Consider the following 230,686-nt stretch of genomic DNA (forward strand, 5'->3'; position numbering starts at 1 on the left):
ACATTGTCCAGTGATGGGTTGGCCGTATGAATAATAATAGTACCGGTAGGGGATGCCTTGCCGTACAGCGTGCCTTGTGGTCCGCGCAGCACCTCAAAACGTTCTAAGTCATATTGCGCGAAAAACGAGTTTTGCTGTTGCATCTGATAAACACCATCAACATAGATATTGGTCCTTGGCGATTGCGGCGCACTTATTTTGGTGCCAATACCACGTAAGGTGACATTCTGGTTATTACCGCTACTTTCCAGCGATAAGCCTGGTGTTAATTTTGACAAGTCTTTTATATCGTTGCCAACCGTATCGCTATATACCTGCCCCGAAATAGCATTGACTGTTACTGGTACAGTTTGCACACCCTCAACTACACGCTGTGCGGTCACCATAATTTCTTCCAGCACTAACCCTGATCCAGATTGAGCATGAGCTAGCGGTGCGGTAGCTAACGAAATCATTAATGCTAAGCGTTTTTTATTGTTAAACATACCCAACACTCCCTAGTCTAATTTATTCATATAACCATCCTTATGAATGGTTTATAAGCAGAAAACCGATCATTAGGTACCTCAAGCCTGACCAACCTACAACATCTATATAGTCATAGCTATGTTTTAAAATTACAAGACATTACATAGCTACAGCTATGTTAATTTTTATATCATACTAGCTTCTAAGTCCTACAAAAGCGAACTTGGTAATTCACGCAGGATTGGACTATTTATACTCGCGGACTTTATTGGTGATTTGTCGATTACACAGTCACTTATCGCTTGCTGACAAACAACAATAGCGCAGCTCATCCACCACACTATGAGAGCTGTGGCTGATGAAAACTCGTCTATGTAGTCACGCTCAGGCTCTCTATATTTTTATTTCATTATTTTCTACACAGCTTAGGCAGCAAGTGCGCACTTCAACACAACTAGTCCCGTTCAATATTGGCTCAAAATGAGCGGGTCAAGGTGGTTGTCCACGGGTAATAGACTCTCTCGCAGGCTAGCAACTTTGAAAGAGCATTCTTTTTTGATACGGTCAAAGGACATGTGCTCTCGCTGCTTGTTGGGGCTTTTAAAAGTGTTATACCCAAAAAACGAGTTGAGCAAAGTGCGCAAACCCTGCAAATAAAAGGGTGTTGCTTCAGGTGTATTGATAAAGCGCGATTATGCAGGTGGTCTTATGAGCCACCTGACTTAGATATAAAAGTGCAATAACAGGAGTTCCAAATGACAATTTTTTCCTATGTTCGTATAGCATCCGTGCTGTTGGTTAGTGCCATGGCGCTGGCGACCAGCCCGCTTCAGGCACAGGACAAAAAAAGGTCTCTGCAAGCACAAGAATTAAAGGGTAGTGCAGGTAGTATCAGCCCATCGGAGCGTAGTTTTCCTAGCGATACATTTTTCCCCAGCGATACTTTTCAACCTAGCGACCCTATCACCAAAGCATTCCCTAGCGACACTTTCACTCCCCATGAAACACGTGCGCTGAATGCTCAAGGGGTGCGAACAGTTGAGCAATTTATGCAAGCCGATCCCGCAAAGTTAGTGAAGATCACCGGGGCATCACAACGTAAAATCAGAGGCCTGCAAAAGCAAGTCCGCACAAAAATGCGTCGACGCTAGACCGTTCCTGAATTACATTCTCAAAAAATGAGGGAACAGGCACACAGGGCTGACGCCGAGGTTTCCTACGCTCAGGCTACAGAGCATCAGAGCCAAGTATGGACGAAATAAAGCGCTTAGTGACTGACAACCCGATCGTAGCACTACGCATTCATGCTTGAAGCTAGCGCGCTAGCATGATTGGTTTTTGCGAAATCACATTCAAGCCGCTTCTTTCACAGATCTATACCCTCTGTATTCCCTCACAGGATGCGTAGGAATCTGCCAAGCACTTGTTCAGTGCTTTCTCTGCTGCTTGAGCTCTGTTAACTCCAATTCCTGCCAGTGTCTTGCTCCAGCATGCTTTGGTGCTAGAGGAGGTGGGCGACGCGTTGGTCTAGGCTAACTAAGTCCTCATTTGATTAAGGCTGTATCATGACTCGACAGGCCGGCTGACTAAGGGTAAGTCGGCCTTTTTTATTATGGCATGCGCGGTATCATTGCTTCCGTGTTAAAAAAGACTATCAGATAGAGACAAGCTTGCTTATGGTCGAGTTGAACAGTGGCCGCTTTCTACGCGCCCTGATGCGCCAGGCGGGACCTTATCTACCTGGGAGAAGGTCGGAGGCTTTCTCAGCTTATGTAAGAATATGCCACTGGCATGCGAAGCAACACGCCAGCTACCTGTGTGTTGTTCGCTGAATGCGGTGATTCTGTTTAGCAGAAATGCTGGTCAGTGGCTGGAGTTCATTGCAGACACAGGGGCCGACGCGGCTGGGCTGGGTTGGGCCAGACCTTTAATCTCGGGCAGGGTATCACTGCCAAAGTGAAACCTGAGAATGACAAGGCCTTCACTGAGGCCGGTGTTGAATGAGGCCCGCAATACCACGGCTAATTAGGGGCTGATCTTATGGTTGAATACCGGGTAGTAGTACGAAGCGTAAGCAATATTCTCGCTTCGGTACGATCCCTATTGGGTGGTACGGCGGCCCTGATTGCCGGCAATAGCCTGCTCGGTGTTGTTCTGCCGCTCCGAATGGAAGCGACAGGCTACCCAATAGCACTAACCGGGGTGATCATGGCGGCCTACTACTTTGGCCTCGGGCTTGGTGGCTTACGCGGAAAACGGGTGATCCTTCGTATCGGCCATATTCGCGCATTTGCAGCCTTTGCCGCATTAACTGCCGCAGTGACTTTAGCTTACACAGCCTTCACCCACCCAACGGCATGGGTTGCCCTCCGCATTATTAACGGCTTCTGTATTGCCGGCTTAACAGCCACAATCGAGAGCTGGCTGAATACCAAGAGCAGCAACGAAACCCGAGGGCGAGTTCTCGGCTTTTACATGCTCGCCTATTATCTGGCGATCGCTGCTGGCCAAACAATGGTTAACCTCGCAGACCCTGAAGCTCCCGACCTGTTCATGCTGGCTGCAGCTTTGATTGTTTTGTCGCTAATACCCGTAACAATGACCAGGCTGGGTGAGCCAAATCTTAGCGAAAGTCGCGCACTCAACCTGAAAACTCTCTATGCAGCATCACCCGTTGGCTTGATTGGTGCTGCTGTATCGGGGGTAATGATTGGTTCCTTTTATGCCTTGGGCGTAGTCTTTGCGCGTAGAATCGGCTTGAGCGTGGCTGAATCTGCCCTGTTCATGAGTGTGGTAGTCCTAGGCGGATTGTTCTTCCAGCTACCCATAGGTGCGCTGGCAGACAGGCTTGACCGGCGACTAGTTATAGCGACTGCGCTTATTTTGGTTGGTGGCTCCTGGGCAGTATTGCTGAGCCTGCTCGCTTCAGGCCTACCCTTTGCCACACTGCTAATATTGGCGCTGTTCTTTGGCGGAGTAATGAGCAGTATCTATCCGCTCTGCGTCGCAGAAACCTTCGACCGCTTAGAGCGCAGATACTACGTTGCCGCATCTGGACGGATGTTGATGATCCACTCCATAGGCGCCACACTCGGGCCACTGTCCGCAGCGGTGCTTATGGCGGTCTTCGGCCCCTTCAGCTTTTTCGTGTTTGAAGCAGCAGTGGCTTTGTTATACGCCATGTATGTGCTGGTGCGCGTCTACAAGAGACCGGCTACAGCCATGGAACAAAAAGAAAAGTTTGTTCCACTTCCGGATGCTGCTCCTATAGCAACAGACCTCGATCCACGCTGCCAAGAGGAAGATGGAAAGGGTTGCTAAACGGTCCTTTTGGCTTGCTCTGTCAGGTCCAATAAAGCTTGCCCAAGACCTGCGTGAAGGGTTTGCTGCGCTTTAAAATGACTACATGCTACGATTTAGGCCACTCATCGCAAAGATGAGTGGCGCTTTGTTAATCTTGGTATCACTTAATCTTCTGGCATTGGCTGTGCCGCGTCTGAGGCTTGCTTACCCAAGAGTGTTAGCACATTGACTACCACATTGAGGCCGCGTCGCGCATCTTCATCCTTACTGAAGCGGCGCAGTGTTTGCCACAAACTAGGCGGTTCATCTTCCTGCCCTGCTAACAAACTGGCATGCCGCAGTGTATTACCCAATGACCAAGCCGTGCCCACTGCATTTTCATACAGCGCCATAAGCTTATTAACCATCTCCTCATCGGCCATTTCCACAACATCGGAAGTTGCAGCGAGTAAATCTACAATATTGTGTAAGCGTCTGCCCTGTAATAACGGAGCTAACTTTTCAATGAGATCTGCCAATCCATCTAATGTGGCCTCATTGGCGAGTTCGGGAGAGTTTTTTACTACCTCTTGCACACTGGTATAATTTTTCATCTCTTCAGACATTGCTCCCTCCTTTACACTAAGCCACGGGCAACAGACCAATACACACCTCTATTAAAGGCTTTACGCATCAAACCTCCAATCTTCGTAGGCGGTGTTGGAATCACGTCCACATCATAGTCGTACCACAAAGGCATACCTGCCTCGAGGCCCATCTGGGCGATGGCCTGCACTCTGCCATCGTAAGCAGATACTGTATTCCCAATACGTATTAAACCTGCAATGTTGTCACAGATAACAGGAGCTTGGTTATGACAGCTTCCTCCAGCTTTACTAATCGGAAGGTCCACCGTGTCGCCCATTACAAACACATTGGAAAACCCTTCTAGCTGCATAGTTTCGCGATCTGTGGGTAGCCAACCTTCATTATTGGCTGCCTTCGATACGCCAGAATCTAAGACAGCATCCACCGCACGAATAGGAGGCGTTTGCATGAGAATATCGAAGTTTTCTTCTTCCCCCTCTTCGGAGTAGGCAATTTTCTTTTCCGGATCCACACGTTCTAGTGTAAAGCTGCGTTTGTATTTAATATCCTTGGAGTCAAAAATGGGCGGCAATACCGCGCAAGTATCTTCCTGTAAAAACAAACAGTTTCTCACCAGCTGAGATATCGTTGGATAGGTGTAAACGATTTCGATTTGGTCTCGTACACCACGACGACGCAAAAACTCATCGAGCATGAGCGTGGTTTCCATCGGGGCGATGCCGCATTGGTGTGGTACATCTGGTGTTTTCGGGAAGGTAACACCAATGAAAATTCTGCCTTTTTCAATGGTGCTGAGTTTTTCATAAAGCTGCAGCGCAGGGTCGTGCTGGTAAAAGTGGTCACCAGCTTCTTTAAGGCCCTCAATACGCTCAGGGGAAGGTATACAACCTGTGGAAACCACTAAGTAGTCGTAGTCGTATTTTTTACCTGAGGCCATTGTTAATTGGCTTTCCTTAAACTCAAAACCTGCCACCTCATCAAGCACAAAGTTAATTTCGGGGCGAAGTAATGAGCTTTGTGGACGTCGCAATTCATCCTTATAAAAAGCGCCAAATGCAACATACATAAAGGCGGGTTTGTAGTAATGCCAAGGGCTGTTTGAAATAAGCGTGACTCTAACTTTCCCACGGCTAATTTCTGGGTACAACTTGGCGACTAAGCTATTAGCTGTCATGGTGCCGCCAATGCCGCCACCCACAACAATAATGTCTTTAATCATAACGTTCCTCCAACAATGAAGTTCGGTTCTACATGTTTTTGTTATTCCTTAAACTGAATTTTCCTCCTCTTCAAATAATTGCAGTAATGCTCGAAAAACCAGACGTGCAGAATCGTGCCGTGCTGGCATAGAATCTGCATGAATAAAAATGGCCAGTTCTGGCCATATGAGTGCTTCTGCTGGCCACTGGCCCACTAATAAAACTTCAAGTTGCTCCGCGGCTCGTTGTAATTCATTTTTGGTGAGCCCTTCTGCCCTTTGCAAGACCATAGCTGTACTAGCTTGGCCTAGAGAACAGGCTTGGATAGAAAACCCTAGCGCTTTTACTGTTCCGTGCTCAATGTGCGCATCAAGTGTTAGCTGGCTGCCGCATAATTGACGACTGTGTACAGTGGTAGTGCGAACATGTTCGCCTGACAGGCGCTTCTGCCGACGAACATACGCGCGATACTCTTTCAATGCCGCGGTAAATTCGATGGGGTTAAGTTTCTCTGCGCCATCTTTTGTGATTGTTTTCGACATGATGCACTATTCGCTAAAATAAAATATTTGCTTATTTTCTATATTTTTATGCAACACATATTTACCAAGCTACAGTAGTGGGGCTCCTTGTCAACTGAGCTACCTCAACTTATGACCTATCATTCATGACAGTAGTACCTTTAAAAAATACTGCGGTTGTTAGAAGTATCGGAAGTATTAAGCGTCTATTGAGCGCTTGCCTTCGCTGATGCGATCGAATGGGCCTGAAGTTGCTGACATTTGACCCGAATACCCCGTTCGGAGCTTTGAGCATGGCATTCAAGCCCTTTTAATTTTTAACTTGCGCATGCAAGGGCTCATGGGCTGCGTTTTTACACGCTTGCTTGCTGGTGAAAGCTGTATTGCCGGAATTCTTCTTTAACGACAAGAGGCAATGTCTCAGATACTTCTCTGACCGGTGGTGGAAGGGCGGGGCTGTGTTGTTCCACCAGGCCCATGTCACTCCACTGTCTTTGAATCGGGCTTTGGATGAAGACAAAGCGCTGTTGGAAGTCGAAAGCGCCTGTAATGTGGCCGCACAGGTTGGAGCCGACCGGCTGGTACAGTAGCTTTCACCAGAACGTGCCCTCGAATCCCGGTTGGTCGATCGTGTCAAGGATTTGTGAGCGGCAATGGCATTCAGGCTGTTTAAGATTTATCAGAATATAAGCACCAGGCCACCGATAATAAGGGCTAAAAGAGCAGACAAGCCAATTAGCTTCCACCAGGGGAAGGGTGGCGGAGGCGGCTCTACAGCGAGCTGCTCTTCCAGATAGCTTCTCAGCAATCGGGTGTTCCGGGTGTTAGCCTTATAGATAGCATCAAATGCATCGCCAACTACCGGCACCAGGCCACCGACAAAATCGATGCCCATATTGCGCAGCACGCGCAGCTTCACTTCCTTGCTCGCCCCGGCTCGCTGAGCTTCGACCAGCACATAACTGGATATTAGAAGACCTGCCACGTCTCCCACCACCGGCACCAGTCCAATAATAGAGTCTGCACCAAATTTGAAGCGGGTGAATGGTATTCCGATGCTGCTATCGGTGAAGTGACTGAACTTGTCCAGTCGCTTGAGTATCGCCCTCTGCCGGGCTTCGATAGGTTTGGCCATAACATGTACCAATGCGCACAAGCTCTGGGCAACGGAGCCCTGGAACTTACACCTGAAATATGGAAGTGAAATGCGTATCGCGTGTTCACCCGTGGATCACCCGCTCTTTGCTGATTATAACTGAGTGAAGCCAGTGATGTGTAAAACTGACAATTAGACTACTTACCTCCCGGAGTCTTGTTCGCGGCGGTGGGCATGTCATTTATATCCCTTCAACCCTGGACGGGAGCAGACAATAATTCATGCCATGGGGTGTTCACTGTCGGCCCTGCCGGTGGGGTGCTGACCTGCTTGAGTCCTGCTCAGTGAAAAAACTTAGGTCTCAGTTTCTCAGCTCGGTAGCAGCAGGGCGGGGATGCTCTGTTAGCTGTGTAAGGGTTCAATACTGCTGGGCTTAGCAGCTCAATAGTAAGGATTACAATTGTTGGTTTTAGCTTCTAATATGTCGCTTATGACGTCGCAACATTCCTTATCTAAAACACCTTCCTCTAAGGTAGCTTCCAAGTATTGGCCCTTATCGCTGGATGACTATCTGGCTTGTGCTCTTTTGGTCGTCAGTGCCTTATTTCTTGATCAACTCAGTGGGTAGATAATTATGCTTACAACCTGGGGATTCATGTTAGGAAATCTTTACGCGATGCTATTTACTTGTATGGATCCCAAGGGCGGTACGCGAGAAGGGCTTATTCCACTAGCTCTGATGCTGTTTCTTAGTTTTAGTGGCATTGCAATAACTGCTACCAAAATGTCTTTTTGAATAACAAGCCCAAGCGGGGTTGTCGGGGGAGTGAAAAATGTCTTACCAGCTCAGCCAAGACCAAGTAGAACGCTATAAAATCTATGGTTGCCTGTTTCCTCTGGATATTCTGAGCAAGGAGGACGCGTCTCGCCTCAGAGGTGAACTTGAAGACTGCGAAAAAATGCAAGGTCGTCCTTTAGACCGGCTGCAATCTAACAAAAGCTATCTTCTGTACGACTGGGCCGATGAACTAGTCCATCATCCAAAGATTTTGGACGCCGTGGAATCCATTGTGGGCCCAGATATTCTTTGCTACATGACGCAGCTCTTCACTAAAGAAGCAGGTTCAGAAACCTATGTCTCAATGCACCAAGATGCTGCTTACTGGGGCATCGAAGCGGATGATGTTATCACTGCTTGGGTCGCTCTGAGTCCTGCCACCGCCAAATCAGGTGCGATGAAAGTTTTGCCTGGCAGTCACACTCAAATCCTCGAGCAGAAAAACACCTATGCTAAAAACAATTTACTAAGCCGAGGACAGGAAATCGCAGCTGAGCAGCTCGATGAAAGCAAGCTGGTATATATGGAGTTAGAGCCGGGCCAAATGTCTCTTCATCATTATTTAATGGTGCATGGTTCGGATGCAAACAGCAGTGACGACCGCAGGATTGGGCTTGCTATCCGTTATGTCGCCGCTAGCGCCAAAAAGCTAGGTAAGCCAGAATCTGCTCTTCTTGTCAGAGGAAAGAATACGAGTAACTTTATTATGGAAAGGCGCACACGCGGGCTATCGCAGAAAGTTCGTGCCCGCAAACACAGCCAGGCTATCGCTCGCCAAATGCACAATCTTTTTGAACCCAGCAAAGATGCCGCTTTGGGAGAGAGAATTCGCCTCAAACTTACCAAGACATTGGGACTAACTCTTAGCTATTGGCGCAATCTTCGTGCACGCTAAAAAAACCTAGAAACACATTTCAAAGAGGCTAAGAACATGTATAACGACACTTCAAAGAATGAAGGCTTTGCAGAGCTATGACTCGTTGACTTGCAAGGACGACTGATTCTGGCGGGAGTAGCCGCTCATTAGTACATATTGGCCACGCTATGAAACGCAGCCACAACCTTACAAGCTTTGATACTTCGGACTAGGCCAGCCTATGCTGTCTACTTCAGCGGCTGGTCCACCAATTTAAAAACTCATCGAACTCGATGCGGCCATTGCCATTGGTGTCGATGACTTCGAAACCAATTACTACTTCCTCGGCTGACATATCCGCCCCTAGCGCATCGAGTAGATTGGCAAACTCGTCTTTATCGATCGCACCGTTATTATCGCTATCGAAGTAGTCAAAATTTTCACGCAGTTCCGAATTATCTGGCATTTTGTACTCCTACTTGGAAGGCCTGCACACTGAGCTATCGTATCGCGCTCCGCTACGAGATTCTACCTTGAGGATAAGACCCCAGAGGCGCTAGGCTAACAAGCTTAGCCTCTATCCCGGTCATGGATGGACTGCGCTTGTCTCGGGTGTGGACTACCCCTAACCAAGGCCTCGAGCCATAGCATCTGTGCTTCAATCCCAGCACTAAAGTTCAGATCTTGGCCGCGTATCTCGATGACTAAGTTGAAACCACGCTTCAACCCTTGGGTCCGTCATTCCCGCATAGCACTCGGCTCCTTGGAATTCTGTCCAGCAGTGATCGTGCCAACTATGATTAGCTAGTGTTGGACAAAACTTCTCAGTACAACTGGCTTGAAGCTTGAGCTTCGTATATCTCTAAGTTGCTGTTTTTGCGCATGAAAGCTTGTTTCAGCTGGGCTATTTACCAATAATGATGTGAGAACCTAGTGCAGGGAAGCCGTTAGATGTCCATCACATATTCAGATTTAAAGGCTCGCCAACGAGCGGAAAGAGAAAGTCATTCCGAAGGCCTGGCACTGCGTACCCACCGCGCCCTCAGTTGGCTAGATAGAGCAGAGCAGTGCGAGGATGAAGACGGAAAGTTCATATTCCTCTGGATCGCCTTCAATGCCGCTTATGCCAACGAGATCGTCGAGGGCGAGCGAGCTCATGAGAAAAAGACCTTTGTGATGTTCCTCGAAAAACTCGTAGAGCTCGATACTGAAGATACCCTGTATCAGCTGATCTGGAGTGAATTCTCCGGCTCAATCAGGGTTCTCTTAAACAACCAATTTGTCTTCGAGCCCTTCTGGGAGTACCAGCGTGGCAATATTTCGCAGGAGCAATGGAAGTCTAGCTTTGATAGTGCTAGGACCGCGGCAAACCGCGCCTTGGCGGAGCACAGAACCGCTGATGCACTGTCTATTATCCTTTCGCGCATGTATACGCTTCGTAACCAGCTAGTACACGGCGGAGCAACCTGGAATTCTAGGGTCAATCGCGATCAGTTGAGTGATTGCGCCAGGTTTTTGGGTAAGCTCGTCCCGCAGATCATTAAGCTGATGCTGGATAATCCGAACACGCTTTGGGGAGATGCTGTCTACCCGGTGGTCGAATCTTGAGATGCTCGAAAACCTTAGCTATATATAGGCAATTTATACAGGTAGCCGCGGGCTACTAGGAGCTGTTCTTCGAGCAATTCCGCAAGGAGACATCTGTTCATTAGTTGTTTGTATAAATCACCGACGTAAAATAATAAGGAGAGCCAAGCCAGTGGAGCTAACACTTGATCTGACCGAAGTCTGGATGAACTTAACGCAGCTGGGCATCGCTTTTTTACTGGCTCTGCCCATTGCTTTTAATCGTGAAAATAGCGAGCAAGGCGCCGGGCTTCGCACCTTTCCTCTGGTTGCCATCGCCTGCTGTGCTTTTATGCTGGTGGGCGTGAGTGTCTACTCGGGCTCTGATGCAGAAGCGCGCATCATGTACGGCATTATCACTGGCATGGGCTTTATCGGCGGCGGCTCTATTATCAAAACTGATGCCGGCGCCTCCGGTACCGCTACCGCCGCAGGGCTATGGTTAACAGGTGCTATTGGTATCTCAGTGGCCTATAAGCGCTACGAGATTGCAGTTGTGCTCTCAGTAGTTGGCTTTTTAATCTTTCAGTTTTCAGGTTTTATTAAGCGGGGCTCTAAGCGCTAAACTCAATATGGGCCTCGGCTGATATCACGGCTTGTTTGGCGTTCTACTATAGACGCTGGAATTAAAAAGTGAGAAAACTACAGCTGCGCGCTAGTACATCAGCACGAAGAGCAGGTGACTCATGGTCACGCCACCACGTCCAGGGTTCTCCGAGACCTTGCATCTCTTTATATTCTGGCGTTATGGTGTGCCGATACGCATCCAAACATAACTCAGAAAAATGGGAGTGCGATAGTGAGTGAATCAAACTCGGTTGAAACGGTCTCTGAAGCCATTGCTGCCTTTCAGCGCGGAGAGCTTCCTCAGGAGCTTCTCCTGTGGAATATCGTGTGCTGTGAAAAGTTCATCGTGCCCGTCATAAAAGACGACGAGGGCACTCACATTCGCAGCTTCAGCGACGGTGTCGGCGCAGCCAAACAAATCATTGCCTTCTCCGAACCGGAAGCCCTGGAAGGCGCACGTGCAAGCGAAGAGGCTCACAATCTTGATGGCGACTTTGCCGTTATTTCCTCGAGCACACTACTCAGCTTTGTGGATAGCGACGAAGCGCTGGTGATCAACCCGCATACTGAACACTCACTGACTTTCCAGCCAGGGCAAGCAGAATCCATTCGTGAGGCGGGTCGAATGTCTGGAGTTGAGCGGGCGCTCTCGATGAGCAGGCGTCCCCCACTGGACCCAAACGCGTTGCGTGCCATCGCCTCCTATAAGGACTTTCACCTCGTTCTACGAAACGAAAATCGCCTAGACCTCGCGCCTGACCCACAAGGGCGCGCGCTCCTCGCTGCCTTTACCTCCGAAGAAGCGCTTCATGAGTACCTCGGCAAAGTGACTGAGCTAACCTTAAAGCACGGCGTTCCGCAGGTCTTAAAACTCAGCGGCATTGAGCTCGCAGAGAAGCTCAGTGAGCTGGATATTATCGGGGTGGTCTTTAACTGCGCCGGCCCCCTCACTCCGCTGGCACTTTCGAAGCAACTCGGCCAACATATCCTCAGTGCTGTAAACGAGGTCGCGTAAATTAAGCCAAGGAAAGCTACTTGTTTTGTTAGGCTAGTCACTAGCACGGGCTGAAAATTTTCGCTGGATTACTAAGGTGGCATGCTAGAGCAGTCAGAAGTATCTTATCTGAACTTCGTTAATCACTAGAGAATAAGAAGCATGCTACAGCGTTTTGTGATGTCCTCCGCCGGACTTGCTCTGGATCGATTTCTAGTGCGCTGGACGGGCTTTTCTTTGACCACATGGGTGTTTGCTCGCGCTAGTGGTTATGCGCCCGGTCCGGTTTTGTATCTAGAAACCATAGGGCGGCGTAGCGGACGCAAGCGAGCGGTTGCGGTTCCCTATTTTGACCGCGATGGCCAGCGCTTGTTGGTCGCTTCTAAGGGTGGAGCAGACAGCGACCCCTATTGGGCACAGAACCTGCGCGCCAATCCTGATGCCGTGGTTCGTATCCGGCGCCGACCACAGCAGGTACGAGCACGCTTTTTGGCGGGTGAGGAGCGGGCTAAAGTATGGGAGGGGCTCAAGGCAGATGTGCCCACCTATGCTTATTATGAAAGCCTGACTGAGCGGGAAATTCCGGTAATTGCTCTAGAAGCGCGTTGAGAAAGCCCGATGTGCTGCCGAGCATAGCCCGGCATAGCATTTACGGAGAACTTCTACTCTGGCATATCCGGCACCCAAGCCACGCCATTGATGTGTCCGCCACCGTCCACATACAGGGTGTTGCCGGTTAAATACCGGGCATCCTCACTAGCAAGGAATGCGGCAACACCGGCAATGTCCCGCTCTGGGTCGCCCATGCGCCCCATAGGATTTGCCGCCTCCATGGCCGCGGCAAGTTTCGGCTGGGCTTGCTGAAAGCGCTGAAAGGCCGAGGAGTGTGCAGCGGGGCAGATCACATTGCAGCAGATGCCGTAGCCCGCCCACTCTCTAGCGGCGGAGCGGGTCAGCGTGCGCAGGGCCTCCTTACTAATGTTGTAGTTGGCAGTACCCATGTGCGCGTTTACGCCGTTCAGAGAGCAGATATTTATGATCCGTCCCCAGCCGCGCTCACGCATGTGCGGAAATGCAGCGAGCATTGACCACTTGCCGGCCCAAAAATTCATTTGTAAGGCTTGCTCGAAGTCTTCATCGGATTTGTTTTCTAGCCGCTCTGGCGGCTGGCCGCGATAGGCGTTGTTGATGAGGATATCCACACTACCCCAGGTCTCCACACAGTGGGCCACCATGCCTTCGACATCTTCTCGGCTAGTGACGTCGACACGGCGATACTCGGCCTGGCCGCCGGCCTGACGGATTACCTCCGTCACTGCTTTGCCATTGTCATCATCGATGTCGGTGACTAGAACAGCAGCACCTTCTTTGGCCAAACGCTCGGCCATGGCGCGGCCGATACCTCCGCTCGCGCCAGTTACGATTGCGCTGCGCCCGCTCAGTCGTTTTTCTCCCATTATCATTGCTCTCCTTAAAGTGGCGAGACGCTATTAGTTGTGGTTAGGCTCAGTCAGTTTCTCAATCTCAGATCAGCACTGCTAGCGCATCTCTTTCGCTGAGGCCGCTGGCAGAGAGAAAGATGCAGTACCGGAACTGTATTTACTGTTCCGGTACCTATAGTGGTTGCGGGCTTATCTCACCGACAAGTCCCGCTTGGGTAGTTCAGTTGTCTCAGCGCTGTTTGAGCGCCGCCGCGATCCAGTCGATCAGTTGATTATAAAAGCCAGCGATAATAGCTTCTGCTTCTTCGGAACTAACACCGACTTCTTGGGCCCGGCAGCGCCAGTCGATAAGACAGCGGTTTTCGTCCAGCGCTAGGACTTGAGCGCTAGCGCGGTAGTCGCTTACGGGCATCGGGCTAGGGCCGGGGATGGTGTATTCCATTAACTTCTTTTCGTGGTCCAGTACCTCAAGGCGTTCATCGATGGGGGGGGTGTCGCCGGGCATGTAAATACTGCGAACCATGCCAGGGCCCTCGCCAGTGACGACCACCTTGTCCATGCCTGGCGCCCAGCTAATATCACCAAAATCCGAAATCAGTGCCCAAGCCTTATCCGCCGATACCGATAGTTCACGTTCAACCTTAACTTCAACCACTTTGTGATCTCCTTACAGTCTTATGATAAAGTTTGGGATGCTAACCTGAATCCATGTCCGCCACCACAGGTAGGTATAGACTGAACCCGGCAAGGTTATAGATAAATAAACTAGCCATAGATGTTATGGCTACATAGCGGTGTTCAGACAGAAAATTTCCACGAACAATGCTCATGCATAATTACTATGAGGGCAATAATTGGCTGGAAAAAGTCTTACAGAATTTAGCGAGCGCAGTTATGGCTTGCTCAACTTTATCTTACCCTAGGGATGGGCAATATTTATCTGAACTAGTGGGTCTGTTTCTGTGCCTAAGCTTGAGATGCTTTCGCAGTAGAGTTAGGAAGCCTGAGGTTAAGTAGGTCATTTATCATCTGGTATCCTGGTAGCAGTGTGATATATCGAGTAATGAACACGAGTAGTGGGAAAAATAAGATAGCGGTAAGTAGTGGGTAGGCGATCACTTCGATACCAAATAGGTTTAACAGGCAATTACCTACGGTGTAAGAAAATAGAGAAGAGAGTCCAATAGGTAAGAGTAGCTGGAATAAAAAGGGGGGAGTCCGTGTGCCGATCCAAAGCTTGAAAAAGATAAATGTGATGACGCTGGTAAGTGTACCAATGATAAAATAACCCGCAGCATTGTCCTTTCGATAACTCATGTCGACGAAGCTCCACCACCCTACGGAGAAGCTCTTATCGATTAAAAAATACCAAGCAAGTAGACACGTGATTACAAGTCCAAATGCGTTGAAGTAAAAGCGTGAATTGATATCATTTCTAGTCGATCTTGCTGTATTGAAGCTCGATGCCATTAGCATTCCTGCAAAGACAAAACAGAGAGAATGCCAAACACTGGGCCCCGCTTTAACTGGTCCAATACCGAATAGTGTGTTCATGGCGTTATTCATAGCCCCAAAATCACTTGCCTTGAGAGCACTTGTTACAGGAAAGCTTGCCAAGAGAATTGATAAAGCAATGATTAGAAAACGATTTGGATAATGAACTCTAAGTTGGATGATTAGGGGAGTAAAAAGCAATATAACAGCATATACCCTCAGAATATTACCAAACCTAGAGTCACTGAGAAAAACTAACGAAAGCATAAAGTCTTGAAAAGATGTGAAACCCCCAAGAAAACCGCAAAAACCGGTAAGAGAATATGCGAAATAGCACTGAAAAGCTCTAATGTGCAAGCGCTGCCTAAGCAGTTGGTGGCCATTGTTGATGACTCTGCGTACATAAACAAACTCAATCATAAATCCGAACATGAAAACAAACATCGGCGTGGCCATACGTGTAAACTGCTTTACATATATGGCATCACTGCCTAGGTCGTTAAAAAAACGGGTTGTGATAAGTAGGTGAGATAACAGCGCGAGAAATACTGCGTAGGTACGCGCGCAATCGATAAAATATAGCCTTCTATTATTCATTTTTATAGTTCGCAGTTTTTTATGTTCTTTTCCGACTATGCTTCTTAAGGCTAGCTAATAATTTTAACTTCAAGTTAAGAAACAGTCCCGATAGTAGCTATATAAAACTTAATAAGTAAAGCGTATTTCCTAACACTCCGTGAGGCTCATGTCACTATTTTTAAGCGCAACCTGTAGGCCTTCCTATAGCATAATCTGCGTTAACTACTAAAAATAAGTTATGACCGCGTCACAGACTAAGCTATCAATTGCTATAGTGCTAGCAAACATTAAGTGAACACGCGTATTTACTGCTATTTAGTGGTATTCCAAAAGTAAGCAGTCTAGAACAATTTTTTATATCACTTCCTTCATGTAGCAATAAACATGCCGATAAAAAATAACGTTACAAATCAGTGTTTTATAGTAGTTTCTGACTACCTTGTGAGCCAGGGTGTTAAAAAAGCTGACACTAGAAATGTGATCGTATTGTTGTTATTAGTTAGTGCAAATGCAGAGAGGAAATTTAGACCTTACTCGATTCTAGATGGCAAATATAACAATTTGCTAGGGGAGTACTAGTCAATAGCCTGTCATCGTTTTTTGTGATGTGGAAATATATGGCCATGCTCTAATTATTTAACTAACTGATTAAGTTGTACTCCTGGTCCACTGTATTAAGTAATGGTATTACCGCTAAGTTGTACTGATTAAGCTCGTATTAAGTCCTTTTGTTATATAGGTTGTTAGAGGAAAATACCTTCGATTTGATCGAGTAGAAAATCAAGCTGGGGCTAAGGTCAGAGGCTTTTGGGTTTTTAACAGGCTGTTGTTATGTCCTGACATAGACCAGGTCAGTTGTGTACTAGGCGGCTATTTCCTTAACAATTACCGTTCCTTTATTTTCTTTTTTAATTTCGTACATCAATTTATCTGCCATGCTGATCATCTCGCATATTTCGATGTTTTCTGGCCTGTAGGTCATGATGGCGTCTACGCTAGCACTAATGGAGATCGGACAGCCAGCAACATTCGTTAGAGAAGAGATGAGCTGTATCAGCTGCGCTAATATCTGCTGTAAATGTGTGCTTTCATTAACATCGTATAAGCAAAGAATAAATTCATCGCCACCAACTCGAGCGATAATGTCACTCTGCCTTAAGCAGCTCCTGAGCATATCAGCTACTTCACAAATAACCATATCGCCTATGTGGTGACCATATTGATCATTGATAGGCTTAAAGTTATCTATATCGATAAAGGCGGTTGAGATGTTTTTTTGGTTTCTTATAGCCAGAGTGCGTAACTTCTTGACGTATTCATCGAATAGTTTGCGATTGGGTAAGCCACTCAAGGGGTCATTTGAGTTCGATGGTTTTATAATTTCATTGGTAGATTCAATAAAAGTTACCAGTATGTATTTGTGGTTGAGCGGGGTGAGGCCAATCTGAAGGAAAACTTCTGTGCCGTCCTTTTTTATTCCAGACAATAAACGACCGCCACTCATAGCAGTACTTATTGGCTTGGCTACGTAGTTTTCGCGCAGGGCGCTATGTGCATGACGAGAGGGTTTAGGTACGAGATCTTCAACAAAGTGGCCGGCTAGTTCCTCTTTGTTAAAACCAAAAATATCTTCGGCTTTTGAGTTTGCGTAAACAATTTCTCCGCTATGGGCAGCCAAACACAGCCCGATAGGCAAAGAAGCTGTCATTGATAAGGCCAAGTCTTTTGTGATTTCTAACTTTGGCATGTGGGATTAAGCCCTCTTCGAATGCAGCAGCTTGACTCGGCGGAAGCAGAGATACGGCGATATCGATTCGTAGACTGATTTAATTATAGAAAGTATTGAGCTAGTGTCGAGAAAAAAACCTCGATCAATCACTAGCTCTAGTTGCGAACCCAGTCAGCCAAATAGCAGAGATTCAAACTGGCAATTGCGCTACCTGATGAAACCATGTTTTGCTTTGCTCTAGCTATGCTGCTAATTGCTATTCGCGTGCATTAATCTTGCCAGCTAGGAGAACGTCGCTGACTAAGCCCGGGGCTTGCCACAGTTCCATTGCATCAAGCTTGGTGCGGTATTCTGACACTTGGTGTCCGAGTGATCGACACAAGTGGGCCCCAGCATCAACCGCTTTCAGGCAGGCATGATCGATCGGCAGCGGTAGGAGAGGCTCCTACTGCAACTCCATGGAGGCTAGGCAATATTGCAGGCTTGATCGTTGCAGTTGAGCTTGCTACAAGTCTAGTGAATGGGCGATACAGCGATCTGTCAGTCGCAGGGGAGGTCTGTGGCAAAAACCTTGTTGGCTACTACCTTTGCGGAATCTAGAGCTTTTTGGTTTAAAAAGGCTAGCAGCAGGGATGACTAGAGCGGTGTAAACTATGAATGGTTTTTTATATTCAGCAGAAAATTCTAATAATTTGTTTGAGGGCGTCCATGAGTCATCTGTCGGTTTTTGTCTTAACGCTGCTTGTTATTAGTCTTGGAGCCTGCTCCAAACTAGACGATCCTTCTCTGCAGCCTGCCTTTGATCCAGAACAGCGGCGCGAGTCACTGCCTAAAGCTGCAGTCGCTGCGAACCCAGAGAAGAACCTACTGTTTGGAGATTTACATATCCACACAGGCTTATCTACGGATGCCTACGTTTTTGGTGTGCGTACCTTACCTGAGGATGTTTATACCTTTGCTCGTGGCGGCACGATTGAGCATGCTGCAGGCTATCCTATAGAAATATCCCGGCCACTAGATTTTGCAGCGGTTACCGATCACGCCGAGTATCTGGGGCAGGCGCGGCTGGCAAACTTAAAAGTGCCGACGACTCAGCGCCCTTTACGTGATCTCTTACTCAATGGCAACGCTTTAAGCATTACTATTGCATGGATCAAATCCGCAGCTTTTATACGGCAGCAGGGCTTTGGTTTTGGTGTCGATGAGGTTGATGAAGGCATTAACAGGGATGCCTGGCAAATGACTATTGATGCAGCCCAAAAGTTCAATGAGCCGGGTGTTTTTACAACCTTTATTGGCTATGAGTGGTCCGCCTTTGTTGATACTCCGACGGTGCATATTCACCGCAATGTCATCTATCGAAGTGACAATGTTTCCGATCTGCCCTTCAGTTATTTGGACAGCCACTACCCTGAAGACTTATGGCGCTTTTTAGCCAAGGAGAATGCAGCCGGACGCCATGCTTTTGCGATACCTCACAATGCCAACTTGAGTGACGGCAATATGTATCCCAGTGTGGATTCCTATGGCAAACCGATCACTGAAGAGTACGCCAAGATGCGCAGTGAGTATGAGCCCATCAGTGAAATATTACAGATTAAGGGCTCATCTGAGACCCACCCCTTGCTGTCTAATCTCGATGAATTTGCCAACTTTGAAATCGCTAACCTGGTCTCCTTAGGCGACGACAGTGACCCAGGCAGGGTCAAAGGTGCCTATGCCCGAGACGCCCTGCGTTTAGGTTTGGAGTTGTCCCACAGCGAAGGCTTTAATCCTTATACCTTTGGTGTTATTGGTTCAAGTGATAGTCACAACGCCAGCTCCCCCTCTGAGGAAAGCAACTATCATGGCAAATTGCCAATGATGGATGGCAGTGCCGGTCTGCGCACAGATAGTGCGACCTTGTTACCAGCAGGTATTAACCCTGTTACACGATGGGGTTCTGGTGGTTTAGCGGCTGTTTGGGCAGAGGAAAATACTAGAGCTTCTATTTATGATGCGCTACAGCGCAAAGAAACCTTCGCCACTAGCGGTCCACGTATCAGTGTACGCTTCTTCGCTGGCTGGGATTACGATGCTAGCCTGCTGGAACAGACGGATGTTATTTCGCGTGCTTATGCCAGCGGCGTGCCGATGGGCGGAACACTCAGTGCAGCTCCGAGCGCTGCAAGCCCTAAGTTTATGGTGTTGGCGATGAAGGATCCCGAAGGCGCTAATCTCGATCGAATTCAGATTATTAAAGCCTGGGTGGATGATTCTGGTAAAAGCCACGAAAAGATTTTTGATGTGGCGGCTTCTGGGGGGCGCAGCGTCGACGCCAGCAGCGGTAAATTACCTGCTGTAGGTAATACCGTGGATATCAAAACAGCGAGCTATGACAATAGTATCGGTGATGCTGTGTTGAGCACACTGTGGACTGATCCAGAGTTCGATCCTGAAATGGAAGCTTTCTACTACGCTAGGGTCATTGAGATCCCTACACCGCGTTGGTCCACTTTTGATGCGCTAGATTTAGGCATTGAGGCCATGGAGCCCAGCTCAATTCAAGAGCGTGCTATTACCTCAGCTATTTGGTATGCGCCAGAATAACTGCACTACTTATTCGACTCTATATAATGTCGACTAAGCAGTGAGCGAAATGATTGCTGACAACAAGGCGAATTTAGCGATGCTGACTTTAATCTAGAGGCCCTTGAGACCTCTAGATCAGAGGCTATAGTCTTAGAAGCTGATGTTGGCCTGCACGCCGTAAGTTCTGGGGTCGCCAAAGTAGCTTGCTGTCCAGGTACCAAAAGGAACAGTGTTCAAGCGATACTCTTCATCGCTCAGGTTCTTACCCCACAGCGCTAACTCGAGCGTTGCGTTTGAAAGCGGGATTTCCGCCAGCGTGAGGCGAGCGTTTAGCAACCCTCGGCTATCAATCGCTGAACTGGCATTTTGCGATGGGTTAACATAGGGTACATAATCGTCCACGTAGCTGTAATTCATATAGCCTCTAAGCTCCCCCCAGTGACCACGTGCGAAGGTGTAATCAATGCTGAGGTTGAGGGTGTTCTCGGGGGCATACTGAATGTCTTTTTCGCCGCTTTTGTCGACCACTGCGCCAATGACCGGGTCGAACTCCTTGAACTCTTTATACTCTACATCTAAATAGCCGTAGTTGGCGCTGAGCAGTAAGTCTGCGTTAACTTGATAGGCAAGCTCGAGCTCAAAACCGCGCTTAGTCGCCTCCCCGGCATTGCGCACCTCTGAAGATGCTCCAGCGCCGCTAGTGAACACAGATAGCTGCAGGTCGGTTTCATCGTTGTAGAAGGCCGCAGCGTTGAGCTGCAGGGCGCCATCTAGCCAGCGCGACTTAATACCAAGCTCAATGGCGTCGACTTCCTGCGGGTCATAGCCTTGGCTAAATGCTACAGGGTCGTTGGACTCGCCGTTAAAGCCGCCGGCCTTCCAGCCCCGAGAATACTTAGCATAGGCATTGATGTCGGTGGCGATGTCATAAGTGACAATGAAAGTGGGTGCGACGTTGGTCCATTTGTCGTTAGCGCTGACTGAAAAGTCACCGGGGTGAATAACGTAGGCGTCTTTCTTTTCACGGGTCCAACGCAGCCCCAAAGTGGTGCTTAGACGATCATCGAGTATCGGCGGACGCCACTCTAGTTGTCCATATACTGCGAGTTGCTCAGCGCTAAAACCGTATTGATTTTCGAGCAAAATAGGCGCGCCTAACAAAGGTTCTAGCACTTCATTGAAAGGGGCCAGAGGGTCTAGGACATCTGCTTCCTCATCAAAGTAGTACAGTCCAAGGACCCAATCTGTGCGTTCAGTTGCGCCTGTAAGCTGTATTTCATGGGATAGTTGTTCATAAATTTCTTTTTGATCGATGGAGTGAAACAGCGAGAAGGGTGTGCCGTCATTATCGAGTGTTTGCCGAAAGTCCAGCTCCCGCGTGTTAAAAATATAGTTCACAACGACCTCACCGAGGCTGCCGACTTCACCGAGATTATAAGTTGCAAAGAATGAATGGCTGGTGGAATCAAACTTTTCATACTCGGGCGCATCGGTGCTGCTTTTGCTGAGGTTGTCGTCCTCATCGGATAGATATTTCTCTATGCCTGCAGGCAGTGGAAAGCCAAAGGTTGTGTCAGTCGGGTCAATGGCAGTCAGCTGGGCTTTGCCGGGGGTGTTATCTGCCTCGGCGTAGTTGAGCGTATAACGCAGTGCCAGGCGCTCTGTCGCGTCCCATAACACATCGAGTCGAGCACTGGCCTTATCAAGCTCGTTGTGGCCACTGTTGCCGGGCGGGTTAGGCTGGATTTCTGTGCCAAATAAGGGGTGAATAACTGGTCCTTGGCGCGCGTTAACGTTGTCGTACAAGGGGTCGCGCCTTTCAATTCCCCCGGAAATTTTTGCCATAAGCTGACCGAGATCGCCAAGGGATAGTGTCGCCGTATCCAAGGATCCTGCGATCTCGCGGTAATCGTAATTGCCGGCGCCGGCGCGCAAGCTACCGCCAAATTCACCGCTGGGCTGGACCGTAATAAAGTTGATCGCGCCACTAATGGTGTTTTTACCATACAGGGTACCCTGCGGGCCCCGCAGTACCTCCACCCGCTCAAGTTCAGAAATGTTCATGACATTGCCAGAGAATTTGCCCACGTAAACGCCGTCTAGGTAGAGGCCAACTGTAGGCTCCCAGGTTATTGCTGGGTTTGAGGTCACCGAGCCACGAATAGCCACGACCGCTTTGCCTGTATTAGTCGGTGCTGGTGAGATCATCACGTTAGGCGCAAAGGTAGCGAGGTCACCTAGGTCATCGATGGACATGTTCTGTAAGTCGTCTGTACCAAATGCTGTGATAGCAATCGGCGTATCCTGCAAGGACTGCTCTCGTTTTTGGGCGGTGACGACTATCTCTTCTAAAGCTTGCGCCTGTGCGAGCGCAGGTGTCATCAGAATGGCACCTGCTGCGCAGAGAGCGGCAGAAGGCAGAAGGGCGGGTATAGTTCTTTTTCTAAACATGGCTGCGGTACTCTTGTAATTTTATTGGGCTTGCCTAACAGTCAGAAATAGCGCGTAAAACTCTGAAATTTGCTGCGCCCCAGTAAGTGCTAAGTGCAAACAGAGTAGGCTTCAGATCGTTTAAGTATTTCTTAATGCAACTTTTGATGCATTAGTGCTGAGGCTAGTTCTGCTGTGACTTTTTGTCAATCCCCAAGCGAATATTCGGAGAGAGGGGAGGCTCTAGCCCTGAGTTAGACTGCGCTGGAAAACAGTTTTGGGAAACTTTAGACCCCATTGACTGCGGTTAAATTAAAGCTGAAGGAGTCTTTAGATAAAGGGAGGCGCGAGTTATGGGCTATATGCGTAGGAGCGTGCTAGACGGCTTAGCTGGGTGATAAGCGTTTCCTTGCTCTTGGTCCCAAAGCCCAGAGTAGTACTGATAATAAGCGGCGAGACAATTGTCATTATCACGGTCTGAGGATCAATATCCTCAGCTAGCTCACCAGCCGCTTGAGCTTCAACGACCATACTTTTTAGTAAGTTCTGTATGGGCTGCCAGTACTCGACACTCACTAAGCTCTCGGCTGCTTGTGGATTTGCCAGCAGTGCACGGTTGATCGCGACCTCGGTGGGATCTGATAAAAAATCAGCCAGACTGCGCACTATGGCTTCCGCATTATCATGCCAGTTATTTTTGCTTTCTAAACTGAAACTCTGGTTGTGAATTTCTATAGCTACTCGTATTAGATCTATATGCGTGGGCCAGCGACGGTACAAAGTGGTTTTATGAACACCGGAAGCAGCGGCAAGCTCGCTATAGCTAAACTGAATGTTACCGCTCTTGATTAATTCGAGAACAGAAGTCGCTACGTTGTTTTTAATTTCCCGAGTTCTACCGCCGGGCCTAAGATCACCGCTCCGTGGTTTTGTATTAGTCATGTGTGGTGCTCAGATATACGCTGGCTGTAAGCCGTGAATAAACATAGGTGGATAAGTAATGCTATAGGTACAGGTCGTTATGGCGCTGTTTTTTATCGGGCGAGAATAGTAGCTTTCTCTTTAGCATTTATCAAAACCCATTTTACAGCTATCTAAATATTGCCAGTACTTAGGCCTCACGCAATGCGAAGTCTGTTGTCAGTGCTGTGCAAGTAGTGGGTTCTACTCAATTTGTTGAATGGGGTATCCTGATGGCTGGTATGACAGCGACAAGGAATACATAATGGAATTTTGGTTAGCTTGGTTTCATGAAACCAATCGTGGCAGTGAAGTAAAAGCCATTGCTAAAGGTGCTGAGCGCCTAGGTTATGCCGGTATTGCTTTGTCTGATCATGTGGCACTGCCCAAAGAGCAGCAGGCTAGGCATCCTATGCGAGGTATTCCATACGATCCTGAAATACCAAATATCGAGCCAATCACTACCGCAGCCACTATGGCAGCAGTTACGGAAAAGCTGCGTTTTATGACCTATGCTTATGTGATGGGGATGCGTGAGCCCTTCACAGTAGCCAAGCAAGCAGGTGCCTTGGCAGATTTAAGTGAGGGGCGTTTTGCGCTGGGTATAACACCAGGCTGGAACAGTGATGAAATAGCCTTACTAGGCCACGATCCTAGCACTCGAGGCCAGCGCTTCACTGAGTCTATTGATGTGATTAAGGGGCTGTGGGCTAGCAACTTATTTTCTTATGAAGGCAAACACTATCACTTTAAAGATGTAGGGCTCGCGCCGCGCCCAGCTCAGGCTCCCAAAATTTATATCGGTGGTAATTCGCCCATTGCAATTAAACGCGCCGCGAGCAATGCCGGCTGGATTGGCATGAATCATTCGATCGATGAATTAAGCCCCTTGTTAACTCAGCTTGATGAGCTTTCAGAGGGTAAAGCAGAAAAGTATGTGATTGCCTCGGAGTCGATCAGCGATGATTATGTTGCACGCTTGCAGGGCTTGGGAGTTAAAGGTGTCGTGTTAATGCCCTGGTCGGCTGAGGTACCAGCATCAGAGTCCTTGGAGGCAAAACTTCTTGCCATGGAAGCGGCAGCCAAGTACTGGCTGTAAACAAGCTAGGCTATAGCATGCCGATGCACTTGTGCTAGCACTGCAGCCCGAGGGTACTTAGCTGCGCTACTGCGACCTCGTCGAAAGCGTGCTTATTTAGGCAATAGTCACTCAGGCATGGCGTTGATAGCTTAGCAGGCGTCCGCGATAGGGAGCTACCTCACCTTCTTCAAAGGCTAGGCGTGTCTCGTTTAGCTGGAAGCCCTGTTCTTTCATAGCGCGGCTGAACTGGTTGCGGTAGCGGCGGCCAGGGCAGGTGATCAGCACTTTGGCACTGGGTGCAGCGAGGACTTGCACTAGCTCGGCTAACTGTGCTGGATGGTCGCGCTCGTAGAGAATATCGCTGCCAAGGATCAACTCAAAGCGGCCGATATCGCGCGGCGTCTCACTCCAGGGCAGGTGAAGGTAGGGGACATTTGGCAAGTCGTTGAGGGCGGCATTGTAATCTAAAAAATCTTTGCTCAGTGGATGGTGGTCACTAGCGGTGATGTTCGCACCGCGCCACTGCAGGATCAGGCTTGGCAGGCCCAAGCCGCAACCTAACTCTAATATACGTCGCTCTTTGAGCTTCAGCTTTTTGACTACGCCAGCTAACACGAGGCTGGCTGGCCAGAGCTGGCCAAAAAGACTCCAGTTTGCGGAGGAAATACCCTCGCTTTTAGTAATGGAATCTGATTTGGCGTATTGATTGCGATCGCGCAGGGCGCGTAAGCGGCCGCTGAAGGCACCGATATCGATCTGTAGTTTGCGTGTTTTGTAACCGGGCATGGCGACTCCTCCTGTGACGCTGGCCGATAGTACTGCTGCAGGATAGGCAGGTGCTGAGATAGCTTGTTATATCATATTTGTCCAATTATTGTTTCTGTTAGCGCGGTCGCTCGCCACCTTAGCCTCCGCAGCGGCAAATCTCGCGCCAGTGATAATAGTGAGCGCCACCGGCTCCGAGATAATTACTTATATCAAACTGTTATAATAAGCAGTAACACAGTCAAAAGGTCGCAAGATCCTGCTGAGTTTGCCTTGCCAATACTTTGTTAAGCGAGGCCATTAAGGCCAAACAGGAGGGCTCCAATGAGCTACAGCAGCCATGCGGAACAAAGCGCTGAAACAGAGCTATCTGCGGACCAAGAAGTTCAGCTCAAGGTCTACTATGATGCGGCATGTCCTCTCTGCCGCCGCGAACGCCGTCGCTATGAGTCATGGCAAAAAGCGGCCGAAGGTGTGGCTTGGCTTGACGTTAACAGCCACCATGAGCACTTGATTGCCCGGGGAGTCGTCCCGCGCGAGGCACTGCTGTCGCTGCATGTAGAAGACGCTGCAGGTCAGTTTTATGATGGTATTGATGCTTATGTGTTGCTGATGCGTCGTGTGGCGCATTTGCGCTTCCTGGCCTGGCTGATCGCTCTGCCGCTTATCAAGCCCGTACTGAGCTGGGTATATCAGTGGCAGGTGCGGCGCAGGCTAGCCCGTGATGGGCGGCTTTGAATGCTAAGCATCTCGCGGCAGCCGACTGAGCCGAGCTGTTTATGATCCACTTCCAGAGCTTCGCCAATGCCCCCCTGCGATTGATTGCCGCTATAGCCATCGTGCTGCTTGCTAGCTTTCTACTGGCTTGTGACGGCCAGACTAAGGCTAAACAGGTCTCCTTGTCTGTGCTGGTGGCGAGCCAGTCGGATTACGATGACAGCCAAGTTATTACCACAGGGGTGGTGCGCCGCTTTGAGGAACCATTGCATTACTGGATTGAGGATGAGGACTTAAATCGGGTCGAAGTTTTTCCTCATGACAAAATAGCCCCTTATTTGGGCGAGGTCGTAGAGCTAGAGGGCCGTTTCCTGTTTTCGGCCACGGCAGGGCGACGACTGACGCTGACAGAGATCAAGCAAAGGTAGTGCTCGAGATCTGTCGATATTGTTGACTGGCATCTGCCGCTAAAGACGCGTGCAGGTTGATATAGACATTGACATGGTATGGGTAAACATTGCTTAAGGACTTATTAGATAAACTCGAAGAGAACTCGGATATCGACGCTTACTCAGATCTTGATAGCTATCGAGATCTTGATCCATTGACTGATCTTAATTTTGCCGCCGATTTTGATAACTACTCGACTGAGCCTGAACTGTTTTTAGATGTGCCCTATGTGCCCACTAAGGAAAGCTTGGTAGGGGAAATACTGGATCTGGCGAAGGTTGGTCCAAGAGATTTGCTCTATGACCTAGGTTCCGGGGATGGCCGAATCGTGGTGGCAGCCGCCAAGGAGCGAGGCTCTAGGGCAGTCGGCATCGACCTCGATCCGATCAGGGTAGCAGACGCAATGGAGTATGCCGGCTGGTCGGGCGTTGAATACATGGTGGACTTCATTGAGGGCAGTATATTTACTGAAGACATTAGTGAAGCGACCGTGGTTACACTTTATCTGTTGGATTCGGTCAATCTAGAGCTGCGTCCGCGGCTGCTGCACACCCTTCGACCAGGTACGCGTATCGTCTCACATGCTTTTAACATGGGTGACTGGGCAGCCGATGAGCGGCGCTCCCTCAGTGGCGCAACCCTCTACAAGTGGGTGGTGCCTGCTCAGATTGCCGGCACTTGGGAGTGGAATAGGGCGGACGGGAAAACCTACCGTATTGAACTGCAGCAAAAGTTTCAAAAGGTATCTGGCAGCGTCTACTTGGATGGTGAAAAAGCCCATCTGGAAAGTGCCAAGCTGAGCGGTTGCCGCTTAGAGCTCATGTTGCGCGAGCACAAGACTGCTCCTTTTGACTGTTTTACGCTGCAGTATTCGGACAGCCGAGGGGGCAGCGAGCTGCTTTCCGTTACGGAAGATTGATACACATTGCCCCGTTGAAGCCAGCTCGCTGTAAGTGAGTAGAATCTTATTTGGAGATCATGGGGCCTTTGCGCTGTCTCGTTTGAGCAGAGATTAAAGTTTGGTCCTAGTCGAGTTCAGCGCTAAAACATCGCCAAAATAAAACACTAATAAAATGGAATATGCTACATGATCAAAGACAATTCATTAGAGGCCACAACACCAGCTCTTTCAATACAACCTTTGAATTTCGCGCCGAGTGATCAGGGGCCGGGTGGATGGCAATGGCTGTTCAATCAAGCAGAAGGCGCAGATGCTGCGGGTATCGATCGCCTGTGTGTCTCAGAGCACATCGTCATGGGAGAGAACCTTGAAGCTTATGCGGACCCAAAGTCAGGAGGAACAAAAGGGGGCCAGCAACCCACAGGCCCAGATGGTCACTGGCTAGACCCAATCGTGCTGCTTTCGATGTTTGCTGCTCGCACTCAAAATATCCGCTTGATGACCGGTATTCTTCTGGCGGGATTGCGTCGGCCGGCAACTCTGGCCAAGACTTTGTCTACTCTAGATACCCTATCACTCGGTCGGCTTGATATCGGTGTCGGAGTAGGCTGGCAGCGCGAGGAGTACCAGGCGAACGGTGTCAGCTTTGAGAAGCGTGGAAGGCACCTCAATGAAACACTCGAAATCTGCCAAATACTGTGGAAAGAGAAGTCGGCGGCCTACCATTCTGAGTCAGTACAATTTGACAAGGTGCATCTGAACCCGAAGCCTCTTCAGGCTGAGGGAGTGCCTTTGTGGATAAGTGGCCGGCTCAACAAAAATGTTCTGGAACGCATAGTGCGCTTTGGTAGCGGCTGGATTCCCTGGGGGGAAGACGCCAACAATCCGATAGCCGGTTTAGAAAAGATCCGTGACGAGCTAGCTAAGGCGGGGCGTGATAGTACGGGTTTTCAGTGTACGAGCTATCTGCCGGTCATTACAGGACACAATGGGCAGCTCGATCTAGATGCCATGATGGCCGCTGTCGGGCCTATGGTAGAAGGTGGAATTACCGACATTCGAGTGAGACTTGAGCTGCCATCGGAACGAAATGCTGTCGAAGATTACTTAAGTCCCGTGGTAGGAGCGTTCCGCGAGACGGTTGGGCGCTCGTAAAAACCGCTAGGCAATGCCAGTGTGATCAGGCTAGCAGCGGGTGGTGCCATGTGCCGCCCGCTGCAGCTAAAGGGCTTTGTTACTCAGACTGACAGTCCTATTCAGAAACTCCTACGAACAGTCAAGCCAATAGTGCGCGGCTGGTTAGTGCGGAATGCCAGGCGGGCACGGCCACCACGCTCCCGATCGAAAGATAGGTTATTATTTTCATCGGTCGCATTATGGACATACAACACCGCTTCCCAGTCATCCCAGAGCATACCGGCGCTCAGGTTGAGCTGTTCATAAGAATCCAATTCAAGATCAAGGCTGGTAATTTCATTGCCGCTAGCACCGCCCCAAGGCAAGCCTGATTGGAATTCTCCGGCTCCGTTAACCTGATCACTCGGCTGAGTAAAGCGCTCACCCACGTGCTGAACTAGGGCTGTGACATACATCTCGCTGGAGCCAAACAGATCACTTTTAAAGGTGTATGTAGCCGCCGCAGACAGCTGAAGCTTAGGGACTGAAGCAAGCCGGTTGCCATCTTTGATACCAGCTAGCACTGCACCCGTGGCCTGGTTTGTAAGGGTAGAATCAAATTCAGCCTCGATATAGCTACCATTAAAAGTCAGCAGCAGGCTATTTACCGGATAGGCCGTCATTTCCCACTCGACGCCAGCAGTATGTGCTTTAGGTACCTCGAACACTACGCGAGAAGAGCAGGAACCTGCATCTACCGTGGTTTGCAAATTCTCAATGTCTGTATAGAAAATGGCCGCATTGAACTGGACTTTGTCAAACATCGATTTGAATCCGAGCTCATAATTCCACAGTGTCTCATCGTCGTAACCGGGGAAGCCATTGAAGGTTGCCAGATCATCATCATTACATAGGCTGGCATTGAGCGGGTCATTTACACCACCAAGACGAAAGCCCTGCGAGGCCTGTGCGTTTATAATCGTATTGTCATTGATATCGTAGCTGGCCATTACGCGTGGATTGAAGCCATCGGATTGGGTCGAGTCTACCGAGAAGTCGCCGTTGGCAAACCAGCCGCCGCTAGTAAAGGTGCGCGTTTCTTCAAAATCGTACCAGCGACCACCCAGGGTCAGGTGCAGCCGTTCATTCACATCCCAAGTAGCTTCGCCAAATACTGCTTTTTGTTTAATGGAGTAGGGGATGCTGGCATTGTAGGGGGAGTCAGGGCCAGCAAAGCCATTCATTGTCTCGGAGGGGAGGGTGTCACCGAGCACGCCGCTGCGAATAGTTGCAGCATCATGGCCAGGGGTTGGCAGGCGCTGATTATATTCACGATCAACGTCGGAGTAGAACACACCAGCTACCCAGTTAATGGGGCCTTCAGAATTTGATGCCACTCTAAATTCGTGGGTCCACTGCTCGAGGTCAGTGACATCGTTAAGGCTGGAGGGCAGTAGCACACCCGCATCGTCAAAGCCTACGTCGACACCGACCGAGCCACTCAAGGCACTGGCGTCGCGAACAACCAGAATATCGCGCTCGGTATAGCTACCGGCGTAGGTCAGGTCTAGGTTGTCCAAAGCCCAGTTCACCACTAGGTCTGCAATCAGCGTTTCGTCCTCAAACTTCTCGTCCAGAAGTAAGTACTGCTCGCGCTCACCCAGCTGGATGGCGGGACGAGTTGTGGTGTAGGGATTGGCGAAAAGGTTGAACACTTCCTGGCGGTTATTGCCATCCGCCTCAATTTCTTGATAGATCACACGTGGCGTAATTAACAGATTATCAGTCGCCTGCCAGGCAAGTGCTAGACGAGCGCCTCGACGATAACCGCTGTTCACATCTTTCTTTTTGCTACCATTCTCGCCCAGCGCGTCAATGAAGCCCGCGTATTCAGTGGCATAGCCAACCGCCCGCAGGGCAAGCTTATCCCCCATAGGAATATTCACTGCACCTTTGAGGTGGCCGCCTTCTTCGCCATCGCTAACTGTATGCAAGTTGGCCTCTATAGACCCCGCGAGCTCATCGAAGCTTGGCTGGTTGGTGATCATGCGGATAGTGCCGCCCACAGAACCAGAACCAAACAGTGTGCCTTGGGGGCCGCGTAGGGTTTCTACTCGATTGAGGTCGTAAAGATCGAGATCGGGCGTAAACAATGACACGGAAATGACAGTCTCGTCGATATATACACCCACCTGCTCCTTCACACCGGGCTGATCACGCACGATCTGGCCGGCAGAGACACCTCGAATGGCTACCTGACTTTGGCCTGGGCCGAGGTTCTGAATAGTTAGTCCCGCAACATTGCGGGACAACTCTTCGATATTTGTAGAGCCACTGCGGTTAATGTCCTGCTCGGTCATGGCGTTGATCGAGAAAGGCAGGTCCTGAACAGAGGATACACGCTTGGTCGCTGTTACCAGAACTTCTTCCAACTGTGCGTACGATGCTGTCGGTACCATTGAGATAAAGGCCGCGGCCAGTACGGTTTTCTTGAAATTCAACATTGCGGTGCTCCCTCGAGTGAACTTAGCTTCAGTTTGCTACAGTTAGTTCGTTAATTTTTATATCTCGTTAAAACTCGAACCATCAGCTTTATATTCACCGCAAGATGCGCCCCAATTCCTGTGCTGGATTAGTTTCGACGTGGTCGAATATCTTCTCCGAAGCTTCGAGAGTCTCGAGTCGCGACTGCTGACAAAACTAAAGTCTTAAAGTGAAAGTTTGCAATATATATGCCAAATAATTTTTTCTTTTGCAGATCAGCGTGTTGTAATAAAACGAAGCTGTCATCGACAGACTGAGTGTAAAAAATATTGACATATTTTCGGGCAAAGCAATCAGCTGAGCCTAGTCCACGAGTGAGTCACTGAGGGCTGCGCTATTCGTGGTATAGGCTACTCTTAAGCAAGGGTAGATCGGTTGCTTTCGCGCTGTGCTCGGATATAAAGTTCGCGTCGCGGATGACTTATGGGCCTTATGTTTTATATGAGACCCCTGACCCTTATATGAGGCGCACTGGTTATAGTGCTTGAGCAAGCTCGACTGAGTTACGGAGCGTACATGACGATAAAAGTAGGAGTTAATGGTTTTGGCCGGATGGGGCGCCTGATTTTGCGAGCGGCTTGGGGAAAAGAAAATATTGAGTTTGTGCAGATTAATGATCCCGCCGCTGATGCCGCGACACTCGCGCATTTATTGACTTTTGATTCCGTCCACGGAAGGTGGCTCTACGACGCCCAGAATGAGGGAAGTGAGCTGCTGATCAATGGCCAGCGTGTTAGATGTAGCAGCAACAAAAGCATTGCCGATACAGATTGGTCGGGCTGTGATGTGGTCATTGAAGCGTCGGGGAAGTTTAAGAGTAAAGCTGCGCTGCAAGACTATCTCGCGCAGGGTGTAAAACGGGTAGTGGTCACAGCGCCGGTAAAAGAAGAGGGCGTGTTGGATGTTGTGATGGGCGTGAACCATCAACTCTACGATAGGGACAATCATCGCATTGTTAGTGCAGCCTCCTGCACCACTAATTGTCTGGCTCCTGCGGTGAAAGTAATACATGAGAGCCTTGGAATAAAACACGGATCGTTCACGACGATTCACAGTGTTACCAATACTCAGACGATTCTTGATGCAGCCCACAAGGACCTGCGCCGAGCTCGTGCCTGTGGGATGAGCCTGATACCTACCACCACGGGCTCTGCCACTGCGATCACGCATATCTTCCCAGACCTAGAAGGCAAATTGAACGGACAGGCAGTACGCGTGCCCTTGGCCAACGCCTCGCTGACCGATTGTGTGTTTGAGGTAGGACGGGAAACCAGTATTGAGGAAGTGAATAACCTACTCAAGAATGCTTCGGAGTCTGATCTCAAGGGTATACTTGGCTATGAGGAGAAAGCCCTCGTTTCCATCGATTACAAAACTGACCCGCGCTCGAGCATCGTCGATGCACTGTCAACCATGGTGGTCAACGACACTCAGGTCAAACTCTATCTGTGGTATGACAACGAATGGGGTTACGCTAATCGTAGCGCGGAACTGATGTGCATGGTTGCCAACCTGGATCGCTGATAAAGAAAGCATGTTTAAGCTGTCCAGGCTATCTCCTGATATTCGCCAGTATTTATTGCTTACTGGTAACTACTGGGCCTTCACCCTGACCGACGGTGCCTTGCGGATGCTGGTGGTGTTGCACTTTCACCACTTAGGCTATAGCCCGCTGGAAGTCGCCATGCTGTTCCTGTTCTATGAAATATTTGGCGTTATCACCAATTTGGTAGGCGGCTGGCTGGGCGCGCGTAGGGCTGAATACAACCATGAATGCGGGCTTGGCTATGCAGGTGGTGGCGCTGTCGATGCTGATGGTTCCAGACCACTACCTGGGCGTGGCGTGGGTCATGGCAGTGCAGGCCTTGTCAGGCATTGCCAAAGACCTGAACAAGATGAGCGCAAAGAGCGCCATCCGACTATTGGTCCCTCGGGATGCGGCCGGTACCTTGTATCAGTGGGTAGCTATACTGACAGGTTCAAAGAACGCGCTAAAGGGCCTAGGGTTTTTTTGGGGTGGGCTTCTGTTAGCCGCGTGGGGTTTTCGGGGCGCCATCGGGGCCATGGCTCTGGCTCTGCTTGTGGTGTACTTGTTCAGCATCATGAATCTGAAAAAGGACTTGGGAAAGTCCTCTGCAAAACCTAAATTTAGTCAGATATTTTCCAAGAGCCGGGCAGTCAATTACCTGTCCGCAGCGCGACTTTTTCTTTTCGCGGCTCGTGATGTCTGGTTTGTGGTGGCACTGCCGGTTTACCTATCAGCCAGTCTGGGCTGGGATCACTGGTTAGTGGGAGCCTTTTTGGCCACTTGGGTCATTGCTTACGGCATCGTGCAGTCTGTTGCACCGAAGATAAGCGGAGTTGGAGCTTCCGTTGTACCGGATGGCCGACATGCCTTCGCCTGGGCGTCTGCATTGACACTCATACCGGCAGCTATAGCTCTTGCGATGAACCACCAGGCATGGCTGCCCGAAAGCTTGCTGGTGGGTTTATTGGTGTTTGGGCTGCTATTTGCAGTGAACTCTGCTCTTCACAGTTACCTCATTGTCAGTTATGCCGATGAAGCGGGTGTCTCACTGGATGTGGGTTTTTACTACATGGCCAATGCCATGGGACGTTTGTTGGGAACGGTGTTGTCTGGCTGGGTGTTTCAGGCATGGGGTATGGCAGCGTGTTTATGGCTATCCAGTTTCTTCATCGGTCTTTCAGTTGCAGTAGCTTTGCTATTACCACGCCATACGGTTGTTTTCGACGATGGCTTAGAGATAAAGAATGATCACTCTGGTCAGGCTTAATCATCACCGAACCTTAACTGCTTGTGCCCAGTTTTGCGCTATATAACAGCCGATCGGCACGAGCCAGCCATTGAGACCTGTCTTCATCACTCTGTAGTGTGGCGACAACGGCAGAGAAGCTCACTGGGCCATCGGCGCTACTGACTTTGCCGCTTGGCCAGAGCCGCGTATGTCACAGTTTACGACCAAGTTGCCACTAGCATGCTGGGTAGCGGAATTACTATTGGCTATACTGGCCTTCCACATACTTGGGCAGATTGGCCTCGATAAATTTGGAAAACTCCCAGCAGAAACTGATGATTGCATCAGCTGCTTCATCTCTCTGACTATCAAGGAAGGCAATCACATACTGTGCATCCGAGCGCAGTAGAAACTTCGCTTGATTAGCTTCGGTGATAATATTGTGCACTGTGGCGCCTGCCGCACTGGTGGTCTTTATACTTGCGAAGGCTTTAACTTCCTTAAAATTAATCTGTTTATGCACTTCGGCACTGGGGCCAGAGATCATTTTAAACACAAGGTTTAGGAAAGTACCTTTTGCAAAGTCGCTATAGAAACCTTCTTTGAAAGCGTCGCCATTGGCCAAGGCCTTGGAGTAATCATCAGCGGCCCCAAACAATGTCGAAGGTATGGCATTTACCAGTCGGCCGGCAAAACGTGCAACATGCGGACTATTTACCATCGTTACCAGCACCTTGGAGCTTTTGAATGAGTTGCCAAGGGCTGCGCCAGCCGGCCCGCCGAGAGCGCCAAAGGCAGCGCCTATAATAGTATCAGTTACTAAGGCCATTCCTCGTTTACCACCAGCGTAACTTATCACCCCAGAAATTAAGCCCGAAGAGATGGAGCCTGAAACCATTGTGCTCGAGAGTGTTAATTGACCTGTCGGGTCGGTGTTGCTTATGGGGTTAGCATGAGCATAGAGGTAGCGGTGTAGCGATGGTGGATCACGCAAGATGCCTTGGAAAGGGTCTCGACTGATAAAACGCCCGGTTGTGGGGTCGTAGTATCTAGCTCGCAAGAAGCTGAGGTTCTCTTCTGCGCCGGCTTGCTCACCAGCAAATTGATAGGGGTTAGCGCTAGTACCGCTGTGGCTGATCAAGCCACCGAAGGCCTCATATGAGTACGAGTCACTCACATCACCCGCTGTATTACTAATGATGCGAATATTTTTTGAAGCATCAGAGTGATACCAGCTCGTATCACTGCCGTCGCGGATTTCACCTAGTACTTGGTTGCCATAAATATACTCGGCGGAAACGGCTAGCTCGTCTGTATAATCGACCAGCATCTGTGGAACTCCGCCAGCACCTAGGGCGTCGACCAAGAAACTACTCTTTGCTGAGCCCACACTGCGGCTGACTCTGTGTCCAACTGCATCGTATTTAAACTGCACTACTTGGCTAGGTGTTTCCACAGCACTCAGTTCATGTTCCTGATTGAAGTGGTAAAAAGTCTGGGCTCCAGCATTTTGTCTGACCAGTAAGTTACCGTTGGCATCATAGGCAAAGGTGGTGGCGCCAGCTTGTATTAGTTTATCCGCCTCATCATAGCTGTATGTGCTGCGTAAGCCTGCTAAGTTGGTGATGCTGATTCGATTGCCAACTGAATCATACTCGTGGCTCAGTGCATAGGTCTTGATGCCCGCGGCTGAAGAGTAAGTCTCGGAAGTCAGCCTTCTCTGGCTGTCGTATGTATAGTCAACATATGAGTTGTCGGCATGAACAACTTTAATGCGATCCCCGACAGCATTGAGCGTGTAGTTATAGCTAGCCAGCACCTGGCCATGGTTTTTGTGCTCTAATTCAATTAAGCGGCTCATTGAGTCGTAAGTGAATGTTGATACAACACCGTTTGGATAGCTGATAGATGCCAGATTACCAATGGCATCGTAAGTGTATGAGCTTATTCGACCATCCGGGTCCTCCACACTGGCTAGGCGATTGAGCGCATCGTATGTATAGAGTGTGGACCTTGGAGCAGAACCGGGCAGGGTAGTGCGCAACATCGTTCTATTACCCGCTAGGTCATAGGCGTAATCAATTTTTGTACCATCTGGGTTAGTAGTGTTTATCAGACGGTCATTCAAGTCGTAGCTATAGCTGACAGTCCCGATGCCATTCTGAGCTGTTGCCACTCTCCCCGAGAGCGTATGGCTATAGAGCTCCTCACTTCCATCGGCAAAGGTTTTCTTGAGCAGTTTGCCGGCCGGATCGTATTCATAGCGAGTTTCGTCCCCCTTGGCATCAGTGGAGCTCACTAGGCGACCAGCGTCATCGTAGCCTGCCAATTCTGTAGAGCCATCTGGGTAGGTCTTGCTGATTTGATTACCCATAGCATCATACTGGAAAGTAGTGGCATTGCCTCGCGCATCGCGCTGCACTAATAGTTTGTTTTCTGCATCGTATTCGAAGCGAGTGCTGGCACCTGAAGGGTCTGTAATACTAATGACATTGTTGTTGCCGTCGTAGCTGTAACGGGTCGTCCGGCCGAGTTGATCGACTTCTTCAATCAAGTTACCAGCGCTATCGTAGTGGCTAAGAATTTCTGTTAAATCAGGAAATATTTGCCGGACTATCCGATTGAGTTCATCGTATTCAAAGCGAAAAACATTGCCCTTAGCGTCAGTTTTAACTGTCAGGTTGCCCGCAGCGTCATATTTGAACTCAGTTTCAGCGCCAAGTGGGTCAATCAACTTGGTGTTTCTGCCAGCTTTATCGTATTCATAAGTTGTCGAGTTCCCGCGCGCATCTATCGTGCGAGTAATACGTCCTACAGCGTCATACAGGGTCTGTGTCACTGAGCCATCAGGCGCGATAGTTTTTGTACGGCGTCCTAGTGCGTCATACTCATATCTGGTGGTGCCGCCGTTGAATCTGGTCACTGAGCTAAGATTACCCAGCAGGTCGTATTCACGCGATTCGAGCCTTCCCGGTGCATCTGAAAACTCGATCTCCTTACCCAAAGCATCCATGCTCAGTGAAGTTGTAATACCCAGTGGGCCGACAATCCGCTCAAGAACACCGGCAGCGTTGTAGTCAAACAGGGTCTGGGTACCATTTATATTTTTCGCCGATATCGGGCTGCCATTTGCATCGAGTTCAAATGTTACAAGCGCACCGCGGCGATCAATTTCACTGATCACCCTGCCACTGGCGTCATAGCTTGTCTTTGATACGTTGCCCCTTGGGTCAACAACCTCAGTGAGATTGCCATTGGCATCGTAGTGATAGTTTGTAATATGGCCATTGGCATCGCCATGTGCCGTTAGCAAGCCTGCGCTGTTGTATTGGAATTGGTCCTCTATATCGCCTTGGGCATTAATTCTGCGTAATAAATTACCGCGTGCGTCATACTCAAAGCGGGTTTCACGACCTAATGGATCGATGGAGCGCAGCACACGGTCAGCCGAGTCATATTCATATAGGCTGGTCGCTCCGAGTGCATTACTTACACTCAGCATGTTGCCACGGTCATCAAAGCTCCGGCTGACGGTTTCACCGGCAGGGTTGGTACTGGTCAACTGGTTACCCGCAGCGTCATAGCTGTATTGGCTCACTCCTCCTAGTGCATCGACGCTTTTTAGGGTGTTGCCACGATCATCGTAAGTCACTACCGTGACATTGTCATCAGCATCCCTTATTACTTCCTGCCGCGAGCTTGGATCAAAGCTAAATTCAATTCTACGGCCTTCTGCGTTGGTCACACTGAGCAGGCGACCCTCATCATCGTACTCATTGCGCGCGACAGGTCGATTCTGCGGGTCGATAATTTCGATTAAGCCATGATTGTGGTTATAGTTTAGTTTTGTGATATTGCCGGTGGCATCTGTATAGCTTCGGAGGTCGCCATTGCCATCGTAAGTATAAGTTCTTACGCCGCCTGAGGGGTCCGTGACATGGGTGATTCTGCCTTGGGTGTCGCGCGTAAAGCTGATGCTTGTACCTGCTGAATGGCTAATCCCACTATCAGAGAAGCTCAGGACATTACCGTTTCTGTCAGTTATTTTCTGTACACCCTCAGCTATGCTTATCAGGACCTCCATACCATCGCTCGCGGTGTACAAGAATAGATCGGGGTCGAAGGTAGTGGAGCTTAGATCATCAAGTAGCGAAACTTCTCCTGGCTGTCCGTCTAGAATCGACAAGTTGTTATTATCTAAGCTTGTCAGTGTACCGAGAGTGCCCGGTCGTGCTTTAAACTGGGCCTGTAAAGCGGATGCCGGGAATGGCACGATTGGTGATACTTGGGGCTTTACGAGAAGGTCGAACTGCTCAACTCGGCCATTGGGTAAGGTTAAACTGACATAATGTTCATCGCTGGCGATTAACTGGTATGACAAGCCTGGCTTAAGCACTTGCCAGCCGCTACCCAAGATACGGTTGGCCTTTAGCTTGAGGCTGCTTACGCCGAGCCGCCAAGCAAAGCCAAAGTCACCAGATGATTTATCACGACTGTCATAGCTTCTTGTCACCTTGATTGGCATGCCGGCCATAGGAACAACAAGATCAACAAAGTTGAGACTAAAGTTTCCAACTTTGTAGTCACTATCAACCTGAACAGTTGTCTCAGCAATGCTTTGATTGCCGCCGGTGTCAAACACGGTGAGGCGGATGGTGTACAAATCATTGAGTAATAGGGTGGGGTCAAACTGTGCCAGTACGCCATCAGTAATGGCTGTTGTACTGCTGCGTATTGTAGTGAAATGAGTTTCCCCAACTGCTGCGTAAGCCAGCTCGTACTTGAGGAAGTTAGCATCGCTAGCGCTGCCCATTATCGCAATGGGTTCTGTGACTTTGCTATGTTGTAATGGTGTGCTTATGGCCGCAAGCGGTGCTTGTTGATCGCCCGTATTGCGCTCGATAACTGTGATGCTGGCCTGTGCATTGATGCCAGCCCGAGAAGCAGTAACAGTAAACTCTCCAGCAGAGGCCGATGTGAAATTTGGCCCGCCAGTCCAGTTAACGATGCCGCTCAGTTTTTGGCTGCTACCATCTTCAAATATGCCAATGGCTTCGAGGCTTACTTGTTGATTGGTCAATACTGTAGAGAGTTTTGGTTGCAGCACTATCTCAGACAGAGTTAGGTTGCCATCAATACCATCGCAATCCTGATCAATGCCATCCCCTGGTGCATCCGCAGCCCCCGGATGAATGCTGGCGTCATTATCGTTGCAGTCGCCTTCATTTGGCGTAAAGCCATCGCCATCCTTATCGATATCTCCGGGGGCAGGGCCTGTTGAAATGAGCAAGTCGACTCGGCCCCCAAATTCAGCCACTGAACCGGCAGAGGGTGTTTGTTTAGTCACAGAACCAGCGGCAATGCTGGGATGGTGCGTGAACTGTTTGTGACCTACTACTAAGTCGCTAGCGCTCAAGCTTGCTTCAGCATCGGTTTTGCTTTGACCAACAACATCCGGGATAGTTACCGGGTCACCTACTTCCAGCGTGTAAGCCTGCGCTGTGGCAAAGCCGATGCTGTCATAAGCCAGAATATTCACCGGGTAAGAACCCTTAGTGTTCGGCAACCAGCGCAGCACGCCGGTGGTCGGGTCGATGGTCATGCCATGGGGTGCCTCAGTCAGCATAAAGCTGAGGCTATCACCCAGGTCGTAATCGATGACCCGGGGTGCATACTCGTACTGGAAGCCGACGGTGGTGAGTGTATCGGGCTCGCTCAGGAAAATCGGTGCCACACCGTCCGGCTGCACATCAAAATTGACAGTAGCGAGGTTCGATTCCAAGTCGCCATCGCTGGCTTTGTAAGTAAAGCTGTCGGTGGTGCCAGCCAGATTAAACTCAGCGCGGCTGGATATTAGGTTGTAGCCGTTATGACCGGGTTGCAGCCACGCAGGCCTTGGATTGGAGATTATCGTCGCGTCATCTCTGACCATGGTCTGATTAAAGACCCACTGATTGCGCAGCGGCGGTGCTGGAGGCAGTGGATTCGCTGCTGTTCCCTGCCAAACACGCGTAACACCTGCCAAACCACTGGAATAAGAAGAGATCAATTCTGCGTGGCCATCACCATCGACATCGGCGATCGTGAGAAAGCGCTGTGAGATTGAGTAGCGGCTGATTGGCTCGAAGTGTAAAAGTGCGCCATCACGCCCGTCAAAAATGTAAACACCCTGATTGTCGGCAGTGCTAGGAGGCATCAAGTGAATAACGATGTCTATTGCACCGTCACCATTGGCATCAAAAGCCGTGATATTTTCGCCGTGGTTTGCGTGTCCGGTTACAAATTCGGGGATGTCCTGATGGCTCCAAAGAATAGAGCCATCATTGTCATAAACAACGGTGTAGCCACTGCCGCCATCGATCATCTGGGTATAGGCAAATTCTACCTCACCGTCACCGTCAAAATCGGCAACGGCTATCTGGTTTCTGGGCATAGTGCCGGGGTTGGGTTTCTTCCAGATCAGTGTACCGTCGTACTTGAATAGATAATTATGGGTCCAGTCACGTGCAACGATCTCCGGCCAGGGGTCTGAATTAAAGTTGGCCACGGCGCTATAAAGGTGTGGGTGATTACCGTACCTTGGCTCGGTTGGCAGTACAAACTTGGTGTTGCCCTCGTGATCAATCACTGAGGTGTGCAGAATGACCTCCATTTTCCCATCAAGGTTCAGGTCCGCAACCACGGGTGGTTGCTCATCGGCATTGCCACTGTAATACTCCCCGACATGCTCCCACTTGATACTGCCGTCAACACTGTTATAGACGGTGAGGACGTGCTGGATTGTGCCATTCACAACGTTGCCGATCTTGCCAGTCATCAGGATTTCAACCCTGCCGTCACCGTCCAGATCAGCGAAGGTGGGACCGGAGTGTTGATAGTCCATAAAGGCGGGATTTAGATACGCCGAAGTTTCTGAACCACCGTTTCCTGGCCAGGCAAGGGTGCCATCATGGTGGATGGCCATCAGGTGCTGACCATCGAAATTCCCTCCTTCGGCCTCTGGAAAGCGATTGCGCACTACGATGATCTCAAGGTCGCCATCACCATCGATATCTAGCAATCCAGGGTGCGAAAAAGTTTCTGCACCGCCGCCGTCCACAACGTCCTGGCTTTGATTCATTATCGGGCTGCAATCTGACGCCTTGATTATCCAGATGGTGTCTATGAATAAATAAGGAGTGACTCCGCCAATGCCCACGATTTCAAGCTCGCCATCATTATCAACATCACCCACAGCCAGGCTGCCCTGATGCAGATAATTCCCGCCATCATCCTTACCGATCTCACACTGCACTTCCAGCTCAACCTTGGCGTTGCCGGTAGGTTTATCGGGGGTATAGTCAAATGACCCATCACTGCGAAAGTCCAAACTGCCTTTGGCTACGCTCGATACCAGTGAGGTAGTCAGCGGGTCAGTATCAGGGTCAAAATCGTTGCCGAGCACACCGGGTGCAGCAACACTCAAGGTGTCGCCCATACGCACTTGGTAGAGGTCATCTGAGGCCACAGGCGCTCTGTTTACATGACTTACCGTGGTGATGAAGCTGCCAAAGTCCGCCGCCCCATGAGGGTCGCTGACTTTGACCGCCACATCGTGGGCTCCGACCTGGGCCGCTGCTGGGCTCCAGTTGATGGCACCATTGACCTTATCAATGGACATTCCTGCTGGCGCATTGATCAGTTCAAATTGCAGCGGGTCATTATCTGCATCGCTAGCTGTGGCCTGCACACTCAGCGAGTTGCCCCACACCAAGCTTTGCATACCTGGCACAGTCAGTTTCGGTGCCGAATTAGCCGCTGCAAGGGCGACTGCTACGTTAACCGTCACAGTAAAGGTTTTACTGTCCTGTAAGCCGCCGCTGTCGGTAACGCGTGCTGTCACGCTATGGCTGCCAAGATCAGCACCCGATGGGGTCCAGCTCAACAGGCCGCTGGTAGGGTCAATCGTCATTCCGACAGGCGCCGCTGTCAGAGAAAAACTCAACACATCACCCGCATCTGGGTCAGTTGCAAACAGCCGTGTATTAAATACTGTGTTGGCCTGAACCAGTCGCTTGCCCGGTGGGATTAAAGTGGGTGGATTGTTGCTGCTGGCTTCCACTACATCGATCTGGAAAGACTCAACATCAAATAGCCCCTGCAGGTCACTTGCCCGCACGATCACATCATGAATACCCAGTTGGCTTTCACTTGGCGTCCATGAAATCACCCCACTGTCTGCGTCGATACTCATTCCACTCGGAAGCTGGTCTAACGAGTAAGTCACAAGGTCGCCTTGATCGGGGTCAAGCGCATGCGCGGTCAGACTAAAATCCCGCTCTACAACGGCCTGTTGATTGCCAATCGCCGTCAGTAGTGGTGCTCGGTTTTCTACCGAAGACTGTGCCGCACAAACAGTGTCCAGCACATCAACCTTTGAATCCTGGTTACAATCAGGCTTGCCCGGTGCTTGTTGACGCTCAAGGATCTGGCTAACGATGACAGGAATGTCCGCTGCGTCGACCTTGCCGTCATTATTGGCATCACCCGGCAATGGGGCTGCCTGCAGCAGCGACGGGCTTAACAGCAAGCCGGCTAAAAGCAGCGAGAGCATAGTGCTTGCGGGCCTGCTACGTATGGCTAGCCAGCCCAAACTTGCTAGCATGGCAATGAGTGCAAATAGGAAGATGTCGGCCATAACAGGTATGGCGGTCACCGGGTTTGGCGGGGGCAGTGTCCCAAGCACGTTGACGCTGCCGTTTAGCAAAGAGCTTGGCGCTACCGCTTGGGCTTGAGCATTTGCCAATAGTAGGTTTTCAATGACTAATGGGTATTTACCTTCCGCGGCATCTTCTGCCACAGCAATACCTAAGTTGAGCAAATTGCCAGAAGCGATTGTATTCACTGCGGGGGAGCTTAATACAACTCTCAGGCGCCCGGTGCTGACTAATTGCCAATCCAGTGTATGAGCGGTAGCAGCAGCACCGGCAGATAGTGTGGAAATCGTCAAGGCATCGGCATCAAATACTAGGTCGAATTGCTGCGCTACAACGCTTCCATCACTGAGCCAGTCAAATGGAATAGTAATTGTTGAGCCAGGTTCAGCATTTTGCTTGGCAAGGCTCAGGCTGGGAGCGGCAAAAAGTATTTGTGAAAAAAATAACAAGCATATGCCTGTGACAAGGCCGAATGATTTTGCTTGCATGCCTGATCCCCTGCAGCTGTGGTTAATTCACAGTACTCTTTATGTACTGTGATCCTAGTCACAAGCCGAGTAATTGCCCATGCCGAGTACATGACATTGCGTTCCATTTGATGACATTTGTACCGTAAACTGCGTAAACTCAAGGTATTAGCAAAATACTTAGTGAATGAAGTGATGAGGGAAGTGGATGCAGGGAATGAGCATCTAGAGTACCAGTTTGAAAATTATCGCCTTTCAAACTGGGAACAAGTCTATTATGAAGACGGTGAACGCCAAGCTGTCAGTACTAAGCCATATCACCTACTACTACTGCTGGTAAAAAATGCTGGCCGCGTAGTCAGTAAAAGCGAAATCATTGAGACGGTTTGGCCAGGGCAGGTTGTGACGGATGCCGCTCTTGCCAAGCAGGTTCTGCGCCTGCGCAAGCTCTTACAAGATCACCAGCGTGAACAGCCCTTTATAGAAACCCACCGTGGTATTGGCTACCGATTTACCCCGACAGTAAGCATCCTGAAAGCTAAGCCAAGCAAAATAAAAAGTAATCCTAGCCGGAGTGTTCGCCGCTGGTATTGGCTTGCGGCTATGTTCGCCCTTGGCCTTTTATTTGCGACACTCTGGCTCAAGAGTGGCCTTGGTGTTAGCGGCCCGTCGCCTAAACAGGCAATCGCAGAGCTGGCAGCAGAGCGTCCGATCAAAGTTGCCGTGTTGCCACTAGGTGCTGAGCATAACTGGTTGAATGAAGGCGGCCGCAATTATCTGGCAGAAACACTGAGCCAAGACCCAAAGATCAGCTCCGTCAGCCCAGCAGCTAAGTGGCTTACAGAGACATCTGGCGAGTCACTTGCAGTTAATCTAAGCACCCAGGGGAACTTGGATTACAGTTTTCTCATCAGTATTTTTGAAGAGGAGGGCGAGTATCGCGCAGCGCTGAAGTTGCGCACGGATACCGCTGTTCTTTCAGCCACTGATATTCAGGCTAAAAGTCTTCCCAATTTGTTTGATAAAGCCGGTCACTGGGTGCGCAACAACATCGCTGTACACGCTAAGCTGGATGATTTGGCCCCAGCTTCGGCAAGCCGTATCGCTGATGCGGCCTTGCAGAGCTATCTACAGGGGCAGTTTGAAGTTAATGCCAACGAAAACAGAATAAAGGCAGGGGAGTATTTTCAGGCAGCCGTGGCCCAAGACCCAGACTTTCTTGAGGCTTGGACAGAATTGGCTCGCAATCATATGGCTCTTGGCGAGTTCCAAGAGGCGATTTCTATTGCCCAGACTGTATTGGCCAAGTCTGAGGAACAGCTCTCTGCGGAGTTGTTGCTGAACTTAAACTACATCATTGGAATTTCTTACGGTCGCCAACATAAGGTGGATGAAACACTCCACTATTTAAAGCGAGCGCGAGCGCTGATTAGTGAATCTAATGACCCCTATTCTAAGTTGGCCGCTCTGGAAGCACTCAGCGCTCTTGCCATCTATGAAAAGCGCTATGCTGATGCCGAAGCACTGGCAATTGAGTCTCTAGGTATAGCTGAGAGTGATTTTCACCTGCCTAATTATCTCGCCGATCTGCATTTCACAATCGCCAGAGCTATTGATGCAAGTGGCGACCCTGAGCGCTCTTTAGAGCATATTAATCAGGCGCTGGATTTTTGGCGACAAAGCGATAATGCCAACGGCATGATGAAAGCTTATTACTTACTGAGCCATTATTATTATCAGATGGGCTTTATCGATGAGGGTATACAGCTATTGGTGAAGGCTGAGCCCTACTTAAACCGCGCTTCGCTGTATTATGAAAAGGCCTTTTTTCTGCAAAATGGAGGCTTGCTGCTGAATTTAAGGGGCCAGTTTAAGCACGCTAATCGCTACGCTGATCAGCTCAAATCATTTGCCATTGATAGCAATAATCCGATTTACCTGGTGTTGAGTGAGTTGATTGGCGTGCACCAGCTATACGTTCAGAACCGTTTCTCTGAAGCCTCTGAGCACGCACTTGCTATCTTGAGGAAGTTTGAATCTGAAGACTCCGTGCAAGCATCCTTTCCAGATATCATGGCTCTGGCTATCCTGACCTCTTCGCGTGGCAAGCCCGTGGCTGAAACACGAGCTTTAATTGACAGCTTTGACGCCAGCTACAAGAGTCACCGTGAACGCTTGCGTAATGATTTGAGCAGAAGCGAGGCTCATCTGGCCATAAGAGAGGGGCGCATTGACCAGGGACTGCGCTTGTTACAAGAAAGTGAAACTAACAACCGTAACAAAGGCTTTCGGCACATCGGCGATTATATTGCCACCGAAGCTCTGGAGGTTCTGCTGCAGCACCCTGAGCGAGAGTACCAGCAAATACTGGCCCAGACTGAACAAAGCGCGGGCTATGGCTATCTCTTATGGAAGCTTAAAGCGCAATTTGTGGCCCGCGAAGGTGATTATTTTGCAGCAGCCCGTATCTTGAGCGAAAACAAGCTAAAGGCCAATCAGCTTTGGGGTGCTGAGGATCAGTTGCTGTTGGAAGAATATCAGGCTCGCTCCGCGGGCTTATAGCCTGCTGCAGCGTCAAAGACCTTGCACAAGCAGCAGGCACAGCAGCGTAGCAGGGCGCAACTCAGTTGCGGGGGTTGCTGCGCAGGTCGGGGAATCCCTTGCCCTCGTCGATAGTCCATACTGAGTCGAAGTCCCAGCCCTCGTATGTGGCTGCTCGCATCATATCTTTAATCCGCCTTGGTTTACCGGCAGGGCCGTGGGGGCGCGACACCTTGTCGCTACCATAATAGGAGCGAGTGACATATTCGGCATCGCCCCAGGCTTTCCCGATTAGGAGTTTCCCGCGGAAGTCGAAGCGGCTTTTACCAGCATAACTCACCGCATAAGACTCATCGATGACGGCGATGTCTTCAATCATCGCAATAAGCCCTGCCGAGATGCTTGATCTAGCTGTTACTCTTTCTTCTTCGGGACCCTCTGGGTAGGCCACGATACTGTAAGAACGTTTGACGCTGCCCTCACTGCGACCAACCAAACCGCCGACGGTTGATCCGCCATGGACAGACATAAGGCTGTAAGAGGAGTTGATGGAGCCGTCATTCTGACCTACTAAACCCCCTATGCGCTCTCCGTCAGCGTTTATGCTGCCGGTAGATGAGCTATTACTAATGGTCGCCCCTTTACTCAAGGTGCCGACCAGTCCACCGCTGCGGTCTGTGCTCTTTACTTCACCGTGGACGTGGACATCGCGTATAAGACCTCCAGAGCGTCCAGCGAGAATACCGGCAGGCCTTGTTGAGTTGATTGAGGCATCGCTGAATCGCAGGTTGCTGATCTCGCTTTCTTCGCTCAGGGCAGCAAACAATCCGGCCAAGCCCCATCCGCTGTGATTGATATATAAATGTGAAATAGTGTGTCCCCGGCCATCGAAGCTGCCAGAAAAATCCTCTATTGGCTTAAAGCCCTGAGTTTCGCCCTTATCGTTTGTCCATTTAAGAGTGGCTGAGGCATCGATGTCAGCGGCCAGTGCGTAATGGCCGGCCCTACTTAGCTTCGAGTCGTTGATAGCCTGTAACTGCTTGAGAGTGCTGATAATGCAGGGGGCATCAGAAGTACTTGCATCACCACTATCACAGATAGGCCCTTCGCTGCTGCTTTTACTGACAGCGCTACTTTTGTTTGATGCAGGCTTATCTTGATCGCTGCTGCAGCCACTAATGATAAATAGGGCTGTAATGGCCAATAGCAGCTGTCGGTAACTGCCATAATATGACCTAAACATGGGGTTTTTTTCCTCCTAAAGAAAATGAGAGTGTTATAGGTTTTGCGTGTACCTTCCTTTTGACCATATAGAGGCTGCTGAGCTAAGTCCAGCGGATACAGTTTAGCTAGACCATGGTCTGTTTTAGTGGGCTAGTTAATGCAGGGCGCGTTTGCTGGGCAGCAGTGTCACGGTCCGCCGCTGGTCTTGGCAAAAGGCTTTAGGCACAATAGTAGCGGCTTATTAACAGGAGATTTTTGTGTCCCGGCTGCCATTTACCTTTGCTGATATCGAGTCTGACTGCGTGATTGAAACGGGCCACTACAGGCTCGATGGTCGCTCCTTGGGCATGCGTATTCGCGTTCCCGAGCCATTAATGCAGCAGGCGCCTTACAACAGTAGTGCCTATGATTTTTTGCAGCAATTGCGGCCGCAAATTTTTGCTTACGGTTTGCTGGAATTTCCGAATTTACCGCTCAACCCACAAAACCACACCCTGGCCCAGCGTGCGCCTCAGCAACATGCCTACAGCAGCAATCCCTATATGACTGACTTTTGTCAGAGCCCGCATCAGGATACGCCGCCGTATCCCACCGCGTTTTGGCTCGATGCGCCAAGGCAATACTTTGCTACATGGGTCATGTCTGAGCGCGGTCTAGAGAAGTTTTATCGCCAAGGTCAGGGCCTTGCTGCTAGTGAGCTGGAGGCTTTACACCGAGAATTAGTGCCGGCCTCTTTGGCTGAGGGCTGGGGTTTGTTGCTCAACCAACAGCCGGGTTTGCTGTTGATTGACAACAGCCATCATCAGTCTTTGTACCACGCTCGGACCTGTAACTTTGCGGCCCAAGATGCTCAGCCTGACTTTTGCCAAGATGAAGCGATGTATGCATTTAATGAGGTGGGGCTGCTCAACTATATCGACATGCTGGACAGCCGCCGTGGCACTCAGCATCGTGATAGCGACGAGGTAGAGCGTGTGCGACAGTTTATGCAGCGGGAAAACTTAGCTGGATAGTGCTAACTGTTTAGCATTAGACAGGATATTGAGCCCTGTCCGGCGAGAGCAAAGCTTGTCTGACATAGTCGACAATAGTCAGATTCTGCTGCTGCTATCTTTTTACTTACCCAAGCAATACAGGATTTTATGATGCTATCTCTGCAAGAGATTTCGGATCAGCTGCAAATTCAACAAAATCTTTGGGACTACGCTAATGCAGTGGACATGAAAGATTTTGATCTCCTTGATCAAGTATTTTTGCCCGACGCAGAAATCTTTTATGGTGATCAGTGGTTTAACCGTGAACAAGCTAAGCAGTGGTTACGAGAGTCTCTGCATGCGGAGCAGATTGGTGGTTATTATCATTTGAGATGATGAGTCCTATCGAGTATTCGGCTGGAGCACTCCGCCATTTGTTGAAGGTGAAACAGGCCCGCCACAATGAGTACTAAAGCTTTTGCTATGTGGTGCTCGTTGCCGCTTTGCTGGCCTGGTCGATACAATACTGCTTAACACTGAGTGGAATAGTGTTAGTCTCAAGTTCATTAACTCGGGGCTTTAGCTAAACTGGTTCCAAGTTGCATTTAACAGCTACGAAGGAGGTCCACAATGAGCAAGAATTTTATTGGTTTGGATAAAGGAAAAGCTGAAAAATTAGCGGACTCGCTTAATGATTTGTTGTCCAACTATCAGATTTTTTATATGAACGTGCGCGGATACCATTGGAATATCAAAGGGGACAACTTCTTCGAACTGCATTTAAAGTTCGAGGAACTCTACGATGATCTTCTACTCAAGATAGATGAAATTGCAGAGCGCGTGCTTACTTTGGGGCACCGTCCTTCCCATGCTTACAGCAGCTATATTGAGCGCTCTGAAATCCCTGAGCAGAAAGATGTTGCCGATGGTAAAACCGCAATGGCTAACATTGTTGACAGCTTTGCCAAGCTGATTGGCAAGCAGCGCGACTTACTGAACCTTGCTGGCGAGGCCAATGATGAGGGGACTGTTGCGCTGATGAGCGATTACATATCCCAGCAAGAAAAAACGGTGTGGATGTATCGCAGTTACTTGGGCCACTAAGACCCGAGTAGGTTTAGAAGGCGATGAGTGGATCGCCTTCTTATATTTGCAGCGCTGCGTTGGATAGCTTTACTACCCCGGCAGAGCTATCCAGCGCGGAGCATCATCTACAAGCGATGCTTTGGCTGATGAAAACCAGCTACTAAAAGCCCTTCGAAACTGTGAACAAACTCGGCTGTGATAAAACCCTAAGAGCGCAGTTCTGGAAGGTTTCGAAATAAGTCCAAAGCCTCGGGGTTGGCTAAGGCATCGGTGTTTTTGACGCTTTCACCATGCACTATCTTGCGCACCGCAAGTTCGACAATCTTGCCGCTGATGGTGCGTGGAATATCAGTCACTTGAATGATTTTTTCTGGCACATGCCGCGCTGTGGTGTTTTCTCGGATTGTCTTGCGGATGCGCTGCTGTAATGCCTCGTCGAGCTTTAAACCTTCCCGCAATACCACGAACAAGATCACCCGCAGATCATCTTGCCACTGCTGACCGATGACGACGCTGTCTAGCACGGCTTCGATTTGCTCCACTTGACGGTATATTTCAGCAGTACCAATGCGGACACCACCAGGGTTTAGTACCGCATCAGAGCGACCGTGGATAATAAAACCGCCGTGATCTGTAATCTCGGCATAGTCCCCGTGGGCCCAGACATTGTCAAAGCGAGCAAAGTACGCTTCGTGAAAGCGTTTATTCTCTGGGTCGTTCCAAAAGCCCAGAGGACAGGAGGGGAAGGGCTGGGTGCAAACGAGCTCGCCTTTGTCGCCACGCAGTGAACGACCCTCCTCATCCCAGATATCTACCGCCATACCTAGGCCTGGAGCCTGTATTTCACCGGCATAGACCGGCAATGTGACACTGCCAGCGACAAAACAGGAAATGATGTCGGTGCCGCCGGAGATGCTAGAAAGGCAGACATCCTGTTTGATATCGCGATAGACGTACTCGAAGCTTTCGTGAGCTAGGGGGGAGCCGGTGGACAGGATGGTCTTGAGGCTGCTCAGGTCGTGGCTCTCGCGCGGGCGCTGGCCACTCTTTTCTAGTGCAGAAATAAACTTAGCGCTGGTGCCGAAGATGGTGATGTTTTCTTCGTCAATCGCATCGAGCAGTACTCGCCCTTGCCCAGCAAAAGGCGAGCCGTCGTAGAGCAGGAGAGTGGCACCGCTGGCTAGGCCAGAGACTAACCAGTTCCACATCATCCAACCGCAGGTGCTGAAGTAGAAAAATACATCTTGGCGGCCCAAGTCCAGCATCAATTGATGCTCCTTGAGGTGCTGCAGTAGTGTGCCTCCAGCGCTGTGTACAATACATTTAGGCACCCCAGTCGTGCCGGAGGAGTACATAATGTATAGCGGATGATCGAAGGGCAGTTGAGCAAAATCGATGTCAGTGACAGTCGCTTCGAGGACCTCTGCATAGTGTTTGCCAGCAAAGCCTTCGATTGCTGGTCGCTCGTTTACTACCGGCACGACGATGACATGCTCGAGGCTGTCAATTGCTTTGACAATCCCCGCTACACGCTCCAAGGAGTCACAGGTTTTTCCGTTGTAGAAGTATCCATCAGCAGCGAACAGTACTTTTGCTGTAATCTGTCCGAAGCGGTCGAGCACTCCACTGATACCAAAGTCTGGCGAGCATGAGGACCACAGCGCGCCGAGGCTAGTAGTGGCGAGCATTGCGATTACTGTCTCGGCAATGTTGGGCATAAAGCCCGCTACTCGATCACCCGGCCCCACGCCCATGCGGCGCAAGGCCGCCGCTAATTGGGCGACCTCGCGGTAAAGCTCTGCGTAGCTGTAAGTTCGGCGGCGGCCATTTTCCAATAAGCAGATCAGGGCCTTGCGTTGATCCCGGTAGCGCAACAAGTTTTCGGCAAAATTCAGTCGCGCGCCGGGAAACCAGCTAGCCCCTGGCAGCTGATCAGCATGCTCGAGCACAGCCTTGGGCGGGCTGCTGGCTTGTACGCCAGTGAAGTCCCATACGCCCTGCCAGAACGCCTCTGGGTGCGCCAGAGACCAGTTGTGCAGGGCAAAGTAGTCGCTACCTTCCAGTTCGCTATGACGGGCTTGCATGGCCTGGGCGAAAGCACTGAGGCGAGCGCCCGCTATGCGTTGGGTGGAGGGCTTCCAGAGTGGCTCAGTCATCGCTTTGCTGCTATCTGCTTACAAGGCAGTAAATGAGCGCAGTAAATCACCGCGGCGAACGGTGCGCTCCAAACGCTGACGCAGTTTGCTGAGCTGCTCAAGATTTTCCTGAGTGGCCGGTGCGAGTCCTTCTCCCTCGAGCCAGCGATAGGCATTGTCCAGCACTTGCCGGCCAATGGATGCATTGCTGCTAATTAAGCGCTGCAGAAAAGCTTGCTGGCCAAATTTCAATGCCATGGCCACCCACTCGGCCTTGGTTTTGCTTTCCTCACTGATATTTTTCTCAAGTACCTTGGCCATAATTAGGTAGGCTTCGATAATATCCAGCAAAGTGGCGTGCACTACGAGTGGGCCAGTATTGGCCAGAATACGCGGTACCGGCGACTCGCTATCTGCGGTGATTGCGGTCTCCCACTTAGGGTCGACTTTATCGATCTCGGTTTTGATTTCTTGTTCGAACTGATCGGTGGGTAGGAAGTAAAATTCGTGCTTGAGTAAGTTCCGAATCCACCGGGCCTCTTCGTAGAGCAGGGCCTGCTTATCTTCGCGCTGAGACACTGCCACGCGCATCAGTGCCAGCTCAACAATCGCTTTGTTGACAAAAAAGTGCACGGCCGTGTTGCGATAATAGGCGGCGGCGCTGTGATTTTGCTCGTTAAAACCCAGCATGGTTTCAAGGCCATTCTCATGGCGCTTGATGACACCGCGACGGACCATTAACTCCATCACCGATTCCAGCTGTTTGCGATCGGCCTCGCTATAGGAAGAGGTCAGCGTAATATCACGTTCTTCTGCCCAGGCAGCTAGCGCTAACACTTGATCAGATAGTTGCTGCATAGTTAAGGCCCGGGGCAGTGCGCCAATAAGTGCCATGCACACCAGGGCGGGCATGGTTATAGGGGTTACTCGGTTAGCATTGACCGCTACCTGAAAAGCCAGGCGATAGAGGTCATTGTCTTCATTGCGCAGTGCCTTTGGGGCATCGACCGCTACCGCTTCACCAAAGTTCATGTAGATACGCCCCATGGGGCTGCGCAAGCGCTTTAAATAGCTCATGAACCAGCTAAAGTTTTCTTGAGTTTTTTTGCTACCGCTTTCTTCGGCAGCGTAGTCATCGACATCGCTGATTAAATCGTAGCTCAAGGACACGGGCACCAGGCGTAAGCCTTCGGTGCCAGTAGCTGCAGCTGATTCGACCAAATACTTTAGCAGGCCAAGGCGGGGCGGCATGAGTTTACCGATTCTTGAGCGTGTGCCTTCAAAGGCCCAGCTAAAGGGGGATCGCTTTTCCATCAGGTAGCCCAAGTACTGCCGCAAGGCGAACTTGTAGCAGTTATCATCGGCAAAGCTGCGCCTGATGAAGATAATGCCTGAGCGTCTGCCACTGTAGCCCACCCCGGCAAATGCCATATTGGCGCCGCCAAAAGAGTGCAGCATGGGAAAGCCGTTCTCATGCAGAGTAGCGATAACAGCGGAGCCGTCGACGTGTGATTTGTGTGTCCACAACAGCGCCACTGGATGTTTTTTCATCAGTTCGCGCAGGGACTCTAGTTGCTTAGGGTCACAGATAACGGGGCTTTCATAGCCCAGAGAAACCATGGTCTTACTGATATAGCCAGCGAAGCTACGAAATCGTTCGCTGGGAATGGCCACTATTTCGCCGAGGCACTGCTTAACGCGTGCTCTGACCTCGGCTTCGCTGATGCCTTCTGATGTGGCGAGTGATTGGATACCGTTGTGAAAGCCTTCCTGTGCTGTGACAGCTTTAATTATTGGTTTAGCTGCTTTGGGAATCGCTTTACGCGCCACGATTTAGTCTCCTTTCGTATCGGCTCGCTTAGTAGTTGCCGCTTTTGTTTTTGGTTTAGCTTTTGTTTTTGGTTTAGCTTTTGTTTTCGGCTTAGCTTTGGACTTTGGAGTTGCTTTCGCTTTGGTTTTGGCCTTTGTTTTAGTTTTTGCTTTGGCGGCTTTTTTGGGGGCCTTTTTAGCAGGCTCTTCTTGCTGCCCCAGAGCCCTTAAAAATGCGCCGCGCACTTCAGCCACGTGTTTATCGATGGTCTTAGCGCTCCACTTGCTGGTATCAATCGGGTCGAGAATCTCAACCTTCACCGTGCCTGGGCGATAGACGAACACGCCCTTGGGAGCAATGTTGATGGCGTCGTGAAGGACGATCGGCACGATGGGCACGCCAGCTTGGATCGCCAAGTGAAATGCACCCTTTTTAAAGGGAGCGAGTCGCGGCGACACTGTGCGAGTTCCCTCAGGCGCCATAACAACAGATTTTTTATCTTCTTTAATAACATCGACCAGCGGTTGCAGTGCCGCGATAGCACCTGCAGAATCGGCGCGGTCAATCAGTACAGCGCCACCAAACTCCATGAGTTTTTCAGCAAAGGGCAGGGTGGCGATCTCCTTTTTGCCAACGCCGACAAAATCCTTGTATAACAGCTTAGAAACGATCACAGGGTCGATTTTGCTTTGGTGGTTAAACACGAATACAGCAGGCCGTGCCGCCCAAAGGTTGTGCTCACCAATGACATTGAGTGTTACACCACTCAAAGCAGAGGCAATGACCGGATAGACCGCGCTGGTAAAGTTTTGCGCATCGCGCTTTGAACCGGTGAGAGACTTGACCGAGATTGAGGCCAGAATGACCGGCAGCATACTCAGGTCCGCTGCCAGTGAGCGTACCAGGCTAGTGGTCGTAACCTTACGTACATCGCGGAAGCGCTCAATAGGCCAGTCACGCTCTTCTGCTATTTGTGCCAGCTTTTTGTTTGGGTTGAGGACCCTTGGATAACCGACTGTTTCAAGCAGGGGCACATCTTCGTCGCTGTCAGAATAAAAGAAGGCGTCGTCGAGTGAGAAGCCCTTTTCACTAGCCAGCTCATTGGCGGCGTCGACCTTGCCCTCAGCCCAGCAGACATCGCCGTTTAGCTTGCCGGTTAGAACGCCGTTCTTAGCTTCCAGCTCGGTGCAATAGACCAGATCAATGCCTAGGTCCTTGGCGGCTGGGTGCACCTGATAACTCAGTGCGGAAGAGATAATTGCCACGGTATGGCCGCAGGCCTGATGTTCGCGAATGATGGCGCGGGCTTCCGGATAGATCAGCTGGGCAATGCGCGCTTCGTACACCTCTTGCCCGAAGGCTTCGTATTCCTCTTCATCGGTGCCTTCCAGTAGCTCACAAGAGACCGCGAACATTTCAGAAAAGCTCGCCTTGCGGGCTACTAGGCGAGTGGTGTTGGCGACCATCTGTCGGGCGTCTTGCAGAGAAATTTTGCGCTGCTTGAGTTGTTCACGCAAAAACTGCACGACGGAAAAGCCGGCTATTAGGGTGCCATCAAAATCAAAAAGTGCGGCTGTTTTGGGGCCGCGTGGTGCTGAGCGAATACTGTTTAAGAGGTTGTCGTCGAGTTGCATTATGATACTCCGTTGGCTGCGAGCGATAGCTGCGACTGCGCATTTTGGCTCAGCTGTTCTTAGAGGTCTTTTGATATTCAGTATAAGAAGTATTCACGGCTTGTCGAGAGCTAGTGCTCGCAAAAGCCCTCTTTGTGCAGCATCTGCTCATGGCTGGCTAAAGACTGCTCAGTTTGACTGCTATAACGCTAGTGGGCTGTGTCGGCGCTTGCTTCGTATTGGCCTAAGGCTACTTTTTTTTAATACTGCTATTAGCTGCTGCTTAGTAGTGCCAGCGAGTCACCACTAAACGTTGAGCCAAGAGCGGGGGATTGCAGTACTGTGATGGCTGTCCCAGATCTACATTTATACCCTTTCTTTGCTTGAAAGCAGCTGCTACTCTCGGAAGGTCATGAAAAAATCACCATACTGCAGCCTTTTATCCCAGAGCCCGCTAGGGCGTGCTTTGGTGTCGGCTCGTGGGCAGAAAGTCAGCGCTAGCGGTTTTTCGCTTATAGAGCTTCTTATTGTGCTGGCTGTTGCCATTGTGCTGCTGTTAATCGCCATTCCGTCTTTCCAAGATCAGCGTGCCAAAAGTCATGTCAAGGAAGCCACAGAAGATGTGTTGGTATTGATTCGACAGGCGGTGGCTGAGGCGCCGGTGCGAGATCGCTCGATGCGAATTAATTTGGACGCAAGCACGCCCTGGTGTGTTGGTGTTTCGCTGGGCAACACTACTTGTGACTGCAGCAAGGCAGATGAGTGCACTGTGCCGGTGGCTGGAGTGGATGTGACCAGAGTGGTGTCGGGGGCTTCTTATCCGAGTGTCACTCTGAGCCATAACTTTAGCGGAGCGAGTACTGTCTTTGAGCCCGTCAGAGGCAGGGCATCCGACGAGGGAAAGGTGACGCTGAGTAACGGCGATTGGGCGCTAGAGTTGCGCATATCATCAGAGGGGCTCATTCGGGTCTGTAATCCTATGGATAATGCCATAACAGGTTATGAGGCATGTTAATTCAGAACTTAGCTAAGCCTCAGCGGGGGTTGGGCATCATTGAGTTAATGGTGTCTATACTGCTTGCCTCTATTGTGCTTGCTGGTGTGGTTGCGCTGATACTCAATATTTCAGTGACTAGCGGAACCAATATAAAAAGTGCTCAGCTACAGCAGGCTTTGCGTGGCAGCATGGATTATATGTCGCGTGATTTAGCCAGGGCCGGCTACGTAAACTGGTTTGAGGTATGGGCGCGATATGGTGACTTTGACAATTGCTCAAACCCAGCCTCAGTTACTGGCTCTCTTCGCGATTTAAATGACGATGGAGCAATCAATATGCTGGATTATCACCAGTGCATTGCGCCGGTTTTGGCCCAGTTTGGCACGGTGAGCCTAGCTCAGTTTGATACAGCCGGCGATGTCTCTAGCGGCATGAAAACTCCGCCCGAGTGCAGCACAGACTGCGACTGCATCCTTTATAGCTATGACCACAATATCGAGTGGGCGACTCACAGCGGTGATTTTGAATTATTTGGCTTTCGCTGGAACGAGGGGCGCTTGCAATCACGCTCAGGGGCCCCGGCTACAGCCGATCACAGTTGTGTGGCTGGCGACTGGGTAGACCTGACCGAGCCAGTGATTGAAATAACAGACTTAGGTTTTAGTTTGGTCTATTTTGATGATGTAGGCACGGGTAAAGACGCCACTGTCTTCCCTATTACGGGTGGAGTAGCTGGTGGTCCAAGTACGACCTGCACCCCAGGTGCTGGAGGGCTAAGTGACGATAAATGCCTTTGGCGGCGCAAAGTAGATATAACGCTCAGTGGGCACCTAGCAGCGGATAACGAGGTTCAAATGGACCTCAACGGCGAGGTGAAAATTCGCAATGATTTCTTCCAAACAGAGAGTCCTTAAGTTGAGTGATAAGTTGGCGGGTCAGCTTGGCCCTATTCGTCAAGCAGAGCGCGGTATTGCAACACTGGCGATAGCCTTGCTGTTACTGATGATTGCTACCGTGATTACGCTGGGTACCACTTCCTCAGTGGTCAGTGAGCAGCGTTTGTCAGGTGTCGATTCCCGCAGTAAAGAAGTTTATGCCGCGGCCTCGGGTGCGCTGCAGCTTAGCCTTGAGTGGCTGGAAGAGAACCTCGAAGATGTGGTGTGGGTTAATAATGGTAGCGGAGTGCGCACTGCCACTCTCAATTCACTATCCGACAGCGATCTGGCCAATGACAGCTATGCGCGCAGCGCCTTGATGACACTGTTAACTGAGCCCAACCCCGCCGACCCAGCAACCCCAGTGGTGGTGCGGATAGAGGCCAGTGCCCAAGCCAAAGGCGATAGCCATATAAGAAAAAAGTTGACCACGGAAGTCATGATAGGCAAGAGCAGTATTTTTGGGCCGGCGGGTGGGGGCACAATCACAGGCTTTGATGGGCCGCCTTTGCTGCTTGAAAATTGCTTGAGTGGGGTAACTGGGAATCCAACGATTATTAATCCTAACCACACTGGGGTCTTGATAGGAACTACGGAAGGTACAGGGGGAAATACTTGTATTAATACCGGTCACTTTGACAAGTTTGTTGGTGTGCCAGATAAAAAGAACCCTAAAGGAGTTGCTCTAGAAAATGGGGACATACAAGCATTGTCACCATCAATGAGTCTAGCCGAAGCTGTCTTTGGTGTGGATCAAGCCAGCGCTAAAGCTATGCTGATAGACCTTGCAAGACGCGAACCAGAGCGCGTTAAAGTATATTCAGATGACAACACTAAGCTACCTAAAGATTTAAATGACTCGAGCGTTGGTCCCTACATCGCCTACTTTACAGAGGATGCTGGCTGTCCTAAAACTACAGGTGGTACTGAATTTTGGGGAATTCTCTATATCGAAAAAACCGACTGCAATCTTAATGGTATGGGCAATGTGACGATTCGCGGGGTGCTCGCTCAAAGTGGTAACCTCGAAAAATTTAACGCTAATACAAAGCTTGTCAAAGAGCCGCTCGATTTTGGGGATGTTGACTCGCAAGACGACCCCACCATCAACATCGGCATCGCCAAAATGCATTTTTTTGAAGTGCCAGGAGCTTGGCGTGATTTTTGATTTGAATACATTTTGTCAATCGCCCTGCGCGATGTGGAAAGCCGCTTATGTTTAAACGTCGCTCTGAACCCAAGGGACAGCAGAAGTTCCTAAGAGGCATTTCGCTGATTGAAACTCTAGTGGCACTGCTGATTGTGGCAGTGGGCCTAGCGGCACTGCTTAGCCTCAATAACTCACAGCAAGCGCAGCAAGCTGATGCCAAGGCCCGTGCAGAAGCCACTATGTTAGCGACGGCAAAACTGCAGGAGCTTGAAAGCTATCTCTCAGTTGAAGAGCACCAGGCTAATAAGAGGCTAGGACTGGGCCGATATGGGCCAGAAGCTCTCAGTGGCCAGGTCACTGATTATCAGCGGGCCTGGGAGATTAGCGGCGCCTCTGATGCTGATTGCGCTAAGCCTTGTATTCGCAATGCCAGCGTGGCGGTCAGCTGGAATGACAGAAGCGGAGAGCCACGCACTGTGCAAGTGGATTCAGAGATCATGCTGCGGCGCCCAGAGAGTAATGTCGAAGAACTCCTAATGCTCGCTGAGGCGGCTCAAAATACTGGAGGGGGTAATCCTTGGGGAGGAGGCTCAGATTCAGATCCTGATCCTGATCCTGATCCTGATCCTGATCCTGATCCTGATCCTGATCCTGATCCTGATCCTGATCCAGATCCAGATCCAGATCCAGATCTAGATCCAGATCCAGGGACAGAAACAGTCACTGGAGAATGCGAGTGTCAATACAATAAAAACCATGGTTTTAGCGTGAAGAGTGGAGAAAATCTGACGTGGTGTAAGCCGGATAACTGCGAGCGCAGCCATGGCTTAGGTCATAATAAGGGTAAAAATAACTGGTCGTTTGAATATAGTGATTTAAATTTATAACACCCATACTCGACAGACACCTTAATGAAACAAAACATCTCCCCACACACAAGCCTTAAGCCTCTACAAAGCAGGACGCAAGGCTTCACACTGATCGAATTACTCATTGTGATCGTAATCGTCGCTATTCTGGCGACGGTTGCGCTACCGGCCTATCGTTCCTCAGTGCTTAAAGCCAATCGCATGGATGGCATCGATGCTCTGCTAGATCTGCAAACCCGGCAGGAGAAGTGGCGCGCCAATAACCCTAGCTATTCGGATAGCTTAAATAGCTTGGGCTACCCGGTGCCCTCTAAACCTGAAGAACCATGCTCTATTAGCGGCAACTCAGTGGAGGGGCGTTATAGCATAGCGATAGTCTGTAATTCAGCATCACCTACTGCTTACACCGCCACGGCCACCGCTCAAGGTGCGCAGGCGCAAGACAAGCGGGGCTCAGTGTCCTGCAAAGAGCTTGTGCTGACTGTGAGCGCCACTACGCCCCGTGGTGCTAAGACGCCTGCTGAGTGTTGGCGCTAAGTCCGAGTTCCCCAAGCTATTGAAATACCTTGTTCCTTTGCTCAGGATGGCCTGAAGGGGCTGTGTGCGAGCGAAAGCTGCTTACAGCCCATAACCGTGTTGTACTAGGAGCTTGGCGTCGATGAAGTTGTTTTTCGGTCTGGCTTTAGAGCCGGAGCTTGCTCTGGCGATCGCCGACTGGCGAGATAGGCAGTTTGGTTTTTCTGCTAGGCCAGTACCAGTGGCCAATTTTCATATCACCTTAGCCTATGCCGGTGAGTTGAGCGTGCTCGACAGCGATATTTTGTGTGAGCAGGTCGATAGCTGGCATGCCAAGGGCAAGTTTCGCTCGGGTCAATTACTGCTGGATCAGACCGGCTATTGGGCCAGCCCCGGTATCTATTGGCTGGGACCAGCTGAAGCAACACCGGCTTTGGCAAGTGCTGCCGCTAAGCTGGACAGCTTAATAGCAGCGCGGGGCACTAGACCTCAGCGCAGAAAAAAGTTTCAGCCTCATATCACTCTATTTAGGCAGTGCGAAGAGGCGCCGCCTATGCCTGCCCAGCCACCTTCCTTTGAGTTTGCTTACCGCAGCTTTAGTTTGTTTGAGTCTCGCAGGCTACGTCAGGGAGTAGCCTACGAGGAACTGCATAGCTGGCCACTGCTGGACGCTTAAAGCGAAGGCCGGCTCAGCCCAAGCCATTATTCGCCAATGCTGGCGTCCAGCAGGGCTGCTGTTTAAGTATTGGCAGCGGCCTGGCGACCCGCCATGCGGCCAAAGAAGGTGGCATCGCCTACCGACATGCCGCTGGCATAGCCTTTTGAGGTGCGCGGTAAACCAGCTGTCGTGCGCCCTGCGGCGTAGAGGCCGGGTATTGCTTGGCCGCTAGGGGTCAACACTTCGCCAGTGGGGCGGGTTTCTAGCCCGCCCAGGGTGAACATCAGCCAGCCATTGTCGTTGCCTAAGGGGTATTTCACGTCCTCTGGCTTGAAACTAATCAGCGCGAAGGGCCCATTGGTCAAAGGTTTTAACCAATCTTTGGCTTTGTGGAATAAGGGATCTTGGCCCTGGGCAGCGTATTTGTTGTAGTAATCAACCGTGGCTTGCAGGGCTCCTTCGGGGAGGCCGGCTTCGCGCTCAACTTCTTCGATGCTATCGCCAGTGGCGGCTAGGGGTGGCGGCGGGCTGAGGTAGTAGGGCAGGTCAAAGTCTTCATTTTGCACTAGCATATAAATCTCAGCTTTATCCTGCTGACCACTGTAGTGACCTAGGCGCGCTAGATAGGCATCTTCATTAATATAGCGCTGCCCCTTATTGTTGATCAGTATGCCGTAAGTGAGGCTGGCCGGTGGGTAGAAAGCCATGCTGATAAAACACTGATCCATATTGATTATGTTGCCACCAGCGGCCATGCCCATCTGGATGCCGTCGCCCATGTCCCACTGGTTGCCGTAGGGCTCGCCAAAGGGCAGGGTGTGAGCACAGTGCTTCTCCAGCATTTTGCGGTTCATCACAAAACCGCCGGTGCTTAAGACTACCCCGCGCGTGGCTTCGATAAAGCGCTCTTTACCGTCAATTTTTGCCATCACGCCGCGTACGCGGCCGCTGTCATCCTGCACTACTGCCTGAACCTGAGAGTCCACTTGCACCCTGACGCCGGCAGCTACACAGGCTTCCATCAGTGCCTTCATGAAAATGCGGCCGCCCTGGTCCCCCTCGTGGGAGGGCACGTGTCCGCGGGGTATCGGTTCGGCCACTTCAGTAAAGGGCCAGGCTCTTTCGTTGCCGGTAAACAATAGGGATTCGTCGGTGTGCGGAACAACCACACGATCAAATATGGCTTTGCGTTTGTAGGGCACGCCGAGTGATTCGACCCATTCAAAATGGCTGGCGGCGCCTTCGGTATAGAGCCGAATGCGCTCTGGGTCACCATGCTCGCCCAGTGCTTCGGTCAGGTAGGCGCTCATATTCTCAGTGCTGTCTGAGAGGCCGATCTCTTGCTGTAGCGCGGTTCCGCCACTGCCGCCAAGGTACATTTCGCAAGATGACATTTGCGTGGATCCGCCGCCGCCACTGGAGCGCTCCAGCACGACTACATCGGCGCCTGCTCGGCGAGCCTCTAGTGCGGCCGAGGCTCCCGCGCCGCCGTAACCACAGACGAGTACGTCGGTCTTGATGAAGGCTTCTAGAGCTGCGTCGTAGCTGCGCAGCCAAGGTTTGATAGCGTTATTATTCATAGTTCCTCTTTCCTATCAGTCGCTAACCAGCAAGATTAGAAGACAGAGTATCTTTTGAGCCTAAGTTGAGGCTACTGCCGCTAGCTTAGCAAGTTCACAATGACCAGAAGATCATACTGCGCGGGGAAATAGATAGTTAGCGCGCTGCGCCACAGCGCTTATACTTTGGCTATTGCTTTAGTGCTGAGCTGGCCATTTAACCAGCTCTGCGGCCTGCCTGTGAGGCCCCTCTAAGGCCCTTCAATAATGGCTATAAAAGCGCTAACGTAGCTTAAACGATACTGGGAGCGACCTATGACAGATAAGAGCATGACATTGGACAAAGAGAGCATGGCTAATTACCCACAGCAGCCCCATGGCGGAGTGCTAGTCGATCGGGTGGCAACTGGAGATGAGCTTAAGAAAGCGCTAGAAAGAGCCGCAAGCCTGCCCCAAATCATGATTGATTTAGAAGCCGCAATCACCGTGGAAATGATTGCCACTGGCGTGCTGTCTCCTAATGACGGCTTTATGAATCAACAAGACTATATTTCTGTCTTAGAAAAAGGTCGCTTTGCCAATGGTTTAGTCTGGCCGACACCATTGAGTTTTGCGCCCATCGGTGAGACCAATGAAAAGGTAGTCGCCTCACTGAAAGTGGGCGATGAAGTTGCCCTGATTGACCATTCGCAAACGCCCATAGCGCTGTTATCGGTGAGTGATGTCTTTGATTACGACCGAGAGTTCCGCGCGGAAAAGCTCTTTGGGACTACCGATCGCAAACACCCGGGGGTGGATTCTATCTATCGCCGTATGGGGGATAAGGCTTTAGGCGGGCAGATCACGCTACTTAATCGCGTGGACTGGGGTCCCTTTGAATCAATTCGCCTATCACCTGCCGACACTTGGCGACAGTTTTACGAGGAGAAGAAGTTTAAATCTGTGGCCGGCTTTATTACCGGTGCCAACCCCATGCACCGCGGTCATGAGCATATGCACCGAAATATGCTGGAAGAGGTGGATGGTCTGTTGGCACAGCCGCTGGTTGAAATGGCCAAGCGCGAATATACCCGCCACGAGTACCGTATGCGTGTATACCAGAGTGTGCTCGAGCAGTACTACCCGAAAGAGCGCACGGTCCTAGCTCCCTTGCGGGTCACCTATATCTTTGCCGGGCCGCGAGAGACCATTCTGCACGCGCTGGTGATGAAGAACTACGGTTGTACTCACGCCATTGTCGGCCGAGATCATGCGGGGATTGGAGACTATTATGATAAGTACGCTAGTCATTCTATTTTCGATCAGTTCCCACCGGAAGAGCTGGGCATTGATGTGCGCCTGTTCCACGAGGTGTTCTACTGCGTGCGCTGCAACACCACAACCTCGTCTCAGGCATGCCCCCATGACGAGAGTGTGCACATAAAAATCAGTGGTACGGGTATCCGTGAAATGTTGCGTCACGGCATCATTCCCCCGAAAGAAATCGTGCGCCCAGAATCGGCTTATATTGCCTTGCAGGGTGTGCAGCCCAAGGGCCGAGATGCTCAGGGTAATACGATTTCGCCGGTGGGTAAGCTTATTAAAAGTATCTTCCCCTTCTATCTAACGCACACCCGCTTAGGTGGACCGAAGCGTGAAGTGCCGCTCAATCCCGATGACCTGAGCAATGCTGACCTGGAAGCAGTGATTTTAGATGTGCGCACTAATGGCGATCTCATCTACAAGCAGACCTATGAGGAATATGCCTCGGCTGCTGACATTAACCGCAATGCTGCCGCGACTTGGATAGACCGAGCCAGAGCCGATATGCAGGCCCAGCAAAAGCTCATGGTTAAAGACCTTGAGATGAAAGTGGCGGCAGCGCCTGAGTCTGCATCTGATGAATTCATGTATCAGGATAAAGCGGAAGCCAGCAAAGAGCTGGAAGCTGCGAAGAAAATGCTCAAGGAGATTCCGCCAGCGCTTAGCCCCGAAGATACCGAGTATCGGGTGTGGAATATCGCTGATTACGACCACTATCGCTAAGTCAAAACGACTGCAGCCGGGGCCACATGCATGATGCGAGCTATCTGTGTATAGCTCGCCTTGTGGTAAAGCCGCGCGGTTTTTCTTGGGCTATAGTTTAAGGAGCTTGTGACAGCAAATTAACGCTGGCTTGAACGGCGGGAGGGATCAAATGCCTAATAATACTGCCATGCAAGCCCCTTACTATCCCATTATCTACGTTCGGGGTTTTGCAGCCACCCTGTCGGAAATCGACGAGGCCACTGCAGATCCTTACATGGGCTTCAATAGAGGCTCAACGGTGCTGCGCCAAGACCATCAGCGCAAAGCGGTATCCTTCATCTTCGAATCGCCCTTGCTGCGATTAATTAAAGACCATAATTATATTGATGCCTTTCAAGGCGGCGGCTACCTCGATGAGCCCGCTAAGGTGCCAGCCAAGTCCGTCTGGGTGTTTCGTTATTATGAGCGCGCTTCAAACCTGCTGGGCAGTGGTGAGCGCGTCAGCATGGAGCAACTTGCGCTCGATCTCAGAGCGTTTATTCTCAAGGTTCGCGCTGCCACCTGTGGTGACGATGAAGCCCGCAAGCAGGCCTTCAAGGTGCATTTGGTGGCCCATTCAATGGGCGGCTTGCTGTGCCGCTGTTACTTACAGAATATTTGCCGCTATGGCGCGCCCGAGGGTTACGACGGCGCAGGTCTTGAGCTCAGTGAGAATGGCCCTAGCCCACATTATGTAGAAAAGCTTTTTACTTACGGTACGCCCCACAATGGTATCGAAGTCTTAGGGCTCAATGTGCCGGACCTGGGGCCGATAGATAAGTTTCAGCTTGCCAACTTTTCTCGCAGCCGCATGCGCAAGTATCTAAAAAACGATAAGGAGGCTGTGCCGGTAAATTCATTAGACGGGGCCTTTGATCCCCACAAGTGCTTTTGTTTTATCGGTTCAAACTACAAAGACTATAATGCTTTTTTCAAGCTATCAAAGCAGGTAACAGGCCCCGCTAGTGATGGCCTGGTGATGATGGCTAATAGCTATATTGAAGCAGCGCCACGCTCGGTGGCTCACCGCAGTCACTCTGGCTATTTTGGCTTGGTCAACTCGGAGTCTGGCTATCAGAACCTACGGCGCTTTTTGTTTGGCACACTGCGGGTTATGGCCAGATTGCATGTTAAAAATTTGGAATTACCTCCGGGGGTGCAGGAACAATACGACAACAAAGCGGAGGTGAGGGGCTCCTATTATTTCGATACCGTCACCGGGGTGCGTGCCGGGCCTAACTATGTGCTGCACGAGCGGCGCTACGATCAAGCTTCGGCCTTATTGCGCACCTATGATGAGCTGCTCAAAGAGCAAAAACCCGTCTATCTATTTACCGGTTATCTAACAGAAAAAGCGCGTCATGCCTCAGACCAAGCCTTGATGTTTATGGTGGACATAGGGCTGCGCGTGCCTCTTTTTGAGGTCAACCGAAAGTTTTGGTTTGACGAGCATTTTGAGGGCTTTATGTATCAAGAGCAGATTGCCCTAGCCATAAGAGATCAGACAATCCGCTATGGCCTGTCACAGAAGGATGGGCTCGGCAGAGCGCCTCACAAGGCGGAGATTGTTGAGCAGGCGGGCAAGAGAGTCATCAAAATACCCATCGGCACTTCGCTGAATGCGCGCCCTGGTTTTCAAGGGGAGCTCGAGCTGCTAGTCGATAGCTGGCAATGAAGCTTAAAGATCAGTGCCCTGACCAACTGCGCCCTAATTTTGATAGCATGCTGCTCTTGTCTGTAGGCTAATAGAGAGTAGCTGGCTAAATTCTTAGCCTATTGAGCAACGATGACTTCTAAAGCTGATTTGTTCCGCCAGCTGCTAAACCCTTGGTCAATTGAGTACGAATGATATGAGCATTAATTGGCTCTTACTGATTATCGGTGGGCTGTTTGAAACGGGTTTTGCCATTAGTTTAGGTAAGGCGCAGCAGACAACAGGCAAACCCATGGCTTTCTGGCTGAGCTCTTTTGCCATTTGCGTGGCAATCAGTATGTACCTGCTGTTCAAAGCGATGGGCGGTGACAAGGCGATTCCCGTGGGCACAGCTTACGCCGTGTGGGGAGCTATCGGTGCCATCGGCACGGTAGTGGCTGGTATTGTGCTATTTCACGAGCCTGTCACTTTCTGGCGTATGTTTTTTCTCAGCAGCTTAGTGTTGTCGGTGATTGGCTTACAGCTAGTCAGTAGCTAGGCGCTAACTTTTTACCTGCTCGCTAAGACCCTTGGCAATATGCCTGCACTGTGAGAATAGCGATGGCCTATAGCCTTGCACTCAGCTCGGGATCACATAACCAGTGGGCAGGGCACCTATCATCGTGGTTTGTTTGCAGACTCGCTCTTTTAAACGCCAGCCCTTATCTGTTTTAAGCAGTCCCACCTGAACTCACATAATCAATTGTGCCCTCAGGAACGAAGAGTTCGTCCATGAGTTCCCATTTGCGCTCGTCGGTCATCCAGGCATAACGAAACAACAGTTGTTCTATTTCGTAGCGCTCATCCTGTCGATTATCTGGCATCTTGTCATCCTTTGCTGTTCAGCTTGAACAGCAGTGTTAAGGGCTAGCTTGAGAAGGCTTAAAAGAATAAGCCCAGCGTTGGTACATTGATCACGTTCCAGTCAAATATGACTTCGCGTCTGGCGATTTTTAATTCGCCATCGACTTGGCGCAAAGTGTCACGCCGCTGCCCAGTGTAGCTGTGCTCGACTGTGCTATGGCGACTGTAGGTCATCATAAAGTTACTGAAGCTTTGATAGCCTTCCTCACAGCTGAATACCTCCACATTGCTGATAAAACGGCGTGTTCGTGCCGGCGGGTTATCTGCCCAGGCATTCATTTTAAGGGCTCGGTCAGCGCGGATTGCCAGATTAAAAAAGTTTTCTTCCCGCAGTGGGGCGCAGTCTGGGCCGCCGCGCTCGAGTTCATGCTCGATAGCGTGTAAAGCTTCTGTGCCCCGCAGTGCAGGGTCGGGCGTGGCGATATATCGTGAGGGAATGCTGTAGCGAATATCTTCACAGAGTAGTTTTAGCCATTGCAGGTATTTGCGCTCATCTAAGAGGCGCGCCTCGCGGTAATAAAACTGCTCAACTAGGCTGATAATATTTGGATTAGAGCAGGGGTTTGCTGCAGTTTCTTGGGTCTCTGCCTGACTCATGATAGCGCTCCTTTTTGCTCAGATACGCCACTTTCTAGCATCTCGCGCCATTTCAAATAAAACTGGCGGGCGTAGTGTTCGTTGTAACAGGAGCCGACTTTTCCGGGTAGTTCGGGGTGCTCTGTTTCTTCACCCTGCCCTAAGCCGTAGTAGTAGGGTCTATCTTCCATGTAATCGATATTACTGCCGGCGAACTGCGCGCTCCAAGCATCGCTATCTTCCTGTTCTAATAGGCCTGCTGGCCCAAAAAAGTTGGTGTAGTTCAGGCGCAGCATTTCTTTGATGTGGTCGGGGGCATCTTTGGGTACGACCCACCAGGACCAATACTCGACTTTACCGGGGCCTCTGGGGTGGCTGACGCGAATGGTTGAGTTGGCCCAGAGTAGAGAGAAGTTGGGGAATACGCCGTAGGTCAGCCCTTTGATACGGGCACCAATGGGGCCGATACGCTCGCTGGCTTGTTCTTGTATTGCCACTAGGTACTCGACCAACTCCGGGTCTGGGTCCATGGCGGCAATCCCTTCCATGCCCCAGGCAATATCAAGGGCCGCGCTATCCTCTGGCAGTAAGCGAACTGCAGCTCCGTGACCGGGTTTGGGCACAGTGTTGAAGCCGTAGCGTTCAATTTCATCTACTGCGGGGCTGTCTGCAAGCAAGGTCGCGTGTAAATAGGGGCCGTGGCCCACGTCACCGAGTTGGTTTTCCACAGGAAGTTTCCAGTTGGCATCAAGTAGCCATTTATGTGGGGCGCCAATGACTTCAACCCCTTGGGGGAAGCGCTTGAAGTAGCTGTCTAAGTAAAAGCGCATGTCGCCTAAATAGTCTGCCAATGATTCTATATCGGGATTCATGCTGCCAAAGATGAGCCCCTGATAGCTCTCAATGCGAGGGACTGCTTTTAGACCTAAAGCAGCTTTGTCCACAGCGGCAATCACTTTGCGCTCTTGTGGCACCGCGGCAAGGTTGCCCTCGGGCGTAAATGACCAGTTGTGATAGGGGCAGACAAAGCGTTTGGCATTGCCTTGGTCGCTGCGGCACACGCGCAAGCCGCGATGCGAGCAACTGTTCACGCTGGCATGGATTTTTCCATCAGAGCCAAGCGCAACAATTATGGGCGTTTCTCCCATATAGGTCGTTATAAAGTCACCCGCTTGTTTGAACTGGCTCTCATGGGCTAGATACAGCCAACTGCGACCAAAAATATGCTGCTTTTCCTGCTGATAGACTTCGGCACTAGTGAAGACTCGCCTGGCTATGTAACAGCCGTCATCACTTACCAGTTGGGAGGCTTCGACTGCCATTCAGAGACCCTCGCGATCTTTAACAAAGAATTGATGGATAAAAGTTATCATATATTAACTTTTTAGCAATGCATGGCCTTATTGATGATCGGTAAAGGTATCAAAATAGGAGCTTTACCCATTATTTATCGGTCCTGTCTTGTTATGCTTAGTCCCGTTAGTTAACTGTGGTTCACAAATAAATGAAAGATATCTCCTACGCAGGCAACAAGTCATTAAGTAAGGGCGAGAAAACAGCTCAAGCTCTACTCGATGTCGCTGAGCAACTATTTGCCGAAAGGGGCTTTGAAGGGGCTACCTTGCGAGAGGTGGCGGCAGCCCTTGGCATTCAGGGGCCGGCTATCTACAAACATTTTGCTAGCAAAGAGGCCTTGTACACCGCGGTATTAGAGCGTGCTTTGTCTCCAATGGAGCAGGTTCTGCAGCGCTTGATGGCCAAACAGGCTGACTTGCAGGAGCTTGCTGAGCTGCCCGCCCTGATGACCGAGTTACTTGCGCAGCACCCGCATATGCCAGCTTTATTTCAGCAGGCTTTAAATGCGACGGATGATAGCGCCGCCCATCAGCTGATGAATGACTGGCTAGATCGCCTATTTGATGGTGGTTTGCAGGCTTTGGCGGGGCAGAAGAAGATCTTAGATCAGGCCGAAAAGCGCAGAGTCGCCATGCGCTTAATCGCCATGTTTAATCTATGCAGTGGTTACTTCTTGTCTCAGCGCGTGTTGAGCCGTCTTGAGCTGGGTGCCGTGCTAGATGAGCAGAACCTTGATGAACAGAAAAAAATGCTGGCCAAGATCATGCGTCTGTTCCTTTTAGAGTAGGCGCAGTAGCTAGGTATCTTCGCCAGCTCAGTTGAGCGCTTAACTGAGTACAATCGTCAAAGCGATTGGCAGCACCAGTATGGCTGCTAAGTTGCCGATTAGCACGATGGCGGCGACGCGAGCAGGGTCTTGGTGGTAGCGCTCGGCAAATAAAAAGTTCATCACCGCCGGTGGCAGTGCCCCGAAGACTAATAGCATGGCGCTGTCCTGAGGGCTGAGCTGCAGTAGGCTGGCAAATAACCAGGCGATGCCCATCCCTAACAAGGGGCGTATAAATGCGCCCACTAAAGGTGCAGATAGATCATTGAAGCGCACATGCCGCATGCGCACGCCCAAGGCGAAAAGCAGCAGTGGGATCGCCACATTTCCCAAGAGCTGCAGGGCGGTCACGATGGGTTCCCACACCGGGATGCCCAGCAGGGCAATGCTGATGCCCAGGGCAGCGCTAAGCAGAGTGGGGTTGCGCCATAGAGTCATCCAACTCGCTTTGCTGTCGAGCATGTGTACGCCGATAGAGAAATGCAGCACATTAGAAACGCTATAGAGGATCACCGCAGCAGGCAGAGCTGCTTCCCCCCAGGTCAGCACAGCCAGTGGAATACCGATATTGGCTGAGTTATTGAACATCATCGGCGGTACGAAAGTACGCCAATCTAGCTTTAACGCGCGAGCTACTGGCCAAGCCACTAAGCCACAACAAAGCAGCATTGCCGCAGCACCTGTCGCGAGACCCAAGTAGCGCTCAGGCTCGAAGGACTTGCTGGCCATGGCACCAAGGATGAGGGCTGGCACAAAAATGTCCATATTGATGCGGTTAGCCACGCCCATTTCCGGATCGTGGCGGCGACCGTAGAAAAAGCCCACTAGCACAATCGCTACGATGGGAAACAAAATGGCAGCAATACGTAGCAGTATCGCCATATCAACAGCCATGCGGGGACCCTTGTTGAGATGTATTGCGCCGCCAGCTAGTGATTGTGGCGCCAGGTTCAGTGGATCAGCCAGGTTTTTGGCAGGGCCGATCAAATTTGCTGCGTATGATAATGGAAAAAGCCAGGTGATTGGCAGGGATATTGACAGCTAATTGCACTGGGTCCCTGTGAACAGGGGTGATGGGATGTGGTTTATCGATAGCGGAAAGTCTATGATAAAAAACCATATAAAGGACAAAACTAAGGGGCCCTCATGACTGAGTCATCATCACTAGTTGGTTCTAAATCCTGGGATAAGCTCGACAAGCCCACTTTCTTTGGTGCCTTAATTTTGTTGGCACTGGCGACCGTGCCTTTAATGATTTGGCCAGAGCAAGGAGCGCTGTGGGTAGATCAGGCCAAAACATTCCTAACTGATGAGCTAGGTTTGCTGTATTTGGCTTTAGGTGTCGCTGCAATGGGCTTTATGGTGTTCATATTGTTTAGCGATATTGGGCAAATCAAGCTCGGTGAGGCTGATGATCCGGTCGAGTTTAACACCGTATCTTGGGCTGCAATGCTGTTTTGCGGCGGCATTGGCGCCAGTATTTTGTACTGGAGCATGATTGAGTGGGCCTTCTATTATCAAAACCCACCCTTCCAATTAGCTGTGGGCAGTGAAGAAGCCATTCGCTGGTCAGCAACCTACGGTATTTTTCACTGGGGCATTATTGCCTGGTCGATCTACTTGGTGCCGGCCTTGCCCATTGCCTACTTTTTTTATATTCGCAAACAGCCGATTTTGAAAATTTCTTATGCCCTGCTACCGGTGCTGGGCGAAAAACGCGCGGGCGGTTGGTTGGGAAAACTGATCGACATGATGTTTATCTTTGGCTTGTTGGGTGGTGGCGCAACCACTTTGGGCTTGGCGGCACCTTTAATCAACGATGGCTTAAGTACCTTATTTGGCTTCCCTAGCACCACTTTTAGTCAGGTTTTAGTGCTGCTGGTGTGTACCTCAATATTTGCTTACTCAGCTTTTGCCGGCCTTGAAAAAGGCATTCAAATGCTCAGTAATATTAACTTTTGGGGCGCTTTGCTGTTATTAGCTTTTGTACTGGTGGCGGGTCCAACAGTCTTTATGCTGGAGACCGGCTTCGACGCCTTGGGCCGCATGATGAATAACTTCTTCATGATGGCCACCTGGGCAGAGCCTTTTGGCGGCTATGGTCCATTTAGCAATACCCACTTCCCCCAGGACTGGACAATTTTCTATTGGGCCTGGTGGCTGGTGTTTTCACCCAGTATGGGCTTGTTTATCGCGCGTATATCCAAGGGCCGCACCATCAAGCAAATGGTTGCCGGCGCGATATTCTTTGGCTCCATGGGCTGTTTCTTATTCTTCAGTATCTTAGGTAACTACGGTCTCTCACTGCAGCTATCCGGTGAATTAGATGTGGTGCAAATGCTCAATGACACCACTCCAACAAAAACTATTTTTGCCATTTTACAGCATCTGCCTTTCAGCACCTTCGTCATTGTCTTGTTCACGCTGCTTTGTATTATTTTTACTGCCACAACCTTCGACACTATTTCCTATATTTTGGCTTCGGTTGTGCAAAAAGACGTGGCCGAGGAACCAATGCGTTGGAACCGCCTGTTCTGGGCCTTTGCACTATCTATTTTACCGGTGACCTTGCTGTTTATGGGTGGCTTGAGCAGCTTGCAGACCGCTGCCATTGTCGGCGGTTTGCCCCTGTTGGTGATCTGTGTGCTGCTGATGATGTCGATAGTGCGCGCTGCCTATCTCGACCTGTTTTTCCAAGATGACTATGAGCACTCGGTGATTAATATTGCTGACTTCCCCGATTATGACCCATGGTCGAATGAAGGTATGGCGCTGGCCAAGTTTGAGCAGTTCAAAGACCAAGTGGTGGACTTAGTCACTGAGGAAAAAAGCTTAAAAGAAGATATCAAGAAGCTACAGAAACGGATGCGAGCTGAAGCACTGCGTTATGCAAAAGAGGGCGAGCATAGCGATAGCACTAAGTCAATTGAAGCCATGCGTGAGCAAATGAAGGAGCTGAAATTGGCGCTTGAGCGCTGTATTGAAAGCAAGCAACTCAGGGTGCAGGAAGCTAAAGCTGCCAAAGCTGAGTTTGACCAATTACTCAGTTAGCTTCGTTAGTGCTCTGTAGTGTTTTGCCGCTGCTGAAAACTGATCTTTAAGCCCTCATAGCTTCAATAATGCGGCGCTTTACAAGGGATTAGTTTTCAGCGTAATCAGGCTGAAATTAAGCTCAGGCTGCAGTGGCAGCTCAGATCTGAGCTAATGCTATTTGCTACACTTTGCCTTCAAATAATAATTGGTGATTCATGCGGCATTTTGGAATAAAACAAAAGGGCTATATCAAGAAGGCATTGGGGACGGCTTTACTGAGTGCGCTCGTGTTCACGGCTTTTGTATACTCGGTGGTGAAGTATCAGGCTGCCCAGCAAATGTCTGATTTAAAGGCTGCCGAGCAGGCTAAGGCAAAGTTGAGCGCTGCTTTGCTGGAGCAGTCTTTGAAATACACCGCCAATGATTTACTAGCCATCTCAAAGCTTCCCGCTGTTAAACGGTTTAATCGCGACAGATCAGAGCTAGGCAAGGACTGGCTAGAGCAGGTGTTTCGAGCCCAATTAGAGCAAAAAACGGTCTATCAGCAGCTGCGTTTCCTCGATAGTGAGGGTGTTGAGATGTCCCGTGTGGAGCGCCGATCCAAGCAGGTATTAGCCACGCCAGAGCAGGACTTACAAGCCAAAGGGGATCGCTATTACTTCAGAGATACCCGGACTCTTGATGAGGATGACGTCTACATTTCTCCCTTAGACCTCAATGTTGAAAACACCGTGGTCGAGCTGCCTTATAAACCGATGATTCGCTTTGGAGTTCGTGTTGTAGATAAGACGGGTCAACATGAGGGGGTGCTTGTCCTCAATATGAAAGGGCAGTATTTGCTAGATGCCTTTCGGGCAAGCATGACGAATAAGTATCCAGCATTTTTGTTAAATGCGCAGGGGCATGTTCTTGCGGGGCCGAATAAAAGTGATGAATGGAGCTTCATGTTTGATTTGCCTGCAGCATTTAAACGTGATTACCCAGAGGCTTTCGAGCAGGTGCTGGCAGAGGATAACGGCACCTTTGAAAGCGCTCAGGGGCTCTTTGCCTACGAAACCGTAGAGCCGCTCAAGAAGTTCTCTCAGTCTTCGTCTGAACACCACTATCGCTGGAAGGCAGTTTCCTTTGTGCCCAGGGAGCAGTTGCCAGCAGCGATACTTTTCAATCACCCGGGTGTGATCGCGTTCTATATTGTCGGTCTTTTGATGTGGCTGACAGCCGCGTTTTACTTCCAGTACTCACTGCATAAACGCCGTGAATTGAAGCTCATTAACGAACGTCAATCGAAACGCTTCTGGAGAATTTCCAGTGTCTTAGGGGACGGCCTAATCGTGATGGATAAAGAGGGGAAGGTGACCTATATCAACCCTGAGGCCGAGCGCATTCTGGGCTGGGACTTTGACGAAATCGTCTCCAAGCAAGGCCATCATGTGTTTCATGTACATGATGGAGATGAGTCGAGCTGCTCCATCCTCAATGTTATGGAGACCCAAGAGCTTTATCGCAGTAAAGACGAAGTGTTTCGCCGTAAAAACGATGCCACTATTCCGGTGATTCTCAATGCAGCGCCACTAACGAGTGACACTGGCGATGAAGGTGTGGTGGTCTCCTTCCAGGACTTCTCTGAAACTAAAAGCTACCAAGAAAAAATCCAGAGCCTTGCCTACGAGGATAGTTTGACTGGCCTACCTAATCGCAGAGTACTGCAAGACCGGCTGCAATTAGCGATTGCTTTGTCAGCGCGTCACGCCCGCTCAGTGGGGCTGATGTTCCTAGACCTCGATCACTTTAAAGAAGTGAACGATACCTACGGTCATGATGCTGGCGATATCTTGTTAAAAGAGATCGCTGTAAGGCTGCAAAACTGTGTGCGCGAAACCGATAGCGTAGTGCGTATTGGCGGCGATGAGTTTGTCATTCTGCTGCCGGATGTCTCCTCAGCAGATAACGCAGTGACCGTAGCCAATAAAATTATCCAGTCTGTTGGTGAACCCATTAGCTTGCCCGATGGCGAGGCGAGGGTGGGTGTCAGTATAGGTATTGCTCTGGCTCGCGGAACAGGAGCTAGCAGTGAGAGCCTGATGCAAAGAGCCGATGATGCGATGTATGAAGCCAAGCGGCGGGGTAAAAACCAGTTTTATATTAGTGAGTAGCTCAGCTGAACACCTAGCTATTAGTAATCTTTTTCTCGTCTAAACTCTTATCTTGCAGCAGGGCTTTTTCTGCACTTGCCCTGCAAAAGGAAGGGGAGGGTTGTGATGGCTAAGATGATAAAGATTCACTGCAAGCGCGCCTATGAGCCGCCGGCCTCCAATGACGGCTACCGTCTGCTGGTCGACGCCCTGTGGCCGCGGGGCGTGGCTAAAGCCTCGCTGCAGATTGACGAGTGGGATAAAGAGCTGTCGCCTTCGAGTGAGTTGCGAAAATGGTTTGGCCATGAACCGCGCTTGTGGGCCGCCTTCTATCAGAAGTACCACCATGAATTGCGCGATAAGCTTTCAGCTGAGCGTGTGGCGGAGTTGTTGGACTATGCTCGCGATAGGGGTTTGACGCTGGTTTACGCTGCTAAGGATGAGCGCCACAACAATGCGGTGGCGCTCAAAATGTACTTAGAAAGTGACAGCGCTTAGGCTTGCAAGCTGTGGCCTTAGGAGGCTAAGCGCGAGCGAGCGAGGGTCTCCGCTGACAGCTTGCGGGTTACGGCGATGATTAATAGTGCCGGCAGGAACATCGCCACGGTGTAGAAGGTGGTGGGAATGGCGTAGGCCGGTTCTTCCATAATGAATACGGCAACGGTGAAGGCCAGCGCGCTGTTTTGAATGCTGGTTTCAATGATTAAAGTAATGCGCTGACGTATCTCCAAGCTGATTCCCGTACTCACTAACCAAGCCACTATCGAGGCCATGGCGGCCACAGCCATGACCGGTCCGCCGACCTGCTCAAAGGCGGCGATGATGCCTTCTCGTTGTTGATACCAGAGAAACAAAATATAGGCGCTAAGCATTGCTGAGCAGGCCATGCTCAACCAGCGCACGGAGGACTCGGCAAAGGCCGGCCAGCGGTAGCGGGTAAACATGCCGGCACTAATCGGCAGTAGCGTTAACACTGCTATGGTGCGCATGGTATCGAGTATTGGCAGGCGAATAGTGGCTTGCTCCATATCCAGATAGGCTTGATAAGCATTGATTAACAGCGGGATAGAAAAGATACACACGATGCTGCTAATTAAAGTGAGGGTGATCGACAGGGCCATATCGCCCCGTGCAGTGAAAGAAATATAGTTGGAGAGAATGCCGCCAGGACAGACACAGAGAATCATCAGGCCAATACTCAGTGTGTCGCTGAGGCCAAATAATTTGGCGACTAATAGGCCGATCATGGGTAGGAGCAGCAGCTGACAGCCGGTGCCAGCTAGTATGGCTTTAGGCATGGCTAGTATTCGGCTGAAGTCCTCCCGAGTCAGGCCTAGGCCCATAGTAAACATCATTAGCCCCATCATCAGTGGCAAAATATTCGACATGTCGCTTCTCCGAGCTTTTTTACTGTGTATTTAGACGGTGATAGTTGTCGTCAAAAAATAAAAGCCGCCCATCCTTGGGCGGCAAGTTGTGTTGCAGGAGCGCTCTACTTAGAACTGGTAGGTCAGGCTGATACCAACAGTGCGCGGCTCACCGTAGACCACAGCGCCAAAGGCGTGATAGGTCTCGTATTCCTCATCCAGCAAGTTCTTGCTCCACAAGGCCAAGTCCAGTTCACCAACAGCTACCGGTATTTGCGACAGCATCAAGCGCGCATTGACCAGAGCATAGTCGGGCTTCACGTCTTTTTCGTCAGTGTTGCCGGCGCCGAGTTCTTCGTCGCGGTAGTCGTAGCTGAGGATGCCGCTGACTGTGCCAAAGCGGGTATCAGCGAAGGTATAGTCTGCTTCCAAGTTGTATTTGAGCTTGGGTGTATTGAACAGCGGCCGGTCACCGGTTTCGCCGGTGAAGGGGTTGGTCACTGTGCTGTCAGACTCCAGGTAAGCACCTGCTGCGCGGAGCATTAGGTTGGCAGTAGGCATGTACTGCAGTTCGAACTCGATACCCTGAGTTGAGGCTTTGGCACCGTTGACAGTGACTTTAGCGGGCGGCTCATCAGCAGCTAGGCCTGGATCGAAGAACTGAATCTGAATGTCTTTGTAGTCCAGATCAAACACAGCGACGTTAAACAGCAGCTTGTTGTCCAGCATTTTGGACTTGAAGCCCAGCTCGAAGGATTCCAGTTCTTCTGAGTCGAAGGCTTGCAAGCGCTCGGCGCCGGTATCAAAGCCACCGGAGCGATAAGCTTGCGCGTAGCGGAAGTAGGTGTGAATGCTATCGGTCCACGCCCAATCAACGGTGAAGGCGGGGTCGAAGCTGTCGGCTTCAAAGTCATCTTTGTTTTCGATGGGGAATGGGCCGCCGGCATTGATCGGCTTGATCCAGCCCAGAGAGCGCTCATCTTCGGTATAGCGAGCACCGAGATCCAGGGTCAGTCGATGGTCAAATGCCGCTGGGTTCCAGGTCACTTGGGCATAGATAGCACGGGATTTGTTCTCGATGTCGTAGTGGTTTTCTGGGCGCAGGTCGGAGAGGGCAGGTGGAGCAATGGGCTCACCAGCGAGGAGTGCTGAGTTGATGGCATCGGCCACATCGTAGTTGCTGACCAACTCGGCCTCTTGTTGCTTGGCCTGTTCTTTAAAGTAGTACAGGCCGGTGTGGTATTTGATGCTGCCATCGGCATTTTCACCGGAGAGCAAAAATTCCTGTGAGAACTGATCCTGTTCCACCGCGTTGGTCACCAATGTGGAAACGTTGAAAGACTCCGCACCATCTTGCAAAGAATCACCGCTGAACTCGCGGTAGCCGGTGATGGATTTCAGGCTCATATTATCGGCGAACAGCCACTGGGCGGTCAGGGCATGGCCTTCAGTTTTGAAGTCGTCACGGATATCCAAGTCGATCGGGCGCCAAGTCTTTTTCTGACGGTCTTTATAGACTTTGAAGGCGGTCAGGTGGGTGGCAAACATGGGGTAGCTGTGCTGCTGGTAACCGCTCACTGAATCCTGATCGACCTTATCGAAGGTATAGTCGACCAACCACTGATCGCTCGGCTCCCAGCGCAGCGCAGCGCGATAACCGGTGGCTTCTTTATCACCGGGGTTGCCGCCGCGGCCGGAGTTTTTCACCCAGCCGTCCTTGTGCGATTTGAGCAGCGTGAGTTTGCTGCTGATATTGGCAGTGGTGGGTAGGTTCAAGTGAGTGGTTGAGCGAATTAGGTCGTAGTTACCGACATCGAGCTCTTGCTTGATGCCAAATTCGCCAGTGGGTTTGGCGGAGATAAATTTCACTGCGCCACCGATGGTGTTGCGGCCGTAGAGAATGCCTTGGGGGCCGGCCAAGACTTCGATGCGCTCGACATCGTTCATTTCAGCGGCTAGGCCGTTACCGTGGCCAACGTAAATGTCGTCGAGGTAGATGCCAACGCCATTGTCGCGCTCAAAGTTAGCTGGTTTTTCTTGGCCAACGCCGCGGATATAAACTTTTAGCGCGGAAGCGCGCTCATAATCTGGCTGAATGTTCAGTGCGGGAATTTTGTCGGCGATGTCGCGCAGCGAGCTAAAGCCTATTTTTTGCAGTGCTTCAGCGTTTAATGAACTCACGGCCATTGGTATATCTTGGCTATTTTCGGAGCGCCGCTGGGCTGTGACCATCACTTCTTCCAGAGCCCAGCTCTGCGAAGATGAGTCGCTGTTGTTTTGGGCCTGAGCACTTGCTGTCAGCCCAGCGACGGAGAGAGCCAGCGGTAGCGTGGCGAAAAGCGTTTTGTTCATGGAGAATCCTTGTGCCTTTGTTGGGATGATTGTTTTGGCTTGATCAGAGTTTTAAATGCCCTGATCTATTATTAACGAGCGAGGACAGGCTCTACCCCAGCTGTACATCTGTACATAGGAGTATTTTTCTTATTGAGGGGGCACTAGTCAGTCGTCCCAGAGCTCGGCGCGCATAATAACTGTTCAGCGTCGAATAAATGGCAAGCTGATGCTGCCTTGGGGGATTTCAATGCTTCAGTATGATATTCAAGAATAATGCGGATATTTTTACGGCAGGAGCTGAGGTGTTTTTAGGCCGCGACGATTTAGCTGATATCTTGTCTGTAGCCCTATTATTGTGCGGTTTTGCATTCACTTGTGTCGTTTTGCTGTCTTTAAGTCCTAGCTCCTCAGATGAAATTCATTATCGAGCCAATGATAGGGGTGAGGTAAAATCGCTTGGCTTTCGTTAATCATGTAAAAGCTGCGAGATCACCGACGTGTCCCAAATCCAAACTGAAACTGAATTCCCTGCACCTAGAGTAGCCAACTATGCACTGCTATTGCTGCTGCTGGCCTACATTCTGTCCTTCATCGATCGCAATGTGATGGCGGTATTGATCGGTCCGATCCGCAGTGACTTTGAGATCAGCGATTTTCAGTACAGCCTCTTACATGGCTTTGCCTTTTCCATGTTTTATATTGTTATGGGCTTGCCCATAGCGCGTTTTGCCGATCGACATAGTCGCAAGTGGATTGTGACCGTGGGCTTGGTGGCTTGGAGTACGATGACCTGTCTGTGCGGCGCAGCACGCAGCTTCTCCATGTTGTTTTTGGCCCGTATTGGCGTAGGGGTCGGTGAGGCAACCCTGTCTCCAGCAGCCTTTTCTATGTTGAGTGATCTGTTCCCTAAGGAGAAACTCGCTCGGGCGCTGTCAATTTACAGCCTGGGGATTACCTTAGGTGGCGGTCTGGCCTATGTCGTAGGGGGAACGGTCTACGATTGGTTCGCCAACGCCGAGCAATTGGTGCTGCCTTTTTTTGGTGAAGTGCGTCCCTGGCAGATGACCTTTATTGCGGTGGGTGCCCCGGGCTTTATCTTGGCGATTTTTCTGGGCTTTTTGAGTGAGCCCAAGCGGCGCAGTGGTGTCGCGGTCGATGGCGGTGCCGAGGCGCATCATGCACTGCCGGAGATTGTCGCCCATTTACGTGCCCATTTTCGGGCCTATGTGGCGCCTATTGGTTCAGTGGCGGTATTGGGGATTCTCGGTTACGGCACTATGGCTTGGTATCCAGAGTTTCTGATTCGCACCTTCGATATGCCCCGCGCTGAAGCGGGCAGTCATTTTGGTCTGATGTTCTTGGTTGCCGGCAGCCTTGGTACGCTTGTTGGCGGCTGGTCAGTAGAGCCGCTGATGCGCCGGGGCTATCAAGATGCGCCATTGCGGATCATCGTTGCGGTGGCTGCTCTGTGGATGCTGCCTGCAGCCTTAGGCCCCTTGAGTGGCTCACCCACTCTGGCGCTGTGGATGGCTGCTCCCATCGTGTTTTTCTTAAACGCTCACTATGGGGTGGGCGTGGCCGCAGTGCAATTTATTACTCCTAACCGCATGCGCGCCCAGGTTTCTGCCTTGATGCTCTTTGTCACTAACCTCTTTGGCTTGGCTTTTGGGCCGACCGCCGTTGCCATGCTGACCGACTTTGTCTTTGGCGATGACTTGGCGCTGCGTTACTCCTTGGCGCTGCTGCCGCTGATAGTGTGTCCACTGGCTATTTTCCTGGTTGTTCAGGGTATGCGCGGCTATCGTCAAGCGGCAGACTTAGAATAAGCCAATGTTGACCGCTAAGCTCTATGAGGCTCAATGGCTCGATTCGAAGTGTGGTAATCTTCGCAAAATGGAAGATAAGTCACATTTAGAGGATCTGTACACGAAGCATCGAGCTTCGATGCAGCGCCATGTCCGCACTACTGTGGACACACTTGAAGATGCAGATGATGTCGTGCAGGACACCTTTCTGCGCATGATGACGAGTGAAGGCGCTAGCACTGGTTTGCGCAATGCAGATGCTCCAGTGGCTTATCTGCTGCGTTCGGCGCGCAATTTGGCGGTGGACCGCCTGCGCCAGCTACGCTCGCGGGGCCGGCAGCAAAATGTTATCTACCTCGACGAAACAGATGCGCCTGATGAGGCGGCGCCAGGCCCTGAAGCTACTCTGCTTAATAAAGAGCGCCTGCAAGCACTACAGGCTGCTGTGCGGCGTTTGCCAGAGCGCCGACGGCAGGTTTTTTATCTGCACAAAGTGCGGCAGCTGACTTACTCAGAAGTGGCAATCCACCTTGGCATCACTGTGAGTACGGTAGAGAAGCACATGATGAAGGCTCTGCGCCAGCTTGATAAAGAGCTTGGGGCAAAGCATGAGTAGTTCATCCGCGACAGTACGCGAAGAAGCCCAATATTGGCTACTGAGAATGAGCTCAGGAGAGGCTGGGGTAGAGGATGAAAAGGCACTCGAAGCTTGGTTGGCTCGTTCAGAGCAGCACCGCCGTCAGTTCATTGAGCTACAGCAGCTGTGGCAGGAGCTTGACCACTTGCCAGAAAGCGCATGGTTAGAAAGCGAGGTGGCAGCGCCAAAGCTGAGGCCCTGGTTGCCACTGGCCTTGGCCGCATCCTTGGCTGCGGTGATGTTGACTGCCACTTTGCTGTGGCAAAACCTTTCTGGCTTGCCAAGCCCAGCCAGTCAATGGCACTACGCCACGCAGATTGCAGAGCATCGTTCAGTATCACTAGAGGATGGTTCGGCGCTTGAGCTCGGTGCACGATCGCGGCTCAGTGTGGAGTTTGATGCCGACCAGCGCCGGGTCTTGCTCCAGGGCGGCGAAGTATTTTTTGATGTCGTCCAAGATAGGCAGCGGCCTTTTTTGATAGATGTTGGCGTGGGCACGGTGCGAGTGCTGGGTACGGCCTTCAGTATTCATCGTCAAGGCGATCAAATTACCGTCGCTGTATTGCGGGGCCAGGTTGCCGTATCGCGAGGCTCCCATGAAGAGTCTTTAAGCGCCGGGCAGCGCCTTAAACTGAGCCAGACAGAATTGTATCGTTTAGAGGATTACCAGCTCGATCAAATTGCCAGCTGGCGCGAGGGGCGCAGAGTATTTAGAGATAGCCCACTGGCTGAGGTGGTGGCTGACCTAAACCGTTACAGCCCGGTGCCGATCCTTATTGCCGATACCCGCCTGGCCAGTCAGCGGGTCACTGGCGCTTTCGATAACTTTGCCGATGTGCCTGCAGTACTTGAAGCGATAGAGCTATCTCTGCCCGCCCGAGTGACGAGAACTTCCGAACGAGTCTTGCTGGGCGCGCCTTGATGCTAGGGCGCTGGCTGGCACCTTTTGCGTGTTTGCTGTGCTTGGTTTTTAGTGAACCGATGCAGGCTGTGGAGCCTGCTGCGCCCGCGCGCCAAATTACGCTACCCGCTCAAGCCTTATCTGAATCTCTACTGGCGCTCTCGGCTGTCTTTGAGCGCCCCGTTTTTTTTGCCTCGGCGCTGACCGAGGGTTTGCAGGCCCCTGCCTTAAACGGCAGGCAAAGCCTTAGCGAGGCATTAACTCTCCTACTCAAAGATCTGCCTCTTAGCTTCCACTTTGCTCCTTCGGGTGCTGTGGTGTTGTCAGCCAAAGCGCTACCCTCAGCGACCAGCGAAGCACTAGTCGCCAGGCCTAAGGAGGAGGTGCTGGTCACTGGCAGTCATATTCCCCGGGGCGGCTCACAGAAGAGCTTACCCTTGCAGCTCATCCGTCTAGATCGAAGTGATATGGAGTTTTCTGGCGCCGCGCAATTGAGCGAGTTGTTGGCCCAGTTGCCGTCGACTGCAGGTAATCAAATTCAAGTACACAACCTCAATCAGCCACTCACCGCAGGTGCGACGAGTTTTAATCTGCGCAACCTTGGCCTCGGTGCAGCGCTGGTACTGCTCGATGGCAAGCGGCCTGCGCGAGCCGCGGTGGCGACCACTGAGGGTGAGACCTTTGTCGATGTGGGCAACCTAGTGCCGGCTATTGCCTTGGAGCGAATCGATGTGGTGCACGGTGGGGTTTCTGCAGTTTACGGCAGTGATGCGGTCGCAGGTGTGGTTAACCTGCAGACTCGTGAGCACTTTCAAGGGCTGGAGCTGAGTGTGCGCCATCAGGCGACAGATACTCAGGATCAATCCGACAGCCAGTTATCCGCTTTGGCGGGCAAGTGGTGGCGGGAAGGCCAGCTCCGCTGGCTGAGTGCATTGTCTTACTTGGATCGCAGTGACCTGCCGACTGCAGACCGCGAGTTTGCCCAGCAAACGGCATTTAGCAGTTCAGGCTATCCCGGTACCTTTGTCAGTGACGGCCAAGTACTTGCAGATCCAGCTTGCGGGGTGGGGAATTCATTTCTAGATCCCGAGACTGGCTTTTGCCAACTGGATATCTCTGGTTATTTTGATCTCACACCAAAGGAGCAGCGCTGGCAGTTGTGGACCCGGCTGGAAAACATTCCTTCAGCTACGCAGCAGGCTAGTTTAACGCTGGCTTATAATCGAGCTGATGTGGCGGTAAGAGCCTCTCCATCTTTTCCATTTGCACGCCATATTCCCGAAGTGCCGGCCCACAATCCGGGCAACCCTTTCTCGAAACCGGCGCTTTTTTATGGACGAATTTTAGGGGTAGACTCGGCAGCCTCGCAGACTGACAGTAGTTATGAGCACGCGTTTATCTCGGCTGAGATTGAACGGCACATGCCATTGCTGTCTATTCGAGCCAGTATTACCCACAGTCGCAATGACGTGGATTATGAGCGCCGCGACACTCTGCTGCCGCAGTTAGAGGCTGCACTGGCAGGGCGGGGCGGCAGTAATGCTGAGCAGTATTGGAGCCCCTTATATGGCAGTGATAACGACCCAGCGCTGCTGCAGAGCCTGTTGGCTGACTGGGGTATGCGAGGTCGCTCCACGCTGACAGTGGCCGAGATGCTGGCCTCGACAGATTGGTACAGCAACCCTTTGGGGCAGCATGCGGTGGCTTTGGGTTTTCAGGTTCGCCGTGAGAGCCTGCGCCACAGTTTTGGACAGGCCTTTAATGATGGGCATTTCCTTACCTTAGGTGGCGGGCCAGATTTTGGCGGCAGTCAGCGCGTGAGTGCGATGTTTGCTGAATGGCACCAGCGTTTCAGTCCAGCGCTGACCATGGAGCTGGCGCTACGCCATGAGGACTACGATGGTCGCTTGGGCGTACTGTCACCCGGTTTGACTTTACACTGGCGGCCCACTGCGCCGCTGGCCTTGCGTGCTGCTTGGAGCCGATCCTTTGCAGCTCCCACATTATTTCAGCGTGTCGCTCAGCAGTCTTTTAGTACTGCTGTGATTGATCCGCAAACAGTAAATACGCCGATTTTTGTCAATAGTGTCGCAGAGGGTTCTCGCGATCTAGACGCTGCGGTTGCTGATGCCTGGTCCACTGGCCTCAGCTTAGGCGAGGGCTCTGCTACACGCTTGGATCTGGATATCTGGCACTACGCGATCGATGACTTGATCTTCAAGGAGCCCGCTCAGCGTATAGTGGATGCAGCGCTAAGAGGTGACCCCGCGGCCCAGGCGCGTGTCGATCGGGATCCATTAACCGGACAAATTGAACGAGTGACCACTGCTTTTGTGAATGGTGCTTCACTGCGCACCTGGGGGCTGGACGCTCAGCTGCAGCGGCGCTTATTACTCAAGGGCTTTGAGCTGTCGTCCTCGGCCCGTTTTAATTGGGTAGGTGGGTACAGTGTCAAAGATCAAGCCCGTAATTCGCAACGCCAAGCGCTTGGCTACCTCAATAGCACTTTGCCGGGGGTGAGCGCGATGCCACGCTGGCGAGCGCAGTTGCATCTCGATTGGAGCACTGGGTCACAGCGAGGCCGTTTGCAGCTCAATCATGTGTCGAGCTACTTAGATGAGGGCAATGATAATAAGCATATCGCCAGTAACACGACCTTGGATGCTCACTACCGCTGGACCCGCGAGGGCTGGACTCTTGGTGCGGGAGTTTTAAACCTGACTGATCGAGACCCGCCATCAGTCCAGAGCTTTCTGGGCTACGATAGCCGAACACATGATCCCAGAGGACGCCTCTGGTATGTTGAGTTAAACTGGCGCATCTAAGTCTTTTCACTACAGGGGGGGTGAAGTTCCTCCAGTTTCGTCTCCTTGCTGGGTTTCACCCAAACATGGAGAGACAAAATGAAAAGACCCAGAATTTCTTTCACCACCTCAACTGCACTCGCCCTTGCAGGATTTACCCTCCTGCCCATGGCACAGGCAGTTCAGGCGCAACAGGGCCCGGCCCTGGAAGAAGTGGTTGTTACCGGTAGCCACATTCGCCGCAAGAGCCAGTTTGATACACCTTCGCCCCTCTCGGTAGTCAGCCGTTCCGATATGATGGATCAGGGCGCCTCGACGGTTGTCGATGTGATCAAGAATCTCCCGGAGAACTCTGGGGCAGAGTTTCAGGTGGACAACCTGAACCAGCCACTGACCAGTGGTACTTCTAATATCAACCTGCGCAACCTCGGCTTGGGCTCAACCTTGGTGATGATCAATGGTCAGCGCCAAACCCTCAGTGCTGTGGCCGCAACCGACGGCAGCAGCTTTGTCGATACTAACTCACTGGTACCTTTTATTGCTTTAGAGCGCATCGAAGTCCTTAAGGACGGCGCCGCAGCGACCTATGGTTCCGATGCCGTGGCCGGGGTAGTGAACTTCTTAACCCGCGACGATTTTGAAGGCCTTGAAATTCAGGCTAAGTACCAGAGTGTCGATAGCGGTAGTCACTCAGACAGCGAGCTGGGTGTAATTTGGGGGGGTGGTAACGAGGCCACACACCTAGTGCTCGCCGCGAGCTATTTTGACCGCGATCCGCTGCAATCCAACGAACGCAAATTCACTGAAGGGACGGCGCTCTCTGGCCTTGGACAACCCGGTACCTTCCTGACTAGCCAAGGTTTTCAGGTCGATCCAGCCTGTGGCGTAACTGGCGGCTTCATCCGTTCCAATGGCTTCTGTGGCTTCGATTACTCGCCGTACTTTGATCTCAGTCCTGAAGAACAGCGCTGGCAGGTATTTGGCAAGGTCACTCATGACTTCAATGAAACCACAACGGGTAAGTTGGAAGTCTCTTACAGCGACACAGAAGTAGAAGTCATCGCTTCGCCCTCATTCCCTTTCGCGACCTTCTTCCCCACCGTGCCAGCGCATAACCCCGGTAACCTCTGGGGTGAAGATGTGCAATTCTTCGGTCGAGTTTTAGGTGCCGATGCCGGCCCTTCGCTTGCTGTCAACGAATATGAGACCACGCGTATAGCGGGCTCTTTGGATGGTAGCTTTAGCTCAGGTTGGTACTGGACTCTTAATGCCAGCTACAGTGAGCAGGAAGTTTTTTATGATAAGGGCGATGTACTAGAAGAGCGCGCAGTTGCGGCTCTGGAAGGTCGCGGCGGTCCCAACAACAATCAGTACTGGAACCCGCTTTACGATGCGAAAGATGATCCCGCGGTGATTGCCGACATGTTTGGCACCACCGGTCTGCGCGGTGAAACTAGCCTTTATACAGTAGACGCTATCGTTTCTGGCGACCTCATGGAGATCAGCTCAGGCACGGTACAGGCAGCCTTCGGTGTGCACTATCGCGATGAGGAGCTCTCTCACGATTGGAGTGATGACTTCAACAACAGGGCCTTCCTTAACTTGTTTGGTGGCCCTGATTACAGTGGCAGCCGAGATGTTTACGCGCTGTTCAGTGAATTCAATATTCCGCTGAGCGATACCTTAGAAATGCAGGCTTCTGCACGCTATGAAGATTACGGTTCCGGGTTGGACAGCTTAGATCCTAAGCTGGCTCTGTTGTGGCGCCCCAATGATCAGTGGTCGGTCCGCGGCAGTGTGGGTACGGCTTTCCGCGCGCCTTCATTGTTTCAGACTATCGCCACCCAGGCCACTCAGGCCAACATGTACGACCCCCTGACAGATAGCACGGTGTACCGCTCAGTACAGACTTTGGGTAACCCGAATCTGGAGCCAGAGGAAGCCGATGTCTTCAATACTGGTGTCACCTGGGAGCCTTCAGATGGCTTGGAATTCAGCCTAGACTACTGGTACTTCAAGTACGATGACTTGATCGTGAAGCAAATCCCTGACGTGGTCGTAGCTCAGGAAGCTGCTGATACGCTAGCTGGTCTAAGCGGCACTGATGCACAGCGCCGTGTGGTACGTGATCCAGCTAGTAACTTGATTACCTTTGTGAAGACTGACTTTATCAACGCTTCCTCGGCTGAGACCGATGGTTTGGATATGAGTTGGGCTTATCGCTTCTCACCACAGGACATGGGTAACTTCCGCTTTGGTGGTACTTGGAGCTGGATGAATCGCTATGACCTGCGCGAAGGCCCCAACTCCAAGAAGGTTGATGCTGTGGGCAGCCGCAATAAGCTGAACTTCGCCCGCTCAATGCCGGAGTGGCAGGGTAATATTAACCTCACTTGGATGCAGGGTTCACACAGCGCGGCAGCCTACCTGCGTTATACCGACAGCTATGTGGACGATGGCAACAACACTAAGATCGACAGCCACTCGACACTTGATTTACGCTATGCCTATGAGTTCGAAGAACTGGGCTCGGGTAGTGCGACGGTCGCAGTAGGTGCGGTTAACGTCACCGACGAACAGCCACCGACTGTGGTTGATTTGTTGGGTTACGATACTAAGGTCCACGACCCCCGTGGTCGTATGTTCTACTTGAACCTGAGCTATACTTTCTAAGCGGCGACTTAGATACAGGCGGGGCAGAGATGCCCCGCCTTTTTTTTGAGGAGAAACAAAATGTCAGAACATAGGATCGATGCTTTGGAGCGACGCCTACAGCGCGCTGAAGATGAGCTGGCCATACGTAATCTCGTGGCCAGATACGGAATGGCTGCTGACTGTGGCGATGTACAAAGCGCTTTGGAGTGCCATCTCCCGAATGCTGTTTATGTCGTTTCCGCCCCGCGCTCTGGCCGCGACAGTGATGCCCCAGATACTGATCTAGAAATGCATGGCCACCAGGCAATCAGCGATATGCTGAGCTCTGATATGCACCAGTCGCTGTTACCCGGCTGTGCCCATACCGTTGGTCCTTTGACGGTAGATGTCGACGGCGACAAGGCACGAGCGACCGGCTACTCTCGGCTCTATCACAATAATGCTGGGCGGCCTGAGTTGATGCGTTTAGGGATCAATGAGTGGCAGCTGAGCCGCCAAGATGGTCGCTGGTACATTGCCAAACGTACTTCGCGTCTCTTATCTGAGGATGCTGCTGCAGAGCTTTTGCAGCGCGCTGCTTGGGAGTGGGGCTAAGATTTATCGAGATACTTCACAGGCTGATCTTTCAGATCACATCCTGCATGCCTTACAGTATTAGTCGATGGTAAACAGTCCGAGTAAAAAAGGAGCTGCTTCGGTGAGTGAGCTACAAAACTCTGAGCATGATCGCGATGCCTTAAGACGTGCGATTAAAGACAGCGATTCCTATCGCCTAGCACATCAGGACCTCGACTTTTTGTCGAGCGAGGACCTTCGTGGCTTACGTCTGCACTTAGAGCTGCTTAAACCAGAAGCTGAGCTGCGTCGGCAGGGGATCAGTTCAACTGTGGTCGTTTTTGGAAGTGCTCGAGTTATTGCTCCAGAGCGGGCGCAGAGTGAACTGGCTGAGCTGGAGGCAGAGATTGCCAGCGCCCCCTGTGGTGATGCCGAGAAAAATATTGAAGCCAAAAACATAGCTAGACGCCGGCTGGCGCAGGCTCGCTATTATGACGAGGCTCAGCGCTTCGCTTCTTTGATTTCTTGCCGCTTTCAAAAAGAGGGGCGCAACGATTTTGTTGTTGTCACTGGCGGTGGCCCCGGCATTATGGAGGCGGCCAATCGGGGGGCCTTTGAAGCGGGTGCCCGCTCGATAGGTTTAAATATTACTCTGCCATTTGAGCAGGAACCTAATCCTTATATTAGTCCTGAGTTGGCTTTTCAGTTTCATTATTTCGCGCTGCGAAAAATGCACTTCTTACTCCGAGCACGAGCGCTGGTGGCCTTTCCAGGAGGCTACGGAACCCTCGATGAGCTCTTTGATGTATTGACCTTGATACAGACTGGCAAGATGACGCCAATCCCGATTGTGTTGGTGGGAAGTGAATTCTGGACACGGGTCGTTGATTTCGACTATTTGGTAGAAGAGGGTTTTATCAACTCAGAAGATGCACAGCTCTTTAGCCGTGTCGATACGGCGGAGGATGCTATGGCCATTTTAGAAGATTTTTATGCCAGCTCCACCAATGGCACTAAAGACCAATAAGCTTTTACCGCCTGAGGCCTCAGAGGATATCCATTGCCGAGCTCAGGCTGGCACTCATAGCGCTTGTTCTAAATTGATAACTTATCAGCTTTAAGCATAACTATCGGCAGCGCACTACTACGAGATTTAGATGGGCATTCCTGTCGAGCCGAGAGAAGTTTGACTGTAACATACTGGTTAAGAACTCTTAATGAGTAAAGAGACATCAGCTATGGCACCTGCGTCTTACCTTCATATCCCATATTGGCTTTGGTTGGTCGCAGTGCTGGGTGTTGCACTGTCACTGGCTGCGGCTGATCGGGCTAGGAATGCTGCTGAGGCAGAAGCCAATCAAGAGCTAGCCTATACTGCGAGCCAAGTAACACTGCGCATTGAAGAGCGACTCGATGCCTATGCCCTGATATTGCGTGGTGCAGCAGCCTTTTGGAGCGCCTCAGATCAGGTTGAGCGTAATGACTGGTATGACTATGTTGGGCATTTGCAGGGGCCGCATCATCTTATAGATGTTGAGGGAATTGGCTTTGCCCTGCATGTACCGCAAGAGCGCCTTGCAGCACATCTTCAAGCAATACGAGAAGAAGGTTTTGACGATTATACAGTTCAGCCTGCTGGTATTCGCTCTAGCTATGCGCTAGTCCATTACTTGGAGCCTTTTAAGGGGCCTAACCGCTACGTATTAGGCTACGATATGTTTTCCGAGCCAGTTCGCCGTGCCGCCATGGAGCAGGCTCGTGATACAGGGCAGGCAGCACTAACGGCTAAGCTCCAATTGGTGACAGAGAGCAGTGCTGATAGTCAGCCCGCTGCATTGATGTATGTGCCGGTTTATCATCGTTCCATGCCCTTAAATAGCATTGCCGATCGCCGCGCTGCGTTACTTGGCTGGGCTTATATGCCTTATCGTATGCGCGACTTGGTGGGTGGTATTCTGCGTGAGTATGACTGGAGTAAGGACTCCGCCATCAGTCTACACATCTATGACGGTCCTGAGGCCAGAGCAGATAAACTGCTTTTTTACAACACTGCATTGGATGATGAGCTCGCCAGTTCCTCGCAATGGCGGCAGATAGATTTTAGAGGCCGCAACTGGTTGTTCGGCTTTAACTACCGTGATCCGCATGCCGTACTGGACCAGACCGAAGCCTGGTTAATCTTGTTCGGCGGTCTAATCCTGACCTTTTTACTCTGTGCTCTGATTGCCTCCTTGCAGGGTACGCGAGTCCGTGCTCAGCGGATGAGTGAAGAGTTAAGTGAAACTATTCAGCAACGTGAGATACAGCTTGAGAAGGCTATTACCCGTTTGCAGACTATTGCCAGTCGCATTCCTGGAATGGTCTATGAGTTTCGTCTCGAAGCCAATGGTCATATGAGCTTTCCTTTCGCTAGCGAAGGAATAAGCCATGTCTACGGTGGCACTCCAGAAACTGTGCGTCATGATGCGACACCTGCCTTCTCTGTGATCCATCCCGATGACTTAAAAGAGCTGAAGCAGTCGATACTGCAATCGAGTAAGGACCTCAGTCCTTGGCGCCATGAGTATCGAGTTAGCCTGCCTAGTATTGAACAAGATAGATGGTTGTTTGGCGATGCTTTGCCACATCGAGATCAGGAGGGTGGGGTCACGTGGTACGGTGTCATTATAGATATCACCGAGCGTAAAGAGGCTGAGTTTGCGCTTCGTGCTGCCCACACTGAGGCGCAGCGCTTTCGTACCGCCCTCGATCATGTTGCGGCAATTATCTACATCAAAGATAAAGATCTCCGTTATACCTACGCTAATCGCGCAGCTCTTGAAAACGTAGACTTTGATGCTGAGTCAATAATCGGTCGTGTAGATAAGGATCTCTTCCCCAAAGATACCGCCGATCGCTTATCTGCGATTGACCGTCGGGTGATTACCGGCCAGCACAACACTGAGGAAGTGGTGATTCGCGATAGCGATGGCAATCGACGAGTCTATTTAGAACTTAAAACGCCCATGCGAGATAACGCCGGTGAAATTGTTGGTATTTTGGGAATCTCTAGTGAGATTACTCAGCTCAAAGAGCACGACCGGCAATTGGAGTATTTGGCTCATTATGACGCCCTAACTGAGTTACCCAACCGTGTGTTTTTTGCTGAACGACTCGAGCAAGCCATGCTTCATGAAGACCGCTATGGCGGGCGGCTTGCAGTAGTTTATTTAGATCTTGATAACTTCAAAGAGATCAATGACCGCTACGGGCATGAGGCGGGCGATCACTTGCTGATAACATTGGCCCACCGGCTGCGTCAGGTAACCAGAGAAACTGATACCTTGGCCCGTTTGGGTGGTGATGAGTTCGTGGCAGTACTGGTAGGTCAACATACTCTAGAGGAGGCCGAGCCTATGCTGCGTCGTCTGCTTAGAGTGGCGGCGCAACCGGTATCCTATGAGGGCAACTTACTTAAGGTCAGCGCCAGTATAGGTGTCACTTTTTACCCTCAAGATGAGCCCTTAGAAGCTGACCAATTGCTGCGCCAGGCCGATCAGGCGATGTATCAAGCTAAGTTGGCTGGCAAAGGGCGCTTTCAGCTTTTTGACCCTGAGCATGACCGCTCCATGCGCAGCCTTCACAGGGAGCTTGATCGAGTCGAACAGGGCTTAGATAAGAGCGAGTTTTTTCTCCTCTATCAGCCTAAGGTGAATATGCGCAGTGGCGAGCTTATTGGCGCCGAGGCATTGTTGCGCTGGCAACACCCTGAGCTTGGACTACTTCTCCCTGGGCAGTACCTGCCATTTATAGAGGGACATAGTCTCATGGAGACCTTGGGTGATTGGGTGCTGCGAGAAGCTTTGGCTCAAGCCGCCAAATGGCATCAAGCAGGTCTAGAGATACCCGTGAGCGTTAACATTAGTGCAAGACAACTGCATCAGTTGGATCTGGCTGGGCGCATCGAGGAGCTGTTAAAGCTCTATCCCGAGCTTCCATCAGGCCGTCTTGAATTAGAAGTTTTGGAGACCGGTGCCCTAGAGGATTTAGCCTTAGTGACTGACTTGCTCAACACTTGTGTCCGCATGGGTGTAAGTGTGTCCCTAGATGACTTTGGCACAGGCTACTCTTCACTCACTTATCTTAAGCGCTTGCCTGCGAGCACGGTTAAAGTTGATCAGAGCTTTGTGCAAGACGTGCTCGATGCACCTGAGGACTTCAAGATCCTGCTCGGTATTTTAGGCATGGCCCGTGCTTTTGAGCGACAAGTCATTGCTGAGGGTGTTGAAACCATAGAGCATGGCAAACTGCTGCTGCGCTTGGGCTGCGAATTTGGCCAAGGTTTTGGTATTGCCAAACCAATGCCGGCGGAGTCCTTGCCTGCGTGGTATCAAGAGTGGCGACCACCGCCATCCTGGGCAGAGCTAAGCCCAATACCCTCAAATCAAATGCCCCTAATAGCGGCTGCAGTGGAGCACGGGGCCTGGCGGCGCCAGCTAAAACGCGCTTTGCACAGTGGCGAACCCCACGAGTTCACTCTCTTAGAGTCGGCCCACTGTCGTTTTTGCGATTGGTTGCAGCGTCATAAAGAGCGAAATATCAGCGTTTTTGAGCAATTAATTAAAAAGCATAGCGAGTCGCACAAGCTTATTGATGAGCTAGTCAAAGAGCCAAGGACTGTTAATGATAGCTCTCGCCAGCAAGCGATCGAGGCTCTCTGTGATGGCTTAGATGAACATATTGAGAACTTGCTGGGCTGATTGCTCAGTAGTTGTTAAGCGCACACAATTGTTTATTCAAAGAACAGTCGCCCTCTTATGATCTGCTGGGATCTTAGAGCAGTGATCAAGCTTGCCGTATTCGTTCTGCTATTAACTAGAGTCTTATTTTGAAGTCGCTTTACCCAAGGAGTTTAGATAATGAAAATTGCTTGCCCCCATTGTTTGCAGCTAAACCAAGTGCCAGAGCAGCGCATTAATGAGCGACCAGCTTGCGGTAAGTGTAAAAAGGCTTTGTTCACCGGCAAGCCGATAGTTTTAAATAGTGACAATTTTTCAGCCATTGTCCATAAGTCAGAACTGCCGGTGGTGGTAGATTTTTGGGCGCCATGGTGTGGGCCTTGCCGAAGCTTTGCGCCAACTTTTGCTGAAGCGGCTAATTCCCTGGAGCCACAGCTGCGTTTTGCCAAGCTAGATACCGAGGACCAAGGACAATTGGCATCGCGCTTTAATATACGCTCAATCCCGACACTGGCTATTTTTAAAAATGGTAAAGAGCTTGCTAGGCAGTCTGGGGCAATGCCCAAGAAAATGCTCTATCAGTGGTTGCAGCAGCATTGCTAGGCCTAAAAGTTAACAGCCAGCGCCTTTATTTACCTTGAAGTTAACAAGCACTCATAGCTTCTATTGGCGGGGGTGCTGGCGTACAAAGTGGCACTTTTATTCCTGAATTTGGCATCGGGAATGAGCGTCTTTTTATTGCTTCAGATGACAGGTATTTCTACTCCCTTTAGCACTCGAAAAATAAAAACCCTTGAAAATCAATGACTAAGGCTATATGGTTGCGCGCATCTTTGGCCATAGAGGAGATTATTTTGTCTAGCAAAAGAGTTGCCATACTTGGTGCCGGGCCCAGTGGCTTGGCGCAATTAAGAGCTTTTGAAGCGGCTCGTCAGTCCGGTAGGGAAGACCTCCCAGAAATCATTTGTTACGAAAAACAAGCTGACATTGGCGGTATGTGGAATTACACATGGCGCACAGGTTTAGATAAAAACGGTGAGCCAGTCCACGGCAGTATGTACCGTTACCTTTGGTCAAACGGCCCCAAAGAGTGCCTAGAGTTCGCCGATTATTCTTTTGATGAACATTTCGGTCGCGCAATTCCTTCTTATCCGCCTAGGGCAGTACTCAAAGATTACATCATGGGGCGGATAGACCAGCAAGCCATTAAAAAATATATACGCTTCGAGTGCCCAGTGCGCTGGGTTGAGTATGACGACGATAGTAAAAAGTTTACCGTCACGGTTACCAACCATAAAACGAACACCCAAGAAGTAGAAGAGTTTGATTATGTAGTGGTCGCCACAGGACATTTCTCGACACCTAACATGCCGTTTTTTAAAGGTATCGATAAATTCCCTGGGCGAGTATTGCATGCCCATGACTTCCGGGACGCTTTGGAGTTTGAAAACAAAGATGTCTTGGTGGTTGGCTCAAGCTACTCTGCTGAAGACATTGCTTCCCAGTGTTTTAAATACGGCGCCCAATCGATCACCATCAGTTACCGCAGTCAGCCCATTGGCCACACTTGGCCAGAAGGAATGGAAGAGCGTCCCTTAGTTACCCACTTTGAAGGCAATATCGCGCATTTTAGTGATGGCAGTACTAAAGGGTTTGACGCTGTCATTATGTGCACCGGCTATCTTTTCCACTTCCCGTTCTTGCCCGATGAGCTGCGTTTAATTACTGAAAACTGCATGTACCCCAATAATTTGTATAAGGGCGTGCTATTCCAGCCTAATCCGCAATTAATCTATTTGGGTATGCACGATCAGTACTACACCTTCAACAAGCTCGATGTTCAGGCTTGGTATGCTCGCGATATTATCCTGGGAGATAAAGTCTTAGCAGATGCGAAAACGCGCCAAGCTGATATAAAAATCTGGCGGGATCGCCACGACAAACTGGACGGCTCAGATGAGCAAAACATCGACTTCCAAGCGGATTATATCCTCGATTTATTAGCGCTGATTGACTACCCAGATTTCCCTGTGAGAGAGCAGGCTGAACTGTTCAAGCAGTGGCTGCGTGATAAGCAGGAAAACATCATGGGATACCGGGAAAAAACTTATCCCTCTACCATCACTAACACCATGGCGACTGAGTTACCTAAGCCTTGGTTAGAGATTAAGGATGATTCCCTAGAGAGCTTTATGTCCCTGGATTTTGTGGAAGCTACTGTCGATTGATGCCTCTTGCTCAGCTAAGTGTTTGTCTAGGGGGGCTTAGCTGAGCGTAGTTTTTGCGTGGGCTTAAGCTGAGTACTTAATAGAGCGCGGAGTTCTACCTTGGCGGCAAAGGTGGCGCGTTAGGCAAATAAGCTTGCTGGCTTGTTGATTCCGGTTCCTAGGCTTTGCGGCCAGCTCGCTGTCGCTGCCACTCGAAAATACCCATACCGGCCGCCATTGATATGACAAAGACCAGGGCTTTTGCTTGGCCAGCTCCCAGAGCAACTATTGCCGGGCCTGGACAAAAGCCCGCTAAACCCCAACCGACCCCAAAGCCCAGACTGCCAATAATCAGTGCTGGGTCGATTTGGGTCGCCGTGGGTAGGCGCATAGGTTCTCCTAGCAAGCTGGTTTTTCGGCGGCCGGCCAGGGCAAAGGCAAACACCCCTACAGCGACCGCGCCTGCCATAACTAAGCCCAGGCTGGGGTCCCAGTCGCCGGTGATGTCGAGAAAGGCCAAGACTTTTTGTGGGTTCACCATGCCAGAGAGAATAATGCCAATGCTAAAAATTACCCCGACGATCAAAGCAGAAATATAGCGGTTTTTCATTTTAGACTCCTATCAGGTGGCGCATGGCCCAAACCGTAATAAAGCCAGTGGCCATAAAGCAGGCAGTGGCTAAGAGTGAGCGAGGCGAGAAACGTGAAACGCCGCATACCCCGTGGCCACTAGTGCAGCCAGAGCCTAGGCGCGTACTGTAGCCAACGAGGAGGCCCGCTAGGATAATCATTGGGTAGCCAGCGTCGATCCGAATGGCTGGCAGTCGGCCAAACATCTGCCATAGGAAAGGTGTTAACAGCAAGCCGCCGATAAAGGCAACACGCCATAATACATCGCCATCAGCAGGGCGTAGCAGTCCTCCCATAATGCCGCTGATGCCAGCCACGCGACCGTTCAATAAAATAAATAGTGCCGCGGCCAGCCCTATTAACACACCGCCAGCCAAAGCCGACCAAGGCGTGAAGGCTATCCAGTCAATGTTCATCTTATGTGCTCCTAATGCTCAGGTTGAGGCCTAGCGAGGCCAGTGAAAAGCTGTGGCGCTGATTTAGCGCTTTACTAGGTATTTGTACCCTAAAAAAGCGATAAATACAGCAGCTCACTGCGCTCTATACTGTAGTTTTGCAAGTTGCTGTCGCGGCCTTCATGCTGTGCTGACAATCAATACTCTTTAGATACAGGTGAACTGGTCCATGGCAGTAGCTTCTCGGGAGCTTGAACATTTAGCGCGCTGTGATGCGCAACTGGTCGATATTGTTAAAGATATTAAATTACTCAGTAGCTTGAGCTGGCCGCGAGAAGCGCGGGAGAGATTTTTAGCAGCCTGGGGGCGAGGTCAACCGCGCCTGCCTCAAGTGAGCTATGAAACACCTTCCCAGGCGGCGACAATTGCTCAGCTTGAGACATTAAAATCTCGTTTAGACAGTACCCATCCCATCGCGCGTTACCTGCGCTCGACGGCTCAGTCTTACCTGACAGCTGCGCGACTTTTGGAGTCGCTGGGTACACCTGAGATGACTGCCCACGCTATTGCACTGTATGGCAAACCGGGTGACTCTTTGGCGGGGGGGAAGGTAAATAATATTGATGCCGCCCAGCATTTTATTGCAGTGACCCGCGATTATGATCGAGTGCAGGGGATTCATGAGGCAGATTACAGTTTGTCTGCTGAAACACTACAAAAAGAGCTGTCATCGCGGATCACGCCATTTTTTGATCGGCACCAGGTGTCTGTGGTCATTGACCATGACTTGGCCTCCAAAGCAGCTGCTGGCGCTACCCGAATCCGCTTGCGCGGTGGGACAAGCTTTTCAGAGTACGATTTAAATCAATTATTGGAGCACGAAGCTTTTGTACACAGCCTGACTGCCCTTAATGGCCGAGAACAGCAGCATTTTAAAAGTTTTGGTTTGGGTGCGCCTCGTACCACAGCGACGCAAGAGGGCTTGGCAACATTTGCCGAGTTGGTTACTGGGGCGGTCGATATTAGCCGTATGCAGCGAATTGCCCTGCGCATTATTGGTATCGACAAAGCACTCAACGGCGCAGACTTTATTGAGGTGTTCCGTTTCTTTCTGGAGGCGGGGCAGACAGAAGTTGAGAGTTTTAACTCGTCGATGCGGGTATTTCGCGGTGCCCCTTTAAGCGGTGGGCACGCCTTTACTAAGGATACGGTGTACCTCCATGGTTTGATGGAGATACACACCTTTTTCCGCTGGGCACTACAACACCAAAAACTAACACTCTGCCGCTATCTCTTTGCTGGGCGTATGACAGTCAACGATGTGATTCGCTTAGCACCCTATTTCGATGAGGCTGTCATCACGCCGCCTTATTACCTGCCGCCGTGGATGAAAAAAACCAATGGTTTGGCGGCTTACCTAGCATTTTCAGTATTCGCCAACCGTATCCCCATTGAGGAGTTGGGCGAGGACTATGGCTTTGATGATGTGGCAGTTTTGGGTGGCTAGCAGCGCGCAGACCAAGCCCTCGAGAGAGCTTGGTTGCTGTTAGCTAGCGCAAACCGCAGTCTGCTTTCAGCGAGTCACGTAACTCCAGCAGCTCCTCATCTTCCCAGTCTTTTCCTGGGGGCAGGTTGCCCCATACTGGCTGCGGCCAGCAGGCGTCACCTTCACGTCGCCCTAAAAGGTGCAGGTGCATTTGTGGCACCTGGTTACCCAGTCCGGCGAAGTTAACCTTAGGGTAGTGCAGCTGCTGCTTTACAAATTGTGATAAGGCACGGCAATCGGCCATGACCTGATGTAGCGTGGCTGCGGGTAGATCCAGCAGGTCATTGCAGTTAGTTTCTGGCACTAAGATAAACCAGTGTAGCAGCGAGTTACGCGATAACAGCAGGGTGCCGGAGTCGAGACGGCCCAGTACATGGCAGTCACTGAGCAGTTGCGGATGGATAGACTGGTTGGGGGTACTCACAGTGGCTCCTAAAATAACGGCTTGAGTTAAGTGCACTAGTGTACCTGCAGTACAAGCAGGAGGTTAGCTCTAGAGAGCTGATTGATGCTAGCACTGTAATTCACATTGGCTGTTGAGCGCTGTGTTTAGCCTGAAGGATTTAGCTCTGGCATAAGGCAGCAGTCACCACTCATTGCCTGGGAGGAGAGAGCTTGGCTCTTAGGTCGCCTTTTAGGGGTGCTTTACTAGTGCCGCCTGCCTGTGTAGTCTTAATACTATCCGTACCCTGTGTGAGTCGTATAAGGGTACTGAAACATGCTATCGTTAGATGCAGACTTGAAAACACACAAAGAAAGAAATGGGGATACCTTATGAAATTACCGCAAATAGCCACAGCAGTATTCGCAGCAGCTGTCGTACTGACGACTCCAGCTTGCAGCAAGGATGATGTCGAAAAGACTAAGAGCTCTGTTTCAGAAGCGGCCGAAACCGTAAAGCAGAAAAGTAGCGAAGCTGTTGATGCCACCGGTGATGCGCTTGAAGGTGCTGGTGACACTGTATCAGATAAGTGGAACGACACTAAAGACGCCGCAGCTGATATGGCTGACGAAACTGGCGATGCTCTCAGAGGTGCCGGTGACGCTGTATCGGACAAGTGGAGCGATGCCAAAGACGCCATGGGCGACCTGAAAGATGACGCTGGTGACAAGCTTGAAGATGCCGGTGACGCTGTAGGGGATGCGGCAGATGATGCAGCTGACGCGACTAAAGATGCTGCTGAAAAAGCCAAGGCCAAGCTGAACAACTAAGGCTTTGTAGAGCAACACAAGAAGTAGCAAGGGCCGGGGTGTTTTAACACTCCGGCTTTTTTTGTACTTTACTCTGCCGGTGGCTGGGCTGCTTCTGTAGTGCCTAGGCCCATTTCCTTTGCTTTGCGTTTGGCAATACGTCTAGCTAAACGCTGTAAGTCGACGGTACTGTCTAGCTCGTCGACAATCTCCATGCCCAGTAGGGTTTCAAAGATATCTTCCATGGTGATGACGCCATCTACGCCACCGTATTCGTCTACCACCAACATCATGTGAGTGCTCTGTTCCAGCATCACCTCAAAAGCGCGCAATAGGTCGATAGCCCCAATTAGGGCCGGCAGTGGGCGACGGTATTGCTGCAGCGTCTTGTCTCTCTCGCCACGGACCTGGGCTGAGATTAAATCAGATCGTAGAACAAATCCGGTCACTTGGTCCTGATTGGCACCATAAACAGGTATGCGCGAGAAAGGTTCGTCTTCACAATCGCTAAAATAGCTGGCTACCTTAAGGTCCTCTGGCAGCGAAAAAAGTACTGGCCGCGGTGTCATGACATCTTTGACCCGCATATCGCGCAGCAGTAAGAGGTTGCGCAAAATGCGCGACTCATTGTTTTGCAGTTCGCCTTCCATTTCACCCAATTCGGCCATAACCGAAAACTCCTCGCGGCTGAGCCCGCGCAGAGGCTGACCTTTGGACAGGAGTCGAGTTAGTCCATTGGACATCATGACAAAGGGGTAGAGGAGAATAATCATCCAGTGCAGCATAAAAGACACTGGCGAAGCTAGCTTGCGCCAATAAAAAGCACCGAGGGTTTTAGGGATAATCTCCGAGAACACTAAGACTAAAAAGGTCAGTACCGCCGAGAAAACGCCGAGTAGATGGCTGCCAAACACGACACTGGCCTGGGCACCTGCGCCTGCAGCTCCGACGGTATGGGCGATGGTATTTAGTGTCAAAATAGCCGCCAGTGGGCGGTCGACATCTTGCTTGAGGCGTTTTAGGCGGGCTCCCGCAGGGTTGCCCTCCTGCTCTAGCAGGTGGGCGTAGGCGGTACTTATGCTTAGCAGCACGGCTTCTGCAACTGAACACAAAAAGGAGACGCCTAAAGCTAGACTGACATACAAAATTAATAAGGACATCGGGCTATTGTATACATCCTCAAGTCGGGCTGTAAGACTATAAAGGGCACACAGTGATGGCAATCTGCGTTACCATACTAAGGTCACTCAAATCTATGAGGGAGTATTGTGGACAATTTGCGCAATAAGCTAGGGATAGCAGCCTTATCACTGCTATTAGGTAGTGCCTGGTCATGGGCACAGCCTTTGGCTCACCAGTCAGATTGGATGGAGCTGGTTAAGGGCTATAAGGGTAAGCAGCTGGGGGCGGAATTACGCGATATCCAAGCAGAGGATGCCTTTGGTAGACAGGCGATCACCATTGCGATACCTAAATCAGCCATTGCTCACCCCGACACCATGGAAGAAGTGCGAGTAATAGGGCGACGCCCTGAAGCCATTGAGTTTGAGTTCCCTCTGGAGTTTAGCTATGAATGGGTAGCAGACTATGACAATGACTACTACGGCTTAGTGCTTCATTTGGGTAAAGATGCTCGTATTCCATTTCGTCTCTATATGGAATCGAGAACGGGCTTTACTAATTAGCAGGTCTAGTTTGCTCGCTTAAAGGCTCGCAATACCTGGCCATTTAAGGAGCGATAGAAATAAATCGCATTTTTAGTTGTAGAACGCTTGACTCCGTAAGGTCGCATAATTATAGTACGCCACCTCAAACAACGCGCCTGTAGCTCAGCTGGATAGAGTACCTGGCTACGAACCAGGCGGTCGCACGTTCGAATCGTGCCAGGCGCGCCATATCACACTGTTAAATCAGTGACTCAAAAGCCCTCCACAGTGAGGGCTTTTTTGTGCCACTTAATATCAGTGGCACTGCTACTTGAGCCCCATCCCCAGATATTATCTCCATGCGTCCTCGCTAGAACTGTGGGCTCTACACACTTATCGCGGTCCTGGCAGTCTGATAATGCAGGTATCAAGCATCAGTTATGCGCTAAAACCCTCACAAGGTCGGAGTTAAATGGCGTATCCGCAGTTCGTTCAGCTTAGGTTCAGCTAGAGTTCAGCTCAGGTTCAGTAGGCCTCAGTTACAGTGATTGTGAGTTTGGCGCGGGATAGCTACCGCGCTTACCACCAACTGATAATGGAGAGCTATTTAATGAGAACGATCTGCAAATATTTCGCAGTGGGAGCTGCCCTGAGTGTCGCTGCTTTTTCCACTCACGCCGCCGATAACTTTGTCGGTTTGACTTGGGGGGAAACGAGTAACAACATTCAAAGCTCTAGCTCACTGAAAAAAAACCATCCCAATGCACGTCTAGACCATGTCATTAGAAACGAAGGTACTTGGAATGTCCGTGCTGGTCAGCAAAGTGATCAGGGACGCTACTACCTGAGCTACCAGAATGTCTCTGGCAGCCACAATGCCTATAAGTTGCGACAGCAAAACCTGATGGCTAGCTATGATGTGTTTTTGCCCATTGCCGACCAGACCAAACTCTTTGGTGGGGCAAGTCTTGGTTTGACCAAGTTGGAACAGGAGTCCAGAGGCTACAGACGCGATAGCGACTTGGGCTATGCTGGCGGTTTGCAGCTGGGTATATTGCAACAGCTTGCGGACAATGTTTCACTTGAAGGTGGTTACCGCTATCTTCGCAGTAACGCTAAAACTAAGTTGGCTCCCCGTGGCATGAGAAAAGATGGTTCACTGAGATTGCATAGTAGTGAACAGTTCTATTTGGGTGTTAACTACAGTTTCTAAACTGAGCAGTCGATCCGCTTAGTAGAGCGTCGCAAGCCCATCCCTTTTGCGGTTGGGCTTGTATGCCTTAATTGAATCAATCTAACACTGCCTGGAGTATCTAATGAAACTGCTGTTGGTGGAAGACGATGCCCTACTGCGACATCATTTGTCTACCCGCCTTGGCGACTCCGGTCATATCGTTGATGCTGTTGAGAATGCTGAAAATGCGCTGTTTCAAAGCACAGAATATCACCACGACTTAGCAATCGTTGACCTGGGCCTGCCCGGCATGAGTGGATTAGACTTGATTCGCCAAATGCGTAGTCAGGGCAAAACCTTCCCTATCTTAATTCTCACCGCCCGGGGTAATTGGCAGGATAAAGTTGAGGGCTTAGCTGCCGGGGCTGATGATTACGTGGTTAAGCCTTTTCAGTTTGAGGAGCTGGAGGCTCGGCTCAACGCACTTTTGCGTCGTTCATCTGGCTTTGTGCAGCCCGCTATTAACGCAGGCCCCATACAGCTCGACCTGCTGCGCAAGCAGGCGCTAGCCAATGAACAGCCGCTGCACTTGACCGCCTATGAGTATCGTATTCTTGAGTATCTGATGCGCCACCATCAGCAGGTGGTCGCCAAGGAGCGCCTTATGGAGCAGTTGTATCCTGACGATGAAGAGCGGGATAGCAATGTGATTGAGGTGCTGGTGGGCCGTTTACGCCGTAAGATTGAGAGCGCCTGCGCTATGCAGCCGATTGAGACTGTAAGAGGGCAGGGTTACCTGTTTACTGAAGCTTGCCAGTGACCCCTTCATTACGCGTCCGTCTGATCTCCAGCGCTACCGGCCTGACCGTGTTGTTTATGCTGGTGCTGTTGCCCGTGCTGCAAAATGTTCTCACTCAAGCGCTGGAACAAATTACTGAGCAGCGTCTAGCTGCGGATGCCAACACCCTTATCTCAGCGGCGCAAATAGTCGATGGGCACTTGCAGATGCCAGCACAGTTGCCCGATGAAGAGTTCAACCTGCCCGGCGCGACCTTGCTTGGTTATATCTACGACAGTGCGGGTAAGTTGGTATGGCGATCTGGCTCCACTAGTGAAGTGGAAGCGGTTTATCACCCTCGTTACGATGGTGGGGTAACCGATTTTTTAAAGTTCACCGATAACAGCGGCGAGGAATATTATGTCTATGACGTCGAGCTGCATCTAAACGGTGATCACAGCATACCATTTAGCTTTATTACCATGTTGCCCAGCAGCGAGTTGCAGCCCTTGCTGCAGGCTATGCACAGGCAACTCTATCGCTGGTTAGGCGGTGGCATGCTGGTGTTGATATTTTTGTTGTGGCTTGGTCTGACTTGGGGCTTTCGCTCGCTTCGTGGACTGTCCCGAGAGCTAGATCAGGTTGAAAGTGGCGCAATTGAGAGTTTGAGTGATACGCATCCCCGCGAGCTATTGCGCCTGACCCGCTCCCTTAACCGTCTGCTGGCAAGCGAGCGGCGACAACGCGAACGCTACCGAGACTCACTCAGTGACCTAGCTCACAGCTTGAAGACGCCCTTAGCCGTTTTACAGAGTGTCGCAGAAAACATCAGACCAGTGCCGGCCAACAGCGAGCACGCTCGAGTGCTAGCCAGTCAGGTTGAGCGCATGAGTCAGCAAATTGATTATCAGCTGCAGCGAGCCAGTTTGCGTAAAAGTGGTCTCGTTCAACACCGAGTAAAGCTGCTTCCCCTGCTGGAGCTGCTTAGCGAGGCCCTAGATAAAGTGTACCTCGATAAGCAGGTGGTACTGCATAAGTCCTTTGACGATGATTTTTGGGTGCCTATGGAAAAAGCTGCGCTACTGGAGCTGTTGGGCAACCTGTTGGAAAATGCTTATCGACTTTGCCTGCGTGAGGTCCGTGTATCCGCGCGCTATCGCGCGAAAGTGTGCGAGTTGCTGGTTGAAGATGATGGCCCTGGAGTGCCCGCAGAGCAGCGCCAGCGAATTGTCCGCCGCGGCGAGCGCTTAGATACCCAGCACCCTGGGCATGGTATTGGCCTGTCCGTTGCTAAAGATATTATTGAAAGCTACGACGGTGAACTCAGCTTGCATGATTCTGAGCTTGGCGGTGCGGCATTTGTGGTCCAGCTGACTGTTGAAGGTCCTTTAAATAACTTAGCTAGCAAGGCATCCCCAGCCTGATACATTGCTGCTCAGCCATAGTCTTTCCTCTGTTTTAATATCTCCCGCCTGTTCTAGCGCCTTCTTTAGAGCCATTAGTGGGCCGTTTTTATATCACTAGCACATAAATGGGGCAGTTACTTCACTTGAAAAATAGCTGACTCTGTATTTAGATTGCCGGCGCTGCAGTAATTCGAGCTGCTGGATACTCATTTTAGCTGCCTCCGTGCCACTTCCTTGACTTTTTATGGGCTTTTGAGCGATTTACTAGTGGCCAAGGTGCTTGAAATGCTTGGGAAGCTCTGTCTGTGCTGTCAGAACTCCATGGCATTGGTTTTGTTTACTGAACTTTAATGTTATCTGTCACCGCTCTGTGAAACACTGTGTGGGCGGCATAGTCTAAGCAAGGCTTGGCAGGTCCTAACGTACAGCTCTGGTTTTACTAACTGTAGTGGCGGGGCAGGTGTGAGTAGGGGCTAAACTCTCACTGGCTGAACCTATAACGCGATACGAATCAGGATAGGCATGAAAAAAGCTGTTACGGTTGTAGTTCTTCTACTTATTGTCACTGCACTGGCTTGGCCCAAGGTGGCACCCTTACTCAATCAAGAAGCTGTTGCTGAGACAGCTCCCAGTGTAGAAAGGCAGTTGCCTGCTGTGGAAACCCTCAGGCTTGAGCCCGCAGCTTTTGAAAGCAAGCTCACTTTCAATGGTTCATTGGTGGCTGATAATGCCATTGACCTTAAGAGTGAACTGCGCGGAAAAATTACCCAGATTGCTTTTGAGGATGGCCAGCGGGTTGATGCCGGTGATCTTATCGTCAAAATCGATTCCGGCGAGCTAGCCGCAGAACTGAGCTCTATTCGGGAGCAGTTGGCCCTTGCCACCACTAATGCCGAACGCCTAAAAAGTTTATTTGCTTCCGGTTCTGTGACTGCTAGTGAGCACGACGACGCGCTTAGTCGCCAAGAGGTGCTCAAGGCGGAACAGCGACGCTTATCACTGCGCTTGGAAAAATCGAGTATTGTGGCTCCCTTTGCCGGTACATTGGGCTTGCGTGAGGTGAGTCTAGGGGATCTGATAGAAGCCGATACCCTTATTACGACTTTGCAAACTGTCGATAAATTGAAAGTGGACTTCAATGTACCAGAGCGTTATCAAACCCAGCTGCAGGTAGGCACTCCGGTGACGGTTTGGGTTGCTGGCCACGAAGAGCCTTTCAAGGCAGTGGTTAGAGCCCTCAGTCCCCGGGTGGATACCACTACTCGCACGGTACGGGTGCGAGCAGATGTAGCCCAAGATGCACGCCAACTACGCCCCGGTAATTATGCCCGTGTTGAATTAGTCAGTCGCGATGAGGCCGCCCTCTTGGTGCCCAGTGTCGCGGTCTTGCAGAGCCTTGAGGCAGTGTCGGTATTCACTGTGCGCGATGGTGTGGTAGTGCGAAAAGAAGTGACGACGGGTTTGCGCAGTGCTAATCAAGTGCAGATTCTACAGGGCCTAAAAGCCGGTGAAGAGGTGATTACATCGGGCGTGCAAAGTGTGCGAGAAGGCCAGCGTGTAAAAGTTCTTAATGTGGTTGACCTCGGCTGATGAGACTTCATGAATTAAGTATTCAGCGGCCGGTGTTGGCCGTTGTCATGTCTATTGTCATTATTGTGTTTGGCATAATTGGCCTGCGCGAGCTCCCGGTAAGGGAGTTTCCACAGGCTGAGCGCCCCATGGTTTGGGTGCAAGCTGCTTACCCTGGTGCCAATGCGACGGTGATGGAAAATCAGGTCACCGAGCGACTAGAGCAGCAAATCAACTCAGTGTCTGGCATCCGCACCATGAATGGCATCAGTCGCGAAGGCTTGAGTACGGTTTCTGTTGAGTTTGAGCTGGGTGATGACATTGATCGCGCAGCGAACGATGTTCGCGACAGGGTGGCTGCAGCCATGCGTCAACTGCCCGATGCCGCCGAGGCACCGACAGTATCTAAAGCGGATGCCGATGGCGACCCCATTATTTTTCTCAACGTGCGCAGTGATCAGCGCAGCCTGCTAGAGCTGAGCGCCCTAGCGGATAACTTGTTTAAATCGCGCTTAGAGACAATCAGCGGTGTTGGGCAGGTTGAAATTTGGGGTTATAAAGAGTTTTCCATGCGCTTGCGTATTGACCCCGATGCCCTAGCAGCTCACGGCTTGACCGCAATCGATGTGCGCCAGGCTTTCCGCGCTGCTAACGTGGAGTTGCCCACGGGCCGAATTGAGGGCGATACGGTTGATCTTAATATCCGCACCTTGAGCCGCTTGGGCGATGATCCCGAGGACTTTAACCAGCGAGTGATCAAGCGTGACGGCGATCGTTTGGTTCGATTTCAAGATGTTGGTTTTGCCGAGTTGGCGCCACTCAATGAACGCACGGTATTGCGGCGCGATGGAGTGACCATGGTGGGCTTGGTGCTGAGACCACAAAGTGGCGCCAACCAAATTGAAATTGCCGATGAGTTTTATCGCCGCCTAGAGCTGATCAAGCGCGACTTGCCGGCCGATGTGGATGTCTCGATAGGTTTTGATACCAGTGACTTTATTCGTGACAGTATCAAAGAGGTAGTACAGACACTGGTCGTGGCGCTATTGCTGGTGTGTCTGACTATTTTTATGTTTCTGCGCGAATGGCGCACCACCCTGATTCCTATTGTAACGATCCCAATAGCGCTCACAGGTACCTTCTTTGTCCTCCATATTGCGGGCTTTTCGATTAACGTCCTGACTTTATTGGGCTTGGTGCTGGCCATCGGCTTAGTGGTGGATGACGCCATTGTGGTCGTCGAAAATATTTACAAGCGAATCGAAAGTGGCGAAGACCCTGAGAAAGCGGGCGTTGAGGGTGTTAAAGAGATTTTCTTCGCCATCATCGCTACTACTCTTGCCTTGGTTGCTGTATTTACGCCGCTGATCTTTTTGGGCGGATTAACCGGTGTGCTGTTCAGAGAGTTCGGTGTCACTTTGGCTGCAGCGGTAGTTATCTCTTCTTTTGTGGCGCTGAGTTTGGCGCCCATGCTCTGTAGTAAGTTCCTTAAAAACCGCAGTGTGCAACCAGCATTTTATCGTGCTACTGAGCCGATGTTTCAGGGCATGGCTGATCGTTATCGCTCTTCATTACAGGGCTTTTTAGCGCGTCCGTGGCTGGCACCGCTGGTGCTTTTACTTTGTTTAGGTGTACTGACTGTACTTTACCGCAGCCTGCCAGAAGAGCTGGCTCCCCTAGAAGATCGCAGCATGTTGGTAATGCAGGCGAAAGGGCCGCAAGGGGCTGGTTATGATTACATGTACGAGGCAATGGGCGAGCTCGATAGGGTGGTAAGGGAGGCGATCCCCGAGGACTTTGAAGCGATAATAACTGTGACATCGCCGGGCTTTGGCTCTTCGACTACGACTAATACGGGTTTCTCACGGATTATTCTAAAGCCTGCCAACACACGGGATGCGACCCAGAATGAGTTGGCAGAGCGAGTTGCAGAAGCGGTTTCAAACGTCACTGGCGTGCAAGCTTATGTGCGTCAACCGGCCACAATCAATACCGGCTCGCGGGGCTTGCCGGTACAGTTTGTGGTTCAAAATACAGATCTTGAGAAGGTGCGGGATATGATCCCCCGTTTTCTGGAGGCTGCCCGTGAACATCCCGCCTTTGCCTTTGTCGATGTCAATATGCTCTTTAATCAGCCTGAGTTAGTGCTGGATATTGATCGTGAGCGCGCCGATGCTACAGGTGTGTCGGTACAGGAAATCGCCGACATCGTACAGGCCTCGCTCAGTGGTCAGCGCTATGGCTATTTCATGCGTGAGGGTGAGCAGTACGAGATTATTGGTCAGTTTGTCCGTGAGGGGCGCGATGACCCTGCCGATCTGTCCCGCTTAGCAGTGCGTTCAACAGAGGGCGAACTCATTCCCGTGGACAACTTTATCACCCCGCGTGAAGAGGCTTCTGCTCCAGTACTTTATCGTTTCAACCGCTACGCTGCGGCGACTTTCTCGGCCAACTTAGCGCCGGGTGTATCGCTAGGGGAGGGTATCGAAGCGATGCGAGAAGTGGCGGATCAGGTATTGGATGAAAGCTTTAACACCGAGCTGGCAGGGCAGTCACGTGAGTTTTCCGAAACCGGTAGTAGCCTGCTGTTTGTCTTTGTGCTGGCACTGCTGTTGATCTATTTGGTGCTTTCGGCACAGTTTGAGAGCTTCCGCGATCCTTTGTCGATTATGCTAACGGTGCCAATGGCACTCACCGGTGGCCTGATAGCCCTGTGGTATTTTGGCCAGACACTCAATATATTTTCACAAATTGGCCTCATCATGCTGGTCGGCCTTGTCACTAAGAATGGCATTTTGATTGTTGAATTTGCCAATCAGCGCCGAGCAGCCGGCTTGTCTATCGCTGATGCGGTAGAAGAAGCCGCCGCAGCGCGGTTTCGGCCAATTTTGATGACCACCCTCTCTACCGTACTAGGGACATTGCCCATCGCGTTGGCTTTAGGGGCAGGTGCTCAGAGTCGGGTGCCGCTTGGCCTGGCGGTGATTGGGGGCATGTTATTCGGCTCGCTGTTATCGCTCTATGTGGTCCCCGCGGCTTACCGTGTTATCGCATCAAAACGCTCTAAGTCCAGTGCTCTATCGGCTGTTGAAACAGCCCCGGAGCCCAAAGCGCTAGACCTACCTAGCAACTAATTAAAACCGCCAAATTTGCTTGGCATTGCTAAGCTGCATACAGTGCAGAGTGAGCGTATCGCTCTGTACTCCTAGCCATATACAAACCTGAACTAGGCCCTTGGGCTTATGCCGGATAATAGTATGGCTCGGTGACAGACTAACTTGGCTATTAAGAGGTGCTTCTGTCGATGTCGATTTTGTTGTGGATAATCTTGGTTGCCCTGGGCAGTGCGCTGGCTTATGCATTTTTAGTGTGGTTGCCACGCAGGCGTTTAGACAAAGCGCTACAAGCCCCATTCCCCAGTGATTGGATGCTGTATCTACAGCGCTCGCCGGTCTACAAAGTGCTGCCATCCTCATTGCAGTTGGAGCTGCAGCAAAAGATTAAGCATTTTTTGCATACTAAGCGCTTTGTCGGTTGCGATGGCTTGCAGGTCAGCGATGAAATGCGTGTCACTATTGCCGCTGAGGCTTGCCTGTTAATCCTTAATCGACCTAGTACACAGTTTAGGAAGCTGCGCTGGATCTATATTTTTCCAAGCCAATTCCGCAGCAAGCAAGCCCAGAGGAATGAGTACGGCGTGGTTTCAAAGCCAGCGGGAAGCCTGCTGGGTGTGTCTTGGTCTAATGGACGTATCGTGCTGGCTTGGGACAGTGTACAACGCGGTGTCAGCTCGGCAGACGATGGCTCCAATGTGGTGCTGCATGAGTTTGCTCATCAACTAGATCAGGAAGATGGCTCCGCAGATGGCGCGCCTCTGCTTTATGATCGCGCGTCTTATAAGCAGTGGTCAGAGGTATTGGGCCGAGAGTTCAATGCTTTGCGCGAAGCCCTTGAGCGGGGAGAGCAAACTCTGATCAATCCCTATGGGGCCACTAATCCCGCTGAGTTTTTTGCGGTAATTACTGAACTCTTTTTTGAACGCCCCGCTCAGTTTCATGATACACACCCTGAGTTGTTCAATACCCTCTTGGCTTACTATCGGATCGACCCGCAGAATTGGCAGCCCTCAGAATCCAGTATCTCTACTTGAGGGTCTGCTTTGAACTTCGCTTGTCGCAAGGTTGATGAGTTATGCCATTGCAGATGCCGACATGAGCATTTAGGCGGACTCTGAGGCTGGGATCAATTACTGCTCAATGGCCACAGTGATGTTAACTTGTACCCTATAGCTGTTTTCACCTGAGGCGACTGGTACCGAGCTCGATGCATCAGACATAGCCCTTTCGGCGCGCATCATCATGGGCCGGGGAATTGCTTGATGGGAGCTCTCAGTGATCTCCAGTATATTGCCCAGCTTTACTTCAGCAGCTTCAGCCAGGGTTTTCGCACGACTTAAAGCGTCCTTGACGGCAGCTCGGCGGGCTTGCTCAATAGCCGCGCTTGGGTCCTCGTTAGTGAAGCTAATGTGACCGCCCTCGTTAACGCCAAGCTGTACAGATCTGTCTAAGATCGCGCCTACTTTACTCAGATCACGCAGCCGTACGCTGAGGGTGTTTTTAACGCTGTAGGCAATGATCCTCGGGCTTTGACCACTTTCCCTATCGCCTTTTGTGGGGTAGTGATACTGTGGTTGAATAGCAAAGCCGCTGGTTTGCAGGTCGCGCTCTTCGATGTCTTCATCGCGCATCGCCTGCAGCACACTAGTCATAGCCCGAGAGTTTTCCGCTAGAGCTTCTTTGGCGGTGGTAGCTTCTCGCGTCACAGTGAGTGTCAGCATGGCCATATCGGGTTTCAAGCTTGCTTGCCCTTCGCCTGTGACGTATATGCGCGGTGTTGGATCATCACTCGCCTGTACAGCAAAGGGATTCAGTAGCAGAACAGCGACTATCGCTAAGAGGCACTGTATCCTTTGCTGGATGGAGCATTTTCGGCTGTGTTTCATCCGCGAGGCCCTAAAAAGAACCAGAGAATCAAGCCTAGTACCGGCAATAGCAGAATAGCGACAATCCATACAACCTTCTTAATAGTTGTGGCGTTTGATTGAATAACGTTAATGATCGCCCAGATATCAGCGATCAGAATCAATAAGCCGAGTACACCTGAAACTTGTATATTCATAAATATTTAGTCCTAGTCTGGCCTTAGTCATTAAGGCATGGTGGTGAATAATATTTACCACATGCCGTTCGTACTGTAATGCACGGCAACGTTAATCTCAGAGTGCATTAAATCCTTCGACAAGCACTTTCTACTATAGTTGCTGTTGTTATATCTACAAGTATTAGTTTGCACTCCAAGCCTGCTGTTAACTTTTAGCGAGTGACATGAGTGCTGGCAGGGTCACTCTACTTTCCCGCGTAGTAATTTGATTCTGCCGCGGTGAGTTTTACTGTCCATGCGCCGTTGCTTAGAGCCATAAGTGGGGCGGGTAGGGCGCCGCTTTACTGGAACATGGTCGGCTTCACGAATGATTGCTGCTAGCCGATCCAGGGCGTCCGCGCGGTTTTTTTCTTGAGTGCGGTGGCGCTGGGCCTTAATGATAACCACGCCTTCTTTGCTAATTCTCTGGTCAGTTTTTTGCAGTAAGCGGGATTTTAATTCTGCCGGTAGGGACGAGGCTGGGATGTCGAAACGAAGGTGAATAGCTGAGGCAACTTTATTCACGTTTTGGCCACCCGCTCCTTGAGCGCGGATTGCCGTGAGCTCGATCTCCTCGGCTTTTAGGCTGAGGCTGGGGGAAATGCGCAACATCAATAATCGCTCCTGCTAAAGTACCATTGCGGTGGCTAGAAAGAGCATCAGACCCATACCGAGAATATCCGTGAAGGTGGTCAGGAAAATACTGCTGGCCATGGCGGGGTCAGCGCCGAAGCGTCTCAAGGTCAATGGTACCAGCACCCCGAAAACACCGCTGCCCATACAGGCACCTACCATGGCAATTAAAATGCTTAGCCCCAGCATCAAAGGTTGGCCCGCATCAGTCATAGTGGCGTATACCCACATTGCTGCGGCGGCCACGAGTCCAACGAAAAAGCCGTTCATTGCGCCAAGTGTCAGTTCTTTGCGCAGTAGGCGCTTGACCGGAAACTCGGCCAGTTCACCCAGAGTCATACCTCGCAAGGTAATGGCCAGAGCTTGGCAGCCGGTATTGCCGCTTTGACCAGCCAATACCGGCAAAAATACTGCCAGTGCCACTATTTGGGCGATGGTATCCTCAAAAATACCGACCACCAAAGCGGCGCAAAAGGCGGTCAGCAAGTTCACTTGTAACCAGGGGTGGCGCATGCGAAAAGCTTGAAAAATTGATGTGCCGAGGCGCTCTTCTCGGTCGACACCGACCATGCTGCCGCTCTGTGCGCTCAGCTCCGTGGCCATGGATTCAAACAACTGCCAGCCATACACCATGCCCAGTAGTTTATTGTCCTCATCGGTCACCGGGTATAAGCGATGACGGTGTTCAAGAGCGGCCCGTATAGCTTGCGAGAGAGGGCTGTCTGGGGACAGACAGAAGGGCTCGCGGGTCATGATGTCGGCGAGGGTCTGCCCCGGCCGTCCCAGCAGTAGGTCGCGCATGGCCACCACGCCGAGTAGGTGCCGCTCGTCGTCCACCACATAAATATAGGTAATCCCATTCACTGGGTCAGTGTGTACTAAGCGATCCAAGGCGCCGGCTACTGTCGTATCTGGGCCCATGACGCCGAAAGGTTCAAGCAGCAGATCCGCTACCGAACCCTCGACTTGTTTAGATGCCTCAGCACTGTCCTCTTGCTGACTGACTTCCTGCTCGCTAGGACTGCCCGCTGGCAGTATGAATTCCATCAGGGCTGCTAGCTCGGAAGCCTTAGTTGCCGGCAACTGATCGAGAACCGCTTGGGCAATATGCTTGGGCTCTGCTCTGAGCCGATTAGCTGCTTCGCCGCTGGGCAGCTGCTCTATGCTGTCACGCAGTTGCGCAACTTCGCTGTTTTCAGTCACTTTGCTCTCCACTGCGCATTTAACGAGACTCTACAGCACATTGCCCGATCTTAATGCGATTTTAGTGATCAGCTAAGTCTAGCAGCAGCTGCAAGTAGGGAATGAGTTCAGTGCCAATATCCGTGGCCTCTTTGCTGCCGCCTTCTGCGCCATCCGCACCCAAACTGCGTAAGGTGAAGGGGCTTTTTACACCAGCCCATACTGGACCTTGATAGTCATAGGGCTGCTGCCAAGGATCTTTAGGGATGTTCTTGAGATAGCCGCCTTCAGGATAATTGCCTAGGCCAAGGCGTTCTTTGGGTTGCTCTGTTAGCGCTTTGAGACCTTGGTCGCTCGTTGGGTACGCGCTGTGGTCAGCATAGTATTGTTCTAGAGTGGTCGCTAGCGAGCTGAGGTCGCTGATCAGCTTTTCGATCTGTGCACTGTCGTGGGTGGCTAGGCTGATACCTAAGCGTTCCTCGATAACTTTGGCCGGTTCCTCTGAGCAGTAAATGGCGAGATCGCTAGAATTTGGCGAGCTGTTGAGCACTCCTCCACGGTAGACATAGCGCTTGGTACCAGAGGATTCGCCCCATTTATCGCGCTGCTTGAACTGGCCGCATACTGCGCCGTGAGCAAAGCTTTGATCGGCAATGAATTCGATGTCGGCTGTGCCACTTAGGGATTCCAAAATCGCCTTGTGGGCGTCTTGGACTGGATCACTGCAGGCAGAGAGGAAAAGCAGTGAGGCCGAAACAATAGATAAACGCAGTAACATAAGTAACTCCGGAGCTGTCTTAGGGTAGTTGGAGATGGGGCACTATAAGCTGCTTTACAGGCTTGTCCTAGTCCTAGTCCTAGTTAGTCGGTGAATTCTCTGCCCACATGTAATAGCCTGGTGGCTAGGTGTACCTCTTTAATGAATAGCAGCAGTGCGAAGATCAGTAATACTAGGGCGAGCATAAATAGCACAATAATCGGCTCAGCAAGACGCAAGTCCCAAAAATCACCGACAAACAGACTGACGACCACGGTACAGACCATCAGGCCGGATGCTGTACACATGCCGATTGCCCAGTTAATCAGTTTTACCCGCCGCCACAGTGTGCGTAACTCAATGCGTGTCATCGACAGGCGCGGCTCGTCTGCAATGCCAGCACTCATTCGTCGTTCGACAATTCGGGCTCGGTCAATAATACGGCTCAACCGGCCTGACATGACATTGAGAAAGCCCGCAATACCGGTGAGTAAAAATACCGGGGCAACCGCCATTTGAATGACGCCGGCCAATGCTTCAATAGAACTATTCATAATTATTCTCAAATGACATGCCAACTGAGCGCAGTAATCTGGCGTGAGGCTTCCGCAGTTGTAAGTTGTTGTTAGTTTAATTAAAGGGCAAATAAGCCATAGTGCTCGAAGTATAAGCTGCGTCTGCAATTCAACCAAGAGCTCAGCGGGCTACTTAGAATTTTCTGACTGCCGTAGATGAATACGAGCTCAAGGCCTAGAAAGGTGCCTGTAAACTGCTGACAGTTGCCGGAGACTTAGCTATTCTGTGGCTGGGATCGTTTTTGGCGGATTGCTCGATTTAAGTAGTGGCCGCCCTATACGAATCAATAACAACAAATGGAGATAGATCATGGCAGGAAAATTTGAGCTCAAGCAGGGTGATAGTGGTAAGTACAGCTTTAATCTTAAATCAGGTAATGGGCAGGTCATTTTGACCAGCCAGACCTACACCAGTAAGTCTGGTGCCCTGAATGGTATTGAATCAGTCCGGAAAAACAGTCAAGACGATGCACGCTTTGAGCGCAAAGTGGCTAAGGATGACTCGCCATTTTTTGTCCTAAATGCAAGCAATGGGCAAGTGATTGGTAAAAGCCAAATGTATAGTGGTGATGCCGCTATGGAAAATGGCATTGAGTCAGTAAAAAAGAACGCGCCTGAGGCTGCACTTGTCGATACCACGGCAGAGTAAGAAGTACAGCGGTAATTTGAAATAGAAGGGGTAAAAATGGTCAAGCGGCGGGTGGCGCTGGTTGCGGTGTTTACTTTACTGGCGCTAGCCGGTTGTAGTGTTGTACCTGAGCTTGAGCCGGTCAGCGAGCAGGTGGCTCCACTGTGCCCACCGGTTCCGGTGCAGGAATGTGCAGTCTGTGAAGCCAAAGCTTGTCCCGCCACGGTCGTGGTGGAGCGGGTTGTGGAAAAGCCGGTACCTGCAGCAGTGGCTTTGCCAACGACCGCGGGTGAGTTGAATTTGCCAATTATTGGTGCTGTTGAGTGGGCCACTGTAGAGCCCCCTGGGCTGCGCTTGGAGGCCCGTATTGATACCGGCACTGAGACCACTACAATGCTTGTCGCTAATATCCGTCAGCTAGAAAAAGATGGTAAGCGCTACGTGCTGTTTGATCTCAGGGATCCTGAGAGCGGTGATAGTGTAGAAGTTGAAAGCGCTTTGCAGCGCAAAACAGTGCTCAAGCGAAGTACAGGGCCTAATCAGACTCGCTATGTGGTGAGCCTGTGGGTCTCAATAGGGGAGCATCGCTCTCTGATCGATGTAAGCCTGACTGAGCGCCACGATGACGACTACGCCCTAATAATCGGCCGGAACTTTCTCACAGATGTGGCTATCGTCGATGTCAGCCGGCGTCACCAATTAAATTAGAGCCTTAAGCTATGATGCACCCTCGCGTTCAGATCGGCCTAGTGGCAACGCTGTTAATTGCCTTTGGTATAGGCTTGACTCTATACAAGGCCACTCGCTTAGGCCTGCCACTGTTGCCCGGTGAATCCCGAGAAGTGTGGACGATTGAGTCCAAAATTAGCTTTAAGCCCTCCTCAGGCCCCGTGGATATTGAACTCAAGTTACCCCAATCACTGGGTGGCTGGGTCACGCTGGAAGAACATTTTGCTTCTTCAGGCTTTGGCTTTTCGGTGGAGGATGTCGGTAGCGGTCGCTCCGCAGCGCGCTGGACGCGCCAGTCACTGGATCATCCCACAACTTTGTACTACAAAATTCAGGCTTATAGGGCTAACGAAGATGCATTGCCAGAGTATCCTACCCGCGTCGATAGCCCGCCGCGATTAAAAGCCGATCAGCTTGCTGCAATGGAGCGATTAGTAGAAGTGCTAAAGGAGCGCTCCACTGGGCCTGAAAGCTTAGTAAAGCTGATGATTCAGCAGCTCAATCGCGATGATCCAGATCCAGACGCTGAGTTTCTGATGGGTAGCTATAGTGGCACCCGTGACTCACTCATGTTGGATGTGATGTCTTTTGCTGAGATCCCAGCGCACTTAGTGCGCGGCGTGCAGCTGCAGGACGGTCGCCGCAGGCAGCAGTTGAGCTCATTGCTGGAGATCTACGATGGTGATCGCTGGCTGGTGTTCAATCCGGATACTGGCAGCATGGGCCTACCGGACGATTTTTATGTTTGGCAGCGCGGCCCCGGTGCGGTATTGCGTGTGGTTGGGGCGCGGGATTCACGTTTAGAGTTCGCTTTGGTGAACAACCGTTTGCCAGCTAAGACCGTGGTGTCGATGGAGCAGCAAAGCGAGAACTTTGCCCTTTTAGACTTTTCTATCTATGCACTACCGGTGGAGCAGCAGGGCATTTTTAAAGGCTTGCTATTGATACCGGTCGCCGCTTTCGTGGTGGTCGTGTTGCGCTTGCTGGTGGGCATTAAAACCTCCGGTACCTTTATGCCGGTACTAATCGCACTAGCATTCTTACAGACCACACTGTGGGTCGGTTTGGCTATTTTCCTAGTGATCGTGAGCGTGGGTTTGTGGATTCGCTCCTGGCTATCGCACCTTAACTTATTGTTAGTGGCTAGAGTATCTGCGGTTGTCATCGTAGTGATTTTGTTAATGGCGGCCATGGCGGTGCTTAGCTACAGGTTGGGGCTGGATCAGGCTCTGACGGTTACTTTCTTCCCCATCATCATTTTGGCTTGGACGGTGGAGCGCATGTCCATCCTGTGGGAGGAAGAGGGCGGCCGCGAGGTCTTGATGCAAGGTGGTGGCAGTTTGATAGTGGCAGTGCTGGCCTATCTGGTGATGTCGATAGGGGTGGTGGCGCATTTGACCTTCAACTTCCCAGAGCTTCTACTCAGTTTACTAGGGCTCGTCTTGCTGCTGGGTAAATACACCGGCTATCGCCTCTCTGAACTGTATCGCTTTCGCGAGCTGGTGAACCAGAAGTGATTAAGCTGATTTCACCCCGCACCCTGCGCAAGTTGGGGATACTCGGCATGAACCGACGAAATGTCGGTTATATCGGCCGCTATAATCCTCGCAAAAATTTCCGCTTGGTCGACAACAAACTGTTCACAAAGACTGCTGCACTAGATCTCGGTATCCCCACGCCTGAGCTCTATGGCGTGATTGACCATCAGTTCCAGGTCAAGCGCATGGTGGCAGAGTTACTGGATCGAGAGAGCTTTGTGATGAAGCCGGTGCAGGGCAGCGGTGGCAAAGGCATTTTGGTAATTGTCGGGCGTCAGGGAAATGATTTCTTAAAGCCCTCGGGAGCTGTGGTAGGTATCGATGGCTTGCAGCGTCACGCCTCTAATATTTTGGCTGGCTTGCACAGCCTCGGGGGCCGCAATGACCAGGCCATGATCGAGGCACTGCTTGATTTTGATCCGATGATGGCGCAGTACAGTCACGAAGGTGTGCCGGATATTCGAGTGATTGTGTTTCGTGGGGTACCAGTAATGGCCATGATCCGCTGTGCCACGCATGCTTCAGACGGCAAGGCGAACCTTCATCAAGGCGCCGTAGGGGTGGGCATCGATATTGGCTCTGGTGCTAGTGTGGCAGCGGTTCAGAACGGTAAGCTGGTGACTAGGCATCCAGATACTGGCGCCAGCTTTGAAAAGCTGAAATTACCGCATTGGCAGAAAATTCTAGAGCTGGCATCCGGCTGCGCAGACATGTGTGGCTTGGGTTATCTGGGCGCCGACATCGTCCTTGATCGGCAACATGGCCCGATGTTATTGGAGTTAAATGCTCGGCCGGGGCTGTCGATTCAGGTGGCTAATCAAGAAGGTTTGATCAAGCGCTTGCAGATAGCTAATGAAATCGCTGATCAAGCCGCCGATGCTGCCGAGCGCATCTCTATGGCCCGGCACGAATTCAACGTAGCTAATATGGTGCCACTCGCTGAGCAGGCGGCCGCGCTGAGCTAAAGATCGAGCCAACTGCTTTGCTTACGCGCGCTGGGAAGATAGGTTGCCGCCATCGACAACTAGTTCCGCCGCAGTGATATAACTGGCCTCGTCTGACATCAAGAAACGCACCGCCTTGGCCACTTCACGGGCTTCGCCCAGCCGACCTAGCAATATATGTCGTTCAAAAGCTTCTTTTTGACCCGGCGAGTGCTCTAGGCCCTGCAGCAGCATAGGCGTGGCGATTTGCCCTGGTGATACACTGTTAATGCGGATGCCCTTGAGAGCTAAGTCATCCGCTAGAGCTCGATTCAGCGCCAGCATGCCGCCTTTAGAGGCGCTATAGCTCGGGTTCATGGCGTTGCCAAGTGTGGCGTTGATTGAGGCAATACCTACCACTGCAGCGCCGGGGCTACGTTCCAGGTCGGCTAGAATAGCCTGCAAAATAAACACTTCCGCGCGTAGGTTAATATCCAGCACTCTCTGCCAAGTTTCCGCTGTCAACTGCTCTAAGTTGGCGACGCCGCTGACTCCGGCACTGTGTACAAAACCGCCAATAGTGCCAAGTGCCTGGCGACTGGCCGCAACGCCCTGTTCAATGGCCTGCAAGTCGGCCACATCCACCGCCAGACCAATAGATTTGATGCCGTGATCAGCGCTGAGCTGAGCTGCGAACTTTTCGGCTTGTAGTTGATCTAAGTCCCACAAGGCTAGCGGCCGACCGACTTCAGCAAGTACTTCGGCACAGGCTCGGCCAATGCCGGAGCAGGCGCCAGTAATAATCACTGGGCTTTGAGGGCTATAGGGCAGTGTTGTCACGTCTATCTCTCAGAGTTATGGCTTGTTGGCATAAATTAACACAGACTGTAGCAATGTGGACTAAAGCTGAACTTGCTTAGCCACTGAGCTATAGTGTGCTCGCCTCAAAATTGAGGCAATGGGAGAATACAGCGATATATGAATTTACAAGGCGACCAGCCAAAAACATCAATACTGAGCCCTCAGGCTCCCCCACTGAACGTACTGACTTACAACGTCCACAAAGGCTACTGCGCAGGTAATCGCCGCTTTATGCTGGAGTCTATGCGCCAGCGTATTGCGCAAACTGGTGCAGATATTGTGTTTCTACAAGAGATTCATGGCCACGCGCTCAAAAGCCCCAGGCAAAGGCGGCGAGCATCCTACCCTGAGCAACCGCACTTTGAATTCCTAGCAGATGAAGCCTGGCCCCATTATGCCTACGGGCGCAATGCTATTTACCGCAAAGGTGACCACGGTAATGCCATTCTCAGCATGCACCCTTTTACGCGCTGGGAAAACATTGACGTCTCGCTCTTTCCTCGCTCCAGCCGCAGTATTTTGCATGGGGTGATTGATATTCCCGGCTATCCAATGCCGGTGCACACCCTCTGTGTGCATTTGGGTTTGTTGGAGCGTGAGCGACGCGCACAGATTCGCGTTCTGGTTGAGCGAATTGAGGAGCATGTGCCACGTGATGAGCCGATGATTTTAGCCGGTGATTTCAATGATTGGCGTAAGCAAGCTGAACGCCACTTTCGCAGCGACCTAGGTTTAAAAGAGCTTTTTGTGCAGCTGACAGGCAGTCACGCAAAGACCTTTCCAGTGTGGGCGCCCATGTTCTCTGTTGATCGAATTTATTACCGCGGTTTAAACCCGGTATCTTGTGATTGCTTACAGACCGGGCCTTGGCGAGAGCTGTCTGACCACGCTGCGCTCTACGGGGTGCTGGAACAGAAATAATAGTCAGCCGCTTTGCAGGTCGCTAATATCCGGCTTTTATGCTGAAGCTTCAGCTTGCTGGCACTCGCCTGTCACTGAGTGACAGTTGCGAAGGCTGCGGGCCTCCACAATCAGGATACTTATGTTTAACAAGCTTGGTCTGTCGGATTATTTACTGCGTGCCATCGAGCAGCGAGGCTATCAGGAGCCCACGCCGGTTCAGCGGCAAGCCATTCCGCCCATACTAGCGGGGCGTGACCTTATGGTGACAGCCCAGACCGGCACCGGTAAAACAGCAGCCTTCACCTTGCCAATTTTGCAGCGTCTCGCCCAAGGCGCGAGTGCCAGCGCCCATCACTGTCGCGCCTTAATTCTCGCGCCGACACGCGAACTGGCCATGCAGATTGAAAGTAGCGTCGCTGATTACGCATGCTATCTGTCGATTACTCGCCTTGCGGTCGTTGGCGGGATGGCAGCTGGGCCACAGCTTGCGGCTTTACGAAAGGGTGTTGACCTGCTGATTGCAACGCCTGGGCGCCTGTTGGATTTACAGGCCCATGGCGCTCTAGAGTTTAGTGAGCTAGAAGTGCTGGTCTTGGATGAAGCCGATCGCATGCTGGATTTGGGCTTTAGCCAGGAAATAGAGCACTTGCTGAGTCTTCTGCCTAAAAAACGGCAGACACTGATGTTTTCTGCGACCTTTTCTCCTGTCATTCGCCACTTGGCACAAGCTTATCTAAAAAATCCCGTTAAACTACAGATCAGCCCGGCGAGGCTTACCGCCAACCAAGTCTCCCAGTGGGTTTATCCGGTAGATAAGAAACGCAAATTGGCACTGCTTTGCCACTTGATAGAGCGCAACGACTGGCAGCGCCTACTGGTCTTTACTCGCACTAGGCTGGGCGCTCAGCGACTCAGTGAACAGCTGTCGGAACAGGGTGTTAGCAGTGCTGCGATCCATGGAAATAGGACACAGGCAGCACGAAATCAGGCTTTAGAGGCCTTTAAACAAGACCGCATTCAGGTCTTAGTGGCAACCGATGTGGCCGCGCGCGGATTGGATATTGAAGGCTTACCCCTCGTCGTCAATTTCGATTTGCCCTCAGCAGCACAAGATTATGTGCACCGTATTGGTCGTACCGGCCGGGCTAAAGCGGCCGGCTGCGCTTATTCATTAGTCAGTGCTGATGAAATCGATAATCTGTGGCAAATCGAAAAGCTAATCTGCCAGAAGTTGCCGCGAGAAGAGCAGGAAGGCTTTGAGCCTAGGCATGCACTCCCTGTGGTAGCCAAGCAAAACAAAAGCGCAAGGCATAAAAAAGGTAGTGCTCGCCGAGCTGCTACAGCGGCGAAAGCTGCGAGCCCTAGCCCCAGCCTTGACACAAAGCCGGCTTCCGGCGCCGGGCGGCCGCGGCCATCCTTGGGCGGCCGTAAGTCTTAAGCTGTCTAATCTAGGCTGAGATCTTATTGAAATCGCTTATTTGCCCTGAGAACTCTGGTATTCTTTGACACAGCAGCCGCTGTTATAGGCTGTAATCTAATAATAAACGGAGAACAGTATGGCACTGGATACGCTTCCATCGCTGCTACACCACCAGGCGGATACGCAGCCAGACAGGGTATGGATGAAAGCCCTGAACAGCGAGGGCTCGATTGATTGGACCTGGTCTGAGGCACGTGATACGGCGATGGCTATAGCAAGTGTTCTAGAGGAGGATTTTGGACAGGGAGAGCGGATGGTTATTCTCTCTCGCAATTGTCCGCACTGGATCTTGGCCGACATGGCGATTATTGCCTCGGGCAATATTGCAGTGAGTATGTTCACCACGCTGCCGAGCGATACCGCGGATTATATCCTTAGCTTTACTAGCGCGAGCCTTATGTTTGTGGGCGAGACCAGTAATTGGCCAGCTGTGCGCGAAGTCCTTCCCGAGGGCATCAAGCTGATCGCCTTACCAGGTGTTGAACTAGACTTGCCGCACCTCAAATGGGATGACTTGGTTGCGCGAGGTGCAGGACGGCGCCCCAATTATCAGTGCCAAGCTGACGATTTGATGTCTTTGGTGTTTACCTCGGGCACCACGGGAAACCCCAAAGGTGTGATGCAAACTCACGCCAGTAATCTGATCCCGATTCGGCGCCTACTTGAAATTTTTACTATTCCAGAAAACGCCCGCTATCTTTCCTATTTGCCTCTAGCGCATATTGCTGAACGACAGATTGTGGAGTTCTCTTCCCTAGTAGTCTGTGGTGAGGTGAGTTTTAATGAATCACTGGAGACTATTTTGCGCGATCTCCAGCGTACTAGGCCCCACGTATTTTTTGGGCCGCCGCGGATTTGGGAGCAGTTTCAGCAGGCCATTATTGGCAAATTGGGCGGGCAGGCGGCGCTGGATCAGGCCCTCGAGCAAGACCGTGAAGGCACCGGCCGTTTTATTATAGAGACCATGGGCCTAGGTGAGGTGGTGTTTTGCTTGACCGCAGCGGCGCCGACACCACCGGCATTAATACATTGGTTTGATCAGCTTGGCTTGGTGTTAATGGAAGGCTTTGGGCAAACCGAAGCGATGGGTTTAATTGTCAGCACAGAGAAGGAGCGCCGTATAGGCTCTGTTGGTAAGCCCGTACCCAGGGTGGATTTTCGCATTGCTGACAATGGTGAGCTGCTGATCCGCGCAGAAGGTTGCACCCCTGGTTACTATCGCGAGCCTGAAAAAACTGCTGAGTTGCTAAAGGACGGTTGGCTGCATACCGGTGATAAAGCGCGGGTGGATGAGGATGGCTTTATCTACATCACCGGTCGAGTTAAAGATTATTTTAAAACTATTCAGGGTAAGTTCGTGGCGCCGCCGCCAATTGAGGGGGCTTTCGCTAAAAACCCACATATAGAACAGCAGTGTCTCTTAGGTCGTGGCTTTTCAAAAACGGTAATGGTTGCTGTGCTAACAGAAAGTGCCTGTGGCTTAGCGCCAGAGCAGGTTGAGCGCTCGGTCCGTGAGACCGTAGCCGAAATCAATTCCGATCTAGAGCCCCATGCCCGTATTGGTGCGGTGATTTTGTCTTGTGAGCCCTGGGGAATTGAAAACGGAGTGCTTACTCCGACCATGAAAATTCGACGAGACCAAGTAGACATACGCTTTGCCGAGTTGGCTGAACAATTAGCCCGCAGTGCTGCCGAGCAGGGGCAAGTTTTGTTGCATTGGTCTAAAGAGTAATTAGCAGTGGATATCTGGGTAGACGCGGACGCTTGTCCAGCAGCGATAAAACAGATTTTGTTCCGCGCTGCCCAGCGCACTGGTAAGACTTTAACTTTGGTCGCTAATCACAGCATGCAAGTGCCTGCGGCGGCGAACATCCGTTTACTTCAAGTGGCCCAGGGTTTTGATGTTGCCGACAATGAGATCCTCAGTCGGGCGCAGCCCGGTGACTTGGTTATTACTGCTGATATTCCTTTAGCCGCAGAGCTGGTGGCGCAGGCCTGTCAGGTCCTTGACCCGCGGGGCGAGCTTTATACCAGCGAAAATATACGTGGCCGCTTAAATATGCGCGACTTTATGGCGACGCTGCGCGACAGCGGTGTTCAAACCGGCGGTGCAGCGCCACTCGGAGCAGCTGATAAACAGCTCTTTGCTGCTCAGCTAGATAAGTTGTTGGCCCGCGCCGGGCGTGGATAGCCAGCTCAGTTAAGACTGTAGTTGTGCTCTCGAAAGCCTTTACAGCGGGCTTACTCCTCTTCTTCCTCTTCGTCTTCTTGATAGCTGCCATCGGCATGTTCCGGTAGCAGGTCGCCAGTGGCGTCGTCTGGACCACGGGGGTCAAGGTCGAAAGAGGTCGGAGCACTTTCCATACTAGCTGCTGAGAACGGAGTCTGATCGTCAACACTGACACGGTTGCGCTTAGTACACTGAATGCCGACATAGAGGGCAAAAACACCACAAATTCCCGAGGAGGTCCAAAATAGCGCCGAGGGGTCAATCGAGGTCATGACCTGACCCAGAATAAGTGGCGCCACCGCCGCAGATAAGGCATTAAGCATCAGTACCGATGTGCCAATTTCAACAAATTCGCTGCTACTAGAGTTGTCCGCCGCCATCGCCAGAGAGATTGCATACATTGGCATGGTACTAGCACCGAATAAGAACACCGCAAGGAGGTGTAGGGGGTGGCCAATAGTCCAGGCCACTGCGGCACTGGCAAGGGCTCCAAGTACGCATAAAGCGAGCATCATTAGGCGCCGGTCCACGCGGTCTGATAGCCAGCCAATGGGGTACTGAAATAGGGCGCCACCAAAAATAGCAGTACTGATAAACCAAGTCACATCACTCAGCGAGTTACTGTAACGCTGGGCGAAAACAGCGCCGAGTGACCAGAAGCCACCCACGACTAAGCCCGAGACTAGAGCTCCAGCAAAGGCTGAGCGAGAGCGCTTATAGAGCAGGCTAAAGCGGGTGCGAGTCGACTCTAGAGGAGCCGGTGCCAGGCGACTAGTAAGGCCTACCGGTACAATAGCCAAGGTTAAGAAAATTGTCGCTAAAATAAAGGGGGCCGAGGAAGCGGCGGGCCCAACCGTGATCATGACCTGCCCGAGCGCCATCGATAGCAAGGCGATAAAAGTATAGATAGCCAGCACTTGGCCGCGTGAATCAGAGCTAGTCTGATCGTTAAGCCAACTTTCAATTACTGTGTAAAGGCCGCAAATCATCGCGCCAGTGACAAAGCGCAAGAGCATCCAAGCTGCCCAGCTATCGAGCACTTCAAGCCCCAGCAACGCACTGGCCAGTAGTGCAGTCAGCACGGCAAAGCTGCGGATATGACCCACTTTGGCGATGATGCGTGGAATCACCAGACAGCCAGCAACAAAGCCCAAGAAATAGCTGGAACCGCTCATGCCGATGGCGAACTCTGACAGGCCATTGATCGATCCGCGCAAAGGCAGGAGCGTCAGCTGCATGCCGTGGCCAATCAGCAGAAGCGAGGTGGAGATCAGCAGCGATGTAAGCGTCAGTAGCGTTCTCATGATAGTAAACTGTCAAGAGTTGGGTTAGGGCGGCAGAGGGTACTCGGTTTTATTTGTGGTACAAGTCTAGGCGGTACAAGTACCGAACTGCCTTGCTAAGCTGTCCTCAGTCAGCAGGCCTTGCCGGCTTGACCAGCTGTCAATGTTGCGCAAAGCTGATCGGCTTGCACAGCGATAAGGCCGCAGGCAGCTTTGAGTCTTAGCCTGTTTAACGCATGACTAATGCTGCGCATCGGCAGTATTTACTCTAGGCTAGCATAGTTCACTGAGACTGCTGATTTTTATACAAGGAATAAAGCGTATGTTGAATGAGATGCTCCGCCAGTGTCGCGTCCTGCCAGTTATCACGGCAGTGGATGTAGCGAGCACCTTGGAGCTGTCGCGCACTTTGCAGGCGAGCGGGATGATTGCAGTAGAGATTACTTTGCGCAGTGCTTCTGCACTGGACAGTATTCGAGCTTTGAAAGACGAGCTGCCAGATTTGCATGTGGCCGCGGGTACCGTGACCAATCCCAGAGACTTAGATCTTGCTCTGGCCGCGGGGGCGGAGCTGATACTCAGCCCAGGCTTGACCCCAGCCCTACTTGAGGCTGCCACTGAGCGCCAAGCAGCATTTGTACCAGGGGTGGCAAGCGCCTCTGAGATCATGCAGGGCATGGACTATGGACTGAGTACTTTTAAATTATTTCCGGCCGCGCTCATTGGCGGGCTGGCGGCGCTGAAAGCTTTTGCCGGACCTTTTCCCGAAATCAAGTTTTGTCCTACCGGCGGCTTAAACCCGGATAACTTTCGCGATTACTTGGCACTTCCGAATGTGCTGTGCTGCGGAGGTTCTTGGATGGTCGAGCCATCGTTGGTGCGCAGTGCTAATTGGCAGCGTATTGGCGCATTAGCCGCCGAGGCCATGGCAGCTGATGGCACAGCATAGAGTAAGCTTGTAGGACAGCCGCGCAGCGTTTAGTTAGGCTGCCTCGAAACCGATGACGTGAGGGATGCAACCAAGTGGGACCGCAACAAGAACAGGCAGATTATAGTTATCTGAGAAGCAATGTGAGCTTCTTAGGCCGCTTATTGGGTGAAACCATCGCTGATGCAGAAGGCCAGGACTTTCTCTTATTAATTGAAAAAATTCGCGGCCTGTCTAAGGCTGCACGTTTGGCTACCGATGATGACGATGAGGTCTCGCGCGCTGAGCTGCTAGCGGTGCTGCGCAATCTAGATAATGAGCAATTAGTGCCAGTAGCGCGTGCTTTTAGTCAGTTTTTGAATCTTGCCAATATTGCCGACCAGCACTATGTGGTGTCGCGGCAGATGGACCCCTTGTTCTCTGCCTCAGAGCAGCTGAGCAGTACATTGAGTGCGCTGAAAGAGCAGGGGGTCTCAGAGCAAGATATAGCAGCCACGATCGATCAGCTGCAAGTGGAGCTGGTACTGACCGCACATCCCACTGAGATTATGCGCCGCACGCTAATACACAAGCACACCGAGATTGGCCGCTGCCTCAGCCAGCTGGAGTTAAGCGGTTTAACCGAGCGCGAGGAACAGCGGATTCACCAGCGCATGCGGGAGTTAATTGCACAAATTTGGTATGGCGATGATTTTCGTTTGCAGCGTCCATCGCCAGTCGATGAGGCTAAGTGGGCTTTTGCTGTAGTGGAAGACTCACTGTGGCAGGCAGTGCCAGAATTTTTACGTCGCTTAGACAGCGCTTTAATGAATAATTGCGGCCTTGCTTTGCCACTGGAGGCTGCCCCAGTGAGCTTTGTCTCTTGGATTGGCGGCGATAGAGACGGCAACCCCAATGTGACTGCCAAGGTGACTGATGAGGTCATGTGGCTCAGCCGCTGGCAAGCAACTGAACTCTATCTGCAGGAACTCGAGCGCCTGGTGGAAGAGTTGTCGATGACTGCCTGTAATGATGCCCTGCGCGAACTCTCCGGTGGCGCCCACGAGCCCTATCGGGCGGTACTGCGAGAACTGCGCGATAGCTTGCAGCAGCATCAGCAGGCGATCGAAGCGCTACTGGCCGATGCTAGCCGGAGCAAGCGCCTACAGCCTTTAGCAAAAGAGCAGCTGCTCGAACCACTGTTAGTTTGCTATCACTCGATGCTGGATTGCGGCATGGAGACCATTGCCAAAGCAGGACTGCTGGACTTGCTGCGCCGGGTACAGTGCTTTGGTGTACATTTATTGCGTCATGATATTCGACAAGACAGCGCCCGCCACACCGAGGTCCTATCTGAGTTAAGTCGCTATCTCGGGCTTGGTGATTACGCGGAGTGGGATGAGCAAAGCCGCTGCACCTTTCTGTTGCAGGAACTCGCCAGTAAAAGGCCATTGATTCCCTCGCGCTGGGAGCCCTCGGCTCAGGTCAAGGAGGTGCTGGATACCTGTGAAGTCATCGCGCAGCAGCCAGAGTCAGCCCTAGGCGCCTATGTTATATCGATGGCTCGGCAAGCATCTGATGTACTGGCAGTGCACCTTTTGCTGCGTGAAACAGGCTGTCCCTTCAACCTACCGGTGGTGCCGCTGTTTGAGACCTTAGATGATCTGTCTCGGGCGCAGCAGGTGATGAAACACTTACTCGATAATCCTTGGTATCGCGGTCATATCAATGGCCGTTTGATGGTGATGATCGGCTACTCTGACTCAGCGAAAGATGCAGGGGTAATGGCCGCATCTTGGGCGCAGTACCGCGCCCAGGAAGAGTTGCTTGCGGTATGTGCCGAGTACGGTGTTAAGCTGACCTTATTTCATGGGCGTGGCGGTACTATTGGCCGCGGTGGAGCTCCTGCACATGAGGCGCTGTTATCACAGCCGCCGGGTTCGCTCGAGCATGGTTTGCGGGTCACCGAGCAAGGCGAAATGATTCGCGCCAAGCTGGGTTGGAGTTCTCTGGCCGTACAAACACTGGCCTTATACACCACGGCGATTTGCCGAGCGAATTTGTCCACGCCCCCTGCGCCACGGCCTGAGTGGCGCGAAGTGATGGAGGCCTTGTCTGAGGACTCATGCGCGGCTTACCGGGCGGTCATTCGTGGTGAGCCAGAGTTTGTGTCCTATTTTCGCTATGCCACACCGGAGCAGGAGCTAGCCGGATTGCCCCTAGGCTCGCGCCCCGCACGCCGCGCTGGCGGAGGCGGGATTGAAAGTCTGCGGGCCATCCCATGGATTTTTGCTTGGTCACAGAACCGCTTGATGTTGCCTGCTTGGTTGGGCGCCGGCAGTGCCCTGCAAAAAGCTATCGACAATGGTCAGCGCCAGCTGCTGGAAGAGATGGCAGCTACATGGCCGTTTTTTGCCACCCGTCTGTCGATGCTGGAGATGGTCTTTGCCAAGGCAGACGTGGGCCTTTCGGCGCACTATGATGATTGTTTAGTGCCGGCGGAGTTGCAGCATATTGGCCAGTCGCTGCGTCAACAGCTGGCACTGGACCGCGACACCGTGCTGGCCTTACACGGCGCCGACACCTTGCTGCAAGATCTGCCCTGGATCAAGCAATCGATACAATTGCGTAATATCTATACTGACCCTTTGAACGTCTTGCAGGCTGAGCTGCTACAACGGCAGCGTAAAGTGGCCGAGCCTCTGCTGGAGCAAGCCATTATGGTGACTTTTGCTGGTATTGCGGCGGGCATGCGCAACACTGGCTGAGCAGCACAAAGGCGCTTGACCGCTTATAGTCGGCCCCACACAATAGCCGCGGTCGTCCGCAAGCCTGCGGCACCGGCGGTGGGGCACAGTCTTCCCATTGCTATGATTACTTAGAGATATTAGCTATGCAGAAACTATTCAAAGTATTTAGCGTGTTTGCGCTACTGACAGTGGTAGCTCAAGGCGCCTGGGCTGATCGCTACAGTGACGCTGCCAACTCTTTTAAAAATGCCGGAGTCAGTGGTAAATATTTCAACAAGGCTTACGGCTACGCCTTATTCCCCACGATTGGTAAAGGTGGCATAGGGCTTGGTGGCGCTCACGGCAAAGGCAAAGTTTTTGTGGCGGGGCAAGCAGTTGGCAACACCACTATGACCCAGTTAACACTGGGTTTTCAGTTGGGTGGTCAGGCATTTAGCCAAATAATTTTCTTTGAAGATCGGCGCGCCTTTGAGCACTTTACTTCAGGCAATTTTGAGTTCAGCGCTCAAGCAACAGCAGTTGCAATCACCGCTGGCGCCTCTGCTGAAGTGAATACAGGTGGCGGCGCATCGGCAGGCATCAGTGGCGGGCGCAATGATGCAGCCACCACCCACGCTGGTTATCGCAAAGGCATGGCCGTTTTCACCATCGCTAAGGGTGGCTTGATGTATGAGGCCGCGCTGGGTGGGCAGAAGTTTACTTATACTGCGCTGTGACAAGCCCAGCCTTTGAGGGGCAAGCAGTAAATTAAGGGAGAAGGATTATGGTCAAAAGGAAAGCGAGGGGCTGGCTGAGGCCACTGCTATTAGTAACAGCTGTGACAAGTGTCTCGGGCTTAGCCGCAGACAGCCTGAGTGAGCAAGACGTTCGCGAGTTCATCGATCAGGCTGGGCAGCGCTCTACTCAGCTATCGCTAGAGGGCACTCGGGCTGAGTGGGTGTTTCAAAATTTTATTACTCACGACACGCAGCAGATAGCCGTATCAGCCAGTAAAAAATCCACCATAGAAGGCGGTAACAATGCCCGCCAGGCCCGCGATTATTTAGCACTGCCGGGCCTGTCGCAGAAGACCCGCCGAGATCTTGAGTTGATTAGGCAGGGGGTGACTGTGCCCTCACCGGCTGATGAGGCCCTCACGACCGAGTTAGTGGAACTGGGTGCTCAGCTGAAGAGTATTTATTCCACTGGCAAATATTGCGATGAAAGCGGTAACTGCCAAGTGTTGCGCGATATGAGTTTGCGCATGGCCAGCAGTCGCGATCCACAAGAACTGCTGCAACTCTGGCAGGGCTGGCGTGAAGTATCACCGCCGATGCGAGACATTTATGCTCGTCAGGTGGAGCTGGCTAATCAAGGCGCTCAGGATCTAGGTTATGAAGATTTGGGCGACTACTGGCGCAGCCGCTATGACATGAGTGGTGAAGCTTTTGCTCAGGACATGGAGCGCTATTGGCAGGAATCTAAGCCTTTATACGATGAGCTGCAGTGTCATGTGCGCAGTCGCTTGGGTGAGTTTTACGGTGAGCAAGTGCTGCCTGATGACGGCACCATTCCAGCGCATCTGCTGGGCAACATGTGGGCCCAAGGTTGGTCTAACATTGAAGACTTAGTAATGGGCGGCGAATACCAAGCGCCTTTCAACTTGACCCAAATACTTGAGCAGCGCGATATGGATGCTCGGGATATGGTCAAAATGGCAGAGGGCTTTTTTAGTTCACTGGGTTTTGAGGCACTGCCTGAAACCTTTTGGCAGCGCTCTTTGTTTACCCGGCCTAAGGACCGCGAAGTGGTGTGTCATGCCAGCGCATGGAACGTCGACGCCAAAGATGATCTGCGTATAAAGATGTGTATTCAGCGCACGGGTGAAGAAGTGCGAGTGGTACACCATGAGCTAGGCCACAATTACTATCAACGGGCCTATAATCAGCAGCCCTATTACTACCGGGGCTCCGCTAACCCAGGTTTTCATGAGGCAGTGGGTGATGCAATTGCCCTATCTGTCACACCGGCCTACCTGGTGGAGATTGGTTTGCTCGACGAGCTACCTAAGAGCAGTGATGCCACGGATATTGCTCAGCTGATGAGTTTGGCTCTGGATAAGGTTGCCTTCTTGCCCTTTGCTTACATCATGGATAAATGGCGCTGGCAGGTATTTGCTGGGGAGCTCACGCCGGAGCAGTACAACCAAGCTTGGTGGGATCTGCGCCGTAAATACCAAGGCGTGAGTAGTCCGGTAGCGCGTGCTGAGGATGCCTTTGATCCCGGTGCTAAATATCACATCCCAGCTAACGTCTCCTACAGCCGCTACTTTTTAGCGCATTTGTTGCAGTTTCAGTTCCACCGCGAAATGTGTGAGAAAGCTGGCTTTAAAGGGCCACTGCACGCCTGTTCAGCCTACGGTAGCAAGGAGGCCGGAGAGGCACTGAATAAGATGTTGAGTGCCGGCAAGAGCGTGCCCTGGCAGGATACGCTAGAGGCCTTTACCGGTTCTAGAGACGTCGACCCCTCCGCCATGCTGGAGTACTTTGCGCCGCTTAAAACTTGGCTGGTAGAGCAAAACCGCGGTCGCCAATGTGGCTGGCAGGACGCTTAAAGCAGCACTAAGAGCGCAGCTATTGTCGTCACTGTGATCAATCCGGCACCCACAGCGAGTGGGTGCCGTGTTTCTAACAAGAGTGTCAGCACCGTCGAGCGATCCGCTCTGCGGCCAAAGCGTGACAGTGGTACCACGCGACTTTTTAATTGTTCTAAGTCAAAGCCTGGCAAGCAGCTTGGGCCAGCAAATATCAACACATCGTCAATCATTAAAAACCAGTTGCGATAGCGGATTCGCTCGCTGTCAGCGTGATGATATATCCCGCGGTGGTCTACCAGTATCAGCTGTTTAGCCAGCAGCCCAATATGTCCCTTAGCTTTGCGGATATAAACTTCTAGTGCCAGTGCTGGTCCAGTGAGAAATAGCACTAGGGCAGTCAGCTGCGCAGCACTGGGCATGACTAGGCCGGCAAGCAACAGTGCGCAGCTGCAACTGCTGGCAAGGTAGCGATTGGCCCAGCGCCGCAAGCGCGCTTGACGCTCTGGCTTGTGTTTTAGCCACTCGATATCTCCAGCCACAGCGTCAAGGGGCTCAGCACCTTGGATGTTCCAATCTTTGAACACATGTTGGCGCAGTGATTGTAGATAGACCATTGCCGCGGCACAGAGAAATAGGGTTGCCAACAGAGTGCTCAGCCCCTGTTGCCAAAAATTCTGCCAGCGTTGCTGCTTTTGTCGCTCCTCAATCAGTTCTAAAAATAGATTGGATGTCAGTGCTACTTCTGCTTGTCCTTGGCTGTTGAATCGCGCGAGATCACTTTGTGATGGGTCCAGTACCAATAACTTTTGGCCCCAGACCAGCAGCTGTTCAGGCCTAAAATTGCCCTCAAATTGCAGCTCGCGGACAAAGGCCCAGCGGCTATCGAAGAGATACAGCCCTCGGTCGCCACCCTCGGGCTCGCTTAATATGACCCACCAAAACTCACCTAGCTTAGCGAAACTGAGGATGTTTTCCCGGCCGGCTTCCAGCGCTGGGGGGGCGAGCAGGAGCACTTGGTCAAGTTGCTCGGCCAGGGCCTGGTCCTCATAGCGCAGGACACTCAGCGCTGGTCCTTCGCGACTTTGGGTATAGAGCAAGCCTTGATGCAGCACCAGCGTTGGGGCAGTGATCAGAGGCTGCTTAGCCGTGGCTAGTATTGCGCCATCAGGCCCCAGCTTGCGCACTAGGCCTTGCTCAGAGAAGGCCTGGAACACAACGCCGCTGTCGGGGTGGGTGGTGACTGCTTCGGGGAGTGCAGATTGAGGGCCAAAGGCTTCACAGAGACGGCTTTTCAAGGCGCATAATGCAAGCGCGGCGCCCTGATCTTCAGCTTCTTCGCTCACTGTGTTGCCGAGCAGGAAATAGCGCTCTTGGTCGCCGCTGGCGAACACTCCGCGGGCAGTGCTAAAACCCAATTCCTGCAGCGCGATACGCTCGCTGCCAATGCCGGCGTGATTGTGCCGTAACACAGAGTCTTCAGTGAGTAGTAAGAGTTCGCCCATGCTGTTCGCTGTGAAGCTCAGTGGTCCTGTAGGCACAGTTGTTGGAGTGCTCAGCGAGCCGGCAATGACGGTGGCAATTAAGGCCAGAGCACTTGCTGCGCACAATAGCAGCCAGCGCCGCTTTGAGCTTTGCGCTTGTGCAGGGCGATTGCGGGCTGTAGCAGAGTTGCGAAAGGGGACTAGGGCATAAAAATTCGGCACTGCCAGCTGCGCACTAGTTTTAGAACGCGCTTTGCTAGGGCTCTTATTGCGGGCGTGCTTAGCGCTTAGGGCTGGCGCATCTGCTTGATCTTGACTGCGAAGTAACTCAACAACTAGGCCGAGCTGCTGGAATTGCTGATAGCGTTCAGCGGCAGATTTTCGGTCTAAACCAGAGAATAGAATAATCTTCTGGCCAGAAAAATAGTACTCCAGACGGGCGGCATCCCTGATGCCCATTAGCTTAGCAAAGCGCTGCCGCACAGCCACAGGATCGTAAGACTTAGCTATTTGCCCTTGAAATAAGAGCTTAAAAGTGTGCACTCCGCTTTGTGCGCTCCGTGGTGATCGTTGTTTTGTAGGGCGAAAATGTACGGTTTTTAGTAGTTGTTTGCCAGAGTGCTGTTATTCGCTTGAGTTAATGGCCCCAGTGATAAAGCGGTTTTTTGCTTAAGCAATCTGGCCGGCGCCAGTAATTGTGGTCGCCTAAAACAAAAAACTCTTGGGCCGCAAAAACAGCCCAAGAGTTCTGTTGGCAAGCTGCCTGCCTAGCAGGCACTAGCGATTAAGGGGTATCAGTAGCGACCGGCACTGAGCCCTTGTGGTCGAAACCTTCCCAGCGCTTCGCTTTTAGGCTGACTAGGCCGACGATAATGCCTACGCCAATGCTAAACAGTGCAATTTGCAGGTAAAGCTTGGGCATTTCCTGCACATTATTGGGGTCAAAATTTCCCGCCAGCAGGCCGGCGATAATATTGCCGATGGAGTAGGTCAGTACAAATATGCCCATCATTTGTCCGGCAAAGCGGCGCGGCGACAGTTTGCTAACCGCACTCAGTGCAACTGGGCTGAGGCAGAGTTCGCCGACAGTGTGAAGGAAGTAGGTCGTGATCAACCAGTAAGGAGCGACTTTGAGGCCTTCTGCAGCAGCTTGCGCGGCAAAGAACATCACAATGAAGCCGCTGGCCATAATCAGCAAACCAACGGCACATTTCATGCCATAGGAGGGGGAAACCAAACGCTTGCCGAGGTTAATCCACAGTGCGGCAAAAAAGGGCGACAGAATGATGATAAACATCGGGTTCACATTCTGGAACCAAGAGGCTGGAAGCTCAAAAGAGCCGATCATGCGCTGTGTATAGTCTCGCCCAAACAGGTTCAGTGATGAGCCGGCCTGTTCAAAACCTGACCAGAAGCAAGCTGAGGCAACACAGACTAAAAAGAGGGCCCACATGCGCTTCTTTTCCACTTTCGACAGCTCACCCATAAAGTAGATGTAGCCGTAGTAGAGGAAAAAGATCAGGGTAAACACTACCGCCAGATACTGAGAAACTACTACCGGGTTAATCGTCACTCGGTCGGACAGCGCTAGCCAAGTGAACACTGCGGTGCCAGCAGCGAGCGCAGCGATGACGCGCCAAGCGATGCGGGCGCCATTTTCTGACATGGGACTTTCCGGCTTCAAGCTAACGGTGCCCAGGTTGCCTATGGTCTTGCGGTACTGAATCAAGCCAATAGCCATGCCGACGGCGGCTGCACCAAAACCCCAGTGCCAGCCAATTTTTTCGCCGAAATAGCCACACACGGTATAGCCCAGCACTGAGCCTATATTGATACCCATGTAATAGAGTGCGAAGCCACCGTCACGTCGGACATCTTCTTCGCTGTATAGCTTGCCCACCAGCGCGCTGATATTGGGTTTGAGTAAACCCGTGCCGCAGGCCACTAAAATCAGGCCGACAAAGAAAGTGTCGTCATTGGGTACTGCCAGAACGATATGGCCACACATAATGATAATGCCGCCGTACCAGACCGTGCGCTGCCCCCCGAGTAAGCGGTCTGCGATCCAGCCACCGGGTAGACCTAGGAAGTAAACTGCCCCAGTGTAGAGGCCATAAATGGCGGTGGATGCCGCTACAGTAAAGGCTAAGCCTTCCTCTTGTATCGAAGCGGTCATAAACAGTACGAGCAGTGCGCGCATACCGTAATAACTCATGCGCTCCCACATTTCAGTAAAGAATAGGGTTGAGAGCCCCTTGGGGTGACCGAAGAACCCGGAATCTAGAGCAGGATCTCCAGCTGTACCTTTGGCTGTCGTCATTATTTTAGTTTCCTGTGTAAAAATTGAGTGAGCGCGATGACTCGTGGCTGAAATTATAAAGATTATTGCCCCAAGAGGAAAAACGGAATTGAGACCGCGTTTTATTCGCCCCTCGCAGAACAGTTGCAGCCGGTCATTGGCCGTGCGTCATCCTGCCAGAGTCGGTATCATAGCCGCACTTGCCAGTGATTGGCGAAAAATTTGGTAATCACCGGGTGTCATGGGGAGTAGCTATTATGCTTTGCTGATACTTGGTGCCCAGCCTTAGTCGCTCATTAATAACGATACGCAGGATCCCATGAAAAAATTCCTTTTGCTTCCCATGGCCGCTCTGCTAGTGGCGTGTAATGACCCAGGTACTTCCGAGCAACAAACGACAGCAAGTGCTGCACAAGCCCCGATGGCTGCAGCTGTTTCCAATGCGGTGCAAAGCCCGCATGAGGCAGAGTTTAATTATGTGATTGATCGCTTTGCCGATATTCAGGTGCTGGCTTACGAGGTGCCGGGTTTTGATGAACTCAGCTTGAAGCAAAAAGAGCTGCTCTATTATCTGCATCAGGCGGCTTATGCTGGCCGCGATATTATGTGGGATCAAAACTTCAAGCATAACTTGAAGATCCGGCGCACTTTAGAAGCCATCGTGAAGCACTACGAGGGTGAGCGAGATGTGCCAGCTTTCAAGCAATTCATGGAGTACACCAAGCAGGTGTGGTTTGCTAATGGCATCCATCATCATTACTCCACCTTGAAATTTCAGCCGCAGTTTAGCGCCCATGACTTCGCTATTTTAGTGGCTTCGGTAGCTGATTCCGGTGACCTCCCGCTAGCGCCAGGCGAGACAGCTATGGATCTAGTGTCGCAACTGATGCCCATTATCTTCGAGCCAGATGTCGCAGCTAAAAAAGTCAACACAGCCGCTGATGTCGATAAAGTCGCCGCTTCTGCCGTTAACTTCTATGAAGGGGTGACAGAGGAGGAGGTGCGCGCCTTTTACGCCGAGCGCGCTAAAGATGGTGGCGATACGCCCATTTCACATGGCCTCAATTCAAAGTTGGTTAAGAACGCTGAGGGTGAGCTTGAAGAGCGAGTCTGGAAAGTTGGCGGCATGTACAGCGAAGCGCTGGAGCAGGTCGTGCTGTGGCTGGAAAAAGCCATTACCGTGGCCGAGAACAACAAGCAGCGCAAAGCACTGGAACTCTTGGTTAAGTACTACCGATCAGGTGACTTGCAGGACTTCGACGACTACAGCATTGCCTGGGTAGAGGACAGCGAGTCACGTATTGATGTGATAAACGGCTTTATTGAAGTCTACAACGACCCCATCGCTTACCGTGGCTCCTTTGAGTCAGTGGTGTCGTTTCGGGATGAAGAAACCACCAAACGCATAGCGGCTATTGGTGCCCAGGCCCAGTGGTTTGAAGATAACTCGCCCATCATGGATGAGCACAAGCGCCAGACCGTTAAGGGTATCTTGGGCAAAGCTATTACAGTGGTCGCCGAATCGGGCGATGCCTCGCCCAGCACTCCGATAGGTATCAACCTGCCCAACGCGAACTGGATTCGCGCTAATCACGGCTCTAAATCCGTCAGCTTGAGCAATATCGTGAACGCTTATAATGCCGTGCCAAGTAAGGCGCTGGCAGAATTTGCTTGGGATCAGGCAGAAATTGATCGCGCCGAGCAGTACAAGGAAATAGCAGCCGCTCTGCACACCGATATGCACGAAGTGATTGGACATGCCTCCGGTAAGATCAATCCAGGTGTCGCTACGCCCAAGGAAACACTCAAGCAGTACAGCTCAACCTCCGAAGAGGGCCGTGCTGATCTTGTCGCCCTGTACTTCATGCTTGATCCAAAGCTGGTCGAGCTGGGCGTGATGCCCAGCCTAGAAGCCGGCAAAGCAGAGTACGATAACTATATTCGCAACGGCATCATGACGCAGTTGTATCGCTTGAAGCCGGGTGAGTTGATTGAAGAGGCGCATATGCGCAACCGTGCCATGGTAGCGCGCTGGGCCTATGAGCAAGGTCAGGCGGACAATGTGATCGAGCGCCGCGTCCGTGATGGTAAGACCTTCTTTGTGATCAATGATTATCAGAAATTGCGTGAGCTCTTTGGGCAGTTATTGCGAGAGCTGCAGCGCATTAAATCTGAGGGAGACTTTGAGGCTATCCAGCACTTGGTCGAAAATTATGGGACTCAGGTTGATCCAGAGTTACACCAAGAAGTACTGGAGCGTTACGCCGCTCTGGATGTGGCGCCCTACAAAGGTTTCATCAATCCTTATCTAGAGCCCGTGATTGAGGATGGCAAAATCGTTGATATCATGCTCAGCTACCCCGAAAGCTTTGAACAGCAAATGCTTTACTACGCGGAGCATTTCTCCTTCTTACCGAATGAGAATTAAAGTTTTTTGGTCGCTTTGGAGTCTCTGCTGGGCTTAGCCCCAGCAGGGTAGACAAATTAACAGGATAACAATCATATGAAGCAATTTGATGGGAAGGTGGCCTTTATCACCGGTGCTGCCTCGGGTATTGGTTTGGCGACTATGCAGCGCTTGGCCGCAGATGGCGCGAAAGTTTTTGCCTGCGATATTAATAGTGAGGCCTTGGAAGCCGCAGCTTCTGCACTGCGCGACAGTGGTAGCGATGTGCTGTCACTGAGTTTAGATGTCACAGATGACGCAGGTTGTCAGGCGGCAATTGCTGCTTGTGTGGAGCACTTTGGCCAGTTGGACATCCTCTGTAACATCGCTGGCATGGTTTGCACAGGACACTTTGCCGATCTCAGTATCGAGCGCTGGCGACGGGTGATGGATGTGAATGCCAACTCGGTATTTGTCCTCTGTCAGGCAGCTATGCCTCACTTGCTAGAAAGCGGCGGCAATATCGTCAATATCGCTTCGACCGCTGCTTTGGCGGGCTTGCCTTATAATTCAGCTTACTGCGCTAGCAAGGCTGCGGTACTGCAATTGTCTAAAGCGCTGGCCACCGAATATGCCCATCGAGGAGTGCGAGTTAATGCCATCTGTCCTGGTGCGGTAAACACGCCACTGGTCAAGGATGCTCAAATTCCAGAGGGGGCTGATGCGGCCCTGTTTCAGCGTATGTTCCCGCTCACTGGCACCTTTGCCGAAGCGCGGGAAATCGCTGCATCAGTAGCCTATCTGGCCTCAGATGATGCGCGCTTTGTCACTGGCTCGGCGCTGGTTATTGATGGTGGGCAAACCGCAATCTGAGTCAAGCTGCGCTCAGTGTGGAGCAGCGGGAGCGATCCAGCTCCTGCTGCAAATGTGGCTGAATATCATCCACATGGCGCAGCCGTTTGATGTTTTCAAATAGCACTGCGGCTTGGGGGTAGTAAGTGCGCAGGTAGACTAACCATTGTTTTAGTGGGTTGCCTACATAGTGAGCATCGTAGTTCTCGATGGTCGCTTCAAAAAAGTCTAAGAGCAGTGCTGTGATGTCTTGCCAGCTCAAGGGATTTACTGGCTGATCAGCACTGGCGCTGGCGATTAGTCGCGCTAAATCTGGGCGGCACAAGGCGCCACGACCGAGCATCAAATCTGGGCAGCGGCTGATCTCGCGGCAGCGTTTGGCATCCTCAACACTCCAAATCTCACCGTTAGCAATTACCGGAATCGATAGCCACTCTTGTGCTAGGGCGCAGTGATCCCAATAGGCCGGTGGTCGATAGCCATCTTTTTTAGTGCGTGCATGGATGGCCAGTTCGCTAGCTCCAGCACTGCCAATGGCTTGAACGTTGTCTTTAAACAGCAGGGGGTCTTCATAGCCTAGGCGGATTTTAACCGTTACCGGCAGCTCGCTAGGAACCGCCTTGCGCACGGCTTCGACGATGCGCTGCACGCGCTCTGGCTCGCGCAATATGATGGAACCACCATCCGAGCGGTTGACGGTTTTGGCTGGGCAGCCAAAGTTAATATCGATGCCTAAAGCACCCAGTTCCGCGACCCGCGCGGCGTTTTCAGCCATCGGCTCTGGCCGGCCGCCAAGTAATTGCACATACACCGGAACCCCAGTGGCTGTGCGGCCGCCGCTATCGAGTTCTGGGCAGAGTCGTTTGAATACGCGGCTTGGCAGCAGTCGGTCATTAATCCGCACAAATTCAGTGACGCAGCGATCGAGTCCGCCCAGTGAGGTAAGCAGATTGCGCATAGTGTGGTCAATGACACCCTCCATGGGCGCCAGTATTAATCGCATGGTAGTCACTTCGTTCTGAGAAAAGCGGGATTATACGTAGTATGTCGGCACATTACTCTGCTCTCAAAGCGGATGCGACATACTTACTATCAGGCCGTGTGGCGAGCTCAGGAATGTGTCACAGTGCGCTATTGGCGCCCATAGGGGCTGATGATTTATCATAGGCGGCTATTTTTTGCCACAAGACCACAGCTCGGGGGCCAAATGCAGTTTGAGATCATCTATCAGGGTTTGGAGCTCTTAGTCTACGGGATGGGAACCGTAGTGCTGTTTCTCGCCCTGCTGATTTTGACTACCATGCTGATGTCGCGTGTTATCCAGCGCTACTTTCCCGAGCCGCAAGTTGAAATTGTTGCGGCCCCGGCGGCCCCAGCTCAAGCGCCTAGTGCTGCAGTCATTGATGACGAGCAGCTAGTGGCAGTGATCACTGCCGCAATCCACCAACACCGCAAAGGGCAGTAGGCGCGTTTTCGCGCAAATTGTTTAGCCACAAGAGGTTCAGCTCCGATGGAAAGCACTAAACACCCGCTGGGTATTACCGATGTTGTATTGCGTGACGCCCACCAGTCACTGTTTGCCACGCGTCTGCGTTTGGATGACATGCTGCCGATCGCTGCCGAGTTGGACCAGATTGGTTTCTGGTCACTGGAGAGTTGGGGCGGAGCTACTTTTGATGCCTGCATACGCTACTTAGGGGAAGACCCATGGGAGCGTATTCGCGAGCTGAAAAAGGCTATGCCCAATACACCTCAGCAGATGTTGTTTCGGGGCCAGAATATACTCGGATACAGGCACTACGCGGACGATGTCGTAGAAAAGTTTGTCGAGCGTGCGGCACACAACGGCGTAGATGTCTTTCGTATCTTTGATGCGATGAACGACATGCGCAATATTGAAGTGGCGCTCAAGGCGGTGAATAAAGTCGGCAAGCATGCCCAGGGCACTATCTCCTATACCTTGAGCCCGGTGCACAACATCGAGACCTGGGTTGAGCAGGGTAAGCGTATCGAAGACATGGGGGCGGACTCGATTGCCATTAAAGATATGGCCGGTTTGCTGAGCCCCTACGAGGGTTATCAGCTGGTTAAGCGTTTAAAAGAGAGCTGTGATATCCCCATCCACATGCAGTGCCACGCAACCACTGGCTTGTCGACTGCCACTATTTTGAAGTGTGTAGAAGCCGGTATCGACAATGTGGACACCTCGATCTCCTCTATGTCCATGACCTATGGCCACTCGCCGACAGAGACTGTGGTCGCCATGTTGCAGGGCACGGACCGCGATACCGGCTTAGATATTAAAAAGCTGGAAAGCATCGCCTCTTATTTTCGCCAGATCCGTAAGAAATACGCCAAATTTGAAGGTTCGCTGCGCGGTGTTGATTCGCGCATATTGGTCGCTCAAGTGCCCGGAGGCATGCTGACTAATATGGAGAATCAACTGCGCGAGCAGGGCGCTGCTGAGCGTCTCGACGAGGTCTTGGAGGAGATTCCCAAGGTGCGGGAAGATCTCGGTTTTATTCCCCTCGTCACTCCTACCTCACAAATTGTCGGCAGCCAGTCAGTGATTAACGTGTTGACGGGTGAGCGCTATAAGTCGATCTCCCGTGAAACAGCTGGCGTGTTAAAGGGCGAGTATGGCGCTACGCCGGCGCCAGTCAATAAGGCCTTGCAGGAGCGCGTGTTGGAAGGGGCAGAGGTGATTACCTGTCGTCCCGCCGATCTACTTGCGCCCGAAATGGATGAGCTCACTAATGAGCTGCGCAGTTTGGCCAGTGAGCAGGGCATAAGCCTCAGCGCCGGTGAGCAAGAGATCGATGATGTCTTAAGCTATGCGCTATTTCCGCAAGTGGCTTTGAAGTTTCTCGCCAATCGCGGCAACCCCGATGCTTTTGAGCCGGCTCCTGGCAGCGAAGTTGAAGTGGAGCGTTCAGCTGCTGAGCTAGTGGCGCCTGCGGCGCCAGCCACTGAGACGGGGCCAGCGCTGTATAGCGTGAAGGTCAATGGTCAAAGTTACGTAGTGGAAGTTGCTGAGGGTGGCGAGCTTAGCTCAGTTCAGGCTGCGGCCTCGCTAGAACCAGCGGCGCCAGTGGCGGCAAGCACAGCAGGGGCAGGTGAGCCTCTACCAGCGCCGCTGGCTGGGACCATTGTTAAAGTGCTGGTCTCTGCGGGACAGGTGGTGGCTTCGGGAGATGTGCTACTGATCCTCGAGGCGATGAAAATGGAAACCGAAGTACGTGCCCCTCGGGATGGCAGTATCACTGAGCTTTGCGTCAAGGCAGGAGATGCGGTCAATGTTGGTGATGCTCTGGTCAAGTTGAGTTAAGCCAAGATGGAAAATTTAATGACCTTGTGGGGCTCCTCTGGCCTGGCGCAGATGGAAGTTGGTCAGGGGATTATGATCCTGATTGGCCTGCTGCTACTGTTTCTTGCCATTCGCAAAGGCTTTGAGCCCTTGCTATTACTGCCTATTGGTTTTGGCGGTATTTTGGCCAACATTCCCGGTGCAGGCTTGGCTTATTCCGCCTTAGAGAACGCTTTGCACCAAGGCGATGCAGTGCTGCTAGCTGAGATTGCCAGCTATTTAGGTGTCAGTGCGGGCAGTGGTATAGAAAGCCTGATGAAGGCTTTTTACAGCGCGGCCCCTACGGCGCAATTAGCTGTGGAAAGTGTCGTGTCGGCGGCGGGTTACAGCGATGGCATGCTGCACAGTTTCTATACTGTTGCCATTGCCAGCGGCGTGGCCCCTCTGGTGATTTTTATGGGCGTGGGGGCGATGACGGACTTCGGTCCTTTGCTGGCCAATCCCAAAACTTTATTTCTCGGTGCGGCGGCCCAGTTCGGGATTTTTGCCACGGTGATTGGCGCTGTGGGTTTAACGGCAATAGGCTGGATGGATTTTAGTATCGCTGATGCTGCTGCTATTGGCATCATTGGTGGTGCTGACGGCCCCACCGCTATTTATGTGTCCAGCGTTCTGGCCCCGGACTTGCTTGGCGCCATTGCTGTGGCGGCTTATTCTTACATGGCGCTAGTGCCGTTGATTCAGCCGCCGATTATGCGTGCCCTGACCACTAAGCGGGAGCGGGCGATTGAAATGACTCAGCTGCGCGCCGTATCGAAACGTGAAAAGGTAGTGTTTCCCTTGCTGCTGTTAATTCTTGTCGCTCTGCTTTTACCCGCAGCTGCTCCGCTATTGGGGATGTTTTGTTTTGGCAATCTGATGAAAGAGTGCGGTGTGGTGGAGCGTTTGTCTGATACCGTGCAGAATTCTTTGATCAACATCACCACGATCTTTTTGGGCTTGTCGGTAGGCTCCAAATTGGTGGCGGATAAGTTTCTCGACAGCAGCACCCTGGGCATTCTTGGCTTAGGCATAGTGGCCTTTGCCATTGGCACAGCTTCTGGGGTGTTGATGGCAAAGTTGATGAACCTCTTAAGCAGGGTGCCGCTGAACCCATTGATCGGCTCAGCCGGTGTCTCTGCAGTGCCAATGGCCGCGCGAGTTTCTAATAAGGTTGGTCTTGAGGCTAACCCTCATAACTTTTTGCTGATGCATGCTATGGGCCCCAATGTGGCTGGAGTGATCGGTTCTGCGGTCGCCGCTGGGGTGATGATTAGCCTGGTTGGCAGCTAAAGCCTACTACTATTGGTGCCTGCCAGATTAATTTTGTACACTGTGCGGCCATTTCCAAAAATTGAGTCGAGTACGAATGAATCCCAACTACCTTGATTTTGAACAGCCTATCGCCGAGCTTGAGGTCAAGATTGAAGAGCTACAGCTTGTGGGCTCAGATGCTGAGATAAATATCAGCGATGAAATCGAGAAACTGCGTGAAAAAAGTACCCGACTGACCGAGAAAATCTACAGTAATTTAAGTGCTTGGGACATTGTTCGAGTGGCTCGCCACCCACTGCGTCCCTACAGCCTGGATTACATTCCGCGTATTTTTACTGAGTTTGATGAACTGCACGGCGACCGCCACTTTGGCGATGACCGGGCAATCGTCGGTGGTGTGGCCAGAATTGATGGTCGGCCGGTGATGGTCATTGGCCAGGAAAAGGGCCGCGCGGTCAAAGATAAAGTGCTGCGTAACTTCGGTATGCCCAAGCCCGAAGGCTATCGCAAGGCGCTGCGACTGATGGAGATGGCCGAGCGTTTTAAAATGCCGGTGATTACCCTGATCGACACCCCGGGAGCCTATCCCGGTATCGACTCAGAAGAGCGCGGTATCAGTGAGTCGATTGCCCAGAATCTGGCGGTGATGTCGCGTTTGGCAACGCCCATTATTTGTATTGTGATTGGCGAGGGCAGCTCGGGTGGCGCTCTGGGTATTGGCGTGGGAGACCACTTGGCCATGCTGCAGTACTCCACTTACTTTGTGATTTCTCCCGAGGGCTGCGCCAATATTATTTGGAAGAGCACCGATTACGCGCCCGATGCTGCGCAAGCGATGGGGGTTACCTCCGCTGTACTGCAGGACTTAGGCATTGTCGATGCCACCATTGAAGAGCCCTTAGGTGGCGCTCACCGCAATGTCGATCTGATGGCTGAGCGGGTCCGTGAACATATTATTACTGAGCTGAAGCGTCTGGAAGAAATGCCGCTGGAGGAAATGCTTGAAAAGCGTTACCAGCGCTTGATGTCCTACGGCTCATAGTCATACCCCAGCGGGCTTCGGTGGCGCCCATAGCTTATGAGCCGCTCTAAACACTTATCTGATCAAGTGCTTCCCGCTTTAGCTAGCTTGCGGGAGGCGCCACGCTGGTTAGTTGCCTTTAGTGGCGGCCTCGATTCCACTGTCCTGTTGCACCTTCTGGTCAGCCTGCGGGCTGCCAACCCAGATTTTCCGCCCTTGCAGGCGCTGCACATACACCACGGATTACAGTCTGAGGCCGATCGCTGGCAGCGTCGCTGCGAACAGTTTTGTCAAACCTTGGCAGTGCCTTTTATCTGCGAGCAAGTGAGGGTCACTGTTGAAGGTAAGGGCCTAGAGGCTGCGGCCCGCGATGCGCGATACGCGGCCTTTGAGTCCCATTTGGGCGCCGGCGAAGTGTTATTTGTCGCCCAGCATAAAGACGATCAAGTGGAAACCTTTATGCTGCGTTTGCTGCGCGGCGCTGGCGTTGAGGGCTTGGCCGCTATGCCGCCGAGTCGCCCCTTGGGGCAGGGGCAGCTGTTTCGGCCACTGCTGGATGTGACTCGCGAGCAATTGGCGCACTACGCCAAAGAGCATGGGCTGCCAAGCATCGACGACCCTTCCAATGCTGATACGACGCTGGATCGTAATTTTCTGCGCCATGAGGTGCTGCCGCTCTTAGACAGCCGCTGGCCTGCTTATCGCGACACAGTGGCCCGTGCGGCAGCGCATCTGCGCGATGCCGCGGATCAGTTGCGCAGGGCGCTGCCGGAAGTGCCGCGCTGTTACTCGCGCTGCGGTGACCCCGGTTTGGCTTTAGCGCCTTTGTTGGATTTGCCTGATAGCGAGGCAGCCCAGGTGTTGCGCGATTGGCTGCAGCAACTGGGTCACACTCAGGCCCCTGCCAGCGCGCCTCTGTTGGAGTTTTTGCGCCAGCTGCGAGCGGGCGATAGTTCGAGTCAGGCACAACTGCAATCTGCCGGTATTTGCTTGCAGCGCTTTCAGCAGGGCCTGTACTGCCTACCGGCTGCGCTGGATGAGGCTCTGCCTGAGTCTCAGCAGCTAGAGCTGGGGGAGTCGTATACCGACCCGGCGCTGGGTACTCTTAGCCTAGTGCAAGCGGAGGGCCCCGGCTTAGCACTGCAGGCTGGGGAAGCGCTCAGCTTGCGCTGGCGTAGTGGGGGAGAGCGCTGCCGACTCCCTGGGCGGGCTGGAACTCGCAGTTTGAAAAAATTACTGCAGGAGGCAAAAGTGCCGCCCTGGTGGCGCAATCGAGTGCCGCTGCTCTATCTCGGAGATGAGTTGCTGGCAGTTGGCGACCTGTGGCTCTGCGATTCAAGCCGATTGCAAGCCATTGGTCCCTCCTGGCAAGTGCGCTGGAAGCGAAATACTCCCACCCCCTGAGATTGAGCAGAGGGCTGCTTTCCAGTAAACTGATTTCCCATCTTTTTGCAGGTCTTGTGCTCCGATCTGTGCCCCACAGGTACAGCTGAGTACAAGTTCTGTGTGTCCCGAACTACAGCGTATAGAAAGGCTTTTCATGACGCGATATGTCTTCGTCACCGGTGGTGTGGTTTCATCTTTAGGTAAGGGGATTGCAGCCGCATCCCTGGCTGCAGTGCTGGAAGCACGCGGACTGAAAGTTACCCTCCTCAAGTTGGACCCCTACATCAACGTGGATCCGGGCACTATGAGCCCGTTTCAGCACGGTGAAGTTTATGTGACCGAGGACGGGGCCGAAACCGACCTTGATCTTGGTCACTATGAGCGCTTCACCCACGCGACCATGCGTCGCGCCAATAACTTTACTACGGGCCGTGTGTACAACGCGGTGCTGCGTAAAGAGCGTCGCGGAGATTATCTCGGCGGCACGGTTCAGGTCATTCCCCATATCACTGATGAGATCAAGCGCCGAGTAATTTTGGGCGCTGGCGATGCTGACGTGGCGGTGGTTGAAGTGGGCGGTACTGTTGGCGATATCGAGAGTCAGCCCTTCTTGGAAGCACTGCGGCAACTGCGCATTGAAGTGGGTGTCAACCGAGCACTGCTGATGCATTTGACCTTGGTGCCCTATATCGCCACTGCTGGCGAAACCAAAACCAAGCCCACCCAGCACTCGGTTAAAGAACTGCGCTCTATCGGTTTACAGCCAGACATTCTGCTCTGCCGCAGTACGGTAGAAATTGACCAGATTGCACGCAAGAAGATCTCCCTGTTTACCAATGTGGAAGAGCGGGCGGTTATTTCCCTGATGGATGCGGACTCAATCTACCGTATTCCGGGCATGCTGCATGAGCGCGGCTTAGACGACATCGTCGTCGAGCGCCTGAACTTAGACTGTGGCAAGGCCGATCTGAGTGAGTGGGATGAAGTGTTGCGCCGCGAGTTTGCCGAGCCTCGTGGCACAGTGCGCATCGCTATGGTGGGTAAATACACCGATTTGCTGGATGCCTATAAGTCTCTGAACGAAGCCCTCAAGCACGCTGGCCTGCAAACACTGGTCAAAGTGGAGGTCGATTATATTGACGCGGAAGATATCGAGCGTGATGGTACCGCGGTGCTCGAAAAAGCCGATGCGATACTTGTGCCCGGTGGCTTTGGTGACCGCGGTGTCGAAGGCAAAATCACCGCGGTGCAATATGCCCGTGAGAACAAGGTTCCATTCCTAGGCATCTGCTTGGGTATGCATGTGGCATTGATCGAATACGCGCGCAATGTCTGCCACTTAGAAGGTGCCCACTCCACCGAAATGGAGCCCAACACTCCCCATCCTATCGTCGGCCTGATCACCGAGTGGCAAAATATCGATGGCAGTACGGAGCAGCGCAGCGAAGACTCCGACCTTGGCGGCACGATGCGTCTCGGTGCCCAGCTCTGTCACTTGGAGCCTGGCTCTATGGCTCAATCAATCTATGGTTCTGATACGGTGATGGAGCGCCACCGTCACCGCTATGAAATTAACAACAACTACGTTGAGCAGTTGACCGATGCCGGGGTGCGCATCGGTGGCTGGTCTGCCGACCGCTCCTTAGTAGAAATGGTTGAGCTGCCTGAGCATCCGTGGTTTGTGGCTTGTCAGTTCCACCCAGAGTTTACTTCGCGGCCACACCGTGGCCACCCGCTGTTTAGCAGTTATGTTGAAGCTGCATTGAAGCACGCCCAAGCCTAGCTAGCCTAAGCTAGCTTTGGCTGAGGCCTTTAGCGCAGCAGAGAGGATCGAGAGTCGTGACTACAACAACTTTGACCCTAGGCGATATTACTATTGCCAATTCGGCGCCCTTTGTCTTGCTGGGCGGTGTCAACGTCTTGGAGAGCCGTGACTTTGCCCTTAAAGTCGCCGAGCACTACGTCACTGTGTGTCAGCGCCTGGGCATTCCCTATGTCTTTAAGGCCTCTTTTGATAAAGCTAATCGCTCCTCCATCCACTCTTTTCGCGGCCCCGGCCTCGATGAGGGCTTGAGCATTTTGGCTGAAGTGAAATCAACCTTTAATGTGCCGCTGATTACCGACGTACATACGCCGGAACAGGCCGCGCCAGCGGCAGAGGTCTGTGACATTATTCAGTTGCCGGCTTTTTTGGCGCGACAAACTGATTTAGTGGCCGCAATGGCGGCGACCGGTGCCCTGATTAATATCAAAAAACCCCAATTTTTGTCGCCTTCACAAATGGCCAATGTGGCGGAAAAGTTCCGCGAATGTGGCAATGACAAAATAATGCTCTGCGAGCGCGGCAGCAACTTTGGTTATGACAACCTGGTTGTGGACATGCTCGGCTTTGGCGTGATGAAGCAAGCTTGCGGCGACATTCCGCTAATTTTTGACGTCACTCATGCCCTGCAGTGTCGCGACCCGATGGGCGCCGCTTCTGGTGGGCGTCGCAGTCAAGTATTAGATCTAGCCCGGGCTGGCATGGCCACTGGCTTAGCCGGACTGTTTTTAGAGGCCCACCCAGACCCTGATCAGGCGCTTTGTGATGGTCCCAGTGCTTTGCCACTGAACTTGTTAGAGCCCTTTCTGAGCCAGATCAAAGCACTCGATGATTTGGTAAAAAACTTTCCAGTGCTGGAAATCCAATAGATTAATCGTATAGACGGAGTTAAACCCATGAGCAAAATCGCCAACGTGCAGGCTTTCGAAGTAATGGATTCGCGCGGCAATCCGACAGTTATGGCTGAGGTTACGCTGGAGTCCGGAGTGGTCGGTGCAGCTTGCGCGCCTTCAGGTGCCTCAACGGGTTCTCGCGAAGCACTGGAGTTGCGCGATGGCGACAACAAGCGTTACCTCGGCAAGGGTGTGCTCAAGGCAGTCGCTAATGTGAATGGCCCGATCCGTGATTTGCTATTGGGCAAAGACGCGACTGCTCAGCGTGAGCTAGACCAGCTGATGATCGATGCCGATGGCACTGAAAACAAAGCGAAATTTGGCGCCAATGCGATTCTAGCGGTGTCTTTGGCCGCTGCAAAAGCTGCTGCCCAAGCCCGCGGCGTGGCTCTCTACCAGCACATTGCAGACATCAACGGTACCAGCTATTTCAGCATGCCTGTGCCGATGATGAATATTCTCAACGGCGGTGAGCACGCTGATAACAACGTCGACATTCAAGAATTTATGGTGCAGCCAGTTGCTGCCACTAGCTTTGCTGAAGCCCTGCGGGTTGGTGCTGAGATCTTCCACCATCTGAAAAAAGTGCTCTCCGCTCGCGGCTTAAGCACTGCAGTTGGTGATGAAGGTGGCTTTGCTCCAGACCTACCTTCCAACGAAGCGGCGCTTGAGGTGATTGCCGAGGCTGTGGCAAATGCCGGCTATAAGCTGGGCACTGATGTCACTCTGGCGCTCGACTGTGCGGCCTCTGAGTTTTATAAAGATGGCGTCTATGACTTGGCCGGTGAAGGCAAAAAGTTTGATAGTGCAGGTTTCGCTGATTATCTGGCCGAGCTGGCATCCAAGCAGCCGATTATTTCTATCGAAGACGGTTTAGACGAGTCTGACTGGGATGGCTGGAAACTGTTGACTGATAAAATCGGTGACAAAGTGCAGTTGGTCGGTGATGACCTCTTTGTGACTAACACCAAGATTCTCCAGCAGGGCATCGAGCGCGGTGTGGCTAACTCGATCCTCATCAAGTTCAACCAAATTGGTAGCTTGAGCGAAACCTTGGATGCCATTGCGCTGGCCAAACAGGCCGGCTACACCGTGGTGATTTCCCACCGCTCCGGTGAAACGGAAGATACCACTATTGCGGATCTGGCTGTTGCCACCGCCGCCGGCCAGATTAAGACCGGTTCTCTGTGCCGTTCAGATCGCGTCGCTAAATATAACCGCTTGCTGCGCATTGAAGCTGAGCTAGGCAATGAGCGTGCACCTTACCGCGGCCGCGCTGAATTTAAGAGCTAAGTGACCTTGCGTTGGGTTCTATCTGCTCTGCTTGTGCTCTTGCTGGTGCTGCAATACCGCCTGTGGTTTGCCGAAGGCAGCTTGGCTGAGCAACACCGCCTAGAACAGCAAGTGCAAGAGCAGAGCCTGATCAACCATGAGTTGCGTGAACGCAACGCTGTCTTAGAGCGCGAAGTGCTGGAGTTGCAAGGTGGCAATGAGAGCGTAGAGCAGCGCGCTCGCGAGCAGTTAGGCCTGATTCGCGAAGGTGAAGTGTTTTATCAGGTCCTTGATAAAAAACAGCGGCCGACTCGTGACTAAGGCGCGGCTCTGGGGAGTGGTGCCAGCGGCTGGTGTTGGTCAGCGTATGGGGGCTGCCTGCCCCAAGCAGTACTTGCCTCTAGCCGGCGCAACGGTGATAGAGCACAGCGTGCAGGCGCTGCTCGATCATCCCCGGATCGAGCGCGTCGTCGTGGCGCTGCAAGCTAATGATGAGCGTGCGGCGCGACTTCCCCTGCTGAGCAACCCACGAGTCTTGCGAGCCCAAGGCGGCGCCGAGCGCTGTGACTCGGTGCTCTCCGCTTTATCTGCATTGCAAAAATTTGCATATGATGAGGACTGGGTCTTAGTGCATGACGCGGCGCGGCCCTGTGTCTCAGCCGCTGATATTGCAGCCCTAGTAGCGCGTACTCTAGAGAGTGGCTTGGGAGCGGTTCTCGCTCAGCCAGTGCTAGACACTTTAAAACAGGTGGATGTTGAGGGGCGGGTGACCACAACGGTGGATCGGCAGCAATTTTGGCGTGCACAAACGCCGCAAATGTTCCGCTTTGCTGAGCTGCGCTCTGCATTGCAACGAGCCTTAGCCCAGGGTCAGCTGATCACCGATGAGGCCTCGGCAATGGAGTGGGCCGGCTATCCCGTGCAAGTCGTGGAAGGCAGTGCGTCGAATATAAAAATTACCCGACCGGGTGACCTAGAGTTAGCGGATTATTATTTACAACAAATAGCGCAGTAGCAGGATATGACTATGCGAATTGGCCACGGCTACGATGTGCACCGCTTTGGTAGTGGTGACTCAGTGGTGTTGGGCGGTGTAAGAGTTCCCCATCGGCAGGGCCTAGTGGCACACTCTGACGGCGATGTCTTACTTCACGCCATATGTGATGCCTTACTCGGCGCTATTGCGGCCGGGGATATTGGCCGTCACTTTCCCGATACCGACCCAGCCTTTGCCGGCGCCGATAGCCGGGAATTGCTGCGTGCAGTCATGGCCAAGGTGGAGCAGGCAGGTTGGCAGCTAGCTAACCTAGATGCCACTGTCATTGCTCAGGCGCCTAAGTTGGCTGGGCATATAGCGCGCATGCAACAGTACATTGCCCAAGATACCCACAGCACAGTAGAGCAGGTCAATGTGAAGGCGACCACCACTGAAAAGCTCGGCTTTGTCGGCCGTGAAGAGGGTATTGCGGCCCATGCCGTGGTCTTGCTGGTAGCGGCTAAATGATAGCTAGCCCGCGCCCAGTCGCAGGTCAGGCCCCGACAGTTCAAGCTCGTATACGTACGACCCCGGAAGATTTTATCGTGCGCGAGCAGCTCGGCTTTAGCCCAGACGGTCAGGGCGAGCACGTGTTTTTGCACTTAGAAAAGCGCGGCTTAAATACCGCTGATTTAGCTCAGCGAATTGCTGTGCTAAGCGCCACCCCACTGCGTGACATTGGTTTTAGTGGCATGAAGGATCGCCATGCGCTGACGCGGCAGTGGTTTAGCGTGGGCCTCGCTGGCCGCCCGGAGCCGGACTGGCAGGCTTTGTCTGAGCAGGGTGATGTGGCAGTACTAGAGGTCACCCGTCACCTGAAAAAACTGCGTCGCGGTGTGCACCGCGCCAATCGTTTTATTTTGACCTTGCGCGAGCTCCGTGGCGATTTGCAGTCCCTGATGCTCAGTTTAGAGCAAGTGCGAGCCCAAGGTGTGCCAAATTATTTTGGTGAGCAGCGCTTCGGTCACAGCGGGGCTACCTTATTGCAGGCCAGACAATGGCAAGTCCGAGGCGGGCGCCGGCTCAGTCGCAATAAACGCAGTTTGTATCTCTCAGCCCTGCGCGCCCATATCTTTAACACCCTGTTGGCGGCGCGTGTAACTGAGGGTAGCTGGGATCGTGTGCTGCCGGGCGATGTCTGTATGCTACAGGGCACGCGCAGCCAGTTTAGTTGTGAGCAACCCGATAGCGAGATCGAGCGTCGCGCCGCCGAGGGTGATATCCATCCAGCCTTGCCGATGTGGGGTAGGGGCAAGCTTATGCAGGGCGCTGAACGCTGTGCCGAGCAGGCCGATCTGCTGGCGGCAGAACAGGATATTTGCAGCTTTCTAGAGGCCCAAGGGCTGAGCTTGGATTATCGTCCGAGCCGCGTGCTAGCAGATGACTTTTGCTGGCACTTTTGTGATGATGGCAGCTTGCGGCTGGAGTTTAGCCTTAGCCCGGGGAGCTACGCCACCGCCGTGCTGGCACAGATTGTAGAATACAAACAAGGGAATATTGGGGGTGGTGAGGGCCGTGAGTAGTGTCGACCTGAAAGGCATTGGGATGACCTCTCAGCGCACGCGTGAACGATTGGTGCAGCGACTCGTCGAGCAGGGCATCCGCGATCAAGCGGTGTTAGAGGTGATGCGCACGACGCCGCGGCATTTGTTTTTGGATGAAGCCATGGCACACCGCGCTTACGAAGACACAGCGCTGCCAATTGGCTATCAGCAAACCCTGTCTCAGCCCTATATCGTCGCTCGCATGACGGAGCTTTTGCTTGAAGATGGCCCCTGTGAAAACGTCTTAGAAATTGGCGTTGGCTCTGGCTACCAGACTGCCGTACTAGCTCAGTTGGTCACTCAGGTATACGGCGTGGAGCGGATTAAGGCCTTGCTCGATCGCGCCCGTCCCCGTATGCGCCAGCTCAAACTGCGCAACGTGCAATTACGACACAGCGATGGGGCGCTTGGCTGGGCTGATAAAGGGCCCTTCGATGGCATCCTCAGTGCCGCTGCGCCAGAGCGTATTCCGCAAGAACTGCTGCAGCAGTTGGCACCGAATGGTCGCCTGGTGATACCTGTTGGCGGGCAGAGCCAGCACTTACAGGTTGTCAGGCGCAGCCCGGAAGGCTTCGTTACCAACATTATTGAGCCCGTCCGCTTTGTGCCGCTGCGGCCAGGGACGGTGCGCTAAGTGGCTAAGCAGGATCAATTGCTGACATATATTGGCGTGTTCTTGCGCGGTCTGCTGATGGGCGCGGCAGATATTGTACCGGGTGTGTCTGGCGGCACCATGGCTTTTATTACCGGCATTTATGACCGCCTATTGGCCGCTATTAAATCCTTTGATCTGGCTTTGCTGCGCCTGTTGCTGCGCGCTCGTTTTGCAGCGGCTTGGAAGCATGTGGATGCACTGTTCTTAGTTGCATTATTACTCGGCATCGCCACCAGTATGCTATCCCTCGCGCGGCTTGTGTCCTGGTTGCTTGAAAGCCATCCAGTGCCCCTGTGGGCCTTCTTTTTTGGTTTGATACTGGCCTCTGCCCTTGTGCTGCTCAAGCAGGTGGGGCAGTGGACAGCCCAGCGGATAGTGGCACTCTTGCTCGGTATTTCGGTGGCCTTGGCGATTGCCTTGTCGCCGGCCATTGGCCTAGGTGGCGGTATGACAAGTGTATTTTTTGCTGGCTTTATCGCTATATGTGCGATGATTTTACCCGGTATTTCAGGGAGCTTTATTCTGGTCTTGCTCGGCATGTACGCGCCAGTATTGATGGCGCTGCGGTCCTTAGATCTGCTCTTTATTCTGGTGTTTGCCACTGGTGCCGCCAGCGGTTTGATGTGCTTCTCCCGTTTGTTGCACTACTTGCTGGAAAAGTTTCACAGTGCCACGATGGCATTGCTAACGGGCTTTTTGTTCGGCTCTTTACTGGTGGTTTGGCCCTGGAAGAGGGTCGAGAGCTGGATAAGAGCGTCAGACGGTGAAATGAAGCCGGTTCAGCAATTTCCGGTAATGCCGGCAGAGTACCTGCAGATCAGCGGTGAAAATCCGCAGCTTCTGTTGTGTATTGCGGTGGCCTTGCTGGGGGCCTTGGCAGTGTGGTTGATTGACCGGCGCTGGGGTGAGTCACCTGCTCAGCAATCATAAGCGCTGCCGGCGTGATGAATATAGCAAGCGAGGCGTAAAGGAAGGGGGTTGTGTGCCAAGAGCGCTGTTCTGCAGCTTACTGCTGCTTTGCCTCGCTGGCTGTGGCGGCAATCCACCGGCGCCGGTTGAAGACCGCAATTATCCTGCTGACAGCTCGCGGCCGCTGGTTCTGCAGCGCGGTGGCAGCCTCGGTTCAGGGCAGTACGCGGTAAAACGCGGTGACACCTTGTACTCAATAGCTTGGCGGCATGGGCTCGATTTTCGCGCCTTGGCGGCGGCTAACAAAATACCTGCTCCCTATACCATTTATCCTGGGCAAATACTGCAGTTGCGTGAGGGGGCGCTCCCCTCATCTGGCAAAGTTGCCGCTAAAAAGCCTGTGGCAAAAGCGCAGCCTAAGCCGAGTACTACGACTCAGAAAACAGCGCCACCCCCTTCAACCGTGCCTGAGGAAAAGCCCCTTAAGCCCTCACCCGCGCGCACAGCGCTTCCTCCCCGCGCTCCAGTCAGCGCTTGGCGCTGGCCCTCAAGCGGTAAAGTCGTGCGAGGATTCTCAGCTTCTCTGCACAAGGGCATCGATATTGCGGGAACGCGTGGCGAGCCGGTAGAGGCAGTTGCCGATGGTGTGGTGGTTTATGCCGGTACCGGTATAGCCGGTTTTGGTGAGCTATTAATCGTCAAACACAACGACACTTACCTCAGTGCTTATGGCCACAATGAGCGTTTGCTGGTGCCTGAAGGCGCCACGGTTCGCGCTGGTCAGAAAATTGCTGAAAAAGGTAATACCGGCACCGACAGCGTGAAGCTACATTTTGAAATCCGTAAAGAGGGGCGGCCAGTCGACCCCCTGCGCTTGTTGCCAAAGCGTTAAATCGCCCCCAATCCAATTATTCAGTCCAGCCGGCATTAGCTGCCACTAATCTTCCTGCGGCCTCTTGATAAAGATATTGCTCCTGAGGTATTCTGTCAGACCGGCGGTAGAAAACTCTTATTACCCGTAGAATAATAACGAGGTACATCATGGAAGTGGACGCGCCAAAAAGAAGCCCGAGACGGATTTCGTCAAGGAGCAACACCCTTAGCCCCGCCAGCAAATCTGCTGCGAAGCCCCCACACTACAATCAAAAAATAGCCTCTCCTAAACCTCCGTCAAGCACTACAACTGATCAGGCAAGCGATTTAAGTGTAGACAATAGCTTTCAGCGAGCTAAACAACTATCACGCCGCTCTGAGAAATCCTTGGATGCAACGCAGTTGTATTTGAATGAAATTGGTTATTCGCCACTGCTCACGGCGGAGGAAGAGAAGTATTTTGCCCGGCTGGCTCGTCAGGGAGACGAGGCGAGTCGTCAGCGCATGATTGAAAGTAACTTGCGCCTTGTGGTGAAAATTTCTCGCCGCTATATCAACCGCGGGTTGACCCTACTCGACCTGATTGAAGAGGGCAATTTAGGTTTGATTCGCGCAGTGGAGAAGTTTGACCCTGAACGCGGTTTCCGTTTTTCGACTTACGCAACCTGGTGGATTAGGCAGACCATTGAGCGCGGGATTATGAACCAAACCCGTACCATTCGCCTGCCGATTCATGTGGTTAAAGAGCTCAATGTGTATTTGCGTGCGGCGCGAGAATTGACTCAAAAACTCGATCACGAACCCAGAGCTGAAGAAATTGCTGAGATGCTCGATAAGCCGCTGGAAGATGTGATTCGAGTATTGGGTCTAAACGAGCGGGTGACCTCGGTCGACTTGCCTGTCGGGCCAGATTCCGACAAAACAGTGGTTGATACCATTGCCGATACGCAGGTTTCAGATCCCTCCAAGTTACTCCAGGAAGAGGACATGCAAGACAGTGTGAGCCTTTGGCTGGAGGCGTTGCCGGATAAGCAGCGCGAAGTGGTGTCCCGTCGTTTTGGTTTGCGCGGCCATGAAAGCAGCACCTTAGAGCAGGTTGGCCAAGAGATCGGTTTAACGCGAGAGCGTGTGCGTCAAATACAAGTTGAGGCCCTGCGCCGCTTGCGCTCTATGATAGAAACCGAGGGCTTGAGCAGCGAATCCTTGTTCAACTAGCAGTCTTTAGGCTTGGCTTAATATTCTGCGGGCATAAAAAAACCTGCTTTCGGCAGGTTTTTTTATGATCGAGTAGCAGCGATTAACGCTCGAGTAACTCAAGTTTGTTGGGCTTGTTTGCCCACTCTTCAGCGTCTGCAGGTGGCTCTTTCATCTCGGTGATGTTCGGCCACACTTCAGCGAGCTCGGCGTTCAGTTCCAGAAAGACCTGCTGATCTTCCGGTAGCTCATCTTCCGAGTAAATGGCATCCACTGGGCATTCCGGCTCACACAGTGCACAATCGATGCATTCGTCGGGATGAATTACCAGAAAGTTGGGGCCTTCGTAGAAACAATCTACGGGACATACTTCCACACAATCAGTGTGCTTACACTTGATACACTGTTCACCAACAACAAAAGTCATGCTGTAACCGCCTTCTGGGCCCAAGTTGAAAGGGCGCGTAGTGTACCCCCTGAGCCAGCAAATTTGAAGTCCCTTTAATTGAGCAATGCCTTTAAGCGGTAGAGTGTATCGAGTGCCGCCCGAGGGCTTAAGTCGTCAATATCCAGCGCTTCCAGCTCAATGACTGCCGGGTGTGGCTCGGCAGAGCCAAACAGCTCTGCCTGAGCCGGGGGCGCAGAGGCAAGGCTGGCGTTGGCTGCCGCGCGGCCAGTTTCAAGCTCTTCCAGCTTGTGCTGGGCAGCTTGCAGCACGGCATCTGGGATGCCGGCCAGCTTGGCTACTTGCAAACCGTAACTGCGGTTGGCCGGGCCCTCTTGAATGTTATGCAGGAAGACCACGTGATCTTGGTGCTCTGTGGCGCCCAGATGAACGTTAGCCATTGTTTGACACTGCTCTGGCAGGGCGGTGAGCTCAAAATAGTGAGTTGAAAACAAGGTAAAGGCCCGCACTGAGCGGGCCAGGGCGACTGCGGCCGCCCAAGCCAAGCTCAGTCCATCAAAGGTGCTGGTGCCGCGACCTACCTCATCCATGAGTACCAAACTGCGCGGCGTGGCGTTGTGCAAAATATTGGCCGTTTCGGTCATCTCCACCATAAAAGTGGAGCGGCCACTGGCTAAATCATCAGAGGAGCCAATGCGGGTAAAAATGCGGTCAATAGGGGCTAGTCGTGCCGCTTGGGCAGGGACAAAGCTGCCAATGTGAGCCAGTAGAGCGATCACCGCATTCTGGCGCATATAGGTCGATTTACCGCCCATATTGGGACCGGTAATCAGCAGCATGCGCCGCTGATCGTTGAGCAGGGTGTCATTGGCAATAAAGGGCTCTTCTAGCACTTGCTCAACCACTAAGTGGCGCCCCTGGCTAACTTCAAAGAGCTGCTCTTGGCAGAACTGTGGCCGGCACATGCGCAGGCTGTCAGCGCGCTCGGCTAAATTCGCCAAGACATCAATTTCGGCTACAGCGGCAGCGCTATCTTGCAGGCTGGCGAGCTCTTTATTCAGCGTCTCTATTAAAGCCTCATAGAGTGCTTTTTCTCTTGCTAAGGCGCGGCTTTTACTCGATAGCGCCTTGTCCTCAAAGGTTTTTAGCTCTGGCGTAATAAAACGCTCGGCATTTTTAAGGGTTTGGCGCCGGACATAGCTGTCGGGGGCGCGGTCGGACTGGGCGCGACTGATTTCGATGTAATAGCCGTGCACCCGGTTGTAGCCGACTTTGAGTGTGGAGATGCCAGTAGCTTGGCGCTCTCGTTGTTCTATTTCCAGCAGGTAGTTGCCGGCGTTGCTACTGATCTGGCGCAGCTCATCTAATTCGGCATCATAGCCCTCAGCGATAACGCCGCCATCGCGAATCACCACTGGCGGATTTTCGACAATGGCCCTTTGCAGCAACTCCACCAGCGCCGGGTATTCAGCACATTGTTGTGACAGCGCCTCTAGGCGCGCGGCGGCTTGCGTTTGGTCCAGCTCACTGCGCAGCTGGGGAAGTGCTGCTAAAGAGGCGCAGAGTCTGGATAAATCCCGTGGTCGGGCCGAGCGCAAGGCCACTCGGGATAGAATACGCTCCATATCACCGACCGGTTTCAGTGCCTTGCGCAAGGACTCATAACGATAGTTGTCGCAGAGCGCGGCAATGGCCTGCTGTCGCCCTTCAAGTATTGTGATGTCGGTTAGCGGGCGGTGTAGCCAGCGCCGCAGCAGGCGACTACCCATGGCGGTCACGCAGCGATCCATCACCGAAAGTAGGGTGTTGCTATCGCCACCGGCCAAGTTGATGTCAATTTCTAGGTTGCGCCGGGTGGCGGCATCGAGGATCACGCTGTCGGCGCGGTTTTCGTGGCTGATACTGCGGATATGGGGCAGGCTGCTGCGCTGAGTATCTTTAACGTACTGCAGTAGGCAGCCGGCGGCGCCGATGGCTAGCGGCAGAGCATCGCAGCCAAAACCCTTTAAATCATGGGTTTGAAACTGCGTGTTCAGCGCCCGACGTGCGCTTTCTAAATCAAACTCCCATTCAGGCTGCGCCCGTGCGCCGCGTCGCTCAGTCACCACCGGTAGCGACAGTGTTTCACAGTGTAGTGTTTCGGCCGGGTTGAGGCGCTGTAATTCGCCGGCAAGGGCCTCTTCGCCCTGCAGCTCCATGGCGCGGAAGCGACCGCTGGCTAGGTCCAGATAAGCCAAGCCGTAGTGTTCCCCTTGGCTGTTAATGGCCAGCAGCAGATTCTCTACCCGGTCTTCCAGCAGTGCCTCATCACTCAAGGTGCCAGGCGTAACCACCCGCACCACCTTGCGCTCCACCGGGCCCTTACTGGTCGCCGGATCGCCGGTTTGTTCACAGATCGCCACCGAGATACCGGCGCGCACCAAGCGTGCCAGATAAGCTTCCGCAGCGTGATAGGGCACCCCAGCCATCGGGATTGGCTGGCCACTGGACTTACCCCGAGCGGTCAGAGTGATATCGAGAATCTCCGCCGCGCGCTTGGCGTCATCATTGAACAACTCGTAAAAATCCCCCATACGGTAGAACAGCAAGTCGTTGGGGTGCTCGGCTTTAATGCGCAGGTATTGGCGCATCATGGGGGTGTGTTGCTGCTCTGTGGATTTAGGGCTGTCGTTTTTCAAGATAGGGTCTACTACTAATTACGTGGAATGGAACTCGCCGCACACAGTACCAGTTTCGGGCACTAGACAGTAGTTCCAGCTGCTTCAAATCTCTTGCCTGTTTGTTAGCATCAGCCTTTTATGGCCGCGGTATAAGCCATAACTGGCCGCCAAACTCAGCGCCGCAAAACTGAGCAGGACGGGCACAAAGCCGAATATATCCGCAAGGGCGCCCATGCCAAAGCTGCCCAGTGCCGGCGCGGCCATGGTGGCGACGGCCCAGAGGCTCAACACGCGGCCGCGGAACTCATCACTTACCTGCAACTGGGCCAGTGCCTGACAGCCGGTGCCGGCCATGGTGGTGGCCATAGCCAGTAGCAAAACAATGGCCCCCACGCTCCAAATGCCACTGGCCCAGTATATGGGGGCTAGGACAAGGGAGCTGGCGGCGAGGCTAATTAGCACCATGTGCAGCAGGGCTTGATCATCACTGCGATAACGAGTCAGCAGTAGGCCGCCGCAGATTGAGCCGGCGCCAGCGGCGGCGGTCAAGGTGGCTAGCGTGGTGGCATTGCCCTCGAGCAGTCGCCCGGAAACTGCCGGCAGCAACTCGATCACGGTGCGCCCGAGGATGCCGTTGACCAAGGTAAACAACAGGATCAAGCGAATCAGTGGACTGCGCCTAGCGAAACGCAGGCCTTCGCCTAACTGTTCAAGCACTGAGCTGCGCGTGGCTTGCTGGGCGCCGCGAATACCTCGCACCCGCAGCAGTGCGGTGAAGGCGCCCGCAAAGAGTAAGGAGGAGGCCAGAAACGCGCTGGCGGCACTGGCGCTGCTGAGTAATGCACCGGCTGCGGCGGGCCCCAAAATGCGCGACAGATTGAACATGATGGCCGAGAGACCAATGGTTCCGGGTAGGGCGTCACGGCTGACTAAGCGGGGAATGAGGGCCAGGCGCAGGGGTTGATGAGCGGCGCTGATGCTGCCTAGTAATAGGGTCATGCTCAACAGCCAAGTCAGAGAAAACCAGCCGTAGTGCATGACCAGGCCGGCGACAGCGGCCAGCACCGCTTGAGAAGAGAGTGTCACTAATAAACCGTTGCGCGGACTTACTCGGTCTGAGACCACGCCAAACAGCGGCGATAGCACAAAGCTGGGCAACAGCATCAAGGCGCTGGCAATGCCGACCCAAAGCGCTGCATGGCTTAAGTCCCAAGCGATCCAGCCGAGTAGGAAGCGAGTGATCCAAGTGCCCATGGTGGACAGCGATGAGGCTAAAAAATAGCGACGGAACAGGGGTTCGGCCAGTGCTGAAAGGCTTTTGCTAGGATGGTTTTTGGTGGCTGTAGCTGGCATTCGACAGGGTGTTTTCAGTGGCTAGTCACTCTAGCGTCTACACTGTTAGCTGGCAATGCAGAGACTTGTATTTTAAGCCTTTAGCACCCATATATTAGCTATCAAATAGAGGCTGTGCTCGTTGTTGAAAGTGATTGCAGCTGCAAGGCGCTGCCCCCTTGAGGGGCGACTACAAGGATGAGTGGAAAGTACTATGGAGTTTAAAGATTACTACAAGATACTTGGCGTGGAGCCGAGTGCGGAAAAGGCTGATATTAAAAAAGCCTACCGCAAGCTGGCGCGCAAATATCACCCCGATCTCAATCCGGGCGATGATGCAGAGGCCAAATTTAAGGAAGTTGCTGAGGCATGGGAGGTGTTGGGGAATGACCAGCGCCGCGCAGAGTTTGATGAATTGCGTCGCTATGGTGGCAGACCTGGCGGGGGCTTTGAGCCGCCACCTAACTGGCGCTCTCATGCCAGAGCTGGATCTGGCGCAGAGGCGCAGTTTAGTGGCGACTTCTCTGACTTCTTTAGCTCAATATTTGGTGATGGTTTTGCCCCTGGGGCGGGCCAAACCGGCGGCGGCCTGCGTGGGCAGGATGTCGAGATAGAGATGCCCATTTTCCTCGAAGAAACCATCGAAGATACCCGCAAGCCGCTGGAATATGACTTACCCGTGATTGAAAATGGCCGGCGTACGACTCGGCGTAAATCGCTCAAGGTCACCATTCCGGCGGGGGTTGCTGAAGGCGAGCGTATTCGCTTAAAGGGCCAGGGTGGCGCGGGGCAAGGCGGCGCGCCCGACGGCGATTTGTATTTACATATACGCTTAGTGCCTCATCCCCAGTTTGATGTGGAGGGCTCTGATCTATTGCTCACTGTACCGCTAGCCCCTTGGGAGGCAGCATTAGGTGCTAAAGTGACGGTGCCGACCCTGGAGGGCAAGATTTCTCTAACAGTGGCGCCGGGCAGCCAGTCGGGTACTAAACTGCGTGTGAGGGGCAAGGGTTTGCGCAACAAACAGGGGCGCGGTGATTTATTTGCGGTGCTCAAAGTGGTAATGCCTACTACGAATAACGACAAGACCCGAGATTTGTGGCGGCAGTTGAGCGAAGAGGCAGCCTTTGAGCCACGGGCTGCATGGGAGGCGAAAGCATGACCAGCAGTATTTTGCACATTAGCGTACGTGAGCTTTGCGAGCATGAAGGTATTTCAGAGCAGCAGGTAACGACCATTGTCGAGTATGGGATCGCGCGGCCACTGCGTGGGCGCAATGCGCGGGACTGGGAGTTTGATACAGCCAGCGCTGGCTGGATGCAAAAGGCCCTGCGTTTACGCAGAGACCTGGAGTTAGATTGGGTGGCGACAGCAATGCTGATCGATCTCTTGCAACAGCGCGATCAATTACACCGGGACAATCGCAACTTAAGACAGCAATTACAGCGCTTTTTGTTAGAAGACTAAGCTGCAAAAGGGCTTCGCTGACTTTATGCTTCTGCGCCACTTTACTCGACGGCCTGTTTTCGCTCAGTATTAGCCGCGAAGCTCTTGAGGGCGGCTGAGTGTGTCAATTTTAGACATTTTTTAAAAGCGGCCAAAATTCATCGATTTTTGAGCTTGCAATTCAGACTCAAAGCACTGAGTATATATACAGTAGTTGGCGGCGCTGGCTAGATGCCTGAAGTCGCCAATCCCAGATTAAGCCGAACTGTCCCGCTATCCTAGATTGACTGCGGTGAGGGTTCAGCACAGCCCCACGGAGAAAGTGATTATGGATGCCAATAAGCAGAAAGCCCTCGATGCAGCCCTGAGCCAAATTGAGCGACAGTTCGGTAAAGGAACTGTGATGCGCATGGGTGATAGCGAGCGCGTCGCCATTCCCGCTATTTCCACCGGCTCATTGGGCTTAGATATTGCCTTGGGTATTGGCGGCCTGCCTAAAGGCCGTATCTGTGAAATTTACGGCCCTGAGTCCTCGGGTAAAACCACGCTGACTCTGCAGGTCATCGCCGAGGCGCAAAAAGCAGGCGGCACAGCGGCTTTCATCGATGCCGAGCATGCGCTGGATCCAATCTACGCTGAAAAACTGGGCGTAAATGTCGATGACATGCTTCTGTCACAGCCTGATACCGGTGAGCAGGCACTGGAAGTGGCAGAGATGCTGGTGCGCTCTGGGGCAGTGGATGTACTGGTGGTCGACTCCGTGGCGGCATTGACACCGAAGGCGGAAATTGAAGGTGAAATGGGTGATTCCCACGTCGGTTTGCAAGCTCGCCTGCTCAGCCAAGCCATGCGCAAGCTCACTGGCGCCATCAAGCAATCGAACTGTCTGGTGATTTTCATTAACCAGATCCGGATGAAAATTGGCGTCATGTTTGGCAACCCGGAAACCACTACAGGTGGTAACGCGCTTAAGTTCTACTCTTCTGTGCGCCTAGATATTCGCCGCATCGGTGCGGTGAAGGATGGCGACGAAGTGATCGGCAACGAAACTCGCGTCAAGGTGGTTAAGAACAAGGTGTCACCACCCTTTAAACAGGCTGAGTTCCAGATTATGTACGGCCAGGGCATCTTCCACTTGGGCGAGGTAGTAGATTGGGGGGTGAAGTTGAATCTAATTGATAAGTCCGGTGCTTGGTACGCTTACAAGGGCGATAAAATTGGTCAGGGTAAAGCTAATGCTGCTAAGTACCTGAAAGAAAACCCCCAGATTGCCGAGGAAATCGAAGCACAGATTCGGCACCAGACCATGGGCACAGCATTACCGGAGGATGCGGTAGCGGAGGCCGAAGCAGTCGAAAAAGCTGCCGCCAAGTAATCTCAAATAAAAGTGGCTGTCGCGGGGCTTAAGCCTTCGGCAGCCTTCAGCGCGATTGTTCAATTTGTCTACATGCTAAACACTCTCTCTAGCACTTCCCCTTGCGGCGCCGGGTCCACTGAGCCCACTCTCGCTCCCGGCGCCGTTTTTTATAAGCCTTCTTTGATACTCATAGCACATCAAGCTGCTCCATGGATTGCTCTTATTCAGAAAGGCTGTTGTCGTGCCTAAGTCGCGCAGCCAAGATGCTACAGAGGGCCGTGGGCAAGCTAATCTTAGTGCCGACAAGCCGGCCGATATCCGCTACGCGGCTATGAACTTGCTAGCTCGCCGGGAGCATTCCCGCCAGGAGTTGCGCGAAAAATTAGGGCGACGTTTTAGCGACCAACTGTTGATTGACAGTGAGTTACAGCGTTTAAGTGATGAAAACCTACAGAGTGATAGCCGCTTTGCCGAGAGTTTCGTTAGGCAGCGTGCTCTGCGTGGCTACGGCCCACTGCGACTGCGACAGGAAATGCGCCATAAAGGTCTGTCCGATGAGCAGCTAGCTCAGGCGCTAGAAGCGCTAGACATTAACTGGTATGAACTGGCCTTTGAGGTTTACCAGAAGAAATATGGCAGGAACGCCGCGCCTGATATCAAGGAAAAATCTAAGCGTCTGCGTTTTATGCAGTACCGCGGCTTTGCCATGGAGCATTTAGAAAGCCTCTTCGATTAAGCCTGACTAAGAATGCCTTGCAAATTTCTCTCAGGGGGCTGGGTAGAGTAAAGCTGCAAGCGTTATAATCCGACTTTGGAAAACCCTACACTTTATTCCAAAGGAGAGAATCTATGTCCCTACTAGCTGATCGACGCAAGCGGCGCATACCCTGGCATTTGTGGTTGGTTGGCGCGCTGTCGCTAGTTTGGAATAGCATTGGCGCCTTTGATTACCTAATGACAAGTACCCGCAATGAGCAGTACATGGGGCGTTTTAGTGCTGAGCTGCTTGACTACTTCTACGCGATGCCAGTTTGGGCAATTGCCTGCTGGGCCATCGCTGTTTGGTCAGGCGTATTGGGCTCTATCTTCCTGTTATTACGTAAGCGCCTTGCGGTATGGGCCTTATTTCTCTCTTTCTTGACCGCGATTGCAACAACGGTCTATGGCTTTATGTTTGCCGATCGACCGGAGGTGATGAATGAGCCCTTATCACTGCTGCTTTCAGCCATGATTGTGGTACTGGCTTTTGTGTTCTTTTTCTATGCCGGCATCATGAACAGTCGCAATATTCTGCGCTGAGCTGATGACTGAGCATCATTGCAGGCTTTGGGGAGCACTATGGCAAGCTCTTTAAAGCGCTGCTTTAAAGGCATCTTGATTGCGCTGCTAGTACTGCTATTGGCTGCTGCGGCGCTGGTCTACTATGTTGGGGCTTGGCATATTTTGTTTCCCTCTAGCCAGCACGATGTGAAGGCGCCGACTTTGCCTGTCGCTTTGGAGTCTCCGGCTATTCTGCTGTTCAGTAAAACCAACCAGTTTCGTCATAAAGAGGGCATTGTGGCGGGGCGGGCACGTCTAGCTCAGATTGCGCAAGAGCGCGGCTGGGCAGTGTTCAGTACTGAAAATGGTGCAGTATTTAACCCAGATGACCTGCAGCGTTTTGCAGCAGTAGTGTTTCTCAATGCCACCGGCGATATGCTCAGTACAGAGCAACAGCTGGCCTTTCAGCGCTGGTTAGAGCAGGGCGGTGGCTGGCTGGGGATTCATGCTGCAGGGGATGGCTCCCATAAGGCTTGGCCTTGGTATATGGAGAATTTGATCGGCGCCAAGTTCACTGCACATATCATGGGGCCACAATTTCAAACTGCTCGGGTGCTGGTCGAGGATGAGCAACATCCGCTCATGCTGGGCCTGCCGAGCGAGTGGGAGCATGAAGAGGAATGGTATTCCTGGGAGAGCAGCCCCAGAGTGAATGGCTTTCATGTCTTGGCCACAGTGGATGAAGATAGCTACAGCCCCGTGGTCAAACTATTCAATAAAGAGCGCAGCCTGCGGATGGATGACCACCCAGTGATTTGGTCAAATTGTGTTGGCAAGGGTCGCAGCATTTACTCTGCGCTGGGGCACAGCGCAGAGTCCTTTGATCAAAGCGAACATCGCAAGCTGCTAGAGAACGCACTAGCCTGGACTTTAGGCTTGAGCGATAGCCATTGTCCGTCGCTGCTCAATTAGTCTTTAATCAGCACCGGCGCCGAATGGGCGGCGTTGCCCGCGACATATGACATCGGTGACTTGCTCAGTATCCATGTACTCGCGTAAGCGGCGCAGCTTGCCCTGATCAAACTCAAATAAGAAGTGGTACTGGTTTTCGTAGTCTTGACCGGAAATGTGTTCGCCGGCGCTAGTCGCTTCGACCGCAACCTTTTCACCTTCCGCAATCATGCCGTGCACCGTAAAACGCAGCCCCTTGGGGAAAATATCGTAGATGCTGGTCAACGCCTTGGTGAGTTCGGGGCCCTTAAATTCACCGGAAATCAGTGTGTTCCCCATAGTCTCGACTGCACCGTCTTCGGCGTAGACCGAAACGACCTCGTCGACTTTGCCCGCATTGAGGTCGGCAAAAAACTGCTTCACGATTGCTTTATAGTCTGTTTTATTACTCATCGCTTATAGTGCCTCGGTCATGTTCTGCGTTGGTGTTGATTCTCTCGCATGATAGACGGATGAGATTTGACTGCCACACTGAGGAGTTCAGCATACTGAGCCGAATGACTAGATCTGCGGTTTTTTAGTTTTATTGCCGGCAGAGGGCTTATCAATTGAACTAAGTCGATGAGCTGATCTGCATCTTAGGGAGTGAAGGTGCTTACTAGGTGACTGGCTCGGCAAGGTGCGCGTGAATGACATTGAGGAATTCAGCGCCGTATTTATCGAGCTTGCGCTCTCCGATACCACTGATTTGGGCCATTTCAGCCAAGTTTTGGGGTAGGAATTGGCACATTTCTTTCAAACTTCGATCATGCAAGATGATGTAAGGGGGAATCCCTTGTTCTTCGGCGAGCTCTCGGCGGCACTCGCGCAGGGCCTCCCAAAGCGCGACATCGATATCATCGGGCAGCGCTTGTTTGGTTTGTTTACGAGCGGGGGCCTGTACTGGGTCGCGGCGTAGATCGAGCGATTCTTCCCCGCGTAGCAGAGGACGGCACTTATCTTGTAGACGCAGCGCGTTATAGCGCTCCATATCAACGCTTAGATAGCCCCTAGCGACAAGTTGCCGAAATACTGAGCGCCATTGATTGGCGTCTAGTTTCTTGCCGATACCGTAAGTGCTGAGCTGGTCGTGCCCAAGCTGCGTTATGCGTTCGTTTTCGACGCCGCGGAGCACATCAATTAAGTGGTTAACACCAAAGCGCTGGCCGCTGCGATAAGCAGTGCTGAGGGCCATCTGAGCTGCCTCGGTACCGTCCCAAGTTGCTACCGGGTTCAGGCAGCTGTCGCAGTTGCCACAGTTTTGCGTCAAGCTGTCACCAAAGTAATGTAGCAGTGCCTGACGGCGGCAACTGGTGATTTCGCAGAGCCCGAGCATGGCATTGAGGCGCTGTTGTTCCGCGCGCTTGTGTTCTTCACTGCCCTGAGAGTTGTCCATCATTTGCCGTAGCTTGATCACGTCTTGCAAGCCGTAGATCATCCAGGCATTAGCCGGCTGGCCATCACGGCCGGCGCGGCCAGTTTCCTGATAGTAAGACTCCACCGTCTTAGGTAGGTCTAGGTGTGCCACAAAGCGCACATCGGGTTTATCGATACCCATCCCGAAGGCTATCGTGGCAACCATGATGATGCCTTCTTCGCGCAGAAAGCGAGACTGGTGGGTGGCTCGAAGTTTTGCATCCAGGCCTGCGTGATAAGGCAGCGCGTTAAAACCTTGGGTATTTAGCCAGGCGGCGATGTCCTCGGTTTTTTTGCGCGATAGACAATAGATAATGCCTGCGTCTTTGGGGTGTTCGTTCTTTAAAAAGCGCAAGAGTTGCTGCCGCGGGTTGTGCTTTAGAGCAATACGGTAGCAAATATTGGGTCGATCAAAGCCTGCAATAAACTGTTTAGCGTCTGCTAAATCCAGCCTTTGGATGATTTCCTGTCGAGTGCGGGCATCGGCGGTCGCGGTGAGTGCAATGCGTGGGATCTGTGGAAAACGCTGATGCAAAATAGACAGTTGTAGATAATCAGCTCTAAAGTCGTGACCCCACTGGGAGACGCAGTGTGCCTCATCAATAGCGAATAAGGCAATTTTGCTTTGTTCTAAGAGCGTCAGTGTGCGCTCTTGTATTAGGCGCTCCGGGGCGACGTAGAGCAGGTCTAGCTCACCCGTCAGCAGTGCTCGTTCTACCCGGTAGGCTTCATCTGCCGGCAGAGTGGAGTTGAGGTAGCTGGCGCGAACCCCCAGCTGTTGTAAGGCATCGACCTGGTCTTGCATTAGGGCGATTAAAGGGGATACCACGATGCCACAGCCCTCGCGAACTAGCGCGGGCACCTGGTAACACAATGATTTTCCGCCACCGGTTGGCATCAACACGAGAGTATCGTGGCCAGCGATCAGCCCCTCGATGATCTCCTCTTGTTGCAGGCGAAAATCGCTGTAGCCAAATACGGTTTGTAGGGTGTCGAGAGCGGGGGAGAGCTGGGTAGTCATGGCGGGCAGTATACCGGAGCTGAGAGCTCAGGGCGCCCGCCATAAACATTCATTTATCTCCCCAAGAGGAAAAGCTGATATTAGCTGGCGTATAAAGCCGCAATAATTTCATTGCGCAGTTGTCTGGGGTCGATCACGCGGTCGAAGGCCATCGCATCGGCGGGTATCCAAGCTCCGGCCTGCAGGCTTTCCATTTGCTGGGCTTCGGCCTGATCCGCACCGCTAGCAGCAGCTCCCCCTAAAGCCGGTACGCCGCCTAAGCTAACGCAGGGCAGTGCTAGGCTAGCCACCTGGTGATCAAAGGGGTTCATGCCCATCACCGAACTGCCAAAGCCGAAGGCTTTACGCAGAGTGACCACGACCTTTTTACTGCGACAGGCCCGCTGCGCACGAAACATCCGGCCGGCTGCTTTTAGTACCCCGGCTTTCTCTGATGCTGGCCCAGGCATGACGCCGGGGTTGTCGACTAGGCTAACCAGCGGCAAGCCAAAGGCAGCGGCCACTTCCAAAAAGTGGCTCGCTTTGTCGGCAGCCTCGGTAGTGATGGCTCCCGCTTGGACTGCCGGTTGGTTGGCCAAGATCAGGCAGGGCATACCGCCAATGCGCGCTAAAGCCGTGATGATATTGCTGCCATAGAGCGGCTGGAGCTCCAATAGGCTGCCACTATCCACGGTGCGCTCTAGTACCGCATGCATGTTGTAACTCAACTGCGGTGCAGGCGGTATAATATCCAGTAAATCATCGATCTCGCGCGCTGCAGCTTCACTGGCATTGGCGTCAATGGGCAGTGGGTCACCGGCGCGTTTTGGTAAGTAGCTGAGAAAGCGCCGTGCCAAGCTGAGGCAGTCTTCGTCGCTGTCAGCCATATTATGTCCCACGCCACTAGTGGCGCAGTGCATGCTTGCGCTGCCAAGCTGCTCAGGGCTGAGTTCTTGCCCCAGAGCCGCAGCTACTAAGGGGGGGCCGGCACTGAACATACTGGCATTGCGCGACATAATAATCAGGTCGGCGAACATACCGGTCAGTGCACCGTGACCCGCAGAGCTGCCCATCACGACTGTGACGACTGGTACCTGGCCTTTTAAGTCGGCCACTAACTGCAGGTCTCCAGGCGCGTGTGGATAGCGTTCAGACTGGTTGCTAGCGCGCTCACCAGCGCCGTCTAACAGGAGGACTAAGGGTAATTTTTGTTCGAGTGCTAAACGCACCATGCGGGCGCGTTTCGCGGCGTTGGGGTGACCGATGGAGCCACCTTTTACGGTAAAATCCTCGGCTAAAATAACAGCGCTTGCACCGTCGATTCGACCGATCCCCGCAACGAGTGCATCAGCTGGTACGCTGGCAGCGCCAGCTGGGTGACAGCCACCGGCTAAGGCGCCGTATTCAGTAAAACTGTCGGGGTCACAAAGCTGCTCGATACGCTCCCTTGCGGTTAGGCGTTGACGCTGATGCTGTCGCGCAATACGTTCTTCACCGCCCATGCTTTGAGCGCTGGTCTGACGCTCATGAAGTTGGCCCAGTAGGGCTTGCCACGCTGTTCGATTGTCTACCACTGATAGTGCCTGCTATCTCTCTAGTTATTGATAGCAGGACGTTACGGTAAGTTATGCCGGAGGACAACGCCAGCAGCGTGGCAGGGGTCTAGTATATTGTGAGCTGTGAGGGTTTATGTCAGCTCGGCTGCTACTTGTGCCCTGTTTTGGGCTGGAGCCTCTAAGCCAAAGGCCTGCCAGTCGGGCTCAGACATCAGCTCTACGAAGTGTGAAAAATTCCAGGGCCAGCTGGCGGGAATACCGTTTTTATCCAAGTACCAACTTACGCAGCCCCCTTTAAACCACACGGTTTCTTTTGCTGCGGCTACGCGTTTTGACTCGTAGCTATTCATCACTTCATGGCTCGGAGCGATCTCCCTGCAATCGCCGCTGCGTAAACGCGCCAGAAGTTGCTCAATGTAGTGCCATTGATGCTCGGCAATATCGATTAGAGAGAAGTTGCCAATTGGGCCGCAGGGGCCGTTGAGCATAAATAAGTTGGGGAAGTCTGGCATGGAGATGGCGAGATAGGCCTTGGGGTGGTCCTGCCAAAAGTCCTCGAGGTCGGCGCCGTTGCGACCAGTAATAGTCATTGGTCGCATAAAGCAGTCGGCGTGGAAGCCGGTGGCGAAAACGATGACATCTAGCTCGTGCAGTTGACCATCGCGAGTGCGTATCCCCTGGGGCTCAATCCGCTCAATGCCATCAGTCAGCAACTCGGAGTTAGGGTGCTGAATGGCTTGATAGTAGTCCGGCGAAAAGATTAGGCGCTTACATAGCGGAGTGTGATCGGGGCGCAGGCGCTCGCGCAACTCTGGATCCTTCACGCTCTGCTCGAGATTGTTCAAGCAGGCCTCGGCCAGTTGCTTGGCGCCCTCAGACTCCTGATCGGTAATAGCTTGGGTATATTGTTCCACCGAGGCCTTGTAAAGCTCGGTCTGCATGGCTTCTTCGAGTGCCGCAGGGTCTTGGAAGGCAGCGCGCTCTTGTTCAGAGAAATAGCCGTTTTCGACCGGCATAATCCACTGCGCCGTGCGTTGAAAATGCTTTAATTTGGCCACTTTCCCAGCCAGTGCAGAGACAATTTGCACGCCGGTTGAGCCATTGCCGATGATCCCGATGCGCTTGCCTTCCAGTGCCACTGAATGATCCCAGCGGGCACTGTGGAAAATGTCCCCAGTGAAGCTATCAGCGCCTTCAATCTTGGGGTAACTGGGCTTGTGCAGCACGCCAGTGGCTGCAATCAGGACATCGGCGATATCACTGTGGCCACTGTCGAAGTCTAGGTACCAGCGGCCATCTTTGAACTTAGCGGCGGTGGCTTCTTGCTTAAACTGGATGATCTCATTGACAGCGTATTTGGCTGCAGTGCGCTCAAAGTACTGCTGGATTTCAGCGCCGGGAGGCAGGTGCCGTGTCCAGTCTGGGTTGCGTTCAAATGAGTAAGTGTAGTGGTGGGAGGGCACATCACAGGTCAGACCCGGATAGGTGTTTTCACGCCAGGTGCCGCCCACCCGATCGGCCTTTTCGTAGATGGCGATATTGCGATAGCCCTGCTTCATTAAGTTAATGCCAGCTAGGATGCCGGCCATGCCTGCACCGAGAACGACCACGCGTAAATCACGCTCAGTAGTGGTATCTGTCATTTCGACTTGCTCCAAAGGTAAAAGTAATAGCCTCAGCTTAGCGCTTGCCTAGTAAACAAGGCATAACTTAAGTGATCAACTATAACTACATAAGTGCTCAGCAATTGCTATGCTATTAGTTCCTTTATCCTAGGAGATCAGAATGACGCAGCCTGCGCTTCAGACAGAGCTGTTGGCCTCATTTGAGCCACTGCTTGGGCTACTTCGTGATGAGTTAGTGGCGGCTGATATCGCGCCACCAGCTGGGCCACCACAGAATTTAGCAGCCTTCACTCGCTGGTACCTCGATGCAGTTCAGTTACTCGAGCAGCAAGTGACTCGCGACGAAGGTGAAGCATCGATGGCTAGGGATGCGGTTGAGATGATGTGTCGCAGCGCCCTAACTGCCCCGGACTTGGCTTCGGCGATTGATATATGCTGCCGCTTTAGCGCCATGCTTTATCCTCGTGCCGGTCAATTGAGCTTGTTGATTAAGGGCGATACAGCGCTGCTGCAACTTGACTCTCTGCGCCTGCGAACAACTACCGCAAGTAGCTTGGTGGACATTACCGGTTTGTTTGCTTATCGGCAGTTATTACAGTGGCTGTCAGGGCGGGAGCTGCCCCTGCAGCAGGTGTTTATCGGCCCGATTGTGAGAGAGAACGTACTGCCATTTCTCAAGTTGTTTCGGGCACCTGTATTGTCCGGTGGCGAGCACTATGCATTGGTTTTTGATCGCAGGGCTATGAGCTGGCCCTGTGTGCGCAGTGGCAGTGAATTCCCCGCATTTTTTCAGGGCTTTCCCTGCGCGGTCTTTGGCCTGCACAGCGGGGATTTGAGCGAGCAGGTAAGCGCTTTGCTGAGCGCCGCTTTGGAGCGTGGCCGTGGCTTGCCCACGCAAGCTGAGATCGCCGCTACTTTAGAGATACCGCTATCCACCCTGCGCCGCCGCTTGCGTGAACGCGGCAGCAGTTTTCGCCTGCTGCGTGAGCAGTGTTTGAAGGAGGCTGCCACTAAGCTCTTACAGCGCCGGGAGTTGAGCGTCGGGCAGGTTGCTAGTCACTTGGGCTTTAGTGATAGCGCTGCCTTTCGGCGCGCCTTTCACCAGTGGTTTGCCTGCGCACCGCTGAAGTGGCGGCAAGCTCAGCAGTTAGCAGAGTAATGACATTCTCTTGGCTGCCAGAGTTGGGGTTTATTTCACAAAACAGGCCATCCTTGGGGGAGTCGGTACTTTTCCACTAATTAGGCATTGACGAAGCTGTTGATGCCTTTATACTGAACAGGCTTGAAAGTTTTGATCTATTTATGCATTCCCGAACGAAGTCTCGCTGTTAGTACCTCGCCTGCTATTCATAAGTAACTGCAATACTCTCCAAGCTAAACCCGCCTTTGACAGGGCAATCATTATTTTTGAAATATCAGGAAGTTATTATGTCTACCAGCACCGGCACCGTTAAGTGGTTTAACGAAACTAAAGGCTTCGGCTTTATTGAGCAAGAATCAGGTCCAGACGTTTTTGCCCACTTCAGCGCCATCAGCGGCTCTGGCTTTAAAACTCTGGTCGAAGGCCAGAAAGTTGAGTTCACTGTAACTCAAGGCCAAAAAGGTCCTCAGGCAGAAAACATCGTAGTCGTATAATTCGACACCGTTTTCTCCTCGAGCAAAAGCCGGCGATATTTATCGCCGGCTTTTCTTTTTCCCCAGCCGGCTGCTCTAGCCCATTGGGCGCCAGTCAGGCATCTCTTACACATTTCTATTTAGCGTTTCGCACGCTGATCTTTTCCTAACAGGAGCCTCCTATGTCCTTGCTTATTGGCGATAATGCCGTTGTTAGCCTTCACTACAAACTGTCCGATGCCCAGGGCAACGAAATTGAAAATTCCGCTGGTGCCGAGCCGTTGAAATACCTTCATGGCGCCGGTAATCTCATTATCGGTTTGGAAAACGCTTTAGTTGGCAAGGCCAGCGGTGCTCAAGTGAGTGTTGCCGTGCCGGCTGAAGAAGCCTATGGCGAAATACAAGCTGAGCTTATTCAACAAGTTGAGCGCAGCATGTTTCAAGGTATCGATACCATTGAGCCGGGTATGGCTTTTCAATCTGAAGCACCCGACGGCAGCGTACAGCGCATTGTGGTCAGGGATGTTGAAGGTGACACTGTCACAATTGATGCCAATCACCCTTTAGCAGGCGAGACCCTGCATTTTGATGTAGAAGTGCTTGAAGTTCGCAACGCCACAGAAGAAGAAATTGCTCACGGCCACGCGCACTAACAAGCTGAGCTTGGCCCCGTCGGTCTAGGAAACTCATCGAGGACTGAAGAATGCGTAAAGTGACCACTGAAGTGTTAGCTGATGGCCTGACCTTTCCGGAGGGCCCTCGCTGGCGAGATGGCAAGCTTTGGTTCTCAGATTTCTATACTTACGGGGTCTACAGCCTGAGCTTAGAGGGCGTGTTAGAGCGTCAGCTTGAGGTAGTCAATCGTCCATCTGGGCTCGGTTGGACGCCTGATGGTAAGTTACTCGTGGTTTCCATGATGGATCGCAAATTGCTGCAGTGGGATGGTGATACGCTCACTGAGTTGGCTGATTTATCAGGTCTTGCCGCAGGGCACTGCAATGATATGTTGGTCTGCCCCGATGGCACGGCTTTCGTAGGGCACTTTGGCTACGACCTGTTTGGCGGAGAAGCGTTTAGAGAAGCTTCCCTGATTCGGGTGCGTCCTGGTGCCGAGCCTGAACTAGCCGCTGATGCCATGGCCTTTCCCAATGGCGCTGTGCTTTGCGACCAAGGGCGCACTTTAGTGGTGGCAGAGACCTTCACTAAGCAGTTGACCGCCTTTAATTTAGGGGCAGATGCGAGCTTGTCTGAGCGCCGAGTGTGGGCTGATTTAGGGGGCCGCCTTCCGGACGGTATCTGCCTCGACGCAGAGGGTGGGATTTGGGTTGCCGCACCGGGCACTGGTCTTATTCGGGTAGAAGGGGGTGGCAAGATAAGCCACGAGCTCAGTTTAAGCCAAGACTGCTATGCCTGTGCGATAAGCGATGACGGCAACTCACTCTTAGTCTGTACCTCGGCTCATACCGCAGCAGCCGATTGTGAGAAATATAGAAGCGGTCGCATCGAGCGGGTCGACCTTAAAGCTCTGTAAATCGGCCCACTCGTAAAGCGCATCTCAGCGCCGCCTCAAGAGCGTGCCGGCGCCCCGGGAACGGCTGCGGGTTTGCCATCGGCTTCAATAAATTCCCTCAGCACCTGTTGTACATAGGCGCAGTCATCTTCTGTCATAGTGGGGTGGCAGGGCAGCATCACACCGTTCTCCATAATCTGATCGCAGTTGCCAAGGCCGGCTTCGTGTACCCGGTATTCCCTCCCTTGCAGCATCGGGTGACGAGTGATGTTGCCGGAGAAAATCACCCGGGAAAATACCCCGCTGTCTTCTAAATGCATCTGCAGGCGTTTGCGACTCCAGCCAGTGCTAGGATGGATCTGTATGGGGAAACACAGCCAGGTTGTCTCGGTCTCTGGCAACAGCCGCGGGACGATGAACTGCTCAGGGTAGTCGGCGAAAAATTCATAGTAGCGCTGAAAGCGGTCGTTGCGTTTTTGCCACAGCTCATCAATGCGCTCCATTTGGGCAATACCAAAAGCTGCGCCAGCTTCATTGGGAATAAAGCCGTAAGCAAGGTCTTCAAAGATAAACAGAGAATCGTAATCCACGCCGTCAAGCTGCTCTAAAAAGCGACCATCGCTCTCGGCTACTTTGCTGCCAAACATGTATTTTTCTGAGGAGCGGCCCCAAGCGCGCAAACTCAATGCCCGATCGAGGTAGGCCTCATCGTCAAAGAACACCATACCGCCATTACCTAAGGCGGTGATAATGTGAAATATCGAGAAGCTAGTAATAGAAATGTCTGCGCGTGTTGCCGTTTTGCGCCCGCGTAGTGTGCCGCCTAAAGTGTCCGCGGAGTCGTGGATCACTAATAGATCATGCCGATCGGCGATCTCGCGCACTTTATCCCAATCACAAATGCCACCGATTAAATCGGGGATTAGAATGGCCCGAGTATCTTCGCCAATGGCTTGTTCTATTCGATCCACTTGTATTTGGTAATCATCAAGTCCCACGTCAATGAACACTGGGCGATAACCCGCTTGATAGATGCTAGCGACGTCAGTAGAAAAGGTCAGCGCAGGAGTAATAACTTCGCTGCCGCTGGGGAGGTTGGCAAGACGCATGGCAATTAACAGCGCCGAAGACCCGGAGTTAACCATCACCCCGTGGCGTTTGCCCATAAACTGGGCGACGATTTGTTCAAACTCGCAAACTTTTTTACCCGGCACCATGCCCATTGGGTCGGCTAATACCGCATTCACTGCATCAATTTCTTCTTGACCATAGGCGGCGCCACCGTAGCGCACAACGCGCGGGCTGAGTGTTTTGTTCTTCATTGCTTGGCTTATCCTTATAAGTAATGGTGCTTTGTGAGCTTAGCTAAAAAATAGAAGCATGTAGCTCAGTGCTTTGACATAGCTTCACTGGCGACAGTGAAACAATCTAAGCGGCAGTTCAACAAATCGGTCTGGCGTATTGACCTCAGTTGGCTGCAGTTCTACTGTCCTAAGGATAAGCTAGAGAGTAGGGTGGTTTAGTCAGGGCTGCAGTGTCGCAGAGTGGCGCTGGCGGATATTAAGGGTCTGCTTGCACTTCGCCAACCTGATACACAACCACTTCTTAGCCTTTGCTCCATCTCCCGGCAGTGGTTATTAGCTTATGCGATATTGATAGAGTGCTTAGCTCGGCGGGAGCTTGTCGCTGCCGAGTGCTTCCGCGTATCCTTTGCGGCCCTACTAGAGTTTGGTATGAGAATGCATAATGATTGACCAGCTGTTGATTTCAGGCCTGTTTCTGATTTTGTTGGGCAGTTTGATCTTCAGCGATTGGTCCGCTACGAATATTTTCGTGGGCGTTATGTTGGTAGCTTATTTCCTCGGTTTAGTTAGCACTAACGATGTGCTGTCCAAAGCCACCAACAATGGTCTGGTTACCTTGGTACTGTTGTTGCTGGTGTCAGTCGGGCTAGAGAAGTTATCCTGGCTAAATCGCCTGTCTGGCAAGCTGATCACGCCCGGCTTTACCGCTAGCCTGCTTCGCTTAGGGGCTGTGACAGCCCTGTTTTCGGCTTTTGTGAACAATACGGCAGTGGTGGCAACCCTTGCCCAAACCGTGCGTAATAACCGCCATCACCCGGCCTCTCGTCTACTCATTCCCTTGTCTTACGCGGCGATTTTAGGGGGCACTATGACCCTGATCGGCACCTCTACTAACTTGATCGTCAGTAGTTTTTTGGAAGACGCGACAGGGCAGGGCTTAGCATTTTTTGATTTTCTTATCGTCGGCGGCAGTGCCACCGTGCTTGGATTGCTGGTCATGCTTGGCGCTTCGCGGCTCTTGCCCACTGACAGTGCCGAGAAGGTCGATGTCAATGAGTACGTGATCGAAGCCGAGGTCGGGGCGGAGTCCTCCCTGGTCGGTCGCACGATTGCTGAGAACCGCTTGCGCGATCTAGAGGCGCTGTTCTTAGTAGAAATTGTGCGTGATGAGCACATGATCTCGCCAGTCGCGCCGAGCGAATATATCGAGGCTGGTGACAAGCTGATTTTCTCTGGCGACATCACACAGGTCAGTGCCCTCGATGCCTTTGATGGCCTGCATCTGTTTGCGGTGGATGAAGGCTTGTTGCGAGAAAACATGATGGAAGTCATTGTCATGCCCAGTGCGACTATTGAGGGCAAGACTATTAAAGACAGTGGCTTCCGCTCTTTGTTTGATGCGGCAGTGGTTGGCATGAGCCGCGGTGGTAAGCGTTTATCGGGCAAGCTGGGGAACATTACCATCCAAGCCGGTGATAAATTGATGCTAGCCACGGGGCCCGACTTTCACGACCGCAATAACCTCGGCAAAAACTTCGTGGTGATCGATGATACGGTCAACGGAGCAAGCACTACGCCGCTACAGAACTGGTTTGTCAGTATTACCTTGCTGGCAGTAGTGGTGCTGGCCTCGATAGAGCAGCTGCCTCTCATCACGGGCCTGGCCTTTCTTTTGGTCTGCATGCTTGGCCTGAAGCTAATCCGTGCCTCAGAGCTGCGCCGCCGCTTTCCTTTTGAGATTTGGTTGATTATCGCCTCTGCCTTGACCCTCTCTCAGGCTTTAACCAACTCCGGACTGGTCGCAATAGTGGCTGACGGCCTGCACCATCATTTAGCGGTATTAGGGCCCTATGCGGCCCTGGCAGGTATTTATTTGGGAACTTTGCTGCTGACAGAGTTGATGACCAATAATGCCGCTGCCGCACTGAGCTTTCCCATCGCTTTTGGGCTGGCGGAGAGCTTTGGTTTGAGTCACATGCCTTTTGTGATGGCAGTTGCCTACGGTGCTAGTGCTAGCTTCTTGACGCCCTATGGTTACACCACCAACCTTATGGTGCAGAACTTGGGAGGCTATGCGCTGCGAGATTATGTGCGCAGTGGTCTTCCCTTGTCGATCACTTACTCACTGGTGGTATTGACCATGCTGCCTTGGGTCTTTCCTTTCTGAGAGCGTCTCATTAGACGCACTGCGCCTAGCGGGAGTATTTAATAGCTGGCCTAAAACACCAAGCCCAGCGCGGTGGCTGGGCTTGGCTTGGAAGGACTTCGGGCTTAGGCCCTTAGTTGGTCGATCTTAAAAATCTTCAGTGTAGAACTGGGCGTACCATTTGCGGAATTTAGCAAAGGGGCCGTCGTTGTCACAGAGCAGTGGTTTCTCGAAGTACTGCTTGCGCTCCCAGATGATGATGTCTTCTTCCATCTGTTTGTGGATATCGGCAACGATCGCATCGGCGACACCGCCAACGGGCTCTTTACCGTCCACTTTTTTCTGAATAAAGGCGTAAAACGCTTTGCTGTTCTCGCGGTCGACCGGCGTCAGGTTAGCCATCAGAACTGTGTCACAAATGCCACTGAAGCGCACAGTTGCCTGTCCTGGGCCAGTGCTGGCATTAGCGATAACACCATTGACATCGCCTTTGGGAGTTTTCAGCTTGCTGACAAAGCGACCAGAGCGGTGGATGCCATCGAAAACCACGTCTTCGGGAGTAGGAATATCCTTGGTGCCGTGTACATAGAGGAAGTGTGCCGCATCAACAGCGTTTTCACCGACTTCCTGGGTGTGCGTAGGAATGTCCCATGTTTTGATCTTGAAGGAGCCCCAATCGTCGTTATCGGCCGCCGCTTCAGGCACTACGTCAGGCTCAAAGGTCGGGTCGATGTTGTCCGGGTGGTACCAGACAAAAATGCACTGGTTCAGTTCGCGGACATGCCAGGGGCGAATAACTTCTTCACAGCGCGCGACTTTGGGCGGTAGGTTGGTGGCGTAGGGGACATCGGTACATTTGCCTTCGCCGTTATAGGCCCAGCCGTGGAAGGGGCAGATAACTGAGTCGCCTTTCACTTCGGCGCCGCCACCGGCTTTGCCGCGGATACCATAGCCTAAGTGTGCTCCCATATGTGGGCAGTATGCATCGAGCACTTTAGCCTCACCGGATTCAGTGCGGAACATGACCAGATCGGTGTCAAAGTAGCGCAGGGGCACTGACTCATCGGATGTGAGCTCGTGGGAGTAGGCGACCTGGAACCAGCCGAAAGGGATGGGCATTGGAATGCGATTGCTCATGGTATAGTGACCTCGATCAATTGTGTGAATCGTAAACGAACACTTTAAGACAGAGTGCCTGTCAATGTAATGACTTGCAAAAACTGTGTGCTTCGTTACTCGCGTAAATAGCTATACTCTCGGTGATTAATGCCTTAGGCAGCCCGAGTTACAAGGATATGCAAGCCTAGCTTTGTTGACCCACCTACAGGCGGCGCCTAAGCTCTGCAGTCCTTAGATAGCAACCCATTATAGTGGAGAAATAGGATGAGATTGCAGGATAAAGTGGCCATTGTCACCGGCTCAAGCCAGGGCATTGGCGCGGCAACCGCGCTGCGTTTGGCTCAAGAGGGTGCTCGCGTGGTACTGGCAGCCCGGCGCTTGGAAGAATTGCAAAGTGTGGTCGATCAAATTGAGTCTGCTGGCGGCACCGCCATGGCTCATGTTACCGATATTACCAACGAAGATGCGGTCAAGGCCTTGGTTGAGGCGACTGTAGCGGCTTACGGGCGCTTAGATATCGTGGTGAATAACGCTGTGCTGATGGTGCCTGGCATGCTGAAAAACCACGATACTAAGGCCTGGCGTCAAAACTTCATTGTATCGCTCGATGGCGCCATGTTCTTGATGCGTGAAGCCTACCCACAGCTGAGCAAAAACCAAGGCTCAGTAGTTAACGTGTCCTCAGTTTGTGGTCTTAAGGGCTCTCCAGCGACGGCTGGCTACTCCGCGGCTAAGGCGGCGATGCTAGGCTTGTCGCGTAATGCGGCGATCGAATGGGGTGGTAAGGTTCGAGTGAACACGGTGATCCCAGGTGCCTTCTTGACCCCTCCTACAGCAGCGGTGTTGCCCGATGAGGCTGCTCAGGAAGCCACTGCTCGCTCTATTCCAATTAAGCGTATTGGCGACCCTATGGAGTGTGCTAACGCAATTCTGTTCTTGGCCAGTGACGAGGCCTCCTACATTACCGGCGCTGAGTTAGTGGTAGATGGTGGGCGCACCGCGGAGCTAAATACTGGTACAGCGAGCTGGGACTAAGCTATGACTGATTCACAACTACTTGCCCGTATTGACCGTTTAGAGTCGCTGGATGAAATTCGTCAGCTCGCGGCCAAATACTCCCTGTCCTTGGACATGCGTGACCTCGATGCTCACGTGAACTTGTTTGCCCACGACATCAGAGTAAGTCGCGATAAAACGGGTCGCGAGCACCTCAAGCACTGGCTGGATGATACCTTGCGCCTGCAGTTCACTGGCACTTCTCACCACATAGGTAATCACATTATTGAGTTCGATGATCCAGATCACGCTCACGGTGTGGTGTATTCCAAGAATGAGCATGAAACCCCCTGTGCCAATGGCGATACGGAGTGGGTCATCATGCAGATGTTGTACTGGGATAACTACGAGCGCATCGATGGTCGCTGGTACTTCCGGCGTCGTCTGCCCTGCTATTGGTATGCGACTGATCTGAACAAGCCGCCGATTGGCGACAACAAGATGCGCTGGCCTGACCGCGAGCAATATGAAGGGGCTTTTCACGCCCTGTGGCCCTCGTGGCATGAATTCTGGGACAATCCCCCGGGTGACAATGTGGCTGAAGTCGCAGCCCCGGCTCCTATAGACGAGTTCCTTAAGACAATGCGGCGCGATGCTGCTGAACCCAAAATTCGAGTGCGCTAGCACTAACGCAGGAAAATAGAACAGATGGATTTATTTAGTCCCGTAAAACTGGGTGAGTTATCACTCTCTAATCGTATTATTATGGCCCCAATGACGCGCAGCCGCGCGGATACCGATGGCGTACCGACCCCTGAAATGGTCGAATACTATCGCCAGCGCGCTAGCGCCGGCATGATTATTAGTGAAGGTATTGCCCCAAGCGCAGATGGTTTGGGCTATTGCCGAACACCCGGTATATACAACGAGCAGCAAGTGGCAGCTTGGCGCGAAGTCTGTGACGCCGTTCACGCGGCAGGTGGTCGTATCACCGCTCAGCTGATGCACGTAGGCCGAGTGGCCAGCGCATTGAATAAGCCAGCCGGTAGCGAAACCGTGGCGCCATCAGCGATCCAGGCCAAGGCTAAAATGTTTACCGACCAACAGGGCATGCAGCAGATGGAAATGCCCCGTGAACTGAAGCTAGAAGAAATTCCTAGCATTATTGAGGAGTACCGACAGGCGACGGAGAATGCCTTTGCCGCAGGTTTTGACGCGGTTGAATTGCACTGCACCAGTGGTTACTTGCCAGCGCAATTCCTCAGCACTGGTACTAACCAGCGTCAGGATAGCTACGGTGGCTCGGTCGAGAATCGAGCGCGCTTTGTGTTGGAGGCCCTAGAGGCCATGTCCAGCGTTGGCGGCAGCGCTAAAGTGGGCATGCGTATTTGCCCAGATAACCCCTTCAACGATCTCTCCGACGAAGACCCACAGGCCACCTTCGATTATTTACTTAGCGAAGCCGCTAAGCTGGACTTGGCTTATCTGCACGTTATTCGCATGCCTACTGGGCGGGTAGATAATATCGCATTGGCCAAGCGCTACTTTGGTGACCGAGTCATTGCCAACGAGAGCTTCAGCTTTGACGAAGCACAAAAAGTGGTATCGGCGGGCGAAATTGCTGCGGTGTCATTTGGTCGTCCCTTCATCGCCAACCCTGATTTGGTTGAGCGTTGGCGCAGTGGGGCGTCATTAGCGGAGTTTGACCTAGCCACTATGTACACCCCGGGTCCCGAAGGCTATACCTCCTACCCAACACTGCAGGAAGAAGAGCGCGCTGGCGCTTAATAACTGCTGCTAAAGCCTCCCCAGCCTAGGGCTGGGGTAGGGCAAAGGCCAAATAGGCATCGCCGGTGGCGGTGCCTAGCTTGCCACCGCTGCAGGTAATGACAATGTACTGTCGGCCATTGTGCATATAGGTGCTAGGTGTGGCGTAGCCCGCTGCAGGCAACTGGTATTGCCACAAGAGCTCACCACTGGTCTTGTCAAATATGCGCAGCTTTTCATCGGAGGTGGCGGCAATGATCAGCAGTCCACCCGCGGTAACCACTGGGCCACCGAAGTTGCGTGTACCGGTCGGTGCCACGCCTTCTTTAGTTAGCTCTTCGTACTCGCCCAAAGGAATTTGCCAGCGGCGCTTGCCTGAGGCCAGATCGATGGCGGTCAGAGTACCCCAGGGTGGTTTCACCGCAGGATAGTAGCGCTGGTCGACGAAATCCTTATAGCCAGCGAAGACATAGCGCGTTTCTTTTTCAGCATCCACATTTTCGGATTGGCTGCTGACGTCGCCGCGACTATGAGCGAAGACATAATCCACGATGGCATCGCGCTCATGCTGGTTGAGGTGACTGAAGGGCATCATCCGGCCTTTCCCTTCAGCTACAACCTGGTGTGCTTCGCGTTTGCCAAGGCGTTGCTCAATGCCAGTTAGCGCTGGGGCGTAGGGGTAGAAGCCCTGTAAGTCGACACCGTGACAGCCACTGCACTGCTCTCGGAACAGGTACTGCCCGAGGCCGAGTTCACTGCCTTTATCGACTTCAATCGCTTCCATTTGCACCAAATTGGGCGCTTCCATGGCGTTGATATAGTACAGGCCTGATTCGGGGTCGTAAGCACCGCCACCCCAGTTGGCGCCGCCGTAAAAGCCAGGAAATAGTACGCTGGGTTTCAAGCCCGGTGGACGCATGTAGGCAAAATCTTGTACTTGCTGCCACTGCTCCTTGGCGTAGGCGTGGGCCTCTGGGTTGATGTCGGTGAGGTCTTCCGGCCCCATGCTCTGGCGAGTAAAGGGTTCGGGCAGGGTTACTTTAGGCTGGGTTGGATAGGCCGATTGACCGGGAATATCTGAGGCGGGTACTGGCACTTCCTCAATGGGAAATACCGCTTGCCCAGTCTCTCGATCGAGCAGGTAGACCACGCCTTGCTTGGAAGCCTGAGCCAGCCAAGCCTGCGTTTTGCCATCAATCTCAATATCGACCAGTGTCGGTGCCGAACTTAAGTCCCTATCCCAGAGATCATGATGGACTGCTTGGTAATGCCACAAACGCTTGCCGCTGCGGGCATCGAGCGCGATAACCGTGTTGCTGAACAGATTGGCACCGTGGCGCGAGGAACCATCAAAGTCAGGGGTCGGTGAGCCTGTCGGCACGTAGACTATGCCACGGGCTTCATCGATACTCATTCCCGCCCAAGCGTTGGCGCCGCCGGCTGTTTTCCAAGCCTCTTTGGGCCAAGTATCGTAGCCAAACTCACCTGGCTGGGGGATGGTGTGGAAAGTCCACACCAAGTCCCCGCTGCGCACATCATAGGCGCGGATGTCACCGGGGGCTGCACCGGAGGTTTCGGTAACCGCCGAACCCATAATGATTAGGTTGTCAAAGATCACTCCGGGGGAGGGGGCGTTGACACTGATATCATCGATGTTACGACCCAGGCCTTGGCGCAAATCGACTCGGCCATCCTGACCAAAACTCTTTAGCAAGTGGCCCTTGTCGGCGTCCAGTGCCATCAAGAAGTGCCCAGTCGTGAAGAAGATCCGCGCCGGGAGTTCCTCGTTGCCGGGCCAATAGCTGAGGCCGCGCATGTTGGATAAGCCAACGTGCTCAGCCGGAGGGCTAAAGGTCCAGCGCTCGTTACCTGTGTCGGCATCTAAGGCAAACACGTTATACAGTGGATTACGGCCGTAGAGCACACCATCAATAACAATCGGGTTGATTTGCAGCTCGGAACTGCTTGGTAGTTCTGCTCCCGCTGCGCTGTGGTAGCTCCAGGCTAGTTGTAGCTCGCCGACGTTGTCGCGATTAACCTGATTCAGGCTGGAATAGTGGCTGTTGCCTTGATCGCCACCATAGGTTTTCCAGCCCTCGTAATCCTGAGCCTGGGCCGCGCTAGTTAATGAAGCAATTAAAAAGCAGCACTGAGCTGCAAGAGATTTAACGTACCGCACCGCCACCATCCACACTGAGAATTTGTCCAGTAATAAAGGAAGCGCGATCACTGCTTAAAAAAGTAACCGCTTCGGCGATTTCATTGGGTTCGCCCAGGCGGTTCAGGACGGCGACCTTTTTTAGGCCTTCAGCGATTTTAGGCTGTTCCTCAAAGTATTTTTCTACACCGGGAGTGCGGATAACGCCAGGCGATACGGCGTTAATACGAATGCCTTGGCCACCGTATTCTGCTGCAGAGCTCTTGGTGAGGATGTTGACGCCCGCTTTAGCGGTGGCATAGGCGGTGTTGAAAGCCTGTCCTTTTAAGGAGGCGTTAGAGGAAATATTAACGATGGCGCCACCACCGGATTCCAGCATGGCTGGTATTTCGTACTTCATGCACATCCAGGTGTTGGTCAGGCACATTTCTACTGTTTGGTCGAACTCTTCGCGCTGGAACTCGTGGATTGGGCCGTGGCCACGGCTTACCGCAGCACTATTACAGGCTATATCTAGACGGCCATAGGTACTGGTAGCGGCCTCGACCATGGCTTTAACAGAGTCTTCTTTGCTCACGTCACCGTGTACGAAGATGGCAGTTCCGCCATTGTCGGTAATCAGGCGAACGGTCTCGTTGCCCGCTTCTGCATTGAAGTCTGCGATCACAACCCGTGCACCTTCACGGGCGTACGATAGTGCAATGGCCCGGCCGATCCCCTGGCCAGCGCCGGTTACAATTCCTGTCTTTCCTTCCAGTAATCCCATTATTTTCTCCAGTTAGTGATGGCTGCTCACAAGCTGTTGGCTAGTCATGTCGTTGCGCCGCACAGTACTATAGAGCCCTTTGATATAATCTGCATTATGCCGTTCTAGCGTCACTCGAGTACAGTTTATTGATCTGAGCTAAAACTCTTATCATCATAAGAGTAGCTGTATAGCATGGTACGCAGGTGGCGCCATGCTGACAGCGCCGTAGGCACCATCTTCATTGATATATTCCGCCACATAGCATAATGGGGCATACATGAGAGACATCACAGTAAGCGCTTTCCAGTTTTCTAGGCTGGTCGGGTATCTGAGACATCTGGGTCTAGATGTGTCAGAGATCCTGCATAGCGCGGGCTTAGTTCCCGAGCGCTTAAAACACTTGCCACCGGAATATTTACTGCCTGCGCAACAGTACTGTCGCCTTTATCAAGCAGCAGCCGAGCAGTTACAAAAGCTCGGCCGGACGGTGCCTTGGGGGGCCGGTATTGGTACCGAAAGCTTTGAGCTGATGTGTCACTGCATGATCAGTGCCCGTACGCTGGGCGATGCCCTTAAGCTAGCGCAGCGTTTTGATAACTTACTCTACCCACAACTACATCGTCGCATGCGACTGAGTGAAGATAAGGACTCGGTCAGTTTAATTTATGATTTAGACCTAGACGATGCCAGCGAGGCTCTGATGCTCGATAGCTGGGATCGAGAAGGTTTTCAGGAGCCGGTGGCCCGGGCCTCGGGCTTATTGGTCTGGCACGCCCTCTGTGGCTGGCTCACTGGACAGCCGATAGAGGTGGAAGCGGTGACTGTGGCAGCGCCAGCGCGCAACGACAGCTACACTCAGCGGCTCGAGGCCGTGTTCCATTGCCCGGTTGAGTTTAATGCGGATCAAACCGCACTGTTGATGTCGGCCGAGCACTTATCTCGCCGAGTGGTGCAAACGGAAGGCTCCCTAAAGGGCTTTCTGGCCAATGCGGTGTACCAGTTGATTGCTATTGATCAACAGCCCTTTAGTACCAGTGTGGCGATCAAGTCTTTGATTACGATAGACCTTCCTGGCCCACTGCCATCGCTAGAAGAAGTAGCGGCACAGTTGATGATGTCTGAGTCCAGTGTGCGCAGGCGCTTGCAGCGTGAGGGCACCAATTATCAAAACCTCAAAGACGAAGTGCGCTGCTATGTCGCGATTGATAAGTTACTCAATGAAGGCGCTAAAGTTTCCGCTGTGGCGGAATATCTGGGTTTTACCGAGCCGAGCTCCTTTGTGCGCTCATTTAAATCATGGACTGGTCAGACCCCTAAAGCCTATCGCGACCGGATGGTGAGCTTAGGAGAAGCTTGGGATAGTAGCCATTGATTAACCCAAGGGGATAATTTTTCTCCCTGAGGGGTTGTTCACTGTCATTCTTTTAGACCCTGTCTTACTCTGGGCCCTTGATAAACGAAAACCAAAGATTGCTGGGAGAAGCGTAAATGTTATTACAGAACAAGGTTGCTCTAATTACAGGTGCCGGTCAGGGCGTGGGGCAGGGTATCGCTCTGGCTTTAGCGAGCGAAGGGGCCAAGGTGGTTGTCACTGGTCGAACACTGGAGAAGCTGGAAACAACCTGCGAACTGGTCAGAGAGCGTGGTGTAGAAGCACTGCCACTGGTCTGTGATGTTAAAGATGCACAGTCGATGAAGGAGACCGTCGAACAGGCTGTCGCTCACTTTGGTGCTCTGAACATTCTGGTCAACAATGCTCAAGAAGTGCCGCTGGGAACTTTGCATGACCTGGATGATGAGAAATTCAACCGCGGCTGGGAGTCTGGTCCGCTGGCGACTTTCCGTCTGATGAAACTGTGCTATCCGCACCTCAAAGGTGACGGCGTGATCATCAATCTAGCCAGTAGTGCGGCCAAACGATGGGATATGACGGGCTACGGTGGCTATGCAGCCACTAAAGAGGCTATTCGTTCGCTTACCCGTGCCGCGGCCTGTGAATGGGGACACGAAGGTATTCGTTGCAATGCGATTCTGCCACATGCAATGTCCCCAGGCTTGGAGTGGTGGACCACCAATCGCCCCGAAGAAGCGAAAGAATTTATTGCTAGCATTCCACAGCGCCGCATTGGGCACTGTGAAGATGATATTGGTCGTTTTGTGGCAATTTTATGCAGCGACTACTCAGCCTATGTCAACGGCCAGAGTATTGCGCTCGATGGCGGTCAAGCTTATCTAGGCTAATTGATCGCACAACTGTGTAGGGCCTGTTTTGCTGCGCCCTACACAGTCCATTGCAGCTAAGATTCGCGATACCTAGGTAACAGCACTAGTACTAGCAGACCTGCAGCGGTATTTTCAGCTCGTATGCTTCCCGAGTGCTGATTAATGGCTCGCTGCGCAATCGAGAGCCCTAAGCCGTAACCACCGCTAGTGCGTGAACGAGTATCATCAACTCGGTAAAACGCATCAAAAATGCGATCTAACTCTGACTCTGGAATGCCAGGTCCGGCATCCTGAATGCTGACTTCATAGTGGTTGGCTACAGTCTTTAACTGCACCTGTACCCTGCTATTAACTGCAGTGTGCTGGACAGCGTTACGCAAAATATTCTCGAAGCTCTTGCGCAGTAAGTCGCCTCGAGTAGTCACGAGTGCTTGTGCTAAATCTGTGCTGAAACTTACCCCGCGCTCTTTGGAGTGCGCTTCAAAGTCGGCATCAGCACAGAGACTTTGCAGCAGAGTCACTAGGTCTATGTGCTCGTCCATCACTTGATTAGCTGCCTGAGTACTGAGTAACTGCTCGATTAACTCTTCCAATCTATCCGCTTCTCGCTCGATACGCTGCAATTGCAAAGGCCTTTGTGAGGGAGCTTGTTGGGCGAGCGCGAGGGCAATTTTTAAGCGCGCTAAAGGTGAGCGCAATTCGTGAGAGACGTCACTGAGGAGTCTTTTTTGGGCATTGATCCGGCGCTGCAGTTGTTCGGCCATGGTATTAAAACTGCGCGCCAAGTCATCGGTCTCATCGCCGCCACTGTCGCGTACCGCAATGCGACTGTCTAAGTGACCTGCGGCGAGTTCGCCGGCAGTGTGCTTTAGTTGCTCTAAGCGCCGGGTCATTAAGCGCGACAGTAGGTAACACAGCAAGCCACTCATCAGCACTGCCAATAGGGCGCGTAACCATAGCTTGTCACCTAAGGCACGCAGGACAGAGTGTCGCTGAGCTTTAAACTGCAGTACTACACGTAACAAGCCCTGTTCTTGACGGTAAATAGCATAGCCGGCAACGGGTGGCCTGCCATCGGCTTTTAGTACGGTGCTGCGCTGCTGAGGAGTAATTTGCTGGGCGGCCAGCTGTACGATATCCGGCACAGTACGCCCAAGCATATCCCGACCTTGAAGATCAATGAGATAGATATCCATGCGCTTTGACTGCTGCTCGCTCAGCAGTGCGGGCAGCTCGCTCTCGGGTAGGTTTTGCAATTGATAGATTAGGCGTAACACAAAGCGAGGTGGCGGCCCCGGTTTGTTAATTTCGACTACTTGCCGTGGCTGTGAATCGAGGTAGCTTGCGACGAGTAGCCAGCTGGCAAGAATGCCGCTACTGATTAGCCAGAAACCGACAAAAAGTTTCAAATATAAGCTGTTGCGCAGCATTACTGGCCGCGCTCTTGGCTATCTGCCGCATATTGGTAACCAACACCTCGCACACTCAGTACTAACTGTTCGCCACCGAGCTCGGCCAGCTTGCGACGAATTTTACTGATGTGTACATCGATACTGCGGTCATAGGCAGAGAGCGGGCGACCCAAAGCTTCACGGCACAGCGTGTCTTTATCCACTACTTGTCCAGCGCGGGACAGCAAGCTGAAGAGCACATTAAACTCAGCACTGGTGAGCGGTAGCTCGGCATTGGCGTAACTAGCTTGGCGTTGACTGCTGTTGAGTTGTAGTTCACCGACGCGCAGTTCAGTGCTGTGCTCTTGAGTGGGTCGTACCCGGCGTAAAATGGCGCGTAGGCGAGCAGCTAATTCACGCGGGTTACAGGGTTTGGCTAAGTAGTCGTCAGCACCGAGCTCCAGCCCTACGATGCGGTCGGTATCCTCACCGCGGGCGGTAAGCATTAACACCGGAGTTTGCGTGAACTTGCGCAAAGCACGCAATACATCCAAGCCCTGCATGCCCGGCAGCATGACATCGAGAATGATGAGCTCATAGTGATGTTCTTTGCAGTGTTCGAGAGCTTCTTGGCCGTTGTGGATAGCGTGGCTAAGAAAACCTTCTAAGGCGAGGAACTCACTGAGCAGTTCACATAGCTCCACGTCATCGTCTATGATGAGGACCTTAATATCCATTTATCGAGCCCGCGTTAATAGTGCTGAAATTGTCGTCAATCAGCCACAGATTGTCACGCGGCTTAACTTTTCCTACCTTAACTTAACCTATCTTTACATCTTAGTTGCAGAGTTTAGGCTGAGTAGCTCCTATACTGTTTAGCAAGTCCTGCCTACAAGGCAGGGTCTGATCTGCATACAAGGAGAATGACGATGCAAAGGATATTAAAGAAAAGTCTAGTTAGTGCAGCCTTAAGTGTGGCGCTACTAGGTGCGGCTGTGAGTTACGCGCAAGTTCCCCACAGTGGTGAGCATTCTCACGAGGCTAAACTGGAGCGCATGACGAAACTACTTGATTTGAGCGAAAGCCAGCAAAGCGAGATCAAGCAAGTGTTTCAGTCAAATATGAGCCAAAAGCAAGCTGATCGTAAACGCTTGATGGAATTGAAGCGAGAGCTGCGGGACTTTGACGGGGACTTTGATGCAGCTGCAGTACAGGCTAAGGCAGATGAAATTGGTCAGATTACCAGCCGCATGACCTTTCAAAGTGTCAAAGCTAAGCAGCAATTGCGGGAGTTGCTGAGCGAAGAACAGCGTAGCAAGCTGAAACAGCATCACGCTGACCGAAAAGGACACGCTAAGCGCGGCCATCACAAGAAAGGCCAGCACAAGATGGATCACTAAGCAGAGCCAGCCACTCAGGCTAGCTCCGTTTTCTTAACAGGGACCCCTGTAGCGCTCTGGGTGGCAATAAATGCCACCCTTTTTTGATTAAAGTTCTTTTCGCGTCAAACCGAGATCGCCAATGGCATCAGCTTGGGCGGCGCTAGTAATGACCGCGGTGCTAGCTAGCTCTGGCTGTAAGTAGGTCTCAGTCACGCGGCGCAGGTCATCGAGTGTCACGGCAAGGATTCGCTGACGGAACTGCACCCGCTGTTCATGAGTGCGTCCGAACAAGCGATTGTGAAAGTGCTGCTTTGCCTCACCTGCCGGAGAGCCGGGTTTGTCCATGCTGCCAATCACGCCGAGGATAGCCTCTTCCAGACTGCGTGGCTGGTGGCTGCTAGTTAATAACCACTTCAGCGATGCATCAAAGTCATCTAAAGTGCCAGCTAAGCGTGGGTCGCGGTAGGAGTAAAAGCGGAATGCTGCAATACCGCTATCCTGCGTTGCGCCGCCGCCATAGGCTCCGCCTTTTTCGCGGATACTGCGATGGAGGAAACCATTGCGAAGAAAGCCACCCAGCACGATTAAAGGTGCTGCATCGGGGTGTTGAACAGGCACCGTGGGATAGGCGCGCGCGCAGAAGTTAACCTGTGTATTGGTGACCCATAGCTCACGGATTTGTTCGCGCAGTGCAGGCAGACTAAAGGCGCTGTTGGATGAGTCGCCTGGCTTTTGCCAAGTATTTAAGGCCAGTTCTGAGAGCTCAGCGAGCTGCTGCTCATCAGCGATGGTTAACAATTGTCGCGGCATGGCGATAATTTTGTCGTGCAGGGCCTCGAGCTTGCTGGCAAGTTGCGCCAGCTCATCGGAATTTTTCAGTGAGTCGTCTAGCGCGCGCAAGGACTTGATGCCCGCAATACCCGCTAAGTGATGGTTCAGCTTGGCCAGCGGAGACATGCCCGCACAAGCAGCTGCCATGGCCAAGCCATGACCATTGCCGGTCACAGATTGTTCGCGCCGTGCTCGCTGTTGGCTAATCAGTTCGCGAATGCGAGCGTGCTCCTTAAAGCTTGGCTGCAGCAGGGTGTCGCGCATTAGCGCTGTTTGTTCTGCACCGTGGCGCGCCAAGGCCTTAGAAGACAGCACAAAGTTGGCAGTTAAGTTTTGCTCATCATCGACACTGCCACGCATGGAAGTGAAGGCATTGAGTGAGCCGACGCTAGCTGACTGACGCTGCTGAGTGCTCAAATAGTCCTCTCCAGCAACCCCCACCTCGCTCAGTACACTGGTGTAAAGCGGGAGCGTTTGCAGTTCTTCTGGCTCGAGCTGGGGCAGTGGCGATACCACTTGTTGGTAGACTAGGCCGTTGGTGCCCTGGGCGTAACGCGTCAGACGTATGCCATTGCGCTCTTGCTCGACAAACTCAAGTTCCGGTAAATCAGCAGGAACATCGGATAGCTCGACTCGCGGTAACACATCGGGGTCATCCACTTGCTGCTGTCGTTGCTCTAGTTTTTGAGTCTGTTCGATCACTCGCTGCTTGTCTTGCTCAGTCATGCTCGCCTTCATTTCGGCTAGGCGCTGGGCTTCAGCAGCAGCTCGCTGTGCCGACAGTTCTTTGTCTGGGTGCATCACCAGAGTCACCCGGTGCGGATTGTCTAGCAACAGAGTCCGGGCCAGCTTTTTGATGTAGTTTGGGTCAGCAATATTGTGACGCAGCTGGGCGATAACCGGATCAAGGTCGAGAACGCCAATTGGATCAGCGTAGTGGGTGGCACAGCCCAAAGCCTGTAAAATTAACTGCAGTCCATAGGGGAAGCCATCGCCACTGACTTCACGCTGATGCAGCTCCAGTTGGTGCAATACCGCTTCGAGACGCTCTTGCGCAATTCCCTCATCGGCTAATTTAGTAATGGTATCTAGAACCAGGGTTTCAACAGCCTCGGCCCGATCGGCTTCGGAACCTTCCAAGCCACAGCAAAACACCATTTGACGCATCGAGTCTTCCAAGCCACAGAGCGGGGAGGGCGCTTGGCCTAGGCTGCTGGTTTCCAAAGCTTGCATCAGCGGCGAGGCGCTGTTGTCGATCAGTACGCTGGCTAGCAATTGTGCTTCTAGCATTTGCATCAGGTCGGTACTTTCACCGAGCATCCAGCCAATGACGATGTGAGTTTTGTTGTCGGTCGAGGCGCTGTCATCAAAGGCATAGGGCTTATTGACGTACAGCGGCTTGCTCAGGCGCTGCTCTGCAGGTACCTCAATGCGGCCTTCAAGGCGCTCAAAGTGTCGGAGGGCGCGGTCCTCAAACACGGCTTGGTGCTCAGCGGCTGCTATGTTGCCAAAAGTCATGAAGATGGCATTACTGGGGTGGTAGTGACTGCGATAGAATTCTTTCAGCTGCTCATAGCTCAGGTCGGGAATGTGCGCTGGGTCGCCGCCGCTGTTGTAGTGATAGGTGGTGGTAGGGAACAGGTGCTCACTGAGTGTTTGCCACAAAGTGCTGCTAACTGAGCTCATAGCTCCTTTCATTTCATTGAATACCACACCCTTGTAAACCAGTGGACTGTTGCTGTCCGTGGGCTCGGCAAATTCGACTCGGTGACCTTCTTGAGCGAAGTCTAGCTGGTCTAAGTTGGAGAAAAATACCGCGTCGAGATAGACCTGCAGTAGATTGTCAAAATCCTTGCGGTTCTGACTGGCAAAGGGGTAGGCGGTCCAGTCGCTACTGGTGAAGGCGTTCATGAAGGTGTTGAGCGATCGCCTTAGCATCATGAAAAACGGATCGCGCACAGGGTAGCGCTGGCTGCCGCAGAGTGCAGTGTGTTCGAGTATATGGGCTACCCCGGTGGAGTCCATCGGCACTGTACGCAGGGCTACTAAAAATACATTCTCAGTGTTTTCTGAGGCGAGGTGATAGTGCGCTGCGCCGGTCGCTTTGTGGCGGTATTCCTCAACACAGAGCTTGAGGGAGTCAATGTGGACCTGGCGAATGGCCTCGAAGGCCGAGTGGGCAGTAGGTAGGGAAACAGCAGTTTTGGTCATAGAATTCTCATGTTGTGCGCCCTTAGCGACGCAAATATATCTTGAATGAATAATTTTGGCTGTGACAACAGCCCTAGCTTAGTCTGTAGTTTTTTGCTCAGGCCGCTCTACTAGCTCAATACGATAGAGCCATGGCCAGCGCTTTCCGGTGACCCAAATACCCCCATCTTGCGGGTTCTGAGCGATACCGTTGAGTACGTCGGTGTTTCGTTGCCTGTCACTGTCGGGCAGTAGTCCGCTGAGGTCAAGCCGCCCGGTGACTCGGCCGCTGTCAGGGTCGATGATCACTATCTCGTCACTTTGCCAGATGTTGGCCCAAACCTTGCCATCAATCCACTCCAGTTCATTGAGTCGGGTGACTGCTTGGCCCCCCGCAGTCACTCGAATGGAATCGGTGATTTCGCCGCTGTCAGGCTGCATAAAAAACAGTTGATCACTGCCATCGCTATAGATCAATTGCTCACCGTTCCAAGTGAGGCCCCAGCCTTCACCGGGTATGCGAAACCAGCGCAGAGGTTTGAAGCTGTCTCGCTCATACACCAGCATCAGACGCGCGCGCCAGGTCAGCTGATAGATTTCATTCCCAACAACTGTCAGGCCTTCGCCGAACAGGCGCGGATGCAAGCGCTGGGAGGCTTCTAGCTGGCCGCTGTCGAAGCTATAACGCAGCAGCTGAGACTCACCATAGCCACCGGTGCTGACGTACCACTTGCCATCGACAATTTGCAGGCCCTGAACAAAGTTTTGTCGGGATTGGGCTTGCTTGTCCACCACCCGATAGTCGTAGAGGCTTTGGGCGCCCAACTGAACTGTCCACAGGAGGGACAGCAGGGCTATAAGCAGGTTTTTTTTCACAGTCGTTTACGTCCTAAATCTCGGATCAAAAACCGCGCGGGCGCTAGCGCGCGGGCTAGTTCGCGCGTCATGGGCAGTGGCTCGTGGCAAATCTGGCTGGCCAGTAGCTCCGCCGCTAAGGGTGTTGAGCTGAGGCCGCGGGAGCCGTGGCCAGTATTGAGGTAGAGGCCTTGCTCAAAAATACCACAGGCGGGGATGTCACGTTTAGCGTTGCGGCGCAGCGCGGCAAATTGTGCAACAAAGTCGTCTAGCTTGGGCACTGGCCCCACTAAGGGCAGGTAATCTGGGCTGGCACAGCGAAAGCCCACGCGGCCCTCTAGTGTGGCGGGGTTTAGAGCCTCTAAAGCGGCTGACCACTGAGGTAGCGCCTGAGACAGTTGCTGCAAGTTGTGTTGATGGTCTTTGATGCTGAGGTCTTGGCTGCTGTCATTGAGGTTAAAAGTGGCGCCAATGCAATGCTGGCCATCTCGAGCCGGTGCGATGTAGCCATCGTGGCACAAGGCAGCGCGCAGCTGCTCGAAGGGTTGTCCAGCAGGCAGTGAGCTGGTCTGGCCGCGAATCGCCTGCAGCGGCAGCCACTCTAAGCCGCTCTGCGCCGCGCTGTGATGGCCACAGGCGATAACCGCACAGTCTGCTTCGGCCAGTAGTTCGCCACTATGGTTGCGTGCTTGCCACTGCCCCGCGTGCTTGCTAACTGTCACTTGTCCGCAGTGCTCTAGCAGAGTGATCTTGCTTTGACTCAGCCAGTGGCGGCAAATCGCCGGTGGCGATAGCCAGCCAGAATGCGGGTACCAGAAACCAGGGCTCGCTAGCTCTACCCCCAAGCGAGCACTGGCAGCGTCGGCGCTGAGTACCTCTGCCAGATCTGGGAGCTCAGTGAGCAGCTCTTTCAGCAAAGCGAGTTCGCTGTTGTCTCGATGTAGATGAAAGCTGCCACAGAGCTGCCCGTCACGGCCTGCTATGAGTTCACCGCTGGCTAACAATGCGCGATACAGGGCAGCAGCGTGGCTAAAGCTTAAGACGCTAAAGTCTGCCAAGGGGGAGTGCTGCCGCGATAAACGGGTGTACAGAATGCCCTGTTGGTTGCCGGATGCAGCACCGGCCACCTCGGCGCTCTCCAGAACGGTGACGTGAATGCCGCGCTTGGCAAGTGCCGCAGCGGTAGCTGTACCGGCTAGCCCCGCCCCGAGGACGATAGCGCTGCTGGGGATTGCACCGGAGCTCGCGGGTATATCCCAGGGCGTGCCCAGCAGCGGTGCCGGCTCAGCGGGCTGGGCCAGCTGGCCTAGTAGGCGCTCACGTTTGCGGCCAAAGCCCGGGCCCTTGTGCATCTCAAAGCCAGCCGCTTGTAGCCCTCTGCGCACCGCACTGGCGGCGGTGAAGGTGGCCAGTGTGGCGCCGGGTTTGCTCAGTTGTCCTAGTTGCTTTAGTAGGCTTTCCTGCCACAGTGCGCTGTTGCGCGAAGGGGCAAAACCATCCAGATACCAAGCGTCTACTAAAGGCTGCTGGCGAGCGAGCATGTCAGTCAAAGCCTCATTGGCTTCGGCCCACCACAAGTCTAAGATGACATTGCCGCCTTCAAAAGTCATTCGGTGAACCCCGGGTATGGGCTCAGGGTACTGGGCGATCAATTGCTCACTCAGCCTTGCCAGCTGGGGCCAGTTAGCGAGTGCGCGAGCCAATTCATCGCGGCGCAGTGGAAAGCACTCCATAGACAGAAAGTGCAGGCGAGGCGGCGCTTCAGCTTGCTCTAACCAAGCCTGCCAGGTCATCAAAAAGTTCAGACCGCTGCCAAAACCTGTCTCGCCGATCACGAAGCTGTCATCGCGCTGGTGTTGCCAGCGATCGGGCAGCTGGTTGCCCTGTAAAAACACGTAGTGACTTTCAGCTAAGCCATTGCTGCGATCGTAATAGATATCTTCAAACTGACGGCTATTGGGGATGCCTTGGGCATCCCAGTCCAGTTCTGCGCGTGGCATTGCTTGCCAAGCTTGCTGCATCTTGGGCATCAAAAGACTCAAACAGCCTTGGGGCTGGGGATAGTGAGGGGCCGATTTAAAGCCTGAGCTACTGTTTTGCTAGGGGGGTAAGGCTGCACGATGTCATTGGTCCTGCTGCTCTGTAGGAATGGCGCCATGATAGCAAAGCCCGTATGCCAAGGTAATCAGAAGGCCTTGGGGGCCGCATTCTGGCTAGCCATTGGGCGCTTCAGGTATTAGACTGACAGCCTTTTATTGATCGAGTTCAGCATGGCGCAGTATCAGAATCAAAGCATTCCCCGAGACCAATTCTTGGTGATGTCTGTCAACTTACTTCACAAAGCATTTTTGGAGTCTACGCGCACCCACGCCAAGCGTGTGTTTAAGGAGATCGCCGAAGGTAAGATTGTGCACATGACCAATGTGCAGATGGAAGATCGCTCTACAGTGCGCTTTGACCTGAGCCTAGACTACAGCGAGTTTCCTGGAAAATTGAACTTTGGTAGTTTTCGCAATAGTTTAGTGGCCTTGATAGCGCAGTTGAGCGAGTCACTGCGCGCAGAAAAAGACATTGCCGTGTTTACTGCTGAGAATGACGCCAATGTGATGATTTTTGGGGAAAGCGGTATCACGACACAGGATGGTGAGCCCAGTGTCTTAGTGCTAGGTGCTGAAGTGGCCTCGGGACAGCCCTCAGTGATGTTGCGGCTTATGTACTTGGATTACCGTCAGTTTCTGGCCTCTCCCGAGGGGCAGCAGAGCGCTGCCGCGGAGGCTGGACAAAGTGCCGGTTCCTAAACTTAGGCTTAACTGTTAAAAGCGGGCTCTGGAGGTAGAGTGAGAGTCAGCTTTTCACTCGGGGCGATGACTTCCGCCGTTCCGCTGGCGACTAATTTGCCATGCTGATTAATGGCTTTGCAATCTAGGCTTACCCACTGTCGACGGTCCTTTTTTTCCAGTACCGTCAGGGTTACGCTAATAGTGTCGCCGATTTTAACCGGCAGACGAAAGCGCAGAGATTGCCCCAGGTAGATGGTGCCAGGTCCAGGTAAGCTCATTGCTAGCGCAGCAGAAATTATGCCGCCAGTGAGCATGCCGTGAGCGATGGTTTCGCCGAAATCGCTTTCGGCGGCAAAGTCATCGTCGAGGTGGACCGGGTTGACATCGCCAGTGGCAGCAGCGAACAAGTGGATATGGCGGCGCTCGATTTTGCGGCTAAAGCTCGCGCTCTGGCCAATTTCCAGTTCGTCGTAGGTGAAGTTGCTGCCTTGGGTCATAGGGTGGATCCTTTGCCAGTAAGAGTGAGATATATAATAACGTAATTGATGGGGCGAAATGTCTGATCAATAGCCTAATAAATAGTGGGAGAGCTATCTATGTCAGAGCGGCTACTTAGAGAACAGCAGGAATTATTGAATAAAGTGTCTGCTGAGGTGGGTCTTAAAACCCAGGTGGACGTTCAGCGTTTTGATAACGTTGTGGCAATCGCCGAACAGGCTTTCGCCAAGTTTCCTACAAAACCGGCATTTACTAGTCTAGGGCGGACGCTGACATTTGCCGACTTAGATAAACTCTCAAGAAACTTTGCCGCCTGGCTGCAGCACTGCACTGACCTTGAGCCTGGCGATCGCATTGCTGTGCAGATGCCCAACTTGATCCAGTATCCGGTGGTTGTCTTTGGCGCGATGCGCGCGGGCTTGGTCATCGTCAATACCAACCCTCTATACAGTGAGCGAGAGGTAGAGCATCAGTTCAATGATGCTGGGGTCAAAGCCTTAGTCGTGCAGGCCAATGTGGCCGAAACAACGGCCAAAGTACTGCCGCGTACTGGGGTGAAATATACCCTAGTAACAGAGTTGGCAGATCTGCATAGCCCAGTAAAACGTTTCCTTATCAATAATGTGGCTAAGTACATTAAAAAAATTGTACCGCCTTATGATATCCCCGACGCTATTTCATTGAACCAAGCCCTCGCTGAGGGCGCTAAGCATCGCTATGAGCCGGTCCATCAAATGGCGGATACCTTGGCGATGCTGCAGTACACTGGCGGTACGACAGGCGTGGCTAAGGGCGCGATGTTGTCCCAGGGCAACTTGGTGGCAAACGTTTTACAGGTTGATGAATTACTAGAAACCCACTCATTGACGAAAGAGGGGCAGGTGGTTGTGCAGCCCTTGCCGGTCTACCACATCTACGCTTTTATGACCTGCGTATTTTCTATCTTAAACGGCTCACACATGGTGTTTGTGCCCAATGCCCGTGACATTCCCTCGGTGGTCGCAGCGCTGCGGGAGTATCAGCCCACGACTTTCTGTGGTTTGAATACGCTGTTTGTTGCCTTGTGTAATAACGAAGAGTTTCGCCAGCTCGACTTTTCCAAGTTACAGGTTACGCTATCAGGCGGCATGGCCTTGAGTCACAATGCTGCGCAGCGCTGGCAAGATATCACTGGCTGCGAAGTGGCAGAAGGTTATGGTCTAACAGAGACCTCACCCGTGGTATCAAGTAACCCCGGTACGCGTAAAATTATCGGCACCATCGGCATTCCTGTATCCAACACCTTGGTCAAAATCGTCGATGACGAGGGCCAAGTACAGCCCTTGGATGAGCCGGGTGAGCTCTGCGTGAAGGGCCCCCAGGTGATGCAGGGCTATTGGCAGAGCCCTGAGGAAACCGCCAAAGTGATCGATGCTGACGGTTATTTTCATACCGGCGATATTGCTAAAATCCGCCAAGACGGCTTCCTGCAGATTGTCGATCGGAAGAAAGACATGATTGTGGTGTCGGGCTTTAATGTTTATCCCAACGAGCTTGAAGACGTACTTTACGCCCATGAAGATGTATTGGAGTGTGCTGCTGTTGGTGTTCCCGACGCAACGAGTGGCGAGGTAGTCAAGATGTTTGTGGTCAGCAAATCCGGCAAATTAACAGCAGAAGAAGTACGAGACTTTTGTCGGCAGAGTTTAACTGCCTACAAAGTGCCTAAGCTGGTGGAGTTTCGCAAAGAGCTCCCTAAGAGCAATGTGGGCAAAATTCTGCGTAGGGAATTACGCGACAATTCTTGAGGTAACAGCGAATCGGTATGCAACAAAGCGAAATTTCGCGGACAATTCCGCCGATTCGTTATCCCGAAGAGTTACCTGTTGCCGAACGGCGACAGGAAATAATGGAGGCAATTCGCGATCACCAAGTGGTGATTGTGGCTGGCGAAACCGGCTCAGGTAAAACTACCCAACTGCCCAAAATTTGTTTAGAGCTGGGCCGTGGTTTACAGCAGCGCATTGGCCATACCCAACCTCGCCGTCTAGCCGCCCGCACTGTAGCTCAGCGAATTGCCGCTGAGCTAGATAGTAGCCTTGGTGAGGTGGTGGGCTACCAAGTTCGTTTTAATGATCAAGTCTCAGATGCCAGCGCTATCAAGCTGATGACCGATGGCATCTTACTGGCTGAAATTCAGCGCGACAGGCTACTGCGTCAGTACGATACTTTAATCATCGACGAGGCCCATGAACGCAGCCTAAATATCGATTTTCTGCTTGGTTATTTGAAAAATATTCTGCCCAAGCGCCCCGATTTAAAGCTCATTATTACTTCCGCCACCATCGACCTAGAAAGCTTTTCTCGGCACTTTGACGGCGCGCCGGTTATTGAAGTGTCGGGCCGCACTTATCCGGTTGAAACCGTATATATCGACCCCGCGGAAGATCGGGACGAAGGCCTGCAACAGCAGATCGTGTCACTGGTTGAGGATATTGACCGCGGCCGCTTCGGTGAGCGCGGCGATGTCTTGGTGTTTCTGCCCGGAGAGCGCGACATCCGCGAACTCGCCAAACAGTTACGCCGCGATACCGAGCTGGATATTTTGCCACTCTATGCGCGCTTATCTCAGGCTGAGCAAAATCGCGTCTTTGACCTGTCACGGCGACGCGCTATGCGAGTGGTGCTTGCTACTAACGTGGCTGAGACCTCGGTCACTGTCCCTGGCATTCGCTATGTCATTGATCCCGGCGAAGCGCGGATTAGTCGCTATAGTTTCCGCACTAAAGTGCAGCGTTTGCCGATAGAGCCAATTTCACAAGCCAGTGCCAACCAGCGCAAAGGTCGCTGTGGGCGGGTGGCCGCGGGCGTGTGCATCCGCCTTTACAGCGAAGAAGACTTCAATCGTCGGCCAGAGTTTACCGACCCAGAGATCCACCGGACCAATCTTGCCGCAGTCATTCTGCAGATGCTGAATTTGCGGCTCGGCGAGTTACAGCACTTTCCCTTCATTGATCCGCCCGATGCGCGCATGGTTCGGGACGGCTATAAATTGCTGGAAGAGTTAGCGGCGGTTACTCCGGCCGGCAAGCTGACCAAGCTCGGGCGGCAGATGACTCGGATGCCAGTGGATCCGCGTTTGTCGCGCATGATTCTGGCAGCTTCTGAGCGGAACTGCCTTGACGAACTGTTAGTGATTGTCAGTGCGCTGTCGATTCAGGACCCGCGCGAACGCCCGGTAGACAAACAACAGCAGTCCGATCAGAGCCATGCGCGATTCAAGCACCCCAAGTCTGACTTTATGTCCTGGTTGGCTTTGTGGCGCTACTACGAAGAGCAGCGCCAGGTCTTGAGTCAAGGGCAGTTGCGCAAACTATGTCAGCGTGAGTTTTTGTCTTTCATGCGTATGCGGGAGTGGCGGGATATTCATAGTCAGCTGCTTATCGCATGTCGACAGCAGGGTATTAAAGCGCGCCGTGAGCTGCCCGAAGAAGAAAATTTTGAAGGGATCCACCGAGCGCTGCTGGCTGGTTTGCTCGGCAATATTGCGCAGCTACAGGAGGGGCGGGAGTATCTTGGCGCGCGCAATCGCAAACTGCAGATATTTCCAGGCTCCGCTCTGTCCCGTAAGCGGCCCAAGTGGCTGGTTGCGGCTGAGATTGTCGAAACTTCTAGTGTCTTTGCCCGGGTAGTGGCGGCGATTGAGCCGACCTGGGCACTAGATATTAATCCGCGGCTGTTGAAGAGCCACTATTACGAGCCACGCTGGCAGGGCCGTAGTGGCCGGGCAATGGCCTATGAGCGTATTTCTTTGTACGGGCTGACCTTGGTTGAAAAAAGGCCGGTGCACTATGGTCCGATCAACCCCCAAGAGTCGCGAGAGCTGCTGATTCGGGAGGGTTTGGTAGCCGGTCATGTGCGCCCAGTACCGGGTTTTTTGAAGCATAACCAGCGCCTTGTAAAGCAGCTAGAAGACTTGGAGTCACGGATTCGGCGGCGTGATATTCTGGCCGATGAGCAGGTCCTGTTTGATTTTTACGACGAGCGTTTACCAGCGGATGTCTACACCATTAGTCGCCTGAAAGGCTGGTTGAAGGCTGAGCCAGCGGCCCGCGATAGTCTCTATGTGCCCAAGGCATTATTGCAGGCTAAAGCGCCGGAAGAAAATCTAGGCGAGCAGTTTCCCGATGAGTTGCAATGGCAGGACATGCGCTTGCGTCTCAGTTATCAATTTGAGCCCGGTCAAGTGGCCGACGGGGTGTCTGTCACTGTCCCTGTAGCTCTGCTTAACAGGGTTCCGCGTTACTTGTTTGACTGGTTGGTGCCGGGACTGTTGCGTGAAAAGTGTATTCAGTTGGTAAAAGCTTTGCCCAAGGCTCAGCGAAAACAACTGGTGCCAGTACCGGACTTTGTTGACCGTGCTCTAGCGCAGTTAGAGCGCGGCGACCATGATCTATTGCAAGCTTTGGCGGCAGAACTTTCAAAGCTCGGTGGTGTGCGGCTTAGTGCCTCTGACTGGAGCGGCGTAGCGATTGATGATTACTACCGGATGAACATTCGGGTCGTTGATGCCGATGGCAAGCTGCTGCAACAGGGGCGTGATTTACAGGCGCTTATCAAAGCCTTTCGCGAGGATACCCGTGAAAGTTTAACTGCAGTTGATGATAAGTCGCCGGCGCGGACTAATGTCCGGCGCTGGGATATCGGTAAGCTGCCCCGTGAGTGGCGTTTCAAACAGGCTGGGGTAAATATCGCCTCCTATCCAGCCCTGGTAGATGATGGCGACAGTGCCCGAGTAGAGCTGCTGGATTATCCCGGTCAGGCGCGTTTGGCACATCGCCAGGGGGTGCTCAAACTCATTCGCTTGCAGAATGCTCAGCAAGTGAAGTATCTACGCAAGCAGCTCTTGAGAGGTAATCACTACAGTCTCGCTTTGGCCGGTGCCGGCATGGAGCGCCAAGCCTTGCTTGAGGACCTCATCGATGCCGCTTATCAGCAAGCGATGGCTTTAGATGACAATCTTCCCTACGATGAGCCCGCTTTTGAGCGCTTATTAAAGGCCGGCGGCTCTGCAGTGATAGAGGCGGCTAATGATTTGGAGCAGCTCTTGTTCAATATGCTGAGCCCTTTAGCCTCAGCCAAACAACAGCTCTCATCCCTTGAAGGTAAACAGTGGCAAACTGCGCGTAAGGATATCGCGCTACAACTCGAGCGCTTACTGCCGCCGGGTTTTATGCGCGACACCCCAAGTGAATGGCTGGCGCAATTTCCGCGCTACCTCAAAGCACTGCAACACAGAGTCGCTCGATTGAGCGGGCAGATAGACAAAGACCGCAGCCACACTTTGCTCTTAGAGCAGTTGTGGCAGCCTCTAGAAGAACAGCTCACCGCCAGGGCAGGGCTCTTGTTTCTCTCGCCGCCAGCCATGCGCTACCGCTGGATGTTGGAAGAGTTTCGCGTGTCGCTCTTTGCCCAGCAACTCGGCACCCGTACGGCAGTATCTGAGAAGCGCCTTAAGGCGCAGTGGCAGGAGGTCGAAAAATGGTGCAAAGACAATCCGCACTAAACACGAGTACTTGAGTAATGGCTGCTTGTTTACTGAAGAAAGGCATTGCATTGTCCTTAAGCTGCTTGGGCGGCATTGGCATTATGCCAAGTAATGGGGCAGTGGCTAGAGTTGCCCCTCTCGATACAGCGGCGTAATATCAGCAGCCCTGTTATTTGGATGCCTTGTTATGAGTCGTTTTGCTTTTCTGCTGGTGATTTTGAGTATCTTGCTGCCGCTTTCGGTGCAAGCTCAGGACGACGTGCAGGAAATACCTAACAAAGATCCCTTTGAATCAGTAAACCGCGTTATTTTTGATTTCAACGACGGTTTGGATTCCTATTTTCTTCGGCCTGTGGCAAAAGGCTATCACTTTGTGATGCCTGAATTTGCCGAGCGAGGGGTGGGTAACTTCTTTGCTAACCTCAGCGATGCTAATTCAGCTGCGAACGCTGTTTTGCAGGGGCGCTTTGGCAATGCAGCAGAGGGTAGCGGCCGCTTTTTGGTTAACTCGACGCTTGGCTTACTCGGTTTTTTTGACGTGGCTAGTCGCATGGGTTTAAAAAGCCATCGCACTGACTTTGGCCACACTTTAGCTAGCTGGGGGCTGCCCTCCGGTCCCTATTTGATGGTACCGCTGTTTGGGCCCCGCACAATACGCAGTGGGACGGGGTCGATTTTTGATACCTATGCTTTACCACAGAGTCATATTGATAATGTGCCTTTGCGCAACTCACTTTATGGGCTTGAGATAATTGACGCTCGGGCCAGTTTGTTGCAAGCAGATGAGCTGCTTTCCGGTGATCGCTATATTTTTATTAGGGATGCCTACCTGCAGCAGAGAGAGGTTTTAGTCAATGACGGCAAGGTTGATGACAGCTTCTCTGATTTCGGTGATGACGAGCAGTGGGAAGATTTTTAAGCCCATCTTTAGCTCGAGCCACTATTGCATACAAAACTGTGAAATCCTGCCCAAAGGCTCCTTGTTCAGCTTGCTTGGAAGGACTAAGGGGCGTAGTGTCATATTCAAATCTGCACCCGCTTTCATATGATGGCAAGCAAAGGTAATGTGTTAGTAGTTGATGATGACCCGGCGCGTGCCCAGGGTCTAGCCGACATTGTTGCGTCTGCAGGTTTCCATGTCGAGGTAGTCAGCGATATCCAGAGCTCGCACTTCGCCTTGGCGGGCAATTCAGAACTAGACGTTATTCTTTGCGAACTAGACCTCGAGGGTGTGTCTTGGGACGCAGTTCGGCCTATCCTTAGAGAGATGGACATTCAAGTGCCGGCCATCATGCTCTCTGATCAGGCTGAAGTGAGCCGGATGATGACTGCTTTACGTTTGGGCGCCAGTGATTTTTTTGTGCACCCAGTGAAAGATGTCGAGGCTTTGATTAAATCGATTGAGCGCTGCGTCCGTCAGCGGCAATTGCGCCGAGAGCTCGATGAGTCCCGTAAGCGCCTAGAAAAGGCTAATACCGAATTGCGCGGTACGATAAAAATGCTGGAGCAGGATCAGCAAGCCGGCCGCCAAGTGCAGCTTAGTATGCTGCCAGCAACGCCTTTAGTACTCGGTGATTACAGTTTCAGCCACACGGTTATTCCCTCACTGTTTCTCAGTGGTGACTTCACCGATTACTTCACCATCGGCACCCGCTATGTGGTGTTTTTTATCGCCGATGTGTCTGGGCACGGTAGTTCTTCAGCTTTTGCCACGGTGCTTTTAAAGAACTTGTTTGCTCGCAAGCGCTCAGATTTCAACCGCAAAAATGACAGCACGATTTTGAGCCCAGTGGCCATGTTGCACCGAGCCAACAAAGAACTGTTATGCTTAGATGTCGGCAAGTTTGCCACCATGGTCGTTGGCCTTATAGACATGGAACAGAACACGCTGTGCTATAGCATCGCTGGTCACCTGCCACAGCCTTTATTGGTCTCCGATGAAGGTGTTTCTTATCTCACAGGCGAGGGCTCGGCAGTGGGCTTGATGGAGGATAGCGAGTATCAGGAATGCCAGATTGGGCTGCCAAACAACTTCACACTGGCGCTCTTTACCGATGGCATCCTAGAAATTTTGCCGCGCGATGATCTGATTGGCAAAGAGGCCTATTTATTGCAGTCGTTTGAGGACTTGACGGAGTCTCCGGCTGCTATGGTTGAACGCCTGGGTCTGAAGCGAGTTGATGCCGCCCCAGATGACATTGCTGCGTTGTTTGTGACTAAGCGGAGTTGATGTGTCAGAAGGTAGGATTCTAGCTGCTACTCAAGATGGCGCATACGTAATCCGCATGGAAGGGGATGTACGTTTAACCCTGTGCACCACCATCGATGAGTTTATGCAGCGTATGTTTGCTGATCCAGAGTTTGTCAGTGTTTGGGTAGACCTTTGCGACACCGAAGGACTCGATAGCACAACTTTGGGGATGTTGGCTAAGCTGGCTCTAGAAGCCTATGAGCGCTTTGGCTTTCGTCCAGCGCTGTATAGTTGTAGCCCGAGTATTAATCGTCTGCTGTCTAGCATGGGCTTTCAGCGCTTGTTCGATCTACACGAAGAGCTCTGTGGCAATACTCTGGGTATTGATGAGATTCCCCACGTCGAAGGATCTGAGCAAGCTGTCAAGGATAAAGTGATTGAAGCCCACCGCGTATTGATGGGCTTAAGTGAAGAAAACCGTGCTCGCTTTTCTGATTTAATGGCCGCCTTGGAGCGCTCTTAGCTCGAGCGAGGCCTTGTTCTAGCGCTGTTTTTGAGCGCTCTTAGCCAGCAGTTTACAGCGTATATATTCGGAGTGAGGCACGTAAGTCAGGTCTGCGACTTGTCGAATCAAAGCCTCTTCGTACTTATCTAGATTGCCGTCGGCGTAAGCCACCCGCCACATCGCCAGTATCAGTGAAGACTTAGCTTCTGCATCAAAATTATCGTTAATCAGGCGGGTAAATTCGTACAGAGAGGTGGCTTGTTCCACACGTGCTTGGGCTTGCTGAACTAAGGCCTGCACCTCTTCGCGTGGCAGGGCTAAGCTGTCACAGAGCAGCTCCTGCATAAGCTGCTGTTCGCGGCTGTCTTGCTCGAAGTCAGCTTGGGCAGTTTCTACTAGTATGGCAGCAGTGGCTAAGTTTAAGCGCTGCTGGAGAGCTTCAGGGCTCTCCTTTGCAGGCTGTACAAATAGAGATTTCAATGCTTGGATCATGTGCCGCTGATTAGTTTCTCCAGTTTGATTTGGTCGCCAATAAAGTTGCGAATACCTTCAGCGAGTTTTTCTGTGGCCATGGCGTCGTTATTCAGATCCAGTCGGAAACTGGCCTCATCAGTGGCGGCGCGGGCCTCACTCGAAGAGGCTGAGCTAGGATCTAAGCGGCGAGGGAGTTCACCCTTATCTGCTGCTAGTTCGGCCAGTAGAGCGGGGCTGATGGTGAGTCGGTCACAGCCTGCCAGTGCTTCAATTTCACCGGCATTGCGGAAGCTGGCACCCATCACGACGGTTTGGTAGCCGTGTTGTTTGTAATAGTTGTAGATGCGGGTGACCGACTGGACGCCAGGGTCTTGTCCGGCATTGCTAACGACGAGCTCAGTATTGGCTTTGTACCAGTCTAAAATGCGGCCGACAAAAGGCGAGATAAGGTAGACTCCTGCCTCGGCACAAGCTGCGGCCTGAGAGAAGCCAAATAGCAGTGTCAGGTTGCAGTTGATGCCGTCTTTTTCCAATTGCTCGGCTGCGCGAATGCCTTCCCAGGTGGCGGCAATTTTGATCAGAATTCGTTTCCGCTCAATACCTGCATCTTCGTACATAGCAATTAATTTACGGGCTCGATCAATCGTCCCCTGCAGGTTAAAAGAGAGCCGAGCATCCACTTCGGTTGAGATACGTCCCGGCACGATGTCGAGAATTTCGCGGCCGACATCCACGGCAAAACGGTCACAGCAATTGGCCAGTTGTTCGGCATTAGTGCCGCCTTGAGTTAGCGACCAATCTCGCGCCTGCTCTAGAAGTTTGGCGTAGTGGGGGAGAGCCGCAGCTTTTAAGAGCAGCGAAGGATTGGTGGTGGCATCTTGGGGTTGGAATTGGCGAATGGCTTCTATATCGCCAGTATCGGCGACTACATCGGTCATCGCCTTGAGGCGTTCAAGTTTGTTTGACATATTTACGTTCCGTATTATGCGACGCTATTGCTTGCGACGGTGTTGGCTTCCCGAACCAAGTGGAAAGCTTGGCGCAACACCTCAATCCCTGCGTCGGCTTTATAGGCGTTCTCACTCAGGTGGCGCCGGAATTTACGAGCACCGTGAACTCCCTGATACAGGCCCAGTATGTGCCGCGTAATATGGTTCAGTTTGGCGCCCGAAGCTAATTGTTGCTCTACATAGGGGAGCAGTCCATGCATTACATCATCGCGATTGTGGGCCGTTTTGTCTATCCCGAATAGCAGCGGGTCTACCTCTGCCAGACGCCAGGGGTTCTGATAGGCTTCCCGGCCCAGCATGACCCCGTCGAGATGTTCTAAGTGCCTTTGGCACTCATCCAAATCTTGAATACCGCCGTTCACGACAATGCACAATTCGGGAAAGTCTCGCTTTAACTGGTAAACCCAAGGGTAGTTGAGCGGGGGCACTTCGCGGTTTTCCTTGGGCGACAGTCCCTGTAGCCAGGCTTTGCGGGCGTGCACGATAAATACTTCACAACCGGCTTCTGCCACTGGCTTCACAAAGTCGACTAATTGCTGATAGCTTTCCATGTCGTCAATGCCGATGCGATGCTTTACGGTGACAGCAATACCGCAGGCCTCGCGCATGGCTCGCACACAGTCGGCAACGAGTGCCGGCCGGGCCATTAAGCAAGCACCAAACATACCTGACTGCACCCGGTCTGAAGGGCAGCCACAGTTGAGGTTTACTTCATCGTAGCCCCATTCCTCGGCCCAGCGGGCACAGCGTGCTAAATCACTGGGCTCAGAGCCGCCTAGCTGCAAAGCTACTGGGTGTTCGACCGCGTTGTAGTGTAAGAAGCGCTCTCGGTCACCGTGGATCAGGGCGCCGGTGGTCACCATTTCGGTATATAAGCGCGCCTTTTTGCTGAGTAAGCGCCAAAAAAAACGGCAGTGGTGATCCGACCAGTCGAGCATGGGCGCAATACAAAAGCGGTGGGAAGAGTCTGGCGCTGGCCTGGTAGGTGCTTGAGTCAAGGTCGAGATGTCCAAGTTGTTGAGTGGCCAGCGAAGACAGGGGCCACCATGTGCTGAGGAGTTTGAAAGGCTTATTATGCCATTGTGGAGCTAGTTTTTCTGCGCCCTTGTCGCTGCGCAATTCGCAGTAGGCTATGCTCCCACAGCGATGTTGTATAGCGCTGTGTATTATGGCGCGGTATTTTTGACAGGATAAGTGAGATGCTCTGCCGCTTGATTGCTCGATTACTCGTTTTACTACCCATGCTATGGCTTGCCCAGGGTGTTGCTCAGGCCGGCACTTTGTTGGTAGCTAATAAGGCCGAGGGTTCGGTAACGCTATTGCGCAGCCCAGGCTTTGAGCGTCTCGCGACGCTGCCTACAGGGCAGGGGCCCCATGAAATTGCACTGTCCCCGGAGGGCTTGCGTGCTTTGGTGAGTAACTATGGCAGTGCCGAGCAAGCCGGCAGTAGTTTAACTTTGCTCGACTTGGCCAAGCTGCGTGCGGTGGCGACTATTGAGCTGCCTCCTGGCAGTCGGCCCCATGGCCTAGCTTGGATCAGTGCCGATAAAGCCGTCGTCACAGCTGAAGGCTTGCGCGAGCTGTTGCTGATTGATGTGGCAGCAGCAGAGCTCAGTCAGCGTATCCCCATAGATCAAGAGGGTATGCACATGCTGACCGTTTCCCGCGATGGTCAGCGAGCATGGGTTGCTAATTTGCTGTCGGGCACGGTGTCAGCCATAGATTTAGTCACTTTCAAAAAGTTGGGAGATGCTGTGTCAGGCGCTGGCGCAGAGGGTATTGCGCTAGTGCGCGATGGGCATGAACTTTGGGTGAGTAACCGTGAAGCCGATACGATATCGGTATTTGATGCGCTCACGCTGGATAAACTTGCCGATATCCCTGCGCTGGGTTTTCCGATTCGCCTAGAGTCGGATGAGAGACGCGGTCTAGTTTACGCAAGTTTGGCTCGCGCTGATGCCATGGCGGTTATTGACGTGCAGCAGCGCAAACTCATCCGCCGTATTGATTTTGATATAGCAGCCGCCGATACGCAGCCAAGCATGTTAGCCGCTGATGCTAGCAGTGGCTCGGTCCCGGTCGGGCTGAAGTTGACCGGGGCCGGGGAGTTTTTGATTGTGGCTCATAGCAATGCCGATTTGCTCAGTGCTTGGGACCCTAACAAACTCGAATTGCTGCAGATCTTCTCTGCTGGGCAGGAGCCCGACGGCATGGCTTGGACATGGATTGACCTGCCGCTTCGCTAGTTAGCTCTGCGCTTCTTTAAGTGCTGGGAATACCACCACGTGCTGTAGATTAAATTTCACCGAGAGGGTTTGTCCGACACTGCGATCAACGTGACTTGGCGTCATGCAGGGCACGCTCTGGCCATCCGGCAGGCCGAGCTCGTAGAGATAGTGCGCCCCTCTAAAGGATTTACTGACGATGGGTAAGCTGAGGCTACTAAAGTCATCGTATTCGACATCATCGGGGCGCACCAGCAGGCGCAGTGATTCACCGGCTTGCCAGTGGCGGTGCCCCATATCCAGAATTCCTAAGCCATTGTCCAGTTCACCAGTGTCATCGACCGAGACCGTGATAATGCTTCCCTGACCGATAAACTCGGCGACAAACTCGCTGGCTGGATTATGGTAGAGGTTGTAGGGGGTGTCGATTTGTACCACTCGGCCATCGCGCATCAGCGTGATTTGGTCGGCCACGGCAAAGGCTTCATTTTGGTCGTGGGTCACCAAAATCGCGGTCACGCCATTGCGCTTGAGCAGTTGCCGTACTTCGGTGGCTAATTGCTCACGCAGTTCGCTATCGAGGTTGGAGAAGGGTTCGTCTAGGAGCAGAATTTCAGGGTTGGGTGCCAGAGCCCTAGCAAGTGCTACACGTTGTTGCTGGCCACCGGAGAGTTCGTGTGGATAGGATTTTGCGTAGGCTTCAAGGTTCACCAGCGACAGCATTTCCTGGACCCGCTGAGCACGGGATTTGCGGTCCATGGCGTGCAGCCCAAAGCCGACATTGCGCTGTACATTCAGGTGTGGAAACAGCGCAAAATCTTGAAATACCATCCCTACTTTGCGCTGCTCAGGGGGCAGTTGTGCTCCAGGGCGACTAATGGCCTGGCCGCGCAGCTTAATCGTGCCAGCCGATACCTGCTCAAAGCCAGCAATTGCTCGTAACAAGGTGGTTTTACCGCAGCCAGAAGGCCCTAACAGGCAACCGATCTGGCCCTGCTCAAGGCTTAAAGTCACTTCTTGTGCGGCGGTATAGTCACCGTAGCTCACGGCAACCCCTTGTAGTGCCAACTGGCTATTCATGATGGTCCTTATTCAGTTGTTTGGCTCGGGGATGAATCGCAGCAGTGGCGCTGCTGGTGCGGGTCATCAAGGTGACCGGCAGCAAGCCAATTAATACAATGGCCAGGGCGGGCAGGGCGGCATCGGCTAGGCGCTCATCGGAGGCTAGTTCGTAGGCCCGCACGGCCAAAGTATTGAAGTTAAAAGGCCGCAGTATCAGCGTAGTAGGTAACTCTTTAAGTACGTCGACAAAGACTAAGAGTAGGGCGGTTGCCACCGAGCCACGCAGCATGGGTAGGTGAATGTGTTGCAATACCTGCAGCGGTCCTTTGCCCAGAGAGCGTGCCGACTCGTCGATGCTGGGGCGAATCCGCGCTAGGCCAGAATCCACAGTTTGCAGTGAGACAGATAAAAAGCGTACCACATAGGCAAATACCAGTGCCGCCAGCGTTCCACTGAGCACTAAACCGGTGGAGATATTGAAATGCTCGCGCATCAGTGCATCCACGCGGTTATCCATCCAAGCAAAAGGAATTAATACACCCACGGCAATGACCGTGCCGGGCACTGCGTAGCCCATCGAGGAGACTCTCGCTGCTTGACGTTCCAGCGGGCCTGGGTGCAGGCGCTTGCCATAGGCGAGAATCAAGGCCAGCACTAGACAGCAAGTTGATGCGATGGCAGCCAGGGTGAAACTGCTGGTGACTAGGGTCATAAAACCACTGACATCAGTGCTGGCGAGGCGCTCGCTGGCCCAGCTAGCTAACTGCAAGGCGGGCAGCAAAAAGCCAGCAGTAACAATGGTCAATGCCAGCAAAAAGGCACAGCCAGCACGCCAGCCCTTGAGCATGATCCGGGTTGGTTTTTGCTGTACCGAGTTGTGGTGGAAGCGCATGCGGCGACGGGAATACTGTTCCAGTACAAAGAGAATAAATACAAACAGTAGGAGGAAGGCAGCTAATTGAGCTGCTGCGCGCAGTTCACCTAAGCCGTACCAGGTGCGGAAAATACCTGTGGTGAAGGTGCTAACTCCGAAATAATCGACGGTGCCAAAATCAGCCAAGGCTTCCATTAATGCCAAGCTGACGCCGGCGGCGATGGCCGGCCGGGCCATTGGCAAGGCGACTAAAAACAGCGTTTTCCATGGCCCTTTACCTAAACTGCGGCTGGCTTCTAGTACAGCGGTTGATTGTTCACTAAAGGCCACTCGGACCAAGAGGTATACGTAGGGATACAGAACCAGGGACAGCATGCAGATAGCGCCGCCAAGGGAGCGTATTTCAGGAAAATAATAATCCCCAAAGCCCCAGTCAAAATGGCTGCGCAGAGCACTTTGAATTGGCCCCGAGAAGTCGAGCATACCGGTGTAGGTATAGGCGATGATGTAGGCGGGCATCGCCATGGGTAGCAGCAGGGCCCAATTAAAGACTCTGCGACCCGGGAATTCGCACATGGCGGTGAGCCATGCGGCACTGACTCCCAGCACCAAGGTGCCAGAACCCACCCCGAGCATCAGCAATAGGGAGTTCAGCACGTAGTCGCGCAGCACCGTATCGAGCAGGTGCTCCCATACCGGGCTGTAGTTCTGTAACAAGCTGGCGACAATGATTAGCACCGGTATGGCGATAATAGCGGCGGTTAATAGCATAAGGGCACGCCAGCTGAAGCTGCCGCGCCCCCGATGTAACACTTGTGTTGAGGTAGTTGTGGTGTTTATTTCCACTTCGCCCGATCCATGGCCATGACTGCTTGAGGATTCAAACGTCCAAGCTCCGTCACGTCAACTGAATCGGCTTTAAAGTCACCCCAAGACTTAAGTAGTGAACTAGCTTCGATATCTTTGCTAGCCGGATACTCATAATTAGTCTCGGCATACCACTGCTGGGCTTCAGGGCGAGCTAGAAACTCGATCAAGGCGGTGGCCTCAGCGACATGCTTAGCTGCCTTGGTGACACCGGCGCCACTGATATTAATATGGGTACCGCGATCATCTTGGTTGGGGAAAAATAGCGCCACTTTTTGAGCTGCGGCCTGTTCTTCTGGGCTGCCTAATTCGAGCATGGCGCCATAGTAATAGCTGTTGACCAGCGCTAGGTCACATTGCCCTGCAGCTACGGCCTTGATTTGGTCTCGGTCACCGCCCTGAGGGGGGCGCGCGAAATTAGCCAGTAGCCCTTTAAGCCAGTGTTCGGTGGCTTCTTTGCCCTGGGTAGACAGCATGCTGGCGACCATGGATTGATTGTAAATATTGTTGGAGGAGCGAACACAGAGTCGCTTGCGCCACTGTGGCTCGGCTAGTGCCTCGTAGGTACTTAATTGCTCTGCTTTAACCCGATCGCTGGCATAGGCAATGACCCGCGCCCGCACTGAGAGACCAAACCAATAACCCTCGCTGTCGCGCAGGTGAGCTGGAATCGCCTGTTCGAGGTACTCGGATTGCACTGCTTGTAGAACACCGGCTTCTTTAGCTCGGTATAGACGGCCTGCATCCACTGTTAACAGCACATCAGCCGGGGAGTTGCGGCCTTCGGTGCGCAATCGCGTCAGTAGGGCATCGCCGCCACCGGTGATGAGGTTGACGTGGATTCCGGTTTCTTCGCTGAATTTATCCAGCATCGGCTTGATCAGTGCTTCCTGCCGAGCGGAGTAGACGTTGACAGTCTTTGCGTAGCTGCTGGGAGTGAAGAGCGCTAGTGAAGCAAATACAGCAAGCAGGACAGAAGCCAGTCGGCCCGCAGTCTGATAATTAAAGCGCATAAATACCTCGTGGGGTTGTTGGACGATTAAAAATGTTCAAATGCAAATGATTCTCACTAAGTAAAGCATAGTTGGCGCAGTGAAGCTACATCTGCAAGGCTTGCTTGTGTAGGATTTGGCACCCTGAAACCGTATAATCGCAGCCCCGAAATTAAAAAACCCTGGATCGTCATGACTGTTCGTACCCGCGTTGCTCCATCTCCCACTGGCGACCCCCATGTGGGCACCGCCTATATTGCCCTGTTTAACCTCTGTTTTGCCCGCGCTCACGGCGGCCAGTTTGTATTGCGTATAGAAGATACTGACCAAGCGCGCAGTACAGCAGAGTCAGAGCAAGCCATTATGGACTCTTTGCGCTGGCTCGGACTGGATTGGGACGAAGGTCCCGATGTGGGGGGGGACTATGGCCCTTACCGACAGAGCGAGCGCATGGAGCTCTATGGGAAGTACGCTCAGCAGTTGGTCGAAGAGGGCAAAGCCTTTATCTGCTATCGCAGCGCTGAAGAACTTGATGCACTGCGCCAAGCCCGTCGCGAAGCCGGTAACAGCACCGCTCTTAAGCCCTCTGATTTGCAGCTGCCAGCTGAAGAAGTAGCCAAGCGTGAAGCGGCCGGTGAGCCCTATGTCATCCGTATGATGGTGCCAGAAGGCGAGGGGCACTGTGATATTGAGGATATGCTGCGCGGCACGATTGAGCTGGATTGGGGCATGGTCGATGCACAGATTATACTGAAGTCAGATGGTATGCCGACTTACCATCTGGCAAACGTGGTAGATGATCACTTGATGGGTATTACCCATGTCTTGCGTGGCGAAGAGTGGATTAACTCAGCGCCTAAGCACAAGCTTTTATATGACTATTTTGGTTGGGATATGCCCCAGCTCTGCCATTTGCCTTTGCTGCGTAACCCCGACAAATCCAAGCTCAGTAAGCGCAAAAACCCCACTAGCATTCAGTACTACCAGCGTATGGGCTTTTTGCCGGAAGCGCTGCTTAACTACCTCGGTCGCATGGGCTGGTCGATGCCTGATGAGAGTGAAAAGTTTTCCCTGCAAGAGATGCTGGACTGTTTTGATTTGCAACGCGTGTCTCTCGGCGGGCCAATTTTTGATGTGGAAAAGCTGCGCTGGCTTAATGGCCTGTGGATACGCGAGGATCTCGATACCGAAGAGCTTGCCCAGCGTATGGTCGAGTGGGCTTACAACGCTGAGAATCTGAAAAGGGTTTTGCCCCATGCCCAGAAGCGAATGGAAACACTCAGTGACTTTGCTCCCTTGGCTGCATTTTTAGTATCTGGCACCTTGCCCATTGAAGAGGCAAGCTTCGCAGGAATAAAAGGAGAGCGTGAAGACATTGTTCGTCACCTGCAGTTCGCCCTGTGGCGGATGGAGGAGCTGCGCCACTGGGAGCGTGACGCTATTTGGAATGAGCTAAAAGCCCTAGCAGAGGCCGAAGGCCTCAAGGTGAAGGATTTTCTAGCGCCTCTGTTTGTGGCAATAGCCGGCTCGGCGGCCTCTTTCTCTGTGGTGGACTCGATGGATCTATTGGGCCCAGATATGAGTCGCGCGCGTTTGCGTCACGCCATTGAGGTCCTAGGTGGCGTCTCTAAAAAAGCTATGAAGCGTCTGGAAAAAAGCTACGCTGCACTAGCATAAGAGCCACTGCCTGAATCAGCAAAGCAGTCTCCCTGACAGTGCAGCTGCACCAATTGTAATAGTGGATGCTGTGCACTGAGCGGCCTACAATGACCCTAGTTGTTGGGTCATAGGCCGCCTTTATGTCAATCAGTACCTTCGATCTGTTTAAAGTTGGAATCGGTCCTTCTAGCTCACATACCGTGGGCCCCATGAAGGCTGCCCGGCAATTTGCCAGCGCTCTACAAGAGGATGCCCTACTTGAGCGTTGTAGCCGTGTGAGGGCCGAGCTTTTTGGTTCACTGGGTGCTACGGGGCTTGGCCACGGGACGCCCAAAGCCATTATTTTAGGACTTGAGGGTGAGCGGCCTGAGTCGGTCGCGGTCGAGACCGCCGATGAGCGTGTGGCAAGGGTGCGACAGAGCTCTCGCTTGACGCTGATGGCTGCGCACAGTATCAATTTTGATGACTCCCAGGATCTGGTTTTACATAGTAATAAGTCCTTGCCCTACCATGCCAATGGTATGCGCTTCAGCGCCTATGACTCTGCCGGTGAGCTGCTGCGACAGCGCGAATTTTACTCCGTCGGCGGTGGTTTTGTGGTGGATGAAGAGGCTGCAAAAGGGGATGTCGTGGTCGATGACTCAACGCCGCTGCCATATCCTTTTAGTACTGGGGCTGAGCTCTTAGAACAGTGCCGTAACAGCGGCCTGTCGATTAGTAGCTTAATGATGGAGAACGAAAAAGCCTGGCGTAGTGAAGCGGAAATACGCTCGGAGCTGCTGGATATATGGCGGGTAATGGACGCTAGTATCGACCGTGGTTCTGTTACCGAAGGTGTGATGCCGGGTGCTTTGAAAGTTAAACGCCGGGCCGCCAGATTATATCGTCAGTTGAAAAGTGGCACCGGCAGCATGGGTGATGATTCACTGACGACGCTCGACTGGGTGACCCTTTATGCCTTAGCCGTTAATGAAGAGAATGCCGCTGGCGGGCGCATCGTCACGGCCCCAACCAATGGTGCGGCTGGAATTATACCAGCAGTTCTCAAGTACTATTTAAGCCACTGTCAGGGCGCCTCCGATGATGATATATGTCGCTTCTTGCTCAGCGCAGCGGCGATTGGCATTTTGTACAAAATCAATGCCTCGATATCGGGGGCCGAAGTCGGCTGCCAAGGCGAGGTAGGCTCCGCCTGTTCCATGGCTGCTGGGGCACTAGCAGATGCCTTGGGAGGAAGCCTTGCGCAAGTGGAAAATGCCGCTGAGATTGCCATGGAGCACAATCTTGGCCTGACCTGTGACCCCGTGGGTGGTTTGGTTCAAGTGCCTTGTATTGAACGCAATGCGATGGCGGCAATTAAAGCGATTAGTGCCGCTCGTATGGCCTTAAGGGGCAGTGGCGAGCACTACGTCACTTTAGATCAGGTTATTAAAACCATGCGCGACACCGGTCGCGATATGCAGGATAAATATAAAGAGACGGCACGCGGCGGTTTGGCGGTCAATGTACTAGAGGTGCCAGTGAGTATTATCGAATGTTGAGTTTAGTCGCCTAAAGGCTATTGACAGTGGCAATAGCTCTCACTAAAATGCGCTCCTCTTTGATTGGGGCTGTTTCAAAGGCCATGAATATCAAAGTCTTAGAAGTTTTGGGGCTATAGCTCAGCTGGGAGAGCGCAACACTGGCAGTGTTGAGGTCTGCGGTTCGATCCCGCATAGCTCCACCAAAACAAGCTGTTAATTCAGCAAGCTAAAAAGCCCGCTTAAACGCGGGCTTTTTTATTGTCTAAGATTTATATCGGCTTCCCTTCCTCTTACAAAACCTCCCGCCACTCCTAATCAGTCATATCGACTCAATAAGCGCCCTGGCTTCATTAGCTCAAAGCAGCGATTAAAAAGCTCAACTATATTGATATGGCGGCTAAGTGATGGTTTTGGCTCTGGCAAACTGGCCTTATGGCTGATTTGAGCTATTGTTTTATGACATTTCGTCATTTTGCTTGAACTTGCTGGGCTTCTTGCTGCTGCGCTGCTCAAACTTTGATAGTTGGCATTATAAAAACACTCAGTATTAGTCACTACTTATTCCAAGGGAAAAATTATGATTAAAAATTTGCGACGAGCATTTCCTCGACAAACATTGACTGTTGCTGTGGCAACTTCCCTTGGTTTATTGGCCAGCTCACCTCATGCTGTGGCCCAAGGAATGCAGCTAGAAGAGGTAGTGGTGACGGCTCAGAAAAGAGCCGAGTCTAGTCAAGATACGCCTATCTCTATTACAGCGTTTTCCGAAGCGAACGTTGAAAATCGACGGATCTCGAATATTGCCGACTTGATTGGCAATGTACCGGGGGTCAATGGCTTTTCGGCGCCGGGTTCGCGTGCTTCATCAGGCCTCAATATGCGAGGAGTTTCTGGGGGTTCACCGGCTAACCTGTCACTCGACCCAGCCGTGGCGACTTATTTGGATGGGGTCTATGTCGGCAAGCTAGTGGGCTCTGCGATGGATGTTGCCGAAATTGAGCGCATCGAGGTTTTGCGTGGCCCCCAAGGCACGCTTTACGGGCGAAATGCCACCGGTGGTGCAGTTAACTTTATCAGCAAGAAGCCCACCGGTGAATTTGGTGGTCGAGTCACCGGCTCCCTAGGAAATTACGACTACTGGGCAATCAAGGGCAATGTCAATTTGCCAGCCATTGGCGAAGTTGGAGAGGGGCTGGGCGAGCTGGCTAGCAGCTTTGGCTTTCAAACGCGCCAGCGTGATGATTTTTATAAAAACAGTAATTCCGGCGAGCAGGACTTTGACAACTTAGACCGTCAAGCCTACCGCATTGCGCTGCAGTGGACGCCCCGAGATAACTTTGTGGCGGACTATGTGTACGACAAAAATAAGCTCGATGAGCACAACGCGCTACAACAAGTGGTTGCTTTCAACCCGGTTGATGCCGCGGGCAATGTGCCACGGATGACCGCACTGCGAGGCACCTTGCAGCAAGCCATGGCTTATTCGACGATTCCCGGTGCTGACCCGCGTATCGCTTCACGCTGGATTCCATCGCTGAATAAAACCATTGATAGCTATCAGCGAGCGATAGATCAAGGCGAAGGACGAGTGACAAGAGGCACTGCCGATTTCGCCCCCTACACGGAAAGTGATGTTGAAGGTCATGCTTTGACATTAACTTGGGATGCAGGAGATGTGGGGCTGCTCGGTGATGTGACTTTCAAATCGATAACTGCCCACCGTGAGCTCGATATGTATGTTTACGGTGATATCGAGGACCTCGATAGCCGGCTTGATGCCAATGGTGTCGGCGCTATGACAGACCTGGTTCACCTAACCCTTGGGCAGATTTATGGTGCTGCTTACGATCAAGGCATCCCTATACAATTCCTGCCGATCGATGCGCTCTGGGGAGGTATCGATGAGCTCGGTGCATTCCATTCAAAGCAGGATACGCAGAGTGATTACAAGCAATTTTCTCAAGAAGTTCATATGGTCGGCACCACTGACAACTTAGAGTATGTCCTTGGCGTCTATTACTTTGATGATGAATCTAGTTACTTGAGGAAAGCGATCTTTGCCGCGCCGGTCGCTGGTTTTGGGCCCCAAGCATATGATAACTCCACTGAAGCCTTTGCAGTCTTTGGTCAAGCCACTATGCGGCCTTCAATACTTGACGATCGCTTAGCCCTGACACTGGGCTTGCGCTACACCGAGGAAACCAAAGAAATTGACTACGATTATTCTGCAGTAGTCAGTCCTTTTGGCGTCACCCCAGCCCAAGCCACTAGCAACAAGTCTAATTTCTACAATATGAGTGGTAACTTCACTATTGCCTATGACATGGCGGACAGTGCTAACGTGTTTTTACGTTACGCCACAGGCTATCGCAGTGGTGGTTTTAACGGCGAAATTTTCGATAACGCCTTTAAAGAAGAAACCATCGAGCAATGGGAGCTGGGCATAAAAAGTGATTGGTGGGATAGGCGCCTGCGTATCAACGGCTCTATCTACACCTATATATGGGAAGACGTACAAGTCAGCCAGATTAAAACCGATGGCGGTGTAGCTACTAGCTTAATCACCAACGCAGGTAAAGCGGATCGTTGGGGTGGTGAGTTGGAGGTCACTGTAGCGCCAGCCGAAGATCTCATTGTGTCACTCAGCTATGCCTATGTGGATAAGGACTTCGAGGAGTACCCACCCGTTTGCGGCACTAACGAGCCAATTAACTGTATCGACAGCCTACCTTTTGCCAAGCGCACCGCGCCCGGTAATCAATTCAATATTTCGGCAGACTACATTTTTGCTCGCACCTCATACGGTGAGATCACTGGCTATGTGAGCGCTAATTGGCAGGATGAATGGCCTGAAACTGCCCTCTGGTCAGGTGTTGTCAATGGCGAGCCTTCCATAGTCGAGCATCAGATGATGGATGCGCGAACCTTAGTTAACGCACGGCTCAGTCTAGAGCAGATCGAAGTAGGCGATGGCCTGATGAAGATTTCGATCTGGGGCAGGAACCTCACTGACGACGACTATCCCACCTTTGCCACCAACTTTGGCAGCTTAGGGCCAATTGCCGAGCAATATGGGGAGCCGCGGACCTATGGTATCGATCTAACTTACGACTTTTAAGTTAAGTCGTCGGCCTGCCTATGCACTAGCTTTGACTAGTGCATAGGCTACTATCTACTGCGACCTCAACCCTCCCTGAAAATCAAGATAAGCATCAAGCTGTTTCACTCAGTCTCGTTATTGCCCGCAACTAAGCGTCAATCCTAGTCTGTTAGGAATACTGTTATTGAGTGAGAGTAAGGCATTTGTCTCTGCGGGTGCCCAATGACAATCTTCACTGTATCCTAAGGCTTATCAAGCTTCACTATGGCTATGGCCTAGAAATGACCTAGAGGACGGAGTATATGTCGCAGCACCACCACCATGTTCATATTGATCCAAAAGATGGCGATAAGAGGGTTGCTATCGCTATTTGGGCCAATGGGCTGTTGACGATTGCTCAGGTCATTGGTGGCATCATGTCAGGTAGTCTGGCCTTGATTGCCGATGCGGTGCATAACTTTTCCGACATGGCATCATTGATCATTGCTTTTGCTGCACGCAAGATTGCGCGGCGTCCTGCAGACCCTAAAATGACCTTTGGTTATGGGCGGGTCGAGGTGGTGGCCGCTCTGATCAATTACACATCGTTGATTATCATCGGCTTATACCTGGCCTACGAGGGTGTGCTGCGCCTGTTTGACCCGCCAGCGGTGGCGGGTTGGGGACTGGTGATTTTGGGTGGTATTGCCCTGGTCATCGACACCCTGACGGCAGCGCTTACCTATTCCATGCAGAAAGACAGCGTTAATATTCGCGCGCTATTTTTACATAATCTCAGCGATGCGCTGTCTTCAGTTGCCGTGGTCCTGGGCGGTATCTTTATCTTGCTCTACGATATTGCTTGGGTAGACCCAGCCGTTACGCTGCTCATCGCGGTTTATATTCTGTGGCTGTCATTTGCAGAAATAGGTAAGCCGATTCGAACCTTAATGCTAGGTAGTCCGCCAGATGTTGATACCGATGAAGTCATCGCGTTAATTGAGAGCATCGACGGTGTGGAAAGAGTGCACCACGCTCACTTCTGGGAAATGCAGGAGCATCAAGCCGCGCTGGATATTCATATTGTGATCAAGGAAGGGTGCTGGTCAGATTACGACCTGATAAAACACACTATCAAAACACGCATCGATAAGGAGTTTGGAATTAGCCACTCGACAATCGAACTCGAATATTCCAATGCTAAACACAAGAGTGCGAGTTTAATTGATCACCAATGCTACTCTGGTAGCTAAAAATATTGAGTCAGTGTGCAGAGCGACTTTGTTAGCTAGAGGGCTAGGATATTAAAGGGCGAATCATGATGGTCTGGTGTGCGATAAGGTCTAAGAATGCACGGTAAATCAGCTAGTCTTCGTCAGTGCCCCCAGCGCTTTGCTTTGCTAGCCTGCCTGTTCTGTCCGCTGCTGTTTAGCGCAGCTTGGGCCGAGGACAGTTACAGCCAAACACTGAGCTTTGAACAAGCTCGCGTCTTGCTAGAGCAGGCCTCAGATGCATTAGCCGCAGCAGATGCCAAAGTACGCGGCAAAGCCAATCTTGCACAAGCTACCCAGTCTTTGCGTTTGCCGGAGCTGTCACTCGACCTGCGACGGATGCAGTTTGAGAAAACGCTGTCTCTGCCTTTGGGCTCCCTAGCACCGGTCGCTGAGGACTACGGCATTGTCAGCCCCCTGCAGTTCAGCGAGCGTGATTGGCGCACGCGCCCCATACTCACCACCGTGCTGCCACTATACAGCGGCGGACAAATCCCAGCTGCACAGGCAGCAGCGGCCGCGGCACTAAAGCAGGCTTCGGCGGAGCGCGATCTAGAGTCCCAGTCACAACTGCTACAACTGGTGCAGTTGTACTTCGGCCAACAGCTTGCCCGTCTGGCATTGGAGGTGCGCCGGGAGGTACGCGATGGCCTGCAGCGCCATGTTGATAATGCCGAAAAGCTGGAACACAAAGGTTTTGCCACCAAAGCTCAGCGTCTCCAGGCGGCAGTGGCCCGCGATCAAGCCGAACGTGAATATCAGCGCGCCCGCAATAATTTGAATACCATCAGTATTTCCTTGGCCAACTTGCTGCGCAGCGATCAGCCTATCGCCACCGACACGCCATTATTTGTGATCAGTCGCTCTTTGCAGCCGCTGGAAAGCTTTCGCCAAGCGGCGCTCTCCCAGCACCCACAGATTCGACGTTTACAGGCCCTAGGGGAGCAGGCCAGTGAAGGAGTGAAAGTGCAAGAGGCCAAGCTTAAACCGCAGGTTTACGCCTTTGGGCAGTATGACCTGCACGCCGATGATGCGCTGATTACTGACCCTGACTGGGCCTTTGGTATTGGGCTGAAATACACTTTCTTATCTGGCAGCAATCGCCCGCAGCAGATTGCTGCTGCTCGTGAGCAGCTAGCACAGAGCGAAGCGGGGCTGCGGGAAGCACGCAATCAGATCACCATGGGGGTAAGCAAAGCTTACAACGATGTGGAGTCCGCGCGCGAACAGTACCTCCTGCTGGACAGCTCGATTGCCTTGGCCCGGGAAAACCTGCGCTTACAGGAACTCTCGTTCCGTGAAGGGCAATCAACTTCGCTAGACGTGATTGATGCGCGCCTGCAGCTCGGAGGAGCCATAGTTGAGCGCGCCCAAGCCGCCTACGAGTATGATGTGGCGCTGGCTCGCTTGTTGGAGATCAGCGGTGGGCTGACACAATATTTTGATTATTTTCTTCAGGCTGACAAGGTGCTTGTGCAATGAGCGAAAGCGAGAACACCCCACCCCTGTCGCCAGCAGCTCGCCGATGGCTGGCCCTTGGGTCTCTGCTGATCGTGGTGGCGCTCATTTTGTTAGGGCTGCGCTTGGCATTTCGTGAACCAGCCGAGCTGATACAGGGCATGGCTGATGCAGACAGCATTAAAGTGTCGGCGAAGATTAGTGCGCGTGTGTCAAAGCTGTTAGTGCGAGAGGGCGAGCGAGTTGCGGCAGGGCAGTTATTGTTCGAACTCGATAGCCCTGAAGTTGAGGCTAAGATGGCTCAGGCCACAGCCTTACTGGAGGCGGCGCAATCGCAAGCCGCTAAGGCGGAGCAGGGTGCGCGCAGCGAAGATATTCGCGCAGCTGAAGCCAACTGGCGTCGCGCTGCCGCCGCCGCGGAGTTAGCTAGTTCCACCTATCAACGAGTTGAGAGTCTCTACCAAGAGGGCGTGATGACCCGGCAGCAGCGCGATGAAGCCTTGGTTCAGCAGCGCAGTGCTAATCAAATGCTTATCGCGGCCCGAGCCCAGTATGACTTAGCTCTATCGGGTGCGCGGGAGGAGGATAAGGCTGCTGCGCAGGCGCAGGTGCGTCAGGCTGAAGCTGCTGTGGCCGAAGTGCGCGCTGCTCAGGCTGAGATTAGCGGTCGAGCACCTCTAGGGGCGGAGGTGGCTAAGCGTTTGGCCGATGTCGGCGAGTTGGTGCCGGCTGGCTATCCGGTGTTTGTGCTGGTCGATATTGATCAAATGTGGGTCTCAATGAATCTGCTAGAGAGCCAGTTTAGCGGCCTTCGCAATGGACAACGTTTGCAGGGTGACATTCCCGCCTTAGCTCTGGACTCTGTGCCATTCGAGGTTTATTACATTAGCCCTGCCGGTGATTTTGCCACTTGGCGCTCCACACGGCAGTCCAGCGGCTATGACATTAAAAGCTTCGAGGTCCGAGTGCGGCCCCTGCAGCGGGTTGATGGCTTGCGGCCGGGTATGAGCGTTCTGTTCCAATGGCCCCCTCGGGACTAAGGCCCAGAGCGGGCAAAATGCCGTCGCTACAGGCCTTTTTAAGCTCGGCCCGTCGAGAGTGCCGCTACCTACTTGGCAGTCCCTCGGATCTAGCCTTGGCGACCTGGATTCCCTGCTTGTTGTTGCTGCTTATGGCATGGTTGTTCAGCGGCGGCCTTCCCCGAGAGCTGCCAATTGCGGTGGTCGATCTGGACCGCAGCACCACTAGTCGCCAGCTAGTACGTCAGCTAGAGGCTTCCCCCGGCCTGAAGGTGAGTGAGCAAGCGAGGTCCCTGTCACAGGCCTTGGCCTTGGCGCGTGAGTTAAAAATCTATGCCGTAGTGCACATTCCAGCTGGCACGGAAGCGGCAATCCAGCGCGGCGGCAGCGGCTCTGTATTCAGTTATTACAATGCGAGTTATCAAGTAGCGGGGCAGGCTGCAGCGCGAGATATTGACAGTGCTGTGCAGGCACTTGCAATAGAGTTAACAGCGACAGAGGTAGGCATGATTCGTGGACCTGGGGCGCTGCGAGCCGCTCCGGTCGCTGTGCAGTTGAGTGTCTTGTTCAACCCCAGCCGCAGTTATGAGCATTTTCTTCTGGGTCTGATATTTCCAGCAATCCTTCACTTGGCCATGTGCGTGGCCATGGTGGGCGCTTTTGGTCGAGAGCTGCGTGATGCCACTGTCAGGCCTTGGTTGCGCGAAGCGCATGATCGGCTGCTGCCAGCGCTGCTGGGTAAGATGACGCCTTATTTTGTGCTATTCAGCTTATATGGAGTGGCGAGTTTACTGTGGCTGGTGCTCATTAGGGGCACTGCGATGGCGGCTGACGAAATGGCTTTGTTGGTGCTGGGTCAGGCCTTGATGTACCTAGCTTATGCTGCGCTTGCGCTGTTGTTCGTGGCGCTGACTCGCAACATGGTCACCGCTTTGTCAGTGGCAGGGCTATACGCGGGTACCTCAATGGCTTTCTCAGGGGCGACCTTCCCATTACAAGGAGCGCCTTGGTTTACTCGTGTGTGGAGTGAGCTCTTGCCCTATACCGCCTATTTGAAGTTACAGGGGCAGCAGTTGGAGATGGGCTCAGCGCTGACGGTGTCTCTGTGGCCACTGGCAACTTTGCTCTTGTTTGTGCTGCTCGCTGGCGTTGTGGGTGCTGTTTTGTATGGTCGAGCATCCCGTGACCCATCAGCTTGGGGGCTGCGATGAATCGTTTCAGCGAGTCTTTTAGCCAGACCCTCAAAACAATTTTCAGCGATAGAGTGGCACTGGTAACGCTGGTCGGTGCAGTGATTCTGTATTCGTTTTTCTATCCTGCGGCCTATCGTCACCAAGTGGCAGGGCAGTTACCGCTGGTGGTGGTCGATCAAGATCACAGCCCCATGAGTCGTGAATTACAGCGCAAACTAACCGCGTTGCGTGCAGTGCATGTACTTGGGGTAGTCGGGTCAATGGAGCAGGCTCGGCAGCTGGTGGAGCGCGGTGAAGTGGAAGCAGTGCTGCTGATCCCGGCAAACTTTCAGCGCGATATCCTGCGAGTTGAGCAAGGAGGGCTGGCCTTGTTTGGCAATGGCACTTTGCTGAGCCGTGCGGGCCTATCCATGCAGGGCGCGGCTCAGGCCATTAGAGCATTTGCTCAAGAAGCGGCGCTCTCCCAGGCTCAGTTTGCGGGTTTAACAGCAGGGCCGGCACTGCAGCTCATTGAGCGGCCATTGTTCAATACCGCCCTAGGCTATGGCAGCGCTATTGTGCCAGGGGTAGCGGCACTGATTGTGCAACAGACCTTGCTGGTCGGCTTGGCGGTGGTGGCAGCTACTCGGCGAGAGCGACAGGGTAAGCTGCAAGTGTCGCTGCCAGCTCTCTGTGGCATTGCTTCAGCATTCGCAATGATCGGCATGTTTAGTTTACTTTACTTCAGTGGCTTCGTATTTTGGTTTCAGGATTATCCTCGCGGCGGCAACTTGATTGGATTGTTGCTGGCTGGGGCACTGTTCATCGCCTCTGTGGTTAGCTTTGCACTATTTTTTGGCAGTTTCTTTCGCACTCGAGAGCGAGCTTTTCAGCTCCTGACTATCACCTCCCTGCCCATGTTTTTCTTATCCAACTTGTCCTGGCCGGTAGAGGCCAGTCCCGAGTACTTAGTGCGCATTGCCCAGCTGTTGCCCAGCACGCCAGGAATCAATGCGATGGTTAAACTCAATCAGATGGGCGCGAGGCTAGCAGAAGTCTCGGGTGAACTAACCAACATGGCTTTGCTGACAGTGCTTTATGGCGCATTGGCAATTAGGCGTTATCGGCGGCGGGAGGATCAGTTTAGCCAACGCTCGCCTCTAGACTAATACCTGTCTGGTAGTGGCGATATAGTGATGAATCTCTTGCTCTACCTCAGGGTCAATCATGGTCTCGGGGCGCCGATCATTGGGGCAGGGCATTCGCGGCGTTGTGCCAAATAGTCGACAGATTAAAGGGCGCTCTTCATACACTGTGCAGCCTTCTGGTCCTAAATGAACGCAGTTAAACTCTTTTAATGCTGCCTCGTGTTCGGCCTCTGTTTTTACCGGCAAGCGTGACATTTCTTCTGAGGAGGTGGTGACGGGCCCACAGCAGTCATGACAACCGGGCACACATTCAAATGAGGGGATGCGTTCACGCAGGCGCGCTATGATGTCACGGTTTTGATACATATGAGTCCAGTTTTATCTCTGTTGCTGTCATTATAGCCTTTGGCTTTGCTAAGTTAGCAAACTGAATGACTATTAGATGTGATTGTGAATGATGAAATTATCGGTACTTGATCAATCTTTGGCTCGCACAGCTGAGCAGGCAGCGCAGGCACTGCGTGAAACTATCGAGATGGCGCGCTATTGCGAGTCATTGGGTTATGAGCGTTTCTGGGTGTCTGAGCACCACGCATTTCCCTCAGTGGCGGGCAGTGCGCCGGAAGTATTGCTGGCAGCCTTAGGGGCTGCGACATCCCGTATACGCTTGGGTTCTGGCGGCATTATGCTGCCACATTATAGTGCCTATAAAGTAGCAGAAGTTTTTTCGCTATTGGCCAACCTCTATCCCGAGCGTATCGACTTAGGCGTGGGCCGGGCACCGGGTGCTGACATGTCAACAGCGGTAGCATTAGCTAATGGTCGCAGACCCAATTTTGAGCGATTTCCAACACAGGTGGCTGAACTCAGCGACTATTTGTGGAACCCAGATGCCAAGCCGCTGGTGAGCCCCCGGCCACCAGCTGGCATGCCACTGTGGATGCTGGGCTCAAGCCCAGATAGCGCCATGCTGGCTGCTCAGCGAGGCTTGCCTTACAACCTCGGCATATTTATTAACCCCCAGGCTAGGCCAGAGCTGGTGAAACTCTACAAATCTCGCTTTCAGCCTAGTGCTCTCCAGCCTGAGCCCTATGCGATTATCACCACCAGTGTGTTTTGCGCTGAAGATGAAGAGCGCGCGAAAGCGCTACAGTTGACCTATGATCTCAACCTGTTTCGCTTTGTTACAGGCCAGAGTGAGAATCGCTCACTAACGCCCCAGGCTGCCTTGCAATATCCTTTAGGGCCCCAGGAGCGGTCTTTTATTGCTAGCCGCAACGTCAGCCGTGCGGTGGGTACGCCGGCTCAGGTGAAGGCGCAGTTGGAGTTGCTGGCTGAGCAGTTTGCCGCTGATGAAGTGATGGTGGTGAGTAATATGTATTACTTCGAAGATCGCCAGCGTTCCTTCAAGTTACTGAAAGAAGTATTTAGTGCCTGAGCTTACAGCCAGGCGCTAAACACTTAGTGATGCTCAATCAATTCTTGACCATGTAGCTGTCGAAACAGCGGAATAGCTTGCGGGTTCGTCGCTGTGCCCTGTAATTTTTGCTGCAATAGTTCAAGCACTAAGCGCGTGATAGAGATCAGCGGATATTGATCAACTTCATCTAGGGCGACCCAGCGCAGATCTTCTAGTTCGCCATTGCTTCTTATGCTGCCCTGCATATGCTTGCTGTCGACCATAAAAAAACGCGCGTCGAAACGCCTGACGTTGTTGGGGGGCGTGATGGCTCTGGCTAGATACTCTAAGCGGTGTAAAGCGGGCACTACTCCCTGCTGGAAAATTGGCTGCCAAGAAGGCGATTGGCTGCGAATTGTTTGCTCGCTAGACTCGCCAAGCAGCAGGCCGGTTTCCTCAAAGGTTTCGCGCACTGCCGTCATGGCCAATGCTCTGGCTCTGGCGGCACTGCAGCTGCGCTGTAATTGTTCGGCGACAGATGGCTTGAGCCCAATAGGGCATTTCACACGTGCGTCACCCGGGTCTACGCCGCCACCGGGAAAGACATAGTGGTTTGGCAGAAAGCGATGCCGGGCGCTGCGCAAACCCAGCAAAACTTCCCTTTTGTCTCTTACAATGATGAGTGTGGCGGCGTCTTTGGGCCGCAATGCTGCTTTAGTCATAGCCCTAGTATAACAACTAAGTTTTATTAAGAGCTGCCCAATAGCTAGCTTCATGTGTGTTTCTTTAGTGATTGCGACAGTGGCTTAACTCACCTACCATCCGAGCCTCGAGTGATTCTGGATACTGCTTTATGCGAGGACTTTGCCTGCTCTTTATTAGTTTTCTTTTCACTAGCACAGCAGTTGCGGCTGATACACTCAGAGTTGGCTTGTCAGCAGATCAAGCCCCTTTACACTATCTTCAGGAAGGCCGGGTTGTCGGCATCGAGGCAGACAACGCCTTGGCAGTTGGCAAGATCCTCGGCCGAGATGTCGAGTTGGTGGTGCTGCCTAGAGCGGCATTAGTAGCGGCTGTTAAAAATGCTGAGGTCGATGTGTTGATGTCGGGACTCAATATAACTGAAGCACTCAGCGCAGAGCTAAGCTTTATTGACGCCTATCTGCAAGTGGGGCAGATGGCCATAATGCATCGCGACAAAGCGGCACACTTTGTTCAGCCCTGGGCCGTGTTTCGCGAAGGTATAAGAGTAGGTGTTGAGCCCATGAGCGCTGGCGCTGCTTTTGCCGCTAGTGAGTTGTCCGATGCCAAAGTGAGTTTCTTTGATGAGCCTGAGTTGGCCTTTAGCGCATTGCGCGAAGGTAAAATAGATTTATTTGTGCATGATGCGGCGACCAGTTGGCTGTTAGCCAATGATCTTAGCTACGATGATCTAATTAGCCAATATGCGCCCTTGACGGAGGAGAGGCTGGCTTGGGCAGTACGTCAGGATAATGCAGCTTTGGCGCGTGATTTGAATCGGGCGCTGAGTTTAATGCGTAGAAACGGCACGCTAGACTATATTTTTAAGCGCTGGATTCCGGTCCAGATTGTCGCCCGCTGAGAGTTTAGCCTTAACAGCTGTGGCAGCAGCTATCGGCGGGCACAAGTGCTGCCGATAAAACTGCCGCCACTGAGGCTAGCTTAGCCGGGGAAGTTGTACTCGTGGCCCCAGAGGTCGCCTTCGGTGCTGACCGTGGGAGTGTAAGTTTCCCAGTCGACCAACAGGCCATCGTAACCGTATTCCACCGCGATACCGCCCGGTGCAAGGACATAGAATGAGCACATGTTGTCGTTAACATGGCGTCCTAGGCTGGCAATAACCGGGTGACCTGCTGCTTTGGCGAGATCCAATCCGCGGCCAACTTCATCCAGCGTGCTTACTTCAACCATCATGTGAACTACGCCGCTAGGTGTGGGCTGGTTGTACAGCGCTAATGAGTGCTGACGGGGGTTGTCGGCATGCATGAACACGACCCGAGACTCCGGCGCACCTTCAGGCATGGGCGGGTAGAGGTCATCGCTGATACCAAGGCCAATGAGCTCGGTATAAAACGCGATGCTTGCCTCAATGTCTGGGGCCGGAATTACGGCGTGGCCAAAGCCCATATCGCCGGTGTATTCATCGCCAGTCACAAATGCTGAAACACCAGTGGGTGAGATCAGTGGTTTGTAGTCTAAGCGGCGACCATAGTAGAGCTCGAGAACGTTTCCGGCAGGGTCGCTGACAGTGACAAAATCGCTCACACAGAGACGTGCAGCTTCAGTAGCATCACCGGCGGTGAGCGTGTGGCCCGCTTTGCGCAGGGCATCGCAAGCCGCTTGCCAATCCGCTGCATTGCGATATTCGAGTCCACAGGACAGTAGCTTGTCTTCTGCGCAAGGCTCTATAGCGAAGCGGAAGGGGTGCCTATCCATACGCAGATAACGTACACCTTCAAGATCACTTTGCTCTGCGTCCATCAAGCCCAGTACATCGGTGCCAAAGCTCATCCAAGCGTCGACGTCGGTCGACCCAATTCTTAGGTAGCCTATGCTTGCCAGTGCCATTGATTACTCCTATTGCGGTTAGGTGCTGACTGGAAGTATCGTTCCAGTATATCGCTGTTGATTATCAGTGCTTTTAAGGGGCTGTACAGCCCCTGCGTTGATTTCAGTAGCTGACAGTATACATAGGGGAACCTATTGTACAGCCTGCAGCCGCTAGCTTGCTGATTACCAAGCACTAATATAAAACTCTTAGAGCTGTCGCAGGCTGGCAATAGTAGGCCGCCTAAAGCGACTGAGTCCAAGCCATTGACACAGGCGAGATCTTAGCGGTGATATGCCGATTAAACTTTTAAGGCTTGATCACATCCAGAAGCCGGTGAGTCATACGACCGTGTGCGGCGTGGCAGGCAAACAAGAAGTTGTATTAAAAACCGATCAATAGAGAGATTTTGATGACTGACATCACGAGCAATTTCAGGACAGTTGTTGCACAGCGATATGCCTGTCGTGCCTTTCTGCCTAAGCGAGTGCCGCAGGCAACGTTAGAGGCGATCTTTAAGGACGCCGCTTGCGCACCGAGTAACTGTAATACTCAGCCTTGGCTGGTACATGTGGCATCTGGCGCTGTCTTAGAGGAATTGCGCAAGGAGTTGCCGGCTCGTTTTATGGCTGGCGAGTTCAGCATGGACTTCCCCTATGATGGGTCTTACGAAGGGGTTTATAAAACGCGCCAACATGCGGCTGCCAAAGCTCTATACGATGCCTTGGGAATTGCCCGTGAAGACAAAGCGGCGCGCCATCAAGCCTTCATGCAAAATTTTAGCTTTTTTGATGCGCCGCATGTGGCCTTTCTGTTTTTACCGGAGCCTTTTGGCCTGCGTGAAGCCGCTGACTTGGGTATGTTTGCCCAGACCTTGATGTTGTCGATGACTGCCCACGGACTAGCTAGTTGTCCGCAAACAGCACTGAGTTTTCTAGCTGATCCGCTGCGTCAACAATTGGGAGTTGAAGCCAACAATAAGCTGTTATTTGGTATTTCCTTTGGCTATCCCGATCCAGATGCCGCCGCCAACAGATGCCGCACGGATCGTGCTGCACTTGAGGATTTTGTGACTTTTCATGAGGGGGTCTAAATATGAGTGAATCTTTGCTGAGTGAGCGTCACGGTCATGTGCTTAAGCTCACCTTTAACCGACCCGCTAAAAAAAATGCCATCGATAATGCGCTTTGGCTGGCCATTGCTGAAGCATTTCAGGCAGCGGCAGCCGACGATCAAGTGCGCTCTGTGCTATTAACAGGCGCCGGCGGTAACTTTTCTGCCGGCGTGGATTTGGCGAGTTTTGGCGACACAGATTCTGGCGCCGAGCACCCTTTTGAAGCGGCTGCGCGGGCGGTGGCAGACTTTGACAAGCCTTTAATTGCCGCAGTGCAGGGTGTCGCTATTGGTGGCGGGGCGACAGTGTTATTCCATGCCGACATGGTCTACGTGGGGCAGAGTTTGCGTATGCGCTTGCCCTTCGCGGCCATGGCCTTAGTGCCGGAGTGGGCCAGTAGCTATATGTTGCAGGCTAATATCGGTGCACAGCGTGCTGCGGAATTATTTTATACCGCCGACTGGATTGATGCCGAGCGCGCTGTGAATTGTGGCATCGCCTTGGAAGCTTTAGCCGACGATGAGTTATTGGAGCGAGCCATGTCCCGTGCCCAGGATATTGCTCGCTGGCCAGTGAATGCTTTGCGCGAAATGAAGCGCTGCCTGCGCTTACCACATAAAGCGGCTATTGATGCCGCCTTTGTCGCGGAGCAAGCAGCGATGCTGCGTCAAGCCGGCTCAGCGGAAAATATTGAAGCCATCATGGCGATTATTGAAAAGCGCGAGCCGCGCTTTGATGCCAAGTAACAAGCTGAGTTGGCGCTTATTAAATTCCTCAGCTAAAGTTGTTGTGCTCAGGGGAGCTCACTTGTCGCTTGCCTCAGCTCATGCGAATCTAGTCTGCTGTGAGCAGATAAATAAATAACTACAACGATAATAAGGATTAGCAATGCGATTGCCGACCATAGGCACCAGCCTTCGCTTGTGCACGATACTATTTAGTTCTGCTTTATTGCTGGCTTGCGGTGACTCATCCGATAGTAGAGGCCCTGCGCCAACGCCGCCGCCACAAGCTCCAGCGCCTCCTGAGTCCACTTATCAAGCCGACATTGTATGGACTGAATACGGTATTCCGCATGTCAGCGCAGATGACTGGGGCAGCTTGGGTTATGGCTTTGGTTATGCCTATGCCAAAGAAAACTTTTGTGTAGTGATGAAGGAGATCGTGCGTGCCAAAGGGGAGTCAGCACGTTATCTGGGCAAGCAAGGCAACTTGAATGAAGATTTGGTTTACAAGTTGTTTAATGACGATGAACGTATTCAGCGAATTTTTTTTGATGCTGCTCCCAAGCGGGTATTGGATATCACCACGGGTTATGTTGCTGGCTTGAATCGCTACCTGGATGAGACCGGTGTTGAGAACCTTGCGCAAGGTGATGAAGGTTGCCGCAATGCTGAGTGGGTGCGAAAAGTCGATGTGATGGATGTGGCGCGCTTGATGCATAAAGCCATTTTGCGCGCTAGTTCAGGGCCACTGGCAAATTTTTCTACTGCAGTTAAGGCGCCTGAAAACACTGTAGTCACTATGGCTGCTTCTGTGGCAGCTGAGCAGTTGTATGCCGCCCTAGATCGCGATGCGATTGTACGCGGCCTGGATATGCCGACCCACGAGCTCATGGGTAGTAATGCATATGCAGTGGGTGAGCAGGCTGCTCAAGGTAGCACGGGCTTGTTGTTGGGCAACCCACACTTTCCCTGGAGCGGCAATTTACGCTGGTTTATGTCGCACCTGCGTATGGGCGATGAGTACGACGTCATGGGGGCAACGCTGGCCGGTCTGCCGCTCAACACTATTGGTTTTAATAAGGACTTGGCCTGGACTCATACCGTTAGCACTGGGTCCCGTTTTACTTTCTACGAATTAGAGCTAAACCCCGAGAACGTCTTTCAATATCAATATAACGGTGAGATGCGCGACATCGAATCGAAAACCGTAGCGGCTGAGCGTTTAAGGGAAGATGGCAGTGTTGAGAGCATAGAGCATACCTTTTATCTATCACACTTTGGTCCGATCGTAGATTTAGGCGGGCTGTCGCCGCTATTGGCTGGCTGGCCCAATGCTTTGGGGACACTGCTGAGCTATCGCGATGCCAACCTGGATAATCTGCGCGGCTTAGACCAATGGTTGAAAATGGGACAGGCCAGCAACATAAGTGAATTGCAGCAGGCTCTTCGTGACTTGGGCATTCCCTGGGTCAACACGATTGCTGCAGATCGTGAAGGCAACGCTTTTTACGGGGATATTTCAGTGGTGCCCCATGTTTCAATCAATCAGTACAAAAGCTGCATTCGCGGCCCCCTGCAATCACTATTGACCGATGCTGGCTACGTCACGATGGACGGCAGTGATGCCAGTTGTGAGTGGGGCAGTGATGAAGGCGCTCCGGAGGGTATTTTTGGCTATGACAGCCTGCCGAAACTGGACACACGAGGCTACGTCGCCAATGCTAATGACAGCTATTGGCTGACTAATCCCGATGCTTTGCTGACTGGCTACTCGCCACTGATTGGGGCTGAAGAGGTGGAGCAGAGCCTGCGTACGCGGCAGACCTTTGATCAAGCCGAGCGCCGTTTGGCTGGCAGCGATGACTTGGGCGAGCCCGGGTTTAACATCGATAATATTCGCACACTGCTATATCAAGCGACGAATTACACCGCACAGCAAGTCGCAGAGGATGTCGCTGAGCTCTGTTTGTCGATGGAAGATTTATCAGCATCTGACAATGCTGCGGGTATTTCCCTGCTCGAAGAGGCCTGCAGCGTACTGGCTAATTGGGATCAACGCTATCAGCTTGATAGTGTGGGAGGGCATATTTTCTATGAGTTTTGGCGCGAGTTTAATGGCACTGAAAACCAGTGGGCGATCCCCTTTGATCCCGCTGACCCGGTCAATACGCCGCGACAGTTAAACCTAGCCGACTCCGCAGTAGCAGATGCTGTCCTAGAGGCCTTAGAGAGAGCTGTTGAGCGTCTAGCTGAAGCGAATATTCCGATGGATCGGCCCTGGGGTGAGATTCAGTACGAAGAGAAAAATGGAGAGCGCTACGGTATTCACGGCGGGTCGGGCGGCTTCATGTTCAGTGCCATTTATTCAGGACTGATCAAAGACAAAGGCTATGCCAAGATATCTACTGGTAATAGTTATATTCAAGCGGTCACATGGGATGAGAGCGATTGTCCAGATGCCTATGCCGTGCTGACTTACTCGCAGTCTACTGACCCAGCCTCAGCGCATTATGCCGATGCGACAGCTTTGTACTCCCAGTCTGGGTGGATTGATATGCCGTACTGCGAAATGGATCGCGACGCACAAACTCTGCGCCGCGAATCCATAGAAGAGTAACTAAAGGTCTTTTAAAGTTGAGTGTATCGTTCAGTCTTCGGGCTGAACGAACTCGGTGACCTCAAGATTGAAGCCCGACAGGGCATTGAAATGAACAGGTGCCGACATCAGACGCATTTTCCCAACACCTAGGCGCTTGAGAATTTGCGAGCCAGTGCCGATGAAACGGTAGTTCTGGGTGCCGTCACTGTTAGCAGGCCCGGCCACACTGGGCGCTTCAGGGAACTGACGAACTTCTGCCAGCTGCTGCTCCGTGCTCGTTGACTGGCCAATCAAAATCACCGCGCCAGTGCCTGTCTCTGCAACTTTTTGCATAGCACGGCGGTAAGACCAGCCGTTGTCAGCGCCTTCAATCCGCGTACCTAGGACATCACGCAAGGTGTTTACGGTTTGCACTCGCACTAAGCACGCTTGCTCTTCCTTGATATCACCCATGGTCATAGCGTAGTGCACAGTATCGTCTACTAGATCCAAAAAGCTGTGCAGCTGGAATTTGCCAAACTCAGTCAGTACCGGCTTGCTATCGGACAGCTCAATAGACTGCTCGTGCAGAGAGCGATACTCAATTAAGTCGGCGATGGTGC

Annotated in this window: 186 protein-coding genes and 2 tRNA genes (2 of these 188 only partly in view); 120 read left to right on the forward strand and 68 right to left on the reverse strand. The window is 52.4% G+C overall.

From position 1 onward, the window contains the following. Positions 1-485, reverse strand: the beginning of a protein-coding gene (locus tag H2508_RS01440; protein ID WP_182168632.1) for a TonB-dependent receptor. 1,714 nt of this gene lie to the left of the window's left edge; the window shows 485 of its 2,199 coding nt (coding positions 1-485); the start codon lies at positions 483-485; the stop codon falls past the left edge of the window. Positions 486-1,223: 738 nt separating this feature from the next. On the opposite strand from H2508_RS01440, the gene H2508_RS01445 reads away from it, so the two are divergent. Then, positions 1,224-1,619 (forward strand): helix-hairpin-helix domain-containing protein, encoded by a 396-nt coding sequence (locus H2508_RS01445; protein ID WP_182168633.1) that lies wholly within the window; start codon positions 1,224-1,226, stop codon positions 1,617-1,619. Between the two features lie 889 nt (positions 1,620-2,508). After that, positions 2,509-3,789, forward strand: a complete 1,281-nt coding sequence (locus H2508_RS01450) for an MFS transporter (protein ID WP_182168634.1) — start codon at positions 2,509-2,511, stop codon at positions 3,787-3,789. Between the two features lie 146 nt (positions 3,790-3,935). Here H2508_RS01450 and H2508_RS01455 read toward each other — a convergent pair whose 3' ends face one another. The 4 genes from H2508_RS01455 to H2508_RS01470 form a co-directional block, all read right to left on the reverse strand. Further along, the gene (locus H2508_RS01455) at positions 3,936-4,376 is read right to left on the reverse strand and encodes a DUF1641 domain-containing protein (RefSeq protein ID WP_220463548.1); all 441 of its coding nucleotides are present in this window, start codon (positions 4,374-4,376) and stop codon (positions 3,936-3,938) included. An 11-nt stretch (positions 4,377-4,387) separates the two neighbouring features. Continuing rightward, on the reverse strand, positions 4,388-5,578 hold the full coding sequence (locus H2508_RS01460) for an NAD(P)/FAD-dependent oxidoreductase (protein ID WP_182168635.1): 1,191 nt from the start codon (positions 5,576-5,578) through the stop codon (positions 4,388-4,390). A gap of 48 nt (positions 5,579-5,626) precedes the next feature. Beyond that, entirely contained in the window at positions 5,627-6,100 is a 474-nt protein-coding gene (locus H2508_RS01465; RefSeq protein ID WP_182168636.1) for an iron-sulfur cluster assembly scaffold protein, read from the reverse strand. A 658-nt stretch (positions 6,101-6,758) separates the two neighbouring features. Continuing rightward, positions 6,759-7,214: a DUF4112 domain-containing protein gene (locus H2508_RS01470; protein WP_182168637.1), complete on the reverse strand. Its 456-nt coding sequence runs from the start codon at positions 7,212-7,214 to the stop codon at positions 6,759-6,761. A gap of 794 nt (positions 7,215-8,008) precedes the next feature. On the opposite strand from H2508_RS01470, the gene H2508_RS01475 reads away from it, so the two are divergent. Then, positions 8,009-8,908, forward strand: a complete 900-nt coding sequence (locus H2508_RS01475) for a phytanoyl-CoA dioxygenase family protein (RefSeq protein WP_182168638.1) — start codon at positions 8,009-8,011, stop codon at positions 8,906-8,908. Positions 8,909-9,122: 214 nt separating this feature from the next. Here H2508_RS01475 and H2508_RS01480 read toward each other — a convergent pair whose 3' ends face one another. Further along, positions 9,123-9,335, reverse strand: a complete 213-nt coding sequence (locus H2508_RS01480) for an EF-hand domain-containing protein (RefSeq protein WP_182168639.1) — start codon at positions 9,333-9,335, stop codon at positions 9,123-9,125. Positions 9,336-9,820: 485 nt separating this feature from the next. On the opposite strand from H2508_RS01480, the gene H2508_RS01485 reads away from it, so the two are divergent. The 4 genes from H2508_RS01485 (at position 9,821) to H2508_RS01500 (ending at position 12,665) form a co-directional block, all read left to right on the forward strand. Beyond that, entirely contained in the window at positions 9,821-10,477 is a 657-nt protein-coding gene (locus tag H2508_RS01485; protein WP_220463549.1) for a HEPN domain-containing protein, read from the forward strand. A 151-nt stretch (positions 10,478-10,628) separates the two neighbouring features. Further along, complete coding sequence (locus H2508_RS01490; RefSeq protein WP_328799279.1) at positions 10,629-11,060, forward strand: MgtC/SapB family protein; 432 nt, start codon at positions 10,629-10,631, stop codon at positions 11,058-11,060. A 234-nt stretch (positions 11,061-11,294) separates the two neighbouring features. Then, positions 11,295-12,077: an SseB family protein gene (locus tag H2508_RS01495; RefSeq protein WP_182168640.1), complete on the forward strand. Its 783-nt coding sequence runs from the start codon at positions 11,295-11,297 to the stop codon at positions 12,075-12,077. A 141-nt stretch (positions 12,078-12,218) separates the two neighbouring features. Next, positions 12,219-12,665: a nitroreductase/quinone reductase family protein gene (locus H2508_RS01500; protein ID WP_182168641.1), complete on the forward strand. Its 447-nt coding sequence runs from the start codon at positions 12,219-12,221 to the stop codon at positions 12,663-12,665. Between the two features lie 53 nt (positions 12,666-12,718). Here H2508_RS01500 and H2508_RS01505 read toward each other — a convergent pair whose 3' ends face one another. The 4 genes from H2508_RS01505 to H2508_RS01520 all read right to left on the reverse strand — a co-directional run bounded on the left by H2508_RS01505 (position 12,719) and on the right by H2508_RS01520 (position 17,318). Continuing rightward, positions 12,719-13,513 carry an SDR family NAD(P)-dependent oxidoreductase gene (locus tag H2508_RS01505; protein WP_182168642.1) on the reverse strand — a complete coding sequence of 265 codons (795 nt, stop codon included), beginning with the start codon at positions 13,511-13,513 and terminating at the stop codon, positions 12,719-12,721. Between the two features lie 214 nt (positions 13,514-13,727). Next, entirely contained in the window at positions 13,728-14,153 is a 426-nt protein-coding gene (locus tag H2508_RS01510; protein WP_182168643.1) for an SRPBCC family protein, read from the reverse strand. Positions 14,154-14,464: 311 nt separating this feature from the next. Further along, on the reverse strand, positions 14,465-15,589 hold the full coding sequence (gene opgC / locus H2508_RS01515) for an OpgC domain-containing protein (protein WP_182168644.1): 1,125 nt from the start codon (positions 15,587-15,589) through the stop codon (positions 14,465-14,467). A gap of 844 nt (positions 15,590-16,433) precedes the next feature. Next, positions 16,434-17,318: a diguanylate cyclase gene (locus tag H2508_RS01520; protein WP_182168645.1), complete on the reverse strand. Its 885-nt coding sequence runs from the start codon at positions 17,316-17,318 to the stop codon at positions 16,434-16,436. 690 nt (positions 17,319-18,008) lie between these two features. Between H2508_RS01520 and H2508_RS01525 the strand changes: the two genes are divergently transcribed. Beyond that, the gene (locus tag H2508_RS01525; protein WP_182168646.1) at positions 18,009-19,889 is read left to right on the forward strand and encodes a DUF3604 domain-containing protein; all 1,881 of its coding nucleotides are present in this window, start codon (positions 18,009-18,011) and stop codon (positions 19,887-19,889) included. A 132-nt stretch (positions 19,890-20,021) separates the two neighbouring features. Here the strand turns inward: H2508_RS01525 and H2508_RS01530 are convergent, their stop codons facing one another. Together H2508_RS01530 and H2508_RS01535 are read right to left on the reverse strand one after the other, a co-directional pair. After that, a complete protein-coding gene (locus H2508_RS01530; RefSeq protein WP_182168647.1) occupies positions 20,022-22,253 on the reverse strand; it encodes a TonB-dependent receptor in 2,232 nt (743 codons plus the stop codon). 399 nt (positions 22,254-22,652) lie between these two features. After that, positions 22,653-23,243, reverse strand: a complete 591-nt coding sequence (locus H2508_RS01535; RefSeq protein WP_182168648.1) for a TetR-like C-terminal domain-containing protein — start codon at positions 23,241-23,243, stop codon at positions 22,653-22,655. 283 nt (positions 23,244-23,526) lie between these two features. Here H2508_RS01535 and H2508_RS01540 point away from each other — a divergent pair, with 283 nt between their 5' ends. Then, on the forward strand, positions 23,527-24,360 hold the full coding sequence (locus H2508_RS01540) for a TIGR03619 family F420-dependent LLM class oxidoreductase (RefSeq protein WP_182168649.1): 834 nt from the start codon (positions 23,527-23,529) through the stop codon (positions 24,358-24,360). Positions 24,361-24,471: 111 nt separating this feature from the next. Here the strand turns inward: H2508_RS01540 and H2508_RS01545 are convergent, their stop codons facing one another. Continuing rightward, positions 24,472-25,128, reverse strand: coding sequence for a class I SAM-dependent methyltransferase (locus H2508_RS01545; protein ID WP_182168650.1), 657 nt, complete (start codon positions 25,126-25,128; stop codon positions 24,472-24,474). 303 nt (positions 25,129-25,431) lie between these two features. Here H2508_RS01545 and H2508_RS01550 point away from each other — a divergent pair, with 303 nt between their 5' ends. The 4 genes from H2508_RS01550 (at position 25,432) to H2508_RS01565 (ending at position 28,330) form a co-directional block, all read left to right on the forward strand. Beyond that, positions 25,432-25,845: a thiol-disulfide oxidoreductase DCC family protein gene (locus H2508_RS01550; RefSeq protein WP_182168651.1), complete on the forward strand. Its 414-nt coding sequence runs from the start codon at positions 25,432-25,434 to the stop codon at positions 25,843-25,845. Between the two features lie 41 nt (positions 25,846-25,886). Further along, a complete protein-coding gene (locus tag H2508_RS01555; protein WP_182168652.1) occupies positions 25,887-26,252 on the forward strand; it encodes a hypothetical protein in 366 nt (121 codons plus the stop codon). 89 nt (positions 26,253-26,341) lie between these two features. Next, entirely contained in the window at positions 26,342-27,193 is an 852-nt protein-coding gene (locus H2508_RS01560; RefSeq protein WP_182168653.1) for a class I SAM-dependent methyltransferase, read from the forward strand. Positions 27,194-27,361: 168 nt separating this feature from the next. Next, complete coding sequence (locus H2508_RS01565) at positions 27,362-28,330, forward strand: TIGR03619 family F420-dependent LLM class oxidoreductase (RefSeq protein ID WP_182168654.1); 969 nt, start codon at positions 27,362-27,364, stop codon at positions 28,328-28,330. A gap of 101 nt (positions 28,331-28,431) precedes the next feature. Here H2508_RS01565 and H2508_RS01570 read toward each other — a convergent pair whose 3' ends face one another. After that, on the reverse strand, positions 28,432-30,795 hold the full coding sequence (locus H2508_RS01570; RefSeq protein WP_182168655.1) for a TonB-dependent receptor: 2,364 nt from the start codon (positions 30,793-30,795) through the stop codon (positions 28,432-28,434). Between the two features lie 556 nt (positions 30,796-31,351). Between H2508_RS01570 and H2508_RS01575 the strand changes: the two genes are divergently transcribed. Together H2508_RS01575 and arsJ are read left to right on the forward strand one after the other, a co-directional pair. After that, a complete protein-coding gene (locus tag H2508_RS01575) occupies positions 31,352-32,359 on the forward strand; it encodes an ArsJ-associated glyceraldehyde-3-phosphate dehydrogenase (protein ID WP_182168656.1) in 1,008 nt (335 codons plus the stop codon). 245 nt (positions 32,360-32,604) lie between these two features. Next, entirely contained in the window at positions 32,605-33,630 is a 1,026-nt protein-coding gene (gene arsJ, locus H2508_RS01580; protein ID WP_328799280.1) for an organoarsenical effux MFS transporter ArsJ, read from the forward strand. 220 nt (positions 33,631-33,850) lie between these two features. Here arsJ and H2508_RS01585 read toward each other — a convergent pair whose 3' ends face one another. Then, complete coding sequence (locus tag H2508_RS01585; RefSeq protein WP_182168657.1) at positions 33,851-42,775, reverse strand: putative Ig domain-containing protein; 8,925 nt, start codon at positions 42,773-42,775, stop codon at positions 33,851-33,853. A gap of 162 nt (positions 42,776-42,937) precedes the next feature. On the opposite strand from H2508_RS01585, the gene H2508_RS01590 reads away from it, so the two are divergent. Beyond that, entirely contained in the window at positions 42,938-45,316 is a 2,379-nt protein-coding gene (locus tag H2508_RS01590; RefSeq protein ID WP_182168658.1) for a winged helix-turn-helix domain-containing protein, read from the forward strand. Between the two features lie 61 nt (positions 45,317-45,377). Here the strand turns inward: H2508_RS01590 and H2508_RS01595 are convergent, their stop codons facing one another. Then, a complete protein-coding gene (locus H2508_RS01595; RefSeq protein WP_182168659.1) occupies positions 45,378-46,538 on the reverse strand; it encodes a GLUG motif-containing protein in 1,161 nt (386 codons plus the stop codon). Positions 46,539-46,776: 238 nt separating this feature from the next. Between H2508_RS01595 and H2508_RS01600 the strand changes: the two genes are divergently transcribed. The 3 genes from H2508_RS01600 to H2508_RS01610 all read left to right on the forward strand — a co-directional run bounded on the left by H2508_RS01600 (position 46,777) and on the right by H2508_RS01610 (position 48,597). After that, positions 46,777-47,532: a hypothetical protein gene (locus tag H2508_RS01600; protein ID WP_182168660.1), complete on the forward strand. Its 756-nt coding sequence runs from the start codon at positions 46,777-46,779 to the stop codon at positions 47,530-47,532. Positions 47,533-47,661: 129 nt separating this feature from the next. Further along, complete coding sequence (locus H2508_RS01605) at positions 47,662-47,889, forward strand: nuclear transport factor 2 family protein (protein ID WP_220463550.1); 228 nt, start codon at positions 47,662-47,664, stop codon at positions 47,887-47,889. Positions 47,890-48,123: 234 nt separating this feature from the next. Beyond that, a complete protein-coding gene (locus tag H2508_RS01610; protein ID WP_182168661.1) occupies positions 48,124-48,597 on the forward strand; it encodes a Dps family protein in 474 nt (157 codons plus the stop codon). 188 nt (positions 48,598-48,785) lie between these two features. Here H2508_RS01610 and H2508_RS01615 read toward each other — a convergent pair whose 3' ends face one another. Genes H2508_RS01615 through H2508_RS01625 form a run of 3 tightly spaced genes read right to left on the reverse strand, consistent with a single transcriptional unit; the run spans position 48,786 to position 54,158 of the window. Beyond that, a complete protein-coding gene (locus H2508_RS01615) occupies positions 48,786-50,735 on the reverse strand; it encodes an acetoacetate--CoA ligase (protein ID WP_182168662.1) in 1,950 nt (649 codons plus the stop codon). Positions 50,736-50,753: 18 nt separating this feature from the next. Beyond that, complete coding sequence (locus tag H2508_RS01620; RefSeq protein WP_182168663.1) at positions 50,754-52,544, reverse strand: 1-acyl-sn-glycerol-3-phosphate acyltransferase; 1,791 nt, start codon at positions 52,542-52,544, stop codon at positions 50,754-50,756. Between the two features lie 3 nt (positions 52,545-52,547). Beyond that, positions 52,548-54,158: an HAD-IB family hydrolase gene (locus H2508_RS01625; RefSeq protein ID WP_182168664.1), complete on the reverse strand. Its 1,611-nt coding sequence runs from the start codon at positions 54,156-54,158 to the stop codon at positions 52,548-52,550. 391 nt (positions 54,159-54,549) lie between these two features. Between H2508_RS01625 and H2508_RS01630 the strand changes: the two genes are divergently transcribed. From H2508_RS01630 to thpR, 6 genes are all read left to right on the forward strand, one after another. Continuing rightward, on the forward strand, positions 54,550-55,152 hold the full coding sequence (locus H2508_RS01630; RefSeq protein ID WP_182168665.1) for a GspH/FimT family pseudopilin: 603 nt from the start codon (positions 54,550-54,552) through the stop codon (positions 55,150-55,152). After that, positions 55,146-56,048: a PilW family protein gene (locus tag H2508_RS01635; RefSeq protein WP_182168666.1), complete on the forward strand. Its 903-nt coding sequence runs from the start codon at positions 55,146-55,148 to the stop codon at positions 56,046-56,048. Before H2508_RS01630 ends, H2508_RS01635 begins: the two co-directional genes overlap by 7 nt. A 1-nt stretch (position 56,049) precedes the next feature. Next, positions 56,050-57,237 (forward strand): hypothetical protein, encoded by a 1,188-nt coding sequence (locus tag H2508_RS01640; RefSeq protein ID WP_182168667.1) that lies wholly within the window; start codon positions 56,050-56,052, stop codon positions 57,235-57,237. 47 nt (positions 57,238-57,284) lie between these two features. Further along, a complete protein-coding gene (locus tag H2508_RS01645; RefSeq protein WP_182168668.1) occupies positions 57,285-58,106 on the forward strand; it encodes a type IV pilus modification PilV family protein in 822 nt (273 codons plus the stop codon). Positions 58,107-58,130: 24 nt separating this feature from the next. Next, the gene (locus H2508_RS01650) at positions 58,131-58,625 is read left to right on the forward strand and encodes a type IV pilin protein (RefSeq protein WP_182168669.1); all 495 of its coding nucleotides are present in this window, start codon (positions 58,131-58,133) and stop codon (positions 58,623-58,625) included. A 121-nt stretch (positions 58,626-58,746) separates the two neighbouring features. Next, positions 58,747-59,280 carry an RNA 2',3'-cyclic phosphodiesterase gene (thpR, locus tag H2508_RS01655; protein ID WP_182168670.1) on the forward strand — a complete coding sequence of 178 codons (534 nt, stop codon included), beginning with the start codon at positions 58,747-58,749 and terminating at the stop codon, positions 59,278-59,280. A gap of 62 nt (positions 59,281-59,342) precedes the next feature. Here the strand turns inward: thpR and H2508_RS01660 are convergent, their stop codons facing one another. Further along, positions 59,343-60,842 carry an FAD-dependent oxidoreductase gene (locus H2508_RS01660; RefSeq protein WP_182168671.1) on the reverse strand — a complete coding sequence of 500 codons (1,500 nt, stop codon included), beginning with the start codon at positions 60,840-60,842 and terminating at the stop codon, positions 59,343-59,345. 294 nt (positions 60,843-61,136) lie between these two features. On the opposite strand from H2508_RS01660, the gene H2508_RS01665 reads away from it, so the two are divergent. From H2508_RS01665 to H2508_RS01675, 3 genes are all read left to right on the forward strand, one after another. Further along, entirely contained in the window at positions 61,137-62,846 is a 1,710-nt protein-coding gene (locus tag H2508_RS01665) for a sulfate adenylyltransferase (protein ID WP_182168672.1), read from the forward strand. A 151-nt stretch (positions 62,847-62,997) separates the two neighbouring features. After that, the gene (locus H2508_RS01670) at positions 62,998-64,542 is read left to right on the forward strand and encodes an esterase/lipase family protein (RefSeq protein WP_182168673.1); all 1,545 of its coding nucleotides are present in this window, start codon (positions 62,998-63,000) and stop codon (positions 64,540-64,542) included. A gap of 175 nt (positions 64,543-64,717) precedes the next feature. Continuing rightward, positions 64,718-65,059: a DMT family transporter gene (locus H2508_RS01675; RefSeq protein ID WP_220463551.1), complete on the forward strand. Its 342-nt coding sequence runs from the start codon at positions 64,718-64,720 to the stop codon at positions 65,057-65,059. 172 nt (positions 65,060-65,231) lie between these two features. Here the strand turns inward: H2508_RS01675 and H2508_RS01680 are convergent, their stop codons facing one another. Genes H2508_RS01680 through H2508_RS01690 form a run of 3 tightly spaced genes read right to left on the reverse strand, consistent with a single transcriptional unit; the run spans position 65,232 to position 67,322 of the window. Then, complete coding sequence (locus tag H2508_RS01680) at positions 65,232-65,384, reverse strand: nuclear transport factor 2 family protein (protein WP_182168674.1); 153 nt, start codon at positions 65,382-65,384, stop codon at positions 65,232-65,234. Between the two features lie 58 nt (positions 65,385-65,442). Continuing rightward, positions 65,443-66,021: an aromatic-ring-hydroxylating dioxygenase subunit beta gene (locus H2508_RS01685; protein WP_182168675.1), complete on the reverse strand. Its 579-nt coding sequence runs from the start codon at positions 66,019-66,021 to the stop codon at positions 65,443-65,445. Further along, on the reverse strand, positions 66,018-67,322 hold the full coding sequence (locus H2508_RS01690) for an aromatic ring-hydroxylating oxygenase subunit alpha (protein ID WP_182168676.1): 1,305 nt from the start codon (positions 67,320-67,322) through the stop codon (positions 66,018-66,020). Before H2508_RS01690 ends, H2508_RS01685 begins: the two co-directional genes overlap by 4 nt. Positions 67,323-67,504: 182 nt before the next feature. Between H2508_RS01690 and H2508_RS01695 the strand changes: the two genes are divergently transcribed. Beyond that, a complete protein-coding gene (locus tag H2508_RS01695) occupies positions 67,505-68,143 on the forward strand; it encodes a TetR/AcrR family transcriptional regulator (RefSeq protein ID WP_182168677.1) in 639 nt (212 codons plus the stop codon). Positions 68,144-68,182: 39 nt separating this feature from the next. Here the strand turns inward: H2508_RS01695 and H2508_RS01700 are convergent, their stop codons facing one another. Next, the gene (locus tag H2508_RS01700) at positions 68,183-69,076 is read right to left on the reverse strand and encodes an AEC family transporter (RefSeq protein WP_182168678.1); all 894 of its coding nucleotides are present in this window, start codon (positions 69,074-69,076) and stop codon (positions 68,183-68,185) included. A 252-nt stretch (positions 69,077-69,328) separates the two neighbouring features. On the opposite strand from H2508_RS01700, the gene H2508_RS01705 reads away from it, so the two are divergent. The 3 genes from H2508_RS01705 to H2508_RS01715 all read left to right on the forward strand — a co-directional run bounded on the left by H2508_RS01705 (position 69,329) and on the right by H2508_RS01715 (position 73,845). Further along, positions 69,329-71,233 carry a BCCT family transporter gene (locus tag H2508_RS01705; protein WP_182168679.1) on the forward strand — a complete coding sequence of 635 codons (1,905 nt, stop codon included), beginning with the start codon at positions 69,329-69,331 and terminating at the stop codon, positions 71,231-71,233. Between the two features lie 320 nt (positions 71,234-71,553). After that, entirely contained in the window at positions 71,554-73,368 is a 1,815-nt protein-coding gene (locus H2508_RS01710) for a diguanylate cyclase domain-containing protein (protein ID WP_182168680.1), read from the forward strand. Positions 73,369-73,473: 105 nt separating this feature from the next. After that, entirely contained in the window at positions 73,474-73,845 is a 372-nt protein-coding gene (locus H2508_RS01715; protein ID WP_182168681.1) for a DUF488 domain-containing protein, read from the forward strand. Between the two features lie 17 nt (positions 73,846-73,862). Here the strand turns inward: H2508_RS01715 and H2508_RS01720 are convergent, their stop codons facing one another. Together H2508_RS01720 and H2508_RS01725 are read right to left on the reverse strand one after the other, a co-directional pair. Beyond that, complete coding sequence (locus H2508_RS01720; protein ID WP_182168682.1) at positions 73,863-74,735, reverse strand: bile acid:sodium symporter family protein; 873 nt, start codon at positions 74,733-74,735, stop codon at positions 73,863-73,865. Positions 74,736-74,843: 108 nt separating this feature from the next. Beyond that, positions 74,844-77,066 (reverse strand): TonB-dependent receptor, encoded by a 2,223-nt coding sequence (locus tag H2508_RS01725; protein WP_182168683.1) that lies wholly within the window; start codon positions 77,064-77,066, stop codon positions 74,844-74,846. 479 nt (positions 77,067-77,545) lie between these two features. Here H2508_RS01725 and H2508_RS01730 point away from each other — a divergent pair, with 479 nt between their 5' ends. From H2508_RS01730 to H2508_RS01775, 10 genes are all read left to right on the forward strand, one after another. Then, positions 77,546-78,874 carry a spinster family MFS transporter gene (locus H2508_RS01730; RefSeq protein WP_182168684.1) on the forward strand — a complete coding sequence of 443 codons (1,329 nt, stop codon included), beginning with the start codon at positions 77,546-77,548 and terminating at the stop codon, positions 78,872-78,874. A 4-nt stretch (positions 78,875-78,878) separates the two neighbouring features. Next, the gene (locus tag H2508_RS01735) at positions 78,879-79,469 is read left to right on the forward strand and encodes an RNA polymerase sigma factor (RefSeq protein WP_182168685.1); all 591 of its coding nucleotides are present in this window, start codon (positions 78,879-78,881) and stop codon (positions 79,467-79,469) included. Then, entirely contained in the window at positions 79,462-80,412 is a 951-nt protein-coding gene (locus H2508_RS01740; RefSeq protein ID WP_182168686.1) for a FecR family protein, read from the forward strand. The genes H2508_RS01735 and H2508_RS01740 overlap by 8 nt, the downstream gene beginning before the upstream one ends. Next, positions 80,412-83,216 (forward strand): TonB-dependent receptor domain-containing protein, encoded by a 2,805-nt coding sequence (locus H2508_RS01745; RefSeq protein WP_182168687.1) that lies wholly within the window; start codon positions 80,412-80,414, stop codon positions 83,214-83,216. The genes H2508_RS01740 and H2508_RS01745 overlap by 1 nt, the downstream gene beginning before the upstream one ends. A 78-nt stretch (positions 83,217-83,294) precedes the next feature. Next, a complete protein-coding gene (locus H2508_RS01750; RefSeq protein ID WP_182168688.1) occupies positions 83,295-85,868 on the forward strand; it encodes a TonB-dependent receptor plug domain-containing protein in 2,574 nt (857 codons plus the stop codon). Between the two features lie 60 nt (positions 85,869-85,928). Further along, on the forward strand, positions 85,929-86,444 hold the full coding sequence (locus H2508_RS01755; RefSeq protein WP_182168689.1) for a nuclear transport factor 2 family protein: 516 nt from the start codon (positions 85,929-85,931) through the stop codon (positions 86,442-86,444). 103 nt (positions 86,445-86,547) lie between these two features. After that, a complete protein-coding gene (locus H2508_RS01760) occupies positions 86,548-87,432 on the forward strand; it encodes an LOG family protein (RefSeq protein WP_328799281.1) in 885 nt (294 codons plus the stop codon). A gap of 190 nt (positions 87,433-87,622) precedes the next feature. Next, on the forward strand, positions 87,623-91,144 hold the full coding sequence (locus H2508_RS01765; RefSeq protein WP_182168691.1) for an EAL domain-containing protein: 3,522 nt from the start codon (positions 87,623-87,625) through the stop codon (positions 91,142-91,144). A 159-nt stretch (positions 91,145-91,303) separates the two neighbouring features. Continuing rightward, entirely contained in the window at positions 91,304-91,726 is a 423-nt protein-coding gene (gene trxC / locus H2508_RS01770; RefSeq protein ID WP_182168692.1) for a thioredoxin TrxC, read from the forward strand. A 251-nt stretch (positions 91,727-91,977) separates the two neighbouring features. After that, the gene (locus H2508_RS01775; protein ID WP_235964683.1) at positions 91,978-93,351 is read left to right on the forward strand and encodes an NAD(P)-binding domain-containing protein; all 1,374 of its coding nucleotides are present in this window, start codon (positions 91,978-91,980) and stop codon (positions 93,349-93,351) included. A 157-nt stretch (positions 93,352-93,508) separates the two neighbouring features. On the opposite strand, the gene H2508_RS01780 is transcribed toward H2508_RS01775, so the two are convergent. Then, a complete protein-coding gene (locus H2508_RS01780) occupies positions 93,509-93,940 on the reverse strand; it encodes a YeeE/YedE family protein (RefSeq protein ID WP_182168694.1) in 432 nt (143 codons plus the stop codon). A 1-nt stretch (position 93,941) separates the two neighbouring features. Next, positions 93,942-94,376 (reverse strand): YeeE/YedE family protein, encoded by a 435-nt coding sequence (locus tag H2508_RS01785; protein ID WP_182168695.1) that lies wholly within the window; start codon positions 94,374-94,376, stop codon positions 93,942-93,944. A 208-nt stretch (positions 94,377-94,584) separates the two neighbouring features. Between H2508_RS01785 and H2508_RS01790 the strand changes: the two genes are divergently transcribed. Continuing rightward, positions 94,585-95,862, forward strand: a complete 1,278-nt coding sequence (locus H2508_RS01790; protein ID WP_182168696.1) for a flavohemoglobin expression-modulating QEGLA motif protein — start codon at positions 94,585-94,587, stop codon at positions 95,860-95,862. Between the two features lie 43 nt (positions 95,863-95,905). Here H2508_RS01790 and H2508_RS01795 read toward each other — a convergent pair whose 3' ends face one another. Further along, positions 95,906-96,325, reverse strand: a complete 420-nt coding sequence (locus H2508_RS01795; RefSeq protein ID WP_182168697.1) for an HIT family protein — start codon at positions 96,323-96,325, stop codon at positions 95,906-95,908. Positions 96,326-96,675: 350 nt separating this feature from the next. Between H2508_RS01795 and H2508_RS01800 the strand changes: the two genes are divergently transcribed. Beyond that, the gene (locus H2508_RS01800; protein WP_182168698.1) at positions 96,676-97,113 is read left to right on the forward strand and encodes a hypothetical protein; all 438 of its coding nucleotides are present in this window, start codon (positions 96,676-96,678) and stop codon (positions 97,111-97,113) included. Between the two features lie 68 nt (positions 97,114-97,181). Here H2508_RS01800 and H2508_RS01805 read toward each other — a convergent pair whose 3' ends face one another. Beyond that, positions 97,182-98,252, reverse strand: coding sequence for a CNNM domain-containing protein (locus tag H2508_RS01805; protein ID WP_182168699.1), 1,071 nt, complete (start codon positions 98,250-98,252; stop codon positions 97,182-97,184). Between the two features lie 108 nt (positions 98,253-98,360). Here H2508_RS01805 and H2508_RS01810 point away from each other — a divergent pair, with 108 nt between their 5' ends. From H2508_RS01810 to H2508_RS01845, 8 genes are all read left to right on the forward strand, one after another. Further along, positions 98,361-98,777, forward strand: coding sequence for a hypothetical protein (locus H2508_RS01810; protein WP_182168700.1), 417 nt, complete (start codon positions 98,361-98,363; stop codon positions 98,775-98,777). A gap of 133 nt (positions 98,778-98,910) precedes the next feature. Next, positions 98,911-98,987: transfer RNA gene (locus H2508_RS01815), tRNA-Arg, on the forward strand. A 361-nt stretch (positions 98,988-99,348) separates the two neighbouring features. Next, positions 99,349-99,951, forward strand: coding sequence for an outer membrane protein (locus tag H2508_RS01820; RefSeq protein ID WP_182168701.1), 603 nt, complete (start codon positions 99,349-99,351; stop codon positions 99,949-99,951). A gap of 103 nt (positions 99,952-100,054) precedes the next feature. Next, positions 100,055-100,732, forward strand: a complete 678-nt coding sequence (locus tag H2508_RS01825) for a response regulator (protein ID WP_182168702.1) — start codon at positions 100,055-100,057, stop codon at positions 100,730-100,732. After that, entirely contained in the window at positions 100,729-102,114 is a 1,386-nt protein-coding gene (locus H2508_RS01830) for an ATP-binding protein (RefSeq protein ID WP_328799282.1), read from the forward strand. Before H2508_RS01825 ends, H2508_RS01830 begins: the two co-directional genes overlap by 4 nt. A gap of 504 nt (positions 102,115-102,618) precedes the next feature. Beyond that, positions 102,619-103,686: an efflux RND transporter periplasmic adaptor subunit gene (locus H2508_RS01835; protein WP_182168703.1), complete on the forward strand. Its 1,068-nt coding sequence runs from the start codon at positions 102,619-102,621 to the stop codon at positions 103,684-103,686. Continuing rightward, positions 103,686-106,799 carry an efflux RND transporter permease subunit gene (locus tag H2508_RS01840; protein ID WP_182168704.1) on the forward strand — a complete coding sequence of 1,038 codons (3,114 nt, stop codon included), beginning with the start codon at positions 103,686-103,688 and terminating at the stop codon, positions 106,797-106,799. The genes H2508_RS01835 and H2508_RS01840 overlap by 1 nt, the downstream gene beginning before the upstream one ends. 170 nt (positions 106,800-106,969) lie before the next feature. Then, on the forward strand, positions 106,970-107,815 hold the full coding sequence (locus H2508_RS01845; protein ID WP_220463552.1) for a M90 family metallopeptidase: 846 nt from the start codon (positions 106,970-106,972) through the stop codon (positions 107,813-107,815). 96 nt (positions 107,816-107,911) lie between these two features. On the opposite strand, the gene H2508_RS01850 is transcribed toward H2508_RS01845, so the two are convergent. The 6 genes from H2508_RS01850 to H2508_RS01875 form a co-directional block, all read right to left on the reverse strand. Next, positions 107,912-108,667 carry an SIMPL domain-containing protein gene (locus H2508_RS01850; RefSeq protein ID WP_182168705.1) on the reverse strand — a complete coding sequence of 252 codons (756 nt, stop codon included), beginning with the start codon at positions 108,665-108,667 and terminating at the stop codon, positions 107,912-107,914. Next, positions 108,664-108,843: a PLDc N-terminal domain-containing protein gene (locus tag H2508_RS01855; protein ID WP_182168706.1), complete on the reverse strand. Its 180-nt coding sequence runs from the start codon at positions 108,841-108,843 to the stop codon at positions 108,664-108,666. The genes H2508_RS01850 and H2508_RS01855 overlap by 4 nt, the downstream gene beginning before the upstream one ends. A gap of 222 nt (positions 108,844-109,065) precedes the next feature. Continuing rightward, complete coding sequence (arfB, locus tag H2508_RS01860) at positions 109,066-109,476, reverse strand: alternative ribosome rescue aminoacyl-tRNA hydrolase ArfB (protein ID WP_182168707.1); 411 nt, start codon at positions 109,474-109,476, stop codon at positions 109,066-109,068. 15 nt (positions 109,477-109,491) lie between these two features. Then, positions 109,492-110,700, reverse strand: coding sequence for a magnesium transporter (locus H2508_RS01865; RefSeq protein WP_328799283.1), 1,209 nt, complete (start codon positions 110,698-110,700; stop codon positions 109,492-109,494). A 61-nt stretch (positions 110,701-110,761) separates the two neighbouring features. Continuing rightward, complete coding sequence (locus H2508_RS01870; protein WP_182168708.1) at positions 110,762-111,457, reverse strand: type II secretion system protein GspG; 696 nt, start codon at positions 111,455-111,457, stop codon at positions 110,762-110,764. 83 nt (positions 111,458-111,540) lie between these two features. After that, the gene (locus H2508_RS01875) at positions 111,541-111,990 is read right to left on the reverse strand and encodes a DUF2721 domain-containing protein (RefSeq protein ID WP_182168709.1); all 450 of its coding nucleotides are present in this window, start codon (positions 111,988-111,990) and stop codon (positions 111,541-111,543) included. Between the two features lie 331 nt (positions 111,991-112,321). Here H2508_RS01875 and H2508_RS01880 point away from each other — a divergent pair, with 331 nt between their 5' ends. From H2508_RS01880 to H2508_RS01895, 4 genes are read left to right on the forward strand one after another with little or no spacing between them, the layout of a single operon-like run. After that, positions 112,322-112,660, forward strand: coding sequence for a YegP family protein (locus tag H2508_RS01880; RefSeq protein ID WP_182168710.1), 339 nt, complete (start codon positions 112,322-112,324; stop codon positions 112,658-112,660). A 36-nt stretch (positions 112,661-112,696) separates the two neighbouring features. Beyond that, positions 112,697-113,347: an ATP-dependent zinc protease family protein gene (locus tag H2508_RS01885; protein ID WP_182168711.1), complete on the forward strand. Its 651-nt coding sequence runs from the start codon at positions 112,697-112,699 to the stop codon at positions 113,345-113,347. 11 nt (positions 113,348-113,358) lie between these two features. Beyond that, the gene (locus H2508_RS01890) at positions 113,359-114,885 is read left to right on the forward strand and encodes an inactive transglutaminase family protein (RefSeq protein WP_182168712.1); all 1,527 of its coding nucleotides are present in this window, start codon (positions 113,359-113,361) and stop codon (positions 114,883-114,885) included. Beyond that, positions 114,882-115,871: an alpha-L-glutamate ligase-like protein gene (locus tag H2508_RS01895; protein ID WP_182168713.1), complete on the forward strand. Its 990-nt coding sequence runs from the start codon at positions 114,882-114,884 to the stop codon at positions 115,869-115,871. Before H2508_RS01890 ends, H2508_RS01895 begins: the two co-directional genes overlap by 4 nt. Before the next feature lie 21 nt (positions 115,872-115,892). Here the strand turns inward: H2508_RS01895 and H2508_RS01900 are convergent, their stop codons facing one another. Then, positions 115,893-116,669: an SDR family NAD(P)-dependent oxidoreductase gene (locus H2508_RS01900; RefSeq protein WP_220463553.1), complete on the reverse strand. Its 777-nt coding sequence runs from the start codon at positions 116,667-116,669 to the stop codon at positions 115,893-115,895. Positions 116,670-116,807: 138 nt separating this feature from the next. Here H2508_RS01900 and H2508_RS01905 point away from each other — a divergent pair, with 138 nt between their 5' ends. The 4 genes from H2508_RS01905 (at position 116,808) to H2508_RS01920 (ending at position 121,264) form a co-directional block, all read left to right on the forward strand. Further along, the gene (locus H2508_RS01905) at positions 116,808-117,611 is read left to right on the forward strand and encodes an endonuclease/exonuclease/phosphatase family protein (RefSeq protein ID WP_182168714.1); all 804 of its coding nucleotides are present in this window, start codon (positions 116,808-116,810) and stop codon (positions 117,609-117,611) included. A gap of 121 nt (positions 117,612-117,732) precedes the next feature. Continuing rightward, positions 117,733-119,031: a DEAD/DEAH box helicase gene (locus H2508_RS01910; protein WP_182168715.1), complete on the forward strand. Its 1,299-nt coding sequence runs from the start codon at positions 117,733-117,735 to the stop codon at positions 119,029-119,031. A gap of 118 nt (positions 119,032-119,149) precedes the next feature. Continuing rightward, on the forward strand, positions 119,150-120,805 hold the full coding sequence (locus tag H2508_RS01915) for an AMP-binding protein (protein ID WP_182168716.1): 1,656 nt from the start codon (positions 119,150-119,152) through the stop codon (positions 120,803-120,805). Positions 120,806-120,811: 6 nt separating this feature from the next. Continuing rightward, positions 120,812-121,264 carry a YaiI/YqxD family protein gene (locus H2508_RS01920; RefSeq protein WP_182168717.1) on the forward strand — a complete coding sequence of 151 codons (453 nt, stop codon included), beginning with the start codon at positions 120,812-120,814 and terminating at the stop codon, positions 121,262-121,264. Between the two features lie 50 nt (positions 121,265-121,314). Here H2508_RS01920 and H2508_RS01925 read toward each other — a convergent pair whose 3' ends face one another. Then, the gene (locus tag H2508_RS01925; protein ID WP_182168718.1) at positions 121,315-122,607 is read right to left on the reverse strand and encodes an MFS transporter; all 1,293 of its coding nucleotides are present in this window, start codon (positions 122,605-122,607) and stop codon (positions 121,315-121,317) included. Positions 122,608-122,908: 301 nt separating this feature from the next. Here H2508_RS01925 and eda point away from each other — a divergent pair, with 301 nt between their 5' ends. The 4 genes from eda (at position 122,909) to H2508_RS01945 (ending at position 128,836) form a co-directional block, all read left to right on the forward strand. Continuing rightward, positions 122,909-123,535 carry a bifunctional 4-hydroxy-2-oxoglutarate aldolase/2-dehydro-3-deoxy-phosphogluconate aldolase gene (eda, locus tag H2508_RS01930; RefSeq protein WP_182168719.1) on the forward strand — a complete coding sequence of 209 codons (627 nt, stop codon included), beginning with the start codon at positions 122,909-122,911 and terminating at the stop codon, positions 123,533-123,535. A 74-nt stretch (positions 123,536-123,609) separates the two neighbouring features. Beyond that, the gene (gene ppc, locus H2508_RS01935; RefSeq protein ID WP_182168720.1) at positions 123,610-126,261 is read left to right on the forward strand and encodes a phosphoenolpyruvate carboxylase; all 2,652 of its coding nucleotides are present in this window, start codon (positions 123,610-123,612) and stop codon (positions 126,259-126,261) included. 125 nt (positions 126,262-126,386) lie between these two features. Next, a complete protein-coding gene (locus tag H2508_RS01940; RefSeq protein WP_182168721.1) occupies positions 126,387-126,959 on the forward strand; it encodes a YSC84-related protein in 573 nt (190 codons plus the stop codon). A 47-nt stretch (positions 126,960-127,006) separates the two neighbouring features. Continuing rightward, positions 127,007-128,836 carry a M2 family metallopeptidase gene (locus H2508_RS01945; RefSeq protein WP_182168722.1) on the forward strand — a complete coding sequence of 610 codons (1,830 nt, stop codon included), beginning with the start codon at positions 127,007-127,009 and terminating at the stop codon, positions 128,834-128,836. Here the strand turns inward: H2508_RS01945 and H2508_RS01950 are convergent. Next, positions 128,833-130,842, reverse strand: a complete 2,010-nt coding sequence (locus tag H2508_RS01950; protein WP_182168723.1) for a hypothetical protein — start codon at positions 130,840-130,842, stop codon at positions 128,833-128,835. The genes H2508_RS01945 and H2508_RS01950 overlap by 4 nt on opposite strands. A gap of 241 nt (positions 130,843-131,083) precedes the next feature. Further along, on the reverse strand, positions 131,084-132,619 hold the full coding sequence (locus H2508_RS01955; protein WP_182168724.1) for a peptide MFS transporter: 1,536 nt from the start codon (positions 132,617-132,619) through the stop codon (positions 131,084-131,086). A gap of 298 nt (positions 132,620-132,917) precedes the next feature. Here H2508_RS01955 and H2508_RS01960 point away from each other — a divergent pair, with 298 nt between their 5' ends. Together H2508_RS01960 and H2508_RS01965 are read left to right on the forward strand one after the other, a co-directional pair. Further along, positions 132,918-135,026 (forward strand): dipeptidyl-peptidase 3 family protein, encoded by a 2,109-nt coding sequence (locus H2508_RS01960; RefSeq protein WP_182168725.1) that lies wholly within the window; start codon positions 132,918-132,920, stop codon positions 135,024-135,026. 75 nt (positions 135,027-135,101) lie between these two features. After that, positions 135,102-135,857 carry an SDR family NAD(P)-dependent oxidoreductase gene (locus tag H2508_RS01965; RefSeq protein ID WP_182168726.1) on the forward strand — a complete coding sequence of 252 codons (756 nt, stop codon included), beginning with the start codon at positions 135,102-135,104 and terminating at the stop codon, positions 135,855-135,857. 1 nt (position 135,858) lies between these two features. On the opposite strand, the gene H2508_RS01970 is transcribed toward H2508_RS01965, so the two are convergent. Continuing rightward, complete coding sequence (locus tag H2508_RS01970; RefSeq protein WP_182168727.1) at positions 135,859-136,839, reverse strand: tRNA dihydrouridine synthase; 981 nt, start codon at positions 136,837-136,839, stop codon at positions 135,859-135,861. 204 nt (positions 136,840-137,043) lie between these two features. Between H2508_RS01970 and H2508_RS01975 the strand changes: the two genes are divergently transcribed. From H2508_RS01975 to rpoS, 16 genes are all read left to right on the forward strand, one after another. Then, the gene (locus H2508_RS01975; RefSeq protein ID WP_182168728.1) at positions 137,044-137,301 is read left to right on the forward strand and encodes an OadG family protein; all 258 of its coding nucleotides are present in this window, start codon (positions 137,044-137,046) and stop codon (positions 137,299-137,301) included. A 45-nt stretch (positions 137,302-137,346) separates the two neighbouring features. After that, entirely contained in the window at positions 137,347-139,164 is a 1,818-nt protein-coding gene (oadA, locus tag H2508_RS01980) for a sodium-extruding oxaloacetate decarboxylase subunit alpha (protein WP_182168729.1), read from the forward strand. A 6-nt stretch (positions 139,165-139,170) separates the two neighbouring features. Beyond that, entirely contained in the window at positions 139,171-140,475 is a 1,305-nt protein-coding gene (locus tag H2508_RS01985) for a sodium ion-translocating decarboxylase subunit beta (RefSeq protein ID WP_182168730.1), read from the forward strand. A 76-nt stretch (positions 140,476-140,551) separates the two neighbouring features. Further along, on the forward strand, positions 140,552-141,499 hold the full coding sequence (accA, locus tag H2508_RS01990) for an acetyl-CoA carboxylase carboxyl transferase subunit alpha (protein ID WP_182168731.1): 948 nt from the start codon (positions 140,552-140,554) through the stop codon (positions 141,497-141,499). A 36-nt stretch (positions 141,500-141,535) separates the two neighbouring features. Beyond that, complete coding sequence (gene tilS, locus H2508_RS01995; protein ID WP_182168732.1) at positions 141,536-142,882, forward strand: tRNA lysidine(34) synthetase TilS; 1,347 nt, start codon at positions 141,536-141,538, stop codon at positions 142,880-142,882. 136 nt (positions 142,883-143,018) lie between these two features. Further along, the gene (locus H2508_RS02000) at positions 143,019-144,647 is read left to right on the forward strand and encodes a CTP synthase (protein ID WP_182168733.1); all 1,629 of its coding nucleotides are present in this window, start codon (positions 143,019-143,021) and stop codon (positions 144,645-144,647) included. Positions 144,648-144,703: 56 nt separating this feature from the next. Beyond that, positions 144,704-145,555, forward strand: coding sequence for a 3-deoxy-8-phosphooctulonate synthase (gene kdsA, locus H2508_RS02005; protein WP_182168734.1), 852 nt, complete (start codon positions 144,704-144,706; stop codon positions 145,553-145,555). Between the two features lie 27 nt (positions 145,556-145,582). Then, positions 145,583-146,872 carry a phosphopyruvate hydratase gene (gene eno / locus H2508_RS02010; protein ID WP_182168735.1) on the forward strand — a complete coding sequence of 430 codons (1,290 nt, stop codon included), beginning with the start codon at positions 145,583-145,585 and terminating at the stop codon, positions 146,870-146,872. Continuing rightward, complete coding sequence (locus H2508_RS02015; protein ID WP_456238865.1) at positions 146,873-147,172, forward strand: septum formation initiator family protein; 300 nt, start codon at positions 146,873-146,875, stop codon at positions 147,170-147,172. Then, the gene (gene ispD / locus H2508_RS02020; protein ID WP_182168736.1) at positions 147,165-147,866 is read left to right on the forward strand and encodes a 2-C-methyl-D-erythritol 4-phosphate cytidylyltransferase; all 702 of its coding nucleotides are present in this window, start codon (positions 147,165-147,167) and stop codon (positions 147,864-147,866) included. The genes H2508_RS02015 and ispD overlap by 8 nt, the downstream gene beginning before the upstream one ends. Before the next feature lie 12 nt (positions 147,867-147,878). Next, on the forward strand, positions 147,879-148,355 hold the full coding sequence (ispF, locus tag H2508_RS02025) for a 2-C-methyl-D-erythritol 2,4-cyclodiphosphate synthase (protein WP_182170650.1): 477 nt from the start codon (positions 147,879-147,881) through the stop codon (positions 148,353-148,355). Next, positions 148,352-149,410, forward strand: coding sequence for a tRNA pseudouridine(13) synthase TruD (truD, locus tag H2508_RS02030; RefSeq protein ID WP_182168737.1), 1,059 nt, complete (start codon positions 148,352-148,354; stop codon positions 149,408-149,410). Before ispF ends, truD begins: the two co-directional genes overlap by 4 nt. Further along, positions 149,403-150,065, forward strand: coding sequence for a protein-L-isoaspartate(D-aspartate) O-methyltransferase (locus H2508_RS02035; RefSeq protein WP_328799285.1), 663 nt, complete (start codon positions 149,403-149,405; stop codon positions 150,063-150,065). The genes truD and H2508_RS02035 overlap by 8 nt, the downstream gene beginning before the upstream one ends. Next, the gene (locus H2508_RS02040) at positions 150,066-151,016 is read left to right on the forward strand and encodes a DUF368 domain-containing protein (RefSeq protein ID WP_328799286.1); all 951 of its coding nucleotides are present in this window, start codon (positions 150,066-150,068) and stop codon (positions 151,014-151,016) included. A gap of 52 nt (positions 151,017-151,068) precedes the next feature. Beyond that, positions 151,069-151,887, forward strand: coding sequence for a peptidoglycan DD-metalloendopeptidase family protein (locus H2508_RS02045; protein WP_328799287.1), 819 nt, complete (start codon positions 151,069-151,071; stop codon positions 151,885-151,887). 149 nt (positions 151,888-152,036) lie between these two features. Beyond that, complete coding sequence (gene rpoS / locus H2508_RS02050) at positions 152,037-153,083, forward strand: RNA polymerase sigma factor RpoS (protein ID WP_220463554.1); 1,047 nt, start codon at positions 152,037-152,039, stop codon at positions 153,081-153,083. Between the two features lie 82 nt (positions 153,084-153,165). On the opposite strand, the gene fdxA is transcribed toward rpoS, so the two are convergent. The 3 genes from fdxA to H2508_RS02065 form a co-directional block, all read right to left on the reverse strand. Continuing rightward, on the reverse strand, positions 153,166-153,489 hold the full coding sequence (fdxA, locus tag H2508_RS02055; protein WP_182168738.1) for a ferredoxin FdxA: 324 nt from the start codon (positions 153,487-153,489) through the stop codon (positions 153,166-153,168). Positions 153,490-153,563: 74 nt separating this feature from the next. After that, a complete protein-coding gene (gene mutS, locus H2508_RS02060) occupies positions 153,564-156,101 on the reverse strand; it encodes a DNA mismatch repair protein MutS (RefSeq protein WP_182170667.1) in 2,538 nt (845 codons plus the stop codon). Positions 156,102-156,230: 129 nt separating this feature from the next. Beyond that, positions 156,231-157,481 (reverse strand): MFS transporter, encoded by a 1,251-nt coding sequence (locus H2508_RS02065; RefSeq protein WP_182168739.1) that lies wholly within the window; start codon positions 157,479-157,481, stop codon positions 156,231-156,233. A gap of 193 nt (positions 157,482-157,674) precedes the next feature. Between H2508_RS02065 and H2508_RS02070 the strand changes: the two genes are divergently transcribed. The 6 genes from H2508_RS02070 to H2508_RS02095 all read left to right on the forward strand — a co-directional run bounded on the left by H2508_RS02070 (position 157,675) and on the right by H2508_RS02095 (position 162,495). After that, complete coding sequence (locus tag H2508_RS02070) at positions 157,675-158,622, forward strand: DnaJ C-terminal domain-containing protein (RefSeq protein WP_182168740.1); 948 nt, start codon at positions 157,675-157,677, stop codon at positions 158,620-158,622. Continuing rightward, positions 158,619-158,927 (forward strand): chaperone modulator CbpM, encoded by a 309-nt coding sequence (locus tag H2508_RS02075; protein ID WP_182168741.1) that lies wholly within the window; start codon positions 158,619-158,621, stop codon positions 158,925-158,927. The genes H2508_RS02070 and H2508_RS02075 overlap by 4 nt, the downstream gene beginning before the upstream one ends. Before the next feature lie 307 nt (positions 158,928-159,234). Beyond that, a complete protein-coding gene (gene recA / locus H2508_RS02080; RefSeq protein ID WP_182168742.1) occupies positions 159,235-160,281 on the forward strand; it encodes a recombinase RecA in 1,047 nt (348 codons plus the stop codon). 223 nt (positions 160,282-160,504) lie between these two features. Continuing rightward, entirely contained in the window at positions 160,505-160,999 is a 495-nt protein-coding gene (locus H2508_RS02085; RefSeq protein WP_328799288.1) for a regulatory protein RecX, read from the forward strand. Positions 161,000-161,112: 113 nt separating this feature from the next. Further along, positions 161,113-161,562 carry a hypothetical protein gene (locus tag H2508_RS02090; protein WP_182168743.1) on the forward strand — a complete coding sequence of 150 codons (450 nt, stop codon included), beginning with the start codon at positions 161,113-161,115 and terminating at the stop codon, positions 161,560-161,562. Between the two features lie 39 nt (positions 161,563-161,601). Continuing rightward, complete coding sequence (locus H2508_RS02095) at positions 161,602-162,495, forward strand: ThuA domain-containing protein (protein WP_182168744.1); 894 nt, start codon at positions 161,602-161,604, stop codon at positions 162,493-162,495. A gap of 3 nt (positions 162,496-162,498) precedes the next feature. Here H2508_RS02095 and H2508_RS02100 read toward each other — a convergent pair whose 3' ends face one another. From H2508_RS02100 to H2508_RS02115, 4 genes are all read right to left on the reverse strand, one after another. Beyond that, the gene (locus tag H2508_RS02100) at positions 162,499-162,927 is read right to left on the reverse strand and encodes a nuclear transport factor 2 family protein (RefSeq protein ID WP_182168745.1); all 429 of its coding nucleotides are present in this window, start codon (positions 162,925-162,927) and stop codon (positions 162,499-162,501) included. A 205-nt stretch (positions 162,928-163,132) separates the two neighbouring features. Further along, positions 163,133-164,950 carry a DNA helicase RecQ gene (gene recQ, locus H2508_RS02105; RefSeq protein WP_182168746.1) on the reverse strand — a complete coding sequence of 606 codons (1,818 nt, stop codon included), beginning with the start codon at positions 164,948-164,950 and terminating at the stop codon, positions 163,133-163,135. Positions 164,951-165,030: 80 nt separating this feature from the next. Then, complete coding sequence (locus tag H2508_RS02110; RefSeq protein WP_182168747.1) at positions 165,031-166,503, reverse strand: acyl-CoA carboxylase subunit beta; 1,473 nt, start codon at positions 166,501-166,503, stop codon at positions 165,031-165,033. 113 nt (positions 166,504-166,616) lie between these two features. Further along, on the reverse strand, positions 166,617-168,128 hold the full coding sequence (locus tag H2508_RS02115; protein ID WP_182168748.1) for a flavin-containing monooxygenase: 1,512 nt from the start codon (positions 168,126-168,128) through the stop codon (positions 166,617-166,619). Positions 168,129-168,270: 142 nt separating this feature from the next. Between H2508_RS02115 and H2508_RS02120 the strand changes: the two genes are divergently transcribed. The 4 genes from H2508_RS02120 (at position 168,271) to H2508_RS02135 (ending at position 171,255) form a co-directional block, all read left to right on the forward strand. Beyond that, a complete protein-coding gene (locus H2508_RS02120) occupies positions 168,271-169,269 on the forward strand; it encodes a helix-turn-helix transcriptional regulator (protein WP_182168749.1) in 999 nt (332 codons plus the stop codon). A 269-nt stretch (positions 169,270-169,538) separates the two neighbouring features. Next, a complete protein-coding gene (locus H2508_RS02125) occupies positions 169,539-169,745 on the forward strand; it encodes a cold-shock protein (protein WP_182168750.1) in 207 nt (68 codons plus the stop codon). Between the two features lie 161 nt (positions 169,746-169,906). Beyond that, on the forward strand, positions 169,907-170,377 hold the full coding sequence (locus H2508_RS02130; protein WP_220463555.1) for an FKBP-type peptidyl-prolyl cis-trans isomerase: 471 nt from the start codon (positions 169,907-169,909) through the stop codon (positions 170,375-170,377). Between the two features lie 50 nt (positions 170,378-170,427). Next, positions 170,428-171,255 carry an SMP-30/gluconolactonase/LRE family protein gene (locus H2508_RS02135; RefSeq protein WP_182168751.1) on the forward strand — a complete coding sequence of 276 codons (828 nt, stop codon included), beginning with the start codon at positions 170,428-170,430 and terminating at the stop codon, positions 171,253-171,255. Positions 171,256-171,290: 35 nt separating this feature from the next. Here the strand turns inward: H2508_RS02135 and H2508_RS02140 are convergent, their stop codons facing one another. After that, positions 171,291-172,556: a DegT/DnrJ/EryC1/StrS family aminotransferase gene (locus H2508_RS02140; RefSeq protein ID WP_182168752.1), complete on the reverse strand. Its 1,266-nt coding sequence runs from the start codon at positions 172,554-172,556 to the stop codon at positions 171,291-171,293. A gap of 424 nt (positions 172,557-172,980) precedes the next feature. Here H2508_RS02140 and H2508_RS02145 point away from each other — a divergent pair, with 424 nt between their 5' ends. Then, positions 172,981-174,705: an SLC13 family permease gene (locus H2508_RS02145; protein WP_182168753.1), complete on the forward strand. Its 1,725-nt coding sequence runs from the start codon at positions 172,981-172,983 to the stop codon at positions 174,703-174,705. Positions 174,706-174,831: 126 nt separating this feature from the next. Here H2508_RS02145 and H2508_RS02150 read toward each other — a convergent pair whose 3' ends face one another. Beyond that, on the reverse strand, positions 174,832-175,821 hold the full coding sequence (locus H2508_RS02150) for a Rieske 2Fe-2S domain-containing protein (RefSeq protein ID WP_182168754.1): 990 nt from the start codon (positions 175,819-175,821) through the stop codon (positions 174,832-174,834). Between the two features lie 246 nt (positions 175,822-176,067). Here H2508_RS02150 and H2508_RS02155 point away from each other — a divergent pair, with 246 nt between their 5' ends. The 3 genes from H2508_RS02155 to H2508_RS02165 are packed head-to-tail and all read left to right on the forward strand — an operon-like array spanning position 176,068 to position 178,587. Next, a complete protein-coding gene (locus tag H2508_RS02155) occupies positions 176,068-176,838 on the forward strand; it encodes an SDR family NAD(P)-dependent oxidoreductase (protein WP_182168755.1) in 771 nt (256 codons plus the stop codon). Positions 176,839-176,841: 3 nt separating this feature from the next. Continuing rightward, a complete protein-coding gene (locus H2508_RS02160) occupies positions 176,842-177,483 on the forward strand; it encodes a nuclear transport factor 2 family protein (protein WP_182168756.1) in 642 nt (213 codons plus the stop codon). A gap of 24 nt (positions 177,484-177,507) precedes the next feature. Next, positions 177,508-178,587: an alkene reductase gene (locus H2508_RS02165; protein ID WP_182168757.1), complete on the forward strand. Its 1,080-nt coding sequence runs from the start codon at positions 177,508-177,510 to the stop codon at positions 178,585-178,587. A 25-nt stretch (positions 178,588-178,612) separates the two neighbouring features. Here the strand turns inward: H2508_RS02165 and H2508_RS15210 are convergent, their stop codons facing one another. Both H2508_RS15210 and H2508_RS02175 read right to left on the reverse strand, forming a co-directional pair. Beyond that, positions 178,613-180,745 carry an outer membrane protein assembly factor BamB family protein gene (locus tag H2508_RS15210; protein ID WP_182168758.1) on the reverse strand — a complete coding sequence of 711 codons (2,133 nt, stop codon included), beginning with the start codon at positions 180,743-180,745 and terminating at the stop codon, positions 178,613-178,615. Further along, positions 180,732-181,490, reverse strand: a complete 759-nt coding sequence (locus tag H2508_RS02175; protein WP_182168759.1) for an SDR family NAD(P)-dependent oxidoreductase — start codon at positions 181,488-181,490, stop codon at positions 180,732-180,734. The genes H2508_RS15210 and H2508_RS02175 overlap by 14 nt, the downstream gene beginning before the upstream one ends. Before the next feature lie 331 nt (positions 181,491-181,821). On the opposite strand from H2508_RS02175, the gene H2508_RS02180 reads away from it, so the two are divergent. Beyond that, positions 181,822-182,844 carry an AraC family transcriptional regulator gene (locus H2508_RS02180; RefSeq protein ID WP_182168760.1) on the forward strand — a complete coding sequence of 341 codons (1,023 nt, stop codon included), beginning with the start codon at positions 181,822-181,824 and terminating at the stop codon, positions 182,842-182,844. 116 nt (positions 182,845-182,960) lie between these two features. Further along, positions 182,961-183,713, forward strand: coding sequence for an SDR family NAD(P)-dependent oxidoreductase (locus tag H2508_RS02185; RefSeq protein ID WP_182168761.1), 753 nt, complete (start codon positions 182,961-182,963; stop codon positions 183,711-183,713). A 56-nt stretch (positions 183,714-183,769) separates the two neighbouring features. On the opposite strand, the gene H2508_RS02190 is transcribed toward H2508_RS02185, so the two are convergent. After that, positions 183,770-185,125 carry an ATP-binding protein gene (locus H2508_RS02190; protein WP_182168762.1) on the reverse strand — a complete coding sequence of 452 codons (1,356 nt, stop codon included), beginning with the start codon at positions 185,123-185,125 and terminating at the stop codon, positions 183,770-183,772. After that, the gene (locus H2508_RS02195; RefSeq protein ID WP_182168763.1) at positions 185,125-185,823 is read right to left on the reverse strand and encodes a response regulator transcription factor; all 699 of its coding nucleotides are present in this window, start codon (positions 185,821-185,823) and stop codon (positions 185,125-185,127) included. The genes H2508_RS02190 and H2508_RS02195 overlap by 1 nt, the downstream gene beginning before the upstream one ends. A gap of 192 nt (positions 185,824-186,015) precedes the next feature. Here H2508_RS02195 and H2508_RS02200 point away from each other — a divergent pair, with 192 nt between their 5' ends. Next, on the forward strand, positions 186,016-186,486 hold the full coding sequence (locus tag H2508_RS02200) for a Spy/CpxP family protein refolding chaperone (protein ID WP_182168764.1): 471 nt from the start codon (positions 186,016-186,018) through the stop codon (positions 186,484-186,486). An 87-nt stretch (positions 186,487-186,573) separates the two neighbouring features. Here H2508_RS02200 and H2508_RS02205 read toward each other — a convergent pair whose 3' ends face one another. From H2508_RS02205 to mnmC, 3 genes are all read right to left on the reverse strand, one after another. After that, positions 186,574-189,510 carry an insulinase family protein gene (locus H2508_RS02205; RefSeq protein WP_182168765.1) on the reverse strand — a complete coding sequence of 979 codons (2,937 nt, stop codon included), beginning with the start codon at positions 189,508-189,510 and terminating at the stop codon, positions 186,574-186,576. Positions 189,511-189,588: 78 nt separating this feature from the next. Continuing rightward, positions 189,589-190,365: a glutaminyl-peptide cyclotransferase gene (locus H2508_RS02210; RefSeq protein WP_182168766.1), complete on the reverse strand. Its 777-nt coding sequence runs from the start codon at positions 190,363-190,365 to the stop codon at positions 189,589-189,591. Further along, a complete protein-coding gene (gene mnmC, locus H2508_RS02215) occupies positions 190,362-192,374 on the reverse strand; it encodes a bifunctional tRNA (5-methylaminomethyl-2-thiouridine)(34)-methyltransferase MnmD/FAD-dependent 5-carboxymethylaminomethyl-2-thiouridine(34) oxidoreductase MnmC (protein WP_182168767.1) in 2,013 nt (670 codons plus the stop codon). The genes H2508_RS02210 and mnmC overlap by 4 nt, the downstream gene beginning before the upstream one ends. A gap of 240 nt (positions 192,375-192,614) precedes the next feature. On the opposite strand from mnmC, the gene H2508_RS02220 reads away from it, so the two are divergent. Next, positions 192,615-193,142 carry a hypothetical protein gene (locus H2508_RS02220; RefSeq protein WP_182168768.1) on the forward strand — a complete coding sequence of 176 codons (528 nt, stop codon included), beginning with the start codon at positions 192,615-192,617 and terminating at the stop codon, positions 193,140-193,142. A gap of 8 nt (positions 193,143-193,150) precedes the next feature. Here H2508_RS02220 and H2508_RS02225 read toward each other — a convergent pair whose 3' ends face one another. Next, positions 193,151-193,621 (reverse strand): MaoC/PaaZ C-terminal domain-containing protein, encoded by a 471-nt coding sequence (locus H2508_RS02225; protein ID WP_182168769.1) that lies wholly within the window; start codon positions 193,619-193,621, stop codon positions 193,151-193,153. Between the two features lie 99 nt (positions 193,622-193,720). Between H2508_RS02225 and H2508_RS02230 the strand changes: the two genes are divergently transcribed. From H2508_RS02230 to H2508_RS02250, 5 genes are all read left to right on the forward strand, one after another. After that, positions 193,721-195,409, forward strand: a complete 1,689-nt coding sequence (locus H2508_RS02230) for an AMP-binding protein (RefSeq protein WP_182168770.1) — start codon at positions 193,721-193,723, stop codon at positions 195,407-195,409. Positions 195,410-195,426: 17 nt separating this feature from the next. Continuing rightward, positions 195,427-199,167, forward strand: a complete 3,741-nt coding sequence (gene hrpA, locus H2508_RS02235) for an ATP-dependent RNA helicase HrpA (protein ID WP_182168771.1) — start codon at positions 195,427-195,429, stop codon at positions 199,165-199,167. 169 nt (positions 199,168-199,336) lie between these two features. After that, a complete protein-coding gene (locus H2508_RS02240) occupies positions 199,337-200,068 on the forward strand; it encodes an MlaA family lipoprotein (protein WP_182168772.1) in 732 nt (243 codons plus the stop codon). Positions 200,069-200,215: 147 nt separating this feature from the next. After that, entirely contained in the window at positions 200,216-201,379 is a 1,164-nt protein-coding gene (locus tag H2508_RS02245; RefSeq protein WP_328799290.1) for a PP2C family protein-serine/threonine phosphatase, read from the forward strand. A gap of 1 nt (position 201,380) precedes the next feature. Continuing rightward, positions 201,381-201,863 carry an STAS domain-containing protein gene (locus tag H2508_RS02250; RefSeq protein WP_182168773.1) on the forward strand — a complete coding sequence of 161 codons (483 nt, stop codon included), beginning with the start codon at positions 201,381-201,383 and terminating at the stop codon, positions 201,861-201,863. Positions 201,864-201,881: 18 nt separating this feature from the next. Here the strand turns inward: H2508_RS02250 and H2508_RS02255 are convergent, their stop codons facing one another. The 3 genes from H2508_RS02255 to dusA are packed head-to-tail and all read right to left on the reverse strand — an operon-like array spanning position 201,882 to position 204,327. After that, positions 201,882-202,337 (reverse strand): tellurite resistance TerB family protein, encoded by a 456-nt coding sequence (locus H2508_RS02255; protein WP_182168774.1) that lies wholly within the window; start codon positions 202,335-202,337, stop codon positions 201,882-201,884. Continuing rightward, positions 202,334-203,287 (reverse strand): transaldolase, encoded by a 954-nt coding sequence (gene tal / locus H2508_RS02260; RefSeq protein WP_182168775.1) that lies wholly within the window; start codon positions 203,285-203,287, stop codon positions 202,334-202,336. The genes H2508_RS02255 and tal overlap by 4 nt, the downstream gene beginning before the upstream one ends. A 14-nt stretch (positions 203,288-203,301) precedes the next feature. Next, positions 203,302-204,327, reverse strand: coding sequence for a tRNA dihydrouridine(20/20a) synthase DusA (gene dusA / locus H2508_RS02265; RefSeq protein WP_220463556.1), 1,026 nt, complete (start codon positions 204,325-204,327; stop codon positions 203,302-203,304). A gap of 201 nt (positions 204,328-204,528) precedes the next feature. Here dusA and H2508_RS02270 point away from each other — a divergent pair, with 201 nt between their 5' ends. Beyond that, positions 204,529-205,575, forward strand: coding sequence for a YncE family protein (locus H2508_RS02270; protein WP_182168776.1), 1,047 nt, complete (start codon positions 204,529-204,531; stop codon positions 205,573-205,575). On the opposite strand, the gene H2508_RS02275 is transcribed toward H2508_RS02270, so the two are convergent. From H2508_RS02275 to H2508_RS02285, 3 genes are all read right to left on the reverse strand, one after another. Further along, complete coding sequence (locus H2508_RS02275; RefSeq protein ID WP_182168777.1) at positions 205,576-206,634, reverse strand: ABC transporter ATP-binding protein; 1,059 nt, start codon at positions 206,632-206,634, stop codon at positions 205,576-205,578. Continuing rightward, positions 206,627-208,261 (reverse strand): ABC transporter permease, encoded by a 1,635-nt coding sequence (locus tag H2508_RS02280; protein ID WP_182168778.1) that lies wholly within the window; start codon positions 208,259-208,261, stop codon positions 206,627-206,629. Before H2508_RS02280 ends, H2508_RS02275 begins: the two co-directional genes overlap by 8 nt. Before the next feature lie 65 nt (positions 208,262-208,326). After that, positions 208,327-209,370 (reverse strand): Fe(3+) ABC transporter substrate-binding protein, encoded by a 1,044-nt coding sequence (locus H2508_RS02285; RefSeq protein ID WP_182168779.1) that lies wholly within the window; start codon positions 209,368-209,370, stop codon positions 208,327-208,329. Between the two features lie 171 nt (positions 209,371-209,541). Here H2508_RS02285 and gltX point away from each other — a divergent pair, with 171 nt between their 5' ends. The 9 genes from gltX (at position 209,542) to H2508_RS02330 (ending at position 221,699) form a co-directional block, all read left to right on the forward strand. Further along, a complete protein-coding gene (gltX, locus tag H2508_RS02290; RefSeq protein WP_182168780.1) occupies positions 209,542-211,026 on the forward strand; it encodes a glutamate--tRNA ligase in 1,485 nt (494 codons plus the stop codon). Positions 211,027-211,148: 122 nt separating this feature from the next. Continuing rightward, complete coding sequence (locus H2508_RS02295; RefSeq protein WP_182168781.1) at positions 211,149-212,549, forward strand: L-serine ammonia-lyase; 1,401 nt, start codon at positions 211,149-211,151, stop codon at positions 212,547-212,549. Positions 212,550-212,658: 109 nt separating this feature from the next. Further along, positions 212,659-212,734, forward strand: a tRNA-Ala gene (locus H2508_RS02300). 374 nt (positions 212,735-213,108) lie between these two features. Further along, entirely contained in the window at positions 213,109-215,649 is a 2,541-nt protein-coding gene (locus H2508_RS02305; RefSeq protein WP_182168782.1) for a TonB-dependent receptor, read from the forward strand. Between the two features lie 284 nt (positions 215,650-215,933). After that, positions 215,934-216,863 carry a cation diffusion facilitator family transporter gene (locus H2508_RS02310; protein WP_182168783.1) on the forward strand — a complete coding sequence of 310 codons (930 nt, stop codon included), beginning with the start codon at positions 215,934-215,936 and terminating at the stop codon, positions 216,861-216,863. A 96-nt stretch (positions 216,864-216,959) separates the two neighbouring features. Further along, the gene (locus H2508_RS02315; protein ID WP_182168784.1) at positions 216,960-218,363 is read left to right on the forward strand and encodes a TolC family protein; all 1,404 of its coding nucleotides are present in this window, start codon (positions 216,960-216,962) and stop codon (positions 218,361-218,363) included. Beyond that, a complete protein-coding gene (locus H2508_RS02320) occupies positions 218,360-219,379 on the forward strand; it encodes an HlyD family secretion protein (RefSeq protein WP_182168785.1) in 1,020 nt (339 codons plus the stop codon). The genes H2508_RS02315 and H2508_RS02320 overlap by 4 nt, the downstream gene beginning before the upstream one ends. Positions 219,380-219,396: 17 nt before the next feature. Next, the gene (locus H2508_RS02325; protein WP_182168786.1) at positions 219,397-220,569 is read left to right on the forward strand and encodes an ABC transporter permease; all 1,173 of its coding nucleotides are present in this window, start codon (positions 219,397-219,399) and stop codon (positions 220,567-220,569) included. Continuing rightward, complete coding sequence (locus H2508_RS02330; protein WP_182168787.1) at positions 220,566-221,699, forward strand: ABC transporter permease; 1,134 nt, start codon at positions 220,566-220,568, stop codon at positions 221,697-221,699. The genes H2508_RS02325 and H2508_RS02330 overlap by 4 nt, the downstream gene beginning before the upstream one ends. Here H2508_RS02330 and H2508_RS02335 read toward each other — a convergent pair. Beyond that, positions 221,691-222,044: a YkgJ family cysteine cluster protein gene (locus H2508_RS02335; RefSeq protein WP_182168788.1), complete on the reverse strand. Its 354-nt coding sequence runs from the start codon at positions 222,042-222,044 to the stop codon at positions 221,691-221,693. The genes H2508_RS02330 and H2508_RS02335 overlap by 9 nt on opposite strands. 88 nt (positions 222,045-222,132) lie before the next feature. Here H2508_RS02335 and H2508_RS02340 point away from each other — a divergent pair, with 88 nt between their 5' ends. Beyond that, entirely contained in the window at positions 222,133-223,116 is a 984-nt protein-coding gene (locus H2508_RS02340) for an LLM class flavin-dependent oxidoreductase (RefSeq protein WP_235964698.1), read from the forward strand. Positions 223,117-223,139: 23 nt separating this feature from the next. On the opposite strand, the gene H2508_RS02345 is transcribed toward H2508_RS02340, so the two are convergent. Further along, on the reverse strand, positions 223,140-223,799 hold the full coding sequence (locus H2508_RS02345; protein ID WP_182168789.1) for an NUDIX hydrolase: 660 nt from the start codon (positions 223,797-223,799) through the stop codon (positions 223,140-223,142). A 209-nt stretch (positions 223,800-224,008) separates the two neighbouring features. Between H2508_RS02345 and H2508_RS02350 the strand changes: the two genes are divergently transcribed. After that, entirely contained in the window at positions 224,009-224,680 is a 672-nt protein-coding gene (locus tag H2508_RS02350) for a substrate-binding periplasmic protein (RefSeq protein WP_182168790.1), read from the forward strand. An 80-nt stretch (positions 224,681-224,760) separates the two neighbouring features. Here the strand turns inward: H2508_RS02350 and H2508_RS02355 are convergent, their stop codons facing one another. Beyond that, positions 224,761-225,666 (reverse strand): VOC family protein, encoded by a 906-nt coding sequence (locus H2508_RS02355; protein WP_182168791.1) that lies wholly within the window; start codon positions 225,664-225,666, stop codon positions 224,761-224,763. 392 nt (positions 225,667-226,058) lie between these two features. On the opposite strand from H2508_RS02355, the gene H2508_RS02360 reads away from it, so the two are divergent. The 3 genes from H2508_RS02360 (at position 226,059) to H2508_RS02370 (ending at position 230,102) form a co-directional block, all read left to right on the forward strand. Further along, positions 226,059-226,739, forward strand: coding sequence for a nitroreductase (locus H2508_RS02360; protein ID WP_182168792.1), 681 nt, complete (start codon positions 226,059-226,061; stop codon positions 226,737-226,739). 2 nt (positions 226,740-226,741) lie between these two features. Next, positions 226,742-227,506: an enoyl-CoA hydratase/isomerase family protein gene (locus H2508_RS02365; protein ID WP_182168793.1), complete on the forward strand. Its 765-nt coding sequence runs from the start codon at positions 226,742-226,744 to the stop codon at positions 227,504-227,506. A 142-nt stretch (positions 227,507-227,648) separates the two neighbouring features. Further along, positions 227,649-230,102, forward strand: a complete 2,454-nt coding sequence (locus tag H2508_RS02370; protein WP_182168794.1) for a penicillin acylase family protein — start codon at positions 227,649-227,651, stop codon at positions 230,100-230,102. 30 nt (positions 230,103-230,132) lie between these two features. Here H2508_RS02370 and ribB read toward each other — a convergent pair whose 3' ends face one another. Then, positions 230,133-230,686, reverse strand: partial view of a 3,4-dihydroxy-2-butanone-4-phosphate synthase gene (gene ribB, locus H2508_RS02375; protein WP_182168795.1) — the final stretch only. 568 nt of this gene lie beyond the right edge of the window; the window shows 554 of its 1,122 coding nt (coding positions 569-1,122); the start codon falls outside the window, past its right edge; the stop codon is at positions 230,133-230,135.

It is taken from the genome of Sediminihaliea albiluteola, from assembly GCF_014077625.1.
In the GTDB taxonomy this organism is placed as follows: domain Bacteria; phylum Pseudomonadota; class Gammaproteobacteria; order Pseudomonadales; family Halieaceae; genus Sediminihaliea; species Sediminihaliea albiluteola.

Coding starts and splice junctions, on each gene's coding strand:
- H2508_RS02075 (WP_182168741.1), top strand. CDS start 158,619: ATGACCAGCAGTATTTTGCACATTAGCGTACGTGAGCTTTGCGAGCAT.
- H2508_RS01975 (WP_182168728.1), top strand. CDS start 137,044: ATGCAGTTTGAGATCATCTATCAGGGTTTGGAGCTCTTAGTCTACGGG.
- H2508_RS01470 (WP_182168637.1), bottom strand. CDS start 7,214: ATGGCCAAACCTATCGAAGCCCGGCAGAGGGCGATACTCAAGCGACTG.
- truD (WP_182168737.1), top strand. CDS start 148,352: ATGATAGCTAGCCCGCGCCCAGTCGCAGGTCAGGCCCCGACAGTTCAA.
- tilS (WP_182168732.1), top strand. CDS start 141,536: ATGAGCCGCTCTAAACACTTATCTGATCAAGTGCTTCCCGCTTTAGCT.
- H2508_RS01750 (WP_182168688.1), top strand. CDS start 83,295: ATGAAAAGACCCAGAATTTCTTTCACCACCTCAACTGCACTCGCCCTT.
- H2508_RS01880 (WP_182168710.1), top strand. CDS start 112,322: ATGGCAGGAAAATTTGAGCTCAAGCAGGGTGATAGTGGTAAGTACAGC.
- H2508_RS02285 (WP_182168779.1), bottom strand. CDS start 209,370: ATGCGCTTTAATTATCAGACTGCGGGCCGACTGGCTTCTGTCCTGCTT.
- H2508_RS02190 (WP_182168762.1), bottom strand. CDS start 185,125: ATGCTGCGCAACAGCTTATATTTGAAACTTTTTGTCGGTTTCTGGCTA.
- H2508_RS02175 (WP_182168759.1), bottom strand. CDS start 181,490: ATGGGATTACTGGAAGGAAAGACAGGAATTGTAACCGGCGCTGGCCAG.
- H2508_RS02270 (WP_182168776.1), top strand. CDS start 204,529: ATGCTCTGCCGCTTGATTGCTCGATTACTCGTTTTACTACCCATGCTA.
- H2508_RS01945 (WP_182168722.1), top strand. CDS start 127,007: ATGGTCAAAAGGAAAGCGAGGGGCTGGCTGAGGCCACTGCTATTAGTA.
- H2508_RS02370 (WP_182168794.1), top strand. CDS start 227,649: ATGCGATTGCCGACCATAGGCACCAGCCTTCGCTTGTGCACGATACTA.
- accA (WP_182168731.1), top strand. CDS start 140,552: ATGAATCCCAACTACCTTGATTTTGAACAGCCTATCGCCGAGCTTGAG.
- mutS (WP_182170667.1), bottom strand. CDS start 156,101: ATGATGCGCCAATACCTGCGCATTAAAGCCGAGCACCCCAACGACTTG.
- mnmC (WP_182168767.1), bottom strand. CDS start 192,374: ATGCCCAAGATGCAGCAAGCTTGGCAAGCAATGCCACGCGCAGAACTG.
- H2508_RS01875 (WP_182168709.1), bottom strand. CDS start 111,990: ATGAATAGTTCTATTGAAGCATTGGCCGGCGTCATTCAAATGGCGGTT.
- H2508_RS01965 (WP_182168726.1), top strand. CDS start 135,102: ATGAAGCAATTTGATGGGAAGGTGGCCTTTATCACCGGTGCTGCCTCG.
- gltX (WP_182168780.1), top strand. CDS start 209,542: ATGACTGTTCGTACCCGCGTTGCTCCATCTCCCACTGGCGACCCCCAT.
- H2508_RS01450 (WP_182168634.1), top strand. CDS start 2,509: ATGGTTGAATACCGGGTAGTAGTACGAAGCGTAAGCAATATTCTCGCT.
- H2508_RS01545 (WP_182168650.1), bottom strand. CDS start 25,128: ATGCCCGGTTACAAAACACGCAAACTACAGATCGATATCGGTGCCTTC.
- H2508_RS01595 (WP_182168659.1), bottom strand. CDS start 46,538: ATGTTTAGGTCATATTATGGCAGTTACCGACAGCTGCTATTGGCCATT.
- H2508_RS02310 (WP_182168783.1), top strand. CDS start 215,934: ATGTCGCAGCACCACCACCATGTTCATATTGATCCAAAAGATGGCGAT.
- arsJ (WP_328799280.1), top strand. CDS start 32,605: ATGAATGCGGGCTTGGCTATGCAGGTGGTGGCGCTGTCGATGCTGATG.
- H2508_RS01525 (WP_182168646.1), top strand. CDS start 18,009: ATGAGTCATCTGTCGGTTTTTGTCTTAACGCTGCTTGTTATTAGTCTT.
- H2508_RS01460 (WP_182168635.1), bottom strand. CDS start 5,578: ATGATTAAAGACATTATTGTTGTGGGTGGCGGCATTGGCGGCACCATG.
- H2508_RS01660 (WP_182168671.1), bottom strand. CDS start 60,842: ATGAATAATAACGCTATCAAACCTTGGCTGCGCAGCTACGACGCAGCT.
- H2508_RS01505 (WP_182168642.1), bottom strand. CDS start 13,513: ATGGGAGAAAAACGACTGAGCGGGCGCAGCGCAATCGTAACTGGCGCG.
- H2508_RS01970 (WP_182168727.1), bottom strand. CDS start 136,839: ATGCGATTAATACTGGCGCCCATGGAGGGTGTCATTGACCACACTATG.
- H2508_RS01955 (WP_182168724.1), bottom strand. CDS start 132,619: ATGACGACAGCCAAAGGTACAGCTGGAGATCCTGCTCTAGATTCCGGG.
- opgC (WP_182168644.1), bottom strand. CDS start 15,589: ATGAATAATAGAAGGCTATATTTTATCGATTGCGCGCGTACCTACGCA.
- H2508_RS02135 (WP_182168751.1), top strand. CDS start 170,428: ATGCGTAAAGTGACCACTGAAGTGTTAGCTGATGGCCTGACCTTTCCG.
- H2508_RS02355 (WP_182168791.1), bottom strand. CDS start 225,666: ATGGCACTGGCAAGCATAGGCTACCTAAGAATTGGGTCGACCGACGTC.
- recQ (WP_182168746.1), bottom strand. CDS start 164,950: ATGACTACCCAGCTCTCCCCCGCTCTCGACACCCTACAAACCGTATTT.
- thpR (WP_182168670.1), top strand. CDS start 58,747: ATGAAGTTGTTTTTCGGTCTGGCTTTAGAGCCGGAGCTTGCTCTGGCG.
- H2508_RS01855 (WP_182168706.1), bottom strand. CDS start 108,843: ATGAATATACAAGTTTCAGGTGTACTCGGCTTATTGATTCTGATCGCT.
- H2508_RS01960 (WP_182168725.1), top strand. CDS start 132,918: ATGAAAAAATTCCTTTTGCTTCCCATGGCCGCTCTGCTAGTGGCGTGT.
- H2508_RS01840 (WP_182168704.1), top strand. CDS start 103,686: ATGAGACTTCATGAATTAAGTATTCAGCGGCCGGTGTTGGCCGTTGTC.
- oadA (WP_182168729.1), top strand. CDS start 137,347: ATGGAAAGCACTAAACACCCGCTGGGTATTACCGATGTTGTATTGCGT.
- H2508_RS02200 (WP_182168764.1), top strand. CDS start 186,016: ATGCAAAGGATATTAAAGAAAAGTCTAGTTAGTGCAGCCTTAAGTGTG.
- H2508_RS02320 (WP_182168785.1), top strand. CDS start 218,360: ATGAGCGAAAGCGAGAACACCCCACCCCTGTCGCCAGCAGCTCGCCGA.
- H2508_RS01550 (WP_182168651.1), top strand. CDS start 25,432: ATGAGCTACAGCAGCCATGCGGAACAAAGCGCTGAAACAGAGCTATCT.
- H2508_RS01915 (WP_182168716.1), top strand. CDS start 119,150: ATGGCACTGGATACGCTTCCATCGCTGCTACACCACCAGGCGGATACG.
- tal (WP_182168775.1), bottom strand. CDS start 203,287: ATGTCAAACAAACTTGAACGCCTCAAGGCGATGACCGATGTAGTCGCC.
- H2508_RS02185 (WP_182168761.1), top strand. CDS start 182,961: ATGTTATTACAGAACAAGGTTGCTCTAATTACAGGTGCCGGTCAGGGC.
- H2508_RS01940 (WP_182168721.1), top strand. CDS start 126,387: ATGCAGAAACTATTCAAAGTATTTAGCGTGTTTGCGCTACTGACAGTG.
- ispF (WP_182170650.1), top strand. CDS start 147,879: ATGCGAATTGGCCACGGCTACGATGTGCACCGCTTTGGTAGTGGTGAC.
- H2508_RS02140 (WP_182168752.1), bottom strand. CDS start 172,556: ATGAAGAACAAAACACTCAGCCCGCGCGTTGTGCGCTACGGTGGCGCC.
- H2508_RS01725 (WP_182168683.1), bottom strand. CDS start 77,066: ATGAACAAAACGCTTTTCGCCACGCTACCGCTGGCTCTCTCCGTCGCT.
- H2508_RS01885 (WP_182168711.1), top strand. CDS start 112,697: ATGGTCAAGCGGCGGGTGGCGCTGGTTGCGGTGTTTACTTTACTGGCG.
- H2508_RS01610 (WP_182168661.1), top strand. CDS start 48,124: ATGAGCAAGAATTTTATTGGTTTGGATAAAGGAAAAGCTGAAAAATTA.
- H2508_RS02280 (WP_182168778.1), bottom strand. CDS start 208,261: ATGCTATTAACCGCCGCTATTATCGCCATACCGGTGCTAATCATTGTC.
- H2508_RS02095 (WP_182168744.1), top strand. CDS start 161,602: ATGGCAAGCTCTTTAAAGCGCTGCTTTAAAGGCATCTTGATTGCGCTG.
- H2508_RS01570 (WP_182168655.1), bottom strand. CDS start 30,795: ATGTTGAATTTCAAGAAAACCGTACTGGCCGCGGCCTTTATCTCAATG.
- H2508_RS02130 (WP_220463555.1), top strand. CDS start 169,907: ATGTCCTTGCTTATTGGCGATAATGCCGTTGTTAGCCTTCACTACAAA.
- H2508_RS01845 (WP_220463552.1), top strand. CDS start 106,970: ATGTCGATTTTGTTGTGGATAATCTTGGTTGCCCTGGGCAGTGCGCTG.
- H2508_RS01740 (WP_182168686.1), top strand. CDS start 79,462: ATGAGTAGTTCATCCGCGACAGTACGCGAAGAAGCCCAATATTGGCTA.
- H2508_RS01645 (WP_182168668.1), top strand. CDS start 57,285: ATGTTTAAACGTCGCTCTGAACCCAAGGGACAGCAGAAGTTCCTAAGA.
- H2508_RS01475 (WP_182168638.1), top strand. CDS start 8,009: ATGTCTTACCAGCTCAGCCAAGACCAAGTAGAACGCTATAAAATCTAT.
- H2508_RS01650 (WP_182168669.1), top strand. CDS start 58,131: ATGAAACAAAACATCTCCCCACACACAAGCCTTAAGCCTCTACAAAGC.
- H2508_RS01680 (WP_182168674.1), bottom strand. CDS start 65,384: ATGCCAGATAATCGACAGGATGAGCGCTACGAAATAGAACAACTGTTG.
- H2508_RS02360 (WP_182168792.1), top strand. CDS start 226,059: ATGACTGACATCACGAGCAATTTCAGGACAGTTGTTGCACAGCGATAT.
- H2508_RS01850 (WP_182168705.1), bottom strand. CDS start 108,667: ATGAAACACAGCCGAAAATGCTCCATCCAGCAAAGGATACAGTGCCTC.
- H2508_RS01565 (WP_182168654.1), top strand. CDS start 27,362: ATGATCAAAGACAATTCATTAGAGGCCACAACACCAGCTCTTTCAATA.
- trxC (WP_182168692.1), top strand. CDS start 91,304: ATGAAAATTGCTTGCCCCCATTGTTTGCAGCTAAACCAAGTGCCAGAG.
- eno (WP_182168735.1), top strand. CDS start 145,583: ATGAGCAAAATCGCCAACGTGCAGGCTTTCGAAGTAATGGATTCGCGC.
- H2508_RS02065 (WP_182168739.1), bottom strand. CDS start 157,481: ATGCCAGCTACAGCCACCAAAAACCATCCTAGCAAAAGCCTTTCAGCA.
- H2508_RS02165 (WP_182168757.1), top strand. CDS start 177,508: ATGGATTTATTTAGTCCCGTAAAACTGGGTGAGTTATCACTCTCTAAT.
- H2508_RS01745 (WP_182168687.1), top strand. CDS start 80,412: ATGCTAGGGCGCTGGCTGGCACCTTTTGCGTGTTTGCTGTGCTTGGTT.
- H2508_RS02340 (WP_235964698.1), top strand. CDS start 222,133: ATGATGAAATTATCGGTACTTGATCAATCTTTGGCTCGCACAGCTGAG.
- H2508_RS01700 (WP_182168678.1), bottom strand. CDS start 69,076: ATGGCTGTTGATATGGCGATACTGCTACGTATTGCTGCCATTTTGTTT.
- H2508_RS01765 (WP_182168691.1), top strand. CDS start 87,623: ATGAGTAAAGAGACATCAGCTATGGCACCTGCGTCTTACCTTCATATC.
- H2508_RS01630 (WP_182168665.1), top strand. CDS start 54,550: ATGAAAAAATCACCATACTGCAGCCTTTTATCCCAGAGCCCGCTAGGG.
- H2508_RS02335 (WP_182168788.1), bottom strand. CDS start 222,044: ATGTATCAAAACCGTGACATCATAGCGCGCCTGCGTGAACGCATCCCC.
- H2508_RS01905 (WP_182168714.1), top strand. CDS start 116,808: ATGAATTTACAAGGCGACCAGCCAAAAACATCAATACTGAGCCCTCAG.
- H2508_RS01835 (WP_182168703.1), top strand. CDS start 102,619: ATGAAAAAAGCTGTTACGGTTGTAGTTCTTCTACTTATTGTCACTGCA.
- H2508_RS02155 (WP_182168755.1), top strand. CDS start 176,068: ATGAGATTGCAGGATAAAGTGGCCATTGTCACCGGCTCAAGCCAGGGC.
- H2508_RS01690 (WP_182168676.1), bottom strand. CDS start 67,322: ATGGCAGTCGAAGCCTCCCAACTGGTAAGTGATGACGGCTGTTACATA.
- rpoS (WP_220463554.1), top strand. CDS start 152,037: ATGGAAGTGGACGCGCCAAAAAGAAGCCCGAGACGGATTTCGTCAAGG.
- fdxA (WP_182168738.1), bottom strand. CDS start 153,489: ATGACTTTTGTTGTTGGTGAACAGTGTATCAAGTGTAAGCACACTGAT.
- H2508_RS01635 (WP_182168666.1), top strand. CDS start 55,146: ATGTTAATTCAGAACTTAGCTAAGCCTCAGCGGGGGTTGGGCATCATT.
- H2508_RS02000 (WP_182168733.1), top strand. CDS start 143,019: ATGACGCGATATGTCTTCGTCACCGGTGGTGTGGTTTCATCTTTAGGT.
- H2508_RS01870 (WP_182168708.1), bottom strand. CDS start 111,457: ATGTTACTGCGTTTATCTATTGTTTCGGCCTCACTGCTTTTCCTCTCT.
- H2508_RS01480 (WP_182168639.1), bottom strand. CDS start 9,335: ATGCCAGATAATTCGGAACTGCGTGAAAATTTTGACTACTTCGATAGC.
- H2508_RS02325 (WP_182168786.1), top strand. CDS start 219,397: ATGCCGTCGCTACAGGCCTTTTTAAGCTCGGCCCGTCGAGAGTGCCGC.
- H2508_RS01455 (WP_220463548.1), bottom strand. CDS start 4,376: ATGTCTGAAGAGATGAAAAATTATACCAGTGTGCAAGAGGTAGTAAAA.
- H2508_RS02230 (WP_182168770.1), top strand. CDS start 193,721: ATGTCAGAGCGGCTACTTAGAGAACAGCAGGAATTATTGAATAAAGTG.
- H2508_RS01485 (WP_220463549.1), top strand. CDS start 9,821: ATGTCCATCACATATTCAGATTTAAAGGCTCGCCAACGAGCGGAAAGA.
- H2508_RS01805 (WP_182168699.1), bottom strand. CDS start 98,252: ATGTCCTTATTAATTTTGTATGTCAGTCTAGCTTTAGGCGTCTCCTTT.
- H2508_RS01790 (WP_182168696.1), top strand. CDS start 94,585: ATGGCAGTAGCTTCTCGGGAGCTTGAACATTTAGCGCGCTGTGATGCG.
- H2508_RS01615 (WP_182168662.1), bottom strand. CDS start 50,735: ATGACTGAGCCACTCTGGAAGCCCTCCACCCAACGCATAGCGGGCGCT.
- H2508_RS02225 (WP_182168769.1), bottom strand. CDS start 193,621: ATGACCCAAGGCAGCAACTTCACCTACGACGAACTGGAAATTGGCCAG.
- recA (WP_182168742.1), top strand. CDS start 159,235: ATGGATGCCAATAAGCAGAAAGCCCTCGATGCAGCCCTGAGCCAAATT.
- H2508_RS01675 (WP_220463551.1), top strand. CDS start 64,718: ATGAGCATTAATTGGCTCTTACTGATTATCGGTGGGCTGTTTGAAACG.
- H2508_RS01520 (WP_182168645.1), bottom strand. CDS start 17,318: ATGCCAAAGTTAGAAATCACAAAAGACTTGGCCTTATCAATGACAGCT.
- H2508_RS01670 (WP_182168673.1), top strand. CDS start 62,998: ATGCCTAATAATACTGCCATGCAAGCCCCTTACTATCCCATTATCTAC.
- H2508_RS01665 (WP_182168672.1), top strand. CDS start 61,137: ATGACAGATAAGAGCATGACATTGGACAAAGAGAGCATGGCTAATTAC.
- H2508_RS02305 (WP_182168782.1), top strand. CDS start 213,109: ATGATTAAAAATTTGCGACGAGCATTTCCTCGACAAACATTGACTGTT.
- H2508_RS02205 (WP_182168765.1), bottom strand. CDS start 189,510: ATGACCAAAACTGCTGTTTCCCTACCTACTGCCCACTCGGCCTTCGAG.
- H2508_RS01530 (WP_182168647.1), bottom strand. CDS start 22,253: ATGACACCTGCGCTCGCACAGGCGCAAGCTTTAGAAGAGATAGTCGTC.
- H2508_RS02160 (WP_182168756.1), top strand. CDS start 176,842: ATGACTGATTCACAACTACTTGCCCGTATTGACCGTTTAGAGTCGCTG.
- H2508_RS02220 (WP_182168768.1), top strand. CDS start 192,615: ATGGCGCAGTATCAGAATCAAAGCATTCCCCGAGACCAATTCTTGGTG.
- H2508_RS01735 (WP_182168685.1), top strand. CDS start 78,879: ATGTTGACCGCTAAGCTCTATGAGGCTCAATGGCTCGATTCGAAGTGT.
- H2508_RS01500 (WP_182168641.1), top strand. CDS start 12,219: ATGCTACAGCGTTTTGTGATGTCCTCCGCCGGACTTGCTCTGGATCGA.
- H2508_RS01800 (WP_182168698.1), top strand. CDS start 96,676: ATGAAATTACCGCAAATAGCCACAGCAGTATTCGCAGCAGCTGTCGTA.
- H2508_RS02295 (WP_182168781.1), top strand. CDS start 211,149: ATGTCAATCAGTACCTTCGATCTGTTTAAAGTTGGAATCGGTCCTTCT.
- H2508_RS01695 (WP_182168677.1), top strand. CDS start 67,505: ATGAAAGATATCTCCTACGCAGGCAACAAGTCATTAAGTAAGGGCGAG.
- H2508_RS01780 (WP_182168694.1), bottom strand. CDS start 93,940: ATGAAAAACCGCTATATTTCTGCTTTGATCGTCGGGGTAATTTTTAGC.
- H2508_RS02345 (WP_182168789.1), bottom strand. CDS start 223,799: ATGACTAAAGCAGCATTGCGGCCCAAAGACGCCGCCACACTCATCATT.
- H2508_RS01825 (WP_182168702.1), top strand. CDS start 100,055: ATGAAACTGCTGTTGGTGGAAGACGATGCCCTACTGCGACATCATTTG.
- H2508_RS02330 (WP_182168787.1), top strand. CDS start 220,566: ATGAATCGTTTCAGCGAGTCTTTTAGCCAGACCCTCAAAACAATTTTC.
- H2508_RS02125 (WP_182168750.1), top strand. CDS start 169,539: ATGTCTACCAGCACCGGCACCGTTAAGTGGTTTAACGAAACTAAAGGC.
- H2508_RS02275 (WP_182168777.1), bottom strand. CDS start 206,634: ATGAATAGCCAGTTGGCACTACAAGGGGTTGCCGTGAGCTACGGTGAC.
- H2508_RS01755 (WP_182168689.1), top strand. CDS start 85,929: ATGTCAGAACATAGGATCGATGCTTTGGAGCGACGCCTACAGCGCGCT.
- H2508_RS01575 (WP_182168656.1), top strand. CDS start 31,352: ATGACGATAAAAGTAGGAGTTAATGGTTTTGGCCGGATGGGGCGCCTG.
- H2508_RS01465 (WP_182168636.1), bottom strand. CDS start 6,100: ATGTCGAAAACAATCACAAAAGATGGCGCAGAGAAACTTAACCCCATC.
- H2508_RS02070 (WP_182168740.1), top strand. CDS start 157,675: ATGGAGTTTAAAGATTACTACAAGATACTTGGCGTGGAGCCGAGTGCG.
- H2508_RS01685 (WP_182168675.1), bottom strand. CDS start 66,021: ATGAGTCAGGCAGAGACCCAAGAAACTGCAGCAAACCCCTGCTCTAAT.
- H2508_RS02195 (WP_182168763.1), bottom strand. CDS start 185,823: ATGGATATTAAGGTCCTCATCATAGACGATGACGTGGAGCTATGTGAA.
- H2508_RS01625 (WP_182168664.1), bottom strand. CDS start 54,158: ATGCAACTCGACGACAACCTCTTAAACAGTATTCGCTCAGCACCACGC.
- H2508_RS02240 (WP_182168772.1), top strand. CDS start 199,337: ATGAGTCGTTTTGCTTTTCTGCTGGTGATTTTGAGTATCTTGCTGCCG.
- arfB (WP_182168707.1), bottom strand. CDS start 109,476: ATGTTGCGCATTTCCCCCAGCCTCAGCCTAAAAGCCGAGGAGATCGAG.
- H2508_RS01535 (WP_182168648.1), bottom strand. CDS start 23,243: ATGACTAATACAAAACCACGGAGCGGTGATCTTAGGCCCGGCGGTAGA.
- H2508_RS01605 (WP_220463550.1), top strand. CDS start 47,662: ATGATGCTATCTCTGCAAGAGATTTCGGATCAGCTGCAAATTCAACAA.
- H2508_RS01540 (WP_182168649.1), top strand. CDS start 23,527: ATGGAATTTTGGTTAGCTTGGTTTCATGAAACCAATCGTGGCAGTGAA.
- H2508_RS02365 (WP_182168793.1), top strand. CDS start 226,742: ATGAGTGAATCTTTGCTGAGTGAGCGTCACGGTCATGTGCTTAAGCTC.
- H2508_RS02090 (WP_182168743.1), top strand. CDS start 161,113: ATGTCCCTACTAGCTGATCGACGCAAGCGGCGCATACCCTGGCATTTG.
- H2508_RS01555 (WP_182168652.1), top strand. CDS start 25,887: ATGATCCACTTCCAGAGCTTCGCCAATGCCCCCCTGCGATTGATTGCC.
- H2508_RS01705 (WP_182168679.1), top strand. CDS start 69,329: ATGACTGAGTCATCATCACTAGTTGGTTCTAAATCCTGGGATAAGCTC.
- H2508_RS02315 (WP_182168784.1), top strand. CDS start 216,960: ATGCACGGTAAATCAGCTAGTCTTCGTCAGTGCCCCCAGCGCTTTGCT.
- H2508_RS01445 (WP_182168633.1), top strand. CDS start 1,224: ATGACAATTTTTTCCTATGTTCGTATAGCATCCGTGCTGTTGGTTAGT.
- H2508_RS02115 (WP_182168748.1), bottom strand. CDS start 168,128: ATGACAGATACCACTACTGAGCGTGATTTACGCGTGGTCGTTCTCGGT.
- H2508_RS02255 (WP_182168774.1), bottom strand. CDS start 202,337: ATGATCCAAGCATTGAAATCTCTATTTGTACAGCCTGCAAAGGAGAGC.
- H2508_RS01715 (WP_182168681.1), top strand. CDS start 73,474: ATGGCTAAGATGATAAAGATTCACTGCAAGCGCGCCTATGAGCCGCCG.
- H2508_RS02120 (WP_182168749.1), top strand. CDS start 168,271: ATGACGCAGCCTGCGCTTCAGACAGAGCTGTTGGCCTCATTTGAGCCA.
- H2508_RS02145 (WP_182168753.1), top strand. CDS start 172,981: ATGATTGACCAGCTGTTGATTTCAGGCCTGTTTCTGATTTTGTTGGGC.
- eda (WP_182168719.1), top strand. CDS start 122,909: ATGTTGAATGAGATGCTCCGCCAGTGTCGCGTCCTGCCAGTTATCACG.
- H2508_RS02150 (WP_182168754.1), bottom strand. CDS start 175,821: ATGAGCAATCGCATTCCAATGCCCATCCCTTTCGGCTGGTTCCAGGTC.
- H2508_RS01585 (WP_182168657.1), bottom strand. CDS start 42,775: ATGCAAGCAAAATCATTCGGCCTTGTCACAGGCATATGCTTGTTATTT.
- H2508_RS01720 (WP_182168682.1), bottom strand. CDS start 74,735: ATGTCGAATATTTTGCCACTGATGATGGGGCTAATGATGTTTACTATG.
- H2508_RS01710 (WP_182168680.1), top strand. CDS start 71,554: ATGTCTGATTTAAAGGCTGCCGAGCAGGCTAAGGCAAAGTTGAGCGCT.
- H2508_RS01785 (WP_182168695.1), bottom strand. CDS start 94,376: ATGAACATTGACTGGATAGCCTTCACGCCTTGGTCGGCTTTGGCTGGC.
- H2508_RS02100 (WP_182168745.1), bottom strand. CDS start 162,927: ATGAGTAATAAAACAGACTATAAAGCAATCGTGAAGCAGTTTTTTGCC.
- H2508_RS01925 (WP_182168718.1), bottom strand. CDS start 122,607: ATGAGAACGCTACTGACGCTTACATCGCTGCTGATCTCCACCTCGCTT.
- H2508_RS01985 (WP_182168730.1), top strand. CDS start 139,171: ATGGAAAATTTAATGACCTTGTGGGGCTCCTCTGGCCTGGCGCAGATG.
- H2508_RS01910 (WP_182168715.1), top strand. CDS start 117,733: ATGTTTAACAAGCTTGGTCTGTCGGATTATTTACTGCGTGCCATCGAG.
- H2508_RS01890 (WP_182168712.1), top strand. CDS start 113,359: ATGATGCACCCTCGCGTTCAGATCGGCCTAGTGGCAACGCTGTTAATT.
- H2508_RS01820 (WP_182168701.1), top strand. CDS start 99,349: ATGAGAACGATCTGCAAATATTTCGCAGTGGGAGCTGCCCTGAGTGTC.
- hrpA (WP_182168771.1), top strand. CDS start 195,427: ATGCAACAAAGCGAAATTTCGCGGACAATTCCGCCGATTCGTTATCCC.